Below are 230,686 nucleotides of genomic sequence, written 5' to 3'. Positions count from 1 at the left end.
TTGACAATGAGTACGCGGTAGGGCGGTTGGCCCCATCCCGCAGGTCCTTGATCAAGCTTCCATTTCCAGAAACGACGAATATTAGAAAGAAAATTACATAACAAACACATTTTGGATAATTAACGTCTGAAAATAATTGAATACAGATCCGTTTCGAAAGCTAATTTTCGAGGCGCTGAAATACAATTTCTTGTCATTTCCGACACCCAAGCCACTGGCTCTGACAATAAGAACAAGTAACAACGGAGGCAATATTGAGCATTTTCAGAACAAAAGACCTGGACGCAATGATTACTGCTGCCCGAGCTCCTTCCGGGTTGAAAAAAGTGCTGGGGCCGATGGACCTGGTCCTGATTGGTATCGGTGCAATCGTGGGGACGGGCATCTTTGTATTGACCGGAACCGGCGCATTGACTGCGGGACCGGCCCTCATGGTTTCATTCCTGTTAGCGGCGTTGGCCTGTGCATTTGCAGCGCTCTGTTATGCCGAGTTCGCCTCATCCGTACCGGTAGCAGGCTCGATTTACACCTACAGCTACGCGACGCTGGGAGAGTTGGTGGCCTGGATGATCGGCTGGGATCTGATGCTCGAATACGGACTGGCCAGTTCGGCTGTGTCTGTTGGGTGGTCGGGTTACTTCCAGTCCCTGCTGAGCGGATTCGGGCTGAATCTTCCGGTTGTGCTTACGGCGGCTCCAGGCTCTTTGCCCGGTGTGGAAACCTGGTTCAACCTGCCCGCGCTGGTGATTATGCTGGCGATTACCTGGATGCTTTCCATGGGCATCAAGGAGTCCGCGCGCGTAAACAACGTGATGGTGATCATCAAGATCGCCGTGGTGCTGCTCTTCATCGCCGTTGGTGCGCGACATGTTCAGCCGGCTAACTGGCAACCTTTCGCGCCCTTCGGTGGCCAAGGCATTTTGAGTGCTTCGGCCCTGGTTTTTTTTGCTTTTATTGGTTTCGATGCGGTTTCCTCTGCCGCCGAAGAAGTGAAAAAACCGGCGCGTGACCTCCCCATCGGCATTATCGGTTCCCTGGCCGTTTGTGCGGTGTTGTACGTTGCCGTTTCAATGGTCATGACCGGCATCGTGCCCTATGCCCAATTCCTTGGCGTTGATCATCCGGTCTCATTGGCGTTGCAACATGCCGGTGAAAGCTGGGTTGCCGGGTTCGTTGATTTAGGCGCAATCATTGGCATGACGACCGTCATTCTGGTGATGGCTTACGGTCAAACCCGGATCATCTACGCGATGTCGCGCGACGGGCTGCTTCCCCAGCGCCTTTCCAGGATTCATCCACGATTCGGCACCCCGTTTTTCGCCACCTGGATGGTCGGAATAGTCTTCGGGCTGATCTCGGCACTGATTCCGCTGAACGTCCTCGCCGAGCTGATCAACATCGGTACGTTGGCTGCATTCAGTCTGATCTCGGTGGCAGTGATCGTATTGCGCAAGACCCGACCTGATCTCCCTCGCGCATTCAGATGCCCGGGCGTGCCCATTGTTCCCTTACTCGCCATCGCGTTCTGCGTAACCTTGATGACCTTCCTCAAGCAGACGACCTGGCTAGTATTCGGGGCGTGGTTGGCAATTGGCCTGGTGATCTACTTCGCCTATGCGAGGCGCCGCTCGTTGTTGCATTAATCCGGCATTTCGTCAGGTCTCTTTGGAGCGTCAACCGACCGGTTGAATCCACAGCCGTTTGCTGCCCCTCCCAACAGGCAGCAAGCGGCCTCATGCGCTCATTTCGGAGCGTCCCTCCAGGAGGCCCCCTTCGACACTTTCCATGGCAAGGGCTTCAAGCATTACCTGCTCCAGGATGACAAAAAAACATTTGATGTGAGCCTGTTTCAATGCCTGCGGCCGGGTCACCAGATAGACCTCCATATCTGGAAGCTGCAGATCCGGGAACAGCCCGATCAGATCCTTCGCCAGAATACGGGGCAGCACCGCCACGCCCATACCTCGCCTCACCGATTCGAGCTGAACCGCGAACGAACTCACGCTGATCTGCGTACGGTCCAGACCCGCGGCCTTTGCCACACGCATTTGCGGCAACATGTCCAGCGGAGGCAGCAAGCCTATATTGACCGCTGTGGCCGGAGTCAGCCCTGGAAACCGCTTCAGATAGCCTGCATCGGCGAAGACACCGTAAGCGAGCCTGCCTATGGAGCGATAAATCAGCGACGGTTCGCCCAGATGAGTCGTGCGTACAGCAATGTCTGCGACGCCGCGGACGATCTTGTGAAAGTCGGCTGTTATCAGCAACTCCACCGAGCATCGCGGATGCAGGGTGGTGAAGCGACTCGCGGCCTCCAGCACGCAAGACGAGAACCCCTCTCCTGCACTGACCACCACATTGCCAGATAACTCTGTGTGTGGCTCGGACATACCCGTAACGGTTTGACGCCTCAAGCCCGCTTCTGCAGCCAGGGCAACGTCCACAAGGGATTGGCCTCGCGGGGTCAACCTGCATCCTTCAACTCCCCGCTCGACGAGTGGCTCGCCAAGTGCGCCTTCAAGTTGGGTCAGCCGTCGCGCCACAGTAGACGCCGCGACCCCCAGCAATTGGCCGGCCTGAAGAAAGCTGCCACGTCGCGAGACTGCCAACAGCAGACGAAGATCGTCCCAGTTTGCTTGCAAAGCCATGCTTCATATCTTCCCTGATCCGCAAATTTGCAAATCCATTATGCAGCAGTCGCTGTTTTTCGGCAGAGGCGTCAACGGTATATCTACACCCCCTCGAAAAGAATGGAATGGACTGCATGACTACTGGCCCCAACGACTATGCGGCACGCGCCGCCAGCGCCTTTAATCGCCGAGACCTGGAGGCGATGCTTGCGCTGGTTTCCGAAGACTTCATCTACTTCGATGGCATGGGGATACAAACCGGTCGCGAGGCCATGCGCAGACGAGAGCTCGCAATACTCGAAGCGTTCCCCGATGCCAAGGTGATCATGAGCCCATTTATCGTCACTCACGATCGTTTGGCACTGACCGCCTTCCTGACCGGCACTTTCGCTGCACCATTAGTGCTGTCGGACCGGGTGATTCCACCCCATGGACGCCACATTACCGTGTACTACGCCGCACACTTCACCTTCAGAGACGGCTTGGCCATACGTGAAGAGGCCTTCTTCGACAGTGCAGTATTGATGCCGTTGGCCGATCAGAGTCAGGGGGTGACACATGCATAACACATTCGTCACTGGCGCGACCGGCTTGTTGGGCAACAACCTGGTGCGTGAACTGGTCGCTCGTGGCCACGCGGTCAAAGCCCTGGTTCGTTCAAGAGCCAAAGGTGAACAACAGTTCAAGCATTTGCCGGGTGTGGAACTGGTGGTGGGTGACATGGTCGATGTCGACGCGTTCGCAGCGTCGCTGCAAGGCTGCGATACGGTGTTCCACACCGCCGCGTTCTTTCGCGACAACTACAAGGGCGGCAGTCACTGGGAGGAGCTCGAAAAGATTAATGTGTCCGGTACCCGGAGCCTGCTTGGCCAGGCCTACCGCGCTGGCATACGACGGTTCATCCATACGTCTTCCATTGCCGTGCTCGACGGCGCTCCCGGCACGTCAATCGATGAAACCTGCCTGCGGGTCGACGCCGACGCGGATGACTACTACCGCAGCAAGATCCTCGCCGACCGTGTCGTCCTGTCGTTCCTGGAAGTCCATCCCGAGATGCATGCCTGCATGGTCCTGCCTGGCTGGATGTGGGGTCCTGCCGACATTGGCCCGACCTCCTCGGGACAGTTGGTCAACGATGTCGTACGCGGCAAATTGCCCGGACTGATCCCCGGTAGCTTCTCCGTTGTCGATGCCCGCGATGTGGCATTGGCGCAGATTGCCGCCGCCAGACACGGACGGCGAGGCGAGCGCTATCTCGCGGCGGGCCGGCATATGACAATGCGTGAGCTGGTGCCCGTTCTTGGGCGTATCGCAGGCGTCAAGACACCCGTTCGACAACTGCCGCTGCCCTTTCTGTACACCTTGGCGGCTGTGCAGGAGATCTATGCGCGTATTACCGGCAAGCCCATTCTGCTGAGCATGGCCACGTTGCGCCTGTTGGTACGAGAAAAGGACCGCACCCGTTTCAACCACGGCAAGAGTGAACGAGAGCTCGACCTGAGTTTCCGGGCGCTGGAGCAAACAATCACCGACACCGTAGCGTGGTACCGTGATCACGGTTGGTTTGAAACACACCAGGACAAGGACGTGAACAGACAGTGAGCAGAAAAATAATCCTGATGCGTCACGGCCAGCCAAAGCTGGTCGCAACCGACAAAATGTCAGCGCTCGATATGAAAAACTGGATCGAACAGTACGACCGGTCCGAAATTACCACTCAACCCGTCCCGGATGCCAGCCTGCAGCTCGCCGCAACCGCCACGGTGATTGTCTCGAGTAACGCGCCTCGTGCGCTGACTTCCGTCCAGGCTCTTGGCCTGAAGTCCACCCTCGTCGACGCGCTTTTCCGTGAAGCGCCACTGCCTTATGGTCACTGGAAACAGCCACGGCTATCGCCGTTTACCTGGGCATTTATCCTACGAATCCTATGGTTGTGCGGTTACTCACGCCGAGTCGAATCCGTCGGCACTACGAAGATGCGCGCCAGCACGGCAGCTCAACGACTTCAGTCCCTTGCCGACGAAGGACCGGTTCTGCTGCTCGGTCATGGCATTATGAATCGAATGATCGCCAGACAACTGGAGGCAGATGGATGGACTCGCCAAAAACGTAACGGCAGCCAATATTGGAGTGCGACGGTGTATCAAAATAGCGATATTTAAGAGGTGAGAGCTTCTGCTTTGTAGCGATAAAACTGACCAGACCGAAATCGGTAGGGTTGCAATGGCAAGCCACACTCAATGAAGTGACAAGGCAGCTGAACAGCCGTCCTCGGAAAACACTAAACTACGAAACGCCCGCTGAACGATTTAGCCAATCTGTTGCATTGACCGGTTGAATCCAAAGCCATTTCCGGTCGCTCGTGACTGATCACAGTCGACCCGTTGCAGGCAGGCGGTCAGCTTGGAATGAATCTGTTCCCTTCCTCGCGGATGGGGATCCATGCCGAGTCGAAGCAGATCCGGTTCATCATCCACCGTGAGAACCAAATCTTTACTTGGGAGTAAAGTCGAGCTACCGAGCAGCAAGCCGCCTGTACAGTGACAGCACAGAACAAGGCAATTACAATTTGATTAACATCCTGCGACTTAAGCGATTGAATACCCCTATGGAAAGCAAGACTGCGCGCCTCACTGTGCTCATTGACCCCATCAAGAAAAAAGCTTTCGAGGAACTCTGTGCTGCTCAAGACCTGACGCCTTCACAGGTGGTCCGTCAACTGATTCGCGACTACCTGGACACTCACGGGGCCAGCTATTCGACCAAGAGTAAGCTTGCCACCAACACCAAGTCATAATCCAACACGGACAGTTAGCCTCTAGAGAGTCGACGTCCCCTCCAGGTGACTGACCGCGTTGGCCAGGGCGATGTTGAAATCGGCGTGGTAATGCTCCGGGCCGATTTCTTGCAGAATCCCCACCCTATCCAGTTTGCCGAGCACCTTTGTGTTCGCTTCGCAGAGTTTCACCACGATATTCCGCTTGTGCAGCTGCTGAATAACCTCCTCCAGCACTTGCAAGCCCGTGATATCCATGAACGGTACGCGCTTCAGACGGATAATCAGCAGGCGTGGGTCAGTATGGGTCTGTGCTAACACACGCTCGAAGGTCTCAGCCGCGCCAAAGAACAATGGCCCTTCAATCGTATAAATCAGTGTCCCTGGCGGCAGGCGAGCATGCCCGTTGACCCTCAGTTCTTCTTCAAGTTCGTGCTCGACTATCTGCTGCACCTCCACAGATGAGGCCATGCGGCGCATGAAGTGCAGCATCGCGAGAATGACGCCAATATTCACGGCGATCACCAAGTCGCTGAACACTGTGAGGCTGAAGGTGATGAGCAGGATGGATACGTCTGCGCGTGGGGCTCGCTGGACCATGCGCTTGAAGTGTTTCAACTCGCTCATGTTGTACGCGACCACGAAAAGAATGGCGGCCAGGGCGCACAGTGGGATGTTTGAGGCTAGAGGTGCCAGGAACAGAATAATAAGCACCAAGGTGACCGCGTGCGTAATGCCGGCCAGCGGGCTCGTGCCGCCGTTACGGATATTGGTTGCAGTGCGGGCAATGGCTCCTGTGGCTGCGAAGCCGCCAAACAATGGCGTGACCAGGTTAGCCACCCCCTGACCGATCAGTTCCTGATTGGAATCATGCTTAGTGCCCGCCATGCCATCGGCCACCATTGCGGACAGCAGCGATTCGATTGCTCCAAGCATCGCGATAGTGAAAGCCGGAGCAATCAAATCGATGACGCGGGACAGCGTGATTTCAGGCAGGCTAAACGCTGGAAGACCTTGAGGTATGCCACCAAATGCGCTGCCAATCGTGGCTACCCCCTCGAAATGAAAGGTTGTCTGTATCGCTGTAGCGACCGCCATTGCGACTAGCGGGCCAGGCACCCGTTTGAGACCGGGAACTTTGGACGCGGTGATTACCAGGAAAAGACTGAGTGCAGCCAACAGGGTGGTGGCCATATGAAGATCCGGGAGTGCCTGTAGCAAATGCCAGAGCTTTTCATGGAAGTGCTCACCACTGATATTCGGTAGACCGAAAAAGTCTTTCCACTGTCCGACCCAGATGATCACGCCGATGCCCGCGGTGAATCCGACAATCACCGGGTCGGGGATAAACTTGATGATTGCACCGAGCCGTGCCATCCCCAGCAATAACAACATGGCTCCCGCCATCATCGTGGCGATTTGCAGGCCGTCAACGCCATGCTTGGCCGTGACTCCCGCCAGAATCACGATGAACGCACCTGTCGGCCCGGCAATCTGCAAGCGGCTTCCCCCAAAGAACGAAACCAGCAGGCCACCGATAATCGCGGTGTAGATGCCTTGCTCAGGCTTGACGCCAGACGCAATGGCAAACGCCATTGCCAGGGGGAGCGCCACGACCCCTACGATCACGCCAGACACCAAATTGCGAAGCCAGTGTCCTCGCCTCAACAACCCCGCCTTCCATGCCTCAGCTATCGCAATCATGACTAGCTCCTCAATGGCTGCATGTGCATAATATTATCATGCAGTGATAATACAACTGCCCTTGATCCACTGCTTCGTGCGGCTGAATATGCTTATAGTGAAAGCTCAGATGGAGCTGGACGGGAATGCACTGCAAATAGAGAAATTTGAGAGCGCGCTTAGCGTGGTGACTGACATGAATCGTACAGCTGTGAAAAGCAAGCATGCCGAAGGCGTGACCTTTGACACCCATCTGATCGCAAACCCGACCAACCCCAAGGAGTGGATTGTGTTCTTCAAGAAGGACGCCGGGAGAAGTTATTTCTTGGTTGATGACAACGAGGAGGTCGAGTCTTTCGGACATCTGGATGACTTGATCGCCGAACTTCGAGACTTGGGACTCAAGACCGCTGAAATCCATTTTTAACCCTTTGCCCACTCGTCAATGCAATCAACCTGATGGGGGATACAGTCGAACTGGCGATGATTGTCATCCCCAGCCTGTAGGTAAATATCCTGCTTGGTATCTGCCCAATCGATGCCGACATAGACTGTGAAGTGCTGACTCAAGGACGCTGTCACGTGAACCTCCGCAAGCGATAAAATATCTGCTAGGGACATGCATGCTTGCGTTCAGCGAAGGCAATATAGTGTCGGTGAAGGTGGGACGGACTATCTATAATGGGTCGTTTGCGCCCCTTTGCAGCCGAATCAGACCGCACTCTCGGGTTACTTGAAAACAGGCACGCTGGCTGACCCGTTTGGCTTTTTCAGGTATTCACGCAGCCGGGCACCGATCTCGGCGATTTTCGCCTCCCCGGCACGCAAGGCTTGCGGGTTGGTATGCACCGAGTAGTTTCCCAGCGCGAGATCATAAGGATGAGGCTCGGCGGAGCCGATCACGAAGACCGTATCGCTGTGCTTGGCCTTGAGCGTAAGGCTGCCGCTACCAGGTTCGAAGACGACCATTTCTCCCGCCATGACCACCTCCGGTGCGCAGAGGGATCCGCGACTGACACTCAACCACAACGACTCATGACCCTCGGGTGGAACATAGCTCCAGGATTCTCCGGCAGGCAGCGTGACCAGCAGGTAGTTCATGCCAGCAGGAGCGCGGACCGGGCTTTGCACACCCTGGTACGTCCCCAGAATCACACGCGCCGGCCCCGTTTGCGGTATCGCGCCTGACTCCAGGTATTGGCTATCGACACTGGCGTTTTCCAGCGCAGGCGGTAGTGCGACCCACAGTTGAAAACCTTGAATGCGCTTCGATGTACCGACCGACATTTCCTTGCCATGCCAGACCCCGCCACCCGCGCACATCCATTCAACACCGCCATGGTCAATCATCCCCGTACCCGAATCAGCATCCTCAAAACGCAAATTGCCTTCGGTAATGACGGTGACCGTAGCGATGCCCGAATGCGGATGCAGCGGCATGCCGTTGATGAATGAGCTCTCGCCTTCAAACAGGTCAAGGAACACAAAAGGCTTGATCAGGTGGCCAAGATCCGAAGGGCTCATCAACCGCACAATCGCGCCATGCCGATGGCCGGTGGTGCGGTAGCGGATGGCCCGCCGGGTAACGGTGTCTTGTGTATCGATCTGAAGTTGTTGCGTGAAAGGCATCGTGAATACTCGAAGTTGAAGGTCTTTCGGCCCGATGCTCCAGACAATAGGCCAGGCTTGATTGCTTGATAAGGCGGTACAATTGGACTGCACTCGTCCACCAGCATCAGGAATGCCCCGCCATGCTCGACCTCAATGACATCGCCATGTTTGTGCAGGTAGTACACTGCGGCAGCTTTGCAGAAGCCGCGCGACGGCTGGGCATGCCGCCCAATACCGTGAGTCGGCGCATCCAGCAGCTTGAAACGCGGCTCGGCACTCGGCTGCTGCAACGCTCGACTCGCAAGCTCACGCTCACCAGTGCAGGCCAGGGCTTTCATGAGCGTTGCGTGGGTGCCGTCGATGACCTGCTTGAAGCGGGACAGGATTTGATCACGGGCAGTAGTGAGCCCAGTGGCCGGGTGCGCGTGGCGGCTCCGGCCGACTTTTTCGACTTCTTCGAGATGGCGTGGGTGAGCGAGTTTCTGACCGCGTATCCACGCGTGCGACTCGACTTCGTGCTCAGCGATGCAAAGGCCGACCTGATCGCCGAGCAGATCGATGTTGCCTTTCGCGGCGGCCCCTTGCGCGATTCAGGCTATGTCGGTCGTCAGATCCTTGACCCGCGCAGCGTCGGGATGGTCGCCAGCCCCGACTACCTCGCGGCGCGTGGCTCACCCCGCACGCTGCAGGACCTGGCGAGCCACGACTGCGTGATTTCCGCGCATCCCGGCGGCCACGCTACATGGCGTTTGATCGGTCCGAAGGGTGAGGAAGAGATACAAGTGACCGGGCGCTTCAGCGGCAATACCGCTCAGTCGCTGCGCAAGGCCGCCGTGGCAGGCCTCGGCATCGCGCTGCTGCCGCCGATGATGGCCAAGCTTGAAGTAGATGCCGGCGTACTGGTCCCGGTATTGCCTCAATACCAGCCCAACGGCTACGGCCTGAACGTGCTGTATCCGAGCCGCCGGCAGCTTCCGCCCGCTGTGTCGGCGTTCATCGGTTTGGTGATTCGGAAAATGAATGCGGCAGATGTACCGCAGGTGTGCCAGTAACACCAGATCCAGTGCTACAGAAAAAGGGAAGAAAACATTGCGCTGCGAGGGGCCGGCCTTCGCAGCGCAGGGGTATCAGCGACGGCGAGCATCGAGGCTGAAGCGACCGGCACCGAAGGCCACGACTTGCAGCAGGCCACCGGCCATCGCGATGTTCTTGAAGAAGTGGATGAACTGGTTCTGATCGCCCAGCGCGTTATGGAAAGCCAGTGCGGTAAACACGCTGAACACGGCCAGTACAGCGGCAACGGTGCGGGTGCGGTAACCGGCGATCAATGCCAGGCCGCCACCGACCTCAACAACGATCGCCAGCGCCAGCGCCAGTTGCGGAAGCGGAAGCCCCACCGAGCTGATGTAGCCAACCATCATCGCGGGAGCGGCCAGTTTCGAAAAACCGGAGAGAATGAAGATTGCGCTGAGCAGTACACGGCCGATCAACGACGCCGAGGCCTGGGTCACGTCGGAACGGTTCTGTTCAGTGTTGGTGGAAGGAGCGATGTTTGCGGAAGTTGTCATGAGGTATTTCCTTCAAAGTTTGCGCGACTCGCCATGAATCGCTGCTGTGAAGAAATCTTGCGCCTTGACATCTAATCTGAATAGCCGACTAATTTAGATCATCAGGTTCGAATAAATAGGCAAGCAACTCACATCATCGAAAGAGAACTCAATCGTGAAAAACGCTGAACGGACCTGTGCAACAGGCCAGAACGCACACATTCGCGGTCAGCGCCTGGCCGCATCCGAGTCTGCGGGTACTGACCATTACGTTTGAGGAAACAGGCATGATTTCTGATCCCGGAACACCAACACTCGACCAACTGCGGGTGTTCCTGACCGTTGTTGAAGTCGGCAGTTTTGCAGCGGCTGCCAGAAAGCTGCATCGGGCCACTTCGGTCATCAGTTACTCGATCGCCAACCTGGAAATGCAGCTCGGCGTGTCGCTGTTCGACCGTCAGACCACACGCAAACCGCAGCTCACCGACGCCGGCCGCACCGTGCTGGCCGAAGCCAGGACCATCGCCAACGGCGTTCATGGTTTACGCGCCAAAGTGAGGGGGCTGCTTCAGGGGCTCGAAGCCGAAGTTCACGTGGTGCTCGATGTGATGCTGCCCCCGGAGCGCGTGGTGGACGCACTGAAATCCTTTCGGGAGGAATTTCCTACGGTTGCCCTGCACTTGCATATGGAAGCCCTCGGCGCCGTCACCGAACTGGTGATCAACCGAGGCGCAATCATCGGCGTCAGTGGTCCGATGAATGAAGGTATCGACGGTATCGAAAGAATTGGCGTTGGCAGCGTCGAATTGATTCCGGTGGCAGCCCCGAATCATCCGCTGGCTTCAAGCGACTCGAATGTTCCAGGCGCCGGGCGAGAGTTCACGCAACTGGTGCTGTCCGATCGCTCGCAGCTGACCAAGGACAAGGATTTCGCCGTGCTCAGTAATCGCACCTGGCGCCTGGCGGACCTGGGCGCCAAGCACATGCTGCTGCGTGAAGGCATCGGTTGGGGGAACATGCCGGCGCCGATGGTCCAGGAGGATCTGGAGAGCGGCCGGCTCGTGCAGTTGAACATTCCGGAATACAACAGCGGACAGTATTCCTTCGACGTCATCTACCGCACGGATCTGCCTCCGGGTCCGGCGGCAAGGTGGTTGATCGACCGGTTCGTACAACAAGGCGCGGTGCTGGACGAGACAATCAAGCTGCCGACCGTTTAAGTTGCTGCCGGAGCATCAAGGATTGAGCCAGGAAAGTCGGCGCCCCTGATCTCACACTTTGTTACCGCATACCCCAGCCGGGTGTAAAAACCTGCGTAGGTAACAGCCTCGCAGGCTGCCTCTCTCCTGCACCCACCTGCCTGCCAGGCCTATCCCAGAGCGCTGTACGCGTTTTCTCTAACGCCCAATCGAAGAATTGGCCGGGTGATTGCATATGCTTGTCTGTACAAGTATCTGCGTGTGCATAAGACATTTTTTGCCACGCAGTACACGCGCTCTTGCGGCACAAGCGCTTCCGATGGTCCTTGGGAAAAAAATAATGAAAAAAGCATTTCTCACCCTTTCTGCATTGTCTTTGTGTGTGGCTGCCGGTTCTGCGCTGGCCAAGGAGTACAAGGAGCTGCGCTTTGGCGTCGACCCCTCTTATGCGCCGTTCGAATCCAAGGCCGCCGATGGCAGCCTGGTGGGCTTCGATATCGACCTGGGCAACGCGATCTGCACTGAGCTGAAGGTCAAGTGCAAGTGGGTTGAAAGCGACTTCGACGGCATGATTCCCGGCCTCAAGGCCAACAAGTTCGATGGCGTGATCTCTTCCATGACCGTCACGCCGGCGCGTGAGAAAGTCATCGACTTCTCGAGCGAGCTGTTCTCTGGCCCGACCGCGCTGGTATTCAAGAAAGGCGCGGCCATCGGCACCGATCCGGCCTCCCTCAAGGGCAAGAAAGTCGGTTACGAGCAAGGCACCATCCAGGAAGCCTACGCCAAGGCCGTGCTGGACAAGGCCGGGGTAGAAACCCAGGCCTACGCCAACCAGGACCAGGTGTACGCCGACCTGATCTCCGGACGCCTCGATGCCTCGATCCAGGACATGCTGCAAGCCGAACTGGGCTTCCTGAAGTCGCCACCAGGCGCCGACTTCCAAATCAGTGAGCCGGTCGAAAGCCCCCTGCTGCCAGCCAAAACCGCCGTGGGTCTCGTCAAAGGCAACGCCGAGCTCCAGGCCTTGCTCAACAAAGGTCTCAAGGCACTGCACGACAATGGCACCTATGCGGCCGTCCAGCAGAAGCACTTTGGCGATCTGAATCTCTACAGCGGCAAATAATGACCTTGCGCCCATTTCCGGATGGGCACTTTTTTGATTGAGGTAGGGCTGCTCAATGCTAGAAAACCTATTGCAGATTCTTGGACTGTCAGGCTTCAGCCTCAAGGGCTTTGGCCCGCTGTTGCTGCAAGGCTCCTGGATGACGGTCAAATTATCCTTTCTGTGCTTGCTGGTGAGCGTTGGCCTGGGCCTGATCGGCGCCAGCGCCAAGCTGTCGAAAGTCAAATTGCTGCGCGTCCCTGCGCAGGCCTACACCACGCTGATCCGCGGGGTGCCGGACCTGGTGCTGATGCTGCTGATCTTCTACAGCCTGCAAACCTGGCTGACCAACCTGACCGAAGCACTGGGCTGGGACTATATCGAAATCAACCCCTTCAGCGCCGGGGTCATTACCCTGGGCTTCATCTACGGGGCTTATTTCACCGAAACCTTCCGTGGCGCCATCCTTGCCGTACCGCGAGGGCAGATGGAAGCGGCTACCGCCTACGGCCTGACCCGCGCCCAGCGCTTTCGCCTGGTGGTGTTCCCACAAATGATGCGTTTTGCCCTGCCAGGCATCGGCAACAACTGGATGGTGATCCTCAAGGCCACCGCGCTGGTGTCGATCATCGGCCTGGCCGATCTGGTCAAGGTCGCCCAGGACGCTGGCAAGAGCTCCTATCAGCTGTTCTTCTTCCTGATGCTGGCCGCCTTGATCTATCTGGTGATCACCACCGTTTCGAACTACGTCTTGCGCCGGATGGAAATCTTCTACGCCGCAGGCACCCGGGAGGCCGTGCGATGATCGAGTTACTGCAGGAATACTGGAAACCTTTCCTGTACCAGGACGGCAATCACATCACCGGCCTGGCCATGACCCTCTGGCTGCTCAGTGCCTCGATTTTCTTCGGTTTCGTGATGTCGATCCCGCTGTCGATTGCCCGGGTCTCGAGCAAAGTCTGGGTGCGCTGGCCAGTGCAGTTCTACACCTATCTGTTTCGGGGTACGCCGCTGTATATCCAGTTGCTGATTTGCTACACGGGGATCTACAGCCTGGCCGCCGTACGCGCGCAACCGCTGCTCGACAGCTTCTTCCGCGATGCGATGAACTGCACCATCCTGGCCTTCGCCCTGAACACCTGCGCCTACACCACGGAGATCTTCGCCGGGGCGATTCGCAGCATGGCCCATGGTGAAGTCGAAGCGGCCAAGGCCTATGGCCTGACTGGCTGGAAGCTGTATGCCTACGTGATCATGCCGTCGGCCCTGCGTCGCTCGCTGCCTTACTACAGCAACGAAGTGATTCTGATGCTGCACTCGACCACCGTGGCCTTCACCGCAACCATCCCGGACATTCTGAAAGTCGCGCGGGACGCCAACTCGGCGACCTTCCTGACCTTCCAGTCGTTCGGCATTGCCGCGCTGATTTACCTGGCAGTCACTTTCTCCCTGGTCGGCCTGTTCCGCCTGGCTGAACGCCGTTGGCTGTCTTTCCTCGGCCCGGCTCACTAATTCAGGATGCTTGTTCATGTACAAACTGACCGTTGAAAACCTGCACAAAAGTTACGGCAACCATGAAGTGCTCAAGGGCGTTTCGCTAAACGCCAGGACCGGCGATGTGATCAGCCTGATTGGCGCCAGTGGTTCGGGCAAGAGCACCTTTCTGCGTTGCATCAACTTCCTGGAAACGCCCAACGACGGCGCCATGAGCCTGGACAACCAGCCGATTAAAATGGTCCATGACCACCACGGCATGCGCGTGGCCGACGCCAAAGAACTGCAACGCATCCGCACTCGCCTGGCGATGGTGTTCCAGCACTTCAACCTGTGGAGCCACATGACCGTGCTCGACAACATCACCATGGCCCCGCGCCGGGTGCTGGGCGTCAGCAAGAAGGACGCGGAGGATCGCGCCCGGCGTTACCTGGACAAGGTCGGTTTGCCGGCACGGGTTGCAGATCAATACCCGGCGTTTCTCTCGGGTGGTCAGCAGCAACGGGTCGCCATTGCCCGCGCCCTGAGCATGGAACCGGAGATCATGCTGTTCGACGAACCGACTTCGGCCCTGGACCCGGAACTGGTGGGCGAAGTGCTCAAGGTGATCCAGGGTCTGGCCGAAGAAGGCCGGACCATGATCATGGTGACCCACGAAATGAGCTTTGCGCGCAAAGTGTCGAACCAGGTGCTGTTCCTGCACCAGGGGCGGGTCGAAGAGCAAGGTGCGCCCGAGGACGTATTGGGCAACCCCAAAAGCGAGCGCCTGCAGCAATTCCTCAGCGGCAACCTGAAGTAACCGCAGCGTCTTCGAGCGACCGCAGGGTCGCTCGAAGACGCTGGCTCACCCCTCAAAACGCCCGCCGAACGATTTAGCCAATCTGTTGCGTCCACCGGTTGAATCCACAGTTGCATGCGGTCCTTCGCGGCAGGCTTCAGTCAGCCAGAAGCGTACGTTGATGATTTGGCCTCACGCGTCAGGCTGGACGCCTCTGCCCAAGTGCTTCAATAGCAAAATCCAGGAAGCTGCGCAGTTTTGGTGTCATGCGACGGTCGGGTGCGTAGAGCATATTCATCGCAGAGGCTGGAACAGGATGCTGCGGCAGCAGGCGCACCAGGGTTCCATCCCGCAGCGCACCGCCCACCAGCTCCATCGGCTGCAACACCACCCCCAGACCTGCCACGGCCGCCGAAAGTAATGGATCGCCCTGATTAATCGTCAGTTTGCTTTTAATGGGCACATCCACACGCCCCTCCGGGCCATCGAAGCTCCAGTGGGAACGACCGTCGGAGAATGAAAAGCCCAGGCACTCGTGCTGTTGCAGATCCCATGGACTGGTGATCGGCGGGCGGCGGACCAGGTACGACGGCGCGGCACACAGGACCAGTTGGTAGGGCGCCAGCGGCAGCGCCTTCAAGCCGCTGCTCGCCAGCTCGCCAATGCGGAACACCACGTCGTACCCGTCATCGACGATGTCTACCAGTTCGTTCGACAGGGTCAGATCCACCGAAACCTGCGGATACCTGACCATGTACTCCAGCAGACGCGGCGAGAGAGTACGAATACCAAAGGTGACCGGCGCATTGATTCGCAGGCGCCCGCTTGGGGTGCCGCGCGTCTCTGCAGCGAGGCTCTCGGCCGCCTGCATGTCGGCCAGGATCATCTTCGCGCGTTGATAGAACGCACGGCCGAAGTCGGTCAGGCTCTGTCGTCGCGTGGTCCGGTTCAGCAGGGAAACACCCAGATGCTGTTCAAGCATCTTTACCTGTTTGCCTACCAATTGAGGAGACAGGTTGAGATCGTCCCCGGCGGCGCTGAACGAGCCCAACTCTACCGCTTTGACGAAAGTGGCCATCTGGGTCAAGCGATCCATTACAAACTCTTTGTTTCTAGTGTTGGATCATCGTATGCCTTTATCCACTTGCAACCAACGGCTAAATTTGTGCCCACACCCCGAATGCGCAACGGCTTGCCCGAATGCGCTCTGGAGCTGTTCTTCACCCGATTTCTGGCTGGTCTCTCCGCACCCGCCCCCAAGAAGAGGTATAAATGATGGCACGCATTGTCAGAATCCACGAATACGGTGACGCCAGTGTCCTGAAGCTTGAAGACCTGGATGTGCCGGCACCGGCCGCCGACGAGGTACAGATTGGCGTCAAGGCCATTGGCTTGAACCGGGCCGAAGTGATGTTCCGCAACCACGCCTATTTGCAGGAAGCCGAATTCCCCAGCCGTCTGGGTTACGAGGCCGCCGGTGTTGTGGTGGCGATGGGTAGCGCGGTCACCGGGATCAGGATTGGCGATGCTGTCGGTCTGATTCCGCCGCTGGATATCGCACGCTGGGGGACCTACGGTGAACTTGCCAATGTGCCGGCCCATCTAGTGGTCAAGAGCCCGGATAACCTGTCTTTCGTGGAGGCTGCTGCAGCCTGGATGCAGTACGTCACGGCTTGGGGGGCTCTCATCGAACAGGCGAAATTGCAGCAAGGCGACTTCGTTCTAGTAACAGCCGCTTCAAGCAGTGTCGGCCTGGCCGCCTTCCAGATGGCACGCATGGTCGGCGCCACCGCTATAGCGATCACTCGAACCCGCGCGAAGAAACAGGCACTTCTCGATGCCGGAGCTGCACATGTGATCGTCAGCGATGAGGAAGATGTCGTCGAGCGCGTCATGGCGCTGACTGATGGCCAAGGCGCCCGAGTGGTGTTCGACCCCGTGGGCGGGCCATCCTTTGAGCCTCTCACGCAGAGCATGGCCCGAGGCGGCATTCTGCTGGAGTACGGTGCACTCAGCCCCGAGCCGACCCCGTTCCCATTGTTTACCGTGCTGGCCAAGAGCCTGACCCTCAAAGGCTACCTGTATGCAGAAATAGTTTCTGACCCGCAAGCCCTGTCGCGGGCCAAGGCATTCATTCTGGAGGGGCTGGAGTCTGGAGCGCTTCGCCCGATCATCGCCAGGACCTTCGCCCTGAACGACATCCAGGAAGCCCACCGCTACCTCGAAGCCAATCAGCAGATCGGGAAAGTGGTGATCACCGTCTGATCTGCGCAAGGATGGGCTGGACGACGGGAATACTTCCAGCCCTGTTCCTGTCCCGAGCCGGGTGTCCGCATTGGGTTGCGGCTTCGCTTCCCGATCAAGACCATCGCGTACAGCACGCGTCCCCGCTACTCCTCAATACGTCCCGTGGAATCTCGATCGCGCTCGTAGTGTCGTGTGAGCGCAAACGGCGGCAACCAGGCCTCGCGACGCACGACCCAGCTCTCGTAGGTTGGCGTCATCTGGTCCGGAGCATCCAGGGACCCGAGGTTCACTTCGATTTCGTCTGCGCTGCGTGCAAACACGGACGAACCGCAGTGCGGACAGAAATGCCGCCCGGCGTAGTCACGGGTTTCGCCTTCGACCGTCACCGCATCCTGATGAAAAATCGCGGACGCGTGAAACAGTGCCCCATGATGCTTGCGGCAGTCGAGGCAGTGACAGACACCAACCCGGAACGGGCGTCCCGTCGCGACCAGGCGCACCTTGCCGCACAAACAACCGCCGGTGAATCGGTCCATGCCGTGTCTCCTCTAAAACCACACCGTCAGGTTGATCGGTACCGACCATTCGCGCGATTGCCAATTGTAGGTCGATTTGGCGTACACCCCCAAGGTCGTCAGGCTACGGATGGTGGATGCACCAATGACGACACAACACCTCCAGGTTCAGGCCGGCACAACCACTCACCGACCCTGTGTCTAACAGTTTTTGAGAGTTATTGATTCGGATTATCCCGCTGCTGCAGGCAGCATTCGGCCCGCATTGACCGGCGTGCAAGCACCTGCTTTGCGTAACCGACTGGCGAATACCCGTGCCCGAATGCAAGGCACCCAGAGCAATGCCTGGCGCCAGGTCGGAACCCGAATGACAATTTTCATCACTTGAGAACCAAACACATGGGCATGTCGAATAAATGGATTGCGGGTATTGCTTTGAGCTGTGTATTTCAGGTCGGCTGCGTCTCGAAAGTGGCGCAGCAAGAGCAATACTCGGGCTTCCTGGGCAATTACCAGGGCCTGGAGGAGCAAACTACACCGAGTGAGCAGAAAGTATTGCGCTGGGTATCGCCGGGGTTCGATCCTCGCGCGTACTCCACAGTGGTGTTCCGGCAGATGGAGCTGTATCCCGCACCGAAGCCGACCGCTCGCGTCAGCCTGAAGACACTGCAAGACTTGCAATTGATGGCCAGCAACAGCGTCAAGACCGCCTTTGCCAGCCGCTATGCAATTGTCCCTTACCCGCAACTGGCGCCAACCAATTCGCGTTCGCTGATCCTGCAAGCGGCGATCACTCACGTCAGCGCCAACAACGAAGGCATGCACTGGTATGAGGCCGTTCCAATCGGGGCCATTGTCGGCGCAACACAAGCAGCCACCGGGCATCGGGACCAGACTGCCGAGATGTACATCGAAGCCAACCTGATCGACTCCAAGACCGGTTTGCCGGTCGCGAAGATCGTTCGCAAGGTGTTCGGCGAGACACTCGATAATGCCGAGCAGCCGATTGTCGCCAAGGACTTCAAGGTTGCACTCAAAGGCATGGCAGACGATATGCAGGCCCTCCTCCTCAAGCATTGACACCCAGGCAAACCCCATCGCAAACGTCGCAGTGCCTGCCGTCCACCGGCATTGGAAGGCATGGCAAGCAGACCGGCATGGGGTTTCGAAGTGGCGCCACGCCGCGTTTTCCCTCTGACAAACCGTTAGCCGCGCCGACGCCTGACGTGAGGTTCAATGATGAAAATACCGGTCCAAACCTTAGCGGCCCTTATGGTGTTACTGAGCACCAGCGCCCTGGCGGCGACGGTGATCCCTCTCAAAGGTCAGACCTCCCAGACCATCCAGCAGGACACCAGTGCCTGCCAATCCCAGGCCAACGCGCAATATCCGGTACAAAGCACCGTGCCTTCCGGTGGCCGGGTCAAGGGCGCAGCTACCGCCGCGGTAGCCGGGGCCACCGCGGCAGAAGTCCGGGGCCGCCAGCATGAAAACGTCTATGACCAGATCGACGACGATATCAAGCAAGACTATCGCCAGAACCGGGCACGCAGTGCCGCGGCTGCGGGCGCCGTCGTGGGGGCTTCCAGGCAGCGACAGGAGCGCCGGCAGAACCTGAATGCGAGCCAGCAAAACACCACCGCCAGCAACTCTGTCTATAGCAGTTGCCTGCAACAACGCGGCTACGATGTTTTGCCTTGATCGGCGGCGAAATGCCCCCGAAACGTTTACCGACCTTCCTGTCCATGACTCAACGAACCAAACCGAATTGAACTTGAGGGCTCCACCAATGCGCCTTGTATGTGTTCCTGTCGTGATGTTCGCTTCCTGGCTCCTGGCCGGTTGTGCCACCGCCCCGAACAATCCGACTTCAACGTTGCAAACGGACAAATCGCCCGAGCAGTATGTCGACTGCCTGGTACCGAAGCTGAAGGACAAAGAGATGAGCCCTTTGGTGTCAGGCAACGAGCGCAGCTACCGGGTTGTCGTTTCGAGCAAAGTTGCCGTGGACACCGTGCTGGAAACCCATAGGGCACAGAATGGAGGCAAGGTGTATCTCTATGAGCGCCAATTGCTGGCCTCGGCCTTCAAGTCATCGAGTTTCGAGCGTACCGCACAGGAATGCCTGTAGCGCCAGCCGGCGACTTGCCGGTTCAGGTGTTTGAGCGGCCCCAAAAAAACCCCGCGCCCTTCATGAAAGGACGCGGGGCAAAGGCCGTTGAACGAGAGGTGAGGACCGTTTACGTCGCGACAGGCAATCCCTGAACGTGATGTGTATCAACGCTCCTCGAGATCCATTTAAAGCTGTAAACAGCCTGGTTCAAAGCTAATTGGAATCAAAGATGCTTTGTAATCAGCCAGGCGCACAAAAAAACAATCATTGACTTGTATTGGGAAAACTCTCCACCCGTTCAAGTAGCAACTCATGCCTTGTCTGGACAACGATGGCGGTCCACTCAGACCTTGGCTGCGTGCAAATCCACCTGCCCGAGCTTGCAGTTTTCGGATAGCGCAAATAGTCCATTCCAAGCATTATTCGTGATGTCAAAATCAAAACCATGGGTCATCCAGCAATGCTTTTCCTTCGTTTGATTCAATCGATGCCACTGACAGCCAAGATTGTTGGCCACACTGCACACCTCTGAAACGAGCCGTTCCAGCATTGTAGATGCAACACACAGTGCACCTTCCGCCTGGCCCTCATCCTCGTTCACCGCCAAGACCAGAATGTACCGAGCCGAATCCGGCCCCTATACTCAGGCCAGTACCGCCTGAACGGAAGTTTTCTATGAGCCACACCTTCAAGTTGAAAAATGGCGCTGTGGCAGTATTTGACCCAGACAGCGCCGTGCTTTCCATTACAACCCCCCATGGAGATGTACAAAATTCCACGCTAGGCAGAGCCGAGTCACGCCTGTTGGACCTGCTACTCATGGAGCCAGGTGTCACTAAAAGTCGCGACGAAATCATCGACTACACCTGGAATGACCGCGTGGTTGCCTCCGGCAGTTTGAATCAAACCGTTTTCTCACTGCGCAACATTCTTAATGACAGTCGGGATCACGAGATTTTGATGACTGTTCCTCGACGAGGATATTGCTTCAACCGCAACTGCATCGTCGATGCAACAGCAGAAGTACCTACTCCCTCGCAGGAAACTGCCCAGCCACCTGTTCCCGAGGCTGGACAACTGCCGTCACCTGCTAGTGATGAGCCGCCAACACCTTCAGGTAAAACCAGTAAAGCCATCGGCATTACAAAGGCCCAACTGATCGCTTACTTCGTTACGCTGGCAGTCGTTGCCTTTACCGTTTTTCAATTCGATTTCGACGCGCCAACAATTGAAGTGTCCAGTGTCGACAGGAATGGACTGGTCATCCACGCCGTAGGCAATGATCTGGCCGAAGCGCGAGCGCTGATGGAACTTTCGGCCAAACAATCCGAACAGCTGCCGCCAAGCCTGAAAGGTCAAGTCTGGATCAACCTGTATAAAGCCAACTATTCCGTTTCGTGCATTCGCCCGGATCTAAGCACCGCAAACCTGCAATTGAACAGCAGCGAAAGAGACCTCGCCCTGATGATTCGCCAATGCCTGGAAGTCACCTTATGAAGTTTGAAATCCCGCAAATCATTCATTGGCCGATTATTGCCCTGATCAATGCGCTCTGCATTTTCTCCTTCTTTTATTCTCCTTCGCACTACATGGAGAACACCAGCTATCAGACCAAAACCCGGCAATGGCTGGAAGATCTCAACCAACTCAACACCGAAGAGTACCTTACCATCGGGCATGGTCGGTTGACTGGAACCACGCTGGAAAGCCTGAATGGACAAATCCGCAATGCGACCATCTCGGCGAATATCATCGGAGAAAACAAAACACACGTGCAGATTCAAGTCAGGAACGTCAAACTCAGTCAGGACAATGAACTCTTTGCCATTGAAAAGACCCCCGACCTGTTCTTCAGACGCCAATACGTATTGCAAGAAGGCGCCATACTAAACTACGAGTTGATTCCGACGCAGAGCAAGAACGCCGTGTGTTTTTACCTGCACGAGCTTGGCCGTTTGCGCTGCATGAACCATTAGTCGCCCTCCCGCACCGACTCGACGCCGGCCTGGCACAGATTCATGTCAAAGACATCTTCCAGGCAAAAATAACCGTTATTGATTTGAATCAGATGGCGCCCCAGCAAAAAATCCCCCGCCGATAATCTCTGGAATCGAGCCTGCTTGATTCCCGTCCGGGACAATACCCTATACAGGGGAATCAAGTGAAAGCATTGCACTTCCTGCGAACCAGTAAATCGCCGACTTTCGGATTCCTGGCGGCTCTGTTTTTGTCTGTCATGCCACTTTATTCGCTGGCGCACGACGAGCACGCCGTCGAAAGCACGACAATTGAATATTTTGAAATTGAAACAAGCCCCAATGACAGCCAGAAACTGTCGCATCTGAAAATTCAAACCGAGAATGAGTATCACACAGACGAGCAGGAAAGCGATTTCCCTTTCTCTGGCTCACCACAAGGTGATACCGGCACGAGTTACGCCAACTCGCGCATAGTGCTATGAGGCTGAGGCAGGCGGTGACTGGCCCCTTCTGACGACCAGAAAAATATGAGTTTTTGATTTTGGCAGGTGCAATCCGGGTGAGATTATTTGCAGACCGATCCGTGGCAGAGCAGCAGCTGATACTACGTTCTGCCTGAATAAACTGCTAATAAGGAAATCGCCTCGATGCTGCTGAAAAACTTCGTCACCGTGTCGTTTGGTTTATTGCTTTCTCTCAAGGCCATGGCCGACGACAAGGGCATCTACAGTGAAAAATTGACCTGTGCAGAAACCAACAAGAAGGCCCCAAGTGCTGTGAAAACTGACTATCAGGTAAACACGGGTTATCGCATTGACGACTTTCATTCATTTTCGGCTGCAGCCATCGACCCAATGAAACCCCAATCGAAAATCTTCAGTGCGAAGGTTGACCCGCGCAACGTCCAACACATGGACGACTCTCCATTGGACAGCAAGTACGCATTTTCGGCGGAACTGGAACTGATCCGGGGGCTCTGACAACGCTGCGCGGACAGTCATTGCCTGACCCTAATCATTTAACAGATGAGTTTTCAATTTCATGAGTATCGCACCGCCCGATGAAATCTTTCATTTGTCTTCTGCCTTGCCAAGCCAACTGAACAGAACGATAGGCAAATGGGAAATGAGCCTTATCCCGACTGAGCATGAGGCGCACATTCGCCAGCATAAGCTCTTTCACAGCCTCGAACTCCAGTGCAGTCGTCTTGAGTTCGACTCATCCGTCACTCTGGTCAGCGCTGTCCCTGCCGGATGCGTAACATTCGCCATCTCGCAGGCGCCGATTGGTCGCCCTGTCGTAAACAATCACAAACTACGGCCCAACGAAATCATCGTACTGCACAGCGATGAATCGGTGCATTACACCTGCGAACCGAATGAAACACTTTTCACCCTGACCACAACACTGGAGCATTATGACCGATGCCGCCAACGTCACTCGGTCATCGATATACTTGCAAACAGAACACAACACAGTTTCCAGGCTGAAAACTTTCAATTTATACGATCTGCCATTCAAGCCATCAGCGCTTCCTGTGTCGACATCAATGATGATGCGGTACTTGCTTCTCTATTGCAGGCGTTGACGCCCGCTGGCGGCTTCAACCGTAAAGTCCCGACAAGAAGGAAGGTGGCAATAGAGGCCATTGAATACATTCATGAAAATACAAAAAAGACGCTCACCATAAAGTCACTCGTACGGCAACTTGAAACGACAACCCGCACCCTGCATCTTGGCTTTATTGAAACGTTCGGGATGTCGCCAATCGCCTACATCAGGAACTTGAGACTCGCCAGTGCCCGTCGCGACCTGATTAATAAAACCTGGCCGACCGTGACAGAAACCGCAATGTTCTGGAACTTTCATCATCTGGGTCGGTTTTCCATGGCATATCAGCTTGCTTACGGAGAGACACCATCGGAAACGGCCAGGCGCAGCTCAGCCAAGCCCAGCAACACGACCTCCTCCGCTTACAACCAGGTTGATGCCGGGCTTTTATCAAAACCCTGCAAATAACGATTAATCATTACGCTTTACCAGGCACAGGTACCCACAATTGCTTATTTGCCCACTCAAGGAAATAAGCATGCATCATCGAATAAACACACTGCCGCTCAAGCAGAAGATCATCCTGTGCATTACCGCCTACGCCTGCGGCATCTTGTTGGCCTGGGCAATTGACTGGTACTGAAGACGTTTAATACGTGGCTACAAGGTGCACAGTGAGATAATGATACCTCGGGGTTTTTCGATGGTTGCCATATATAAAGCGTTACCTGGAAGGCACGCAGTCACTGTATGCCTGATTGTCGCAGCGGGATGGGCCGCATGGTTCTGTGCCGGATTACTGGCCGAGCCACTCATTGCACGGAAGTTGAATAAGGTTTATGCCGATCTGCGTGCTGCTCAAGTCGAGCCTAATGCACAGATCGACAAGGTACTGGGAACCCTTGGCAGTCTTGATCGTTCGGGGCGGGAATGCTCCGGCGAGCAATATTCACAACTGGCCGACCTGGTTAAAAACCGGCGTTTTGTTGATCAGGCGGCAATCCAGCTGTCCAATGGCAAGATCTGTTCCTCTTACGGGCAAGAACTCCCGTCGATACTGACCGATAACGCGAAGCGCAAGTTCTCCGTTGGAAAGCGAACCTATTGGGTCGATAGCAGCCACGCCGTTTCTGCGGACACCGACTTTATCATTGTGTCGGAACAGTCAACCTACGTCTGGGCAAACAAGAAGATCCTGCTCGACAATCTGAAGCTTCCCGAGGACCTGCAACTGGACCTCATCGGCCCCGGCGGCGCAGTGCCCATTGCCTCTACCGGCCCCCACGCCCTGACGGCGCAGAAGCCGCTCCACCTGGAAGAACTCGTTACCACGGCAGACAAGGTCCTCATCGCCTTTACCGGCAACCGAAATGAACTGATCGCCGTCATTTCGCTTCCGTTGAGCTACCTTACAGGTCTCAAATTCAAATTATTCATTGTCCTTGTGTGCCTGTTCGCAGCGCTGCTCTTGCTCGCAAGGTGTACACGACGGCATTACACCTCTACTGCCGTACGGCTTCGCAATGCCATAAAAGCCAACACGCTGGGTGTTCGCTATCAGCCTATCGTCAATTTGACCACGGGCTATCTGGTTGGCGCCGAATCGCTCTCGCGCTGGAACATCAATGGCAACCCTGTGCCCGCAGACGTTTTCATTCCCGTGGCGGAGAAGTCCGACTTGATCCGCCAACTTACGCGTTCGGTGATTCGACAAGTGGCGGAGGATTACAGCACTTACCTTTGGGCGTGCAAGGACTTCTACATAACGGTCAATCTTTCCGCACAGGACATTCAGGACCCAACCTTTCCAGACTTTGTGGCCAGCCAGCTGGCAACCTATGGCATGCCTGCATCCGCCATGGCCTTTGAAATCACCGAAAGGACCTTGCTCGACCAGAAGCCTGCCGCGATGCAATTGCGACAGCTTCGTGCGTGCGGTCATCGTATTGCCGTGGACGACTTCGGCATTGGCTATTCAAACCTCTCGCTCCTGGATTCAGTGCCTTTCGATATCCTGAAAATAGATCGCTCACTCATCGCCGATGACAGGATCGCGGCCAGGGATGCCATGTGGCGCCACATTGCCCAGTTGGCCAGGTCGCTAAGACTCAAGATGGTCGCCGAGGGTGTCGAGACTCAGGAGCAACTGCCGCACCTGGTTTCTGAGGGCGTGCTATTGGCACAGGGCTGGTTGTTCTCCAAAGAGCTGCCGATTCAAGCGTTGGCAAGACGCTACTTTCAATGCCCGGCAAACATCCCGCCCTACGACTCGAAAATATCAATCAATGATTTCTATTAGCCCCTCGAGGCCCCTCAAATGCTCGCCGAACCCTAACACCTGACAAACCTGTACAAGGACTCCACTACACATGCTACTTCGAAACCTTGGCTTCGCTTCACTGCTATCGCTGCTGTCTTTTCAGGCGCTCGCAGATGACAAAGGTTTATATCTTGGAGCTGGCGTAAGCAGCATCCAGAGCGACGAATCCAGACTGGACGACGACGACACCAGCTACAAGGTTTATGCAGGGTATCGCGTCAATAGCTACCTGGCCTTCGAGGGTGCCTACGTCGATCTCGGTCAATTCAAGGACGGGAATGTCGATTTCGAAGGCAAGTCGGCTCAGGCTGCCGCCCATGTCGGTTTTCCAATAGGTGATCGGATGCGGGTGTTCGGCAGTGTCGGTGCGCACGCCTGGGACGCCGACGGCAATGCCACCGACGACGATACCGGGGTTGATCTGACCTACGGTGTCGGCCTTGAGGTCGATGTCTTTCGCAACATCGGTCTGCGCGCTGAATACGAAGTTCTGGAGGTCGGAGAGATCGATCTGAATCAGACCACCGCATCCGCCTATATTCTTTTTTAACACCACTGCAACTGAGCGGCCGTGCCGGTCGCTCAACGCACTCGCCGCCAAGGTGCGAACTCCCTTCCAGGCGTAATCATGATTCCTTGCGCTCTTGTGCGGGCGCCGGGAACCACTTGTCCTTGGGCACCCATTTCTCTTGTTGCGGATCGCCCAGGTAGTGCGGCGACATGATCTGCACGCCGTACTCGTTGAACACATCCTGGATGTTGGCGTGCAGCATGCTCAGCAGCACCGCTCGCGGCCGAGGCTGACTGGGAATGGCCTGGGCCACCAGTCGGTATTCCGGGTAGAAGTCCGACAATGCCGTCTGAAACACCTGGGCCGGCGGCACTTCGAGAATCCCCGGCGTGCGTTTTGCGGCCTCCAGCAACATCGCCTCCACCTGCCGCCACGGCGTGTCGTAGCCGATTGTCACAACAGTGTCGACCACGTAACCAGGGCCTTGTACGACCCGCGAGTAGTTCTTGGTGACGGTGCCGGTGATCATCGAGTTGGGCAGGGTCAGCACCTCGCCCAGACCGGTGCGAATGCTGGTGGTAAACATGCCCAGTTCGGTCACCGTGCCTTCGTAGTCGCCAATGCGCACGAATTCGCCGGGGCGCAGGGTTCGGGTGTAGGTCAGAATCAACCCCGCTGCCGCCTGGCCCACCACGCTGGTGGCGCCCAGGGAGATCATCAGACCGATCAACACCGACAAACCTTTGAAAGCATCGGTGCCGGCACCCGGCAGGTATGGATAGGCCATGGCCAGGGCAAACAGCCAGATCGCCAGAGACGTCAGGCGTTGAGTCGGTTGCAGGGTTTCATGGTTGAGCCAGCTGAGGGTTCCCGGTGCCGCCATGCGCCGCAGTATCCGCCGCATGAACGCGGTTGCGCCGCGGGCGATAAAGAAGATCGCCAGCGCCACGCCCAGCCCGGGAATGGCACCGACGATCCCTTGCAGCAGATAGCCACCGAGCTCCAACAGATAGTTGTTGAGGCTTTCGCCCCAGGGACGGGTATAGGGAAAACGTGACAGGACAAAGCCCAGCCATTCGTAGGTGAGCAGCAACACGACGGCCCAGCGCACCAGCTCCAGCAGGCGGCTGACCAACGGATACAGATAATTGGCGTCGAGCAGCGGAACTCTTCCGACTTTCAGGGCCTGGGTGTGCCGATGCATCAGTTCGGGCAGTTTTTTCAGCATTCTACGCCGCACAAGCGACATGCCGAACAGCAGACCAATGTAAACGCCGGTGGCCAGCAACGCGGCGCCTGTGGAACGCAGGATCAATCGCAGGCTGCGGGCTTCCCGGGTTTCGGCCACGACCTGGCGCAGCTTGCCGGCGGCGACTTCGGCGGCCTGCTGGACCGAGTCGTATTCGGTCTCGTCGAAGTCCTTGGGCGAAACGATAAAGGCGCGCCGGTTACCCAGCAGCACCATATAGCTTTTTGAGATCGGGTCGAGGGTGACATTGAGGTCGTCCTCTTCATCCAGCGCCTCACCGATGACCGCTTTCGCCCGTTTGACCCGCGAGGCCGGTGCTTCGCCAAGGATGCTCGCGCGAAACACCATGATGCTGCGGTTGGCCACTTTCAATTCAACGGGAGCATCAACCGCTTTCGGAGCGTCTTCGGCCCACAATTGCCCCGCCCCAAACATCCCGAAAACAGTAAACATTACAGCGAGCAGCCTGCTCCGCATGTGTCGGATCCTTACTTCACAAGGTTCGAATCGAGGGTACGTATCGCAGCGTAGTTCACCGATGAACGGTTGTCAGACTTGCCGGGCATGCGACCACGCCCTGCTGGTTTGGCGACTGCCCGTGGCAGTCGCTCAAAACACAGAAGCCCCCTGTAGGAGCGAGCTTGCTCGCGAAGGCTTTGTGTCTGGCGACGTTTTTTGTGTACATATCCGTTTCCGCGGTCACGGCCACTAACGGTTCCGCCTTTACGGCGGGTTACTTGGAAAAGCCCCAAGTAACCAAAGGCTCTTGCCCCTTTCGTTCGGTGCCTCGCCAAGGCTCGGCATTCCCTCGCTCCGGTCCTGCTCCGTGGGCCCGCCGCGATCGGCCTCTCGAGGGGGCAAGCAGATCAAAAGCCAAAGCGAGGCGGCCTACCGGCCGGCCTGATCGCAATTGAACGCGTTTCCCTGTAGGAGCGAGCCTGCTCGCGAAAAACGCCGGGACACCGCGGGGAATCAGGCCGCACGCGTCATCGTTGACGTCCATCGTCGGAACGCCGCCCGGAGCAAGCCCGCTCCCACAGAAGAGCAAAAGCAAAGCAAAGGCAGGTCGGTGTACACCCACGCTCCTCACCACTCAACAGGCCGAGCGTTAGCTCGCCTGCCGCTCTTGATCTTGATCCACCCGCCCCCTCGGCAGGCTGAGCGGAGGTGTTCATCCGGGGATGGGCGCGCAGCGCCGTTCGACGCAGTCGAACCCATTGCATGTAGGTCGCGCGCAGCCGACCCGAGGGCAATGCCCCCGGATGAATGCCGGAGCGAAGGAACCCCGAGCCTTGGCGAGGGGCCGGACGTTCGGGGCGAGCGTTTTTTTGCTTACTTTTTTTAGGCGCTTGTAAAAAAAGTGAGTCGCCGTCAGGGCGAAACCCTAAGTCGCCGTTACCCAAAAAATGGATATGTACTCAGTCAGACCGCCTTCCTCGGAACGCCGCCCGGACCAGGCTCACTCACACAGTGTTATCTGCACCCGATTCAAGGATTGACCTGATAACCCTTGCCCTGCAAACAACTGGTGTAGGCCGCCGCGGTGTTGGCCTGGGTGGTTTTCGATTGCTCCCGGCGTTCCTGGCGCTGACGTGAAGCGCCGACCACGGCGCCAGCCGCCGCCGTCTCCTTGGCGCGGTTCTGGCGGTATTCCTGTTGCACATCACTATCGACGCGATCATAAACCTCGTCATGCCGATTGCCGCGCACCTGGGCTGCGGTCGCGCCGGCAGCGGCCCCGACAGCAGCGCCCTTGACCCTCCCGCCGGAAGGCGTAGAAGCCGTCGAAGCACTCTGACTGGCGGCGATGCTGTTGCATTCGTTGATATCGGCCTGGGTTTGTTGCGAACTTTGCCCTTTCATCGGCACCACCGTTTGCGCCCATCCCGGGGCACTCAAAACCGACAATGCGATGCACAGGCTGAGCGGTAAAAACCTTTTCATGAAGTCCTCCGACAGGCTTGCCACGACGGGCAAGCCTTTGGGTCGACTGGCGGACGGCAGGTGATGCCTGCCGATCAGGTGGAGCAACAGTGAAGTGTAGTTCAACGTCGCCCGCTGTCGGCCCCATCGGTCACGCCTCAACAGCTGCCTTCGGATACAGCTGCTCATCGAACTGCGACAGTTTCGGAAAAACCAGCGGTTGATCGTCGCTCAGGTGTTGCAGGCGGCGGCTGTAATCGTCCAGGAAGCCCTTACGCGCTTCGTCGCTGATGTACGGCACATGCCAGGCCACGAACGGCTCCAGCACATCGAACCCGACGTAAGCCAGCGTACCGCGCAGGATCGGACGCAGCATGTCCTCCAGCGGGCCATGAATCGCGCCTTCGCCGAACATGTGCTCACGACCGCCCAGGGTCACCGTCACCAGTGCCTTCTTCCCCGCCAAACCGCCCTGATCATAGAAACGTTTGCCTCCGTAGCAGATGCCCGACACCAGCACCCGGTCGATCCAGCCCTTGAGCATGGCCGGGGCGGAGAACCAGAAGATCGGGAAGTTGAGGATCAGCAGGTCGGCCCACAGCAGTTTGTCCAGTTCACTCTGGATGTCCGGCGCCAGCGACTGGCTCTTCACGCCCAGGCGTTGCTCCAGGGCATAGACCAGGTACTCGGGGTTTTCCCGGTTCGAGAAATCCGCGTCGCTGGCTACCGGGTTCCAGTTCATTTTGTACAGGTCGCTGACCTGCACTTCGTGGCCCTGGGCCTGAAGGGTGACGACAGCCTGGTCCCGCAGGGCGGCGGTAAAGGATTGCGGCTCTGGGTGAGCGTGGACGATCAGTACTTTCATGGGGGTTCCTTAGACTCTTTCCAGCGTATCGGTTGAAGGTGTGGAAGCGCGCGTGGCCAGCAACCGGTCGAGCCAGTCGGGGTCCATTTGCGGTTCGGAAGAAAACAGCAGCCCGGTGTAGTCCTGGTGCGGCGGGGTGAAAATCTGGCTGCGGGAGCCGTGATCAACCACCCTGCCCCGTTGCATGACCAATACCTCATCGGCAATCGCCCGTACAGTAGCGACATCGTGGGTGATGAACAGGTAGGCGACACCCAGTTGTTGCTGGATGCGGTTGAGCAATTTCAGTACGCCTTCAGCCACCAATTGGTCGAGGGCCGAGGTCACTTCGTCGCAGATGATCAGTTGCGGTTCGGCCGCCAGGGCCCTTGCGATGCAGATGCGTTGTTTCTGGCCGCCGGACAGTTCCCGGGGTTGACGATCCATGAAGGTCGCCGGGTCGAGTTCGATCATCTCCAGCAGTTCGGCAACCCGGGCGCGCATGGCCTCGCCCTTGAGGCCCAGATAAAAGGTCAACGGCCGGCCGATGATGTCGACGATGCGTTGCCGCGGATTCAGCGCCGTGTCGGGGATCTGGTAGATCATCTGGATGCGCCGCAGTTGTTCCTTGCTGCGTTGGCGAAAGTCCGCCGGCAAGGGTTCACTGTCGTACAGCACCTGGCCGTAAGTCGGTGGCAGCAAACCGGTGATCAGCCGCGCGGTGGAGCTTTTGCCACTGCCGGACTCGCCAATCACTGCCAGGGTCTGGCCGCGATACAGTTTCAGGGAGACGTCGTGCAGCACCGGTTGCTGGCCGTAACTGGCGCAGCTGTTGCGCAGTTCCAGCAAGGGTTGTTCCTGTTGCGGGCACGCCTTGGGCTCGGTGCGGAAACTGCGTACAGCCCACAGCGATTTGGTGTAGTCCTCCTGCGGATCGCCGAGCATCTGGCGGGTCTCGGCCTCTTCCACCAGTTTGCCGTGGCGCAGCACCATGATGCGGTCGGCCATCTGCGCCACCACCGCCAGGTCGTGGCTGATGTAGATCGCCGCACTGCCATAGGTCGCGACCGCATCGCGGATGGCCGCCAGCACTTCGATCTGGGTGGTGACGTCCAGCGCCGTGGTCGGTTCGTCGAAGATGATCAGGTCCGGGTGGCAGGCCATCGCCATGGCGGTCATCACCCGCTGCAACTGGCCGCCGGACACCTGATGCGGATAACGCTGGCCGATGGTTTCGGGATTGGGCAGACGCAATACCCGATACAATTCCACTGCGTCGCGCATGGCCTGTTCGCAGCTCATGCCGCCGTTTTTCACGGCGGTTTCGACGTGCTGGTCGATCAGTCGGTGGGCCGGGTTGAACGAGGCTGCCGCGCTCTGCGCCACATAGGCAATCCGTAGGCCCCGCAGTTTGCGCAGGGCTTCAGGTTTGGCGTTGAGCAAGTCGATGCCATCGAAGTGCACCGAGCCGCCGGTGATCCGGCAACCGTCGCGGGTATAGCCCATGGCCGACAGGCCGAGGGTCGACTTGCCCGCGCCAGACTCGCCGATCAAGCCCAGCACCTCGCCCCGTTGCAGCGTCAGGTCGATGCCCTTGATCAGCGGATGCCAGGCGTCTTCGTAATGGCCTTCGATGTGCAGGTCGCGAATTTCCAGCAAAGGTTTTGTAGTCGTCATGTTCAGCATTCCTTGAGGCCGCTGGATTTGTGCAGCATCCAGTCGACGACGAAGTTGACGCTGACCGTGATCAAGGCCACGGCCAGGGCGGGCAACAGCGGGCTGATGTCGCCGAAGGTGATCAGCACCGCGTTGTCGCGCACCATGCTGCCCCAGTCGGCGGTCGGCGGCTGGATGCCCAGACCGAGGAACGACAGCGCGCTGATGAACAGGAACACGAAACAGAAACGCAGGCCGAACTCGGCAATCAGCGGCGCCGCCGCGTTGGGCAGCACTTCGCGGGTCACCAGCCACCACAGGCCTTCACCACGCAGGCGTGCGGCTTCGACGAAGTCCTGCACCACCACGTTCATCGCCACGGCACGAGACAGACGAAACACCCTGGTCGCATCCAGCAGCGCAATCACCAACACCAGCGATGTCGCCGTGGTGCCGACCACGCTGAGGATCAGCAAGGCGAAGATCAGTTGCGGAATGGCCATCAGGATGTCCACCACCCGCGACAAGCCCTGATCGACCCAACCACCCTTGATCGCCGCGATCAGGCCGCTCAGGCCACCGAGCAGGAACGCCAGGACGGTGGTGAGGAAGGCAATGCCCAGGGTGTTGCGCGCGCCATAGACCAGGCGGCTGAACATGTCGCGCCCCAGGTTATCGGTGCCCAACAGGAACTGCCCGCCCCAGGGTGCGAAGCCCTCGCCCACCACCTGGGTTTCGCCGAACGGTGCCAATACCGGCGCGAAGATGGCCACCAGCACGTAAAGCAGGATCATCGACAACCCGAACTTGGCGCTCAGCGGCGCCCGCCACACTTGCTTCAACAGGCTCATGGTCTACCCCTTCGGATGCATCAGGCGTGGGTTGCTGGCAATCGACAGCACATCGGCGCTGGTGTTGAGCAGGATGTAGGTCGCGGCGAAGATCAGGCTGCAAGCCTGCACCACCGGGATATCGCGCTTGGCCACCGAGTCCACCAGCAACTGGCCGAGCCCCGGATAGACAAACACCACCTCGACCACCACTACGCCGACCACCAGGTACGCCAGGTTCAGCGCCACCACGTTGACGATGGGGGCCAGGGCGTTGGGCAAGGCGTGGCGGAAGATGATCCGCGACTGGCTGATGCCCTTGAGCCGGGCCATTTCGATGTAGGGGCTGGCCAGCAGGTTGATCAACGAGGCGCGGGTCATGCGCATCATCTGCGCGATCACCACCAGGCTCAGGGTCGCCACCGGCAACACCGAGCGATCCAGTACCGTGCCCAACGAGGCGTCCGGCGCCAGGTTGGAAATGCTCGGGAACCAGTTGAGCTTCACCGCAAACACCAGGATCAGGATGTAGGCAACGAAAAACTCGGGGAACGACACCGCGCTCAGGGCCGAGGTGTTGAGCAACCGGTCGAACCAGCTGTTGCGGTACAACGCCGCGAGCATCCCCAGCAGCAAGGCCAGCGGCACCGACACCAGTGCCGCCAGCAAGGCGAGGCTGAAGGTGTTGCCCAAACGCGCACCCACCAGTTCAGCGATCGGGCGCTGGTTGGCCAGCGACACGCCGAGATCACCTTGCAGAAGGTGCCAGATCCAGTGGCCGAAACGGGTCAACGGCGGCAGGTCCAGACCCAGTTGCGCCCGATACGCCGCCACCGTTTCCGGGGTGGCCGACTGACCGAGCATGGCCTGGGCGATATCGCCCGGGAGCATGCCGACGGCGAGGAAAATGATCACTGATACCGCGAACAGGGACAGCAGGCCCAGTACGAGGCGCTGTCCCAGCAGCTTGAAAATACTTCTCATCGTGCGGTTCCTTGGATTGGGCACGCCTACTCCTGTGGGAGCGTCATTGTTTGATAGACGCCGGCATTACGCCTGCCACCACCGCTCGATCACCCGCAGGCCATCCAGCTCGCCATAGGGCGCCGTCTGCCCGCCGTGAACCACACGGTTGGAACGCGCCGCCACGGAACTGGCGAACAGCGGCACGATCGCCCCGCCCTCGTCCCGGCACAGCGCCTGCATTTCGTTGTACATCTCGCGGCGCAACGGGTCGTTCATCTCGCCGCGAGCGGCGTTGAGCAACTGGTTGAAACGCGGGTTGTCCCAGTGGGTTTCGTTCCACGCCGCGCCCTTGGCGTAGCCGATACTGAACATGCGGTCGGCGGTCAGACTGCTGTACCAGAACGAGGTGGTGAACGGTTGCTTCATCCACACGTTGGAGAAGAAACCATCCGCCGGCTCGCGCACCACGTCGATGTCGATCCCGGCGGCGCGGGCCTGTTCCTTGAACAGCACCGAGGCATCCACGGCACCGGTGTAGGCCGCATCGGAGGCTTGCAGGCGGACCTTGAGCGAATCCAGACCGGCCTTTTTCAGGTAGAAGCGCGACTTGTCCGGATCATAGGTGCGTTGTTCCAGCGCGGTGTTGATGAAGCGGCTGCCGGGCTGGATCGGGTGGTCGTTGCCCACCAGGCCATAGCCGTGCAGCACCGAGGCCAGCAGGGTTTCGCGGTTGATCGCGTGCTTCATCGCCAGGCGCACGTCGTTGTTCAGGAACACCTGGCTGTCGGTGAGCATCGGGAAGGTGTAGTGCTGGGCACCTTTGGTTTCTTCGATGACCAGGTTCGGGTTGCGCTTGAGCAGCGCAACGGTTTTCAGGTCGACTTTGTTGATCACGTCCACTTGCCCGGTGACCAGCGCATTGACCCGTGCCGCACCGTCGGAAATGGCAATCAACTCGGCACTGGCGAAGTGTGCCCGACCCGGTTTCCAGTAATCGGGGCTGCGTTCCAGGGTCATGCGCACGCCCGGTTCGAAGTCCTTGAGGCGATAGCCACCGGTGCCGGCACCGGCCTGCCAGTCAGCCACGCCATCCTTGCTCGGCATGATCGCCAGGTGGTAATCGGCGACCACGTAGGAGAAGTCGGCGTTACCCGAGTGCAGTTCAAACACCACGCTGTCGCTGCCATTGGCGCTGACCGTGGCCACATCGCCCAGCACAGTCTTGGCCGCCGAGGTGGATTTCTCGCCGAGGTGATGCCGGATCGAAGCGACCACGTCGTCGGCGGTCAGGGTCTTGCCGTTGTGGAAGGTCACACCCTGGCGAATCTTGAACGTCCAGACACGCGCGTCGGGGGTCGAGGTCCAGCTTTCGGCCAGTTCGGGAATGGCCGTGCCGTCGACGGCAATTTCGGTCAGGGTGTTATAGACCGCCGAGAAGCCGACGAAGGTGAAGGTGTCGGCCCAGGAGCCCGGGTCCCTGGAGTCGGTGGTGCTGCCACCGGCCAGGCCCAGACGCAATACACCGCCGGGTTTCGGCGTAGCCTCCCCGGCAATGGCGCCAAACGGCAGCCCCAGGGAGAACGCCCCGGCCACCGCCGCAGCCGCAGCGCTGTACTTGAGGAAGTCTCTACGCGGGAAGCTGAATTCATGGTTCGCTTGAGTAATCTTGTTTTTGTTATCGCTCATTGCACTGCCCCTGATCAAACGCTAATGGAATACCAATTCAAAGCCACGCAAAGCACCGGGCCAGGGCCCGGTGCATACAACGTTTGAATCGCCAGGCGTCACACCTGGACCGCCTTCACTTCGACAAACTCATTGAGTCCCTCTTCCCCCCACTCCCGACCATTGCCCGATTGTTTGTAGCCACCGAACGGCGCCTGATAATTGAACGCCGCGCCATTGAGGAAGCACTGGCCGGCCCGCATCTGCCGTCCCAGTTGCAAGGCACGCTCGGCAGTGCCGGCCCAGACGCCGCTGGACAGGCCGAACGGCGAGTCATTGGCGATCTGGATCGCTTGCGCCTCATCGGTGTAGGGAATCAGGCACAGCACCGGGCCGAAGATTTCTTCCTGGGCGATGCGCATGCGGTTGTCGACATCGGCGAACAGTGTCGGGCTGACATAGAATCCGCGCTCGAATGCCGTCGGCGTGTCACCGCCGCACAGCAACCGTGCGCCCTCCTGTTGACCGACCTTGATGTAGTCGAGCACGGTGCGCCGCTGCCCGGCCGAACACATCGGACCGAGGAAGCTTTGCGGGTCGAGAGGATCGCCCATGCGCAGGCTCAAGGTTTCCGCCAGCGCCAGTTCGACGGCCTCGGCGTAGCGGCTGGCCGGCAGCAGCATGCGGGTCAGCGCGGTGCAGGTCTGGCCGGAGTTGATCATCACGTCCTGCACGCCGTAACGCACGGCGGCGGCCAGGTCGGCATCCTCGGCGATCAGCAGCGGCGACTTGCCACCCAGCTCCAGGCACACCCGTTTCACCGAAGGCGCGGCCGCTTGCGCGACCCGCACCCCGGCGCCGGTGGAGCCGGTGAACGACACCATGTCCACGTCCGGGTGTTTGGCCAGCGCTTCGCCGACTTTCGAACCCGGCCCGCTGACCAGGTTGAATACCCCGGCCGGCAAACCGATGTCCTCGATCATCTGCGCCAGCAGGAAGGCGTGCAGCGGCGTGTCCTGGCTCGGCTTGACCACCACCGTGCAACCGGCGGCCAGTGCCGGGGCCAGTTTGCCGATCAACTGGTGCAGCGGATAATTCCACGGATTGATGAACGCGCAGACGCCCACCGCTTCGCGAATGACCAGCGAGTTGCCGACTTCGCGCACTTCGTCCATCAGCCCGGCCAGCTCGACGTACTGCTCAAGGCCGATGATCGGCCCGTCGACCTGCACCGAGCGACACCATTGCACCGGCATGCCCAGTTCAGTGGTGATGACCGAGGCCATCTCATCGGCGCGGGTACGCAATTGCTCGGCCAGGGCGCGAATGTAACCGGCGCGCACACTGGAGGGCGTACGCGACCATGAATCGAATGCCCGGCGGGCCGCCGACACGGCATTGTCGACATCGCGTTCATCGCCCAGCGGCACGCTGCCAGCCACTTGTTCGGTCGCCGGGTTGATCACCTCGGCGATGCCCTGCCCCGACGGTTTCTGCCAGCGGCCATCAATAAACAGTGTCTTGTGATCAAGCATGAACCTGGGCCTCCATCAGTTCTCGGGCACAACGGGCAATGCGCTGGCAGGCGTCGCGCAGCGGTTCGGTATCGACCACCAGACCGAGTCGAATGTGCCCCGCCGCGCTAGGACCAAAGGCCTCGCCAGCCAATACCGACACGCCGTGGCGATCCAGCAGACGGTCGGCAAACGCCTGGGCGCTGAGCCCGGTTTCACGGATGTCGAGCATCACGAACATGCCCCCGTCGGGTTTCAACGGCCGCACCCCGGGGCAATCGACCAGGCTGTCGCACACCAGGTCGCGACGCTGGCGATAGGCTTCGCGCATGGCTTCGAGTTCCGGCAGGTTGCTTTCCAGGGCAATGACCGCAGCGTCCTGAATGAAATCCGGCGAGCCGTAGAGCATGCACAGCGCGAGGTTTTCCAGGTGCGCGGCCAAAGATGGCGGCGCCACCACCCAGCCGACGCGCCAACCGGTCATGGCGTGGGATTTCGACAGACTGTTGAGGGTCGCGGTGCGCTCGGCCATGCCCGGCAGGCTCGCCGGGCTGACGTGTTCACCTTCGAACAGCAATTCGCTGTAGACCTCGTCGGAAATCAGCCACAGGTCGTGGGCGATGCACAACTCAGCCAAAGCCGCCCACGTGCTGCGCGGCAGACTGGCGCCAGACGGGTTGTGCGGACTGTTCAGTGCCAGTGCCCGGGTGCGTGGCGTGATGCGCGCGGCGACATCTTCGGGCAGCACGCGGAAACCGTTTTCCGAGCGCACCGGCACCGGCACCACCACGGCACCGCAAGCACCGAACACCGCTTCGTAGGTGACATACATCGGTTCGGCAACGATCACTTCGTCACCGGGATTGAGTACACATTGGGCTACGCTGAACAGCGCACATTGTGCCCCGGCCAGCACGGTGACCTGATCCGCCGAAACGGCTTGGCCGCTGCGTTGCTGGTGGCGCCTGGCGATGGCTTCACGCAGGGCACGCTTGCCGCGCACCTCGGCATAGTGAGTGTTGCCGCTGCGCAGGCTGTCGATGGCGCCCTGCACGATGGGCTGAGGCGTGTCGAAATCCGGGTCGCCCACGGACAGCAGCAAAATGTCTTCGCCCTGCTCGCGCAGCGCCAGGGCACGATAGTGAATATCCCACGCGGCGGCGCCGTCACCGGCGATACGTTGAGTCAGATCGGAAAAGCGCATGGCTTCATCCCCTTAAAATACCTATCAGTGCGCGCAGGCGTGCTTGAGTTCGATCAGAGTCACGCCGTTACGCTTGAAGCCGTGGCGCAAGTCGGTCTGCAACTCGGCAAGGCTTTGCGGCTGGGTCACGGTGCAGCCGAACGCACGCGCGAGGGCGGCGAAATCCGGGTTGCGCGGCAATACGCCGATGGGCTCGATGTTCAGGCCAAGCATGTCGTCGCGGATCTGCCCCAGCGCGTCGTTGTTCCACAGCAGCACCACCAGCGGGCTGTCAAGTTCCTCGACGGCGGTCGCCAGCTCCTGCGCGGTGTAGAGGAACCCACCGTCGCCCACCAGCACCAGCCCCGGTCGCTGCGGCGCGCCGAACTTGGCGCCGATCCCGGCCGGCAGGCCGTAACCCAGGGTGCCGTAGCCGGTCGGGTGCAACCAGCTGCGGGTGGCGGCGCTGTCAAAGGCGTAGTTACCCGTATACGCAAGCTGGGTCATGTCGGTGCTGATGAACGCGTTGTCTGGCAGCTCCGCAGCAATACGGTCGAGAATCGATTGATGGATGGACTGCAACGGGCCATGGCTGGCCTTGACCGCTTCACGCAGTGTGGCAACCGAGGCAATGGCTGCGCGAGCGTCGCGCACGTCGGACGGCAGGCGCTCGAGCAAACCGCTGAGGGTTTGTTGCGCGTCGCCATGCAACGCCACTGCGCATGGGTAGAAGTCGTTGAACTTGCGCGGGTCGATGTCCACCCGCAGCAGCTCGGCATTGAGTGGCAGGCGTTCGCGCCAGAAATCGGTGTCGGCCATTTCGGTGCCCACCGCCAGCACCACGTCGGCCTCGGCGATGAGCTTCCAACCCGGCTCCACACACAGGGAGGAACCGGCGTTGAGTGGCGCATCCGGCGGCAGCAAGCCCTTGCCGGCGACGCTGGTGAACAGCGGCGCAGCGAGTCGGGTGCTGATGGCTTGCAGCTGCGAAGTGGCATTGAGCGCACCACCACCGGCGATGATCATCGGGCGTTTCGCCCCGTTGAGTTTGGCCACGGCCTGATCGATTGCAGTGGCGGATGCCGGACCACGACCCGGACGACGCACCACTTCGTTGCTCCAGTCACGAGCGATCGGCGCCGACAGCACATCCAGCGGCACCGAGATGTGCACCGGGCGCGGCCGCTCGCTGTCGAACACCGCGTAGGCTCGGGCGATCAGCTCCGGCAAGTCTTCGGCGGTCAGTGCCACTGCGGAGAACGCGGTGATCGGCGCAGTCATTGCGCGCTGGTCCTGACATTCGTGCAGGCTGCCCCAGCCCTTGCCGAGGCTGGCGCTGTGGTTGACGCTGGAAATCACCAGCATCGGAATCGAGTCGGCGTAGGCTTGGCCGATGCCGGTGGCGGCGTTGGTCACGCCCGGGCCGGTGATGATGAAGCACACGCCGGGTTTGCCACTGACCCGGGCGTAGCCGTCGGCCATGAAACTGGCACCCTGTTCATGGCGAGTCAGGACATGGCGAATGCCGCTGCCGGGCAAGCCGCGATACAGCTCCAGGGTGTGGACGCCGGGGATGCCGAACACGGTATCGACGCCGTAGTTGGCCAACAGGCGCACCAGTGCCTGGCCACCGGTCAAGTTTTTGCTTTGCATGTTCATGTCCTCACTCATGGCCGAGGCGAATCAACGCATCGACCGCGGTCGTGCCATGGGCACCGACCAACAATGGGTTCACATCGAGCTCCAGCAATTGCGCGGCGTTTTCGCAGGCGTAGTCGGCCACTGCGCGAATCGCTGCCACCAGGGCGTCCAGGTCAGCCGACTCGCGGCCACGGAAACCTTGCAGCAACGGTGCACTGCGCAGGCTGAGCAAGGCATGGCGGATCGCGCCGTCGGTGGTCGGCAGCAACAGGCTGCGACTGTCCTTGAGCAGCTCGACCAGAATGCCGCCGGCACCGATCACCAGCGCGAGGCCGAAATCGTTTTCGCGCTTGATGCCGACGATCAGCTCAGCCAGTGGCGGCCTGGCCATCGGTTCCAGCAACAGTTGGTCGAACGCTACGCCCGGGGCGTACGCTTTGATGCTGGCGCGCATATTGTCCAGCGCGACACTCAAGGCAGCGTCGTCCTTGAGGTTCAGTGCCACTGCACCGGCCTCGGTCTTGTGCGGCAGCTGTGCGCTGACGGCTTTCAATACCAGCGGATAGCCCAGTGACTCGGCGTCCTTCAGGGCATTCTGCGGGGTGCTCAATACGCCGTTTGGCGTCGGCAGGCCAAAGGCTCGCAAGGCCTGTTTGGAATCCCATTCGTTGAGCAAACGCCCCTCACCGTCCAGCGCTTGCGGACACAGCGGGACCAGCGCCGATTCGCCCAGCGCCAGCAAGGCCTGGCGGTTGCGCTGATAACCGGCGATGCGGCCCCACGCAGCCAGCCCGTCTTCAACACCCTGCAACGCTGCGACACCTTGCGCGTGCAGACGCTCACGGGCATGGGCCGGCAGCAATTCGGGGAAGGCCGATGTCACGAAACCGGTTTTGCCGTGACGCACCAGTGCCGCGCAATACAGTTCCAGCAGCAGGTCGCACTCCTTGCGCTCGCCGGTGAACTCCGACGGATAGTCGAGCACCAGCATCGCCGCGCCGGCTTCGGTGCGCAGTGCGCTGTCGAGCATGCGGTTCAAGGCTTCGCCATCGCCCCAGATGGCCGTGGTGAAATCCAGCGGGTTGACCAGGTTGGCGTAGCTCGGCAGCACCTGGGCCAATTCATCCACCTGACCGTCGTCGAGCTTGGGCAAGCCCAGGTCATTGCGTTCGGCGTAGTCGGCAATCAGCCCGGCGTCACCACCGGAACAGGCCAGCGCAATCAGGCTGTTGCTCGCTGGCAGGTTGCCGCAGGCAGCGGCCTTGAGGGTTTCGACAAAACTCACCGGGCCGCTGACGCGGATCACCCCGAGGCGATCGAACAGCGCGTCGTACAGTGCATCGGAGCCGGACAGCGAACTGGTGTGACTCAAGGCCAGTTCGGCGCCGATCTGCGACACACCGGTTTTCAGGGCAATGATCGGGATGCCTTTCTCCAGCGCCTTGTGCGCGGCGCGGGCGAAACCCGGCACATTTTTCAGGCCTTCGAGGTGCAGGCCGATGGCGGTGACCCGAGGTTCGTCGAGCAACACGTCCATCAGTTCAGCGACACCCAGTTGCGCCTGATTGCCGACCGAGGCCATGTAGGCCACCGGCAGCGAGCGGTCGCTCATGGACAGGTTGTAGGCGAAGTTGCCGCTCTGGGTCAGCACCGCCACGCCCTTCTCCACCGCTTTGCCGCCATGGGCCACCGGCCACAGCGCGCAGCTGTGCAGGTAGTCCAGCAGGCCGTAGCAGTTGGGGCCGAGCAAGGCCATGTCGCCAGCGGCCTTGAGCAATTGCTGTTGCAAGGCCTGGCCTTCGGCGCCAGTTTCGGCGAAACCGGAGGCGTAGCAGATCGCACCGCCCGCGCCGATGGCGGCCAGTTCGGCCACGCAGGTCAGGGTCAGTTCGCGGTTGGTCGCAATAAATACCGCGTCCGGCCCGCATGGCAGGTCGGCAATATTGCGCACACAGGGTACGCCTTCGAGGCTGTCGTGTTGCGGGTTGACCAGCCACATTTGCCCTTGGTAGCCACCCTCGGCACAGCGCTTGAGGGCGCGTGCCATGCTGCGGCCGCCGACAAACGCCACGTGTTGCGGCGCGAGCATGCGTTTGAGGTTGTCACGAATGGTTTGGGTCATGGGAATTCTCCGGACCGATCAGCGCAGCAGCGGCCGCAGCAGCTCGCGGGAAATGATGTGGCGCTGGATTTCCGAGGTGCCTTCCCAGATCCGTTCGATCCGCGCGTTACGCCAGATGCGCTCCACCGGACCTTCGTCCATCAGGCCCATGCCGCCGAAGATCTGCACCGCTTCATCGGCGGTACGGCCGAGCACTTCGCTGGCGAACAGTTTGGCCATCCCGGCCTCGCCATCGGTCATGGTGCCCTGGTCCATTTTCCAGGCGGTGTGCAGGGTCAGCAGTTCGGCGGCGCGGATTTGCGTGGCCATGTCGGCCAATTTGAACGACACGCCCTGGTAGGTGCCAATCGGCTGGCCGAACTGTTTACGGTCTGCCGCCCATTGCAAGGACACGTCCAGCGCGCGCTGGGCCTGACCGACGCAGTTGGCCGCGACCATCACGCGCCCGGCAGTCAGCCAGGCGTTGGCCACGTCCCAGCCCTTGCCGACTTCGCCCAGCACTTTGCTGGCCGGCACGCGGCAGTCGTCGAAGAACATTTCGAAGGTGTGATAACCGCGGTTGCTCACGCACTTCGGCCCACGGCGGATGGTCATGCCCGGGGTGTTGCGGTCGACCAGGAACGAGGTCACGGCATTGCGCTTCTTGCCATTGTGCTCGTAGGTGTCGGTCACGGCGAAGACGATGGCGAAGTCGGCATGGCCGGCGTGGCTGATGAAATGCTTGCTGCCGTTGAGAATGAAGTCGTCGCCCTCACGCACGGCGCGGGTCTTGATCGCATTGGCATCGGAGCCGGCACCCGGCTCGGTCAACGCGAAGCAGTCGATCTTCTCGCCCTGAATGCACGGCAACAGGTAGTCGTTGATCTGCTCGCCGGTGCAGGCCATGAGGATTTTCGAGGGACGCGCGACGAACACGTGCAGCGCCCAGGACACTTTGGACAGTTCACGTTCGATCAACGCCTGGGACAGGTAATCCAGGCCGCCACCGCCCACTTCTTCCGGCATGTTGAAGGCGTAGAACCCGGCGGCAATCGCCTTGCCGCGAATCTGCGCCGCCAGTTCCGGGGACACCTCGTCGGCGCGGTCGACTTGCTCTTCATAGGGCAGCAGTTCCTTCTCGACGAAGCTGCGTACCGAGTCGACCAACATTTCTTGTTCTTGGGTCAGTTGGAAATTCATGGTGCTACCTGTTGTTCGTGTGCTGATAGAGGTGTGCAAAACGTTCGCAATTAGCGGCCGATGAAGCGTGCCGGGCGTTTTTCCATGGCGGCGCGCAGGGCTTCGTTGCCGTCCTCGCTGCGACCGCAGAGCAGGCCCGCGGCGAGCTCGGCTTGCAGTTGTTCCGCCAGGCTGCGTTCTGCGCCTTCACGCATGAGTTTTTTGGTCTGGGCGAAGGCAAAGGTCGGGCCGGCGGCCAAGCGTGCGGCCAGTTCGCTGGCTACGGTCAGCAACTGCTCGTCGGTGCAAACTTCGCCGACCAGACCGGCGGCCAGGGCACGCTCGGCGCCCCACAATTCATCGAGAAACAGCAAGCGCTTGGCCTGTTCGCTGCCGATCAGGCGCGGCAGGTGCCAACTGGCGCCCGCATCCGGCGAATACGCCATGCTGGTGTAGCCGGCCTTGAAGCGTGCCGATTGCCCGGCGATGCGTAGGTCGCAGCACAGGGTCAGGTCCATCCCGGCGCCGACGGCAGTACCGTTGATGGCAGCGATGGTGGGTTTTTCCAGGCTGTGCAGCCGGGTCATCAAGGCGTGGGCGGTTTCGGTCCAGCCATAGGTTTCCAGTGCGCCCCGGGCTTCGGCATCGGCCCACTCGTCGAGGTCGGCGCCGGCACAGAAGCTGCGGCCGCTACCGGTCAAGACCACCACGCGCACCGCTGGATCGGCGTTGAAAGCGTTGAGCAGGGCGTGCAGGTTTTTCAGCGTCGGAATGTCCAGCGCATTGCGCTGGGCAGTGCGATTGAGGGTGATCCAGGCAACGCCTGCTTCGACCTGGCTGAGCAGCGACGATTGAGTGGTCATGGGAATCCTCGAATTATTCTGTTTGGTCTGAGGTGATGCGACTTGAGGCCATACTAAACGAGTGTTCAGTAAGGCGGCAATTGGGAAGGAAATGGGCTGTAACAAGCTCTAAAACTCTATAACACATTGTTTTTATTGAATTATTTATAGATACGCGAGCGTGAGCCGTTGGCGCTGTTACAACTTCGAACAACTGCCCACAGAGCACCGCAAAAACAACTGTGGGAGCGAGCCTGCTCACGAAGACGGCTTCACGTTCAACATCTCTGTTGACGGATGAACCGCTTTCGCGAGCAGGCTCGCTCCCACAGGTTTAAGCTGGGCAGGTAATTACACAGTCGGCAAGCTCGATGCCAGCACCGCATCACGCTTGCGATGAATCAGGAAGTACGCGCCATAGCACAGCGCAATGAAGCCAAAGCCCCAATACAGCGACGGACGCTGGGTTTCATCCAGGGCCAGGAACACGAACAGCGAGCAGCACAGCGTGATGCACATCAGCGGCAGTACCGGGAACCAGGGTGCGCGGTACTTCAGGTCGCTGAGTTTGCCGCCGTCACGCAAGTACGCCTTGCGGAACTTGTACTGCGCCAGCGCAATGACAATCCAGGTCACGGTGCCGGACATGCCGCTCACGGCCATCAACACCATGAACAAGGTATCGGCGGCGACGAAGCTGGTCATCAGCGACACCAGTGCGAAGCACAAGGTGATGCTCAAGGCACGCAGCGGCACACCACGCTTGCTCAATGGCGACAGGCTTTTCGGCGCCATGCCGGTTTTCGACATTGCCCACAGGATGCGCGTCGAGGCATACAGGCCGGAGTTGCCCACCGACAGGATCGCGGTGAGGATCACGAAGTTCATCAGGTCGGCAGCGTAGGGAATGCCCACCATGTCGAACACCTGCACGAACGGGCTTTCCATCAGACCCGCCTGCTGCCATGGCACGATGGCCGACAGCACGACAATCGCCAGCACGTAGAAGATCAGCACGCGGAACACCACGTTGCGCACGGCGCGGGGAATGCTCTTTTCCGGCTGGTCGGTTTCACCGGCGGCCACGCCCATGATCTCGCAACCCTGGAACGCGTAGACCACGGTCATCATCACCGCGAACACGGCTGACAGGCCGTTGGGGAACAGCGAGTCGCCGATCAGGTTGGTCGCCATCGGTGCCGGTGCACCGCTGCTCAGGGGCATCACGCCGAAGATCACCAGCACACCGACCACGATGAAACCGAGAATGGCCGCGACCTTGATCCCCGAGAACCAGTATTCGGCTTCACCGAACGCGCGGGTCGCCAGGGCGTTGATGCCGAACAGCACCACCACGAACAGCGCCGACCAGTACCAGATCGGCACATGCGGGAACCAGCGCGTCATCAGCATGCCGGCGGCGGTGAACTCCAGTCCGACAGTGGTGGCCCAGCTCATCCAGTACACCCAACCGATCATGAACCCCGTGGCCGGGCCGATGTATTTAGTGGCGTGGGCCTGGAACGAACCGGACACCGGCATCTGTACCGACAGCTCGCCCAGGCAGACCATCACCAGGTACATCAGGAAACCCGCGACCAGGTAAGCCAGGATCGCCCCCATCGGGCCGCCCTGGTTGATGGTCACGCCGGAACCCATGAACAGTCCGGTGCCAATGACGCCGCCCAGGGACAGCATGAAAATGTGCCGACTTTTCAGGGCACGGGTCAGCTGGATGCCTTTATGACCCGTGCTGCGATCAGTGTTTTCGTTCATGTCGGCACCTCAGCAGTCAGTGAGGTGTACAGCGCGCGACAGGACGTCACGGCGCAGGGTGGGATCAGCTTTACGGCAATTCATTATTATTATCTCCAATAAGCTTCGAAGACCGCGCTGTGGCGGTTGCGTCGATTATTGGAAAGCCATGTAAGTTCGCGTTGACCGTAAAGATCGAAGTTGTAGAAAGTCGTAACAAACTTGTACGTCAGCTCTGCAACAGGCCTTTCAGGGTGGTCAGTGCGTGCTGCAATTGTTCATCCAGCGCGGGGGTCATGCGATGGATCGCCGATTCATCGTTGACCAGGGCCAACGTCTCCAGCGCTCTCAGCGTCGTGGCCAGTGAGCGAAAGCCCAGCGAATCACAGCTACCGGCCAGACGGTGAGCCAGTTGCGCGACCTCTGTGCAGTCGTCAGCGACAATGGCTTCATGCAGCGCATCGCGGTGCTGAAGAATCGAGTCACGCAGTACTGCCAGCAGGCCCTGGACCTTTTGCTCGCCGAGCAAGTTGCGATGGGTCTGCAACAGCGACCAGTCCATCGTCTCGTCATGCAGGAGCGACTCGGCGACGGGTGTGTGCCCTTCCAGCACCTGGCGCAGGTTATCCAGCTTCAAGGGCTTGGCCAGGATGCCGTCCATGCCGGCCTCCAGATAACCGCGCACCAGCGCCGGTTGCACGCTGGCGGTCAGGGCGAAAATGCGGGTATGGCGGTTCGGCCCGTCGCTGTGGCGGATCTGTCGGCATAACTCGACTCCGCTGATGCCCGGCAGATGCACGTCCAGCAACAGCAGATCGAAAACCTGCGCGGCACAATGTTCCAGCGCCTGTTGCGCCTCTTCGGCCAGCCACACTCGGTGGCCGTCCCGTTGCAGCAGGCCCATGGCCACTTCGCGATTGAGCGCCACGTCCTCGACCACCAGGATATTCAGGGCCGGCCCCACCGTGGGAGCCGGCGCTACTGCCACCACAGCACTGGCCGGCTGCAGGCAAAGCTCGAACCAGAAGCAACTGCCGCGCCCCACCTCACTGTCCACGCCGATGCAGCCACCCATCTGCTCCACCAGATGTTTGCAGATCGCCAGTCCCAACCCGGTCCCGCCAAAACGTTGCGCGACTTCTTCGCTGGCCTGGGTGAAGCGCTCGAAAATCTTCGCCTGCATCGCCGGGGCAATGCCGATGCCGTCGTCAGTGACACTGACCCGCAGGCGCTGCCCGGTCTGTTCGCCCGCTTCGGCGAGCAGCATCACTTCGACGCTGACTTCGCCGCCTTCGGTGAACTTGATCGCGTTGGCCAGCAGGTTGCTCAGCACCTGACGCAGGAACTGCTCGGCACCGTGGTGATGCTCGGCAATGCGTTGATCGACCCGACAACTGAGGATCGTGTCGTTGTTCAGCGCTCGCGGCTCCAACAGTGTCAGCACCTCGTCGAGCAACTGGCGCAGCGAAAAATCCACCGGTTCGGGATGGCTGACGCCCTCCTCCAGTCTGGCGAAATACAGCACTTCGTTGAGGATCGTCAGCAAGCCTTCGCCAGCCTTGTGCAAGGCATCCAGACGTTTACCGTCCTGTGCATCCAGACGTGCTCCGCGCAACAGTTCGGCCATGCCGAGGATGCCATTGAGGGGCGTTCGCAGTTCGTGGCTCATGGTCGCCAGAAACCGCGATTTGGCGAGGTTGGCCGCTTCCGCTTCATCCTTGGCCCGCATCAGGCTGGCGGTACGGCGCTCGACCATCTTCAGCAGTTCGTCACGGTTGTCCTGCAAGGCCAGGCGATCGCTTTCCCGGCGCTCGATGTCTCGCAGGATCGACCGGCGCATGTCATCCAGTGCGTGGGCCACAGTATCGATTTCGTCACTGCCGCGTCGCTTGTCCAGGTGCAAGGGTTCCTGCCATTCACCGGCGGCGATGCGCCGGGCAAACTCGGCCATGACTTTCAGGTGCCGGGTCACCAGTCGATAAAACAATCCCGACAGCGCCACGGCCAGGCCGCAGAGAAACACTGCCATCCACAACAGGCTGGTCAACCCGGTGGCGTAGAGACGCTGGTACACCGCCCCCAGATCCGTGCTCACTTCCAGTTCGCCAAGGTTGCGCAACGGGCCGGACGGCGGCTGATAGTCCAGGGCGAACCGCTCGATGCGCAGCGGTCCCGCAGGGTCTGGATTGCCCTGTATCAGGTCGAAATCGGCGCTGATCAAATGCACCCGCGCGACGTCGGAGAAGTCCACCAGTCCGCGCAACTGCACGTTCAACTGTTCCTGGTTCAAGTCCCAAAGGCTGCGTTCCAGGCTCGCCAGGTAGCCGGCGCGGATCAGCTCCATGCGTGAATCGATGTCGCGCATTTCCCGTCGATACTCGATGTACAGTTGCACGCTGCTGGCCAGCACGGTGAAGCACAGGCTGAACAACAGAATGAACAGCAGCAGCCGTCGCAGCAATCCACCGGGACGGGCGCGAATCATTGCGCATCCGCCGGCAGGTTGATCATGTCGCGGTAGGTCACCTCGCTTTCGTTGAGCCAGCGCTCGATGTCACCGGCATCGACCATGTGCTGCAACTGTGCATTGATCTCGGGCATGCGCAGGGCCAATGGCGAGCGCCGTGACACGGCGACCCGCAGGTAGTCCACGTTCAACGCCTTGGGCAAGGCGACGATGTCCTGGCCACCGGGCAGGTTTTCCACGTACAACTGGCCGGTGCGCCGTTCCTGGGTGATGAAATCGATGCGCCCGCGAATCAGCTTGCCGAAGTTCTGATGGCTGTCGGAAACCCATTCGATGTTGTTGTTGCGCGCGACCATGCGATCGAACGCCACGCCGTAGCTCTCGCCGAACAACAGGCCGCCACGGTAATGGGCGAGGTCGTCCAGTTGTTCGAATTTCACCGGGTGCTGACGGTTGATGAACAGCGCCACTTCTTCGCGCAATACCGGCACCGTCGAGAACAGCATGCTTTGTTCCCGCTGTGCGGTGCTGTAGGCCAGCACCACATCGACCCGGCCTTCGGCGGCGTCCAACAGGCAACGTTTCCAGTTGCCCAGCACGACAATCTCGACCTCATACCCCAATTGGCCGAACAAGTGCTTCACCACGCTGGGCGCCAGGCCGCGCACCTGCTTGCCGTCGCTCCAGGAGATCGGCGGGTACACCGGGTAATCGCAATAGCGAACCTTGTCCGCCGCGACGGCATGGCCGGCTACAAACACCGCCAGCAGGCAAAGCCAACGCGTCATCAGGTTCAGGCCGCCACACCGGCGGTGAACAGGTAACCGGCGCCGTGAATGGTGATGATCAACTGCGGTTCGGCCGGATCGTCGTGCAACTTGCGACGCAGACGCCCGACCAGCACGTCGATGGAGCGGTCGTTGGGCACCCATTCGCGGTTGCGGATCTGGTCCATCAACTGGTCGCGGCTGAGGGTGTGGCCGCTGTTGCGCAGGAACACGCTGAGCAACTGGTATTCGCCGTGGGTCAACAGTGTTTCACTGCCGGACGCATCGATCAGCCGACGGCGGTCGGTGTCCAGCGACCAGTCGGCGAATTGCTTGACCGGTTTGGCCGCCGCGACGGCCGGTTGTGGCGTTTGCGCATGACGTACCCGGCGAATCAGGTTTTTCGCCCGGGACACCAGTTCCCTTGGATTGAGGGGTTTGATCACGTAGTCATCGGCGCCGCATTCGAGGCCGACGATGCGGTCGATTTCGTCGTTGCGCCCGGTGATCAGGATGATCCCGACTTCCGAGCGCACCCGCAGCTCGCGGGTCAGGGTCAGGCCGTCCTTGCCCGGCAGGCGGATGTCGAGCATCACCAGGTCCACGGTCTGGCTGGCCAGGAAAGTTTCCGCCAGTTCCGCCGTGGCGGCGCAATGGACGTCGTAGCCTTCCTGAGACAGGTAGGCGTGCAGCAGATCGCGAATCAGCGGATCGTCATCGACGATCAATACCCGAGGAGTCATCGCTTGGTGTCCGGCTCAGGCCCGAAGGCCAGTTTCTTATTAGAGTGTTTTCCCGCATCGGCGCCAGAGAGTATCCATTGCTGAACGACTGATCAACAGTCGCTCGTCTGCAGGCAAAAACGCTGGCGACCACCGGCCTGCAAACCATCGACCCAGGCCTCGCAAATCTGGATGCCCTGCTCCGGGGTGAAGGTGCCGGGGTTCAGCCCGGACTCCAGCCACAAGCCGTCGAGCAATGCGCTGAGGCTGATGGCGGCAAGGTCGGCGTCGAAGCTTTCCCAGCCCTCCTCCTGGGCCAGTTCCGCCAGCACCTTGCGCAGGATGCCGCGATACTCGCCATAGGAATGATCGTGGGCCTGGTTGATGGCCTCGGCGGTTTTCACCGCGCCCCAGAATGCCAGCCATGCATCGATCAGTTGTGGATCGAGCAATTCGGCGGAAAACGAACCGCGGAAAAATGCCGACAAGCGCTCTCGGGCATTCGGCGCGGCTTGCTCCATGGCGTCGCGCAACAAGGTCATGACCCGCCCGGTGATCGCCATGTAGGCCTCGGCCACCAGTTCATCCTTGCCGGAATAGTGATGGCTGATCAGCCCCACCGAGACCCCGGCCTCGGCGGAAATCTTGCGGATCGACGCGCCCTGGAAGCCATGACGTTTGAGGCACACCAGCGTCGCCTCGATCAGGTTGGCTTTGCGCAACTCCGGTTCCATGCGGGAAAAACGGGCTTCCTGATTCATGGGCGACACGCTCCTTGGTTCAATCGTTCAAGCCCACACGAATAAGCGGCGAGCTGAACGACTGTACAGCAAGAGCGGGCAGTTTCTCTAGTCACCTGCCTGATAGACCGTACTGCACCCTTCGCGAGCAGGCTCGCTCCCACAGTGGATTTCGGTTATTCGCAGATTTTGAGTACCCCCGTTAAACCTGTGGGAGCGAGCCTGCTCGCGAAGGCGTCAGCCGATTCAACACAGGATCCCAATCAATCGCGATAACCCGGCGCCACCCGCTCCAGCATTCGCAGCAACGCCGCCCAAGCCAGTTGCATGGCATCCGGGTCAGCAAGCTCACCCTCCTCCAGCGGCCGCCCCGGGTCGTTGAACTGGCGCTCGGTGTGCGCGCAAACCTCTGCCGGTGGCAGCACGATCCTCCCGCCGCCATGGCTGCCAACTGGATTTCACAGGCCTTTTCCAGGTAGTACATGCGCAGGAACGCCTGGCTCACCGTCTCGCCGACGGTCAGCAACCCATGATTGCGCAGCATCAGTACCGATTTGTCGCCCAGGTCCGCCACCAGCCGCTGTTGCTCGCTCAGGTCCAGCGCCACACCTTCGTAGTCGTGGTACGCGACGCGGCCATGGAACTCCATGGAAATCTGATTGACCGGCAACAACCCGCACTTCAACGCCGCCACCGCGCACCCGGATTTGGTGTGGGTGTGCAGCACGCATTGCGCATCTTCACGGGCGCCGTGGATGGCGCTGTGAATCACGAACCCGGCCGGGTTGACCGGGTACGGCGATGGCTCCACGGCGCGGCCATCGAGGTCGATTTTGACCAGGTTGGACGCGGTGATCTCGTCGAACATCAGCCCGTAAGGGTTGATCAGAAAGTGATGCTCCGGCCCTGGAATGCGCACCGAGATGTGGGTGAAGATCAGGTCGGTCATGCGAAAGTGCGCAATCAGGCGGTAACAGGCCGCCAATTCCTCACGCAGGCGCTGCTCGATTGCACTGCGCTCAGGGGCCAGGTGGCTGGCAATTTTGTTCATTGTTCTGGTTCTCCAGGCTGATCGGCTGGGCAGACAGTAAGGCTGGACGCTTCGACACGTCCAGCCATCCGCGTTTATTTGCTGGCCCAGGCATTGAAGCGCTCTTCGAGCTCTTCACCATGATCGACCCAGAAACCGACATTCATCGACAGCGCACCCTTGAGGTTCTGCGGCGCAGTGGGCACCCATTGCGCCAGTTTGTCGTCCAGTCGTGCGGCGGCCTGGATATTGGTCGGACCGTAAGGGATCTGCTGCACATAGTTGACCTGGGCGTCCGGCTGATTGGCGAACGCAATGAAACGCTTGGCCTGATCCACGTGCCTGGAGCCTTTGATGATTGCCCAGTAATCCATGCCGTACAGGCTGCCGGGCCAGACCAGGCCGAGGTGACTGCCTTTCTGCGCGGCGTCGGCGATGCGTCCGCTGTAGGTCGAGGTCATCACCACATCGCCGGCGGTCAGCCACTGTGGCGGTTGCGCCCCGGCTTCCCACCACTGGATGTATGGCTTGAGCTCAGTGAGTTTGGCAAATGCCCGATCCACGCCTTGCGGGGTGCCGAGCACCTTGTAGACATCTTCGGTTTTCACGCCGTCCGCCAGCAGGGCGAACTCCAGGTTGTACACCGCGCGTTTGCGCAGCCCGCGTTTACCGGGGGTTTTCTTCACGTCCCAAAAGTCTGCCCACGAGGTCGGGGCCTGGGCCAGTTTGTCGGTGTCGTAGGCAATCGCCACGCTCCACACCAGCGCGGCGGAACCGCATTCCTGTGCCGCTTCGGGGATCAACTGGTCGGCGTGCCCCAGGCGCGCCCAGTCCAGGCGCTCGTACATGCCCTCTTCGCAGCCGCGCATCAAGTCCGGGCCTTCGATCTGCACCACGTCCCAATCGACATTGCCGGTGTCGACCATCACTTTGATCCTGGCCATCTCACCGTTGTATTCGCTCTGGATCACCTTGCTTTGATCCACGGCGGCGAACGGTTGAAAGAACGCCACGTCCTGGGCTTTTTGTCCGGCTCCGCCGTAACCGACTACCACCATGTCCGATGCTGCCTGGGCACTGCCCAAGCCCATGGCCACGGACAACACCAAGGGATAAAAACCGTGCTTGAGCGTATTCGATATCATCAGTGGTTCCTCTGGCAGGTGCCCTGCGGACAAATTCCGCTCAGGCCCTTTTTTATTGTTGTGAGGTAAGCCCCAGGAGCAGGCTCGAAGCGAAATTACTGCAAGGGGAAGTAAAAAAACAAGTTGATTTTTTACTGAAGGTAAATTTCTATAGGCCAATAATAACAACGCCGAAAACCTGCTGCTTCTGTAGGAGCGAGCTTGCTTGCGATGGACCTGAGGGCGACGCGTTCATCCAGACAACACGCGTTATCGTTAACGTCCGTCGCGAGCTCGCTCCTACAGTTCAGCCTGCCTGGAGTACCTGCACCATGCCGTCCTCGACACCCGCCTTCGCGCACCTGTTCGAACCCCTGGAGATCCGTGGCAAGCGTCTGAAAAACCGCATCATGTCCAGTGGTCACGACACGTCGATGCCCACCGACAACCTGGTCAATGACCAATTGATCGCCTATCACCGGGCACGGGCCGAAGGCGGTGCCGGGCTGATCGTGCTGCAAGTGGCCGGCGTGCATGACAGTGCGCGCTACACCTCCCACGTGCTGATGGCCACCGACGATGCGTGCATCGAGGGCTACCGTAAACTGGCGCAAACCTGCCATGCCCACGGCACCATGGTGCTGTCCCAGGTGTTCCATCCGGGACGGGAGATCATGGAGTCCAGCGATGGCTTGCTCGCAGTGGCCTACTCTGCCTCGTCGGTGCCCAACGAACGTTTCCGGGTGATGCCCCGCGCGCTGGATCAGGCAATGATCGACGAGATCGTCGCCGGTTATGCCGCTGCCGCCCGGCGCCTGCATCAGGCCGGGATCGATGGCGTCGAAGTGGTCGCCAGCCACGGTTACCTGCCGGCGCAATTCATCAATCCGCGAGTCAACCGGCGTACCGATGGCTACAACGGTGAACTGGACCAGCGTTTACGTTTCCTGCGCGAAGTCATCGCCGCCGTGCGCGGGGCAACCGATGAGCAGTTCATCGTGGGTTTGCGCATTTCTGCCGACGAGCGCGACCCGGAAGGCCTGACCGAGGATGAGTCCCTGGCCGCCGTGCAGTCGCTGCAATCACAACTCGATTACGTGCACATCGTCGCCGGCACTTCGGCGTCCCTGGGTGGCGCGGTGCATATCGTGCCGCCCATGGCGATCGAAGCGGCGTACCTGGCCAGGGAAGCCGGGACGTTCAAGGCCAGCCTGAACATTCCGTTGTTCGTCACCGGGCGCATCAACCAGCCCCAGGAAGCCGAACTGATTCTGGCCCGAGGCCAGGCCGATGTCTGCGGCATGACCCGCGCACTGATCTGCGACCCGCAGATGCCTAACAAGACCGACACCGGCCGCGTCGATGACGTGCGCGCCTGTATCGCCTGCAACCAAGCGTGCATCGGACACTTCCACAAAGGCTTGCCGATTTCCTGCATCCAGCACCCGGAAACCGGTCGCGAACTGATTTTTGGCGAACGTAAACCAACGATCAACCGCAAGCGGATCATGATCGCCGGCGGTGGACCGGCCGGCATGAAAGCCGCCGCCGTCGCTGCCCAGCGCGGACATGACGTGACCCTGTACGAAGCCGGTTCACAACTGGGCGGTCAGGTGTTGCTCGCACAACTGCTGCCACGGCGCAGCGAATTCGGTGGTGCCAGCACCAACCTGCAGCGGGAAATGGAGCTGGCCGGGGTGCGTGTGGTGCGCAACACACGGGTCAACCGGGCACTGGTGGAACAGGAAAAACCCGACATGGTCATCGTCGCTACCGGTGCCGAGCCGTACTGGCCTGCCTTTGAGCGCGGTGGTGAGCTACAGGTGGTAGACGCCTGGCAAGTGCTGCGCGATGAAGTACAGCTCGGTCGTTCGGTGGTGGTGGTCGACTGGCGCTGCGACTGGATCGGCCCCGGCATCGCCGAGCGCCTGGTCCGCGCCGGGCATCAGGTGCAACTGGCGGTCAACGGCACCCATTGCGGGGAAAACCTGCCGCTGTACGTGCGCGATCAACTGGCCGGCGAGCTGCATAAGCTGGGGGTGCCGATCACGCCGTACGCGCGGCTGTATGGCTGCGATGACAACACGGTCTACCTGCAACACACCGCCAGTGGCGAACCGATGCTGATGGAGAACATCGACACCCTGGTGCTGTGCCAGGGTCACCAGCCGGTGGATACCCTGGGTGCCGAGCTGCAAGGACTGGTGGAGTTTCGCCGCATCGGCGACTGCCTGGCGCCGCGCACCGCCGAAGAAGCGATTTATGAAGGCCTGAAAGTCGCGTGGGAGCTTTAAGGCTGTTTATACTCCGGGGCTTCAACGGCTAACACCAACCCCGTAGGAGTGAGCTCTGCTCGCGATGGACTCGAAAACGCCGCTGGGTGTCAGGCTTCCAGCGTTATCGTTGGCGACCATCGCGAGCAGGCTCGCTCCTACAGGGATTTGCGCCACTCCTCCGGTTCGGATTTGACCATGAGCAACAGCAGCACCACACAGCCCGCACCCGGCAACGCCGAACCGCACTTTCTCGGCACGCGGATTCGCGGCCTGCGCAAACGCCGGGGCATGACCTTGGCGGAACTGGCACAACAGAGCGAACTCACTGCCGGCTACATCAGCCAGCTGGAGCGCAACCTCGCCTACCCATCGATCCCGGCGCTGTTCAACATTGCCCGCAGCCTCGGTGTCACCATCCAGTGGTTCTTCGCCAGTGAAGCGGTCACCGCCCCCGAAGACGATGGCGTCGTGGTGCGCAAGAACAGCCGCCTGAACGTGCATTACGAAGACGGCATCGTCGACCAGTTACTGACGCCGCAAGCCAACCGCCAACTGGAAATGCTCCACTCGCGTTTCCCGCCCGGCACCTACAGCCAACAAAGCTACAGCCACGAAGGTGAAGAAGCCGGCTACGTGCTGTCCGGCAGTTTTGAGCTGTGGGTTGGCGAGCGTCATTTCCAGCTCAGTGAAGGCGACAGCTTCAGCTTTTCCAGCCAGGAACCTCACCGCTACGGTAATCCCGGCGAGGTGGACGCGGTGGTGATCTGGGTGATTACGCCGCCGACTTTCTAACGCCGGCCGCGCCCGACTGGCTGCGCGACACTCCCACGCTTGAGAGTGTCGCTCGGCAATTCCTTGAACAGCGCCCGATAGCTGCTGGAAAACCGCCCCAGGTGCCAGAACGACCAATGCATGGCCACTTCGGCCACGGTGGTCTGCGTGGGCGTGCGGCTCAGCAGTTCGCGACGGGCGCTGTTGAGTCGGCGCAAGCGCAGCCATTGGGTCGGCGCCATGCCGGTGTAGGTCTTGAACGCATGCTGCAACTGGCGCAGTGAAACCCCGGCAACCTGGGAAAGCTCCAGCAGGTTGAGGTGTTCTTCCGGGGTGTCCGCCGCCCATTCCCCTACCCGCTTCATGATCGCCCGCTCTCCCGCTCGGCGCTGCAATGCGCCCTGGTCGAGGCCGACACACGCGTTGTCGAGAATGAACAGACAGTCTTCCAGCAGCTGTTGGGTCAGCGCTTCACGGCTAGGCGGGTCGAAGGTCTGCGACAGCCGCGTCAAGGTCCCGCTGAGCCAACGGCAGAACAGCGCATTCTGCTGAGAGTTGAGCGGTGCCATGAACAGCCCTTCGAGCCGGGCGATGTCGAGGCTATGGCGCTTTACAAACTCCGGACCGAACACCACGGCGATTTCCTGGTAGTTCTCCGGGGTAATCCAGATGTTGCGGCTTTCGCCATTCAACACATACAGCGCGTTGTCGCCGCGATCGAAGCAGAACGACAGCGACCCCTGGGGCGCGCTGAAATTCTGCTCGACCCGGGTGTTCATGTGTTCTTCGTAAATCTCCACACCCTGTAGATCCAGGTAGCGCACCAGACCTGCGAAATGCCCCGGCGACATCTGTTGGTAATGCTGGACCCAGCCCGGTGTGGCGCGGATTTGCTCGGCGATATCGGCGGTATTGAACGCTTGAACCTGGAGTGAATTGCACGTCGTCATAAGAGACCCTACGCACTCTTTTGGTGCGTTTTGTGCTGCTTAAAGTGGATAGATGGAACTGCAAGGCTCGCCCAAGATAGACGTCAACGCGCTACAGGGGAAGTGTCCGGCGGATGAAACCGGCCTCTCCTGGCGTTAATGAAACCAACAACGAGGTCTTTATGAATGTCCCTTTCGATCAGCTGTTCACTTGGCTGAAAGATCACAAGATTACCGAAGTCGAGTGCGTCGTCAGCGACCTGACCGGCATTGCACGCGGCAAGATCGCACCCACCAACAAGTTCCTGCATGAGCGAGGCATGCGCCTGCCGGAAAGTGTGCTGTTGCAAACGGTAACCGGGGACTTTGTCGACGACGACATCTATTACGACCTGCTCGACCCGGCCGATATCGACATGGTCTGCAAGCCGGACGCCGACGCCGTCTATGTGGTGCCATGGGCCATCGAGCCGACCGCCATCGTGATCCACGACACCTTCGACAAGTTCGGCAACCCGATCGCACTGTCGCCGCGCAACGTGCTGAAGAAAGTCCTGCAGTTGTACACCGACAAAGGCTGGCGCCCGATTGTCGCGCCGGAAATGGAGTTCTACCTGACCCAGCGCTGCGAAGACCCGGACTTGCCGCTCAAGGCACCCATGGGCCGTTCGGGCCGCGCAGAAAGCGGTCGTCAGTCGTTCTCCATTGACGCGGCCAACGAATTCGATCCGCTGTTCGAAGACGTCTACGACTGGTGCGAACTGCAAGGTCTGGACCTCGACACGCTGATCCACGAAGACGGCCCGGCACAGATGGAAATCAACTTCCGTCATGGCAACGCTCTGGACCTGGCCGACCAGATCACCGTGTTCAAGCGCACCATGCGTGAAGCGGCGCTCAAGCACAACGTGGCGGCGACCTTCATGGCCAAACCGGTCGGCGATGAGCCTGGCAGCGCCATGCACATTCACCAGAGCGTGGTGGACATTGCCACCGGCCAGCCGATCTTTGCCGATGCCGATGCCGATGGCAACATGAGCGAGCTGTTCCTGCATCACATCGGTGGCTTGCAGAAGTACATCCCGAAAGTGCTGCCGATGTTCGCGCCAAACGTCAACTCGTTCCGCCGCTTCCTGCCGGATACCTCGGCGCCGGTGAACGTCGAATGGGGCGAAGAAAACCGCACCGTCGGCCTGCGCGTGCCAACCTCCAGCCCGGACGCCATGCGTGTCGAGAACCGTCTGCCGGGTGCCGATGCCAACCCGTACCTGGCCATTGCCGCCAGCCTGCTGTGCGGTTACCTGGGCATGGTCGAGCGCATCGAGCCGAGCGCAGCGGTACAGGGCCGCGCCTATGAGCGGCGCAATCTGCGCCTGCCAATCACCATCGAGGATGCCCTGACCCAGATGGAAGAGTGCGACACCATCAGCCGTTACCTGGGCAGCAAGTTCGTACGGGGCTATGTCGCAGTCAAGCGCGCCGAGCACGAAAACTTCAAACGGGTGATCAGCTCCTGGGAGCGTGAGTTCCTGATGCTTAGCGTCTAAGAACTGCGCAGCCCGTAAGGGCCTCTTCGCGAGCAGGCTCGCTCCCACAGGGGAATGAATTTCAAATGTGGGAGCGAGCCTGCTTGCGAAGGCGCTCGCCTGAACACCAAAGAATCACCTGAAAAATCCAATAATTCGAAGAGGTGTCGACATGCGTCTATTGAAATCCATGGTTCCGCTCGCGCTGGCAGCGCTGTTCAGTGCCGGTGTCCAGGCTCAGGCACAGGTCAGTGTCTACAACTGGACCGACTACATCGGCGAAACCACCCTCGCCGACTTCCAGGCCAAAACCGGGATCAAGGTGATCTACGACGTATTCGATTCCAACGAAACCCTGGAAGGCAAACTGCTTGCCGGTCGTACCGGGTATGACGTGGTGGTGCCGTCAAATCACTTCCTCGCCCGCCAGGTAAAAGCCGGTGCGTTCCTCCAACTGGACCGCGAGCAACTGCCGAATTTCAAGAACCTCGACCCGAAACTGCTGACGCTGCTGGAGAAAAACGATCCGGCCAACGCGCACTCGGTGCCGTACCTGTGGGGAACCAACGGCATCGGCTATAACGTCGACAAGGTCAAGCAGGTGCTGGGCATCGATCACATCGATTCCTGGGCCGTGCTGTTCGAACCGGAAAACATCAAGAAGCTGAGCGCCTGCGGCGTGTCGATGATGGATTCGGCGGACGAAGTGTTCCCGGCGATCCTCAACTACATGGGCATGAACCCGCGCAGCGAAAACCCCGAGGACTTCAAAAAGGCCGAAGCCAAGCTGCTGCAAATCCGCCCGTACATCACCTACTTCCACTCTTCCAAGTACGTCTCGGACCTGGCCAACGGCGACATCTGCGTGGCGTTCGGTTACTCGGGCGACGTGTTCCAGGCCGCCAACCGCGCCAAGGAAGCCAGGAACGGCGTGAACATCGCCTACGCCATTCCCAAAGAAGGCGCCAACCTGTGGTTTGACCTGCTGGCCATCCCCGCCGACGCCAGCAATCCGAAAGAAGCCCACGCCTTCATCAACAACCTGCTGGACCCGCAAGTGATTGCCAAGGTCAGCGCGTCGGTCGGCTATGCCAATCCGAACCCGGCCGCCAAGCAGTACATGGACCCTGAGCTGGTCAGCAATCCCGAGGTTTATCCGTCCCAGGCAGTCCTCGACAAACTCTACATCTCCACCACGCCGCCGCAGTCGATCATGCGCCTGATGACCCGTTCGTGGAGCAAAGTGAAGTCCAACAAATGAACCAGTACACCAAGGAACACGCCCTCTCCTATTACGCGGCGTCAGCCAAGGGCATGAAGCAGCGTCCTGCGCTGGCCTCGGACCTTGAGGCCGACGTCTGCGTGGTTGGCGCGGGTTTCACCGGCATCAACACCGCCATTGAACTGGCCCAACGCGGGCTCTCGGTGGTCCTGCTGGAGGCCCGACGGATTGGCTGGGGCGCCAGCGGGCGCAACGGCGGCCAGTTGATTCGCGGCATCGGTCATGACGTCAGCGGCTTTGCCCGGCATGTGGGCGCCGAAGGGGTGCAGTACCTGGAACATGCCGGGGTCGAATCGGTGCAAGTCGTGGCCAATCGCATCCGCGAACACGGTATCGATTGCGACCTGCGCTGGGGCTTCTGCGAACTGGCCAACACCCCGGCACACTTTGCCGGGTTGAAGGCCGAGCACGCCGAACTGCTTGAGTCCGGTTACGCCCATGAAACCCGCCTGATCGAGCCTGGGCAGATCCGGGAGCACGTAGTGAACTCCGGTGTTTATGCCGGCGGCCTGGTAGACATGGGCTCGGGCCACCTGCATCCGCTGAACCTGGCACTCGGCGAAGCGCAAGTCGCCGAGTCCCTTGGCGTGCAGATATTCGAACAAAGCCCGGTACTGGAGCTGATCCACGGCAGCACCGTACAAGTGCGCTGCGGCGGTGGCACAGTGCGTGCCGGCACGTTGGTGCTGGCTTGCAATGCCCATCTGGAAGAGCTGGAGCCGAAGCTCAGTGGCAAAGTGCTCCCGGCGGGCAGCTACATCATCGCCACCGAACCCCTGTCAGAAGATGCCGCCAGGCAACTGATCCCTCACAATGTCGCGCTGTGCGACCAGAAAGTCGGCCTGGATTACTACCGGCTTTCGGCTGACCGGCGCTTGCTGTTCGGCGGTGCCTGTCATTACTCCGGGCGCGACCCGGCGGACATCGCTGCCTACATGCGTCCGCAGATGCTCAAGGTCTTTCCGCAACTGGCCAGTGCGCGCATTGATTTTCAGTGGGGCGGCAGGATTGGCATCTCGGCCAACCGCTTCCCGCAGGTCGGGCGCTTGAGCCAGCACCCGAACGTGTTCTACGCCCAGGGTTACTCCGGCCATGGCCTGAACGTGACTCACTGGTGCGCCAGGCTGTTGGGCGAAGCGATCCATGCCGGCCACAGCAAAGGCTTCGACGTGTTCAGCGCCGTGCCGCACATGACCTTCCCCGGCGGGCGTGCCCTGCGCTCGCCACTGCTGGCCCTGGGCATGCTCTGGTATCGGATGCGGGAAATGCTGGGCTGAAACAATTCCCGCGAAAGGCAGCTTAATCCTGTGGGAGCGAGCCTGCTCGCGAAGGCGGTCTGACAGCCAGAGAATGGGCTGCCTGATACACCGCTTTGGCGAGCAGGCTCGCTCCCACAACGCTTTAGGCAACATCCCTTTGTTTCGACTTTCGATTTGCTCAATTGCAAGGCACTTCTATATTGAGGGGGTGCTCTGAATTTCCTGCCTTCTGTTGAGCTCGGCCCATGGCAACTACTGATCAGCTGATCATCTGCGAGCACTGCGACAGCGTGTACCAGAAAGTAACGCTCGCCAAACATCAGAAAACCCTGTGTACGCGCTGCGGCGGCGTACTTCAACGCTATAACGGCCTCACGGTCGAACAGCGTCTTGCGTTGACCTTCACCGCATTAATGCTATGGCTGTTTGCCAACTTCTATCCGGTGATGAGCATCAGCTTCAAAGGCATGAAAAACAGTGCGACTTTGTGGGACTCGGTGCTGGCCCTGAGCCTGGGGCCGATCACGTTCATCGCCATGGTGGCGGCGATCGCCATGATCATCGCGCCGATCTTCCAGTTGTTGCTGCTGATCTGGGTGTTGGGCTTCGCCCTCGCCCGGCAACGCTCGCCCGGATTCAGGTTCTGCATGCGCTGGCTGGAAGCCTTGCGCCCCTGGAGCATGCTCGAAGTCTGCCTGCTGGGGGCCATGGTTGCCGTTATCAAACTCGCCGGACTGCTTGATGTGCTGCCCGGCATAGGGCTGTTTGCCCTGGCTGTGCTGAGTCTGATGATGATCCGCATCGCCGGGCGCGATATCCGCGACTTATGGGACATTTTATGAGCAGGCCTCCTTACGCCGACGAGCTCAACCTGTGCCTGTGTCACAGCTGCGGGCTGGCCTGCGACATGACTGGCGAACCTCACGAATGCGAGCGCTGCGGCGCGCCTTTGCATCGACGCAAAACCAATGCCCTGACCCGGACCTGGGCCTACATGATCGCGGCCCTGGTGTTTTACATTCCCGCCAATTTGCTACCGGTGATGAACACCGAAATGGTCGGCAACGGTTCCGACAGCACGATCATGAGCGGCGTGCTGGAGTTCTGGGAAGCCGGGGCTTGGGACATTGCCCTGATCATTTTCATTGCCAGTATCGCGGTGCCGGGGGTCAAGTTCGTCGCCATCACCTTGCTGCTGGTCACCGTGCACCGCGACAGCGAGTGGGCGCGCATGGAGCGGTCGAAGTTGTACCGGTTCGTCGAGGTCATCGGCTACTGGTCGATGCTCGATGTGATCGTGGTCGCTTTGGTGGCCTCGTTGGTGAAATTCCAGGCACTGGCCGACATCGAACCGCGTCCGGGCATCCTGTTTTTTGGTCTGGTTGTGGTGTTCACCATGCTGTCGGCGATGAGTTTCGATCCACGCATGATCTGGGATAAAGAACGGGAAAACCCACAAAATGAGGAGGTCACGGATGAAGTCACAAGCCACTGACGGGCCGCAAGCCCCAGGGCCGGCGCCGATCAAGACCCGCCGCTTCAGCGTTTCGCTGGTCTGGATCGTCCCGATCGTGGCGGTGCTGGTGGGTATTTCGCTGGTGATTCATAGCATGCTGCAGGAAGGCCCGACCATCGTTGTCACGTTCAAGACCGGGGACGGCCTGACCGCGAATAAAACCGAGGTCAAATACCGTAATGTGGTGATCGGTCATGTCTCCGATGTGGAATTGAGCAATGACCAGAAAAGTGTCAACGCCACCATCAAACTGGCCAAGCAGGCCGAAAGCTTTACCCGCGAAGACTCGCAGTTCTGGGTCGTGCGGCCGCGAATTGGTGCTGGCGGTGTGTCCGGTATCGATACGCTGCTGTCGGGCGATTACATCGGTGCCGATATCGGCCAGGCCAACGGTCGGGCTAAAAACTTCAAGGGGCTGGAAAACCCGCCACCCATCACCTACGGCGAGCCGGGCAAACGTTTCACCCTGTTCACCCATGACTTGGGGTCACTGGATATCGGCTCTCCGGTCTACTACCGCAAGATCCCGGTGGGTCAGGTAGTGGCCTACGCGCTGGACCCGGACGGCAAGGGGGTGAACATTGAAGTGTTCATCCATGCCCCCAACGACAAGTACGTCACTGAAAACACCCGGTTCTGGAACGCCAGCGGGATTGACGTGAACGTCGGTGCCAACGGTTTTGCGGTCAAGACCGAATCGTTGTCGTCCTTGCTGGTGGGCGGCATTGCTTTCCGCGCCCCCGACTACAGCCCTGGCGATAAACCCGCTGCGGCCGAGTATGCCTACGAGCTGTTCGACGACCCTCAAACCGCCCTCGCCCCACCAAGCGGCAAGCCACAGTACCTGTCCATGCGATTCGACCAGGCACTGCGCGGGCTCAAGGTTGATGCGCCGGTGGAGTTCCTCGGTGTGGAAATCGGCAAGGTGGTGGCGGTCAATCTGGATTACGACGAGAAAAAACGCTCCTTTCCGGTCAACGTCGGCATCGTGATCTACCCGCAACGCCTGGGCCAGGCCCACCTCAAAATGATCAAGGCGCTCAATCATGATCCCAATGACGAAGCCGGGGGTGTGCGCCTGATCGGCACCTTTATCGACAACGGCCTGCGAGCCCAGGCCCGCACCGGTAACTTCCTGACCGGCCAGTTGTACATTTCCCTGGATTTCTACCCCAAGGCAGAAAAAGTCGCTTTCGATGCAAACGCACGCCCGGTTGTCATTCCGACCATTCCGGGCAGCCTCGAGCAACTGCAGGAAAAACTCGAAGCCATGGTCGACAAGCTCAACAAACTGCCGATCGAGCGTATCGCCGGCAACCTGGATGGCAATCTCGTCGAACTGCGCAAAGGCATGATGCAATTCAACGGCAAAGTCTTGCCTGGCGTGCAAACGACCTTGTCGGACGTCAGCAAGACCCTGCAAACGGCCAATGCGACCCTGCAATCCGCCAGTTCGACCTTGGCCGAGGACTCACCGCAGCGGGAAAAACTGGGGCAGACCCTGGATGAACTGGGACGCACGTCGAGATCCTTGCGTGATCTTTCGGATTACCTGGGACGGCATCCGGAATCGCTGCTTCGCGGCCGTCCGAACAATGCCGCCCCCGTGGATCTGCAAGGGCCACCGCGCAATTGAACACAGGAGCATCACCCATGGCTTTTCCGCTGAAGTTAACCCTGGTCACCGCGATGTTGCTGCTTGCCGCTTGCCGCAGTGACCCGATTCAATTCCACACCCTGACCCCGGCCCAGGTAGGCGATCATTCAAGGGCCACCGTCGGGGTGATTCAGATCGAGACGCTTAGCGTGCCGCCCCAGGTCGATCGTGCGCAGATCGTCATTCGCGAGGGCAACAGTGGCCTGGCGATCCTGGAAACCCAGTGGTGGGGCGCGACCCTCGTGGACGAATTGCGCAGTGCGCTGGCCGATCAACTGAGCAACAGCCCGGTACAAGGCAAATATTCAGTGCGGGTCGATGTGCAGCGTTTTGACTCGGTCCCCGGCCAGTACGCGTTGATGGACGTGAAATGGCGCCTGCGCAGCGCAGGCGCAGACGACACGGCACGGGTGATTTGCCGCAGCACCTTGCAAACGCCGTCAGGCGCGACCATCGACGACCTGGTGCTTGCCCAGCAAAACAACGTCAAACGCCTGGCCGCGCTGATCAGCCAGGCTGCCACCAGACCACAGGCGAACTGCCCTTCGCCCTGAACACACTTTTCACGCTTCCCGGACTAACGGCGACAAGTTTGCCGTTAGTCCTATCCCATATTTCCCCTCTGTTTCCCACTCTCATTCCACGCTGGAACAATAGATAACAATTCCCAGTAACAAACTAATTAGCCGCAGGAGTCCCTTCTGCAAATTTTTCACATTCCTTTCACTGTTCCGACAGCTGTACAGATTTAACTTTGGCTGCATTCAATTCGCTGGACCTGGTTTCGGCGGACATTTTTCGTGCTGTTCCAGGTTTGTACAACAGCACTTCCCTGGCGCTCCAACTGGTGGACAAACTTGGTCAACTCCGTTTCGCGTAAACCTTCTTCGCGCCTGTCCAGATCGGTCGTGGCCATTGGTGCACTAACCATCGCCGTGCTGGTCACCGGTTTTCTCCTGTGGCCGAAATCACCGACCAACCTGGCCCAGGAGGACGCACAAGCCCGGGCCCAATTGCTGCAACAGTGGGGTGCCGGCGAGATCGCGGTGCTGGTGCGTCATACCGAGCGCTGCGACCGTTCCAGCAATCCTTGCCTGGGTCCGGCCGATGGCATTACCCGTGTCGGCAGTGAGGCGGCCGCCGGTGTCGGGCAAGGCTTGGCACGCCTGGGTTTGACACACACCGACATCCTGACCAGCCCCGTTACGCGCACCGTGCAGACCGCGCATTACATGTTCAACAGCGACCCACGGACCCAGGAATGGCTGGCCACCTGCGGCACGACCCTGCGTAACGACGTCGTGGCGCACAAGGTGGCCCAACGCAACCTGGTGCTGGTGACCCACAGTGGTTGCATCGCTGATTTTGAAAAGCAGACCGGCTTCAAGCATTCGGCGAAGGACGCCGAGTACGGCAGCGCGTTATTTGTCCACATCGATGGCAATGGGCAACTGCAAGTGCTCGGCATTGTGAATGCCGAAGACTGGAACACTCTGTTACAAGAAAAAAACTGAAATCATTACAGATCAAAAATTTTGGCACTAAGTTATTTCAAGCCGGACTGAATGAAACCTGAACAGAACAGCGAGAAGTGCGATTGAACTTCTCGCCGTTCAATATCATTCCGGTTTTCTCTCTTGCAAGTTGCACATCACACTTCAACCAGCCATCCAAGCGCCAAGGTCGAGACATGACGTCAAATCAGCCACTGCCAGATTTTGCTGACCATTCTTTACGCCTGCACACTCCAACGGTGCCTGCCAATGAACGCCGGATGCTCTTCGCGTTGTTCCTGGCGTTCATTGCGTTCTACCTGCTACCACTGATGAGCCATGGCCTGTGGATTCCCGATGAAACCCGTTATGCCCAGGTCAGCCAGGAAATGCTGCAGGGCGGGAACTGGGTCTCGCCGCACTTCATGGGCCTTCGTTATTTCGAGAAGCCGATTGCCGGGTACTGGATGATCGCCATCGGTCAGGCGGTGTTTGGCGACAATCTGTTCGGGGTACGCATCGCCTCAGCGCTGAGTACCGGGCTGAGCGTGTGGCTGACCTGGCTGATTGCCCGCCGGTTCTGGGGCGATCCGCGCAAAAGCTTTGCCTGCGCTCTGTTGTACATGAGCTTCGGGCTGATTGCCGGCCAGGCCGGGTACGCCAACCTCGACCCGCAGTTCACCCTCTGGGTCAACCTGAGTCTGGTTTCCCTGTGGTTTGCCATCGACAGCCGAACCACTCGCGCCCGCCTGGGGTCCTGGGCAGTCCTGGGTATCGCCTGCGGCATGGGCTTCATGACCAAGGGCTTTCTGGCCTGGCTGCTGCCGGCGGTGATCGCCCTGCCCTACATGCTCTGGCAGCGTCGCATCGGCGAGCTGTTGCGTTACGGGCCACTGGCTGTGGTGGTCGCCGCGGCAGTCTGCTTGCCCTGGGCATTGGCCATTCATCATCAGGAACCGGATTTCTGGAATTTCTTCTTCTGGAACGAGCACGTACGCCGCTTCGCCGCCGACGATGCACAGCACGCCCGCCCGTGGTGGTTCTACCTGCCGATGCTGGTCGTTTCCGCCCTGCCCTGGTCTGTGTTGTTGCCGACAACATTCATCCAGGCCTGGAACGACAAGCGTCAGCCCGTCTGCGCTTTTCTCTTGCTGTGGCTGCTGCTGCCATTGGCCATTTTCAGCATGAGCAGCGGCAAGTTGCCGACTTACATCATGCCGTGCCTGTTGCCGCTGGCGCTGCTAATGGGCAATGCGCTGACCAGCCTGCTGCAACAGGCGCGGGGACGGACGATTCGCGTCAACGGATGGCTCAACGTCGTGATTGCCACCACGGCCCTGATTGCCTTGCTGTACCTGCAACTGAGCAAAGAGATTTATCAAAATACCGAGATGTTCAGCCTGTCCCTGGCGTTCATCGTGCTGTTGGGCTGGATCATCGCCAATGCCCTGCAAATCCTGCGGCCATTGACGTTATGGGCGATGCCCGCCCTCGGCATCGGATTGCTGGTGGCGCTGCTTCCCGCCGCCATGCCGGGCCAGATTGTCGACAGCAAGATGCCTGACCGGTTTATCTCCGAACACCTGGACAGCCTGAACCAGACCACCTCGCTGCTGAGCAACGACCTGGGTGCAGCCTCGGCCTTGTCGTGGCTGACCGGGCGACCGGAGGTGACGCTCTATAATGTCATCGGCGAGCTGAAGTACGGCCTTTCGGATCCGGCCGCGGCCTCGCGCAAAGTGACTCAGCAAGACATCGGGCAATGGATGACCGAAGCACGTAAAAAAGGCTCGGTCGGGGTGGTGATGAGGGTCAACAGCGTCGATGAGATTCAGGAGGTCGAGGCGCTGCCCACCGACGGCAAGCGTTATCAGCGCGGCAATCTGCAGGTCCTGATCTTCCCGCAAATCCAGCCCTGACAGCCGAGACGAAAAATACCGAGAGGCCAAACCGGTCTCTCGGTATTTTTCGTTTCTGCCAGGTGTCATCGAGCCGATCTTCATGGGTGGGCTGTTCGGCTCAGCGGCAAGGCTGGAGCGGGTCAATCTGCAAGAATTGAAAATCGTGATCAGCGCCATCCATGACCTGAATCAGGCGCTACGCTTTGCCGATCAGCTATTGGTCATCGCCGAAGGCCCGACAAAATGCAGCCGGGGACAGCGTCATATTCTGATCAACGATCACCGTTTGATTGACGAGTCGAGCCACAGTGGGCCCAGTGCTGCTAATCTGAATGAAAATTACATGTATTAACGGTATTTTTGACGTTATTTTCTCATTTGGATCTCTACATTCCCTGCAATTCAAAATATGCAAATGATTCGCATTGGGTTACAAGCGTTTCAATGCGCATGACTTTCAAAAAAATGCACCAGGAGCAGCCCGCAGAATGTTTCCCAACATCCCTTCGTTCTTGAAAAAAGCCCTGCTGGCCACCGCTTTGCTGAGCGCTGGCCAGGCCTATGCAGCTGACTCCGTCGGCATCGTAGTGTACAACGCGCAACACGAAGGCCTGACCAAGGTCTGGGTCGAGGGTTTTACCCAGGAAACCGGTATTCCCGTCACCTTGCGTAATGGCGACGACACCGAGATGGGCAACCAGATCGTGCAGGAAGGCACAGCTTCTCCGGCGGACGTGTTCCTGACCGAAAACTCCCCGGCCATGGTCCTGGTCGACAACGCCGGGCTGTTTGCGCCTGTCGATAAGGCCACGCTGGAGCAGATTGACTCCGCCTACCGTCCAGCCCACGGCAAATGGGTCGGGATTGCCGCGCGCTCTACGGTGTTTGTGTACAACCCGAGCAAACTGCCGCCTGCCAATCTGCCGAAATCGATCATGGACCTGGCCGATCCCAGCTGGAAAGGTCGCTGGGCTGCGTCGCCAGGCGGTGCCGACTTCCAGGCCATCGTCGCTGCCATCCTGGAGCAAAAGGGTGAAGCCGCCACGCTGGATTGGTTGAAAGCGATGAAAACCAACTACGCCAACTACCGTGGCAACAGCTCCGTACTCAAAGCGGTGAATGCCGGGCAGATCGACAGCGGCGTGATCTACCACTATTACAGCCTGGTGGATCAGTCCAAGACTGGCGAAAACAGCAAGAACACTGCCCTGCACTATTTCAAGCACAAAGACCCGGGCGCTTTTGTTAGCATCTCCGGCGGCGGCGTCCTCGCCTCCAGCAAACACAAAGAACAAGCTCAGGCGTTCCTCAAATACATTACCGGCAAGGACGGCCAGGCTGTGCTGAAGAACGGCAAGTCGTTTGAATACGCCGTGGGCAAAGGCGCTGAATCCAACCCTAAACTGGTGCCTCTGAATCAACTCGATGCGCCGACTGTCGATGCTTCGAAACTCGACAGCAAAAAAGCCGTGGAGCTGATGACACAGGCCGGACTGCTCTAAATTGATGCCTGAAACCCTGCCTGCGGAGGTCGCTGAGGCGACACCCGCAACATTACGTCGACGATCCCGCGGAGTCTTTGCGGGACGTGGCGGTGTATGGGTGATCGGTTTGTCGGTGCTGGTTTCATTACTGGCACTGCTACCGATCGCTTACGTTATTGGCGTGTCCCTGCAGACAGGCTGGTCAACCGTCGTGACCCTGGTGTTCCGCCCTCGGGTCGGTGAACTGTTGGTCAACACTGTGTTGCTGGTGCTGCTGACGATTCCCTTGTGCGTGGCGCTGGGGGTGACGCTGGCGTGGCTCACAGAACGCACGAATCTGCCGGGACGACGCTGGTGGTCGTTGCTGGCCACTGCACCGCTGGCAGTGCCTGCATTCGTTCACAGCTACGCCTGGGTCAGCCTGGTACCGCCGATCCACGGCTTGTTTGCCGGTGTCCTGGTCTCGGTCATCGCCTACTTCCCGTTCTTGTATTTGCCGGTGGCGGCCACCTTGCGCCGACTTGACCCGGCCATCGAGGACGTCGCCGAATCCATGGGGCTCAAACCCTGGAAAGTGTTTTTCCGCGTGGTGTTGCCGCAATTGCGTCTGGCGATCTGCGGCGGCGCCTTGCTGGTCGGTCTGCACCTGCTGGCCGAGTACGGCCTGTATGCCATGATCCGCTTCGACACCTTTACCACCGCGATTTTCGATCAGTTCAAGTCGACCTTCAACGGCGCAGCGGCGCACATGCTGGCCAGCGTGCTGGCGCTGTGTTGCCTGGCAATGTTGACGGCCGAATCCGCCGCCCGGGGTTCGGCACGTTACGCTCGCGTCGGTTCGGGAAGCGCGCGGGAGCAACGGGTGGTCGTCCTGAAAACCACTTCAACGCTGCTGGCGTTGGCCCTGCAAACCGTGACTTGCGCCCTGGCCCTGGGTGTTCCACTGATCACCCTGGGCAAATGGCTCATCGCCGGCGGTATGGAAGTCTGGAACATGGCCGAGCTGTTGCCCGCTCTGGAGCAAACCCTGCTGCTCGGCGTCGCCGGTGCGGCGCTGACCACCGGCGCGGCGATCCCGATTGCCTGGCTGTCGATCCGCTACCCCGGCCGAATGCAACGGGTGCTGGAAAGCTGCAACTACATCACCAGTTCCTTGCCCGGCATTATCGTGGCGCTGGCGCTGGTGACCGTCACGATCCATTTTGCCCGGCCGATTTACCAGACCACCTTCACCGTGCTGCTGGCGTATCTGCTGATGTTCTTGCCCCGCGCCCTGGTGAGCCTGCGCGCAGGCATTGCCCAGGCCCCGGTGGAGCTGGAAAACATCGCGCGCAGCCTTGGCCGCTCGCCAGCCCGGGCCCTGTGGCTGATCACCTTGCGCTTGGCCGCACCGGGGGCAGCCGCCGGCGCGGCGCTGGTGTTCCTGGCCATCACCAACGAACTGACCGCCACCCTGCTGCTGGCCCCTAACGGCACGCGCACGCTGGCAACCGGATTCTGGGCCATGACCAGCGAAATCGATTATGCCGCTGCTGCGCCCTACGCCTTATTGATGGTTGTGCTGTCGCTTCCGTTGACCGGACTTCTTTATCACCAATCGAAAAAAACGGCTGGCCGATGAACACTCTTGAATTGAATGCCCTCTACAAGTCCTATGGCGCCCATTGCGCTCTGGACAACGTCAGCCTGTCGGTGCCAAGCGGCAGTCGCACGGTCATCGTCGGCCCTTCAGGCTCAGGCAAGACCACGTTGCTGCGGATGATTGCCGGCTTCGAATTCCCCGATTCCGGGCGTCTTTCGCTCAATGGCCAGACCCTGGTCGATGGCACCCACGAAGTGCCGGCGCATCAGCGCCTGATCGGCTACGTGCCGCAGGACGGCGCCCTGTTTCCGCACATGACCGTGGCGGCGAACATCGGCTTCGGCTTGGCCACCAAAGGCACTGAAAAACAGCAGCGAGTCGCTGAACTGATGGACAGCGTGGCACTGGATGCGAAGATGGCCGAGCGTTGGCCTCACGAACTGTCCGGCGGCCAGCAACAGCGAGTGGCCCTGGCCCGGGCATTGGCGCAACAGCCACGGCTGATGCTGCTGGACGAGCCGTTCTCGGCGCTCGACACCGGATTGCGCGCCGCAATGCGCAAGATGGTTGCGCGGCTGCTGGAAGACGCAGGCGTCACTACCATTCTGGTCACCCATGACCAGAGTGAAGCGCTGTCGTTCGCCGACCAGTTGGCGGTGATGCGCCATGGCCGGCTGGTGCAGTCAGGCCATCCACTGGACCTGTACCGCTACCCCGAAGACGAACAGACCGCCCTGTTCCTGGGGGATGCCGTGGTCATGCCCGCGCGCATCGAGGCCGGTTGGGCCCACTGCGACCTGGGGCGGATCCCGGTCAACAACCACCGCAACAACAGCTCGGCGCAGATCATGCTGCGCCCCGAACAGCTGCAACTGGCCAGCATCCTGCCCAACGACCCGGAAGCCAGCGGTTGCCGGGCTGTAGTCACCGATCGGGACTTCAGCGGCAACACCTGCACGCTGACGGTGGAACTGCAGCCATTGACCCGCCGCGAGCAACCGGGTCGATCACTGCTGGTGCGCAGTTCAGGCATGTATGCGCCACCCGCCGGCAGCTCGGTTCAGGTCTCGACCATTGGCCACGCCCATGTGCTGAGCGAGATCTGATCGTTCACAGATCGAATCGATCCACTGCCCGACGGCGCTCGTTGTCGTCGCGCACATCGTAGTTGGCCGTGGTCTGGATATTGCTGTGGTGGGCCAGCTTCTGCGCAATCGACAGGTCATGCTCTTCGATCACCCGGGTTATGAACGAACGCCGGAAGTCGTGGGGCATGATTTTCACCCCGACCTGCGCGCCCCGTTGCCGGGCAATGTAGTAGATCGCATGTTTGGTGATGCGCTCACGGGTGATATGGCTGCCACGGCGGATGCGGTTGAACAGGAACGGGTCATCCGACTCTCCGTCCTTGAGCAACGAACGGCGCAGCTCAAGCCAGGCTTCCAGCTTGGCGAAGGCCCAGGCCGGGGCGTACTTGATCAACTGCTTGTTGCCCTTGGCAGTCACCCGCAGGCTGCGCTCGGCGAAATCGACCTGACTCAGCTCCAGGTTCACCGATTCGGACTTGCGCATCCCCGAGCCGTACAGAATCCCGATGATCGCGGCATCCCGCAGGCCTTGCGGCCTCGGATCCGCCGCGCAGACCGCCATCAGTTCCTGAATCAGCGTCCGCCTGAGATTGCGCCCCTGGGACAGCCGTGTACCGGCCATGCTCTTCACCGTACGCATCTTCAACAGATGTTCCTGAGAGATCAGGCTCATGCGCCACGCTTCGTTCATCACCCCGCGCACCGCGTTGACATACAGCGAGGACGTGTTGGGCGCATAACCATCGGAACGCAAAGTGGCCACGAGTGCGATCACGTCTTCGGGCTGCAAGTTGTGCCAGGGTATCTCCTCGATATCGTAATCTTCGAAGCCCAGGCGGTCGGCGGCATCCTGCAGCACGTAACGCATGGTCAGTTGGCTGGACGGCGCCAGTCGCGCCAGATACAGGGTCAGCGGATTGGTGAGGGATATGCGTGAATCAGTTACAGGTAAGTCAATCAAACGAAACGGCCTTGAATGTAAACAGTTCAATGAAACAACTAAACTAAGAGGTTAAATAACAATCATGTAAAAAACATTATTGCTGTGGGAATTCTCCTAAAAAACGCAATGAATGGAAGAAGTCTGAACAGCGCCTTAATAGCCTTCAGATAAAACGATTCCCCAACCGTTTTTTCATGTTCCTTTCACAAAATCGGGCATAACCTTCTGTAAAGTCGGCGCACCCCAATGGATGCCCAACCTGCCGGCCATGACGAGAGAAGTCAACTGACACGGTTTTTTCGCCTCCATCCAGTAACTAGTTGATTTGATGCAGATTCTGATTTAGCGTCTATGCTTATTTTTGGATCCTTCTTTAGCCTCAAAGGCTATTTACGTTTTCAGCCCCTGAGGTGCCTATGAGTCAGGCGTTTCTCCCTTTCTCCCGTCCCAGCATCGGCGACGAAGAAATCGCTGCCGTAGAGCAAGTATTGCGCTCCGGGTGGATCACTACCGGGCCGAAGAACCAGGCACTGGAAGAACACTTCGCCAACTACGTCGGTTGCCGGCATGCCGTGGCACTGTCCTCGGCCACCGGCGGGATGCATATCACCCTTCTGGCACTGGGCATTGGTCCCGGCGATCAAGTCATTACACCGTCGCAGACCTGGGTGTCCACCGCCAACATAATCACCCTGCTGGGTGCCACACCGGTGTTCGTCGACGTCGACCGCGATACGCTGATGACCGACGTGGCCAGTATCGAAGCAGCAATCACCCCGCGCACCAAAGCCATCATCCCGGTGCATTACGCCGGTGCGGCATTCGATCTTGATCCGCTCTACGCGCTGGCCGACAAACACGGTATTGCCGTGATCGAAGACGCCGCCCACGCCGCAGGTACTCTCTACAAAGGTCGTCACGTCGGCTCCAAAGGCACGGCGATCTTTTCGTTCCACGCGATCAAGAACATGACCTGCGCCGAAGGCGCGATGTTCGTCAGCGACGATGAAGCCCTGGCCTCGCGGGTACGCATGCTCAAGTTTCACGGGCTGGGGGTCGATGCCTACGACCGCCTGACCCACGGCCGCAAGCCCCAGGCCCAGGTGGTCGAGCCCGGCTTCAAGTACAACCTGGCCGACATCAACGCGGCCATCGCACTGGTACAACTGGAACGTCTGGACGAGATCAACGCCAGGCGCACTCAGCTGGCCCAGGCCTACCTGCAGCGCCTGGAAGGTTTGCCGGTACAACCGCTGACCGTCCCCGCCTATTCGCAAAAACATGCCTGGCACCTGTTCATCCTGCGCATCGACGCCGAGCAGTGCGGGCTGGATCGCGAAGCGTTCATGAAAGCCCTCCAGGAACAGAATATCGGCACCGGTATTCACTTCATTGCAACTCACCTGCACACTTACTACCGCCAGCGTTACCCCAACCTGTACCTGCCCAACACCGAATGGAATTCGGCGCGGCTGTGTTCGATCCCGTTGTTCCCCGACATGACCACCGATGATGTCGAGCGCGTTGTCGGTGCCATCGAAAACTGTATGGACAGAAGCCTTTGAGACCTTACCCAATCAATTTCGTTTCGATCGTCATTCCGGTCTACAACGAACAGGACAGCCTGCCTGAACTGCTCCGGCGCACCGAAGCCGCTTGCCAGCAGTTGCACCAGGCCTACGAAATCGTGCTGGTCGACGACGGCAGCCGCGACGACTCCGCGCAGATACTGGAGGACGCCGCCTCCCGCGAAGGCAGCCCGGTGGTGGCGGTGATCCTCAACCGCAACTACGGTCAGCACGCGGCGATCATGGCCGGTTTCGAACAGTGCAAGGGCGATGTCGTCATCACCCTCGATGCCGACCTGCAAAACCCGCCCGAAGAAATCCCGCGACTGATCGCACAGGCCGAACTTGGCTATGACGTCGTCGCGACGGTGCGCAACAACCGCCAGGACTCGGCCTTGCGCCGCTGGCCATCGAAACTGATCAACCTGGCCGTGCAACGTTCCACCGGCGTGGCCATGAGCGACTACGGCTGCATGCTTCGCGCTTACCGGCGCACTATCGTCGACGCCATGCTCGCCTGCCGTGAGCGCAGCACCTTCATTCCGATCCTGGCCAACAGCTTTGCCCGCCACACCACGGAAATCCTCGTGACCCACGCCGAGCGTGAACACGGCGATTCCAAGTACAGCCCCATGCGCCTGATCAACCTGATGTTCGACCTGGTCACCTGCATGACCACCACGCCTCTGCGACTGCTGAGCATCGTCGGCGTCGGCATGGCGGCCCTGGGCGTGCTGTTCGCCATGGCCTTGATCATGCTGCGCCTGGTGTTCGGCGCCGGCTGGGCCGGTGGCGGTACCTTCGTACTGTTCGCCGTGCTGTTCGTCTTCACCGGTGGCCAATTCATCGGCATGGGCCTGCTGGGTGAATACCTGGGCCGCATGTACAGCGACGTGCGCGCACGTCCGCGCTTCTTCATTGAAAAGGTGCTGCGTAGCCAGCCCGATTCCCCCGCTTCCGTTGTTACCGTCGACGGCCTTACTTCCACTTCTTCAGATCAGGTTCCTTCATGAGTGCAAAAGCTGTTGTCTTCGCCTATCACGATATTGGCTGCGCCGGCATCGAATCCCTGCTCGCCTCCGGTTTCCAGATTGCTGCGGTGTTCACCCACGCCGACGATCCGAAGGAGAACGCGTTCTACGGTTCCGTCGCACAGCTGTGCGCCCGCCACGGCATTGCCGTGCATGCACCGGAAGATGCCAACCATCCGTTGTGGATCGAGCGTATCGCCAAGCTCGACCCCGACTACATTTTCTCCTTCTACTACCGCAACCTGCTGAGCGAAACGCTGCTGGCCACGGCCCGTAAAGGCGCGTTCAACCTGCACGGTTCCCTGCTGCCACGCTACCGTGGTCGCGCACCGGCCAACTGGGTGCTGGTCAACGGCGAAACGGAAACCGGCGTGACCCTGCACCGCATGGTCAAGCGCGCCGATGCGGGCGCCATCGTCTCCCAGCAAAAGGTTGCGATCGAGCGCAGCGACACCGCCCTGAGCCTGCACGGCAAACTGCGCGTGGCGGCCGCTGACCTGCTTCGCGACACCTTGCCGGCGCTGCTGCAAGGCAAAGCCAGCGAAACACCGCAAGACGAATCCAAAGCCACGGTGTTCGGCCGTCGCACCCCGGCTGACGGCAAGCTGGTCTGGGCCAAACCGGCCGAAGAACTGTTCAACCTGGTCCGCGCCGTGACCCAGCCATACCCGGGCGCCTTCTGCGCGGTGGGCGAGCACAAGCTGATTGTCTGGAGCGCCGAAGTCGCCAAGGGCAACGAAGGTCTGGCGCCGGGCCGCGTCATCAGCGTCGATCCGCTGCGCATCGCCTGCGGTGAAGACTCGCTGATCATCAATGCCGGCCAGCGCAACGACAACGGCCTGTACCTGAGCGGCCCGCAACTGGCCAACGAACTGGGCCTGGTGGACGGTTCCGTGCTGCGCGGTGCCGAATCCGGTCGTGCCCCGCGTCGCACCCGCGTGCTGATCCTCGGTGTCAACGGCTTCATCGGCAACCACTTGTCCGAGCGCCTGCTGCGCGACGACCGCTACGAAGTCTACGGCCTGGATATCGGTTCGGACGCCATCGAGCGCCTGCGCAGCCACCCGAACTTCCACTTCGTCGAAGGCGACATCAGCATCCACTCCGAGTGGATCGAGTACCACATCAAGAAGTGCGACGTGGTGCTGCCGCTGGTGGCCATCGCGACGCCAATCGAATACACCCGTAACCCGCTGCGTGTATTCGAACTGGACTTCGAAGAGAACCTGAAACTGGTTCGCTACTGCGTCAAGTACAACAAGCGCGTGATCTTCCCGTCGACGTCGGAAGTCTATGGCATGTGCCAGGACCCTAACTTCGACGAAGACAGCTCCAACCTGGTGGTCGGTCCGATCAACAAACAGCGCTGGATCTACTCGGTCTCCAAGCAACTGCTGGACCGCGTGATCTGGGCTTATGGCCAGAAGGGTCTGAACTTCACCCTGTTCCGTCCGTTCAACTGGATGGGTCCACGCCTCGATCGCCTGGATTCTGCCCGTATCGGCAGCTCCCGCGCGATTACCCAGTTGATCCTGAACCTGGTGGAAGGGACGCCGATTCGCCTGTTCGACGGTGGCGAGCAAAAACGCTGCTTCACCGACATCGCCGACGGTGTGGAAGCGCTGGCACGGATCATCGACAACGACAACGATGTCTGCAACGGCCAGATCATCAACATCGGCAACCCGGAGAACGAGGCCAGCATCCGTCAGTTGGGCGAAGAGCTGCTGCGTCAGTTCGAAGCTCACCCGCTGCGCGCCAACTTCCCTCCGTTCGCCGGTTTCCGCGACATCGAAAGCAAGGCGTTCTACGGCACCGGTTACCAGGACGTGTCGCACCGCAAGCCAAGCATCGCCAACGCCAAGCGCCTGCTGGACTGGACGCCGACCGTGGAAATGAGCGAAACCATCGGCAACACCCTGGACTTCTTCCTGCGTGAAGCCATGCTCGAAATCGCGGACAAGCGCTGATGCAGGCTGGACTGCGGATCGATGTCGACACGTACCGGGGCACCCGTGAAGGGGTGCCCCGGCTGCTGGAAATCCTTGATGAAGCTCAGGTCAAGGCGACGTTCTTCTTCAGTGTCGGGCCGGACAACATGGGGCGCCACTTGTGGCGCCTCATCCGTCCACAGTTTCTCTGGAAAATGCTCCGTTCCAACGCAGCCGGCCTGTATGGCTGGGACATCCTGCTTGCCGGCACCGCATGGCCTGGAAAACCGATCGGCCGCGACCTGGGGCACTTGATGCGCCAGGCCCGGGATGCCGGGCATGAGGTTGGCCTGCACGCCTGGGATCACCATGGCTGGCAAGCCAACGCCGGCCGCTGGAGCGACGCACAACTGGTCGAACAGATACGCCGTGGCGTGGACACCCTCAGCGACATTCTCGGGGAAAAGATCACCTGCTCGGCGTCCGCCGGCTGGCGTGCCGACGAGCGCGTGATCGAAGCCAAGCAGGGTTTCGGCTTTCGCTACAACAGCGATTGTCGCGGCCTGAGCCTGTTCCAGCCACGATTGGCCGATGGTCGTCCGGGCGCGCCACAAATACCGGTGGACCTGCCGACCTTCGACGAAGTGGTCGGGCCGACCGTCGCCGCCAAGGATTTCAACTCGTTCATCCTGGACCGGTTCACCCCGGAAAAACTCAATGTCTACACGATCCATGCCGAGGTAGAAGGGATTCTGATGGCCAACGATTTCCGTCAACTGCTGAGTGATGCACATCAGCGGGACATCCGTTTTCAACCCTTGGGCGACTTGTTGCCCGAGGCCCCTGACAGTTTGCCGATCGGCCGCGTGGTACGCGGTGCGCTCGAAGGTCGCGAAGGCTGGCTGGGAGTGCAAGGCGCATGAGCAAACGCTGGGCTTTGCCGATATTGCTGGTCATGGTCGCGCTGGCCTACCTGCTGCCACTGGGCAGTCATGGCTTATGGATTCCTGACGAAACCCGCTACGCCCAGATCAGCCAGGGCATGCTCCTGAGCGGCAACTGGGTGTCGCCGCATTTCATGGACGTGCGCTATTTCGAAAAACCCGCGGCTGGCTACTGGATGATTGCCATCGGTCAGGCGCTGTTCGGCCAGAACCTCTTCGGGGTGCGTTTCGCCTCGGCACTGAGCACCGGCTTGAGTGTGTTGCTGTGCTACCTGGTCGCCCGCCGGATGTGGAACGAACCGCGCAAGAGTTTCGCCAGCGCACTGCTGTACATGAGTTTCTCGGTCATTGCCGCTTCGGCGGGGTATGCCAACCTCGATCCGCAATTCACGCTCTGGGTCAACCTGAGCCTGGTGGCCTTGTGGTTTGCACTGGACAGCGTCGGCCGCCGTCAACGCCTGATCGCCTGGGCGGTGCTGGGCCTGGCCTGCGGCATGGGGTTCATGACCAAGGGCTTCCTGGCCTGGTTGCTGCCAGTGTTGATCGCCCTGCCCTGGATGATCTGGCAAAAACGCTGGCGTGAACTGCTGGTCTACGGCCCGGTGGCGGTCGTGGTCGCCATTGCCGTCAGCTTGCCATGGGCCCTGGCCGTACACGCCCAGGAGCCTGACTACTGGCGGTTTTTCTTCTGGCATGAACATATCCGCCGTTTTGCCGGGGAGGATGCCCAGCACGATGCGCCATGGTGGTATTACCTGCCTCTGCTGGTGGCTTTCAGCATGCCGTGGGTTGCATTGCTGCCGCCGGCGTTCAAGCAAGCCTGGCAGACCCGACGCCAGTCCAATATCGCTTTCCTGTTGCTGTGGCTGTGGATGCCGTTGTTTTTCTTCAGCCTGAGCAAGGGCAAACTGCCTGCCTACATCCTGCCGTGCCTTTTACCTCTGGCGCTGTTGCTCGGCCATGCACTGGCCGATCGATTGAAGCTGGAGCAAGGTCGCGCCCTGGGCATCAACGGCCTGCTGAACCTGGTGGTAGGCGTGGTCACTCTGCTGGCCCTGGTTTATCTGCAACTGAAAAAGCCGATTTACAATCATGAACTGCACAACCTGGTGTTGGTGTTCATCGGCTTGATCGGCTGGATCATGGCCAACCTGCTGCAGGCCTTCCGCCCGCTGCAGTGCTGGGCAGCCCCGGCTTTTGGCAGCCTGTTGCTCATCGGTTTGGTGCCTGCCGGACTGCCCAATTCCGTAGTCGCCAACAAAACCCCTGACCAATTCATCCTCGATCACGCCCAGGAACTCGGCCAGAGCGCCAGGTTGTTGAGCAACGACCTCGGTGCCGCATCGGCGTTGTCGTGGCGGGTGAAACGGCCGGAAGTGGCTTTTTTCAACACGATAGGCGAATTGAAATATGGCCTTGCCTATCCTGATTCGCTCAAGCAGCGCGTCGGCCCCGACCAGGTGCAACAGTGGATGCACGATGCCCGCCAGCTTGGCTCGGTAGGCGTGGTCATGCGGGTCAAGGGCGAGGAAGAGCTGCGCGAACTTGATCAATTGCCCAAAGAGGGCAAGCGCTACGAACAAGGCAACCTGGTGATATTGATCATCCCTCAGGCGACGCTATGAGCCTGCTATTGCTACTGGTCGCCTGCCTGCTCACCTGCCTGGGCCAGATCGCCCAGAAATATGCGGTGGAAAGCTGGCGTGGCAAACCTTCCGGCTGGATGGAAAAACTGCGCTCGCCCTGGCTTTGGCTGGCCCTGGCCTCTTTGGGACTGGGCCTGCTGGTGTGGCTGCTGGTGCTGCAACGCCTGGAAGTCGGGATTGCCTACCCGATGCTCAGCCTGAACTTCGTGTTGATCACCCTGATTGCGCGTTTCGTGTTCCACGAAACCATCGACCGCCGCCACTGGCTGGGTGTAGCGCTGGTGATCGGTGGCGTGGCATTGCTGGGGCAACACGCATGAACCTGAGACGCGGTATTACCTTCGCACTGGGCAGCGTGTTGCTGGTCAGCGCCGCCCAATTGGGCATGCGCTGGAGCATGAGTCACCTGCCACAACCCGAACAATGGCTCACCGCTCACATCGACTTCACGGCCGTTGCCGTGGTGCTCGTGGCCATCTGCGCCTACGCCCTGTCGATGCTCTGCTGGCTCGCCGCCCTGCGGGACCTGCCCCTGGGTCGTGCCTACTCGTTGCTGAGCATCAGCTACGCGCTGGTGTACCTGCTGGCCGCCAGCCTGCCGCTGTTCAACGAAACGTTCAGCCTTACAAAAAGCCTTGGCGTGACATTGGTCATCCTCGGCGTCATTACCATCAATTCTCGACCTGCTCGTGCGCCTGAATTAAGGAGTGCCCCATGAAAATAAGTGTATTTGGTAGCGGTTATGTTGGCCTGGTGCAGGCTGCGGTACTGGCGGAAGTTGGCCACGACGTGGTCTGCATGGACGTTGACGAGCAAAAAGTCGAGCTGCTCAAACAGGGCCACGTGAGTATTTTCGAACCCGGGCTGGCCAGCCTGGTGCGCGAAGGCCTCGACGCCAAACGGTTGCAGTTCACCAGCGACGAAAAGTTCGCGGTACAACACGGACAGGTACTGTTCATCGCGGTCGGTACTCCGTCCCGGGACGACGGTTCAGCGGATTTGCGCTATGTGATGTCGGTGGGCGAAGCCGTGGCACGGCATCGCGAGCAACCGGCGATCCTGGTGGAAAAATCCACCGTTCCCGTCGGCACCGGCGACGCCTTGCGTGCACACATCGACAAATGCCTGCTCAATGCCGGGCGTGTCTTGCAGTTCGATATCGTCTCCAACCCGGAATTCTTGAAAGAAGGTTCGGCCGTTTCCGACTGCCGACGCCCGGACCGTATCGTCGTCGGCTGTGAACGCGATGAAGTACGTGAAGTGATGCGTGACCTGTACTCGCCTTTCAACCGCAATCATGAACGCATCATGTTCATGGACCTGCGCAGTGCCGAACTGACCAAATATGCCGCCAACTGCATGCTGGCGACCAAGATCAGCTTCATCAACCAGATCGCCGAGCTGGCCGAACACCTGGGGGCCGACATCGAATCGGTACGCCTGGGCATTGGGGCCGACTCGCGTATCGGCTACCACTTCATCTACCCCGGTTGCGGCTACGGTGGCTCATGCTTCCCCAAGGACATGCGCGCCCTGATCCACAGCGCCGAAGAGGCCCATTGCTCCAGCGACCTGCTGCAAGCGGTGGAAGCCATCAACGAGCGGCAGAAACACAAACTGTTCGACCGCATCAACGCGTTCTACAAGGGCGACTTGCGTGGCAGGACCTTTGCCTTGTGGGGCCTGGCGTTCAAGCCAAACACCGACGACATGCGCGATGCACCGAGCCGGGTGTTGCTGGAATCGTTGTGGGCTGCCGGGGCGAATGTCCGTGCGTTCGATCCGGAAGCCATGCAGGAAACCCAGAAGCTGTATCCCGATGAATCGAAACTGATGCTCATGGGTACGCCTGAGTCGGTCCTGTCCGGTGCCGATGCGCTGATCATCTGCACCGAATGGCAACAGTTCAAGGCGCCAGACTTCGAGCTGATCCAGCAGCGGCTCAATGCACCGGTGATCTTCGACGGTCGCAACCTGTACGACGCGGACCGCCTGGCACGCATCGGTTTCACCTACTTCCCGATCGGCCGGGGCGAATCGCGCAAATTGCCGATGCCTTACCAGCAATGGTCAGCCGAACCAGTAGTCGCCTGAACCTCATGATCCCTCACATCCGCCAACAGTCCCTCGCGCTGGGTCTGTTGGCGCTGTTGTTGTTCTGCGCCGGGATGTATCAGCAGGCGGCCATCGGTTTCGATTCGCGCTTCGTGCTGTTCGCCCAGGAGATGCTGCGCAATGGGCCGTCGTTTTTTCCGACGACCTATGGCCAGCCCTACGCAGACTATTCGGGACTTTCAACAATATTCATCTGGCTGCTTTCACTGCCGTTCGGCCGGGTCACCAGCCTGACCGCGTGGCTGCCGAGCGCCATCGCCGCAGCGGTCATCGTCACATTGATGTACCGCCTGCTGGCGCCCTACTCCACGCGTTGGGCATTACTGAGCATCGCCTTGATGCTGTTGACCAACACCTTCATCACGGAAACCCGCGCCGTTTCCCTCGACCTTATGCTGACGGCCGTCGCATTCAGCGTGTTCTACCTTGGCTATGCCGCCGATCACTTCGCAGCGCCGCGCCGCCAGGTTCTGATCTTTGCCTTGCTGATGCTGGGCTTCTGGATTCGTGGGCCAATCGGCCTGGTCATTCCTGCAGGGATACTCTGCAGCTATTTCCTGGTCGATCGCCAATGGCGACGACTGATTGTCTTCGGCTTGCTGGCATCGGCACTGCTGGCGATGTGCGTCGGGCTGTTGCTGTGGCTGGCGGACATCAGTGGCGGCCCGGCATTTTTGCAAGACGTGATTCGCATGCAGTTCATGGGGCGCATGGACGGCACCGAAGGTTCCAACGATTTGCTGTATTACTTCACCAGTTCGGTAGGTAATTACGCATTAGCGTGGCCCTTGGCGGTGCTGGCGCTGTTGGCGGTCGGAATCTCCGGCCGCCGGGAAACCGGCCCGGCATTGCGCCTGTTGCAATACTGCTTCGCCGCAGGGCTGATCGTGATGATTGGTCTCTCGATCCCCCAAGCGAAAAAAGCCCGCTACCTGCTGCCGATGCTGCCCATGGCGGCAATCATGGCGGCCTATCCGTTCTACGCCACACAGGGTCGATTGTTTGCCTGGCTGCGCAGGTTGATGCAGGGACTGTGGCTGCTGATCCCAGGGCTGCTGATCGTGACCTTGCTGGTTGTGCGACGAAAATTTCCCGATGAAGTGGCTCACCTCGCTTCGTTGTTCATTATTCTCGGTGTGCTGCAAGTGGTTGCTGTGACAGCTCTCAAGCAGCCCCGCTGGCGAACAGAGGCACTGGCCCTTTGCGCGGTCCTGGCACTCTGGTCGTTCTACATCCTGCAGTTCGAGCCAGTTCAACGACAGCTCTACGATACCCGGACCTTCAGCCGCGAGGCGTTTGAACAGGTGCAAGAAGACCCGGCACCGCTGGTGATGCACGGCATGGGCAAAGATGCGAAGGCCATCAAGTTCATGGTCAACATCCCACAGGAACTGCACCCGGTGTTCACCGACTCCCCTGGGGAACTTGAAACCCTGAAGGGCCCGGCGTGGGTGATGATGGGCCTGAATGCGTACGAGACATTGCAAGGCACGGCTATTGGTGCATTGCCGCCCGTACTTAGCGGGCGCTTCGACAACAATGATTTCGTGCTGCTGCACCTCAAGTAAACCCCGTGGCAACAATCGAATCGTCCGACTGTTAGAGTAGCGCCCATGATCGGGCTGATGCCGGCCCGATCGAATAAGGACATTCACGCCGTGACCACCTACTCCCCCCTCATCCGCCGCCTGCTGATCTGCTCGCTGACCATTGTCGTCAGCCGCGCCATCACCAGCCCGCTGCTCACGCTGTTCGTCAGTGACAAGCTTGGCCTCAACCAACAGGACGTTGGCTTGCTGCTCGGCATTGCAGTGTTCGTCGCCACCCTGCTCTCACTCTACGGCGGCTACATCATCGATCGCTTCGAAAAACGCCGATTGCTTGTTCTCTCGATGGCGTCCAGTGCTATCGGCCTGGTGTTGCTGACCTTTGCTGAAAACCTCTACCTGACAACGATCACCCTGATCGTCACCGAAACCGCCTCATCACTGTTCCTGATCGGTTCGAAAGCGATCCTCAGCGACAACCTTGAGGTGGGCCAGCGCGCCAAGGCGTTTTCCCTCAGCTATACGCTGACCAACATTGGCTACGCGGTCGGGCCGATGCTCGGTGTGCTGATCGCCGGCGCCTTTGCCAGTGCGCCGTTCCTGATCGCTGCGGCCATCGCTTTTTTCAGTATGTTCCTGATGACTGGCATTCCCGGAAACCCGGCCAGTGTTTCCCTGGCCGGTCAAGCGCAGAGTTTTCTCAAAACCCTGATCACCCTGAAAAACGACCGCACCCTGATCACGTTCACCGCCGGTTGCCTGCTCAGCACGGTGGTGCACGGGCGATTCACGTTTTACCTGTCGCAGTACCTGCTGGTGATCAGCAATTCCCGTCACACCATGGAAATCATGGCCGCCCTGCTCGCCTGCAACGCCATCAGCGTGATCTTGTTGCAATACCAGATCGGGCGCTTTCTCAAGCGCGAGCAACTGCGCCAATGGATTATTGCCGGCACCGGCCTGTTCATCCTCGGGCTGATCGGCTTCAGCCTGGCAGACAGCCTGGTGAGCTGGTGCGTGGCGATGTTTATCTTCACTCTCGGTGAAATCATCATTTACCCGGCCGAGTTTCTCTTCGTCGACACCCTGGCTCCGGAAGAACTGCGCGGCAGCTATTACGGCGCACAAAACCTCGCTGCGCTTGGCGGCGCGTTGAGCCCGATGATTTGCGGCTTCATGTTGATGCACACCCCTGCACCGACGATGTTTTATGCCTTGAGTGCACTGGCTGCCGTGGGTGGTTTGCTGTGCTACGTAAGCGGCCGATGGAGTCATTCAAAGCAAAATTAATGCACTGAAAGCTCATTAATATGAATTTGTCAGTAGCATGATTGAACGGCACACTGTGCGCATTCCTCCCCCAACAGTTGGAACACCTTCAAGGGCTTTCTGGTTATCCCAGCCAAGCCCTTTTTTTTGCCTCGCTTTTTTCTGCCGGAGTGTTTCTCGAAATGCTTGCTCGCTGGTTGCCTGCTGCCATCAACACCCGCCCCACCGAATGGAGCCGCGCCGCCATTGGCATGGCCTTGGGAACGCTGTTCAGCGTGTGGCTCTGTGCCCAGGTGTTCGGCATTGAGGTGGCCCAGCACCTGATCGGCCCGCTGGGGGCGTCGGCGGTGTTGCTGTTTGCCGTGTCTTCGGGCGCGCTCGCCCAACCCTGGTCGATTCTGGGCGGCTACCTGAGTGCCGGGGTGATTGCGTTACTGGTGGCCCACGTGCTGGGCCGAACCCTCGGTAGCGCTTGCCTGGCCGCGGGCATGGCGCTGATCCTGATGTGCTGGCTGCGGTGCCTGCATCCACCAGCCGGAGCATTGGCTCTGACCCTGGTACTGGCCGATCCGGCCACCATTGCCATGGGCTGGAAAGCCATTGAACCGGTAATGCTAAGCGCAGCGACAATGCTGATCTGCGCCCTGGCCTACAACAACCTGACCCGCATTCGTTACCCAAAAAGTGCCAGCGAACCGGTGATCATGATCCCCGCCGATCACCCGCCGGTCGACCGTCAGGCCATCACCGCCGAAGACCTGAAACTGGCGTTGGCCGATATGGAAGCGTTCTATGACGTCACACCCGAGGACCTCGAACAGCTGATCCAGGCCAGCCAACTGCACGCCAAACGCCGCAGCGTTGGCGAGGTGCTCGCGCCACGACTGTAAGCCACTGTTTTTGAGGTTCTTTTGCCGTGGCCGGGCGGTTCTGGCATCCTGCGCCTCCATTTTCTGACCCGGCCCGCCTTCTGGCACGCAAACCACCATGACCGCCTCCGAAAAAGCCCCTGTCCCACGCCACAACGATCTGATTTACGGCCTCGATGACCGCCCGCACCTGACTGCCACCGTCTTCGCCGCCCTGCAACATGTGCTGGCGAGTTTCGTCGGCATCATCACCCCGACGCTGATCATGGGTAGCGCCCTGGGGCTGCAAAGCGAAATCCCTTATCTGATCAGCATGGCGCTGTTCGTCTCCGGCCTGGGTACCTTCGTACAGGCGCGGCGATTTGGCCCGGTGGGCTCCGGCCTGTTGTGCCTGCAAGGCACTAGCTTCTCGTTCATCAGTGTGATTCTCAGTGCCGGCTTCATGGTCAAGGCACGGGGCGGCGGCACCGACGAGATTCTCTCGACCATCTTCGGTGTGTGTTTTTTTGCCGCGTTCATTGAAGTGGTGTTGAGCCAGTTCATCGGCAAACTGCGCATGCTGATCACCCCGGTGGTGACCGGAACGATCATCACGCTGATGGGGTTGTCACTGATCAAGGTGGCCATGACTGACATCGCGGGAGGCTTCGGCGCCCCGGACCTGGGGGCTGCCAGTCACCTGGCCCTGGCGGCGCTGGTGCTGGGAACCATCGTGGTATTGAACCGGGTAGACGTGCCGTTTCTACGCCTCGGAGCAATCGTCATCGGCCTGACCCTGGGCTACGTGGTGGCATGGCTCATGGGGCAAGTGGACTTCAACAGCCTGCCCGACGTCCCGCTGGTGAGTGTACCGGTACCATTCAAGTACGGGTTCGCCTTCGATTGGGTGGCGTTCATTCCGGTGGCGGTGATTTTCCTCGTTTCACCGCTGGAGGCCGCCGGTGACCTCACGGCCAACTCGATGATCTCCCGGCAACCGGTGAAAGGCCCGGTGTACATTCGCCGGATCAAGTCCGGCCTGCTCGCCGACGGCCTCAACTCGGCCATGGCGGCGGTGTTCAACAGCATGCCGATGGTGACCTTCGCCCAGAACAACGGGGTGATCCAGCTCACGGGCGTGGCCAGTCGCTACGTGGCGTTTTTCATTGCCGGCCTGCTGGTGGTGCTCGGTCTGTTCCCGATGATCGGAGCCGTGCTGCAGTTGATGCCGAAGCCGGTGCTGGGTGGCGCTGAGCTGGTGATGTTCGGCACCGTCGCCGTGGCCGGGATCAAGATCCTCGCCGAGGCCGGCTTGCATCGACGCAACATGCTGATCGTGGCGATTTCACTCGGCATGGGCCTGGGTGTGGCCGCCGTGCCGGAAGTCTTGCGTGAACTGCCCAAGGCCCTGCACAACATTTTCGAATCGCCCATCACCGTCGGTGCGCTGTGCGCTATCGTTCTTAATATCTTCCTGCCCGAGGAGTTCATCGACCTGGAGGAAGACGAATTCGATCCGGAGGCCTCCGTGCTTCAGGTGATGCAGAACCCCGATGTGACCGCCAGGGATGAACCCGCAAAGGCTGCGGTGGTCGCACAGTCAAACCGCTAGACGGGCTCGAAGGCTGAGCCGCTGGCGGCTCAGCCCTTTTCAGATGAGAGCACGTCCATGCGCAGCGTCCACGCGGTCCTGATTTCCCTCCTGCTCTGCCTGAGCGCCTGTTCCTCGCTGCCCTATAGAGACCCGGTAAAAGTCAACGTCGTGGGTATCGAGCCCCTGCAAGGCGAGGGCATGGAAGTGCGTTTTGCCGTGAAAATCCGCGTGCAGAACCCCAATGACATCAACCTCACTTATAGCGGCGTCGCCCTGGACCTGGACATCAACGGCCAGCCATTCGCCTCTGGGGTCACCGATGAAAGGGGCGAGATCGGGCGTTTTTCCGACACCGTCGTGAGCGTGCCGGTCAGCGTTTCGGCGCTTTCGGTGGTCCGCCAGACCTATGGCATCAGCCAGATGAAAACACTCGACAACCTGCCTTATATCCTGCACGGCAAACTCTCGGGCGGGGTGTTCAACACGACGCGCTTCGTGGACAGTGGCACGCTCAATCTGCCAAGGCCGATCACTGGCAGCCGTTGAAAGGCTGCCAGTGATCCGCACCGATGCCATTCAATTTGCCAGCGGGACTTCCCCCGAAGTAAATCCGCGAAATCATCCGTGAAGAATGGTCACTGCGCCGCTGAGCTCACTCGACGTCATTGAGAATCAGGCTGCGGTAATGCCCCGGATTTGACCCCGACCACTTGCGAAACGCCTTGTAGAACGAGCTGACGTCGGCGAACCCGAGCCGCGTGGCAATTTCACTGAAGCTGATCGCAGGCTCGGCCAGCCAGACAATCGCCAGTTCCTTGCGCACACCATCCTTGAGGCCTTGATAGGTCTGTCCTTCTTCGGCCAGTCGGCGGCGCAAAGTTGAAGCCGAGATGCACAGACGTTGCGCCAGGGCTTCGGTTTCGGGCCAGTGTTCAGCTGGCAGGTGGCGTAGATCGTGTTTGATACGGCTGGCCAGGCTCTGCGGATCGCGGTACTTCACCAGAATGTTCGCTGGCGCATGGACCAGGAATCGCTTGAGTTCCTCGGGGCTGCGCTTGATCGGCAAATCCAGGCAATCGGCGGAGAAAATCATCCGCGTGCGCGGACGGTCGAAACGCAGGTTCTCGGAAAACATTACCTGATAGTCATCGCAGAAATCCGGTTTCAAACAGCGTAGTTCGATGGCCAGAATCGGAATCCGCCGCCCTGCCAGCCAGCAGGCAACGCCGTGCACGATCATCCAATAGGTGAAATAGGTGAAGGCCCGGCGCGGGTCTTTGTCGTCCTCCAGCAGGACAATTTCCGCCAGGCTTTGCTGACGCACCAACTGCGCCGGCAGGTGTTCGAGGACCAACGACAGAAACGCCAAGCCGCTGGTCAGCCCCGCCGCCACGCTGGGCTGGAGCATGGCGCTGCGGCACAGAAACGCAAAACTGCCGGATTTCAGTTTGCGTGGGTCCATGCCAAAAAACTCATCATCCCCGCGCCGTGCCAGCAACCGCCACAGTCGTGCATAAGCCGCGGCCGGAACACGGGCGTCGGGGTTACCCAATAGCTGCGGGTCGATGCCAACCTTGATCAGCACCTCGTCCGTGGCGATGCCTGGTGCGCAGCTTTGCAACAGTGCTTCACGCACCAGTTGGATGGAGATGGTGTCTTTTTCCGACATGGATCGCGGCAAGCCCTGTTCTTGTTCGAGTGGAGGCATATTAGCCGAAACCACCCACTCACCGCAGATCCTGTGAGCCACGATACCTCGTGGGAGCGAGCTTGCTCGCGATTGCTTTTCTGAGACCCACCGGGTTTACAGAATGCGGTAAAGCAAGCGCTCGATCCGCACGCGACTCACGCGCTTGAGGAACTTGGCGACGCCCATCGGGTATTCGGCAAGGGTTTCCAGGCTCTGGAAATGCTCGATACGACGGGTGTGCTGGAAGATCTCTGTCAGCTCGTTGCGACGCGGCTCCAGCCACTCGCTGTGCGGATCATCGATCAACAAGGCGTTTTCCAGGTCGAGTCGAAACGCCCGCGGGTTGAGGTTGTTGCCGGTCAGCAAGGTATAACGCTGATCGATCCACATGCCCTTGAGGTGATAGGAGTTGTCGCCATCACGCCACAGGTGCAGGTTCAACTGACCGCTGTCGATGTTGCGCTGATGGCGCTTGGCAAACCGGCGCAAGCTGATTTCATACAGGTACGGCAGCGCCGAAATGACCCGGAACGGTTCGCTCGGCGGAATGTAGAAGTCGTTGGCCGTCTTGTCGCCGACCACAATGTCGATCTTCACCCCACGGGCCAGCGCACGGTTGATCTCACGGATGATCGCCAGCGGCAGGTTGAAGTACGGTGTGCAAATGGTCAGTTGCTGCCGGGCGCTGGCGATCAGTTCGCAGATCACCCGGTTCAGCGGATTGTTCTTGCCGACGCCGAGCAACGGACTGACTGACAAGCCAGCCCTGTCGGTGGTGCCCCGCGTAGTGTCATACGCCGCGTGCTTGAGGCGGCTGCGCAGGTCGCCGATGTCATGGCGCAGGCTGCGGGTGGTCGGCAGGTTCGGCAGGTCTAGGCGGTGCACGGCTTTTGAGGCCACCAGGCCGTGCTGCACCAGGTGCTGCATCGAATCAGCCAGTTCGCGATTGTGCAGCAGGTGATAGCGGTCATAGCGGTACTTGTCGAACTTGTGCAGATAGACGTTGTTCAGGCTCGCGCCGCTGTAGATCACACAGTCATCGATCACGAAGCCTTTGAGGTGCAACACACCGAACAGTTCGCGGGTTTGTACCGGGACGCCGTAGACCGGCACCACACTTTCGTGGGTGCGGGTCATTTCCTGATACCAGGCGGAGTTGCCCGGTTGTTTGCCGGCACCGATCAGGCCGCGCTGGGCGCGCAGCCAGTCGACCACCACCACCACGTCCAGTTCCGGACGCGCCAGTTTGGCCGCGTGCAAGGCATCGAGGATTTCCTGGCCGGCTTCATCCTGTTGCAGGTACAGCGCAACGATGTAAATGCGCCGGGTCGCGCCGGCGATTTTCTCCAGCAGGCAACGACGGAATTCGGCAGCGCCGCTGAGGATGCCGACGGCATCGGCTGTCAGCGGAAAACTGCGCAGTTTGGGCAGCAGGGAACGTTTGAAAAGCGACGGCATAGGGCTCGCAATGGGTCGAATCCGAAGAACCCGAGAGCTTACACCATGCAAAGGTTTGGGTCTTGTTACTGTCTGTAATATCCCCTTCGCGAGCAGGCTCGCTCCCACAGGGGGAATGCATTTCAATGTGGGAGCGAGCCTGCTCGCGAAGACCATTTATCAGGCGCCACAAAAATATTAATTGACCATGGAGAATGATCGTTCTACTGTTTGCCACATGAATGAAATCACTAGCAATGACACACGCGACATCATTCTGGATGTCACCGAAAAGTTGATCTACAAAAGTGGCATAGCCGCCACTGGCATGGATCTTCTGGTGAAAACCGCCGGCGTCTCCAGAAAAAGCATTTATCGCTACTTCGCCAACAAGGACGAACTGGTGGTGGCTGCCCTGCAACGCCGCGACCAGCGCTGGATGCATTGGTACCGCGAGGAAGTCGGCCAGGCCCAAACGCCGGCCGAGCGACTGCTCAACCTGTTTACCGTACTCAAATCGTGGTTCGCCAGCGAAGGCTTTCGCGGCTGCGCCTTCATCAACACCAGTGGCGAAACCGGCGACCCGCAAGACCCGGTGCGCCTGGTCGCCAAAGAACATAAACAGAAGCTGCTCGACTACGTGTGCGAGCTGTGTACCGAACAGGGTGCCGAGGATCCGCAGATGCTGGCCAGACAACTGCTGATCCTGATCGATGGTGCCATTACCGTGGCGCTTGTAATGGGTGATCACAGTGCCGCCGATAATGCGCAATGCATGGCGCGAAAGTTATTGGGCCTGTAGCAACTTAATCAAGCTCGACAGTTGTTTTAACTTTAACTTGATATGGAGACTTGAAATGTCTAATGCCGAAGTTCGTCCGCCATTACCCCCTTTCACCCGTGAATCGGCCATTGAAAAAGTTCGCCTGGCTGAAGACGGCTGGAACTCCCGCGACCCCGAGCGCGTGTCCCTGGCCTACACCCTGGACACCCAATGGCGCAATCGCGCCGAGTTCGCTTACAACCGCGAAGAAGCCAAGGGCTTCCTGACCCGTAAATGGGCCAAGGAGCTGGATTATCGACTGATCAAGGAACTCTGGGCCTTTACCGACAACCGCATCGCCGTGCGTTATGCCTATGAATGGCACGATGACTCGGGCAACTGGTTCCGTTCCTATGGCAACGAAAACTGGGAGTTCAACGAGGACGGCCTGATGGCCCGCCGCTTCGCCTGCATCAACGACATGCCGATCAAGGAAAGCGAGCGCAAGTTCCACTGGCCGCTGGGGCGTCGTCCTGACGATCACCCGAGTTTGTCGGATCTTGGCTTGTAAACACTTAGCAAAATGTGGGAGCGACGGTGCGGCGATCCGACCTGCTCGCGAAGGGGGTCATCAGATCCAGCATCAATGCTGGCTGACACACCGCTTTCGCGAGCAGGCTCGCTCCCACAATGGTTTTGTGGCGTTCAGGCCGGTAACATACCGCCCCTTCCCTGCAGCCTCTTTCTGCACCCGCCGAATAAGCCGACCCCATGCCTTTCGAACTCAGTGTTGACCTCTCCACCCTGGCCATCCTGGCCCTTGTCGCTTTTGTTGCCGGTTTCATCGATGCCATCGCCGGTGGCGGTGGTCTGTTGACCACCCCGGCCCTGTTGACCGCCGGCCTGCCGCCGCATCTGGTGCTAGGCACCAACAAGCTCAGTTCGACCTTCGGTTCGGCGATTGCCAGTTTCACCTTCTACCGCCGCAAGCTGTTCCACCCTGCACAATGGGTGCACGCCATCGTCGGAACCCTGGTCGGTGCGCTGACCGGTGCCGTGGTCGCGCATTACCTGCCAGCGGAATGGCTGAACAAGATGCTGCCAGTGATCGTCTTCGCTTGCGGGGTCTATCTATTGTTTGGCGGCACGCCGAAAGCGCCATCGGACAGCGACGCACCGATCAAGAAAACGTGGCAGTCGACCCAAGGCTTCAGCCTCGGCTTCTATGACGGCGTGGCCGGTCCCGGCACGGGCGCCTTCTGGACCGTGAGCAGCCTGCTGCTGTACCCCATCGACCTGGTGAAGGCCAGCGGAGTGGCGCGCAGCATGAACTTCGTCAGCAACGCGGCGGCGCTGTCGATCTTCATCTTTTCCGGTCAGGTGGACTGGATCATCGGCCTGTGCATGGGCTCGTCGTTGATGGTCGGCGCCTTCTTCGGCGCCCGCACCGCCATCAGCGGCGGCGCGAAATTCATTCGCCCGGTGTTCATCACCGTGGTGCTGGGCCTGACCGTGCGCCTAGCCTGGCAGCACTGGTTCAGCGTGGCCTAGACGCCGCGCCACATAGACGTCGATCAGGTAGCGGGCAATCGAGCGTGACGCCGGCAACGGCGGCAGCTCGTGCACGTTGAACCACCGGGCATCTTCGATCTCGTCTTCCTGACAGACGATCTCGCCACCGGCGTATTCGGCATGAAAGCCGAGCATCATCGAGTGCGGGAACGGCCAGCATTGGCTGCCCATGTACTGGATGTTCTTCACCTCGATGCTCACCTCTTCGCGAACCTCGCGAATCAGGCAGTCCTCGGCCGATTCGCCCGGCTCGGCAAACCCGGCCAGGGTGCTGTAGACACCCGGCACAAAACGCGGCGAACGGCCCAGCAGAATCTCGTCGCCACGGGTCACCAGCACGATCATGCTCGGCGAAATGCGCGGGTAATAGCGCAAGTCACACGGCTCGCAGTACATCGCCCGTTCACGCACCACCTGATGGGTCGCCTGCCCGCAATTGCCGCAAAAGCGGTGCTCGCGGGCCCAGGTGCCGATCTGTGCGGCGTAACCGAGCACCTTGTAGAGCGTGTGATCGCCTTCCAGCATGAACGCCCGCAGGCCTTTCCAGTTGCAGCCCGGCACCTCGCTGTGACTGCGCAACTCCAGCAGATAGACCGGCTCGCCGTCGAGATGACCAATGCCATGCTCAGCGAGAATCGACAGGTCCTGGCGCTTTAACCATTCACGCGCAAACAAGGCGCCATTGTCATCGAACAGAAAACCCTCGGGGCTGCGCGCGACGGCCCAGCCACCAGGTTGATCGGTGTCCAGTACTGCAGTGGTCCAGCGAGGAATCATGGTTAATCAATCCAGAAATTCGGGTTTCTGTTTGCTCATATGGGCGGCCATGGCCACGCGCAGATCGGTGGATTGCAGCATGGCGGCGTTCCAGGTGGCGATGTATTCGAGTCCATCATCGATGCGATGGTCACGCATGTAGCTGATCATCTCTTTGGTGCCGGTGACGGCGATCGGCGACTTGCCGGCGATGTCGCGGGCAATGCCCATGACACCGTCGAGCAGGCTGGCGTTGTCGCTGTAGACGCGATTGACCAGGCCCATGCCCCGCGCTTCGTCGGCGCCAAAGGTGCGACCAGTGTAAGCCAGTTCACGCAGCATGCCGTCACCGATGATTCGCGGCAAGCGTTGCAATGTGCCGACGTCGGCAGCCATGCCGATGTCGATTTCCTTGATTGAAAACTGTGCGTCTGCAGCGGCATAACGCATGTCACACGCTGCAATCAGGTCGATGGCGCCACCCAGGCAGTAACCCTGTATGGCCGCAAGCACCGGTTTGCGGCAGTTATCGACCGCATTGAACGACGCTTGCAAGGTGAGAATCTTGCGTCGCAACAGGCGCGCATTGCGGCCGACGTCCTTGCCAAGCTCATTGGCCACGCCGGCCAGCATCATCAGGTCGATACCCGAGGAGAAATGCTTGCCTGCCCCGCTGAGCACCACCACGCGCACTTCATCAGTGTCGTCGACCCACTGGAAGATCTCGACGATCTCGCTCCAGAACGCAGCGTTCATCGAGTTGATCTTTTCCGGGCGGTTGATCTGCACATGGGCGATTTTATCGACCAGTTCGACGTTGAACGCGGTGTAACGAGACATGCCAGTGATCCTTTTGCGGGCAGAAATGAGGCCCGAACTATAACAAGGCATCAAGGCAGGCAGTAAGGCAGTGGTTCAGCCAAATGCGGGACTCATCGCGCGCACCAAAACGGTGCACTGCCGCTCGATCGCGTCGCACATTTATGTGACTGCCCGGTGACTTTTTGAGGCCAAAACGCAAAAAAACATGCACTTCGTCGGGGCGCCCGCACCTCGATCAGGCACGTCCGTACCGCTACAAACCAATTGTCGAACAATTTTGCCATCTGCCCTTTACCGCTCTAAGTTCTGGCCTAGACTCATTTTCTCGAGACGAAACCGGTCGGTCACAAAGTGGAAAAAAAGTCGAAACTTTTTCCAATCCCGATCGGTCCTCTGACAAGAAGGTGCGTTGCGACTGGTGCAATCCTTGCAACGGCTCATTCACCCCTTTTGCTTCGACGCATTGGGCAGCGTTTGCTCACTGATGCGTAGCGCGATTGCGCCTGGCCAGCGGAATTGGCCATGAAACACCGTTTGCCAGACCTAAGAATTAGATCAACAACACGGGAGATTCATATGATCGGTACGGCTTTGGAAATACAGGGAGAGCGTGCTCATCAGGTCGGCGAATCGAGCGCCGTAACTGCCGCAAATACCCACCCCATCAGCATTCCTGGCACCAGGACGCTGACCCCGGCAGCCAACCAGAATCCGAACCGTAAAAAAGTGTTGTTCGTCACCTCGGAAATTGCCGACCTGGTGAAAACCGGTGGCCTGGGCGACGTTTCCGCAGCGCTGCCACGGGCCATGGCTCACCTGCATGATGTGCGGGTGTTGATCCCGGGTTACCCGCAGGTGCTGCACAGCGAGAACCCCATTCATATCATCGGTGAGCTTGGCGGGCATGCTGCATTGCCACCGTGCAAGATCGGGCGCATGGACATGCCCGATGGTCTGGTCATTTACGTGTTGATCTGCCCCGAACTCTACGAGCGCGAAGGTTCGCCCTACGGCGCCAACAACGGCCGCGACTGGCCGGACAACCATATCCGTTTCGCCCGCCTGGGCCTGGCGGCGGCGGATATTGCCGCCAACCTCGCACAAATCCACTGGTGCCCGGACCTGGTGCACGCCCACGACTGGCCCGCCGGCCTGGCCCCGGCCTACATGCACTGGCGTGGACAACGCACGCCGACGCTGTTCACCATTCACAACCTGGCGTATCAAGGCGTGACCAGCCTGGGCTCATGCCCCGAACTGGGCATTCCCCATCACGCGCTGCAACAGGAAGGCATGGAGTTCTACGGCAAGATGTCGTTCCTCAAGGCCGGCATGGCCTATTCGAGCCACATCACCACCGTCAGCGCGACCTACGCCCAGGAAATCACCACCCCGGATTTCGGCTGCGGTCTCGACGGTTTTCTCGCCGCCAAGACCCAGCAAGGCCTGCTCAGCGGGATACCCAACGGCATCGATGAAAGCTGGGATGCGGCGACTGATCCGCACCTGTTCTGCCCGTTCAACATCGGCGACTGGGATGGCAAGGCGGTGAACGCCGCCCATGTCCGCGAGCTGTTCGGCCTGCAAGACTCCGAAGGGCCGCTGTTCGCCGTGGTTTCGCGCCTGGTCTACCAGAAAGGCCTGGACCTGACCGAAGCGGTCTCCGAATACATCGTCAAATCCGGCGGCCAGATCGCGATCATCGGCCGTGGCGAGCCGGAAGAAGAACAGTCGATGCGCGAACTGGCCCTGCGCTTCCCCGGGCAGATCGGCGTGCGTATTGGCTTTAACGAAACCGATGCCCGGCGCATGTTCGCCGGCAGCGACTTCCTGCTGATGCCTTCGCGTTACGAGCCCTGCGGCTTGAGCCAGATGTACGCCCAGCGCTTCGGCTCATTGCCGGTGGCACGCAATACCGGTGGCCTGGCCGACACCATCGAAAACGGCGTGACCGGGTTCCTGTTCGATGAATCCACGGTGCAAAGTTACAAGGAAGCCCTGAGCCGCGCGTTCAAGGTATTTGCCTTCCCCGACTTGCTGCACGCCATGCGGTGCCGGGCCATGGCTGCACCGTTCAACTGGTGCAAGGCGGTCGTACCCTACGCCGAGCTTTACGAACAGCTTGTGGCGAAAGCGTTGGGGAAATCGAACAAACAGTAGAGGCTTTCAAGATGCCGTTACGGACCCTTGAGACCTGGCCTCACGGCGCAATCATGCTGGACGCAGAGCACACGCGATTCGCGTTGTGGGCGCCAGATGCGTTTTACGTCAGTGTCGAACTGGAAAATGGACAGTCCTTGCCGTTGCTGCCCCAGGCCGACGGCTGGTTCGTGAGCAACACCCGATGCCCGGCGGGTACGCGTTACCGCTACAGCATCGACGGCGAACTGGAAGTACCCGACCCGGCCTCCCGCGCCCAGGCCGGCGATATCGACCGACACAGCGTGGTGGTCGATCCGCTGGCCTATGCGTGGCAACACAGTACCTGGTTGGGACGACCATGGAACGAAGCAGTGATCTATGAATTGCATGTCGGTGCGCTCGGCGGCTTCAGTGCCGTCGAGCAGCATCTGGCACGCCTGGTCGAACTGGGCGTCACCGCGATCGAACTGATGCCCATCGCGCAGTTTCCCGGTGAGCGCAATTGGGGTTATGACGGCGTCCTGCCCTACGCACCCCAGGCTTCATACGGCTCCCCCGAGCAACTCAAGCACTTGATCGACACCGCCCACGGCCACGGCCTGGCGGTGATCCTCGACGTGGTCTACAACCACTTCGGCCCGGACGGCAATTACCTGCATCGTTATGCCAAGGGCTTTTTTCGCCAGGACAAACACACGCCGTGGGGCGCAGCCATCGACTTGCGCCGTCGCGAAGTACGGGACTTCTTCATCGAAAACGCCTTGATGTGGTTGCTGGAATACCGTTTCGACGGGTTGCGCCTGGACGCGGTGCACGCCATCGAAGACCCGGATTTCCTCCAGGAACTGGCGCAACGGGTGCGCCAGCAGACGGGGCCGGCGCGGCATGTCTGGCTGATGGTGGAGAACGAACACAACCAGGCCAGCTTGCTGGAACAGGGTTACGACGCGCAGTGGAACGATGACGGCCATAACGCCCTGCATGTGTTGCTGACCGGAGAATCCGATGCCTATTACGCCGATTACGCGCAAAACCCCACCGAACAACTGGCGTGCTGCCTGAGCCAGGGTTTCGTGTTCCAGGGCGATCTCAACCGCCATGGTGTGGCGCGCGGTGAACCCAGTGGGCATTTGCCGCCCGGCGCATTCATCCTGTTTTTGCAAAACCATGACCAGATCGGCAATCGGGCCTTCGGCGAGCGCCTGCATCAACTTGCCCATCCGCAAGCGCTGCGGGCCGCCACCGTATTGCTGCTGTTGTCGCCGATGATTCCGCTGCTGTTCATGGGTGACGAGTTCGCCGTCGAACAACCCTTCCTGTTTTTCACCAGCCATCATGGCGAATTAGCAAAGCGGGTCCGCGACGGCCGACGTAACGAGTTCGCCGCATTCAGCGCGTTTGCGGACCCGCGTCAACGCAAACACATTCCGGACCCGAATGATCCGCAAACGTTCGAAGCGTCGCGCCCGGTCCTGCCATCGACCGGTCATTCAGAAATGCACGACCTTTATTGCCGACTATTGCAGATCCGCCATCGGCTCATCATGCCGCGCCTGCCGGGCACCCAGGCACTGGGCACAGACGTGCTGGGCGAAGGCGCGGTGAGTGCATCCTGGCGCTTGGGCGATGGCAGCCAACTGCGTATTGACCTGAACCTCGGCGACAGGCCCGTATTCCACACCGCACAGACCGGTGCCGCACGGTTGTTCGAATACCCACCAGAAAGCGCCGACCTGCTGGACCAGGGCACCCTTGCTCCGTATTGCGCACTAGTCAGCCTCGTCGCAGCAGCCCCCTTTGCTACCCCGTATGGAGAGCGTCCATGAGTGATGCGCAACTGGAAATTCTGGCCAGCCGTGCCGGCCTCGCGGTCGACTGGATCGACGCCAACGGCCGCCCGCAAAGAGTCGCGCCGTCGGTGTTGCGCAACGTGCTGACCGGCCTGGGCCACCCGGCTGGCAGTGCCCAGGAAATCGACGCCAGCCTGCTGGAGTTACAGGCAGCGCAACAGACACACCGCTTGCCGCCATTGATGACCGCCGATGTGGGGGTTGGCCTGGACCTGGCGCGCTACTTCGAGCCTGATACCCCTTGCGAAATCCACCTCGAGGACGGCTCGCGGCTCAACCTGAAGCTGGACGCCAAAGCGGTGCTGCCGGGGCTGGTACCGGTCGGCTATCAACAGGTCGACATCGACGGGCAAACCTTCACCCTCGCCGTGGCCCCGGCCCGTTGCTACAGCGTGGCCGATGCCGTGGATAACCCGATCCCGCGTGCCTGGGGCCTGAGCGTGCAGTTGTATGGTTTGCGCCGCCCCGGCGATGGCGGGTTTGGTGACACCCAGGCGCTTGAGGAACTCGCCCGGGTCGCCGGTGAACGTGGCGCCGAGGCACTGGCGATCAGCCCGTTGCATGCAATGTTTTCCAGTGACACACAGCGCTATAGCCCGTATTCGCCGTCCAGCCGTTTGTTTCTCAACAGCCTTTACTGCGCCCCCGGCACCATTCTCGGCGAACGCGCCCTGCGTACCGCCATTGATGCAACCGGGCTGGCCATTGAACTCAAGGCGCTGGAAGAACGCCCGCTGATTGACTGGCCGGCCGCCGCCGAAGCCAAGCATCGATTGTTGCAGGCACTGTATGAAGGCTTCGTCCAGGGTGAACACCCGTTGCATGAAGACTTCAGCAGTTTTCGTCACGCTGGGGGCGAAGCGCTGGAAAACCATTGCCGCTTCGAAGCCATCCAGGAAGCTCGCGCTGCCCGCGGTGAACACCTCGACTGGCGGCTGTGGCCCGAACCCTGGCGCAACCCGCGCAGCGCCGAAGTAACGGCATTTACCGAAGAGAATGCCGGACGCATCGGCTTCTTCGCTTTCTGTCAGTGGCTGATCGCTCGCTGCCTGGAGCGTGCGCAAGCCGCCGCCCGCGCCAGTGGCATGAGTATCGGCCTGATCGCCGATCTGGCCGTCGGTGCCGATGGCAGCGGCAGCCAGGCCTGGAGCCGTCAGGACGAACTGCTCGCCGCCCTGACCGTCGGTGCGCCACCGGACATTCTCAACCGCAGTGGCCAGGGCTGGGGAATTTCCGCATTCGCCCCTGAAGGCCTGGTACGCAATGGTTTTCGTGCCTTCATCGAAATGCTGCGGGCCAATTTCGCCCATTGCGGTGGCTTGCGTATCGATCACGTCATGGGGCTGCAGCGCTTGTGGGTGATCCCCAACGGCTCGCCACCGACCGACGGAGCTTACCTGTACTACCCGGTGGACGACCTGCTGCGTTTGTTGACCCTCGAATCCCATCGTCACCAGGCCATCGTCCTCGGCGAAGACCTCGGCACCGTGCCGGACGGCCTGCGGGAAAAACTCATCGCCCGCTCGATGCTCGGCATGCGGGTATTGCTGTTCGAGCAGGACAACACTCACTTCAAGCCAATCCTCGACTGGCCGGACAACGCCCTGGCGACCACCAGCACCCATGACCTGCCCACCCTCAACGGCTGGTGGCATGGCCGGGACATCGACTGGAACGCCCGGCTCGGCATGATCGATGCCAGCGGCGAAATCGAATGGCGCCAGCACCGCGAGCGCGAGCGTGAAGGCCTGCGCCGGGCGTTGAGCCAGGACCCGCAGAACTTTCGCGAGGAGTCCCACGAAACAGACCAGGTGCTCGATGCCAGCGTGCGCTTTCTCGGCCATACCCGAGCACCCTTGGTGCTGCTGCCGCTGGAAGATGCCCTTGGCGTTGAACAACAGGCCAACCTGCCGGGTACCATCGACACCCACCCGAACTGGTCGCGGCGCTTGCCCGGATACAGCGAAGCCCTGCTCGATGGAGCGGATGCCGCGCGGCGCCTGGAACTGCTCGCCTGTGCGCGACTTCAGGCGGTCGAGCGTGATCGATGACTCAAGTGCCGACACGACCGCTGCGCGCCACATTGCGCCTGCAATTTCATAAAGGCTTCACCCTGGAAGATGCAGTGCCACTGGTGCCTTTTTTCGCTCGCCTCGGCATCAGCCATGTCTATGCCTCCCCGCTGCTTCGTGCTCGCGCCGGGTCCGTGCATGGCTATGACGTGGTCGACCCGACCAGGGTCAACCCGGAGCTGGGCGGAGAAGTGGCGCTGCGCTGCCTGGTCAGTGCCTTGCACGAGCAGAACATGGGTTTGATCCTCGACATCGTCTCCAATCACATGGCGGTCGGTGGCAGTGATAATCCCTGGTGGCTGGATTTGCTGGAATGGGGGCGCCTGAGCCCCTACGGCGAGTTTTTCGATATCCAGTGGCACTCTTCCGATCCGTTGATGGAGGGTCAGTTGCTCCTGCCGTTTCTGGGCAGCGATTACGGCGTCGCGTTGCAGGACGGCACCCTGCCCTTGCGATTCGATGCCTGGCACGGCAGCTTCCATGTCGAGCACTACGAACACCGCTTTCCCGTTTGCCCCTGCGATTACGGCGAACTGCTCAAGACCGATGCACTGCTTGATACGCAACAGGCCGAACAACTCAAATCCCTGGCCGATCGCTTCAGCACACTGAGCTACCAGAGCGACGCCCACAGCCTGGCCATCCCACTGAAAGCAGAACTGCGCGATCTGGTCTGCGATCCGGCCATTGCCCAGGCCATTGACCAGCACCTGAAAAACTACGACTCAGTGACCGGCGAAGGCTTCCAGCGCCTGCACAGCCTGCTGGAACGCCAGAGCTATCGCCTCGCCAGCTGGCGCACTGCCGCCGATGACATCAACTGGCGACGCTTCTTTGATATCAATGAACTCGGCGGACTGCGCGTCGAGCGGCCCGCTGTGTTCGAAGCCACCCACGCAAAGATCTTCCAATTGGTGGCTGAGGGGTTGATCGACGGATTGCGCATCGACCACATCGACGGCCTTGCCGACCCGCGGGGCTACTGCCGAAAGCTGCGTCGCCGGGTCGACAGTCTGTCTGCGGGCCGTCACCTGCCAATCCATGTTGAAAAGATCCTCGGCGAAGGCGAAACCCTGCATCGCGACTGGTCGGTGGATGGCACCACCGGTTACGAATTCATGAACCAGTTGTCACTCCTGCAACATGATCCACGGGGCGCGCAGACGCTGGCCCAACTCTGGCATCGTCACAGCGAGCGGCCCGCCGACTTCTCCCGGGAAGCACAGCTGGCCCGCCAGCAAATCCTCAGCAGTTCCCTGGCCGGGGATTTCGAAAGCGTCGCCCAGGCCCTGCTGCAAGTGGCCCGGGACAATCTCATGACCCGCGACCTGACCCTCGGCGCCATTCGCCGGGCCTTGCAGGCGCTGATCGTGCATTTCCCGGTGTACCGCACCTACATCGGCGCCCTCGGCCGGTCGGCCCGGGACGAGGTATTTTTCCAGCAGGCCATGGACGGCGCCCGCCAATCACTGGGCGAGGCAGACTGGCCGGTGCTCGACTGCCTGGCCGGCTGGCTCGGCGGTGAGCCCTGGCGGCTACGCCCGGCCGGTCGTCAGCGCAAGCGCCTCAAGCACGCCTGCGTTCGTTTCCAGCAACTGACTTCGCCGGCCGCGGCGAAAGCAGTGGAAGACACTGCGCTCTATCGTTCGGCAGTCCTGCTCTCGCGCAATGACGTGGGGTTCAACACCGAGCAGTTCAGTGCGCCGGTTGCCGACTTCCATCAGGCCTGCATCGAGCGTCTCGACACCTTCCCGGACAATCTGCTGGCCAGCGCCACCCACGATCACAAGCGTGGCGAAGATTCACGCGCGCGGCTGGCGGTGTTGAGCGAACGCAGCAATTGGTTCGCCGCGCAGATCGGCCTGTGGCGCACCCTCGCCCGGCCATTGCGCAATGACGATCAATCGCCGTCGGCGGGCGATGAATTGATCCTGTATCAAACGATCCTCGGCAGTTGGCCGCTGGACCTCGATATCGATCATCGGCCGGCGCTCGAGGCCTATGCAAAGCGCCTTTGGCAATGGCAACGCAAGGCCTTGCGCGAAGCCAAACTGCAAAGCAGTTGGAGCACACCCAATGACACTTACGAGCAAGCGACGGAGGACTTTATCCAGCGCTTGCTGCTCAGCCCCGAAGGTGAGCTGTTGCGTGCGGCCCTCGCCAAGGCTGCCCGCTCGATTGCCATCCCCGGGGCGCTCAACGGTTTGGCGCAAACCTTGCTGCGCATGACCGTGCCCGGCGTGCCGGACCTTTATCAGGGCAACGATTTCTGGGACTTCAGCCTGGTCGATCCGGACAACCGTCGACCGGTGGATTACACCCGTCGCCAGCGGGCGATGCTGTCATCGGTTGAGCCACCTGATCTGCTGGCGAACTGGCGTGACGGGCGCATCAAGCAGGCCTTGATTGCGCGCACCCTGGGTCTGCGGGCCGAGCATGCCGAGCTGTTTCGGCGTGGCGCCTACCAGGCCCTGGAAGTGGTGGGCAGCGAGGCCCATCGAGTACTGGGCTTTGTCCGTGAACGGGAGGGAAAACGCGCCATCGTGATTGTGCCGATACGCTGTGCCGAACTGCTGGGAAACAGTGCCGAACCACAGGTCCACGCGCCGCTGTGGGGCGATACACGGGTCAAATTGCCGTTCACCGTCCCTGACGAACATCTGAAGGGACTTTTTTCCGGCATCACAGTCACAAAACACAGGGAGCTGCTGATCAGCGCCGCGCTGGGGGATTTCCCGGTCAATCTCATTATTCAAATTACCCACACTTGAGTTCAGTTCAGGAGCATTGCGATGAGTACCGACGAAAAACGCATCCGCGAATTCGCCTATCAGATTTGGGAGTCCGAAGGAAAACCCGAAGGTCAGGAAGCCCGCCACTGGGAGATGGCGCGCAAGCTGGCAGAAGCCGAAGCCCTGGCTCCGAAAAAGTCTCCGAAGGTCGCCGCCAGCAAAGCAGCGCCGAAGAAAACCGGCGACGCAAAACCTGGTCCTGACAAGACACTCAACGGCAAGACCGCCGCACCGAAAACCAAAGCCAAACCGGCGGCGGCTTCAAAGGTGATCCCGCCAGGAGAAAAGGCCATCGAGAAAAAGCCCCGGGCACCGCGAAAACCACCAGCGGTTTGAGACTGTCCTGACAGGGCTTGTGAAGGGTCACCATGAATGTTGAGTCTTATGGCCTCTTCGCGAGCAGGCTCGCTCCCACATGGGATCTGTGTCGTTCAAAAAATAGAGGCCCGTTCCCGATAAATGTGGGAGCGAGCCTGCTCGCGATGGCGGCGTGCCAGTCGCCATTGGTTTTGAGTTTGCAGGAGCACTTATGACCAGTCCGAAGAAAACCGCCGCGCCGCCCCCACGTGCCGAAGCCACACGAATCCGTGAAGGGCTGCCCTTCCCGCTGGGTGCCACCTGGGACGGACTGGGAGTCAACTTCGCCCTGTTTTCCGCCCACGCCACCAAGGTTGAACTGTGCCTGTTCGACGACACCGGCGAGGTGGAACTCGAACGCATCGAACTGCCCGAATACACCGACGAGATCTATCACGGCTATTTGCCCGATGCTCATCCCGGGCTGATTTATGGCTACCGCGTGTATGGTCCGTACGACCCGGCCAACGGCCACCGCTTCAACCCCAACAAACTGCTGATCGACCCCTACGCCAAGCAACTGGTCGGCAAGCTGAAATGGTCCGAAGCGCTATTCGGCTACACCATTGGCCACCCCGACGCCGACCTCAGTTTCGATGAACGGGACAGCGCGCCCTTCGTGCCCAAATGCAAGGTCATCGACCCCGCGCACACCTGGGGCCACGACCACCGCGTCAGCGTGCCGTGGGACAAGACGATCATTTATGAAACCCATGTGCGCGGCTTCACCATGCGTCATCCCTCGGTTCCCGAAAACGTACGTGGGACGTTTGCCGGGTTGATGGTCGATGACGTGATGGAGCACATCCGCAAGCTCGGCGTGTCGTCAGTGGAGCTGCTGCCGATCCACGCGTTCGTCAATGATCAGCATTTGTTGCACAAGGGCATGACCAATTATTGGGGCTACAACAGCATTGCGTTCTTCGCCCCCGACCCGCGTTACCTGGCCAGTGGCAAGATTGCCGAATTCAAGGAAATGGTCGCGCACCTGCACGAAGCCAATCTGGAGGTGATCCTCGACGTGGTCTACAACCACACCGCCGAGGGCAACGAGCAAGGCCCGACCCTGTCCATGCGCGGCATCGACAATGCGTCCTACTACCGCCTGAAACCGGATGACAAGCGCTTCTATATCAACGATTCCGGCACCGGCAACACCCTGGACCTGAGCCATCCGTGCGTGCTGCAAATGGTCACCGACTCCCTGCGCTACTGGGCTTCGGAAATGCATGTGGACGGCTTTCGTTTCGACCTGGCGACCATCCTCGGGCGCTATCACGATGGCTTCGACGAACGCCACAGTTTCCTCGTCGCCTGCCGCCAGGACCCTGTGCTGCGCCAGGTCAAACTGATCGCCGAACCATGGGACTGCGGCCCCGGCGGTTATCAGGTTGGCAATTTTCCGCCGGGCTGGGTCGAGTGGAACGACAAATTCCGCGACACCGTGCGCGCTTTCTGGAAAGGCGCCGACGGGCAACTGGCGGACTTTGCCAGCCGCCTGACCGCCTCCGGCGAGATGTTCAATCAACGTGGCCGCCGCCCCTACTCATCGGTGAACTTCGTCACCGCCCATGACGGCTTCACCCTCAATGACCTGGTGTCGTACAACGACAAGCACAACGAAGCCAACGACGAGAACAATCAGGACGGCAGCAACAACAACCTGTCCTGGAACCACGGCGTCGAAGGCCCCACCGACGATCCCGAGATCAACGCGCTGCGCCATCGGCAGATGCGCAATTTCTTCGCCACCCTGCTGCTGGCACAGGGCACGCCGATGCTGGTGGCTGGCGACGAGTTTGCCCGCACCCAGGACGGCAACAACAATGCGTACTGCCAGGACAGCGAGATCGGCTGGATCAACTGGGACCTCAGCGAAGACGGCAAAACCCTGCTCAAGTTCGTCAAACGCCTGATCAAGTTGCGCCTGACGTACCCGGTCCTGCGCCGCGGGCGTTTTCTGGTGGGTAATTACAACGAGGACATTGGCGTCAAGGACGTGACCTGGCTGGCGCCGGACGGTACACAAATGACCACCGAGCATTGGCACGACGTGCACAATCGATGCCTGGGCATGCTGCTCGATGGCCGCGCCCAGGAAACCGGCATTCGCCGCAAAGGCGCCGACGCAACGTTGATGCTGGTGGTCAACGCGCATCACGACATCGTCAATTTCCGGCTACCGGAAGTGCCCGACGGTGGTTTCTGGACGTGCATGATCGACACCAACCAACCGTCGATCCGCGGCCAGGAGCGCTTCGAGTTTGGCCACGAGTACTCGGTCACCGGCCGCTCATTGCTGCTGTTCGAGTTGCAGCATGAGGATGAGGAGTAGCGACGAGGCTCAGGAATTCACGGCGCCACTGCCGTAGAGCGGAAAAATAATATTGGTCAGGTTCGCGATGCGACGAATAGCGTTACATGAGCAATACTCGATGCGCGGCAATCCAGGGTTTGGCTTGGCGCACATTGTCATCAACGAGCCCTCACGGGTCTGCCGGGCCTGAATCGCGTACGACTGAAGGCGAAGCAGAACAAGGACGTAGTACCCATGAAATCCGTTTCCGTCAGTGAAACCAGCCTGCCATCACAGATCTGGAACAGTGCCCCGCAACTGGACAGCATTCCGGTCATCAGCCCCCAATCCCTGGTACCCACTGGCGCACGCGCGGTGCTCGTTGCTCCGCACCCCGGCGATGAAGTCGTGACCTGCGGCGGCCTGTTGCAATTACTCAGCAACCTGGGCCACCCACTGCAATTGATCTCGATCACCGACGGCAGCGCCAGCCATCCGGGCTCTGTGCAATGGTCGGAAAAACGCCTCAGCGTATTCCGTCCCCAGGAAAGCGTCGAAGCCATACGCCGACTCGGGTTGCCGATGCACAGCCTGAAGTGGATACGGGGCGGGTTTACCGACAACGCCCTGGTGGAACACGAAGAACAGATCGCCCGCTTCATCACGCGTTACCTGCGCCCCGGTGATGTGGTCTTCAGCACCTGGCGCGAGGACGGCAATGTCGACCACGACACCGTTGGTCGCGCCAGCGCCAAGGCGGCGGCCAGTGCAGGGGCAACCTATAACGACGTACCGCTCTGGGCCTGGCACTGGCCGGTACGGGACCGGGAGCTGATCCCCTGGCATCGTGCACGCAAGGTGCGCCTCGATACCTGGACCGTCGCCCGCAAGAGCCACGCCACCCACGCCTACGCCAGCCAACTCGACGGCGAACCGGCCATCGGCCTTGCACCGTTGCTGCCCCGGACGCTGCTGGAGCGTATCCGTTTGCCTTATGAAATCGTGCTGGTTTGAAAGCGCATCCCATCAGACTGAACTGCCTGCTGTTGCATCAGTCGCATACATAAGCAGCCCTGATCAGAGGAGTGCATGTGGCCAGTCATTCAAAACCGCAGGTAGCCGAATCAATGCCATTGAACACCCCCCCGGCGATTCATCGGCTTCGCGTGCTGACGGTCAACACCCACAAGGGTTTTACCGCACTCAACCGGCGCTTCATCCTCCCCGAGTTACGTGAAGCGGTACGTAGCACGTCGGCAGACCTGGTGTTCCTGCAAGAGGTCGTCGGCGAGCACGACCGCCACACCTCCCGCTACAACGATTGGCCGCAAACCTCGCAATATGAATTCCTTGCCGACAGCATGTGGAACGACTTCGCCTATGGGCGCAACGCCGTCTATCCCGATGGTCATCATGGCAACGCCTTGCTGTCGAAATACCCGATCCGCGAATATCGGAATCTGGATGTTTCCATCACCGGCCCGGAACGTCGCGGCTTGCTGCACTGCGTGCTGGACGTGCCGGGGCATAGCGCAGTCCACGCCATCTGCGTGCACCTCAGCCTGCTGGAAAGCCATCGTCAGTTGCAATTGCAGTTACTCTGCCAGCTCCTAGAGTCCCTGCCTGAGCAGGCGCCGGTGATCATTGCCGGCGACTTCAACGACTGGCAGATGCAAGGCAACGCCGCCCTGGTCCGTCGCGATGACTTGCACGAAGCTTTCGAACGCCACCTTGGTCGTCCGGCCAAAACCTACCCCGCGCGGTTTCCCTTGTTGCGCCTCGATCGCGTCTACCTGCGCAATGCCAGCAGCCATGAGCCGAAAATACTCGGGCACAAGCCGTGGACGCATCTTTCCGACCATTTGCCTTTGGCGGTGGAAGTGCATCTTTGAATCGCTGCCGAAACCCGACAACGGGGAACATTCGGTAACGCGGGAGTCCGGGTGAAGTGGCAAGGGCCTCAAGGCACTCTGTCCCGAGATTTTTTGGACGATCCGTCGAACAAACAAGAGCTTGGAGACACGCCATAAATCAGGCACTTAAACCTTTTCCACTTATCGGCCGTCTTCTTGACGCGACCGTTTCGCTCTTCTTGACTTCACGTTACTACCCCCGGATTTGCCATCAGGACCCGCCTCAGATTCCCGTAAAAACGGGCAGTCGGTGGCGAGTCCTATCCCATTCGGTCGCCCCTCATTCGGGGTAGGAGAGACGCCAGAGCAAGATGCCGCATGCGCCTGCAAGGTAGACCTCCATGAAAACTTCACTCACCTCAGAAGAGATCAAAGTCGCTTTTCGCACCGTGTCGAGTTCAATCCTGTTGTGCTCCTCCCTGGAAATACAAGCCGCCCCTGCCGAACAAGAAACAACGCCGTGGTATCGCCAGGACATCCCGACGCTCAATCTGTCTACCCTTGCAGTAACGTACCCCGGTCAGTTCAGCGCTCATCCCGATCTGCGAAGTTCGAACCTGACCACCGAAGATGCCGCGCCCACGGCCTGGGACCAACTCTACGGCCAACCTTCTCGCCAGGCACAAACCGATTTCCTTTCCCTGGAGCTGGCCGTTCCCGGCACCCACGAATTCAAAGGCCCGGCGATCCTCACCCTACAGAGCGCCAGTGGCCATACGCATAGGATCGGGTTGGTCGGCGGTACGAGTCAGTTCCATCTCAACAACAACGGCGCGCAGATCAACCCGGTAATGTCCGACGCCAATAGCGACACGCTCAACCTCCAGGGGCAAAGCCTCGGCGCCTACTGGAGCCTGACCGGACCACAAGGCTGGCACGTCGACCTGACCGCCAGCGGTGGTCGGCTAAGCGGCTTCAGCCGCAACGAGCAAGGGACCCGAAGAGCCACCGAGGGCAGCGCGGTAACGCTGTCGGTGGAAGGTGGCATTCCCATCGGCCTTGGCGAAAACTGGGTGATTGAGCCCCAGGCACAGTTGATCAATCAGCGCATCACCCTGGACGCCCCGTTTGCCAATTCGGGCAATGCGTCTTCCACTGATCTGACTTCGTGGAGTGGCCGGGTCGGTGCGCACTTGAAAGGTAGTTACGACATCAACGGCCTGCCGGTCGAACCTTACGTGCGGACCAACTTGTGGCATACGGTGTACACCGGCAACAGCGTGACCCTCGATCAGGTCGACAAGATCAGCAGCAGCCGCAACTCCTCGACCGTCGAACTGGGCCTGGGCCTGGTCGCCAGAGTCACGCCGACCGTGAGTTTTTACGTCAGCGCGGACTACAGCAGCGATGTGGATGACAACGACCTGAACGGGTTGATTGGCAGCCTGGGTATACGGATGCGCTGGTGAAGGAGTGTTGGTCAGGTTGGCCCCTTCGCGAGCAGGTGCGGCAATCCGACCTGCTTGCAAAAGGCAGCACCGCCGACTTCGGATCAGCCCTGCGGCCTCAACATCAACACCGCCAACGGCGGCAGATTCAGCACCAACGACAACGCCTGCCCATGGCTCGGCGTTTCTTTGGCCACTGCCCCGCCGCTATTGCCGTAATTGGAACCGGCATAGATCGACGAGTCGCTGTTGAGCACCTCGTTCCACTGCCCGGCAAACGGCACCCCGACGCGATAAGCCTCGCGTGGCACCGGGGTAAAGTTGGCCACCACCAGCAGTGGCTTGCCATCCTTGCTCCAGCGCAACCATGCATAAACGCTGTTGATCGCGTCATCGCCGATCAGCCATTGGAAACCCTGCGGCACATCGTCCTGCTCATGCAGCGCCGGCTCTTCGCGGTATAAGCGATTGAGGTCGGCCACCAGTTTCTGCACGCCCTTGTGCTCGGAGTATTGCAACAGGTACCAGTCCAGTTGCTGGTCATGGTTCCACTCGCGCCACTGGCCGAACTCGCAGCCCATGAACAGCAGCTTCTTGCCCGGATGCGCCCACATGAAACTCAGGTAGGCCCGCAGGTTGGCGAATTTCTGCCAGCGGTCGCCGGGCATCTTGTCGATCAGCGAGTGTTTGCCGTGCACCACTTCGTCGTGGGAGATCGGCAGGATGAAGCGCTCGGACCAGGCGTACACCAGGCCGAAACTCAGCTCGTTGTGGTGATGGGCGCGGTACACCGGGTCCTGCTGGATGTAATGCAGTGAATCGTGCATCCAGCCCATGTTCCATTTGTAGGCAAAGCCCAGGCCGCCCTGCTGCGTGCCCTGGCTGACGCCCGGCCATGCGGTGGATTCTTCGGCGATCACCAGTGCACCGGGCGCTTCCAGGGCCACTACGTCGTTGAGATGGCGCAGGAAGTCGATGGCTTCCAGGTTCTCCCGGCCGCCGTGGCGGTTCGGCACCCATTCGCCAGCCTTGCGCGAATAGTCGCGGTATAGCATCGAGGCCACCGCATCGACCCGCAGACCGTCGACATGGAAATGCTTGAGCCAGTGCAGCGCCGACGCCAGCATGTAGCCGTGCACTTCGGTACGTCCCAGGTTGTAGATCAGCGTGTCCCAATCCTGGTGGAAGCCCTCCTGCGGGTTGCCATACTCGTACAGCGCCGTGCCGTCGAACTGGGCCAGGCCGTGGGTATCGGTAGGGAAATGCGCCGGCACCCAGTCGAGAATCACCCCGAGCCCGGCCACATGGCAGGCGTTGACGAACGCGGCGAACTCGTCCGGCGTGCCATATCGTGCACTCGGCGCGAATTGCGACAGCAACTGATAACCCCACGAACCGCCGAACGGGTGCTCCATGATCGGCATCAGTTCGATGTGGGTGAAGCCCAGGTCTTTTACATAGGGAATCAGGCGCTCGGTCAGTTCGGGCCAGGTATACTGGCGGGCCACTTCGCCGAGGTCGTCCAGCTCGCATTGCCACGAGCCGGCGTGCAACTCGTAGATCGACAATGGCGCCGTCACCCGCTGGCGATCGCCCCGGCCCATCATCCAGTCCTGATCCTGCCAGTCGACTTTCAATGGGGAAGCGACTTTCGAGGCGGTGTCCGGTGGCAGGCTGGTGGCCAGCGCCATGGGATCTGCCTTCAACGGCAGAATGCCGTGGGCGCCGAGAATCTCGTATTTGTAGGCGTCGCCCGCTTGCAGGCGCGGGATGAACAACTCCCAGACACCGGTGGGATGACGCAGGCGCATCGGATGCCGGCGCCCGTCCCAGACGTTGAAATCTCCGACCACCGAAACCCGTCGGGCATTCGGCGCCCACACGGCGAAACGCACGCCATCGACGCCGTCCACGGTCTTGAGTTGTGCGCCCAGGCACCCGCTGAGGTCACGGTGATTGCCTTCGGCAAACAGGTACAAGTCCATTTCGCCCAGCAAGGGGCCAAAGCTGTAAGGGTCCTCGGCCGTTTGCTCGCCGCCAGCCCAACGGGTGCGCAGCAGGTACCCTTGCACAGGGCCGAAATGCCCGACAAACAACCCCGGCGTCTCAGTGGCTTCAAGCTTTCCAAGCGCTTCGCCCGAATCCCTGGCCAGTACTTCCACACCCAGGGCGCCCGGCAGATAAGCGCGAATGAACTGCCCGCCGACGCCATCACCATGAGAGCCGAGAATGGCGAAGGGATCGATATGCTCGGCGCGCACCAATGCATCGATATCCCGTGCGCTGGGCAGTAGCGCTTCTTTGTGATAACCCTGTTCCTTGTTCGAGACACTCATGACTACTCTCCATCAAGATCGGAAAAGGGTTTAAGCCCACTCAATAATCCATATAAACCGTGCAACGGCACGGGCAACCAGGTAGGGCGATTTTCCGCCTCATAGGCCACTTCATACGCCGCCTTCTCCAGACCGAACAACGCCTGCGCGGCGTCCTCGCCTTCGGGATCTTGCCATGCATGGGCAAGACTAGCTGCCGCCAGCCGATAAGCGTCGACAAATGCTTGCCGCGCTTCGCTCAGGTAGCGCTCGGTGACCCGCAAACGCGCGGCAGCGGCCGCGGCCGTGTTGTCGACGCCCTGCACGTTGATCGCCATCGCCGCCGCATAGTCGAAGGAACGCAGCACGCCGCTGACATCCTTGTACGGGCTGTGCTTGCCCCGTCTTTCCTGCAACGGCCGTGCCGGTTCACCTTCGAAGTCGATCAGATAGGCATCGCCCTTGATCACCAGCACCTGCCCCAAATGCAGGTCGCCATGCACGCGAATGCGCAAGCCGCCCGCAGTCTTTTTGCCCAACGCTTGCACATGACCAAGAATGGCTTTTTTGTTGTCCAGCAAATGGTTGACCAGTATCTGGTCCGCCGTATTCAGTTGATTTTCATGTTGCTTGAGCAAGTTCAGCGCATGCTCGACTTGCGCCGCGACATCCTTGGCCGAGGCCAGCGCTTCCTTCTGCGTGGTGACCTGCGGCAAGAAATCCGGGTGGGTACCCGGCGCTGCCAGTACCAGATGCATTTCCCCCAGGCGCTGACCGAGCATAGCGGCGAAATCTTTCAGTTCGCCGAGCGCGTTGTAATGTTGCTCCTGCCCGGACACGGCGTCGGCCAGCTCATCGCGAAGCGCCCGCTCGAGATTGTTCTGGGTCCATTCCCAGGCGTCACCCTGATTACTCAGATAGCCTTGGGCAATCATCAGCAAGTTGTCCTCACCCGCTGCATCCCGACGCACCACGGCACCCAGCAATGGCGAAATATTGCTGAACCCGGCTTGCGTCAGGTACGCGCTCATTTCCAGTTCAGGATGTACCCCGGAGGCGACCTTGCGGATCAACTTCAGCACCAGGCTGTTGCCGATCACCACCGAACTGTTGGACTGTTCGGCGGACAGGTAGCGCACCGACGACTCGGCATTGAGGCCGAGTTTTTCAAGCTCCGCGGTGGACTCGAAGTGGATGTCGCCATCGCTGGAAGCCAACACTGTGCCGGCCTGAATGCCCTGCAATACGGCATGCACAAAAGTTTCCAGGCTGAAGGCATCGGTGATCAAGCCGACCTGGCGTCCGCGCCGTACCCGCGACAACGCCAATTGCTGCGGCAACGGCGTACCGACCTGGTCCTCCGGGATAAAACCGAACGGCAATTGGTAGCGGCTGCTCTGGCCACCGCACGTGACATTGATCTCACTGAACAGCACCGGATACTGCGGATCGCCGAACCGCACGCCATAGGCCAGATCGACCTGTTCGATGGCGGCGTCCTTGCCCGCAAACCAGCGGCGGTTCTGCAGCCAGTTCGGCAGGATGCTTTGTTCCAGCGTGGTCCTCGACGGCGCTTCGAGCAGTTCTTCCATGCGTTTTTTCAGCACCAGCGTGGTGAAGTCGGGCAGGCTTTGTGCGGGCTCCACGTGCCAGCTCGGCATCTGGTTTTCCGCGGCGAGGCCGAACCAGTAAAAGCCGTAAGGCGCCAGCGTCAGGAGGAAATTCAGCTGGCCGATAGGCGGGAACGCATTACCCCCGAGCATTTCCACCGGCACCATGCCGACGTAGGCCGACAAGTCCAGCTCGGCGGCCTGGGCACTGCGCGACACGTTGGCCACACACAGAATGATTTCGTGCTTGCCGTCCACCCCGGTGTACTCACGGGTGTAGGCCAGAATCCGCCGGTTGCTGGGTGAAAGCATCTTCAACGTACCGCGCCCGAAAGCCTTGGATTGCTTGCGCACGGCCAGCAGGCGCCGGGTCCAGTTCAACAGCGAATGCGGGTCGCCGGCCTGGGTTTCGACGTTGACCGACAGATAACCGTATTGCGGGTCCATGATCGGTGGCAGCACCAGGCTGGCCGGGTCGGCGCGGGAGAAACCGCCGTTGCGGTCGATGGACCATTGCATCGGCGTGCGCACACCATCGCGGTCGCCAAGGTAGATGTTGTCGCCCATGCCGATTTCGTCGCCGTAGTACAGGGTCGGCGTGCCGGGCATGGACAGCAGCAGGCTGTTGAGCAGCTCGACCCGACGGCGGTCGCGCTCCACCAATGGTGCCAGACGGCGACGAATCCCCAGATTGATCCGCGCGCGACGGTCGGCGGCATAGTAATTCCACAGATAGTCGCGTTCCTTGTCGGTGACCATTTCCAGGGTCAGCTCATCGTGATTGCGCAGGAAGATTGCCCATTGGCAGTTGGTGGGAATATCCGGGGTCTGGCGCAGAATATCGGTGATCGGGAAGCGATCTTCCTGGGCCAGTGCCATGTACATGCGCGGCATCAACGGGAAGTGAAAAGCCATGTGGCATTCGTCGCCGTTCAGGCCTTTCCTATCGGTTTCGCCGAAGTACAACCGGGTGTCTTCCGGCCACTGATTGGCCTCGGCCAGCAGCATGCGGTCGGGGTAGTTGGCGTCGATTTCCGCGCGGATCCTTTTGAGGACGTCATGGGTTTCCGGCAGGTTCTCGTTGTTGGTGCCGTCGCGTTCGATCAGGTAGGGAATCGCGTCCAGACGCAAGCCATCGATGCCCATGTCGAGCCAGTAGCGCATCACCGACAGCACCGCTTTCATGACTTGCGGGTTATCGAAATTCAGGTCCGGCTGGTGGGAGTAGAAACGGTGCCAGAAGTATTGGCCGGCAACCGGGTCCCAGGTCCAGTTGGACTTTTCGGTGTCGAGGAAAATGATCCGGGTGCCGTCGTACTTCTGATCGTCATCGGACCACACGTAGAAGTCCCGCGCTGCCGAACCGGGCCTGGCCTTGCGTGCGCGCTGGAACCACGGGTGCTGGTCCGACGTGTGGTTGATGACCAGCTCGGTGATCACCCGCAGGCCACGTTTATGCGCCTCGGCAATGAACCGCCTGGCATCGGCCATGGTGCCGTAGTCACTGTGCACGCCGCGGTACTCGGCGATGTCATAACCATCGTCGCGCCGTGGCGAGGGATAGAACGGCAACAGCCAGATGGTGTTGACGCCCAGGTCGGCGATGTAGTCGAGCTTGGCGATCAGGCCGGGAAAGTCGCCGATTCCGTCGTTGTTGGAGTCGAAATACGATTTGACGTGAACTTGATAGATCACCGCGTCCTTGTACCAGAGCGGGTCCTTGATGAACGTGGCTGCCTTGGGTTTCTTCGCCATTTGAAACTCCTGGTCAATTCGACCTGGCCACAGGATGAGACTCTCTGTGGCCAGGGACCTTTCAGGTCTATGCGGTGATTCTCCAGATCCCGAACGGCTGGTACGCCGGGTCGATCCGCATGAACTGGTACTTGCCGTGCCAGGTCCAGCGATGGCCATTCATCAAGTCTTCGCCCTGGGTACTGGCGTCGTCAGGCAAGCCCATTTCCCACAACGGCAACTCGAAGTTCGCCTCCTGCACGTTGTGCGGGTCGAGACTGACCGCCACCAGAATAAAGTTGCTGCCGTCGGTGTTGCGTTTACCGAAATACAGGATGTTGTCGTTCCAGGCGTTGTAGACCTTCAGGCCCAGATGCGTGTGCAACGCCGGGTTCTGTCGGCGAATGCGGTTGAGCTGGGCAATCTCGGCAATGATGTTGCCCGGCGCATTGAAGTCCCTGGGGCGGATTTCGTACTTCTCGGAGTCGAGGTACTCCTCCTTGCCCGGCACCGGCGCCGACTCGCACAGCTCGAAACCCGAATACATGCCCCACAGGCCCGAACCCATGGTCGCCAGCACGGCGCGAATGAGGAACCCGGGACGCCCGGATTCATGCAGGAACGCAGGGTTGATGTCCGGTGTATTGACGAAAAAATTCGGCCGGTAGCACTCGCGCCACGGCGACTCGTTGAGTTCACTGAAGTAGCTCGCCAGTTCGGCCTTGGTGTTGCGCCAGGTGAAATAGGTGTAGCTCTGGGAGTAACCGACCTTGCCCAGACGCGCCATCATTGCCGGGGTGGTAAAGGCTTCGGCGAGGAAGATCACCTCGGGGTACAACGCCCGTACATCGGCGATCAGCCATTGCCAGAACGGCAACGGCTTGGTGTGCGGGTTATCGACGCGGAAAATCTTCACGCCCTCCTCGACCCAGCCCACCACGATATCGCGCAACTCCACCCACAGGCTCGGAATCGCCTCGGGGGTATAGAAGTCGACGTTGACGATGTCCTGGTACTTCTTCGGCGGGTTCTCCGCGTACTTGATCGTGCCGTCGGGTCGCCAGTTGAACCAGCCAGGATGTTGCTTGAGCCACGGATGGTCCTGGGAACACTGGATGGCGAAATCGAGGGCGATTTCCAGGCCATGGGCCGCAGCGGCCGCCACCAGTCGCCGGAAGTCGTCGCGGGTACCCAACTGCGAGTGAATCGCCTCGTGCCCGCCCTCCTCACTGCCGATCGCATAAGGGCTGCCCGGATCATCGGGGCCCGCCGTCAGGGCGTTGTTCGGGCCTTTGCGGTAGCTGCGCCCGATCGGATGGATCGGCGGGAAATACAGCACATCGAAACCCATGTCCTGGATCATCGCCAGCCGTGAATGCACGTCATTGAAAGTGCCATGGCGCGCCGGACTGTCGGTGATCGAACGCGGGAACAACTCATACCAACTGGCGAACTGTGCCAGTTCGCGTTCCACATCCACCGGGTATTCCGGGCTCAGGCTCAAGTATGCACGGTGTTCGACGCGAGCCATGAGGTCGGCACTACGCTGGTGCAAAAACAGTGCGACCTGCTCGGCTTCAAGCAATCCTGACAGTTCATGGTGCAAAGCTGCCAATTGCTCGCTGAGTTGCCCTTCGCTGCGTTCGGCGGCTTGTTGCACATGAATCCGCCCTTCCTGCAATTCCAGGCTGACGGGCACCGCTGCCGCATGTTTCTTTTCCAGCTCATGGCGAAAACTGGCGAACTGATCGATCCAGGCTTCGATACAGAACAGATAGCGACCCTGGCTGTCGACACGGAACTGCCCTTGCCAACCGTTGTTACCCAGATCGTTCATGACAGCGCCTTGCCAGACGTCCTCGTCTTCGGCCCGCCAGCGCACGCGAACTGCCAGCTTGTCATGCCCGTCGGCGAAAACCTTGGCCGTCACCACCACATCCTGCCCCACCACGGCCTTGACCGCGAACTGCCCGCCTTCAAGGGTCGGCATGATGTTTTCCATGACAATACGCGGCAGCAACAGCGCCTGCGACAGCGGCATGTGCGGGTTGTAGCTCAACTCAGTCGGTTTTTCAGCCGTCATCGAGCCTCTCTCCTTACGCCCCATGGACGCGCTTGTGTCAGTTCGCCACCCCGGCAGGCCATTCACCTCGGGATTCACTCACTTAGGTTCCGAGCGACAGCCACCGTGAAAGTTCATCAGCAATTTGCGCAATAAAACCCATCGCGCAGCAGTCAACCAACCCGTCCACCTACTTAAGCACGACTCACGCCATGTGCCACCGGAGACCTGAACGATGAACAATCCATTCCCGGCTGCCCCAACGCTAACAACGTACTGAACACCGCCGTCGCCTCCCTGCCCAGCCCGGCCGTGACGCCAGTACTTGAAAGCCACCGACAGTGATTCGCTGATTTGACTGACGTTGATCAACACCCACGCATAGGCGTTTGCACCTTTGTGCAGCGGGTGCTTCAAGTTGTCGCAGGCCATGCGATCATCGCCATCTGATCCGCTTTTTAATGCAATACCTGAGTCTGTTATGCAAACAGATCGCCGCTCATAGTGCTCATGCCTGATGGAGGCTGATGAGCGAAAGACCATGAGCGAGAGAATCCCCGTCCGAACCGTAGAAACATTCGAGCCTTCGCATCCAAAGATGAAGGCCAGAACCAGCGACAACCTGATCCACACCCGCAGCTTCACCGGGCTGTTTCGCAACCTGCGCATCAGCGGCGCGGGGTTTCTGTTTTTGCTGTTCTTCGGCACCGTGTGGCTGAACTGGGGCGATCGCCAGGCGGTACTCTGGGATCTTTCCGAAAGCAAGTTCCATATCTTCGGTGCGACCTTCTGGCCACAGGACTTCATCCTGCTTTCGGCGCTGCTGATCATCGCCGCGTTCGGTCTGTTTGCGATCACCGTGCTCGCAGGGCGTGTCTGGTGCGGCTACACCTGCCCGCAAAGTTCGTGGACGTGGATCTTCATGTGGTGCGAGAAAATCACCGAAGGCGAACGCAACCAGCGGATCAAGTTGCAAGCCGCGCCCTGGGGCCTGAACAAACTGATGCGGCGCGCGGCCAAACACACCTTGTGGCTGACCATCAGCCTGTTGACCGGCCTGACCTTCGTCGGCTACTTCACGCCGATCCGGCCCTTGGCCGAGGAGCTGCTGACCTTTCAACTGAGCGGCGTCAGCCTGTTCTGGGTGCTGTTTTTTACCGGCGCCACGTACATCAATGCCGGGTGGCTGCGTGAAGCGGTGTGCATGCACATGTGCCCCTACGCGCGGTTCCAGAGCGTGATGTTCGACAAGGACACCCTGACCATTTCCTACGACGTGGCCCGAGGCGAAAACCGTGGCCCGCGCAAACGCGAGGTCAAACCCGCCGAAGTCGGCCTGGGCGACTGCATCGATTGCCAGCTCTGCGTTCAGGTCTGCCCGACCGGCATCGACATTCGCGATGGCTTGCAGATGGAGTGCATCGGTTGCGCCGCCTGCATCGACGCCTGTGATTCGATCATGGACAAGATGGGCTACGCCCGAGGATTGATCAGCTATACCTCCGAGCACCAGTTGCAGGGTGGCAAGACGCACCTGCTGCGCCCGCGCCTGATCGGCTACACCACCGTACTGCTGGTGATGATCGCCGCACTGGTGGTGGCGCTGATGGAACGGCCGATGGTCTCGCTCGATGTCAGCAAGGACCGCGGTCTGTTCCGCGAGAACAGCCAGGGGCAGATCGAAAACATCTACAGTCTGAAAGTGATCAACAAGACCCAACAGCGTCAGGACTATCAATTGCAACTGGTCGATGCCGACGGTTTCGAGTTACAGGGCAAGACCTTGTTGAGCCTGGCACCAGGCGAGATCGTCGATGTGCCGGTGTCGGTGGTGATGCTCACGGAGCGTCCGGCCAGCAGTTCGCAGAGCCTCGGCTTCAAGGTGGTCGACAGTGATGAGCCTGGCGTCTACAGCGTGGCGAAGAGCCGGTTTGTTGCGCCGACGAATCGCTAAGCCATTACACTGCCATTCGCGAGCAAGCCCGCTCCCACAAAAAACAGCGCAATAACTGTGGGAGCGGCGGTGCGACGGTTCGACTTGCCCGCGATGAAGTCACCTCGATTTCCTGTATGACCTCAATCGGGCTATTGATGAAACGCTACGAAAAATTCGCCGACGATATCGCAGAACTGATCCGCACCGGCGTCCTCGGTCCGGGCCAGCGTGTGCCGTCAGTACGCTACGCCAGCCAGACCTACGGCGTCAGCCCGTCGACGGTGTTCCAGGCCTACTACCTGCTGGAACGTCGTGGACTGATCCGCGCCCGTCCGCGCTCCGGCTACTTCGTCAACGCCCATGCACCACGGCCGTTTTCAGAGCCGGTGATCAGCAATCAGGTCAACGAGTCCACCGAAGTCGACGTCAGCGAACTGGTGTTCTCGGTACTCGACTCGATCAAGGACCCGAACACCGTGCCCTTCGGCTCGGCGTTCCCCAGCCCGACGCTGTTTCCCCTGCAACGCCTGTCCCGCTCCCTGGCCAGTGCCAGCCGCGAAATGGACCCGCGCATGGTTGTCACCGATATGTCGCCGGGCAACCCGCAACTGCGCCGGCAAATAGCCCTGCGCTACATGGTCGGCGGGCTGATGCTGCCGATGGAGGAATTGCTGATCACCAATGGTGCGCTGGAAGCCCTCAACCTGTGCCTGCAAGCGGTGACCCAGCCCGGGGACCTGGTGGCCATCGAAGCCCCGGCGTTCTACGCCTGCCTGCAAGTGCTTGAACGGCTGAAACTCAAAGCCGTGGAAATCCCGGTGCACCCGCGCGATGGCATCGACTTGGGCGTGCTTGAGCAAACCCTGGAGCGGTATCCGATCAAGGCCTGCTGGTGCATGACCAGCTTCCAGAACCCCATGGGCGCGACTATGCCCGAGGCGAAGAAACAGGAGCTTGTTGAGCTGTTGCGCAATCATCAAGTCCCGCTGATCGAGGACGATGTCTACGCAGAGTTGTATTACGGCCAGCAAGCGCCAAAACCTGCCAAGGCTTTCGACACCGAAGGGTTGGTGATGCATTGCGGCTCGTTCGCCAAGAGCCTGGCCCCCGGTTACCGCATCGGCTGGGTCGCCGCCGGGCGTTATGCGCAGAAAATCGAACGACTGAAACTCATGACCTCGCTGTGCGCCTCGATGCCTGCCCAAGCGGCTATTGCCGACTACCTGCAACACGGGGGCTACGACCGGCATCTGCGCAAACTGCGCCACGCGCTGGAAGACCAGCAAAGCGCCATGCTCGCCGCCATCGCCCGGTATTTCCCGGCACAGACACGGGTCAGCCAACCAGCGGGCGGGTACTTCTTATGGCTGGAATTGCCGGAGCAGATGGATTCGCTGAAGTTATTCCAGATGGCACTGGCGCAAGGCATCAGCATTGCACCGGGGCCGATCTTTTCCCCGGCGCAGCGGTTCAGGAATTGTATTCGGTTGAATTATGGCAGCCCTTGGGATGAGACTGCGGAGAAGGCGATGGAGACGCTGGGGCGGATTGTGCGGTCGTTTTGAGGGTTAGATATTGCCTTTGCGGGCAAGTCGGATCGCCGCACCGCCGCTCCCACAGGGTTCCTTCGTGAACACGAGATCTGTGAACACCGCTGATCCACTGTGGGAGCGGCGGTGCGGCGATCCGGTTTGACCGCGAAGGGGCCAGAACCGACAACGCAAACCTTAGATCAACGCCCGCCCCCCAGATCCACAAACGTCCCCGTCGCATAAGACGCCTTGTCCGACAGCAACCAGACGATCGCCTCCGCCACTTCATCAGGCCGCCCGCCCCGTGCCATCGGAATCGCCGATTCCAGTTTGCTGACCCGATCCGGGTCACCGCTCAAGGCATGGAAATCGGTATGGATGTAGCCGGGACGCACGGCGTTGACGCGAATACCCTCGCCTGCCACTTCCTTGGACAGGCCGATGGTGAAGGTGTCCAGCGCGCCTTTGGAGGCGGCGTAGTCGACATACTCGTTGGGTGAGCCCAAACGCGCGGCCACCGAGGACACGTTGACGATGCTGCCGCCCTGCCCGCCGTGTTTGGGCGACATGCGCAGGATCGCGTGCTTGGCGCAGAGGATCGGTGCCAGGACGTTGGTTTTCATGATTTTGAGAATGCGGAACTCGGACATTTCGTCGACCCGGGACTTTTGCCCGACGGTGCCGGCGTTGTTCACCAGCGCGGTGACCCGGCCCAGTTCACTGTCTACCCGATTGAACAGCGCAATGACTTCGTCTTCGATGCTGACGTCGGCCCGTACTGCAATGGCTTGCGCACCGAGGGCGCGGACTTGTTCCAGCACGCCGAGAGCCGCCTGTTCATCAGCCTGGTAGTTGATGCAGATCCGATAGCCCTGCGCGGCGGCCAACAGGGCGGTGGCGGCACCAATGCCGCGGCTGCCGCCAGTGATGACGATGACTTTGTCCATGCGAGCTTTCCCCCAATTCAAAGCTTAAGCGGTCGGGGCAAGAATAACCGCCATTGACGGTTTTTGCATGGCTACACATCAGCTGTCATGTCATCGACATCTCGCGCTCGGCACTGGCTTTCAACTGCTCGACCAATTGCTCCCCGCGATGGATTTCCACCATGAAACCCGCGGCCGGCAGCGGATGCCCCAGCAGGTAACCCTGCAACGAATCGCAACCGAGTTGCGTCAGGAAGTCCTGCTGCACCCCCGTCTCTACCCCTTCGGCGACGATGCGCAACCCCAGCGCCTGCCCCAGGGCCACGATGGCCGAAACGATGGCGGCGTCATCGCTGTCGCGCTCCAGGTCGCGGACAAAACCGCGGTCGATCTTCAGTTCGTTGGCCGGCAGGCGCTTGAGGTACATCAAACTCGAATAGCCAGTGCCAAAATCGTCGATGGACAGGTCGACGCCCATTTCCGACAGTTCCTGAAGCACCGTCATGCTCGCGTCGGCATCGCTCATGGCGGTGGTTTCAGTGATTTCCAGGGTCAGGCTGTTGGCCGGCAGATGGTGAGTCGCCAGGGCCTTGGCGACGCTCTGGACCAGCCCGGAATGGCAAAACTGAATGGCCGAAAGGTTCACCGCGATGCGCCAATCGGTGTAGCCCAGCACATACCACTCGCGCATCTGACGGCACGCTTCGTTGAGCACCCACTCGCCGATCGGAATGATCAGCCCGGTTTTTTCCGCCAACTCGATGAATTTGTCCGGCAACAGCATCCCGTGCGTCGGGTGCTCCCAGCGCAACAAGGCTTCGGCGCCCACCGGCCGGCCATTGGCAGCGTCGAACTTGGGCTGGTAATGCAGGCTGAACTCCTGTTGTTCCACGGCATTGCGCAAGTCCTGCAGCAATTGCAGCTGTTTGCGGGCATTGCTGTTCATCGAGGCATCGAAAAAGCTGTAGCCGTTTTTACCCGCGCCCTTGGCGTGATACATCGCCGCATCGGCGTTCATCAGCAATTCCTCGGCGGACTGCCCATTACCCGGGTAGAGCGCAATGCCGACGCTGGCTGAAATGTGCAAATCATGTTCGGCAACCCGAAACGCGCGCCCGATCAACCCGACCTGACGTGCCGCGAGGTTCAAGGCGTCAATCTGTTCACTCAATTGCACCAGCAACACGAACTCATCGCCGCCGATCCGCGCCAGGGTGTCCTGGCTGCGCAAGTCTTCGCGCAGGCGCTTGGCCACTTCGCGCAACAGCAGATCACCCATGTGGTGGCCAAAAGCATCGTTGACCGGTTTGAAGCCGTCCAGATCAATGAACATCAGGGCAAAGCAGCCACCCTCTTCACAGACCCGCGACATCGCCTGATCGATACGATCGGCGAGCAGCATCCGGTTCGGCAACCCGGTCAGGGTGTCGTGCAGGGCCAGTTGGGTCAGTTCACGGTTGGCCTCGGTCAGCGACTGGGCCAGGCTCGCGGTGCGGGCTTCCAGGCGTGCATCGAGGATCGAGGTCAGCAAGGCAATGCTCAGCACGGCCAGCGTGGTGACCAGCACCAGGTTGTCCAGGCCCTTGCCAGTCAGGCCATTGACCGCCGCCCCGCAAAAACTGCCATCGGCAAAGCGTGCGGCGGCCATCCCGGTGTAGTGCATGCCGACGATGGCGATGCCCATGATCACGGCGGCCCCGCCACGGATCAGACGGACATAAGGCGTGTGCTGGCGCAAATGGAATGCGATCCACAATGCCGCGCCCGATGCCCCGACAGCGATCAGAAGCGAGGCGCCGAACAGCGTCGGATCGTAGTCGATGCCCGGTTGCATGCGCATGGCAGCCATGCCGGTGTAGTGCATCGCGCTGATGCCGGCGCCCATGACCAACGCGCCAAAGGCCAGTTGCCAGGCCGGCAATTGCGGTTGGCTGACCAGCCACAGCGCAAAACCACTGGAAAGTACTCCGATCAGCAGCGACAACAGGGTGATCGTGCCGTCGTACCCCAGATCGATCGGCAACTTGAACGCGAGCATGCCGATAAAGTGCATCGACCAGATGCCGATACCCATGGCAATGGCCCCGCCTGCGGTCCACAAATGCACGGCGCGGCCTTTGGCCGTGGCAATGCGTCCGGTCAGGTCGAGTGCGGTATATGAGGCGAGAATCGCTACGCAGAGCGAAATGATGACCAGGGTGGGGGAATAGCTACCGATGAGCATGGGGACTTCTCGCGAATGCCCCCTTTAATGGTATTGATTCTCGCTGGGGCAAATGCGGCGATTGTACTGATTCCGATTGAGAACGCACTCACAAAATAAGCAAAAGGCCATCAGTCCGATGAAACGCTTGTTTTAAGGATTTACATTAACTCCCTTCAAGCTGCTGACGCCTGCCTAAACCTGTGGGAGCGAGCTTGCTCGCTCCCACAGGGATTGCGCTATTGGCTATCGCTCACCTGAAGTTGCCCATCCCAGCCACCCCCCAACGCGGCGATCAATTGCACGCTGGCAATCAGGCGGCTTTGCAACAGGTCCAGGTTACTGCGCTCGTTGCTCAGCGCCGCCGCCTGGGTCACCACCACATCGATGTACGCAATCAAACCGGCCTTGTACTGGTTCTGGGTCAGGCGCAACGATTCACGGGCAGCGTCCAGTGCCTGTTGGCGCACGATGGCCTCGTCTTGAAGCACCTTGAGCTGCACCATGAAGTTTTCCACTTCACGGAATCCATCCAGCACAGTCTGGCGGTACTTGGCCACTGTTTCGTCATAGGCCGCCTCACTGCGGTCGACTTCTGCCGAGCGCTGTCCGCCGTCGAACAAGGTCATGGCCAATTGCGGTCCGACCGACCAGAAGCGGTTCGGCAGGCTGATCCAGTTGGCATAGGTGCTGCTGCTGTATCCGCCGTTCATGTTCAATGTCAGGTCAGGATAGTAGGCCGCCTTGGCCACGCCGATATTGGCGTTGGCGGCGATCACCGAGCGCTCGGCGGAAGCGATGTCCGGGCGACGCTCCAGCAACTGCGAAGGCAGCGCCGACGGTACTTGCGGCAACTGCGGAATGTCCTGGCTTTCCGCCAGGCTGAACTCTGCTGGCGGCAAGCCAATCAGCACTGCGATGGCGTTTTCGAACTGGGCGCGTTGCCAGATCAGGTCGACCATATCCGCTTCGGTGCTTTTGAGCTGCGTCTGGGCCTGGGCCACGGCGTCTTTGCCGGATACGCCTGCGCGGTACTGGTTCTCAGTCATCTTCAGCGATCGCTGATAAGCCTCGACCGTGTCCTGGAGCAAGCGCTTCTGACCATCGATCACGCGCAGTTGCAGGTAATTCTGCACCAGTTCCGACTGCTGGCTCAGGCGCATCGCCGCCAAGTCGGCAAAGCTGGCCTGAGCATTAGCGGTATCGGCTTCGAGGCCGCGGCGCAGCTTGCCCCATACATCGGCCTCCCAACTGACGCCCGCCTGGGCGGAGTAAGTGTTGCGAATACCGCTGGACGAACTGCTCAGGCTGGAGCTGCTGCTGCCGGTGCCCTGGCTTGAACGGTTCTTGCTGACGTTCAGGTCGACCGTCGGGAAAAACGTCCCGCGCGCACTGCGTACCAAGGCCTGAGCCTGACGATACTGGGCTTCGGACTGGGCGACGGTCTGGTTGGAGCTGTTGAGTTTTTCGATCAGGCCGTTGAGCTGCCTGTCGCCATACAACTCCCACCACGCGCCACGCGCCAGGGCATCGCTCGGGTTGGCCTGACGCCAGCCCTCTGCTGCCTTGTACTGCGCCGGCTCAGCGGTTTGCGGGCGCTGGTAATCCGGGCCGACGGCGCAGGCACTGAGCATCGCCACGCACAGTGACAGGCTCAACAGACGCGAGCCTCGAGCCATGATCAGCGGTGCAGCCAGGTTGAAAAGCGAACGTTCAGTCATAGCGGAGTTTCCAGAGCAGCATCGGTACGCACCCCACGCCATTTATTGAAGCGATGGCGCAGTTTGTCGAGGTAGAGGTAAACCACCGGGGTGGTGTAAAGCGTCAGCACCTGGCTGAAGATCAGCCCGCCGATGATGGTCAGGCCCAGCGGCTGGCGCATTTCTGCCCCTTCGGCGCGACTCAGCAACAACGGCAAGGCACCGAGGATCGCTGCCAGGGTGGTCATCAGGATAGGTCGCAAACGTTGCAGACAGGCGTTGCGAATCGACGCCAGCGGTGCCATGCCCTGCTGACGCTCCAGTTGCAACGCCAGGTCGATCATCAGAATGGCGTTTTTCTTCACCACGCCGATCAACAGAAACAGCCCCAGCAAGGAAATCAGGCTGAACTCGCCGCCCAGCGCATAGATCGACAGCAACGCGCCGACCCCGGCCGACGGCAGGGTGGACAGGATGGTCAGCGGATGAATGTAGCTTTCGTACAGCACCCCCAACACCAGATACACCGCCACCAGCGCGCCGAGAATCATGAACGGCTGGCTTTTCTGCGTGGCGGCAAAGGCATCGGCGGTGCCGGCCATTTTCACGATCACGTCTTCCGGCAGGCCGACCTTGGCAATCGCCCGCTCGATGGCGGCGGTGCCCTGCTCCACCGTCACGCCTTCGGCCATGTCGAAGGCAATGCTTTCCGACGCGAACTGGCCTTCGTGGCTGACCCGGTCGTCTTCCAGGCTGTTTTCGTAATGCGCGATGGTCGACAGCGGGATCCGCGCGCCATCAGCGGTGATCACCTGGACCTGCTTGAGGGTGATCGGGTCCTGGGCGTACTTCGGGTTGACCTCCATCACCACCTGATACTGGTTGAGGCTGTCGTAGATGGTTGAAATCTGCCGCTGGCTGTAGGCGTTGTTCAGCACCGCCGTGACCATGTCCATGTCGACACCCAGGCGCTTGGCCTGATCACGGTCGACGATCAGGGTCACCTGCCGGGCGCCCCGGCCTTCCCGTGCATCGATCGCCGTCAGCTCCGGCAAGGCCCTGAGCGCGGTGACGACTTTCGGATACCACTCGCGCAACGCCCCGAGGTCCCCGCTTTGCAGGATGTACGAGTATTGCGAGGTGGTCTGCTCACGGCCGCCACCGAATTGCAGGTCCTGGTCCGCCATGAGCATCAGCTGTGCGCCAGGCACCTTGGGCATTTCCTTGCGCAGGCGCTCGATGACTTTCTGCGCGGAAATGTTGCGTTCCTTGATCGGCTTCAGGCGCACCAGCATGAAGGCGTTGTTGGTGCCGTTGGTGCCGCCGATGAACCCGGCGACGCTTTCTACCGCCTCATCCTTCAACACGGCCCGGCGGAAAATCTCCATCTTCGGCTGCATCACACTGAACGACAGGCCGTCGTCGCCGCGCACGAAACCGATCAACTGGCCGGTATCTTGTTGCGGTAAAAACGTTTTAGGAACAATCACATACAGCGCAATATTAACGCTGATTGTCACAAAAAGACTGAGCAAGGTCAGACGTTTGTGGCGCAACACCCAGTCGAGGCTGGTGGCGTATTTGCCGACCATCCAGTCGTTGGTCCGCTGGCTCCAGCGTTGCAGGCGGTTCTCCTGCCCGGGCGTATGCGGCTTGAGCCAGCGTGCGCAGAGCATCGGGGTCAGGGTCAGGGAGACCAGCAGCGAGACCACGATGGCCGCCGCCAGGGTGATGGAGAATTCACGGAACAGGTTTTCAATGATCCCGCCCATGAACAGGATCGACAGGAACACCGCCACCAGCGATACGTTCATCGACAACAAGGTAAAACCGACTTCCTGGGCACCGAGGTACGCGGCCCTCATCGGCCGTACGCCTTTGTCGATATGCCGGGAGATGTTCTCCAGCACCACGATGGCATCGTCCACCACCAGCCCGGTGGCCAGAATCAGCGCCATCAGCGACAGGTTGTTCAACGAAAAGCCGTAGAGGTACATCACGGCAAAGGTGCCGACCAGCGACACCGGCACAGCCAGGGTCGGGATCAACGAGGCACGGAAGTTACCGAGGAACAGGAACACCACCAGAATCACCAGCGCCACGGCGATCAGCAGGGTCATTTCCGCCTCGTGCAGTGTCGCCTTGATGACGGGCGAGCGGTCCATGGCCAGGTTCAGCTTGACGCTGGCCGGCAACACCGCCTGCAACGCCGGCAGCTGCGCCTTTATCTCGTTGACCGTCTCGATGATGTTGGCGCCGGCCTGCCGGTTGATCACCAGCAGCACCGCCGCGTCGTCGTTGAAGAAACCGCTGTTGTAGCGGTCCTCGACGCCATCGCTGACCTTCGCCACATCCTTCAGGCGCAGAGCCGCGCCGCCGTTGTAGTGGATGATCAGCGACTCATAGTCCTTGGCTTTTTCCAACTGGTCGTTGGCCTGGACCTGCCACAGCCGTTGATCGTCTTCCACCGAGCCCTTGGGCCGGCGCACGTTGGCATTGGCGATGGTGTTGCGCACATCGTCCAGCGCCACGCCGTACTGGTTCAGCGACTGAGGTTCAAGTTCGATACGTACCGCCGGCAGAGAACTGCCGCCGATCTGCACCTCGCCGACGCCCTGCACCTGGGACAGGCTCTGGGACAGAATCGTCGAGGCCAGGTCATAGAGCTGGCCTTTTTCCAGCACGTCCGACGTCAGCGACAGCACCATGATTGGCGCCTGGGACGGGTTGACCTTCTTGTAGGTCGGCATGCTGCGCATCCCGCTCGGCAGCAGGTTGCGCGAAGCGTTGATGGCCGCCTGCACTTCCCGCGCCGCACCGTTGATGTCACGGTCCAGGTCGAATTGCAGGATCACCCGGGTCGATCCCTGGCTGGACCGGCTGCTCATGGTGTTGACCCCGGCAATGGCGCCGAAAGAGCGTTCCAGCGGCGTGGCCACCGTCGACGCCATCACCTCGGGGCTGGCCCCGGGCAGACTGGCCTGGACCACGATCACCGGAAAGTCCATTTGCGGCAGCGGCGATACGGGCAGCAAACCGAAACTCACGCCGCCCAGCAACATGATTGCCAGGCTCAGCAGCATGGTCGCGACCGGGCGTTTAATGAAAGGTCCCGAAAGGTTCATGGCTGCTCTACCGCTTCCACGGACTCAGGCTTGCGGCCCCAGCGTCGACCGAGACGGTCGAAATACAGGTAGATCACAGGCGTGGTGAACAGCGTCAGAATCTGGCTCAGCAACAGGCCGCCGACCATCACCAGACCCAGCGGCTGGCGCAGTTCCGCGCCGGATCCGGTGGCCAGCATCAATGGCACGGCACCGAACAAGGCCGCCAGGGTGGTCATCAGGATCGGCCGAAAACGCAGCAAAGCCGCCTGATAGATCGCCGTTTGCGGGTCCATGCCCTGATTGCGCTCGGCGTCAAGGGCGAAGTCGATCATCATGATCGCGTTCTTCTTCACGATGCCGATCAGCAGAATGATGCCGATGATCGCGATCATCCCCAGGTCATTGCCACTCAGGATCAACGCCAGCAAGGCGCCCACCGCTGCCGAAGGCAAGGTCGAAAGAATGGTGATCGGGTGGATGTAGCTCTCGTAGAGCACCCCCAGCACGATGTACATGGTCACCACCGCCGCCAGAATCAGCAACAGCGTGCTCGACAACGAAGCCTGGAACGCCTGCGCCGCGCCCTGAAACTGGGTCTGCACGCCAATCGGCATGCCGATCTCCTTCTGCACCTGCTCGATGATCTGCACCGCATGCCCCAGCGCCACGCCGGGTGCCAGGTTGAACGACATCATCACCGCCGGGAACTGGCCGATGTGGGTGATCGCCAGTTGCGCCTGGCGCTCTTCGATATGCGCCAGGCTGGACAACCGCACCTGGCCGCCATCGGTGGTCTTGACGTGAATCTGATCCAGCGCCTGCGGGCCGATCTTCTCGCCGGACTGCGATTGCAGCACCACGCGATATTGGCTTGCCTGGGTGTAGATGGTGGATATCTGCCGCTGGCCGAAGGCGTCGTACAGCGCATCGGTGATGTTCGACACCGACACCCCGACCCGCGACGCCGCATCGCGGTCGATCACCAGATAGACCTGCAAGCCCTTGTCCTGCAAATCGCTGGCTACGTCGGTCAGTTCGGGGCGGTCAGCCAAAGCTTCGACCAGACGCCCGCTCCACAGGCTCAGCAACTCCGAATCCGGCGACGACATGCTGAACTGGTACTGCGTGCGGCTGACCCGGTCTTCAATGGTCAGGTCCTGCACCGGCTGCATGAAGAGGCGGATGCCCACCAGTTTGTCCAGCTCCGGTTGCAGGCGGGCAATCACTTGCGTTGCGCTCAGGTCACGGTCGTGGTGCGACTTGAGGTTGATCAGCAACCGACCGCTGTTGAGGGTCGAGTTGTCACCATCCACGCCAATGTAGGAGGACAGGCTCTCGACGGCCGGGTCGGCCAGAATGACCTTGGCCAGTTCCTGCTGGCGCTCGCTCATGGCCGCGAAGGAAATCGACTGCGGGGCCTCGGAAATGCCCTGGATAACGCCGGTGTCCTGCACCGGGAAGAAGCCCTTGGGCACCACCATGTACAGGAATACCGTCAGCGCCAAAGTGCCAACGGCCACCATCAAGGTCAACGGCTGGTGCTTGAGCACCCACTGCAACTTGCGCCCGTAGGCGGCGATCATCCAGTCGATGAACGCTCCGCTGGCGCGGTAGAAACGGCCCTGCTCGGCTTCCTTGGGTTCACGCTTGAGCAACCGTGCGCACATCATCGGCGTCAGGGTCAGGGAAACGACCAGGGAAATCAGGATCGCCACCGCCAGGGTGATGGCGAACTCGCGGAACAACCGCCCGACCACATCCGCCATGAACAGCAGCGGGATCAGCACGGCGATCAGCGACAACGTCAGGGAGATCAGGGTGAACCCGATCTGTTTGGCGCCTTTGAGCGCTGCGTTCAGCGGGCTGTCGCCCTCCTCGATAAAACGCGCAATGTTCTCCAGCATGACGATCGCATCGTCCACCACGAAACCGGTGGCGATGGTCAGGGCCATCAGGGTCAGGTTATTGACCGAGAACCCTGCCAGGTACATCACGCCGAAGGTACCGATCAGCGACAACGGCACAGCCACCGACGGAATGATCGTGGCGCTGGCGCGACGCAGAAACAGGAAGGTGACCATGACCACCAGGGCAATGGCGATCAGCAATTCGTGCTGTACGTCCTTGACCGAGGCGCGGATCGTCTGGGTACGGTCGGTCAGCACCACCACGTCGAGGCCGGCCGGCAGGTTATCGGTGATGCTCGGCAACAGGGCCTTGATCCGGTCCACCACCTCGATCACGTTGGCGCCGGGCTGGCGCTGGATGTTCAGCAGTACCGCCTGGTTCTCGTTGGCCCACGCAGCGAGTCGCTCGTTCTCGGCGCCGTCGACGATTTCCGCCACGTCCTTGAGCCGCAAAGGCGCGCCGTTGGCGTAGGCCAGAATCAGGTTGGCGTAGTCCTTGGGCGACGTCAGTTGATCGTTGGCATCGAGCATCGAGACCCGGGTCGGGCCGTCGAAGTTACCCTTGGGCTGGTTGACGTTGGAAGCGCCGATCAGCGTGCGCACATCCGACAGGTTCAAGCCGTTGGCCGCCAGGGCCTCGGGGTTGACCTTGATCCGCACGGCCTGGCGCTGGCCGCCGGCAATGCTGACCATGCCGACACCGCTGATCTGGGCGATTTTCTGCGCCATGCGCGTATCGACCAGATCGTTGAGTTTGGGCAGCAACATGGTTTTGGAGGTGATGGCCAGCGTCAGCACCGGTGTATCTGCCGGGTTGACCTTGTTGTACACAGGCGGTGCCGGCAAGTCCTTGGGCAACAGGTTGGTCGCAGCGTTGATCGCGGCCTGCACCTGTTGCTCGGCGACGTCCATGTTGATGTCGAGGCTGAAACGCAGGGTCAGCACCGAGGCACCGCCCGAACTGGTCGAGGCCATTTGCGTCAGCCCGGGCATCTGCCCGAACTGCCGTTCAAGTGGTGCGGTTACCGCGCTGGTCATGACATCTGGACTGGCGCCGGGATACAGGGTCATGACGCGAATGGTCGGGTAATCTACCTGAGGCAGCGCCGAAACCGGCAGCAACCGATAAGCGATGACACCGGCCAGAATAATGGCCAGCATGCTCAGCGTGGTGGCTACCGGGCGAAGGATGAACAGCCGCGAGAGATTCATGCGCCGCCCTTTTTCGCCTTGTCAGTGGTCGCCGGCTTTGCCGCGTCGGCTGCCGACTTGCCTTGCAGGTGTTGGGTTGGCGTGGCCGGCACATCCTGGCTGTCGTTGACCACCTCCACGTCACTGCCGTCCTTCAGTCGGTCGGTACCTTCCAGAACAACCCGGTCACCCGCCGACAGGCCTTCGGTGACCACGGTGTTCAGGCCATCGCTGGCTCCGACTTTCAACTGACGGATCTTGACCTTCTTGTCACCGTCCAGGGCATAGACGAACGTGCCGTTGGTGCCGAACTGGATCGCGGCGGAAGGCGCGAGCACTACGCCTTTGAGGGTGTCGGCCAACAGGCGCACATTGACGAACTGGTTGGGGAACAGCGACTGATCGCGGTTCTCGTAGCGGGCCTTGAATTTCAGGGTGCCAGTGGTGACGTCGATCTGGTTGTCCAGGCTCTGCAACACGCCAGTGGCCTGCAATTTGGTATCACCGCGATCCCATGCTTCAGCCGGCAATCTGGCCCCGCTGCGATAACGGGCGAGCACGGTATCGAGGCTGTTTTCCGGGAGGGTGAAAGCCACGCTGATCGGCTGGGTTTGGGTGATGATCGCCAATGCCGTGGTGTCGTTGGCGGCGACCAGGTTGCCGACGTCCAGTTGACGCAGGCCGACGCGACCGGTGATCGGTGCGCGGATTTTGGTGAATTCGAGGTTGAGCCTGGCATCGTTGACCGCGGCCTGATTGGTCTTGACCGTACCCTGGAACTGACCGACCAGCGCTTCGGCGGTATCCAGGGTCTGTTTGGCGATGCTGTCTTCACGGTACAGGCCGCGATAGCGCTCGACGTCGACCTGGGCGTTTTTCAGCTGCGCCTGATTCTGCAGCAAGGTGCCTTCAGCCTGAAGCAAGGCGTTCTGGTAAGGGCGCGGGTCGATTTCGGCCAGCAGGTCGCCCGTCTTGACCATCTGCCCTTCTTCGAAATAGATCTTGACCAGCTCACCGCCGACGCGGCTGCGGACATTGATGGTGTTGAGCGCCGTAACCGTGCCCAGCGCCTTGAAATACAGCGGGAAGTCACCGGTGACTGCCGGAGCCACTCGCACCGGGACCGGCCCTGACGCCCCGCCGAAACCCGGACGCATCCCCCCCGATCGGCCCGTATGCCCGGCGACGGCTTTCTGCCCCGCTGCCTCCTTGGGTGCAGCGCTGCCGGGCCAGAACTTCCAGCACAATGCGGCGATGACCAACAGGACAAGCAGGCCGAACAGCCAGCGACGGGGACTACGGGAAGCGGAGGATTGCATTGAGTGACCAACCATTGGGCGCGTGGGCTTTTTTACATGAGACTGAACGATAAGCACTGGCGGGTTTTAAGCAAAGCGCCTTTACCGGCAATTTACCTTTGGCTTACGTAACAGGTGTTTTATCCAAGACACTGAATCACAAATGAAAACGGCCTGGACAGAGGGCAATGCTGCTGTAGGAGCGAGCTTGCTCCGGGCGGCGTTCCGACGATGGTCGTTAACGATGCCGCGTGTTTACTGACTACACGCGGCGCTCTTCAATCCATCGCGAGCAAGCTCGCTCCTACAAGTCTTTAACTGAACAGCATTTTTAACAGCGGGGGTGTTAACAATTGTAAAGGTGCTTGCTTACTTCAGAACGGCAAGTGCCGCTTCATAGTTCGGCTCGTCAGCGATTTCGCCAACCAGTTCGCTGTGCAGCACGTTGTCGTTTTCGTCCAGCACCACCACAGCACGGGCGGTCAGGCCTTTGAGAGGACCGTCAGCGATGGCCACGCCGTAGTTCTGGATGAACTCGGCACCGCGCAGGGTCGACAGGTTCTGTACGTTTTCCAGGCCTTCGGCGCCGCAGAAACGCGCCTGGGCGAACGGCAGGTCAGCGGAGATGCACAACACCACAGTGTTGGCGACGCTGCCGGCCTTGGCGTTGAACTGGCGCACGGAGGTGGCGCAGGTCGGGGTGTCGATGCTTGGGAAGATGTTCAGCACTTTGCGTTTGCCGGCAAAGTCCTTCAGGGTGACGTCGGACAGATTGCCGGCAACCAGGGAAAAGGCTGGCGCCTTGGAACCGGCTTGTGGCAGTTGGCCGTTGACTTGAACCGGATTGCCTTTGAGAGTGACTTGAGCCATGAACGGAGTCCTTCTGAACGTTGTTGTAGAGAGTTTTGACGAGGCCGAAGTTAACCACGAAATTGTCCGACGACCTATGGTCAAACATAAATTGTCATGTATCGGCACACAAAATTGGATACACGTGCCCTCCCATACATCACAGGGACAGCGGTGTTATTTGAGCAACCGCAACATATTGCGATGGCGCGCCTCGAAAATCCGTCGCATGTAGCCATTGACCAGCAACCACTCCATTGGCGCGCCACCAATCGCCGAATATGTCACCCGGTCGGTGTATAGCGTACCGCCCTCTCCCGCCGCGACCCTATGTTCATGACGAAAGGCGCGCATCGGCCCGTTGAGCATTTCGTCGATGAAATGCCACTCACCGACCTCACGGATCACCACCGTCCAGTTCGACGGAACGACATTGAACATCCAGTGCCTGAAACGAAACTGTCGACCAGCTTCTATGTGCAGGTTATTCAGGTCGACATCGCCCAGCGGTGTGATGCGTTCGGGGAAGATTTTCGGGAAATTCGCGCCTTCGAGGCAGAAATCGAGGACTTGCCCTGGTGAGCGGTTGGGGATGAGAGTCGTGAGTTCCAGGACAGGCATGAGCAGTGGCAATCCATTGACCGAGGGCCCCGCAGGCTACCATCACACCAAAGCCCCATGCATCCCCTTGGGGTATCCAAAATTTATTGCGGTTTTTTGTTAGAGGGTTGTCGATTCAGACACTGTTCATTCGACTACCAAGTAACTCACTTACCCCCAATGGAGAAAAGCCATGCGATTCATGATCATCATCAAAGCCAGCCAGGACTCCGAAGCCGGCGTAATGCCCAGCCAGGAACTGCTGACCGCCATGGGCAACTACAACGAGGAACTGGCCAAGGCCGGCGTTCTCCTCGCCGGCGAAGGCCTTCACCCCAGCAGCAAAGGTGCCCGTGTGCGCTTCAGCGGCGACAAACGCACTGTCATCGACGGCCCCTTCGCGGAAACCAAGGAACTGATCGCCGGTTACTGGCTCTGGCAGGTGAAGTCCAGGGAAGAAGCCATCGAATGGGTCAAGCGTTGCCCCAACCCGATGCCGGGTACCGAAGCCGAGATCGAGATTCGCCAGGTATTTGAAATGGACGATTTTGGCGCCGAGCTCACCCCGGAACTACGTGAACAGGAAGAGCGTGCGTTCGGCCTGGGGAAGAAATGCTGATCAGCGATTCCACGCCGAATATCTGAACCCTGCAAAACCCGCCGTTCATGCTTGCGCAGATGGCGGGTTTCTTCATTACAGCAGCAATCCCCTCCCGACTTTTGAAGGGAATGCCCCCTTCGACTGGCTAAACGCTGGTTAGCTGCTAGCGTCATCAGACATGCCCTACAGGCTTGATAAGAAAGAGATTACGCCGCAACGGTCGCCAAGTGCCGAGTCGTCCAGAATGAGCCACCAGGGAACCGGGGGAATCATGTTGAACAGAACAGGATGCACACCTATTTTCGGGCGACTTCGGTTGCGCCTGATGTTTCGGCCGGTACAGGTAATAACTCGTTCGACTCCCGTCACCCTCCAGCCATTGCGAAAAGCCATCGCAAAGACATCCCGTTCGGATCGGGTGGTGACAACGCTTGGCAATCTGCGCGCCGTTACCGATGGCAACGGCGCCCATTTCAAATCCATCGAACCAGAACTGCAAGTCACCAACGGCCAATGGAACATGCCGCCGTCGACGCCTGTTGCTTCAAGACAATAAACGGAGCCCGTCATGATCAGGCCTTATGTAGTGCGCCCCTTGTTGGCGCTGTGCATGGCCGGTGCCACACCCTTCGCACTGGCCGCCGAAGGTGGCGTCGGCCGGCCGATTACCGGTCTGCAGGTGTTCTCCAATGCCGGGGTGGTGCCGCCGGCGCCCGGCTGGGTCATGTCATTGACCAGCTTCTGGTACGACGGCGACCTCAAGGGCAACGTACAGGTACCGATCGCGGGCGCCTTGAGCACAGGCGTGGACATGAAGGTTTCCTACACCATCGCCAACTTCACACATGTCTGGGATACAGGCCCGGGTGCCTGGAACTACGCGTCAGCCATCGGAGTGCCGGTGCAGTACACCGACGTGACCGCGAGCATCACCGGTTCCCGTGGCAGGACGCTGGGCACCGAAGACAGCGGCACCCAATTCGCCGACATGTTGGTGACGCCGATTGCCGTCGGTTATCACTTCGACGAGGTCAATCACATCTCGTTTTCACTGCCGATCTACGTGCCGACCGGTGCCTATAACGTCGATCGCCTGGCCAACCCCGGGCAGAACAACTACACCTTCATGCCCACCGTGGCGTTTACCCATCTCGACGGCGAAGGTGGCGAGTTCACGCTGATGAGCAGCCTGGAGTTCTATACCGAGAACGACGAAACGGATTATCGCAACGGCAACATTTTCACCCTCGACGCGCTCTGGACCCACGGTTTCGGCAACGGCTGGAGCGCCGGCATGGCAGCCGGTTACATCCAGCAGGTCACCGATGATTCGGGAAGTGGCGCCAACAGCGGCTTTCGCGGACGCTCCGTCGGTGCCGGTCCGGCGGTGGGCTGGAGCGGCAAGTTTGCCGACGCCCAGGCCAACCTGAGCGCCCGCTGGATACCGGAGTTCGACACCAAGAACCGCCCAGAAGGCAACGGTTTCAGCGTCAATCTGACATTAGCGTTTTTCTGAGAGGTAGCCACGGATGGCGATTGTCCCTGCCGATTTCCGTTTGTCATTCAATCCGGTCATTGCGACCTCCATGTTTTGAGCGAGGGGTATCTCATGACCGCACTCAGTGACCTCAATGCCCTGCAAGCCAGCATCGCCGAAGCGGTGCTTGGCCAGGACCAGGTGATCCGGCAGATTCTCCTCGGCCTGCTGGCCAACGGGCACCTGCTGCTGGAGAGCCTGCCGGGGCTGGCCAAGACCCGTACGGTCAAAGCGCTGTCCAGGCATCTGGACGCGAAAATGAGCCGTATCCAGTTCACCCCCGACCTCCTGCCGTCGGACATTACGGGGGCCGAGGTGCTGCACCAGGTCGAGGGTAAAAATGAAATCCGCTTCCAGCCAGGGCCGCTGTTCGGCAACCTGATTCTGGCCGACGAAATCAACCGCGCCCCGGCCAAGGTCCAGGCTGCGCTGCTCGAAGCCATGGAGGAACGGCAGATCACCGTGGCCGGCAACAGCCACGCGCTGCCGCAGCTGTTTATCGTGGTCGCGACCCAGAACCCTATCGAGCAGGAAGGTACTTACCCGCTGCCGGAAGCGCAGATGGACCGTTTCCTGATGAAGGTACTGCTGGACTACCCAAGCGCAGATAACGAAAGCCAGGTGCTGCGCCTGTTGCGCGAAGAGGAGCAGGCGCTCGGTGCCAACACCGCTAATGTTCAAGGCTTTGCGCTGGCCCAGGACGTGATCTTCGCCGCCCGCCGTGAAGTCAGTGCCGTGCATGTCTCTGCGGCCATCGACCGCTACCTGATCGACCTGATCAACGCCACGCGCCATCCGGCCGACTATGACGCCGATCTCGGTCGCTGGATCGCCCTGGGTGCCAGCCCACGGGGTGGCATCGGCCTGGACAGGTGTGCCCGGGCCGATGCCTGGTTGCAGGGCCAGGATTTCGTGTCGCCAGACAACGTGCGCGCCGTTGTCCATCCAGTGCTGCGCCATCGCCTGCAATTGAGCTATGACGCGGTGGCCGACGGCGTGACAGCCGATCAGGTGCTCGATCGCCTGCTCGACAAAGTGGCTATACCGGCATGAACGCGGAGGGTCTGGTCTACGTCTCCCTGGCGCAGTTGATGGCCCTGGAGTTCAAGGCCCGCGACCTGAGCTTTCTCGCGCGTCAGCCCCAGGGCAGCATCCTCGCCGGCAACCATGCATCGCGCCTGCGCGGTCGTGGCTTGAACTTCGACGAACTGCGGCGCTACCAGCCAGGGGACGATTTGCGCCACCTCGATTGGCGCGCCTCGCTGCGCACCGGCAAACCGGTCGTGCGCACCTTCACCGAAGAGCGCGACCGCCCGGCGCTGATTCTCGTGGACCAGCGCATGGCGATGTTCTTCGGCTCGCAACGCAGCTTCAAATCAGCGGTCGCCGCCGAACTCGGGGCGCTCGCGGCGTGGATGGTGTTCAACGCCGGTGACCGGGTGGGCGGGCTGGTGTTCAACGACCAGCGTATCGACAGCATTGCCCCGTTGCGCAGCCGCAAACGGATCGAGGCGCTGTGCAGTCGCATCGTCCAGCAGAACCGGGAACTGAACGCGGCCAACCCGGACGCCGAAGGCGAACACCAGCTCGACAACGTCTTGCAGCGATGCCTGGCGCTGGCGGGGCATGATCACTTGATCTGCATCGTCAGCGACTTCGCCGGTGCCGGAGAACGCACCTTGCAGTTGATGCGACAGTTGGCGGCACACAACGACGTGATTGCCATGCAGGTCTACGACCCCTTGGCGCTGCACCTGCCGAAAAATGGTCGGCTATTGGTCACCGAGGGCCAGTTGCAGGTGGAGCTGGCGGTGGAGCGTCGTCACGTACACCAGCCATTGGGCGATTTTCTCAGCGGTCGGCTCAAGGACGTTGCCACGTTACTCAGACGCAGTCAGGTGCCGTTGATGATGTTCAGCACCGCCACGCAAGCCCATGAACAACTGCGGATCGAATTGGGCAAGCGGGCGGGTGCGCAGCGATGAACCCGAACGTCCCGAGCATCGAACAACTCAAGGAGCTGGCGCTACCGGTGCCCGTCAGTTACGCACCGCAGACCTGGGGCTGGTGGCTGTTGCTCGGATTGCTGGTGATGACGTCGTTGATCATTGCCGCCCGACGCTATTGGCAGTGGCGGCGTGATCGCTATCGACGCGAAGCGCTGGCAAGGATGGCTCAGTTGCAGCAGCGCAGCGATGACCTGAATGCGCTGCGCGAACTGCCGGAGATCCTGAAGCGAGTCGCCCTCTCCATGCCAGCCACCTCCCCACAGGGTCCCGCTGCGTTAGGTAAAGCTGATTGGCAGGCCTTTTTGCAGCGGCACAGTACGCATCCCCTGCCCTCCAACTTCAGCGCACAACTGGCACTGTTGGCGTATGCGCCGGATGCAACGTTGCGCGCTCTGCCCCACGAACACCGCCAACACCTGTTCGAGACCTGCAGACACTGGGTGAAGCATCACCATGTGGCAGCTTGATTACCCCTGGCTGTTACTGCTGCTGCCGTTGCCATGGCTCGGTTATCGCTACCTGCCTGGCTATCGTGAGGCCCGCAGCGCGGTGCGCGTGCCGTTTTTCGGGGCCATGAGCCGGGCAGTCGGTCAGGCACCGAGCCGGGCCGGCGCCGGCAGCAACCATTGGCAATTGTTGTTGAACCTGTTGGTTTGGGCGCTGTTGCTGGTGGCGGCTGCGCGACCGGTGTACGTGGAAAAACCCATTGAACACCAGCAACCGGTGCGTGACCTGCTGCTGGCCATTGACCTGTCCCAGTCCATGGAAACCACTGATTTCACCGACGCCGGTGGCCAGAAGATCAATCGTCTGGCGGCCGTCAAGGACGTGGTACACGGCTTTATCGACAAGCGCAAAGAGGATCGCCTGGGGCTGATCGTGTTCGGCAGCGGTGCGTACCCGCAGGCGCCGTTGACCCTCGATCATGCCAGTCTGTCGCTGTTGCTGGACGACACCGGCATCGGCATGGCCGGGCCCAACACGGCGATTGGCGATGCCATCGGCTTGAGCCTGAAGCTGCTCGACCAGGCCCACGAACAAGAGAAAGTGGTGATCCTGCTCACCGACGGCAACGACACCAGCAGCGCTATCACACCGGATCACGCGGCAGCCATGGCGGCGGCCAAAGGTGTGGTGATTCACACCATCGGCATCGGCGACCCGGATGCCTCCGGCGAAGCCAGGGTCAATCTGCACAGCTTGCAACAGATAGCCGACGTCACCGGTGGCAAATTCTTCCGCGCAGAAGACCGCAACGCACTGGATCAGGTCTACAGCACCCTCGACAAGCTCACCCCACATCAAGTGAACACCCTCAGCCATCAGCCCGAACGGGACCTGTTCTGGTGGCCGCTGGGCACGGCGATAGCCGTACTTGCGCTCTACCACCTGTGCGCCCTGCTGCGCCCACGCCTGTCTCTCGCACGTCAGCGTCAGGAAGTTTGAGATGGAGATCAACCTCAGCGACTTCCATTTCCTGCGTCCGCTCTGGCTGTTGCTGCTGCCCTTCGCCGCCCTGCTCCCACTGACCTGGCGCCGCAGCCGCGACCTGCAACGGCGGTTGCGCAGCAATATCGCCGGGCACTTGTTGCCGCATCTGCTGGTCACCCCGCAAGACCCGCATTGGCTGCGCCCGGTGCATCTGGTCTGTGCGTTGTTGCTGCTTGGCGCACTGGCCGCCGCCGGTCCGACCTGGGAACAGGAGCGACCGGACTTTCTGGAAAACCGCGCACCGATGATCATTGCCATTGATTTATCGCCGTCCATGGACGCCACCGATGTCCAACCCAGTCGCCTGGAAGCAGCCAAACTCAAACTGCACGACCTGATCCAGCGGCGCAGCGGTGCGCGCAATGGGCTGATTGCCTACGCCGGCAGCGCCCATCTGGTGTTGCCGCCAACCGACGACCCGGGGTTGCTCGACACGTTCATCCAGGCCCTGGGCACCGACTTGATCGACAAACCGGGGAAAGCTGTCGGGGCGGTCATCGATCAGGCCAAACGCATGCTCGCCGCTGAAAAGTCCCCCGGCAGCCTCTTGCTGATCACTGACGGCGCCGATACCTCGACACTCGCCAGCCTGGACCAGCGACTGGCCGACAGCAACCTGCAAGTGCTGATCCTGGCGGTCGGCAGCGAGGACGGCGGCATCATCCGCGATGCCAGCGGCCAGCCGCGCACCGACAGCAACGGCCGTCCGGCATTGGGCAGTTTTGATCAGGCCGCGCTCAAACAATTGGCCTCGGCGGTGGATGCGCCTCTGGGCAGCCTGACGCTCAATGACGACGACCTCGACTGGGTCGAACTGCACGCTCAACAGCATTTCCAGACGGCCAGTGACGAACAGCGCGAATTGCACTGGAAGGACGCCGGCTACTGGCTGTGCTGGCCGCTGTTGTTGCTCGCGTTCTTCAGCGTGCGCAAGGGTTGGAGCCTGAACTGGATGGGCGGTTTGCTGCTTGCCGCCGGCCTTGGATTGCAACCGGCACCGGCTCGTGCCAATGCGCTGACCGATGCCTTCTTCACCCCGGACCAGCAAGGTCGCTGGGCCTTTGAGCATGAGCATTTCCCCCAGGCCGCTGCGCATTTCGTCGACCCTTACTGGAAAGGCATCGCCGCCTACAACGCCGCCGATTTCGACCTGGCGCTGGCCAGCTTCGCGAGGCTGCAAACACCAGAGGCGTATTTCTATCTGGGCAACATTTACGTGCGCCGCTTCAAGTTCGACCAAGCCATAGCAGCCTACACCCAGGCGCTGAAGTTAAAGCCGCAGTTCCCTGAGGCCACAGCCAACCTGGCCCTGGCCGTCGCCTTGCAGAAAGACACCGAAAGCGCCGAACAGAACGCCCCCGAAACCAAACCCGACGAAATCAAAATGGACAAGGCACCGGGCAAGGGCCAGAGCAAAGCGTTGCAGACCGAACAGGCAGCGTCGGATGAACAGTGGTTGCAGAACCTGAGCACATCGCCGGCGAAATTCCTCAAACGGAAATTCAGCTTGCAGGATCAGGCGGGAGGTCAACCATGATCAGCCCGGTAGACCGCGAAGACGTCAGATCAATCACCACAAAGCCCGGCACTCTGCTCCTTATTTTAATCTCCACCTGCACCCTCGCCGCCGAACCCGAGCTGCGAGTCCAGACCACACTGCAACCGGCCGGTCCGGTCATGGTCGGCAGCCTTGTCGAGCTGCAACTCGATGTCCTCACCGACACCTGGTTCACCAGCGCTCCCACCCTGCCCGACCTCAAACTGTCGGGCGCTCTGGTAATGCCGTCGGACGGCCATGCCGAACACCTGAACCAGACCCGCGACGGCAAATCCTACAGCGGCATACGCTACAGCTACCTGATCACCCCGAATGCAGCGCAGAGTTTCGACATCCCGCCCCTGACCGTTCGCGTCACGCCCGGCCAAGCCAGCACCGAGCTCAGCGCGCAAAGCCTGCCGCTGCATTTTGTCGCGACGCAACCGCCGGGGTTCCAACCCGGTGAACCGGTACTCGTCGCGCAGGGACTGAGTTTCACTCAGAACATCGTAAAACCGGACACGCCGCTGAAAGTCGGCGACAGCCTCACCCGCCAATTGACCCTGCAGGCCGACGGCGCCCTGGCCATGTCATTGCCAACGCCAGCGCTGGGCGAGGTCAACGGCCTGAGCCGTTACCTGAAAAACCCCCAGGTCAGTACGCTTGACGATGGTCGCGGCCACTTCATCGGCGGCCAGCGCATCGACACGGTCACCTACCGCATCGACGCACAGGGCCATCACACCTTGCCGGCTATCGAGCTGAAATGGTGGGACGCCGGCAGCCAGCAGGCGCGTACCGCTCAAGTGCCCGCCGTGGATTTCGACGCCGCGGCCAACAGCGCTTATCACCCGGTGTTTTCCATCAGCGAAGATCTGAAAAAACTCGGCCAGCAAAGCCGCCTGCATCTGTCGCGGTACGGGATCGGCCTGGTAGCCCTGTTGCTGGGCGCGGCGCTGCTGGTGTGGTTTGCCCGCCCGTTCGTCCATCGCGCCGGCCTCGGCTGGCAGGCCCGGCGCCGTGCCCGTCAGGCCGCCTGGCTGCAATCGGCCGACTATGCCTGGCGGCAGATCCCGCCACAGCTCGACGGCAACCCACCGCAGTTGAGCGCCCTGTACCTGTGGACCCGGCGCAATCGCAAAGGCCTGAAACTGACCGGCCTCGGCCCGCGTCTGCAAGCCCTGTTACGCGCGTGTTACGGCCGTGAGCCAAGCAAAGATCAGGCATTGCTACAACTCAGGCAATCCTTGACTACGCTGCATAGTCAAACCGAACACAACAGAGAATCAGTCGCTCCCGCACTGCGACCTTTGAACCCCGCTCACGAGAAGGATTTCCCATGACGAGCCCAATTCCCATTCGCCAGCACGCGGGGTTGAAGCTTTTGCTGACACTGGTCCTGAGCCTGCCGCTGTTGGTCCAGGCCGCCTCACCACTGCCATCGTGGAACGAGGGCCCGTCGAAAAAGAGCATCATTGAATTCGTCCAGGCCGTGACCGATCAAGGTAGCAAGGACTTCGTCAAACCCGAGGAACGCATCGCCGTATTCGATAACGACGGCACCCTGTGGAGCGAGCAGCCGATGTACTTCGAACTGCTGTTCTCCCTCGATGAGGTCAAGCGTAACCAGGCGCAGCACCCGGAATGGAAAACCACGCAACCGTTCCAGGCGGTGCTGGAAAACGATCACAAGGCACTGGCCGCCGCCGGCATGGACGGCATCATGAAGATTTTTGCCGCCACCCATACCGGCATGACCACCGAAGCTTTCGACGACTACGCCAGGACCTGGCTGGCCCAGGCCCGCCATCCGAAAACCGGTAAGCCATACACCGAAATGATCTACCAGCCGATGCTGGAAATGCTCGATTACCTGCGCAGCCAGGACTTCAAGACCTACATCGTTTCCGGCGGTGAAACCGGGTTCATGCGGGCGTTCGCTGAAAAGGTCTACGGCGTCCCGCCCGAGCAAGTGATCGGCACCACGTTCGTCACCGCGTTTGAGTACAAGGATCGCAAGGCGACGATCGTCCGCACGCCAAAACTGGCGCACAACGATGACGGGCCGGGCAAGCCGGTTAGCATTGAAACCGTGATCGGGCGTCGGCCGATTCTGGCCTTTGGCAACTCTGACGGCGACCTGCAGATGCTGCAGTGGACGGCCGCAGGGTCGGGTAAGCGATTCATGGGGCTGGTGCATCACACCGATACCAAACGCGAATGGGCCTATGACCGGCAGTCGCAGATCGGCCGCCTGGACAAGGCCCTGGATGAAGCAGACAAACATGGCTGGACCGTCGTGGACATGGCTGCCGAATGGCGCCGGATCTATCCCTTCGATGCCACCACCACCGAGCAAGTGCAATAGAGAACAGCGTAAAGCAGGACTGCAACGAACCGTAGTCGCACTACGCGACGCATGCAATTGAGCAAAAGCAGCGAAAGGAGCAAGTCATATGACTGGCATACGCAAATGGTTACCGAAGGCGGCCCTGCTGGCGGCTTCGGTGATGGCGTTCTCGGCAACTGCCGGGGCCGCCGATAAACCCAATATCCTCGTAATCTTCGGCGACGACATTGGCCAGACCAACATCAGTGCCTACTCCATGGGCGTGGTCGGCTACAAGACGCCGAACATCGACCGCATCGCCAAGGAAGGCATGATGTTCACCGACTACTATGCGGAGAACAGCTGCACCGCCGGGCGCTCGACCTTCATCACCGGGCAGTCCGCACTGCGTACCGGCCTGTCCAAAGTCGGCATGCCGGGCGTGCCGGTCGGCTTGCAGGCCCGGGACGTGACCATCGCCCAGGCGCTCAAGGCCAAGGGTTACGCCACCGGTCAGTTCGGTAAGAACCACCTGGGCGACAAAGACGAATACCTGCCCACCAACCATGGATTCGATGAGTTCTTCGGCAACCTCTACCACCTCAATGCCGAGGAAGAGCCGGAACGCCCGTACTGGCCGAAGGACGATACCGCGTTCGTCAAAGCGGCTTCTCCACGCGGCGTGATCCACAGTTTCGCCGACGGCAAAATCGAAGACACCGGTGCGTTGACCAAAAAACGCATGGAAACCATCGACGACGAGACCACTGCGGCCGCCCAGGCGTTCATCGAGAAACAGGCCAAGGCGGACAAACCGTTCTTCGTCTGGATGAACACCACTCGCATGCATGCCTTCACGCATGTGCGTGAATCCATGCAGGGTCAGAGTGGCATGCCCGGCAACGACTACGCCGACGGCATGCTCGAGCATGACGGCGACGTCGGCAAGTTGCTCAAGACGCTGGATGACCTGAAGATCACCGACAACACCATTGTGGTCTATACCACCGACAACGGTCCTAACCAATGGTCCTGGCCGGATGCGGCGACCACGCCGTTCCGTAACGAGAAAAACTCGAACTGGGAAGGGGCTTACCGGGTTCCGGCGATGATTCGCTGGCCTGGCCACGTCAAACCCGGTGAAGTGTCGACCCAGATGTTCTCCGGAATGGACTGGTTCCCGACCTTGCTGGCGGCTGTCGGCGATACCGATATCAAGGAGCGCCTGCTCAAGGGCGCTGACGTTGGCGGCAAGACCTTCAAGGTGCACCTGGACGGTTTCAACCAGTTGGATTATCTGACCGGCAAGACCGACAAGAGCGCGCGTACCGAGTTCTACTACTTCAACGATGACGGTGTGCTGGTGAGCATGCGTTACAACGACTGGAAAGTCGTTTTCTGTGAGCAGCGTGCACCCGGTGGCCTGAAGGTATGGAGCGAACCCTTTACCTGCCTGCGTGTGCCTAAGCTCTTCAACCTGCGCATGGACCCCTACGAACGTGCCGATGTCGTGTCTGATCAGTACTATGACTGGCTGACCAAAAACGACTATCTGCTGTTTGACGCCATCCGTAGATCGGCAGCGTTCCTGCAGACCTTCGTCGATTACCCGCCTAGTCAGAAGCCGGCCAGCTTCAGCATCGACCAGATCCGTGAGGCTGTAGACCAGAAAATCGAAGAGAAAATGAAGGCCAACAGCAAGTAACACCGCTTGACCGCCGCTCGCCTGCATGGGCGAGCGGCCCTTTTTTGACTTGAGATTGCGTCGACCTCAATCGCGGGCAATCTCAAATGTCTTTTGAACCGGAACAAGGCAACCCGCAATGACCTCACGTGTCGCCAGCAAGTCGTCGGCCATACCTGTCCACCACGTCGCCTCTCCGGCGCTATTGATCCCCGCCCTGCTGCTGTTCATTTCCGGTGCCGCGGCGCTGGTGTATCAGGTGCTGTGGATCAAGCAGCTCTCGCTGGTAGTGGGTGTCGAGGTGTACGCCATCACTACCGGCATCAGCGCGTTTTTTGCCGGGCTGGCCCTGGGTGGATTGCTCTTCGGTCGTTGGGCGGATCGCTTGCAGCACCCGGTGCTGCTGTATGCCGGGCTGGAAGTGCTGGTAGCGGTGCTGGGGGTTGGCGCGACTTTCGCCATGAGCCTGGCGGCCGGCCCGTTTGCCTGGCTGGAACAACAGATCGGGCTGCTGGCCTGGGTGTTGCCATTCACCCTGGTCGGCCTCCCGGCACTGCTGATGGGCGGCACCCTGCCAGTGCTGGTTCGCTCCCTGGCCACTGACCCGCAACACCTTGGCAAGGCCGGAGGACACCTGTACGCCGCGAACACCGCCGGGGCCATCGCCGGTACTCTGCTGGCCGGTTTCGTGCTGATCGCCACCCTCGGTGTGCGCGGCAGTGCCCTGGCCGCAGCCATGCTCAACTTGCTGGCCGCCGCTGGCGCCTTGTGGCTCCAGCGTCACCACTCGCCAGCGACCAATGCACCGGTCAGACACCACGCCGACAAGGCACCGGATCGCCTGGCGCTGTGGCTGTATTCGATTGCCGGTGGCGTGGCCCTCGGTTACGAAGTGGTCTGGTCGCAATCGATCGTGCAGTTCATGAGCACCCGCACCTATGCCTTCGCCGTGGTGCTGGCGACGTATCTCACCGGGCTGTTCCTCGGCAGTGCCCTGCTCGCCCGACGGGTCGATCGCCTGCGCGATCCCTGGGGCGTTTTCGGTCTGCTGATTGCCGGTGCCGGTTTGATCGCCCTGCTTGAAATCGCCTTGCTCGGGCGCTGGCTGGTGTCCGCCCAAAGCGTGGTCGAAGCATGGGTGCTGTCGCTGGGTGCCAGTGAGTTGCCCGGCATGACTGCACGCTTCGCGGTGGCGGCATTGAGCATCGTGTTTGTGCCGACCGTGCTGCTTGGCGCGGCGTTTCCCGTGGCCCTGCGCTTGAGCGTCGGTCGTGACCATGTGGGGCGCAATGTGGGTGAAGTCGTCGCGTTCAATACCCTGGGCGGGATCATTGGCGTGATGCTCTGCGGCTTCGTGCTCATCCCGCTGCTGGGGCTGGTGCGGACATTGGGGCTGCTGGCGATCATCGCTGCCGGGATTGGCTGCCTGGCGGTGCGCAAAGGCCATGGGGTCAAAAAAGGACGCCGTCAGGGCGTCATCGCGGTCGGCCTGCTGTCGGTGGCCGTGGCACTGCTGACGCCGGTGAACAAACTCGCCAGCCTGCTGCCCGGCGCCCGCAATGGCACCTTGGCCTTCTACGAGGAAGGACGCGGCGGCACCGTCGCCGTGGTCACCCAAGGCAAGGGGCAGAAGGCGTTCCAGCGCTTGTACATTCAGGGCGTATCGAATACCGGCGACGCCATGCCTTCCCTGCGCTACATGCGGATTCAAGCGCTCCTGCCGCTGTTGATACACAACGGTGAACCGCGCTCGGCGCTGGTGATCGGTTTTGGCACCGGCATCACTGCCGGCGCCCTGACCCGCTACCCGGGCCTGGAACATCGTGTCGTCGCCGAACTGCTGCCCTCGGTGGTCAAGGCCGCGCCGCTGTTCAAGGGCAACTTCAATGCCGCCGCCGATCCCGGCATAGACGTACGTCTGCGCGATGGTCGCCAGGAACTGCTGCGCAACCCGCAACACTACGACCTGATCACCCTCGAACCGCCGCCGCCCTCCGCTGCCGGCGTGGTCAATCTGTATTCCCGGGACTTCTACCAATTGGCTGCCAGCCGTTTGCAGAAACAGGGCCTGGTCGCCCAGTGGCTGCCGCTGCCCACGCAGAACATCGACGATTCACGCTCACTGGTGCGCAGTTTTCTCGACGCCTTCCCCTACGCCAGCGTGTGGACCAGTGAGTTCCACGAGATGCTGCTGGTGGGCTCGCTTGAGCCGATCGAACTGGATGCGGCAAAAATCAGCCAACGCTTCCAGCAGGACACGGTTCGCAGCACCTTGCAGGATGTCGGCATTGGCTCGGCCGCTGCGTTGCTCGCGACCTGGGTAACCGATCGCAACGGCCTGGAACGCTTCGCCGCAGACGCTCAACCGGTGACTGACGATCAACCGCGGATCGAATACGCACCCTGGGTGCGGGCCAGGGAGATCACCCGGGTGCTGCCGGCCCTGCTCGACTTGCACCAGCCGCCAGCACTGCTGAACGCCGACGCCGGGTTCATCGAGCGCATGAACACCCAGCAACAACGCCTGATGCAGTTCTATCGGGCGAGCCTGCATGCCTATGACGGTGACCGGGATGCCTGGGCCAGGGACATGCGCGAGGTGATGCGCGGGGATGGCGGGAATCCGTACTTCCGGTGGTTTGGCGGGGAGTGATGTGGCGCCGTGGCGCCGCCTTCGCGAGCAGGCTCGCTCCCACAGGGGTGAATGTTTTCCTGTGGGAGCGAGCCTGCTCGCGAAGGGGCCATCAGCCTCAAAGCAATGTCATTTGACACACACCAGCCATCCGGCAAAGCTACATCGAGCTGGAACGCACGCCTGACGGCAAACGCACCTGGACTACGGACGTCGCAATGCCGAAACATAAAAATAAAGCGTTGAACCCGACCCCTGATTCGCAACCGACCCTGATCAACCGTTACCTGTTCCCCGTCACCATCGGCATCCTGCTACTGGCCGTCGTGGGCATCGGCTGGTTCCTGTTCAGCAGCAAACCGGTCCCCGTGTCCTATGCGCAGGCGAAAACACCGGTCGCTCAACCCGTCAGGTCACAACTTCAACCGGTTGCCGTGACTCCGGCGAAAATGGTCAACGAGCAACAGTGTCAGGGTTGCCACAGCGCGCAGGTCAAGGACTGGCAAGGCTCCCATCACCAGTTGGCGATGCAGGAAGCCAACGCCGACACCCTGCTTGGCGACTTCAACAATGTCACCTTCAAGGCCGAAAAAGAGACCACGGTATTTTCGCGCAAAGGCGACGAATTCTGGGTCAATACCCCCGGCGCCGACGGCAAGAACGCCGACTTCAAGGTGGCCTATGCCTTTGGCATCGCCCCCTTGCAGCAATACCTGATCGAGGTTGGTGACGGTCGATTGCAAGCCCTGGGCGTGGCCTGGGATACCGAGAAGCAGCGCTGGTTTCACCTCTATCCGGGTCAGGGCGTGACCTTCAAGGACCCGCTGCACTGGAGCAGACCGAGCCAGAACGCCAACTTCATGTGCGTCGAGTGCCACACCACCGGCTACAAGCGCAATTTCGATACGGCGAATAACACCTTCGACAGTCAGTGGAACAGCCTCGGTGTCGGGTGCCAGGCCTGCCACGGTCCGGCCTCCAATCATCTGCAATGGACAGCGAAGAAAGGCGATCTGATCCATGCCGGTTTTGCCGTCGACCTCAAGGACAGGAACGCCACCGTCGAAATCGAAACCTGCGCCCGCTGCCACTCGCGCCGCGCGCCGCTGGGGGATGGCTTCACGGTCGGCAAGCGCCTGATGGATGATTACCTGCCAAGCACCCTGACCCGTGAGCTGTACGCCCTGGACGGCAAGATCAAGGACGAAGTGTTCGAACACGGGTCCTTCGCCCAGAGCAAAATGTTCGACAAGGGCGTGCGTTGCAGCAACTGCCACAACCCGCACAGCACTCAGCCAAAGGCGCCGGGCAATGGTCTGTGCCTGCAATGCCATAACACCGCCGGCAAAACCACCGTGGAAGGCGTCGACGGCAAGGGGCTACTAGCGAAGAACTACGACTCCATCGAACACACCCGCCACACCATGGGCCAACCGGGTTCGCAGTGCGTGGATTGCCACATGCCCGGCAAGTTCTACATGGGCAACGACTGGCGGCATGACCACAGCTTCAGCATTCCCAACCCCGAGCGGGCGAAAAAGCTGGGGACACCTGATGCCTGCCTGACCTGCCACCAGGGCAAGGCCGGAGACAAGGTCACCGAGCAGTTCAAGCTGTGGAACACCGCCAACGCCAGCGCGGTGCAAGCCCCTCGCTATGACGAGAGCCTGTGGCTGATTCGCAGTGGTCAACCGGGTGCAGCGCAGGCGTTGTTCGAGCAACTGCAACGCAGCAATCTGCCGGTGATCCAGCGCGCGACACTGCTCGGCGAATTGTCGCTGTATCCGAGCGAACAAGCGTTGAAACTGGCCACCAGGGACCTGAACAACCCGGCGCCTCAAGTGCGTGAGAGCGCCATACGCGCGCTCAGCGCATTCCTGCCGCCACCCGAGCGTGCGCCGCTGCTGACGCCGTTGTTGAATGACCCGGTGAGAGCCGTGCGCATCGCCGCCGCCCGGGACCTGCTCAGTGTGGCGCGCAACGGCCTGGGCACGGCTCAGGACAGCTGGAATGCTGCCATCGGCGAATACGAGACCGTACAGAAAAATCTGCTCGAACGCGCCGAAGCGAACCTGAATCTGGCGATGCTGTATCAGGCCAGCGGCCGCAACGCCGAAGTCGAAGGATTCCTGCGCACAGCCCTGCAACGCGATCCGGATTTCTTCCCGGCGCTGGTCACCCTGGTGCAATGGCTGGAGGCCAACGGTCGCAGCCAGGAGGGCCATGCCCTGTTGGCGCAAAGCCTCAAGGACCACCCCGATTCAGGTCTGCTGCAACACACCCAGGGCCTGGCGCTGATTCGTGCGGGCCAAACCGCTCAAGCCATGCCATACCTGCACAAAGCCGCGCAACTGGAACCACAGAGCGGACAGTTCGGCTATGTACTGGCGGTGGCCCTGCATGACAGCGGCAAGATTGACGAGGCGTGCGCAGAACTTGAACGGCTGTTGAAAGAGCAACCGGCCAACCGCAATGCACGGCTGTCGCTGATCCAGTATTACCTGAACAACGGCCAGGAGCCCAAGGCGCAAGTGCTGTTGCAGGGCTGGAAAAAAATGAACATGGGGGACCCGGCGTTGAAATGATCGGGGATGAACGGCATGTCCCTTCGCGGGCATGTCCCTTCCCCGTTTGCCCTGAATCGGTCAGCAAACAAAGCGAACCCCTTAAATTCTTAGCGATATCACTACGCCACTAGCGATAAGGTTCGCGGCGCTTGAAAAACCTCTCCACCATTACATTTCGAGGCGACATGAAGCACGCCTCGGCCAATGACGGCAAAGACCCGGCGAACGTATCGAGCACGCCTAGCGGCACCAATTTCACCATTAACAACAAAGCCGGTGTCGTCGTGCATAATGGCTCCACGCCCAATACCGTGACACAGCCTTCCGGTCGTGGCTACTTCAAGGGTGAGGCCTACACCATCACCTTCAAGAAAGAGGGTTATGCCGACGCCAGTACCACTCTGGATACCAGCATGAGCGGCTGGTACTGGGGAAACATCCTGATTGGCGGGTTGATCGGCATGCTGGTAGTCGATCCAATGACCGGCGCAATGTACAAACTTCCCGAAAATGCCGCGGGTAACCTCGGCAGTCCGTTGGCCGGCGAAGCTCCAAAAAACCTGACACTGCTGGAAATCGATCAGCTGTCGCCTACCCAACGCGCGACGCTGGTTCGCATCAACTGACAGCGCCCGGCGCATTCCGCCGTTCGGGATGCGCCCTTTTCCGGATGATCTAGCCCCGCCGACGAAACAACGGCCGCGGCTCAATCACCGAACGCCCGTACAACACGCTCATCCCCGCCAATCCCTTCAATGCATCTTCTGCGGATTTGTCTTCACGCACGGCAAAGCTGTCGAAACCACATTGGCGCATGTGGCTGAGCTGATCGCGCAAGACATCGCCGATGGCGCGTAACTCCCCGGTCCAGCCCAGTCGTGTGCGCAGCAGATACGCCTGGCTATAACCGCGCCCATCGCGAAAGCTCGGAAAATCCAAAGCAATCAGTGGCAATTGATCAAACCAGGGCTTGAGGGTTTCCACCTCATCATCCGGCCCCAGCCACACCGCATTTCGCTGTGGACTTTCCAGCCAGCGGGCCAGCGGCAGGATTGCCTTGCCCACTGGCGATGGCGGTGTCAGGTCCCGAACCAGCATCCACGGATCATCCGCATCGATGCGTGCCTCGCCCTTTTCCAGTCGTATCAGATTGTTCAAGCCGAAACCTCCACCGCTTGCGGATAAACCGCCTCCTTGAACGGCTCCAGACCGATACGCTGCAACGTGTCGACCAATACTTCCTCGCTCTCGCGATAGCGTACGAAGGTGTCGACAATGCGCTCGATCACCTCGGGCACTTGCGCGGCGCTGAAGGACGGGCCAATGACCTTGCCTAGTGCACTATTCTTGCCCTGAGCGCCACCGAGGGTGATCTGGTACCACTCGCTGCCGTTTTTATCGACGCCCAGGATGCCGATGTTGCCGATGTGGTGATGACCGCAGGCATTCATGCAGCCGGAAATGTTGAGGCTGATGTCACCCAGGTCATGCAGGTAGTCGAGGTCTTCGAAGCGGGCTTGAATGGCCTGGGCGATGGGGATCGACTTGGCATTGGCCAGCGCACAGAAATCGCCTCCGGGGCAGGCGATGATGTCGGTCAGCAAACCGATGTTGGCGCTGCCCAGATTGTGTTCGCAGGCCAGGCGCCATAACGCGAAAAGCTCGGCCTTGGGCACGTCCGGCAGGACGATGTTCTGTTCATGGGCAATGCGGATTTCGCCGAAACCAAAGCGCTCGGACCATTCGGCAACCGCCTCCATCTGCGTGTCCGTCACATCGCCCGGTGGCGCAGCGATGCCGGGCTTGGTCGACAGCACGACGCTGGCATAACCGGGTACTTTGTGCGGCTGCACGTTACGCTGCACCCAGCGGGCGAATGCCGGGTTCTCGGCCAGATGCGTGCCGAAATCCAGATGGATGCTCGCCAGCTCGCGGTACTGCGGAACGACGAATGCACTGGCCACCCGCTCGTATTCGGCGTCGGTCAGTTGCGCCGGGCCATCCTTGAGATGCTGCCACTCCTCCTCCACTTCCCGGGCGAACGCTTCGATGCCCAGGGCCTTGACCAGAATCTTGATCCGCGCCTTGTACTTGTTGTCACGTCGACCATGGCGGTTGTACACGCGCAGCACCGCCTCGACGTAGGACAACAAATGTTGCCATGGCAAGCCTTCGCGGATCTGCAGGCCGAGGATCGGCGTGCGCCCCAGACCGCCGCCGACGATCACCCGCAGGAGCATTTGCCCATTGTCGCCGGGATAAAGATACAGGCCGATGTCATGCATCATGATCGCCGCACGGTCCTGTTCGGCCGAGCAGATGGCGATCTTGAACTTGCGGGGCAGGAACAGGAATTCCGGGTTGATGGTCGACCACTGCCGCAGGATCTCCGCCAAGGGGCGCGGGTCGATCATCTCGTCGGCGGCGACCCCGGCAAAGGCTTCGGTGGTGATGTTGCGTACGCAGTTGCCAGAGGTCTGGATCGCGTGCATTTCCACCTGGGCCAGGCGCTCAAGGATGTCTGGCACCTGGGCCAGTTCGATCCAGTTGAACTGCATGTTCTGCCGGGTGGTGAAATGGCCATAGCCGCGGTCGTAATCCCGAGCGATGCTCGCCAGCGTGCGCATCTGTCGGGCGCTCAGCGTGCCGTAGGGAATGGCCACCCGCAGCATATAGGCGTGTTTCTGCATGTACAGACCGTTTTGCAAGCGCAACGGCAGGAATTCTTCCTCACTCAGCTCACCGGCCATGAAACGTTCGACCTGATCGCGAAACTGCGCAACCCGCTCGGACACCAACGCCCGGTCATAGTCGTCGTACTGATACATCTGGCTACCTCATCAGGATGGGTGCGGCTCGTTTTCGAGGTAGCGACTATGGACCTGCGCCGGCCCGCATTACAGATTCACCCGTCTTGAAAAAAACCGTATCAGAGGATGGCCAGTCGGGCTCTGGCCCCACTCTGGTCTGATCCGCATAAATGGACTTTCCCTGAGTCTGTTTTGATTGCATCGGGCTTTTTACAGCTTATGGATCAGGAGGACTATCAAGTCTCTATGCATGCCAAGTAGTCCTTCGACTCAGGACGCTTGCATGAATCACGTGATCCTCACTGGATATATCTGTGTGCCATCTTCGGAAAACACCCCCCATCAATGCGGGAGCGAGCCCGCTCCCACGGGGTTTGGGCTATCCGCGCTCCCGAGGAATCAGGCTTTGCAACTGCTGCGCCAAAAAATCCCCATCGAAGACGAATATGTCCGGGTCCTTCAAGCCGTTGGTCTTGCGCCATTGCCAGGCATTGGAAGGTGGCCGGCACACCAGCGAAACACTGCCGTAGCGCGCAGCCGTAAAGCCCATCACGGCCACCGAAATCTGCCCGCCGGCACCCATCACTTCCGGCACGAACTCCACCGGTTTGCCAACAATCACGATGGACAGCTTCTCGGTCTTGAATGTCGATGTCTCGACAGGAATGCTCGGGCCCGAGGCGACATAGGCTTCGCGACTCACCTCCAGCAGGTTCGGTGCCTGCACTGGCTCCAGCCACTGCTGGATCTGATCGAACAGGTCACCGATGCGCGTCGCCCATTCGGCCGACTGCGACTCAAACACTTGCTTCTTGTGCGCTTCGCTTTCTGCATAGTGGCGAAGCATTTCGCCCAGTTGCTGTACGTCATCCATTGCGGTGTTCCTTTGATTGCAGCGGTGCTACGAACATTGAGCATGGCAGATGCGTGATGCCGATGCGCGACTAACAGCCGGGAGGTACATCGGCGGCGTTCGCCCTGGACGAGTGACTCAACCGGCCTTGGGCGGACGACGCAGGCGCGCCATGCTCAAGGTGTCCACCAGCACGCCGTCGCGCACGGCGTAATCACGGAACAGACCCTCGGTTTCGAAGCCGAACTTGCGATACAACGCAATGGCCACTTCGTTGTCGGCATACACCGAAAGCTCAATGCGTTGCAGATTCATCCAGTTGTCGGCGATATCCAGCGCCGTCGCGAGCAGCTTCGAGCCCACGCCCTTGCCCTGCCACGCAACCGCAACCCCCATGCCGAAACTGCCGGCATGGGTGCGACGAATGCGTGAAAACTGCTCCAGGCTGATGTTGCCGATGACCGTGCCTTGATGCAGGGCCACCACTTTCACCAAGCGTTCGTTATCCAGCGCCAGGCGACTGCGCCAGAGCTCGGTGGACTGAAACGGCATTTGCAGGGTCTGCCGGGCGATCTCCGGGGCGTTGTACAGCGCCGTGATGCCTTCGATGTGGGATTCGTTGAAGCGCTCGAGCGTGATGACGGGTTCAGTGGCTGGCATGGGTGAATCATCCTTGAAGCAGACATGGCCGCTCACTCTATAACGCTACCTTTGGGTGTGGCGAGAACCAATGTGAGATCGCGCTCAGCTTTCGAACCACTCCCGGCGCTCGCTGAAGGTGTTTTCAATCAACTCGACGAGCATCCGTGCCTGCGCGTCGTGCTCGGAATGAACGTTGACCGCCATCCACACTTGACGCTGCATCGGCTGGCCAAACAGACCTGGCAAGGCAATCAGGCTGCGGTCGAAGTGGCTCATGTAGTGCGGCAGCAGGCCGATGCAGGCACTGCAACGGATCATCTCCAGCATCAACTCGTAGGATTGCAGCTGCACCGCTCCGGCCAGGCGCTGCTCGACCAATGCATTCCACGGCCGGAAGCTTTCAACCTGGCAGTCCTGCCGCCATTGCACCAGGAGAAAATCGGCCAGGTCATCCAGGCATTCCGGCCTGGAAGCGACCCGCGAGTAGCGCTTGGCAATGTGCGGCAGGTAATCCAGTCGCGCCAGAAGCCGTGGTTCCGTGGTGGCAAAGCTCGGTCCCGGTGACGGCGACCCGGTCTCGCCCAGCCACACCACCACGTCGGCGCTGACCGCTTGCAATGACAATTCGCTGTCGAGCGTGATGATGTCCAGCCGCACGCTGGCGTTGCGCCGCAGCAGTGCCACCAGGTCACGTCCGAGAATGTCATGCAGGATCGAATCCGCCACGGCCAGCCGAATCAACGGCTGTTCGATCACTGGTAAATCGCGCTCATGGGCCAGGGCGATCAATTGTGCGTGCAGGCGTAAGCCATCGCGGCTGAGGCTGAAACCATTGTCTGAATGATTGAACAGTGAGCACTGGAGTTGCGTCTCCAGCAATACCAGTTGCCTGCGCAGGCGGGTGGCCTTGATGTTGAGACTGCGGGCGGCCTGCATGAAGCAGCCGCAACGGGCGCTGACGATGAAACACTGCGCCAGTTCAGGGTCGATAGCCGCTGCCAACTGACGCCAGGACGGGGGTTTATCGATGGCTACGCGATACTCGACAGCCCCCTGGTGGGCGCTGATTTCCATGAATGACATCGAGGACTCCCTGTCGATCTGACACTGACCGCTCTATCCTGCGGATTGTTCATGAACCTGCTGTGACAAGGACTCAGGCGCTGGGCGTTTGGCGAAAGCTCACCGCCAGGCGATTCCAGCTGTTGATGGTGGTGACGGCGATGGTCAAGTCGACCATTTCGCTTTCACTGAACTGCTCCCGGGCCTGGTGGTAGACATCGTCCGGCACATGGCTTTCGGAGAGCAAGGTGACCGCCTCGGTCCAGGCCAATGCGGCTCTTTCCCGCGGATTGAAAAAATTGCTGTCGCGCCAGACCACAATGGAATAAAGACGCCGGTCGCTTTCGCCCAGACGCCTTGCATCCACCGAGTGCATGTCAGTGCAGAACGCGCAACCGTTAAGCTGCGAAGCACGAATCTTGATCAGGTGCAGCAGCGCCGGTTCGATGCTCAAACTGCTGGTCAGGGCCTCCATGGCGATCATGGCTTTCATCGCTTTGGGGGAAGCGCTGTAGTAATCCAGACGGAGTGTCATGGAGCGGCCTCATGGAGCGGACAGGTTTGTCCAAGGTAGGGGTTGTCACAGCAACGTTACAGATCCAATTCGGCGAAAAATCCGTGGACCAGCGATAAGCACGCCAATCGGCGGTTTTTGTGCCACGCAACTTCTGCGTGACGGCTCATGCGGGTAATCTGGCGCACAGTCTTTGCCTCGTTCAACCAGGGAGCCTTGCCGGTATGGAACTACATGTTGTCATCAACGGCCGCAAGGATCTGGCGGGCCAGTTGTACAACCAACTGCGCAGCGCCATTGAATCCGGTCGTCTGGCAGCAGGGACGCAACTTCCACCGAGCCGCTTGCTGGCCGAACAGCTGGGCATTTCGCGCAAGACCATTTCCGATACCTACGCCCAACTCACCTACGAAAACTTCCTCACCGGGGTGATAGGCAAAGGCACCTACGTCAACGCGCGGGTGCCGAAAGTCGAGCGCAAGCAGAACCCTTCGGAGCTGGCCGGTTACGAGGTGATCGAATCCTGGCGCAACCTGCCGGTGTTTCTGCGTCACCCGACACTGGAAGGCTCGCTGCGCTACGACTTTATCGGTGGCGCCACCAGCAAGGGCCAGTTTCCCCAGGACGACTGGCGGCGCTGCACCTCCCACGCCTTGCGCCAGATCGCCGCGTCCAAGGGTTTCTACAGCCTGCCGGAGGGTTTGCCGGCCCTGCGCAACGCCATCGCCCGGCATATCGCGTTCTCTCGCGGGGTCAACTGCCAGGATGAAGACGTGGTGGTGTGCAACGGCGCACAGCAGGCCCTGGATCTGATTTCCCGGGTGCTGACCCGCCCGGGCAGCATCGTCGCCATGGAAGATCCCGGTTATCCGCCGGCACGCCTGTTGTTCGGCACCCACGGTGCCACGGTGATTGGAGTGCCGGTGGACGCCGAGGGCATCCAGGTGGACAGGATTCCCCTTGGGACACGGCTGATTTACGTCACCCCTTCCCACCAATTCCCGCTGGGCATGCCGATGAGCCAGGAGCGCCGCGTTGCGCTGCTGGCCAGGGCCCATGAACTGGGCGCGATCATCATAGAGGACGACTACGACAGCGAATTCCGCTACGAAGGGCGTCCGACGGACTCGCTGCAAAGCATGGATGAGCGCGGGATTGTCGCCTACGTCGGGACCTTCTCGAAAACCCTGCTGCCGGAACTGCGGCTGGGCTACGCGATCCTGCCGCCGGCCATTCTCGATGCGGTGGTGCGCGCCAAGCAGCTGACTGACCTGCACACCTCCACCCTGCCCCAATGGGCACTGGCCAAGTTCATCGCCGAAGGCTGCCTGCTCAAGCACATCCGGCGCTGCCACACGATTTACGCCGGTCGGCGCGAACGAATCCTGGCACGCTTGGCCGGTGATCTGGCGCCGTGGCTTGAAGCGGTACCGACCATGGCCGGTTTTCACATGGTGGTGTTGTGCAAAGTGCCGATGGATATTCCATTGGTGATCGAACTGGCGAAAAAAGTCGAAGTCGGGCTCTATGCCATCGACAGCTTTTTCTATCAGCAAGCCCCGAAGGCCGGTTTTTTTCTGGGTTTCGGCGCCATCGAAACCCTGGACATCGACATCGCCCTGGATCGTTTGCGGGATATTTTGCAACAAGTTGCCTGACAGATTGGACTGCGGCTTTATCCGGCGATTGGCTATTGGTGGTCCCGGGGTGCAGGCCTATCCTGCATAGGCGTTATCCCTTAATGAGCAGGATACGTCCGGCCTGATTCAGGAGTGTGAGCAATGTTCAACAAAGCGATCAATACCGTAAAGGTGCAGGCCGTTGCCGGCCGCTCCGACGAACTGGGCAGGCAACTGCAAAAGATCGTCGAAACCCTGCGCGAACTGCCGGGGTGCGAGTCCTATATGGTCGACCGCTGCCCCGAGGACAGCAATCGCTGGACGGTCAGCGCCCACTGGCAGTCGGAAGAGGCCATGCGATCGCATTTCAACAGTCCCCAGGTTCAAGGCTTCATCGATTTGATCGATTGCCAATTGGCCAACGCCGTCGACTTCAACAGCTTTCCGATCCGCTGAACTCCCTCCTGCATTGGTCCCCTGGCCTTCCCGAATATTGGCTGTTTGTTTGTCACCCGCAGCGGACTAGATTTGTCCCTGACAACTCATCCAACGCAGGTAATGAACATGAACGTTTTGCGCTTCTGTGCCGCTTCCCTTGTTGCCCTGACCCTGACCGCTTCCACTTCGGCATTTGCCCACGCCCCCTCGGAAAAGGTCACGGTGCTGCAGGACCAGATGTTGAAAAACGTCCCGGGCAAAAAAGCCTTGATGATCGAAGTCGACTACAAGCCCGGCCAGTCGTCCATCGCTCACAAGCACGAAGGCACGGCCATGGCCTACGTTCTTTCAGGAGCAATCACTTCCCAGGTAAAAGGTGAAAAAGCGGTCACCTACAAGGCCGGTCAGTATTGGTACGAGCCTGCTGGCTCGGAGCATCTGGTCTCGAAAAATGCCAGTGCAACCAAACCTGCCAGGTTGTTGGTGTTCATGGTGCTGTCGCCGGACGAGAAAGTGCTGATCCCATTGGAAAACTGATGGCTGAAGGTATATCCATAAATAAAAAGGCCCGAATCATTGAATCGGGCCTTTTTATTTCCCGACGCAATTAACCGAAAACTTTTAAACCAAACAAAACTATTATCTCCGGACAAGTACGGACATTGACTATTTAAATAAACCATCCAGGGTTTAGTCTTTAGTTACCGCCGGTACAGCACCGGCAACTTCAACTTCCGACTGAATTTGTTTCACTGGAGAAACACCATGAAACTTGCGCTCGCCAGTACGTTGACCATGGCTGTTGTATTAACCGGCTGCTCGATCCCCACCGCACCCACGGCGGTCTCTTCACTGAACGGTATCTTCACCGAACCGGTAGGCCGCAGCGGTGCCACCCGTATTACCAACGGCAGTCATGTCTCGCTGGGCATTGTCTACAGCCAGAATACTCAGGCCAACCGCGCCTATCTACAGGACTACCAGGCCAACGCCGGCACCGGTTTCGGCCAGAGCCTGTTGGTGCAGCCGATTCATGACGCCTACGTCGCCACCTCCAACCCGGACCTTGCCGTGGATTGGATCAAGGCCTCGCTGCAACGCCAGTTCGGCTCGGTCACGGTGTATCCGGACATGCAACGCCTCAAGGCAGCCAGGCCGGATGTGGTCGCCATCGTCGACACCCGCAGTCAATTGATCACATCGCGCAGTTCAGACATCAAGGCCGATGTCAGTGCGGACTTTTATGACAGCCACTTCAATTACATCGGTACCGCACAAGGGCATGACGCCCGAGCGCTCAGCCCGGTGTGGGCGGACTTTAAACGCAGCGAAGAGATAGTTGCAGACATTAACGAACAGCAGAATGTGCAAGTCAGGGCGCTGCAAAAGTTTGACCAGTCACTCAGTAATTTATTGACCAGCCCGACAAGTAACGTGTCGATGAACACTGAAAGAACTTCAGTCTTCAAGTAATTGGTTGGGACATATGTCCCCTTCGTCCGATCACTCGCCACAAAAACCTCCGACATAAAAAAACCCGCATCTCTCGATGCGGGTTTTTTCATTCAACGCCTGATCAAGCCGGTTCCAGCTCGGCGGCGGCAGCGGCAGACACCACCGCTTGACCGCTCAACGCCAGGTCCAGCAGTTCGCGGTTGGCCACCGCGTACATGGCGTAGTCGGTGCCGCTCGCGGCACGGATTTCCACCAGCATGGCGCGCCAGCGTTCGATCATGCCTTCGTACTGCTCCATCCACAGCTCCAGGCGTGTTTCGACGTCCTGGGTGCCGTTGCCCTGTTGCAGGACCGAGATGGTGATCGCACGTTGCTGCCAGTCGACGTCATCACGGAACGCTTCACGGGCCAGGGCCTGCCAGTTGTTTTCAACCGGCAGAGCGCTGATCTGTTGCAGGTACCAGGTGATGTCCAGCGCACTGCCCACGGCGAAGTACGCCTTGGCCACATCGGCAGGATCCTGGCCGGTCACGTCGGAAGCCTCGATGATCGGCAGCAGCGTATACAGGTGCGTGGTGCCAGCCACCATGCGCGCCAACAACTCCGGCACACCGGCTTCGACATAGGCCTGATAACGGGTCTGCCAGGTTTCGCGGATCTCGCCACTGAGCAGCTCGTCGAGCTTGAGGCCCAGCGCCGCCAGATGCGGACCGAAGTGCGCGACGTCACGGGCAGCGTTCTGCTCGTTGCGACGGGCACGCAGGAACCAGCGCGTAGCGCGACGGCCCAGGCGCATCAGCTCGTCCATCAGCTCCAGTTGCACGTCGGCGGAAACCTTGTAGTCCAGGTTTTCAATCTGACGGAACCAGTGCGGGAGGTGGAAAATGTCACGCACGATCACGTAGGCGCCGGCCACGTTCGCCGGGCTCATGCCGGTCGACTCTTTGAGTCGTTGAACGAAGGTGATGCCCATATGGTTGACCAGATCGTTGGCGATCTGGGTGCTGACGATTTCGCGCTTCAGACGGTGACGACGCATCGCTGCGGAGAACTTGCTCACCAGGGTCGGCGGGAAAGCGGTTTCCATGTCGCGGGTCAGGTAGTCGTCGTCCGGCACCAGGGAGCCCAGCAACTGCTCCTTGAGGTCGATCTTGCTGTACGAAATCAGCACCGACAGCTCCGGACGGGTCAGGCCATGGCCTTCAGCGATACGCTCGGTGATTGCGTCTTCAGCCGGCAGGAACTCAATGGCACGATCCAGCTTGCCACGACCTTCCAGGTCGTTCATCAGGCGCTTGTATTCGGCAATCCGCGGCAAGGCACGACGGGCGGCCAGGGACAGGGCCTGAGTCTGCTTGTAGTTGTTGCCCAACACCAGGCCACCGACTTCGTCGGTCATGCTCGCCAGCAACTCATTGCGTTGCTTGGCGGTCATGTCGCCGGCCTGAACCACTTCGTTGAGCAGGATCTTGATGTTCACTTCATGGTCGGAGCAGTCCACGCCACCGGCGTTGTCGATGAAGTCGGTGTTGGAACCGCCGCCATTGAGGCCGAATTCCACACGACCCAGTTGGGTCATGCCGAGGTTACCGCCCTCGCCCACCACTTTGCAGCGCAGTTCGTTGCCGTTCACGCGCAGTGCATCGTTGGCCTTGTCGCCGACATCGGCGTGGCTTTCGCTGCTGGCTTTGACGTAAGTACCGATACCGCCGTTCCACAGCAGATCAACCGGCGCCTTGAGCAAGGCATTCAGCAGTTCGGTCGGGGTCAGCTTGTCGGCTTCGATGTCGAAGCGCTCTTGCATCTGCGGGGAGATCGCGATGCTCTTCGCGCTACGCGAGAAGATGCCGCCGCCTTCGGACATGATGCTGGTGTCGTAATCCGACCAGGCCGAACGCGGCAGGTCGAACAGGCGCTGACGCTCGGCGAAGCTCGATGCCGGATCCGGATTCGGGTCGATGAAAATGTGCAGATGGTTGAACGCTGCGACCAGTTGCAGCTTGTCGGACATCAGCAAGCCGTTACCGAACACGTCACCGGCCATGTCGCCGATACCGACCACGGTGATGCTGTCTTCCTGGACATTGATGCCGCGCTCGCGGAAGTGGCGCTGTACGCCGACCCACGCGCCCTTGGCGGTGATGCCCATTTTCTTGTGGTCGTAACCGGCCGAACCGCCGGACGCAAACGCATCACCCAGCCAGAAGCCGTAGTCGATGGCGATGCCGTTGGCGATGTCGGAGAAGGTCGCGGTGCCTTTGTCAGCGGCCACTACCAGGTACGGGTCATCGTCGTCATGACGCACGACGTTGGCCGGCGGCACCAGGGCGCCGTCTTTCAGGTTGTCGGTGATGTCCAGCAGGCCCGAAATGAAGATGCGGTAGCAGGCAATGCCCTCGGCCGCGATCTCGTCACGGCTGCCGCCCAGTGGCAGGCGACGCGGCAGGAAGCCGCCCTTCGCACCCACCGGCACGATGACCGAGTTCTTCACTTGCTGGGCTTTTACCAGGCCCAGGACTTCGGTACGGAAGTCTTCTTCACGGTCGGACCAGCGCAGGCCGCCCCGAGCGACGTTGCCAAAGCGCAGGTGCACGCCTTCGACGCGCGGCGAGTACACGAAGATCTCGAACTTCGGTACCGGCTTCGGCAGCTCGGGAATCAGGTGCGGGTTGAACTTGAAGCTGAAGTACGACTTGTTATGGCCGTTGGCATCGGTCTGGTAGAAGTTGGTGCGCAGGGTGGCCTTGATCAGGTCCAGGTAGCGACGCAGGATGCGGTCTTCGTTCAGTACCTGAACGTCGTCCAGGGCGCTGTGAATCGCGTGTTCCAGGCGTTGCTGCTTGTCTTCCAGGTCTTCGCCGGACAGCTTGCGCGCCAGGTAGAAGCGGGTCTTGAACAACCGCGTCAGCTCGCGGGCGATGTCGGTGTGGTTGTTCAGGGTGCTGGCGATGTAGCCCAGGTCGAAGCCCAGACGAATCTGCTTCATGTAACGGGCGTAGGCACGCAGCAGCGCAACGTCGCGCCATGGCAGGCCTGCGGTCAGTACCAGACGGTTGAACCCGTCGTTCTCGGCATCGCCACGCACGATGTGGACAAAGGCGTCCTGCAGCGTGTCGTTGAGCTGTTGGATGTCGAGTTCCAGGCCCTCGGCGGCAGTGAACGCAAAGTCGTGAATCCAGAACTCGCGACCACTATTGTGACGCAGGCGATACGGGAACTCGCCCAGCACGCGCAGGCCAAGGTTTTCCAGGATCGGCAGGACGTCGGACAACGCCAACGGGGTATCGGCGTGATACAGCTTGCAGTGCAGCATGCGCTGGCCGGAAACCTGGCCCAGCGGCTGGTAGAAGCTCATCACCAGCGGATTTTTTTCGTTCAGGCTCAACAGGTGCTGCATGTCGACCACAGCCGAGTGGGCTGCGAAACGTTCGCGGTAACCGGCCGGGAAGCCTTTCGGGAAATCAGCCAGCACGTTGGTACCGTGGGCTTCGCCGAAGCTTTCGATGGTCAGGGCGGCGTAATCGTCCTGCCAGCTGCGGCAGGCCTGCACCACTTCTTTTTCCAGCAGCAGCGGGTCGATGTCGAGGCGGTTTTTCGGGTCGACTCGCAGGATCAACTGCACGCGGGCCAGCACGGACTCGGAGAAGAAGGTCCAGAACTCGCAATCGGTAGCCTTCAGGCGATCCATCAGTACTTGCTGGATCTTCTGGCGCACTTCGGTGGAATAGATGTCACGCGGCACGTAGGCCAGGCAGTAGCAGAAACGGCCGTACGGGTCCTTGCGCAGGAACACGCGAATCTTGTTGCGTTCCTGGATCTGCACGATCGACATCACGGTGCTGAACAGCTCGTCCACCGGGGTCTGGAACAGATCGTCGCGCGGCAACACTTCGAGCACCTGCGCCAGTTCCTTGCCCAGGTGAGCCTTGGCCTGGAAGCCGGAGCGGCGTTCGATTTCCTCGACCTTGCGGCGGATGTACGGGATCACCCGCACGCTCTCGCCATACACCGACGAGGTGTACAGCCCCATGAAACGGCATTCCTTGATGACCTTGCCGTTGGCATCGATTTCGCGGATCGACACGTAATCCGGGTAAGCCGGACGGTGTACACGGCTTGGGTGCGCGGCCTTGGCGAACGACAACAGGGTCGGTTCGCGCAGGTAGTTCACGGCGTAATCTTCGATGCGCAGGTCGTCGTAGGTCAGGCCGGCACGCAGCAGCTTGGTCAGGCCAAGGAAGGAATCCTTGTCATAAACGATGTGGCCGCCATCGGCTTCGTCGCTGACCACGAACTCTTCGTAGCCGAGGAAGGTGAAGTGATTACCTACCAGCCATTCCAGGAAACTCTTGATTTCGCTCTTCTCGTCGGCGTCGATGGCGAACTGGCTGTTGTCCAGCTTGGTCAGGATGTCCTGGACCTTGGCCTTCATCGGCTCGAAATCGCCGACGGCAACGCGAACTTCACCGAGCACCTGCTCCAGCTCTTTGCTCAGGACAGTAAGCTCGGCGGTGTTGGCGCAGCGGTCGATTTCCAGGTACATCAACGACTCTTGCAGAATGTCGTCGCCCTGGGTGCCCTTCGGCAGGATTTCCAACAGCTCGCCCTTGGCGCCACGACGCACGCTCAGCACGGTGGTTTGCAGGGTATGGATGCTGTAGCCGCGACGATTGAGCTCGGTACGCACCGAGTCCACCAGGAATGGCAGGTCGTGGTGCAGAACTTCGACCGCCGTGTGGGTCGACTGCCAGCCGTGGCGTTCGTAATCGGGGTTGAAAACGCGCACTTGCGGTTGCGCGTGATCGAAGCGCTCAAGCAGACGCCATGCAGAAAGGGTACAGCCAGCGAGATCGGACAACCGACGCTGGGTCAGCTCGTCCAGGGAAATGATGCCGAAGAATTGTTCAGCGAACAGCGCCACTTGTGGCAGTGCCTGTTCACTGATGTGCTGCGCCAGTGCCGCTTGCAGTTGGTGCTGGAAGTCGGCTTTGCTGGCTGCGGTGAAGAACGCCATCTGTGGTACTCCGCTTGGGATTGTTATTGATGGAAGCGTCGCGTGCAAAACCCCTTTTCGGGGCTACCCGTCACCCGGTTCCTGATTCTCGGGCAGAGGAAACAGGGCGACAGGTGGGTGAAGCTGGACGAGACACTCGGGTCACATTCACCTTCCATGAATGGGCATCTGCAAAAACGACTGGGCTGCCTTCAGCGCAATGCCTTTACAGGTGCTCATCCGTTGCGCAGCTTAACGAGTGCGGCAAGGCCCATGCTTGCAATGCTGCGACATATTCGGTCATCGGCACGCAGCTCAAGGCATGCGCATCGAACAACACTAGCACCCGCACAGAAAAATGACGGTTTTCCATCCGGTTTTACGGGGCATGCGTACCAGAAATGACCAGTAACACTCTGCCCGTTCACGACCCGGTCATCGACACTCGGACGAGCAGAAATGCTCGCGGGCTGGCAGAATCGCTTTTTGTTGCTTTTACCACGCCCGTCGGGCCAGGAATTTCCCATGAAAATGAAAACCGCCCTCTTGATCGTCAACCCTTGTGACGACGAAGAAGACAACATGGCCATGCTCTGCTGCCACAGCGACAAGGGCGAAATGTTCCTGATGAGCCGTTACCCGGATGAAGATGAACTGGAAATCACCCTAGACGGAGAACCCTCGACCCTTGACGGCGTGAAGGTCACGCTCGGCCCTGCACTGCTGAAGATCGAGATAGCGGCGGCTGATGCTGATGCGCTGAATGGGGATGATGTGCTGGAGATCACCTTTGATGCCGACATGACCGATCTGGCTGAAGTAGAAGAGACCTTGCAGAACATTCTTAAAGGCACTGGCACTTATATCCGCCTGCTCTAGACTTCAACAGCTGTGCCGGCCTGCTCGTGAAGAGGCCCGGAGAAACACCGCCAGCCAACGAGCAGTGCAAACCTCCAGCAACTTTGCCCATCATTTCCTGCACTTTGCACAAAATGCCGTTAGTCGCCGCCCCCCGCGATGGATTAAAGTAACGCCCCCGGCCCTGGCGCATTTCGAACGTCCTCGGCCACCCTTTTGCAGGAACAGTCATCGATGGAACATCGTGAAGCGCTGCTCGCGCTGCGAACCTTTCTTTCAACGCAGATTCTCGGCCAGGAAAAACTCATCGAGCGCTTGCTCATCGCGCTGCTGGCCGACGGCCACATGCTGGTCGAGGGTGCCCCTGGCCTGGCCAAGACCAAGGCCATCAAAGAACTCGCCGAGGGCATCGAAGCCCAGTTCCACCGCATCCAGTTCACTCCTGACCTGTTGCCGGCCGACATTACCGGTACAGAAATCTACCGCCCGGAAACCGGCAGTTTCGTGTTCCAGCAAGGCCCTATCTTCCATAACCTGGTGCTGGCGGACGAAATCAACCGCGCTCCTGCCAAGGTTCAGTCGGCCTTGCTCGAAGCCATGGGGGAGCGGCAAGTCAGTGTCGGACGCAGCACCTATGAGCTGTCGCCGCTGTTCCTGGTGATGGCCACGCAAAACCCCATCGAGCAGGAAGGTACCTATCCGCTGCCCGAAGCCCAGCTTGACCGGTTCCTGATGCACGTGAAAATCGGCTTTCCCGATGCCACTGTTGAACGTCGGATTCTGCAGCAAGCCCGTGGAGAAGCCCTGAACGGCGAAGCAAAGCCTGAGCGTCGGGTTACCCAACAGACGATTTTTGCAGCGCGCAAGGAAATCCTCGGTTTGTACATGGCCGACGCCGTGGAGGAATACCTGGTGCAACTGGTCATGGCCACCCGCACCCCGGCCAAGTTCGATCCGGAGATGGCCGAGTGGATCGCCTACGGCGCCAGCCCGCGTGGTTCGATTGCCCTGGACCGCTGCGCCCGTGCCCACGCCTGGCTGGCCGGGCGTGATTTCGTCAGCCCGGAAGATATCCAGGCCGTGCTGTTCGACGTGCTGCGCCATCGCATCATTCTTTCCTTTGAAGCCGAAGCCGCCGGCATCGATCAGGACCGGGTGGTCCAGCGGATTCTCGACGTCGTAGCCGTCGCTTGACCCCGATGAACGTCAGCCTGCCGCCCGAGCCGGGCATCCGTGTCAGCCTCGCCGACCTGATCGAGATGCGCCATCGTGTGCGCGAAGTGCAGCTGTTTTCCACGCCGAGCCAGCGCAGCCCGCTGATTGGCCTGCACCACTCCAAATTGCGCGGCCGTGGCGTCGACTTCGACCAGGTGCGGGTCTATCAGGCCGGCGACGATGTGCGCACCATTGACTGGCGCGTGACTGCACGCACCCAGGAGCCCCACACCAAGCTGTTCCACGAAGAACGCGAGCGGCCGATTTTCATCATGGTCGAACAAAGCCGCCGGTTGTTTTTCGGCTCGGGCCAGATGTTCAAGTCAGTGCTCGCCGCACAGGCCGCGAGCCTGATCGGTTGGGCAGCCCTGGGCCACAACGATCGGGTCGGCGGGCTGGTGTATGGCAACAATGAGCACTACGAAATCAAGCCTCGGCGCAGCAAGCAAAGCCTGCTGCAGTTGCTCAATCGGCTGGTGCGGGTCAATCAGTCGCTCAATAGCGATATCGAGCCGGACCGTGACGCCTTCGGCATCGCCCTGCGCCGCGCCCGGGAAGTGTCACGCCCGGGCAGCCTGGTGGTGGTGATCTGCGACGAACGCTCCCTTTCGGAAAGCGCCGAGCAACAGCTGAGCCTGTTATCCCGCCATTGCGACCTGTTGCTGCTGCCGTTGTCCGATCCGCTGGATCATGCCCTGCCCGCCGCCGGCCTTTTACGTTTCGCCGAACGTGGTGCGCAACTGGAGCTCGACACCCTGAATTTCGACCTGCGCCAGACTTACCGGGCCCTGGCCGAAGCACGCATTGCTCGCTGGGAGCTGCTCGCACAGAAACTGGGCGTCTTGCTGATGCCCTTGAGCACCCAGAGCGAGATGGTCGAACAACTGCGCGAATACCTGAACCCACAGAAGCCGGGGAAAGGTCGATGAACGGACTGGAACAACTGCAACCGCTGATTTCTCCGCCACCGATCGACTTTTGGCCGCCCGCGCCGGGTTGGTGGATATTGCTGCTGTTGCTGCCGCTACTTGGTTACGGGCTGTGGAACCTGCGGCGCTTCATTCCTCGCAAGCGCCCCGTGGTGCGTGCCGAACAGCCGCTGGACCCGGTTCGCCTGGCCGCACTGGCCGAATTGGCGCTGATGCCCAAGCCCTACGACGGCGCGCCGGCCGGTGCCTGGCTGCAGCAACTCAACGGCTTGCTCAAGCGCCTGTGCCGCAACCACTATCCCTACAGTCAGAGCCATACCCTCAACGGGCGCCAGTGGCTGGCGTTTCTCGACAACCGCTGCCCGGCAGCCGGCCTGACCCGCTGGATGGTGCTCGTGGAAGGTGTCTACAAACCCGAATGCAAACTCGATGACAAGGCCATCGCCGGCCTGACCCAGGCCGTCGACACATGGATTCGAAAGCATGTTTGAGTTCGCCTGGCCGTGGATCTTCGCCCTGTTGCCCTTGCCGTGGTTGATGCGCCTCGTCTTGCCGGTCGCCGACAGTGGCGAACCGGCGCTCAAGGTCAGTTTTCTAAGCGATCTGGAAGGCCTCGCCGGCCGCCGCGCCCGCGCCAATCTGCCGGCCTGGCGCCAACAGTCGCCATTCATTCTGCTGTGGCTGCTGCTGCTGATGGCCGCCGCTCGCCCGCAGTGGCTGGGTGAACCATTACCGATCGCCGCCAGTGGCCGCGACTTGCTGGTCGCAGTGGACGTTTCGGGCTCCATGGATTTTCCCGACATGCAGTGGCAGGACGAAGACGTCAGTCGCCTTTCGCTGGTCCAGCATCTGCTCGGAGACTTTCTCGAAAGTCGCGAGGGTGACCGGGTCGGCCTGATCCTGTTCGGTAGCCAGGCCTACGTGCAAGCGCCACTGACCTTCGACCGCCACACCGTGCGCGTCTGGCTCGATGAAGCACGCATCGGCATTGCCGGCAAAAACACCGCCATCGGCGATGCCATCGGCCTTGCCCTCAAACGCCTGCGCCAACGTCCGGCGCAGAGCCGCGTACTGATTCTGGTCACCGACGGGGCCAATAATGCCGGTGAGATCGATCCGCTCACCGCCGCCCGACTGGCGGCCAGGGAGGATGTGAAAATATACCCGATCGGCATCGGTGCCGATCCGGAGCAAAGTGGCACGGTCGGCTTTCTTGGCGTCAATCCGAGCCTGGACCTGGACGAGCCGTCCCTGAAAGCCATTGCCGAAGCCACTGGTGGCCAATATTTCCGCGCCCACGATGGCAAGGAACTGCAATCGATCAAGGTAACCCTCGATCAACTGGAACCCGTGGCCCAGCAACCGACCCAGGCCCGTCCGGCCCAGGCGCTGTATCAATGGCCCCTGGCGCTGGCACTGCTGTTGAGCATGCTGCTGGTGGCCCCTGTACTCTGGCCGGACAACCCGTTGCAACGCCTGTTTACCAAGGATCTGTTTTTGCAAACCCAAGTGTTGCCTGACTGGCGCCAGCGTCTCAAACGCCTGCGCCTGCGGAGGCGTCGATGAGTGCCCTGTGGCCCTACTGGTTCCGCCCCTGGTGGCTACTGTTGCTGCCGGCGCTTGGCTGGTTGCTCTGGCAACTGTGGCACCGCAAGAAGCGCGCCGGACGCTGGCAGATGATTCTACCTCCAGCCTTTCACGCGGCACTGCTCAGCGGTGGCAGTGGTCGCGACAGTAAATTGCCCTGGGTCGCGCTCGGCGTAGCGTGGCTGTTGACCGTGCTCGCGCTGCTGGGCCCGAGCTGGGAACGCGTCGAGCAAACCAGCCAGAAGCCCGCCGACCCGTTGGTGGTGATTCTTGAACTGACCCCGGAAATGCTCGCCACCGACGTCGCGCCCAATCGCCTGGAACAGGCCCGGCGCAAGCTGTTCGATCTGCTGCAAATTCGCAGCGATGCCCAGACGGCGATCGTCGTCTACGCCGGCAGCGCGCATACGCTGGTGCCGCTCTCCGATGACCTGTCCACCAGCCGCAACCTGCTCGATGCCCTCAAGCCGTCACTGATGCCAGAGGCCGGCCACCGCGCCGACCTGGCGGTAGTCAAGGCCCTGGCCCTGCTGGATCAGGCCGCGCTCGGTGACGGGCGGATCCTGCTGATCGGCTCGTCCCTGACGGAAGACGAACACCTGGGGATTCGCCGCGCCATGGCGGGCAAATCGACGCAATGGCTGATGCTCGGCATCGGCACCGCCGAAGGCTCGCCGATCACCCAGGAAGACGGCAGCTTCCTCAAGGACGAACAAGGCGCAATCCTCGTACCGCGCCTGGACGAGCCCAGCCTGAAAGGCTTTGCCCGCGACCTCGACGGACGCTATCGCCACGCACGCCTGGACGACAGCGACCTGCGCGCCCTTGGCCTGCTCGACGGTCCGCGTCACTTGCGCAATGACGGCCAGACGCTGCGCCTCGACACCTGGGCCGATCAGGGTTACTGGCTGCTGCTGCCACTGTTGCTGCTCGCGGCCTGCGCGGGACGTCGCGGTTGGCTGCTCTGCCTGCCACTGCTATTGGTGCTGCCGCAACCCGGCTACGCCTTCGACCTCGCAGATCTTTGGCTGCGACCTGATCAGCAAGGCGTGCAGTTACTCAAGCTCAAGCGTCCGGCCGAGGCCGCGCGGCGCTTCGAAGACCATCAGTGGCAAGGCTTGGCGCTCTATGAAGCCGGAGACTACGCGGGTGCCGCCGAGCGGTTTGCCGAGGGCAACGATGCCCATGCCCACTACAATCGGGGCAACGCCCTGGCCAAAAGTGGTGAGCTGGAGGCCGCCCTGGACGCCTACGAACAGGCACTGGAACGCCAACCGGACTTGCGCCCGGCACTGACTAACAAGGCGCTGGTGGAAGAGTTGCTCAAGCAGAAAAACAACCCACCCGCCCCGGAGCCTGCCAGAAGCGAGGAACCCCTGGCCACTGAGCAGCAAACACCGCCCGGTGCCACGACGCAGCCTTCGGACGGCGGCGAGCCGCAGGCGCAAGAACCGCAGGCTGGCGCCGACACCAGGCATCCGCCCACGTCGCCACTCAAGCCCGGAACCAACGAAGTTCCGGGCAGTGAATTGGGTGACGAGCAACACACGACGCCGCCCTTGCGCCCGGCCACCGACAGCATCGAAGGTGAACAGCGTCAGGTACTGGAGCAGTGGTTGCGGCAGATCCCGGATGACCCTGGTGAGCTGCTGCGGCGCAAATTCTGGTACGAACAGCAACAACATCAGGATCAGGAAAAAACTCGATGACCCGCTTCACCGTTGTATTGCTCGCGCTGCTGCATGGCCTGTTGTTCTGCACCGTTCAGGCGCAGGCAGCAGAGCTGGTCGCCAGTGTGGACCGCAGTCGCCTGAGCTCAGGCGAGACGGTCGAGCTGACCCTGGAATCCACCGACGTGACACAGTTCGGCAAACCCGACATGACACCGCTGGAGCCGTTGTTCGAAGTACGCGGCACACGCCAGGTCAACCAGCTGAACACCCTCAGCGGCGAAAACCGGGCCACCACCCGCTGGATCGTCACCCTCCTGCCCCGGCAAAACGGCAGCGTGGTGATTCCGTCACTGCAACTGGGTGAACTGCAGAGCCAGCCGATCACCCTGCAAGTGGTCGAGAGCGAGACACCGGACAACCCGAACAAACGGGCAGCGGTGTTCATTGATGCCAGCCTCGATCAAACCAGCGTGTACGTTCAGGCCCAGGCGATATTGACCCTGCGCATCTACCATTCGGTGTCGCTGTACGACGACAGCAGCCTGCCCCCCTTGCAGATACCTGATGCACGCATCGAACAATTGGGCGACTCACGCACCTACGAAAAAGACATCGACGGCCTGCGTCATGGCGTGATCGAGATGCGCTACGCGATCTACCCGCAACACAGTGGCGAACTGATCATTCCGGCGCAGGTCTTCAACGCCGCGCTGGTCGATGCACAACCAGTACAGGACACTGCCCAGGGGCCGAAATCCGGCAAGCTGATGCGCGTCACCTCGGCCGAACTGCTGTTGACGGTCAAGGCCAAACCCATCACCTATCCGGCCGATGCCCCCTGGCTGCCTGCGCGCAGCCTGACCCTGAGCGAAAGCTGGAACCCGGAGCCGGATCATGCCCAGGTTGGTGACTCACTGACCCGCAGCCTGACGGTGACGGCCGAAGGCTTGTCCAGCACCCAGCTGCCACCACTACCCGGCACCGATGTCGGCGGTCTGCGCCGCTACCCCGACCAACCAGTGCTCGGTAACCAGAACAGCGAACGCGGCCTGGTCGGCAGTCGTGAAGATCGCGAGGCCCTGGTACCGACACGGACCGGTGCCATCGAATTGCCCACCGTCGACGTAGTCTGGTGGAACACCTTCGAAGACCATCTGGAGCACAGCAGCCTGCCCGCGCGCACGCTGCACGCAGCGGCCAATCCGAGCCTGGTGGCCGACACCCCGGCCGGCGCCTCACCGGTCGATGCCAGCGCCGACAGCCAAGCGCTCTGGCACTGGAAGCTCAGCACCCTGATTCTGGCCTGCACCACCCTGCTCGGCTTCGGCCTCTGGTGGCGTGGCCGCTGGCAACCGGCGGTGATGCGTGCCGCTCAAACCGGCCCGAGCCCGCGTACCGTGCTCGACGACCTCAAGCGTGCCTGCCAGGCCAACGACTCCCACGCCACCCGCCAGGCCCTCGACGCCTGGGCCCGCCAACAACCGGAAACCCTGGCCGACATGGCCGCCCGCTTCGTACCGCTGTCCGACGCCCTCGACGGCCTGAACGGCGCGCTGTACAGCGAAACCGGCCAGTATTGGCAAGGTGATGAATTGTGGCGGGCGATCAAGGCGATCCCGATTGCCGAACGGGTTCAGGACCCGGTTGGCGACAGTGGCCTGCCGCCGCTTTATCCGAAATAAACACCGATCCTTGTGGCGAGGGTGCTTGCTCCCTCTCCACAAAACATTCCATCGCGCGACCGGGCATTTTTGCCAGTAAACTCTCCTCCCTCTTTCGCCGCCTTCATTTTTCACGCGGCCATTTCCTAATTTGTAGCGGAGTCCGCCTTGCGCTTGTTTCACACCTCCGACTGGCACCTCGGGCAGAACCTGCACGGCCAGGATCGCGATTTCGAACACGGCTGTTTTCTCGACTGGCTGCTGCGTCAATTGAAGCTCGATCAGCCGGATGTGCTGTTGATCGCCGGCGATATCTTCGACACGGTCAATCCGCCAGTCAAAGCCCAGGAACGCCTCTACGACTTCATTGTCAGCGCCCACGAGCAGCAGCCATTGCTGACCATCGTGATGATTGCCGGCAACCACGACTCCGGCTCACGGATCGAATTGCCCGCGCCGTTGATGCGCCGCCTGCGCACGCATGCGCTCGGTCGTGTGCTGTGGCTGGATGACGGGCAACTGGATGCCGAGCGCTTGCTGTTGCCACTGCCGGACGCCAAGGGCAAAACCGTCGCCTGGTGCCTGGCATTGCCCTTCCTGCGCCCCGCCGAAGTTACCGGCGCGCATCTGGGCGACAACTACCTGCGTGGCATTGGCCAGGTCCATGAATGGCTGATCGAGGCGGCGAACGCAAAGCGCAAGAAAGGCCAGGCGCTGATCGCCATCAGCCACGCGCACATGGCGGGCGGTTCGGTGTCGGAAGACTCCGAGCGCAGCCTGATCATCGGCAATGCCGAAGCCCTGCCCGCCAGCCTGTTCGGGCCGAGCATCAGCTACGTTGCCCTCGGTCACTTGCACAAACCGCAGAAGGTCAACGGCGAAGAACGCATCCGCTACAGTGGCTCGCCGATTCCGCTGTCGTTTTCCGAGATCAGCTATCAGCACCAGATTCTCGACATCAGGCTCGATGGCGAAACCCTGGTCAGCGTCGAGCCGAAACTGATCCCTCGCGCGGTCAACCTGCAACGCATCGGCCCGGCGCCATTGAGCGAGGTTCTGCTGCAACTGGCGGATCTGCCGAACATCGATCTGTTGGCCGACATCCAGCGCCAGCCGTGGCTGGAGGTTCGGGTGCGCCTTGATGAACCGCAGCCCGACCTGCGCAATCAAGTGGAAACCGCCCTGCAGGGCAAGGCCGTGCGCCTGGTGCGCATCGCCGCGGAATACGCCGGCAACGGCAGCCGGGACGGCGTCGAGGATGGCAACACACTGATCGAGCTGGACCAGCTCACGCCTCAGGAACTGTTCAGCCGCGCCTGGCAGGACAACTACGGCAGCGAGGTCGACGAGCAGACCCTCAAGGACTTTGCCGAGCTGTTGCAGGACGTGCAGATGGAGAGCGAACAGCCATGAAAATCCTCGCGATCCGTCTGAAGAACCTCGCCTCACTGGCCGGGCCGTTTGAAATCGACTTTACCGCCGACCCTCTGGCCAGTGCCGGACTGTTCGCCATCACCGGCCCCACCGGTGCTGGAAAAAGCACCCTGCTCGATGCACTGTGTCTGGCGCTGTTTGGCAGCGTACCACGCCTGAACAACACCGGCCGCGACGCCAAGGTGCCGGACGCCGACGGCGAAATCGGCACGGGTGACCCGCGGACCCTGCTGCGTCGCGGCACGGGTGAAGGTTATGCGGAAGTGGATTTCGTCGGTGTCGACGGCCGTCGTTACCGCGCCCGCTGGGAAGCCAATCGCGCACGGGACAGGGCCGCCGGCAAGCTGCAGGCCAGCCGCCAGAGCTTGCGTGACATCGATCAGGATCAATTGCTCGCCAGCCAGAAAGGCGAATACAAGACTCAGCTCGAAGCCGCCCTGGGGCTGAACTTCGAGCAGTTCACCCGCGCCGTGCTGCTGGCGCAAAGCGAGTTCAGCGCATTCCTCAAGGCCGACGACAACGACCGCAGCGAGCTGCTGGAGAAACTCACTGACACCGCGCTCTACACGCGTCTCGGTCGTCGGGCCTTCGACAAGACCAAGGAGGCGCGCGAAGCCCATAAGCTGTTGCAGGACCAGGCCACCGGGGTCACGCCCCTGTCGGCGGAAGCCCGAGCCGAGCTCGATGAGCGTTTCAATGAAGCTCAGCAACAACTTAAAACCCGCCAGGCGCAGCTCAAACAGTTGGAGTTGCAACACACCTGGCTCAAGGACTTGCAGCAGTTGCAGGACGCGCAACAGAGCGCCACCGAACAACTGCAATCCGCCCAACAACACTGGGACAGCCTGACCGGCGAGCGCTTGAAGCTGACTCGTCTGGAGCAACTGGCCCCGCAACGGCACCAGTTTGCGCGCAAGACCGAACTGACCGCCCAGCTCACACCGCTGGCGGCAGACATTCAACAGCATATCCAACAGCAAACCGAACTTAACGCGCGTCAGGCTCAGCTCGAACACAGCCTGAGCGCGGCAAAAATGGCACTGGCCGCGGCACAGAGCCAACACAGCCACAGCGCACCACTGTTGCGTCAGGCCTTCGAAGAACAAAGCACCCTCGCCCATCTGGTCAAGGATGCCAGCCTCAGCGCCGACCTCAAGCAGCAGGCAGAACTGGCCTGCACTCAGGGGCAAAGCACAATCCAGGGTTTGCTCGACCAGCAGAAGCAGGTCGCCGAACGCTTGCAACGGATTGCCAGTGAACTTGAACAGAGCACTCATCTGGCACCGCTGAGCGATGCCTGGAACGCCTACCGTGATCGTCTGCAACAACTGATGCTGATCGGTAATCGCTTGAACAAGGGCCAGGTTGAGCTGGCCACCCTGGAGCAAAACGCCGCTCGCACCACCGAGGAACTGACCACACAGCGTCATGACCTTGAGGTGCTGTACAAAGAGGCCGGCGCCGAGCCCGAAGCGGTGGCCGAGCAGATCGGTATTCTGGGCAGCCTGCTACAGGACAACCGCAAGCAACTGCGGGCCATTGAAGAGCTGGCGCGGCTTTGGGCCAGCCAGCAAGATCTGGACAAGCTCGACACCGAGTTACAGCAGCGCCAGCTCGCGGCGCAGCAAGAGCGTGATCGTCTGACCCAGGACGGTGTGAAGACCAAGGCCGAACTGACCGTCGCCGAACAGACCCTGACCGTCACCTGCCAATTGCTGGAACGTCAGCGTCTGGCGCGCAGTGCCAGCGTCGAAGAACTGCGTGCGCAGTTGCAGGACGATCAGCCGTGCCCGGTTTGTGGCAGCCCGGACCACCCTTATCACCAGCCCGAAGCCTTGCTGCAAAGCCTCGGCCGGCACGATGAAAGCGAACAGGCCAATGCCCAGAAAGCCGTGGACCTGCTCAAGGAAAAACTCACCGATCTGCGCACTGAAGTCGGCGGCTTGATTGCCCAGCAAAAAGAATTGCTGCGACAGCAAGAACAGCTCGCGACTCAACAACAAAGCCTGGCGCCGAGCCTTGAAGCGCACCCGCTGTCCGCTCAACTGTTGGTCCAGGATGCGGACAAGCGCGATACCTGGCTGGCACAACAAAGCAGCCAGTTGAACCAGAGCATTGCACAGGACGAACAACGGCAAACCGCCCTGCTCACCCTGCAACAGGATGCTGCGCGCCTGACGCAGCAACTGCGCAGCGCCGAAACAGCGAACCAACAAGCGACACAACACCTGCTCGACCAACAACGGGAGTTGAGCAGCGATCGCCAACGCCTGGACGAAGAGCTGAGCGCGTTCAGCACCCTGTTACCAGCCGAGACGCTGGAAGCGCTGCGCAACGAACCCGCCGCGACCTTCATGCAGCTCGACCGGCAGATCGCCCAGCGCCTGCAGCAACTCGAGCAGCAGCGCGATGAACTCGGTGAACAGCAACAACGCCAGCAGGCGCTGGACAAAGAACAGTACCAACAGCAAACCCGCGCCCAACAACTGGACGCTGCGCAGCAGCAATTCACCGCGCTGGCAGGGCAGCAACAGGCTTGCCAGGAAAAGCTGACGCAACTGCTGGGCGAACACGCCAGCGCCGAACAATGGCAACAGCAACTGGATCAAGCTGTCGAGCAGGCACGCAATGCCGAAGCAACCGCCAATCAGGAACTGCAAAGCGTGCGCACGGAGCTGGTGCAACTGGCCGCCGAACTCAAGGCGCAACAGGGACGCGCGCAAGCCCTGGAAAGCGAAGACCGCGAGCTGAGCGCCAGGATTGCTGCCTGGCGCGCGCAGCATCCAGAACTGGACGACGGCGGACTGCAAGACCTGTTGAGCGTCAGCGACCAACAGCTCAGCGAACTGCGTCAACAATTGCAGCAGAGCGAAAAAGCCATTGAGCAGACCAGGGTGCTTTTGCAGGAACGGGATCAGCGCTTGCTCGATCATCAAGCGCAACACAACGGCAACCTTGACGCCGGACAACTGGCCACCGCACTGCTCGACCAGCAAAACCTGGCGGCCAGCAGCGAGCAACACTGCGCCGAACTGCGCGCCGAACAGGCCGAGGACCAGCGCCGGCAGCACGCCAATCAGGCCCTGACGCAGCAAATCGCCGACGCCTACAACGAATATCAACGCTGGGCACGCTTGAATGCGTTGATCGGTTCCGCCACCGGCGACACCTTCCGCAAGATCGCCCAGGCCTACAACCTCGACCTGCTGGTGCACCACGCCAACGTGCAATTGCGGCAACTGGTGCGCCGCTATCGCCTCAAGCGCGGCGGCAGCATGCTCGGGTTGCTGGTGATGGATACCGAAATGGGCGACGAACTGCGTTCGGTGCATTCGCTGTCCGGTGGCGAGACTTTCCTGGTATCGCTGGCGCTGGCCCTCGGTCTGGCGTCGATGGCGTCGAGCACGCTGAAAATCGAATCGCTGTTCATCGACGAAGGCTTCGGCAGCCTCGATCCGGAATCCCTGCAACTGGCCATGGACGCCCTCGACGGCTTGCAAGCCCAGGGCCGCAAGGTCGCGGTGATTTCCCACGTACAGGAAATGCATGAACGGATTCCGGTGCAGATTCAGGTCCGCCGCCAGGGCAACGGCCTGAGCACCCTGGAGGTGAAATGAACACGCTGTATTCCTTCCGCCGCTGCCCGTACGCCATGCGCGCACGCATGGCCCTGCGTTATTCGGGAGTGGCCGTGGACATCGTCGAGGTCAGCCTGAAGGCCAAGCCCACCGAGATGCTCGCGCTGTCGGGCAAAGGCACGGTACCGGTACTGAGCGCCGATGGCAGGGTGATCGACGAAAGCCTCGACATCATGCGCTGGGCGCTGGCGCAGAACGATCCGCAGGACTGGTTGCTCAAGGATGATCCTGACGCGGCGGCACACATCGCCCCTCTGATCGAACAGAACGATCAGGTGTTCAAGGGGCACCTGAATCGCTACAAGTACGCCGAGCGTTATCCCGAGCAGCCGATGGAGGTTTATCGCAGCGAGGGTGAGGTGTTCTTGCGCAGGCTGGATCAGTTGCTGGAAGAACGTGACTATTTGCTGGCGGACCATCCAAGTCTGGCGGATGTGGCGTTGATGCCATTCGTACGGCAGTTTGCGCATGTGGATCGCGAGTGGTTCGCGCAGACGCCTTACCTGCGCTTGCAGGCATGGCTACAGCGGCTTTTGGCGTCGGACCTGTTCACATCAATCATGAAGAAATAACCCCCCTGTAGGAGCCAGCTTACTGGCGATGGTGCGTCAGTTGACGCTGTGGTGCCTGATACGCTATCGCCAGCAAGCTGGCGCCTACAAAAGGTTAGCGGTGTGTCGAAGATTCAGGCCAGCACCCCACACATGCCGATGGCCGAGCAATCGACCTGGAACGGGCCGAAAACCACACCTTCACTCCTGATCGGCGGATTGCCGGCCAGCATGCCTTGGGCATTGGCGTTTTCGATGTTGCGAGCAATGTTGTGGTTGGCTTCGATAGCCCGAGCCACCGAGCCCGCCGAGCCCTGCCCGATCCCCAACAGGGAGGATCCGTTGGTCATGAACGCCAGGAAGGCGATGACCCAAAGTCTGTGCCCTTTCATGCGCCGACGACTCCTGCGAGTTCAACCTGATCAGCGCTCGCATTTTGCGCACGGTGTTCAAACTGGATGCCGGGATGAGCGACCTGGATCGGTGCTTCGAAATTGGATTGCGACTGGGCTGAAAGGCTGACCACCAGCACCATGGCAAGGTAAAGACCGATCGCCACATAGGCGCCGTGTTTGGCAGAAGTGAGAATTGCGCTGGCCATGATGTTCTCCGCAGGTATGTTTCAATGCCCACAGAATCGATCAAAAAAGCCTGGGTAACCACTCAGGGTTATCCATAGTGACCATCAGCCTCATTGATCATTAAGCCAGACTATTTCAGTCTTCAATAAAACTCATCAAGCGTTCGCGGCCAGCATCCGGCTCACCCGAAACGGGGTCGGCTGCCGACAAAATGGGGGTGGAATAGAGAAACAGAAGCACCAATGCCAGACGCGTCACCATGCTGCCGATCCTTGCCGTGAGGGGGAGTCAAAAAATCAGCGTCAATTTAAACTCATGGCGATGTGATATCAAGCGCGACATTAATAGCAATTTGATGCTGTCGCAAATGCGTTATGCAGGAGCGACATCACCCTGATCGTTTTCGACACTCGGGTTTTCCACACAAGGGTCTTCGATCATCAGTGACTTCGCTCCTGCATAAAGGCAGGGGTGAACGTTCAGGCTTGGGTTTTGTGGTCCAGCGCGGCGTAGAAGTTGGCACTCTGTTGCAGGTACTTCTGGGTGTAGCTCTGGGTGTGGGCTTTTTTGTCGCTGATTTCAACGTTGGCACTGGCTGGCAGCGCAACGGTGGCAGAAATGGCGGATGCGGCGATGACAGAGAAGATGTTGAAGTTCATGGCGGTATTCCTCGGATTCAGTTGGCTTGCTTGCCCGGTGGGGCCGTGAAGCAAACTTAACCCTCGAGGGTTCATGCCTTGAAATGCTTTGTAGCATTACCAGATATCAGCGTCATTGATAAAAGCAGGCAGGCCCCATTAACCGGGGCCTGCGGCTTATTGACGCAGCAAAAATCCGAGGTCGCTCGGCGCGTCCATCGGCAGTTTTTGCAGGGTCTTGCCCAGCAAACCGGTTTTGGCGTCGCGTTCGACGACGACAATCTGGTTGCTCTTCTGGTTGGCGATCAACAGGAATCTGCCGCTAGGATCGAGGCTGAATTCCCGCGGATGATCGCCCTCCACCGCCCGGCGTTGCAGCTCGTTGAGGTGGCCGGTGGCCGGATCGATGGCAAACACCAGCAGCTGATTGGCCGTGCCACGGTTGCTGACGTAGAGGTATTTGCCGTCGGCCGAGGCATGCAATGCCGCCGCAGCCTTGTCTGAGACCGGTTGCCCGGCGGCCAGATCGACCATCTGCGTCTGCTCGAGTCGGCCGTCGTGGTAGTCGAACACTGCCACCTGGGCGCTCATTTCCATGGTCAGCCAGGCGTGTTTGCCATCGGCGCTGAACAGCAGATGACGGGGTCCGCTACCAGGCGGCAGCTGCACGAATGCCGGGGTTGCCGGGGTCAATGGCAGTTCCGGGTTGGCCTTGGGGTCGAAGCGGTAGGCAAACACCCTGTCGGCGCCCAGGTCGTTGGAGAACACGTATCTGCCGTCCGGCGACGGGATCGTCGAATGCACATGCGCCGAAGCCTGGCGCTCGGGATTGACCCGGCTTGCCGGGTGGCTGCTCATCTGCACCACCGGTTTGAGCTTGCCATCGGCCGCCACCGGCAATACCGCGAGGGTGCCGCCCGGGTCTTCGGCCACCGAGTAATTGCTGACAAACAGATGGCTGCCATCGGCGCTGAGACTGGAATGGGTCGGCTCGTTGCCAAGGCTTTGTACCTGACTGATCAGGCTCAGCGCATGGGTCTTGGGATCAATCGAGTAACTGCTGACGCGCCCTACCGGATCGGCCTGGCCCGGGCCGTTTTCATTGACCACGAACAGGCGTCGCTGGTCCTTCGACAGGGTCAGCCACGACGGGTTCTCGCTTTTGATCACTTGCAGGGGCCTGGCATCGATCTGCCCGGTGCGGCTGTCGAAAGCCAGGCGGTAGATGCCCTGGCTCTGACCGGCGGTGTAGGAGCCCACGAGCAGCTGATAGTCGTCGGCGGACGCAGCCCGCCCCCCCATCGCACCGATACTGCCGGCCATCAACAGCGGCCAGAGTTTATTCATCCTCAGGTTCATCGTCATCGTTGTCACCGCTGACGACGTCGCCCAGGCAGACCAGCCGGTGTTCGCCAGAATCATTGGTGATCAACCAGCTTTGCAGTGAGGTGTCGTATGTCGCAGCCTGAACCTGCGCCGGGGTGAACTCCCAGTGCTTGGCCGCGCGGCCGTCCATGCATTCGATATGCAGGTTGTCATCGACATCGAGGGCGAATTCGAAGGCATGCAGCCCATCGATTTCCACCATTCCACAGTGTTCGAGGGCATTGAGCAGGGTGTCGGTTGCGGCAGTCATGGCAGTCAATCTTTGGATGGGAAAACCGCAATGATAGCTCATGCACCACGTCCTCTGTGGGAGCGAGCTTGCTCGCGATGGCGGACTGCCAGTCAACATCTGCATTGACTGGACTGCCGCTATCGCGAGCAAGCCCGCTCCCACAGGGATTTGTGTGTAGCCGTTAGAGCACGTCACGCGATGGCTGGCCATCCACCAGCCGCTGGATACGCAGCGGATTGCCGTTCTTCAGCGCATCCGGCAGCAGATTGTCGGGGTAGTTCTGGAAGCATACCGGCCGCAGGAAACGATCGATGGCCAGTGTGCCCACCGACGTACCACGCGCATCGGACGTTGCCGGGTAAGGCCCGCCGTGGACCATCGAATCACAGACCTCCACGCCAGTCGGATAGCCATTGAGCAGGATTCGCCCGACCTTCTGTTCCAGCATCGCCGTCAGCCCGGTGAACTCTTCGAAGTCCGTCGGCTCGCCAATGAGGGTCGCGGTCAATTGGCCGTGCAAGCCGTTCAAGGCCGCCATCAGTTGCGCATGATCGGCCACTTCAACCACCACCGTGGTCGGACCGAACACTTCCTCCTGCAGCACTTCATCGCCGTCGATCAGCAGACTGACATCGGCCTTGAACAACTGCGGCTGCGCCTGGTTGCCCTGCTGCGGATGACCGGCCAGGTGCTTGATGCCGGGATGCGCGAGCAGTTTTTGCACGCCTTGGCCATAGCTGCTCAAGGTTCCGGCGTTGAGCATGGTTTGCGCCGGCTGATCCCCCATCAACCCGGCCACTTGCTGCACAAATGCGCTGAACGACGCAGAGCGAATGCCAATCACCAAACCGGGATTGGTGCAGAACTGCCCGCAGCCCTGGACCACCGACGCCGTGAGGTCCCGAGCGATCGTGTCCGCCCGCGCCTGCAACGCCTCGGGCAACACGATCACCGGGTTGATGCTCGACATCTCGGCGAACACCGGAATCGGTTGCGCACGTGCCGCGGCCATGTCGCACAAGGCTCGACCGCCCTTGAGCGAACCGGTGAAACCCACGGCCTGAATCGCCGGGTGCTTGACCAGTGCTTCGCCGACACCCGCGCCGTAGATCATGTTGAACACGCCCGCCGGCATGCCGGTTTTCCCGGCAGCGCGAATGATTGCGTCGGCCACCTGCTCGGCCGTGGCCATGTGACCGCTGTGGGCCTTGAACACCACCGGGCACCCGGCTGCCAGCGCCGATGCGGTATCGCCGCCGGCGGTGGAGAACGCCAATGGAAAGTTGCTGGCACCGAACACAGCCACCGGCCCGAGGCCGATACGGTATTGACGCAGGTCTGGACGCGGCAACGGTTGACGCGCAGGTAATGCCCGGTCGATCCGTGCGCCATAGAAATCACCGCGACGCAAGACTTTGGCAAACAGGCGCATCTGGCCGCTGGTACGTCCTCGTTCGCCTTGAATCCGGCCTGTGGGCAACGCCGTTTCGCGGCAGACCACAGCGACAAAATCATCACTGAGGGCATCCAGCTCATCGGCAATGGCATCGAGAAACTGCGCCCGCCGTTCGGCGCTCAGGCTGCGATAGGCAGGATACGCGAGCGCCGCCGCAGTGGCCGCGGCATCGACTTCCTGCGGTGTCGCCTGATAAAAATCATCGGGCAAAGCCTCGCCCGTTGTCGCATCGACACTCTGCAACTTGACGCCGCCGGCAGCGCTGCGCTGGCCGCCGATGTAGTTGTGACCAAGAATCCGGGTCATGGGTAAATCCTCACAATGTGCCGACGGTGCCGGGTTCGAAAGCCGCTGAGACCGGTGCGATGCCGTTGATCAATGGCGCGCCGAATTCAGCCTGGGTGATTTCGAACACGTCACCCGGTTGCGTGCGGATGCCCTCGGCAAAGGACAAGGTCGCGGTGCCGAAGAAGTGAATGTGCACATCCCCCGGGCGCAGGAACTGGCTGTACTTGAAATGATGGAATTCCAGGTTGGCGAGGCTGTGACACATGTTCGCCTCGCCACTGAGAAACTCGTTCTGCCACAGCACTTCGCCGTCGCGCAGGATGCGGCTGGTGCCCGCCAGATGCTGCGGCAGTTCGCCGACTCGCAATTCCGGGCCATAGCTGCAACTGCGCAGTTTCGAATGAGCCAGATACAGGTAACTCTTGCGTTCCATGACGTGATCGGAAAATTCGTTACCCACGGCAAAGCCCAGGCGATACGGTTTGCCGTCATGTCCGATCACGTACAGGCCACTGATCTCGGGCTCTTCACCGGCGTCTTCGGCGAACGGCGGCAGCGCAAAGGGTTGGCCCGGCCTGACGACAATGCTCCCGTCGCCCTTGTAGAACCATTCCGGTTGCACACCGGCTTCACCCGCTGCCGGTTTGCCGCCCTCCACGCCCCATTTGAAGATGCGCATGGTGTCGGTCATCGCCGCTTCGTCGCCACTTTGCTGATGCATCTTGTCCCGGGCCGACGCGCTGCCCAGATGGGTCAGGCCTGTGCCGCTGATCAGCATGTGCGCCGGGTCCGGATGATCCAGCGGCGGTAGGATGCGCCGTTTCGTCAGCAGCTCGGCATAGTCATGGCTGATGCCCAGCCCCAGACCTTGCACCTGTTGCTCAAGGCTGGCGCCCGCCTCGATCGCCGCCAATGCCAGATCGCGAACCGTGCGTGCGTCCTGCACTTCACGGACCAGGCCCGCCTCGACAACGCCGACACGGCGCTCGCCGTTACTCAATTCGAACTGAACCAAACGCATGAATTTTCTCCTACTCCTTCAAAAACACCGCAGATCCTTGTAGGAGTGAGCCTGCTCGCTCCTACATTGGATTAGCGTGCACTTGCTGCAAATTGATCGGCTGGCAGGACGTGTTTGCGTTCCAGCAGGCGATAGACGACGCCGGTCAACACCAGCCCGAACACCATCACGCCAGACAGGAAGTACAGGCCCGAAGCCAGGTTGCCGGTGTACTCCTTGAGTGCGCCGATCACGAATGGGCCAAGGTAGCCACCGAGGTTGCCCACCGAGTTGATCAAGGCGATCCCCGCCGCCGCACTGGCGCCGGCAAAGAAGCGGCCCGGCAAGGTCCAGAACACCGCCGTGCAGGAGAACAGTGCGAATGCCACCAGGCACAACGCTGCCAGTTGCAGCACGGGCACCGACAGCCAGGCGCTGAGGAACAGGCCAATCGCACCCAGCACGTAAAGCACGGCGAGATGGCCGTAGCGGTCGTTCAAGCGGTCGGAACTGCGTGGAATGATCAGCAGGCCGATGATCCCGAAGATGTACGGCACCGCGGAAACGAAACCGGTCACCAGATCGCTGCCACCGAACTGTTTGATCAAGGTCGGCAGCCACAAACCCAGGCCATAGATGCTCAGGGTCACCGGCAGGTAGAACAGCGCCAACAGCAGGACGCGTTTGTCCTTGAGGGCGTGCAACGGATTGCCATGGCGGGTCTGGCCGTACGCGTCCAGATCCTTTTTCAGCTCGCCACTCAGCCAGTCCTTTTCCGCCTGGTCCATCCACTTCACTTGTTGCGGGCTGTCCGGCAGGTAACGCAGCACCGGCCAGGTCAACAGGATCGCCGGGGTGCCAATGACGATGAATAGCCACTGCCAGCCGTGCAGCCCCAATACACCGTCCATGCCCAGCAAGCCACCGGATACCGGGCCGGTGATCATCATCGCAATGGGTTGCGACAGGATGAACAGGCCGAGGATCTTGCCGCGATGGCGCACCGGGAACCATTGGGTGATGTAGTAGAGAACGCCAGGGAAGAACCCGGCCTCGGCGGCGCCGAGCAAAAAGCGCATCACATAGAAGCTGCTCGGCCCCTGAACAAACGCCATGCCAATGGTGATGGCGCCCCAGGTGACCATGATTCGCGCAAACCAGCGCCGGGCACCGAAGCGATCGAGCATCAGGTTGCTGGGGATTTCCAGCAGGAAGTATCCAATGAAGAACAACCCTGCACCCAGGCCGTAAGCCGCGTCACCCAGGCCGATGTCGGCGCCCATGCGCAGCTTGGCGAACCCCACGGCGGAGCGGTCCACATAGGCGATCAGGTACAGCAGGATCAGGAAGGGAATCAGTTTCAGCGTGATGCGGCGGATAAGCCGCAGTTCCTGGCTCATGAGATCGGTCTCCGATTGTTGTTGTTATGGAACCTCGGGGGACGCCTCTCTCGAATAGTTCGCCAGGGCCATCCCTCCGTTTGATCTGACTATATAGTATTACTATTTACCAGACAACACTTCCAAACAACGCAATTTGAGCTTATGTTAAGCAGCATCTCGAATAATATAGTCATACAATAAGAGAATCGATCATGTCTGATAACAAACCCACCCTGCGCTCCGCCCAATGGTTTGGCACGGCCGACAAGAACGGCTTCATGTACCGCAGCTGGATGAAGAATCAGGGCATCGCCGACCACCAGTTCCATGGCAAGCCGATCATCGGCATCTGCAACACCTGGTCGGAGCTGACCCCGTGCAACGCACACTTCCGCCAGATTGCCGAACACGTCAAACGCGGAGTGATCGAGGCCGGCGGTTTTCCGGTGGAGTTTCCGGTGTTCTCCAACGGCGAATCGAACCTGCGCCCGACCGCCATGCTCACCCGCAACCTGGCGAGCATGGACGTGGAAGAAGCCATTCGCGGCAACCCGATTGACGGCGTCGTGCTGCTGACCGGTTGCGACAAGACCACCCCGGCACTACTGATGGGCGCCGCCAGTTGCGACGTACCGGCCATCGTGGTCACCGGCGGGCCGATGCTCAACGGCAAGCACAAGGGCAAGGACATCGGCTCCGGCACGGTGGTCTGGCAGCTCAGCGAACAGGTCAAGGCCGGCACCATCAGCATCGATGACTTCCTCGCGGCAGAGGGTGGCATGTCCCGCTCGGCCGGCACCTGCAACACCATGGGCACCGCCTCGACAATGGCCTGCATGGCCGAAGCGCTGGGCACTTCCCTGCCCCACAACGCGGCGATCCCGGCGGTGGATGCGCGCCGTTATGTGTTGGCGCACATGTCCGGTATGCGTGCCGTGGAGATGGTGCGTGAAGACTTGAAGCTGTCGAAGATCCTCACCAGGGAAGCCTTCGAAAATGCCATTCGGGTTAACGCTGCGATTGGCGGCTCGACCAACGCAGTGATCCACCTGAAAGCCATCGCCGGGCGCATCGGGGTTGAACTGGACCTGGACGACTGGACCCGTATTGGCCGCGGCATGCCGACCATCGTCGACCTGCAACCTTCCGGGCGCTTCCTGATGGAAGAGTTCTACTACGCCGGTGGCTTGCCGGCGGTGCTGCGCCGTCTCGGCGAGGCCAATCTGATCCCGAACCCGAACGCGCTGACGGTCAATGGCAAGTCCATTGGCGAGAACACCAGGGACGCGCCGATCTATGGCGAGGACGAAGTGATCCGCACCCTCGACAACCCGATCCGTGCCGATGGCGGCATCTGTGTACTGCGCGGCAACCTTGCACCGTTGGGCGCCGTGCTGAAGCCGTCCGCCGCCACGCCCGAATTGATGCAGCATCGCGGCCGCGCGGTGGTGTTCGAGAACTTCGACATGTACAAGGCACGAATCAATGACCTGGAACTGGACGTCGACGCCCACTCGATTCTGGTGATGAAAAATTGCGGGCCGAAGGGTTATCCAGGCATGGCCGAAGTGGGCAATATGGGCTTGCCGGCCAAGCTGCTGGCCCAGGGCGTGACCGACATGGTGCGAATTTCCGATGCACGCATGAGCGGCACGGCATACGGCACCGTTGTCCTGCACGTCGCCCCCGAAGCCGCGGCCGGCGGACCGCTGGCCGCGGTGAAGGAAGGTGACTGGATTGAACTCGATTGCGCCAGCGGCCGCTTGCACCTGGATATTCCGGACGCCGAACTGGCCGCGCGCATGGCCGATCTGCAACCGCCACAGCAGTTGCTGGTGGGCGGCTATCGCCAGCTATACATCGACCACGTGCTGCAAGCGGACCAGGGTTGCGACTTCGACTTCCTGGTCGGCTGCCGCGGGGCTGAAGTGCCGCGTCACTCCCACTAACCCCGCCGCCCCCCCTGCAGGAGCGAGCTTGCTCGTGATGGACCCGAGACCGCCGCGGGGTTTCAGGTTCCCCAAGTTATCGTTGACGTCCATCGCGAACGAGCTCGCTCCTACAGTCGACTCGTCGCGCCTGCTATCATGCGCGACACCTATTCGCACAGGACCGCGCCGTTCCCCATGGATTACCGCAAACCCTCCGACCGCAAAAGCATGCACTCGCGCATCGTCCAGGAACTGGGGATGCAGATCGTCTCGGGACGTTTCCTGCCGGACGACAAACTGCCTGCCGAAGCGCTGTTGTGCGAAGAATACGCGGTCAGCCGACCGGTGTTGCGTGAAGCCACCCGGGTACTGGTTGCCAAGGGCCTGGTGTATTCCCGCCCGCGAGTCGGCACCGTGGTCAAGCCGCGCAAGGACTGGCATATGCTCGACCCGGACGTGCTGCACTGGTTGATGCAGAGCAGTCCGCAGAATCAGTTTTTCGACCTGCTGACCAGTGTACGCAGCATCATCGAACCGGCCGCTGCCGCCCTCGCCGCGCAATTCGCCACGGAAGCGGACATTGCCTCCATCGGTGAAGCCTACCAGCGCATGGAAGCCGCACCGACGCCGGAGGCGCTGTTGCAGCCTGACCTGGACTTCCACAGCCGTATCGCCGATGCAACGCACAACGACTTGCTGGCCAACCTGTGCAACATGCTCTCGGTGGCCATCGCCGAAGCCTTGAAGCACTCGAACCAACGGCCGAACCTGCATGAACTGGCGCTGCCCCGGCACAAGGCGATCCTGACCGCCATCGAAAACCGTGACGCCCTCGGCGCGCGGCATGCGACGCTGGTGCAACTCGATGATGCGCGCAACGCGTTGAATGTGGTGCTCGGCACCGATCCTGCCTGACCAACACAAAACCTTGTGGGCGCGGGCAAGCCCGCTCCCACAGGTTTTGGAGTAAGCCCTTCGGACATAAAAAAGCCGCAACCTGAGTTGCGGCTTTTTTGTTTCAGCGATCAATCAATGGGCAAACAGCGAATTGCCCTTCTGTCCTGCCAGCTTCTCCGGCTTGATCAGGAAGCGCGCCAGTGCCGGCAACAGCCACAGCGCACCGAACATGTTCCACAACAACATGAAGGTCAGCATCAGCCCCATGTCGGCCTGGAACTTGATGGCCGAGAAGATCCAGGTGCACACGCCGATGGCCAGGCACAGACCGGTGAACAGCACGGCCTTACCGGTGGACTTCAGCGTCTGGTAGTACGCCTCTTGCAGCGGCAGGCCGGCACGCAGGAAGCTTTCCAGGCGGCTGTAGATGTAGATGCCGTAGTCCACGCCGATACCCACACCGAGCGCCACGACCGGCAGGGTCGCCACTTTCACGCCGATACCCATGAAGGCCATCAGGGCGTTGCCGAGTACCGAGGTCAGCACCAGCGGCAGCACGATGCACAGGGTTGCCGCCCAGGAACGGAAGGTGATCATGCACATGACCGCAACACAGATGTACACCAGAATCAGGATGGTCAGCTCGGACTTCTTGATCACCTCGTTGGTGGCCGCCTCGATACCGGCGTTACCGGCCGCGAGGATGAATTCAAGGCCTTCCTTGTTGTTTTCCCTGGCGAACTCCTGCACCGCATGCACCGCACGGTCCAGGGTTTCGGCCTTGTGGTCGTTGAGGAACACCAGCACCGGCGCCAGGGAACAGCTGTTGTTGTACAGACCGTCAGCGCGGGCAATGGAGTTGTTCAGCACATCAGGGTTACGCGACAGGGTTTCCCATTTCAGGTTGCCCTCGTTCATACCCTTGATCATCTGCTTGGACACGGTCACCAACGAGATCGCCGACTGCACGCCCTCGGTGTTCTGCATCTTCCACATCAACTCGTCGATCGGCGCCATGGCTTCGTAGCGCGAGCAACCTTCGGCCTTGGTCTTGACCATCACCACCAACACATCGGAACTGGTGGAGTAGTTGTTGATGATGAAGTTGTTGTCCTTGTTGTAGCGCGAGTCCGGACGCAGCTCCGGAGCACCCTGGTCGAGGTCGCCGATTTTCAGGTTCTGGCTGTACCAGAGGCCGCCACCAAAGGCGATCAGCGCCAGCAGGATGGAAACCGGTGCGACTTTGGCACTGGCGAAATTCGCCAGCAGGCGCCAGAACGGATGTTCGCGGGTTGCGTCTTTCTTGCTGCGGGCCACGGCACGCTTGCTGATGCCGACATAGGAAATCGCCACCGGCAGCAGGATCAGATTGGTGAACACGATCACCGCCACACCGATGGACGCGCCAATCGCCAGTTCACGGATCACGCCAATATCGATGATCAGCAGCGTGATGAAACCCACCGCATCGGCGAGGATCGCGATCATCCCCGGCAGGAACAATTGACGGAACGTCCGGCGCGCCGCCGTCAGGGCGTTGTCGGCTTCACTCGATTGCAGGGCGATGCCGTTGATCTTCTGTACGCCGTGGGAAATACCGATGGCGAAGATCAGGAACGGCACCAGCATCGAATAGGGGTCGAGCCCGAAACCGAAGAAGTGCATCAACCCGAGTTGCCAGACCACCGCCACCAGCGTCGTACTCAACACGGCGACGGTACTGCGCAGGCAGTTGGTGAACCACAGCAGGAGGATCAGGGTGATGACGAAGGCGACACCGAAGAACATCACCACCATCACCAGGCCATCGATCAGGTCGCCAACTTTCTTGGCGAAACCGACGATGTGGATCTTCACGTTCGGGTTCTGCGCTTCGAACTTGGTGCGGATCTTGTCTTCAAGCTCGTGGGAGAACTTGCGATAGTCCAGCGCCAGCAGCTTGCCCTGGTCTTGTGGGTCCGGGTAGGACTCCAGCAACGGGATATCGACGATGCTCGACTTGAAGTCGTTGGCCACCAGACGCCCGATCTGCCCGGACTTGAGCACGTTGTTGCGCAGCAGGTCGAGGCTGGTCTGGGAACCGTTGTAGCTCTGCGGAATCACTTCACCGCCGGCGAAGCCCTCTTCCGTCACTTCGGTCCAGCGAACGCTCGGGCTCCACAGCGACTTGAGGCCGGAACGATCGACACCGGAAATGTAGAACACTTCGTCGTTGACCTGACGCAGGGTCTCCATGTACTCCTTGGAGAAAATGTCGCCGTCGGTGGCTTCCACCGAAATCCGCACGGTATTGCCCAGGTTCGTCAGGTCATTGCGGTGCTCCATCATCTTCTGGATGAAGGGATGCTCCAGCGGGATCATTTTTTCGAAACTGGTGGACGGACGAATCAGCGTGGCCTGCCAGAACAGGAAGATGCTGACCAGCAGGCAGATGGTGATCACTGCCGGGCGGTTGTTGAAGATCAGGCGCTCGAGGAACGTCGCCTTGTCCTGATGATGAGTACTCAAGGAAGTCATAGCTTCGCCTTCTTGTTATTAACCCGGCTCATTTGCCCGACTCGGTACCGTTTGGCGAAGTGACGCGAACGCCGCCCTGCCCGGCCAGAACCAGATTGCCATTGCCTGCCGCAGTCACTGCCGAGACGGAAATACGGTCCGGACGGTTGACCACCGTGAAGGTTTCGCCATCGTCGCTGCTGCGAATCACCGAGCCGCCGTTGCCAACGATAACGATGGAACCATCGTCGAGCAGCGTGCCACCGGACAGCCCGAACTCCAGGTCGCCACGTTCGGCCTTGAGCTCGACTTGCTCCCAGGTGTTGCCGAAATCCGTGGAACGGTAAAGGTTGCCGCGCAGTCCGTAGGCCAGCAACGTATTGGGCTGCGCCGTGCCGATCACGCCAAACAGAGAGCCTTCGTACGGACCTTCGAGTTTCTCCCAGGTCTGGCCCCAGTCCGCGGAGCGGAACATGCTGCCCTGCTCGCCAACGATGAACAGCCCGGCATCCTTGACCGCGGCAATCGCATTCAGGTGGTACTGGTCTTCGTTGTCCAGGCGGTCGCTGGCGTCTTCCCAGTTTTTTCCACCATCGGTGGTGGCCATCAACGAACCATAAGCGCCCACGGCAAAGCCGCTGTTGACGTCCTGGAACCAGACGTCGAGCAGCGGCGACTCACGTTTGAGGTCTTCGAATTGCCTGGTCCAGGTCGCACCGCCGTCCTCGCTGGCGAGGATCTGCGCGTCATGACCGACGGCCCAGCCGTGCTTGTCATCGACAAAGAATACCGACGTCAGCAGGGCCCGGCTCGGGACCTTGGCCTGGGTCCAGCTGGCGCCCTGGTCATCGGAAAACAGGATGTGCCCACGATCCCCGACTGCCACCAGGCGCTTGCCGGCGTGGACGACATCGAGCATCAGGCTTTTGACGGCCCTGGCAGATTCAATGGAATAAACAACGTCGGATGCTGGCGCCGCCGCGGCCAGCGCAGGTGCCGACAGCATGGCAGAGCCCAACAGCGAGAGCGCTGTGGCCAGCAACGCGAATTTGCGTAGTGCCGGCGGGCGGCAGATACCCACACCCATGACAGGCTCACTCATAGACCTTCCCCCATTATTATTGTTAGGTCGTTCAACCTTTCTGGGCGCCGCAAGGGTGCGTGTCTGGACCGGCTGTTTCAGAGCATAGTCCTGAAACCCGCAATCCAGAGCCCCTTCGGAAGCTGGCTTATCCTATCGGTGTTTTTTAATGTCTGACAATCGACGCCACGTTATGTTTTGTTAACCGGGTGGGATGTGCGGTTGTTCTGAATGGTTGGGTATCAGGTGAGGTGATTGCGTTTTTTTTGGGGGGAGGGTTGTGTTCGGTGTTCGGTGTTCGGTGTTCGGTGTGCATATCCGTTGCTGCGGTCACGGCGACTTATGGTTCCGCCTTTACGGCGGGTTACTTGGAAAAGCCCCAAGTAACCAAGGGCTCTTGCCCCTGACGTTCGGTGCCTCGCCAAGGCTCGGCATTCCCTCGCTCCGGTCCTGCTCCGTGGGCCCGCCGCGATCGGCCATCCATGGCCGTACGCGGCTAACCCGGCATCCATGCCGGGTTGCCCACTGCGCAGAACCTCCACTCGGCCTCTCGAGGGGGCAAGCAGATCAAAAGCCAAAGCGAGGCGGCCTACCGGCCGGCCTGATCGCAACTGAACGCGCTCCTACAATGGGTCTGCGTACACCCACGCTCTTCACCACTCAACAGGCCGAGCGTTAGCTCGCCTGCCGCTCTTGATCTTGATCCACCCGCCCCCTCGGCAGGCTGAGTGGAGGTGTTCATCCGGGGATGGGCGCGCAGCGCCGTTCGACGCAGTCGAACTCATTGCAGGGAGGTGCAGCGAAGCAAACCGTAGAGCAATGCCCCCGGATGAATACCGGAGCGAAGGAACCCCGAGCCTAGGCGAGGGGCCGTACGTAAGGGGCGAGACTTTTTGGTTCCTTTTGTGTCGTTTGACAAAAGGGACCCGCCGTAAGGGCGGAACCATAAGCCGCCGTTACCGCAAAAACGGATATGTACTCAATCAACCAAGAACCTGGTCGGCCCAGAGGCCGCCAAGTTCAAAAGCCAGGATCAAGCCAAACTCTTGCTGACCACCTCAAACACATCACTGGACAACTGCCCCGAAGCACGAATCCGCTCCAGCTCCCCCTTCATCAACGCCTGACGAGCACTGTCATACTTGCGCCAGCGAGTCAAAGGCGCCAACTGGCGAGAAGCAATCTGAGGATTGAAGCCATTCAACTCGATCACCAGATCCGCGAGGAAGCGATACCCGGAACCATCGGCGGCGTGGAAGTTGACCAGGTTCTGTCCGGCAAACGCACCGATCAGTGCCCGCACCTTGTTCGGATTCTTGATGTTGAACGCAGGATGCTGCATCAACTGACGAACTCGCTCCAGACCACCCGGCAACACACTGCCGGCCTGGACGCTGAACCACTGATCCATGACCAGCGGGTTGTCCATGAAGTGCTCGGCGAAACTCGCCAGCGCCTTGGCCTTCTCAGCCTCAAACGGCGAATTGACCAACACGGCGAGTGCAGTCAGGCGCTCGGTCATGTTGTCGCACGCATCGAACTGCTCCAGGGTTGCGGCCAAAACTTCCGGTTTGCCGCTGAGCATCAGGTACGACAACGCGATGTTCTGCAGGGCACGACGAGCGAAATGCCCGGCTTCGGCCACATACGGCGTCTGCTTCGACGATTCGCGATTGGCTTGATAACGCAGCCACAGACCTTCGAACAAGGCGTCGGCCAGTTGCTTGCGGGCAAACTCGCGGGCGATGTGGATGGCGTCGACATCCGCCACTTCGCTGATCTCGGTCAGGTACGCCTCGCTCGGCAGCGACAGCATTTCCGCCACCATCGCCTGATCCAGCGACTCATCCGCGAGCACAGTGCGCAACGCGGACACCAGACGCTGATCGAGTACCAGCGCTTCGCCCTTCTGCTGTTGGGCGATCAACTCTTGCAGCACCTGCACCGACAGTTGCTGGCCGGCATCCCAGCGATTGAAGCCGTCGCTGTCGTGCTGCATCAGGAACATCAACTGGTCGCGGTTGTACGGGAAGCTCAGTTTTACCGGCGCAGAGAAACCACGCAGCAACGAAGGCAGCGGCTGTTCGGCGATGTCGACGAAGGTAAAGGTCTGCTCGGCCTCGGTCACGGAAATGACCCGCGAGGTGCCTTGCGCGCGGGCTTCACCGGACAGGCGCAGGGCAATCGCTGCCCCTTTGGCATCCAGCAGCCCCAGTTCGACCGGGATCACGAACGGCAGCTTTTCAACCTTGTCCGGGGTTTGCGGACAGCTCTGGCGGAAGGTCAGGCTGTAGGTTTTCGCCGCCGCGTCATAAGACTCGCTCACTGCCAGGCGTGGTGTACCGGCCTGGCTGTACCAACGCTTGAACTGGGTCAGGTCGACGCCATTGGCATCTTCCATGGCCTTGATGAAGTCATCACAGGTCACCGCCTGGCCGTCGTGGCGTTCGAAATACAGGTCGCTGCCTTTGCGGAAGCCTTCGGCACCGAGCAACGTGTGAATCATGCCGACCACTTCCGAACCCTTTTCATATACGGTCAGGGTGTAGAAGTTGGAAATCTCGATGAAACTGTCCGGGCGCACGGCGTGGGCCATGGGGCCAGCGTCTTCGGCGAACTGGTGGGTACGCAGGTACGCCACGTCCTGGATGCGCTTGACCGTGGCCGAGTTCATGTCCGAGGAGAAACCGGCATCGCGGAACACGGTGAAGCCTTCCTTGAGCGACAGCTGGAACCAGTCGCGGCAGGTCACGCGGTTGCCCGACCAGTTGTGGAAGTATTCGTGGGCGACGATCGCCTCGACCCGCTGGTGCGCGGCATCGGTGGCGGTCTCGGCTTTGGCCAGCACGGCGCTGGAGTTGAAGATGTTGAGACCCTTGTTCTCCATGGCGCCCATGTTGAAATCGTTCACAGCAACGATCATGAAAATGTCCAGGTCGTACTCGCGACCATAGACCTCTTCGTCCCAACGCATGGACTTCTTCAGGCTGTTCATGGCGTGCTGGCATTTGTCGATGTTTTCCGGCTCGACATAAATGCGCAGCGCCACAGTGCGCTCGCTCATGGTGGTGAAGCTGTCTTCGACACACCACAGGTCGCCGGCCACCAGCGCAAACAGGTACGCCGGTTTCTTGAACGGATCTTCCCAGGTCGCCCAGTGCCGGCCGTCTTCGCCTGGACCGGAAGCAATCGGATTGCCGTTGGACAGCAGCACCGGATAGCTGTGTTGTTCGGCGACGACCGTGGTGGTGAACGTGCTCATCACGTCCGGACGGTCGAGGTAATAGGTGATCTTGCGAAAGCCTTCGGCCTCGCACTGGGTGCAGAACATCGTGCCGGACTTGTACAGGCCTTCCAGCGCAGTGTTGGTTTCCGGGTGGATCCTGACACTGGTATCGACCGTGAAGGTGGTGCTGGTCGGGTGCAGGGTCAGGTGATTTTCAGTCAACTGGTAGTCGGCGGCGCCCAGCTCACGGTCGGCCAGGGTGACCGACAACAGCTCCAGCTGCTGGCCGTCCAGCACCAGCGGCGGCAGCCCCGGGCCACGCTCGGGATTGCGGCGCATCACCAGTTGCGCATGGACCAGGCTGTGGTCCTCGAACAACTCGAAGGTCAGGTGCGTTTCGTCGATCAGGTACTCGGGCGCCTGATAGTCCTTCAGGTAAATCATCTTCGGTTGTTCGGTGCGCATGCTGGAGTCCTTACTGATGCACGGCGAGCTGGTAAGCCGTGTATTTACGAATATTGATCACGCCGGTGTCGAAGATCAGGTACTGGCCCTTGACCCCCATCAGCGTGCCTTCGGCAATCGGGTTCTTGTCCAGGTTGAAGCTGACAATCTTCGCCGGGTATTGCTCGACCGGGTAGCGGATTTCCAGCGGTTCGACGTCGGTAACCGTCTGGATAGCCTGCAAGCCAAATCGTTGCTGCAGCCCCAGCAGACCTTCGGCGCAGCTGTCGAACAGTCGGTCGCGAACCTCGACCAGGTTCACGGCCGCCGCATCGCCCTTGAGTAAAGCACGCCAATTGGTCTTGTCGGCCACCTGGCTACGGAACAGATCCTCGACGAAACCGGACTGTTGCCGGGTCGATACACGCATGATCGGCAAGGCCTGGCTCGCGCCCTGGTCGAGCCAGCGGGTCGGCAGCTGGGTGGCCCGGGTAATCCCGACTTTTACCCCCGACGAGTTGGCCAGGTACACCACGTGATCGGTCATGCAGAACTTCTCGCCCCATTCGGGCTCGCGGCAGGTGCCGGCGTCGAAGTGGCAACGCTCCGGGCTCATGACGCACACGTCGCACTGGGCCAGTTTGGTCATGCACGGGTAGCAGTAACCCTGGCTGAAACTGGTTTTGGTCTTGCGTCCGCAATGGATGCAGTGAATCGCACCCAGGTATTCCAGGCGCACCCTGCTGCCGATCAACGGATTGACCGGGACCTCGGCCTCACCCAGACGGAAAGCATATTGCACGTTCGCCCCGTCCAGGCGCGCCGACATTTTGCTGATTGCACCGCGGCCAATCTCGATCAATGGATGGCATCCGACTTGAACAGGATATTCGGCACTTCGATCGACTTCGAGGCGCATTCCTGCGGCCCCATGTAGCCGGTACGCTGGTCCTCGGGCAGGTTCTGGATTTCCCAGGCGATCATCGCCTGCAACGACAGCTCGCGTTGTTCGGCGGTGAGTTTGCCACCGTCGGACCACTTGCCGATTTCCACAGCCAGCTTCAGGCTCTCGTAGATATCGGGGGTGATGTTTTTGATCATTTCGTTAAAAGAGGACATCAGGTCTCCGTGCTCTTTATTGCATGTCTGAATTAGGCGGCCAGTTTACGGCGGTTATACAAACCGCCCAACAAACCGGTGAAGCATCCGATGAGTAACCCGCTGACATGCGCCGCGTTGGCGATTTCGCCGAAGCCGATCATCGAGACCAGCCCGGACAGGCACAGCAGCAACCACACCAGCATCATCACCAGCACACCGCGCGGCAGGCGATAAGCCGGGTTCGGCGCCAGCAGCTGGAAGATCCAGCAATGCCCGAGCAGACCGTACAGTACGCCGGACAAGCCGCCGAACAAGGTCGGGCCGCTGAAGTAATACTGGGCGAAGTTGGACACCAGGCTGAACAACAAGGTCAGGCCGATCAGGTTGATACTGCCCTGGCGCGACTCGATGCGCCGCCCCAGTTCCCAGTACCACATGCCGTTCATCGCCAGGTGCAGGATGCCGAAGTGGATCAGCATCGGTGTGAACAGGCGCCACCACTGCCCTGCCGCCAGGCTGTCGGCCAGTGGCGTGAAGTGGATGTATTCGCCGACCACGCGGAACTCGAGGAAGGTCAGCCAGCGCATCGTTTCAAGGTTGTCGCCGAGCAAGGTCACCGCGCCGACGATCATGCTCAGCAACAGCACCAGCGCGGTGGCCCTGGCGTATTTCAATTGTTCGACGAACCCCGGACGCTTGATGGTCTGCGCCACCGGAATGTCCAGTTGCTGGTCGGGATCGCCCGCCGGAAAGCGTTCGTACAGCGCGCGCACGTCTTCGCTGATGCTGTCTGGCACCCACAGCACCTGCTCGCCCGCTTCCTCGCTGACCCGATGGGGCACTTGCATGCGTTTGAGCAGCGTGACGAACCCGCTCAAGTCCACCGCCAGAGGCAGACGCAATACCGCTACAGCACTCATTGCAGCACCTCCGGCCGCTCGACATCGACCCAGACGAATTTATGCGGATCCAGGCGGGTTTCCTGATCCAGCCGATAGGCAACCAGTTTGCCGTACAGCACCGCGCTGTAATCCAGGCAGGCCAGGTTCGGCCGGATAGGTGCCGGCTTGCCGCTGCGCCAGTAATGACCAACGAAAAGCAGCGGCTCATCGATGCCATAACGCAGCAAACTGTTCTTTTCGGTGGACGACAGCGGCGTCCGGGCCACGGGTTCCGGAAGTGCATCCGGCTGGAACACGATGTCGCCGTAGGTTTTCGGATCGTCTTCCCAGAACTTGGTGCGGAAGAACGAACGCGTCAGGCCGTCGCCGCTGGTCATGGTCAGGCCATGGGGCAAGCGCATGTCCGTGCCGCGTAGCAGCCGGTCGAACACGGTGCAGGCAAACGAACCCGACTGCGCCGACGCCTGAAGAAAAGGCTCGTCGACGCAACCGTTGGGGAACAATGCCCGCAGCGGCTCGATCAGCCCGGCATCCCAGCAGGCGTGGACCACGCGAAAACGCCCGGCATCGACGAACAATGGCAGCTCATAGAACCATTGCAGGAAGTCGTGCCAGTCACCCGGATGGTGTTCGAACTGGGTCAGGGTCTCATGCAGCAGGCGGGCATGACGCGGCGTGTGCTCGCGCACGAACTGCTTGCCGCTGCCGGGCAGCGCCGGCGTGGCCCAGCCCAGCGCGTTGAACTCATGGTTACCCATGATGCACAGCGCATGACCGGCCTCGACCATGTCGTGGACGATGTGCAGCGCCTCGCGAATCCGCGGGCCGCGATCAATGATGTCGCCGACGAATACCGCCATGCGCGAATCGTGTCGCCAGACGCCGCCCTGTTTGTGATAACCGAGTCGGTCGAGCAAGTGCTCCAGGGTCAGAGCGCAACCATGCACGTCACCGATCAGGTCGTAGCTACGCGCGGGATCGAGCATCAGTCGCCTCCACCCCCCAACTTGCTGCCCCAGCCGAGCTTGGTCCGGCAGACTTCATAGTAGTTGTGGTCGAGCGGATGAATCAGCCGCAACTTCTGGGCTTTCTTGCTCACGGTAATGGTGTCGCCGGGCGCGCAGGTGAAGTGATTCTGCCCGTCACACGAGACTTGCGGGTAAATCTGCATATCCTTGGACACGACGATTTTCAGCTCACTGTTGCCATCGACCACAATCGGTCTACCCGACAAGGTATGGGGGTACATCGGCACGATCACAATAGCGTCGAGCTTGGGATGCATGATCGGTCCACCCGCCGACAGCGCGTAAGCGGTCGAACCGGTCGGTGTAGCGACGATCAGGCCGTCAGCCTTCTGGCTGCAGACGAACTGGCCATCGATGTACAGCTCGAATTCGATCATTCGCGTAGATTTGCCGGGGTGCAGCACTACATCGTTCAACGCATCGCCCTGACCGATGGCCTCGCCGTGGCGGCGGACTTCGGCCTGCAGCAGGAAGCGGTTTTCCACCAGATAGTGGCCATCCAGTACTTCGGCGACCTTGGTTTCCAGCTCATCGGGGCGAATGTCGGTCAGGAAGCCCAGGCTGCCCCGGTTGATGCCGAGCACCGGAATATTGTGCCTGGCCAACGCCCGGGCGGCACCGAGCAGGCTGCCGTCACCACCGACCACAATGACCATGTCGCAGACTTCGCCGAGCATCTTGCGCGACGAGGTTTGCAGGCCGTGCCCTGGCAGCACTTCGGCGATGGTGTCTTCGAGGATCACGTGCAGATGACGATCGAGCAGAAACCGTTTCAGTCGGCGGACGGTATCCAGCACCTGGGAACTGCCCAGGCGACCGATGATGCCGATATTGCGAAATTGCTCCATGGGGCTCCTGCGGGGATCTGTGTGGCGGCGAAGACCACGATTATGGGCGAAAGCCGGCCGTAGACAAAATCCTTTCAGCTTCAAGGGTGTGCCCGGGTTTCGCGCTATGCTCGCAAGATGATGCTATTTCCGGATTTGCTCCACCTGCCCCATCAGTTACGCCATCCCGAAGTGCGTGACCTGGCGTGGGTCATCCTCGCGCCACCCATGCTGGGCGATACCCCGTGGCCGCAACGCCACCCGTTGGCCGGCAGCGACTGGGTGCTGGCACCGCAACGACTGGAGCATTGGCTGCTGCAGTTGGACCGCGACAGTTATGGCTTGCTGCACTGGTTGGCCCAGGCCCGGACCCGGCGCCTGGGTCTGTACTACGAACGCCTATGGCAATTCGCCGTGCAGCATGCGCCGGGCATTGAATTGATTGCCGCCAACATGCCGATTCGGCGCGAGGGGCACACCCTGGGTGAACTGGACATGCTGCTGCGCGACCGCGACGGTGTGCATCACCTCGAACTGGCGATCAAGCTCTACCTCGGCCCACAATCCGGCGACGGACACGACACCGCCCAGTGGCTGGGTCCGGGGTGCCATGATCGGCTCGACCGTAAACTGGCGCACCTGAGCCAGCATCAACTGCCGATTTCCGCACGTCCCGAGAGCCGTGAAGTGCTCGCAGGTCTGGATATCCAAGCGTTCAGTGCCCACTTGTGGCTGGGAGGTTATCTGCTGTACCCATGGCCCGGACAGGCCGCCCCGCCGTTGGGTGCGCATCCGCAGCATTTGCGGGGACGCTGGCTGCATCAAAAGGATTGGCAAGCGTTGTTGGCCCAGAGCCCGCCGGGGCGTTGGCAACCTCTGCCCCGCCATGCCTGGCTGGCGCCGGCGCACTATTCGGTGGAGCACACCTGGAACCCTGGCCAGATGCAGGCGTGGCTCGATGACCTGGACCCGCTGGCGCCGGCACAATTGCTGGTGCGTCTGACGGAAAATGCCAACGGTGACTGGGAAGAAGCCGAACGTCTGTTTCTGGTGGCGGATCTTTGGCCGAACGTACCGGGTAATGCCTGAGTTTTTGCCGTGCCTGGCCATGAACATCAAACTTTCTTGTGCTGCTCGACCCATTGCCCATAGGCATTGATGAAACTTTGCAGGAACGGTTTGACCGACTCGGACAACCTGCCCGCCTCGTCGAACGCCGATCCGGCGTTCCCCAGATAGGCCTCCGGTTGCTGCATCAGCGGCACATTGAGAAACACCATGGATTGACGCAGGTTGTGGTTGGCCCCAAACCCGCCGACGGCCCCCGGCGAAACGCTGATGACGGCGCCCGGTTTACCGTTCCAGGCACTTTTGCCATACGGACGCGAACCCACGTCAATCGCGTTTTTCAGCGGCGCCGGCACCGACCGGTTGTATTCCGGGGTCACGAACAGCACCGCGTCGGATGAACGCACCTGTTGCCGGAAAGTGCTGTAGGCTGCCGGCGGTGAAGCGCCATCGATGTCTTCGTTATAGAGCGGCAAATCGCCAATCTCGACGATGTTGAGCTTGAGATTGACCGGTGCCAGCTCCATCAGGGCCCGTGCGACCTTGCGGTTGATCGATTCCTTTCTCAAGCTGCCGACCAGGACGGCGACCGTATAGACGTTGCTCATGGGAATTTCTCGACTGTCCGATATGAAGAGCTTGTAGTTATAGATGACGATTCCAGCAACGGGCGACTGAAAAAGCCGCCCCTGACTATTTTTTTTCTACAGGAAAACTTACCGCACCCAGTCACGGTCTACAGAGCCGCAAATTGAGTGATTTATCTCCAGAGGTTCTAAGCAGATGGCAGCAGTACTCGTCGGTCAGTTCCATGCAAGAGACGCGCAAGGCCGTATTTATTCGGTGCACGAGTTCCAGGAATCCACCCCGGCGGTAGACGGTTCAGGGCCTGTCACCACCTACAAGCTGGCCATTGGCGATCGTGTCAACAAGCTCGACGACAATGAATTTCTGCTGGTGCAAACCGGCGTTACCCTTACCCGCGAACCGCAAACCGCCAGCGCTTCATAACTCGTCGTTATGAGCAGAAGTCATATGCGCGGACTTGGGGTAGGATTCAGCCACTGACTCCGCCACCTGCCGAACATGGACTTCATGCATGCGTTTACGCCATATCGAAGTGATCCAGGCACTCTTGCAGACCGGTCACCTGGGCACCGCCGCCGAATGGCTGCAGTTGCCGGTGACCGAAGTCGAGCATTTGCTACGCGACGCCGAGGATCAGTTGGGTTTCATGCTGTTCGCCAGCGTGCGCGGACGCTTGCAGGCCACCCGCGAAGCGCGGGAATTGCAGATGGAAATTGCCCGGGTCTACGACGCGCTCGAGCCCGTACAGCGCCTGGCCAACAGCCTCAGGCAATACCTGGCGCCGCCGCTGCGCGTAATCTGCACTCCGCCTCTGGCCAACCAATTGTTGCCACACAGCATCGCGGCCCTGCGCCGACGCCTGCCCGACGCACCTTGCACACTGCTGAGCCAGCCGACCCGCGACATCGTCAGAAGCCTGCTGCTGCGTGAAAGCGATCTGGGACTGAGCCTGCACAACCCCGATCACGCCGACCTCGAATGCCTGGTGATTGCCCAAGGTAAACTTCAGTTGCTCGCACCCCATGGCTGGCTGCAACCGAAACAGAAATACATTTCACTGCAGGATCTGGCCGGTCAATCAATGATCGGCCTGGAGGGGCACGACCCGCTGAGCCCGGCACTGGAAAACAAACTGCACGGCTTGCGCCCTGCTCCGGTGATTCAGACCCGGGTCCAGACGCATCAGATGATGCGCAGCATGGTCGAGGCCGGCGAAGGCCTGGCCATCGTCGACCCCTTCACCGCCCTTGGTGCCAAAGCCTCGGGACTGGACACCTGTCCGCTGGCGCCCGCCGTCCCGATCAGCCTCTACGCCCTGTCCCTGAAAAACGCCGAACCGTCTGCGGCGGCTCAGACCCTGTTGGCCATCGTCACGGAACAAGCCGCGGCGATGCTGACGAACTGAGTGGGCTTTCCAATGGATTTTCGAACAGTCGATACCAGAACAGCGCCACTTCGGCGGTGTTCGGATCGATGCCGCGATAACGCAGGTGGTCGATCCCGCCAATCACGTAACCACAGCGTTCATAGAGCCGGCAGGCCCCAAGGTTGTTGTTCTGGGTTTCGAGCATGATGCCCGGGAGTTTTTTCTTGCGGCTCCAGAATTGCGCCACATCCAGCAGCGCCTTGGCCACACCATGCCGTCGGGCCGGTGCATGCACCGCCAGTTCGTCGATATGGGCAAAACCGTTCCAGTTGGTGCTGACCACCAGATGCCCCACGGGCAGGTCATCCAGATAGGCCATGAAAATCGCGCAGTCGGCGGCATCGCGAAAGCTGCTGAACTCCTCGGGGTCGATGCCGTAGCACTTGCGATAAGGCGTGATCGGGGTGACCGGCCACTGTGCCACCGGCGTACCTATTTCGGCCGCACCATAGGCCGCGACTTCAAAACTGAAATCACTGCCCCAGACATAGGCGGCAAAACCGTCATCGGCAACCCGAACCGACAAGCCTGGATAAATCGGATTCATGACCGGCTGCATACTGGGAAAGGTCCTCACTCCTTGATGCAATCGACGGTGTAGCACCGCCCACTGCCCTGGTCTTCATGTTGCAATCCGTGCACATCAGCAACAAACCCCGGGAAACTGCTATCGAACGTGCGGGCAAACGCCAGGTAATCGATGATCGAGCGAGTCGACTCGGTAAAGCGCTCGCCAGGCATGATCAGCGGAATGCCGGGTGGATACGGCACCAGCATCACCGCGGCGATCCGCCCGTCCAGCGCATCGATCGACACCGCCTCAACCTCACCTCGCACCAATTGATCATAGGCGTCCGCCGGTTTCATCGCGACTTCCGGCAACACGGTGTACATGCGCTTGAGGTGCCTGGCGGTGGCGTTGCTGCGATAACAGGCATGCAATTGATCGCATAGATCACGCAGGCCCATGCCTTGATACCGCGCCACATTCTCTTGCGCCACGCAAGGCAGGCAACTGGCCAGGCTGACATTGGCGTCATAGCCGCGCTTGAACTCCAGCAACTCGGTGAGCAGCGTGCTCCACTTGCCTTTGGTGATGCCCATGGAGAACAGCACCAGGAACGAATACAGCCCGGTTTTCTCGACCACCAGGCCACGCTCCCAAAGGAACTTGCTGACCACCGCCGCCGGAATCCCGCGCTCGCTGAGGGCACCACCGGCCGTCAGCCCCGGCATCACCAGCGTGACCTTGATCGGGTCGAGCAACACATAATCCTCGGTCACGCCGCCAAAGCCATGCCAGTCGGCATCGGGCTGCAGCAACCAGTCCTCGGTGACGACCCGCTCGACGCCTTCCGCCGACGGCGGTTGCCAGATCGAAAACCACCAGTCATCCGCGGCAATGTGCTGTCGCAAGTTGGCCAGCGCCCGGCGAAAACTCAGAGCTTCGTCGAACATTTCCTGCAACAGCGAACGCCCGGCCGGCCCCTCCATCATTGCCGAGGCCACATCCAGCGAGGCGATGATGCCGTACTGCGGCGAGGTCGAGATATGCATCATGAACGCTTCGTTGAAGCGATCCCGGTCCAGTTGCCGCGTACCGCCATCGCGCACATGAATCATTGACGCCTGACTGAATGCCGCCAGAAGCTTGTGAGTGGAATGGGTGGTAAACACCAACGGGCTGTCTTCATCACGGGACGTGCCCATGCCATAGCGCCCGGCAAAAAACTCATGAAATGCCGCATAGGCGTACCAGGCCTCGTCGAAGTGCAGCACCTCAACGCTATTGCCCAGTTGCTGCCTGATCAGTTCGGCGTTGTAACAGAGGCCGTCATAGGTCGAATTGGTCACCACGGCGAGCTTGACCTTCGGTGAACGACCCTTGGTCAGCGGACTGGCATCGATCTTGGCCTGAATGGATTCGCGGCTGAACTCACTCAGGGGAATCGGGCCGATGATCCCCAGTTCATTACGCTCCGGACACAAGTACAGCGGGATCGCGCCGGTCATGATGATCGAGTGCAACACCGACTTGTGGCAATTGCGATCCACCAGCACCAGGTCATCGCGAGCGACCACCGAGTGCCAGACAATCTTGTTGGCCGTGGAGGTGCCATTGATCACGAAAAAGGTGTGATCGGCGCCGAAATTGCGTGCTGCACGGGCCTCGGCTTCAGCCAGGGGGCCGGTGTGATCGAGTAAAGAGCCGAGTTCCGGCACCGACACCGAAAGATCCGAGCGCAGGGTGTTTTCCCCGAAAAACTGGTGAAAAGCCTGCCCGACCGGGCTTTTGTGATACGCCACGCCACCGCCATGACCAGGGGTGTGCCAGGAATAATTGGAGTCCGCCGTGTGTTGCACCAGGGCCTTGAAAAACGGCGGTAACAGACCATCAAGGTATTTGCGCGCGGCGCGGGCCACCTGCCGGGCGAGAAAGGGCACCGTGTCTTCAAACAGGTAAAGAATGCCGCGCAACTGATTGAGCTCGGCCATGGCGTCGGCGGGTGCATTTTCCAGGGTCACTTTTTCGCCCAGGGCGAAAATCGGCAGATCCGGTGCACGCACTCGCGCCAGACCGATCAGTTCGGCCATGTTTTGCAACAAATGCGAATGGGTGCTGGCGTCCTCAGACGCAATCAACATGCAGGACAGACCATGGTAAGTCGACGCCACCAGTCGTCCTTCGGTGTAGTCCACCGCCGAAACGACGCTGAATCCTTCCTGCTCCAGCTCCCTGGCAATCCCCCGCACACGGTCACCGGCGACGCTGTCGGCCTTGATGTCACGATGGACGATCAGGACCGGGAATTTCAGATCTTTATACATGAGGCTCAGTGTCCTGAGGCGGCAGACCAGAGCCTGCCAATCACCTCAGGTTAGAGTGTTGCAGCGGATGTAGCGAGTGCGATGCCCTGAAATGGGTCACAAGGTGCCCCTTTTTTTGAAAGGGCTAAGCCTGTGCTTCAGCTTCGGCCAACTGCACCCACAACGCCGGAGCACCCGCGGATTTACTGATGATTTCCAGGCGTGCGGCGTGGAGGGCCAGGTCGTCTTCGCTGGCGCGGATGATACGCGTCGGCTGGCGGTCCGCCGGCAAACGGCGGATCTCGGTGGCTGAATTGTCTGCCCCTTCACCGGACCCATTGCCATCGGAAGCGTTACCCGCCAGGGAGAGACTGGTCTGCCCCCCGGTCATGGTCAGGTAGACGTCGGCGAGAATCTCGGAGTCGAGCAAGGCGCCGTGCAGTTCACGGCCGGAGTTGTCGACACCATAGCGCTTGCACAGGGCGTCGAGGCTGTTGCGCTGCCCAGGGTGACGTTCCCGGGCCATGATCAGGGTGTCGAGGATCGTGCAGTGCTGCGTGATATCCGCGCGGTCCTGCTGCCCCATCAGGGCGAATTCGTTGTTGATGAAGCCTACGTCGAACGCCGCGTTATGGATGATCAGCTGCGCGCCCTTGATGAACTCGAAGAACTCTTCGGCCACTTCGGCAAAACGCGGCTTGCCCACGAGAAACTCGTTGGTGATGCCGTGGACGCCGATAGCGCCCTCGTCACTTTCGCGATCGGGTTGCAGGTACACGTGAAAGTGCCGGCCCGTCAGGCGTCGGCCGATCAACTCGACACAACCGATTTCGATAATCCGGTGGCCGTCGGTCACCGGCATGCCGGTGGTTTCGGTGTCGAGTACAACGGATCTGGTGGCCATCAGTGCTCAGCTCTCAATCGGTCAATCGTGCAAAAGGGTGATGTTAACACGCTCGCCGGGGTCTTTCAGTCAGGCCGTGCAACGGCCTTCGCGAGCAAGCTGAACCGGTCAGTTAATCCTGGACACCAGTTAAGGTTCACGCCGCCAGTCTCTCTCGCGACTGGCTGACATGGCTGCGCTGTGCAGAAACCGACATTGCCATTAAATTTCCTCCGGGATATGGTTTTGAGCACTTGAAGCCCCCCAGAGACGCAGGCTTGTTCCTGTCGTCGGTCTAGCCAGATGCATTCTTTATCGGCGCTTGGGTGAAAGGTGGCGGGGCGAAATCTCCCACGATCTGTACTGCTTCAACAGTCAGGATCAGGCTTTGTCCCTCCTCCTTTCAAGTCCTGCCATACAAGCGGGCTTGCTCCGGGCGGCGTTCCGACGAAGAGGCCGGCACAGGCAATAAACCATCAGGATCAACCCCCATGAACACCACCGAAAACCTCAAGGACTACCAGCGCGTTCGTTTGCTGGCAATCCGCTCGTTGTTCGAGATCATCGAGCAATCGAGCGAGGGCACGGTGATTGTCGACCGCGATGCCAACATCGTCTGGATGAATGAGCGCTATGCCCGGCGCTTTGGCCTGCAATCGGCGGAAGTTGCGATTGGCAAGCCCTGCGAAAGCGTGATCCCAGGGAGCCTGTTGCGTGAGGTGGTGCGCACCGGCCGGCCGATTTTGCTGGATATGCAAGACACCCCCAAAGAGCCGCTGGTGGTCATGCGCCTGCCGATTCACGACGATGCCGGCGTGGTGATCGGCGCCATCGGTTTCGCCCTGTTCGACGAATTGCGCAGCCTGTCGCCAATGCTCAAGCGCTACATGAGCATGCAGGAAGAACTGGCCTCCACCCGCTCGCTGCTGCGGGCGCGACAGACCAAATACAACTTCGCCCACTTCATCGGCACCAGTGCCGCGAGCCTGGAAGTCAAACGCCGCGCCCGGCGCAGTGCGAGTACCGAATCACCGGTGCTGCTGCTCGGCGAAACCGGTACCGGCAAGGAGTTGCTGGCCCAGGCCATCCACAATGCCTCGCCCCGTGCGCACAAGGCGTTCGTGAGCATCAACAGCGCGGCGATTCCTGAATCGTTGCTGGAAGCCGAATTCTTCGGCACCGCCCCCGGCGCGTTCACCGGTGCCGACCGCAAGGGCCGCGCCGGCAAACTGCAGATCGCCCAGGGCGGCACGCTGTTTCTCGACGAAATCGGCGACATGCCGCTGCCCCTGCAAAGCAAACTGCTGCGGGTGTTGCAGGAAAAGGAATTCGAGCCGGTGGGTTCCAACGAAGTGATCCAGAGCGACGTGCGGGTGATCGCCGCGACCTCCACGGACCTCGAAGCGGCCATCAAGCGCGGCGAATTCCGCGCTGATCTGTATTACCGGCTCAACGTGTTGCCGATCCAGGTTCCGCCCCTGCGCGATCGCCTCGATGACGTGCCGGCGCTCAGCGAGGCGATTCTTGAGGAACTGCGCAGCCAGCATGAACTTCACCACGAGGCTCTGGAACTGTTGGGGCAACACGCCTGGCCGGGGAACATCCGGGAACTGCGCAATGTGCTGGAACGGGCCGCATTGCTCAGTGATGACTTGCGCCTGACGGTGACGGACATCCGCGCAGCGATCGGTACGCTCATCCCGGTGGAGCGCGTGGCGCCCTTGGCCATCGATCCGATTGTCCATGAGACGTTCAGTGCGGCGCGGGAGCGATTTGACCGGCAACTGATCGAAACGACCCTCGCGCAATGCGCGGGCAAGGTGACGGATGCAGCGGCACGGTTAGGGCTTGGGCGGTCGACGTTGTACAAGAAAATGGTGGCGCTGGGAATTGCCGAATCTCAATAAGGAGACACGAGTCTCCATTGCTAGACAAACTATAGCGAGCAAGCTCGCTCCTACAGGATACGGTGTTCCACTGACCAACTCGGTCAACTATGGGAGCGGGCTTGCCCGCGAAGAGGCCGGCACTACCGAAAAGGTCTCAATACAGAGACAATATTTCTTTACAGCATCATTCAAATCAAAATATATCCTTATATTTCAACAAGTTAAGCATCTGGCACAAAACTCGCTATACGCCTCTCCTGTCAAGTTTGACCCTACAAAAATAACAAACCAGGAGACACACCATGAGTGTGATCATTGCCTTGGCAGCCCTCGCGCTGCTGATGCTGGCTGCCTACCGTGGCTACAGCGTTATCCTTTTTGCCCCGATTGCCGCCCTCGGCGCTGTCCTGCTGACTGACCCGTCTGCCGTCGCCCCCGCTTTCACCGGGGTGTTCATGGAAAAAATGGTCGGTTTCATCAAGCTGTATTTCCCGGTGTTCCTGCTCGGCGCGGTGTTCGGCAAGTTGATCGAACTGTCCGGCTTCTCGCGCTCCATCGTCGCGGCCGCGATTCGCCTGCTCGGCACCCGCCAGGCGATGCTGGTGATCGTGCTGGTCTGCGCCTTGCTGACCTACGGCGGCGTATCGTTGTTTGTGGTGGTATTCGCGGTCTATCCGTTTGCCGCGGAAATGTTCCGCCAGAGCAACATCCCCAAGCGGTTGATCCCGGCGACGATTGCCCTCGGCGCCTTCTCGTTCACCATGGACGCCCTGCCCGGCACTCCACAGATCCAGAACATCATCCCCAGCACCTTCTTCAACACCACTGCCTGGGCAGCGCCGTGGCTGGGCGTGATCGGCACGATCTTCGTGTTCTGCGCCGGCATGCTGTTTCTCCAGCGCCAGCGCAACAAGGCCCAGCGTACCGGTGAGGGCTACGGTTCGGACCTGCGCAACGAGCCGGAAACCGCCGCCGACATCAAACTGCCCAATCCCTGGATCGCCCTGTCTCCGCTGCTGGCGGTGGGCATCATGAACCTGCTGTTCACCCAGTGGATTCCCCAGTGGTACGGCAAGACCCACAGCCTGGCGCTGCCGGGCATGGCCGCGCCGGTAACCACGGAAATCGCCAAGCTCACGGCGATCTGGGCGGTCCAGGCCGCGCTGTTGGTGGGCATTCTCATGGTGCTGGCGTTCGGCTACAAGGCGATCAGCCGCAAACTCGCCGAAGGCAGTAAAAGCGCGGTCAGCGGTGCGCTGCTGGCAGCCATGAACACCGCCTCGGAATATGGATTCGGTGCCGTGATCGCGTCCCTGCCCGGCTTTCTGGTGCTGGCCGACTGGCTGAAGAGCATTCCCAACCCGCTGGTCAACGAAGCGATTACCGTGACCCTGCTGGCCGGCATCACCGGTTCCGCCTCGGGTGGCATGAGCATCGCGCTGGCGGCGATGTCCGAGCAGTTCATCAGCGCCGCCCATGCTGCGAACATTCCGCTGGAAGTGCTGCACCGGGTCGCCGCGATGGCCAGCGGCGGCATGGACACCCTGCCGCACAACGGCGCAGTGATTACCCTGTTGGCGGTCACCGGGCTGACCCACCGCGAGGCTTATAAAGACATTTTCTGTATTACGCTGATCAAGACCCTGGCGGTTTTCGTGGTGATCGGCACCTTCTACGCCACTGGCATTGTGTGAGGTATTCATGACGACTCTTTCGGGCAAGACCGCACTGGTCACCGGCTCCACCAGCGGCATCGGCCTGGGGATCGCCCTCAGCCTGGCCAAGGCCGGGGCCAACCTGATCCTCAACGGCTTCGGCGATGCCTCCAGCGTGATCGCCGAGGTGCAACAGTTCGGCGGCAAGGTCGGCCATCACCCGGCCGATGTCAGCGATCCGGCACAGATTGCCGACATGATCGCCTACGCCGAACGCGAGTTCGGCGGCGTCGACATTCTGGTCAATAATGCAGGTATTCAACACGTCGCAGCGGTGGATGAGTTTCCGGTGGAGCGCTGGGATTCGATCATCGCCATCAACCTGTCGTCGGTGTTCCACAGCACCCGTTTGAGTCTGCCGGGCATGCGCGCCAAGGGCTGGGGCAGGGTAATCAACATTGCCTCGGTGCATGGCCTGGTCGGCTCGGTGGGCAAGTCAGCCTATGTCGCGGCCAAGCATGGGGTGATCGGCCTGACCAAAGTGGTCGCGCTGGAAACCGCGACCACCCAGGTCACCTGCAATGCGATCTGCCCAGGCTGGGTACTGACGCCGCTGGTGCAAAAGCAGATCGATGACCGTGCCGCCAGTGGCGTTGATCCGCAGCAGGCGCAGCATGATTTGCTCGCCGAGAAGCAGCCATCGCTGGAGTTCGTGACGCCGCCGCAACTGGGTGAACTGGTGCTGTTCCTGTGCAGCGATGCCGGCAGCCAGGTGCGTGGCGCCGCGTGGAATGTGGATGGTGGGTGGCTGGCGCAGTAACTGTCCACTAAACCGCGTTATCGTTCTTCGCGAGCAGGTCGGATCGCCGCACCATCGCTCCCACCGTTTCTGTGGCGTCTGTGGGAGCGAGCCTGCTCGCGAATGGCTTTGAATATAGAAGAAGAGGCAAACCATGTCCGACATCCTCTGGCAACCCGACGCCAAACGCATTGGCAAGACCCGCATGGAGGCCTTCCGGCGCTTCGTCAATCAGCGGTATCACCTCAAGATTGACGACTACCCTGCCCTGCACCAATGGTCCATCGAGCAACGTCCCGACTTCTGGCAGGCGATCGTCGAATTCTTCGACATTCGTTTTCATGAACAACCCGACACCGTGCTGCTCGAAGGCCCTGAGATGCCCAGCGCCCAGTGGTTCCCCGGCGCGACCCTGAACTTCGCCGAACACTTGCTGCTGCGTCGCGACGACGCGGTGGCCGTGGTGGCCATCGGCGAAAACGGTCAACGCGAACACCTGACCTGGGGCGAACTGGCAGAACAGGTCGCCGGTTTTCAGAACGGCTTGATAGCCGCCGGCGTCGGTGTGGGTGACCGGGTCGCCGCCTGCATGCCCAACACCTGGCAAACCCTGGTAGCCATGCTCGCCACCACCAGCCTTGGCGCCATCTGGTCCTGCTCTTCACCGGACTTCGGCACTCACGGAGTCGTTGACCGTTTCGGCCAGATCGAACCGAAAGTGCTGGTGACCTGCGCCGGTTATCGCTATGCCGGCAAGGAGATCGACCAGACCGCCAAAGTCAACGAAATCCTCGAACACCTGCCGTCGTTGCAGCAGTTGATCATCCTGCCGTATGGGCGGCCGCATACGCGGATCGAACATTTCCGCACCCCGGCCAACGTGACACTGTGGGACGATTTCTACGACCCCGGCGGCGAACCGGATTTCGTCCCGGTGCCCTTTGCCCATCCGCTGTACATCCTCTACTCCAGCGGTACCACCGGCGTGCCCAAATGCATCATCCACAGCACCGGCGGCGTGCTTTTGCAACACGTCAAGGAACACGGCTTGCATTGTGATCTCGGCCCCGGCGAACGCCTGTTCTACTACACTACCTGCGGCTGGATGATGTGGAACTGGCTGGTGTCGGCGTTGGCGACAGGCAGCTCCGTGGTGCTATATGACGGCTCGCCGTTCCAACCCGACCCGCAACGCTTGATCGACCTGATCGACGACGAGTCCGTCAGTGTCTTTGGCACCAGCCCGAAATTTCTCGCGACCCTGGAAAACAGCGGCATCAAGCCACGTGAAAGTCATGACCTGGGCAGCCTCAAGACCTTGCTTTGCACCGGCTCGGCGCTGTCGCCGCAGAGTTACGACTTCGTCTATCGCGACTTCAAGCCTGACGTGTGCCTGGCCTCGATGTCCGGCGGCACCGACATCGTCTCGTGCTTCGTCAGCGGCAACCCTGTATCGCCGGTGCGACGTGGCGAAATCATGGGCAAGAGCCTGGGCATGGCCGTCGAAGTGTGGAACGACGCCGGCCAGCCGGTGATCGGCGAAAAAGGCGAACTGGTGTGCACCCGCCACTTTCCGGCGATACCCATCGGCCTGTGGAACGATGCCGATGGCGAAAAGCTGCGCAAATCCTATTTCAGCCTGTTCCCCGGCGTCTGGGCCCAGGGTGACTACGCCGAACAACTGCCCCATGGCGGGATGATGATCCACGGCCGCTCGGATGCCGTGCTCAACCCAGGCGGCGTGCGCATCGGCACGGCGGAAATCTATCGCCAGGTGGAGAAAATCCCGCAGGTGCTCGACAGCGTCGCCATCGGTCAGCAATGGCAGGATGACGTGCGGGTGGTGCTGTTCGTACGGCTGCGCGAAGGGCTCGAACTGGACGAGGCATTGCAACAGCAGATCCGCCAGACGATTCGCGCCAACACCACGCCGCGTCATGTGCCGGCGAAAATTGTCGCGGTCACCGACATTCCCCGGACCATCAGCGGCAAGGTCGTTGAGCTGGCGGTACGCAATGTGGTGCATGGACAGAAGGTGAAGAACACCGATGCGCTGGCCAATCCCGAAGCGCTGGAGCAGTACCGGAACAGGCCCGAACTCCAGTATTGAAGCACCGAGAAATCTGTGGGAGAGAGCCTGCTCGCGAAGGCGGCGAGTCAGGCCGTATGGATATTGAATGTGCCGACCTCTTCGCGAGCAGGCTCGCTCCCACAAGGTTACTGCCAAGTCGCAGAATATGGGGAAACCCACACTAACCTGTTAAAACCTTCAAACCACTTACCCCACCGGATCCTCCAGCATCGACCACCTGTGCAAGAATAGGTGCCAGATAAAGCGACTCAGGCGCAGGACTCCTTGATGAACGCAATACCGACCGGCAGTGATGCGCAGGCCCTGATAGCCCGGCTCGACTGGGCAAACAGTCCGCTGGGCGCTGCCAGCAGCTGGCCACAGAGCCTGCGAACCGCCGTGGACATCGTCATTCACTCACCGATGCCGATGTTGCTGCTATGGGGCCCGCAACTGACGCAGATCTACAACGACGGCTTCGCCCTGCTCGCCGGAAGCAAACATCCACATGCTTTCGGGCAACCGGCGCATCTGATCTGGCCTGAGTTGAAAGACTTTACCGACCCGATATACCGCGCCGTCCTGCAAGGTCAGGTACGAACCTACAGCGAGCAGCGCTTTACCCTGCAGCGTGAGGGTCGGGAGTCCGACTTCTGGCTCGACCTGACCTATAGCCCGATCCGCGACGAAAGTGCCGAGGTGGCCGGGATTCTGGTCACCGCCATCGAAACCAACGAACGCCGGCGCATCGCCCTCGAACTCGAACAGCGCTCGGCGGCCAGCCTCAAGGCCCAGCGTGAAACCGAGGAGCGCTTGCAACTGGCCCTTGCCGCCACCGATGCGGTCGGCACCTGGGACTGGGACATCAGCGAGGACCGTTTCATCGCCGATGCACATTTTGCCCAGTTGCACGGTATCGACCCGGCCATGGCCAACCAGTTGCCGATCAGTGAGTACCTGCACGGCGTACACCCGCAAGACCGTGCCCTGATCGCCCGCAGCATCAAGCATTGCATCACCCACGGCAGCGAATACGCCGAGGAATATCGCCTGCTGCAAACCGACGGCCAGATGCGCTGGGTGTTTGCCCGCGGTCGCTGTTACAAGGATCACCACGGCCGACCGACCCGTTTCCTCGGCGCCGCCCTGGACCTGACCGAACGCAAACACACCGAACAGGCCCTGCGGCAAAGCCAGACCGAACTGCAACTGATCATCAATGCCATGCCGGTCCTGATCAGCTACGTCGACCGCGAAGAACGCTTTCGCCTGAACAATTCGGCGTACCTCGACTGGTACGGGCTGACGCCGCAAGAACTGTACGGGCGGACCATTCTTGAAGTGCTCGGCGAAGAGGCCTATGCGCTGCGCGCCCCGTATATCACCGAGGCGCTGTCCGGCCGGCCCTGCAGTTTCAGCATCAGCACGCCACACCGCGACGGCAGCATCCGCCAGGCCTTGATGAACTACCTGCCGCGCCACGGTGCGGACGGTGCAGTGAATGGCTTCTATATCTTCGTGATCGACGAAACCGAACGCAAAAAGACTGAAGAAGCCCTGCGCATTCTGAACGAAACCCTTGAGGAACGGGTTGCCGCCCGCACCCGGCAACTGGCCGAGGCCAACGAGCGTTTGCAAAACGAGATGTTCGAGCGTGAGCGGGCCGAAGACGCCTTGCGCCACGCCCAGAAAATGGAAGCGGTCGGGCAGCTTACCGGTGGCATCGCCCATGACTTCAACAACATGCTCACCGGCATCATTGGCAGCCTCGACCTGATGCAACGCTACATTGCCGACGGGCGTGTCAGCGAGATCGGCCGATTCACCGAGGCGGCCGTGTCTTCGGCCAACCGTGCCGCCGCCCTCACCCATCGCTTGCTGGCATTCTCCCGGCGTCAGTCGCTCAACCGCAAGCCGCTGAACCCCAACGAGTTGATTCATTCGCTCGAAGACCTGCTCAGTCGCACCAAGGGCGACCACATCGAACTCAAGCTGCAACTGGCCGCGAACGTCTGGTGGGTCAGCACCGATGTCAGCCAGCTGGAAAACGCCTTGCTCAACCTGGTGATCAACGCCCGGGACGCCATGCACGAGGGCGGTGAGTTGCAGATCGAAACTGCCAACGTGTACCTCGACGGCAGTGACCTTACGACCCTGGAACCGGTCAAGGCCGGCGACTACGTGATGATTGCCGTCAACGACAACGGCACTGGCATGACGCCCTCGGTGCTGGCCAAGGCATTCGACCCCTTCTTCACCACCAAACCCATCGGCCAGGGCACCGGTTTGGGCTTGTCGATGATTTACGGCTTCGCCCAGCAATCGGGAGGTCACGTCAGTCTGTTCAGCCTGCCCGGCCGGGGCACCAGCGTACGCTTGTACCTGCCGCGGCTACATTCGACCGAGCCGGAAAAGGTCCTGTCACCCATCGTCGGCGAGGCACCGGCGGCGATTGCCGGCGAAACCGTGATGCTGGTCGAGGACGATGCGGCGGTGCGCATGCTGGTACTGGACCTGCTCAAGGAGCTCGGTTATCGCGCCCATGAAGCCGAAGATGCCAGGGGCGCCCTGCCGGTACTCGAGTCAGACCTGCGGGTGGACCTGCTGGTGACCGACGTGGGGTTACCGGGCATGAATGGCCGACAACTGGCAGAAATCGCCCGCCAGCATCGCCCCGGACTGAAAGTGCTGTTCATGACCGGTTACGCGGAGATCGCCGCCGAACGCCAGGGCTTCCTCGAAGAAGGCATGGACATGGTGAGCAAACCGTTTTCCATCGACCTGCTGGCCAACAAGATTCGTACGATGATCGGCCAACCGGACTGAGTTGAGGCATAATCGCGCCCCCCCCACTGCCACCCACATAGCCACCACCGTTGCAAGGTAACCGCCCCATGAAAGCTCAAGCCCGCCATATCCTGGTGAAAACCTCGGAAGAAGCCGAGCAGCTCAAACAACGCATCGCCAAGGGTGAAGCGTTTGATGTGCTGGCCAGGAAGTATTCGACCTGCCCATCGGGCAAGCGCGGCGGTGACCTCGGCGAAGTACGGCCGGGGCAGATGGTCGGCGTGATCGACGCGGTGATCTTCAAGAAGCCGCTGCGGGTGGTCCATGGGCCGATCAAGAGCAAGTTCGGATATCACCTGGTGCAGGTGTTCTACCGGGATTGATGCTGTTGGCTTTCGGCCCCCATCGCGAGCAAGCTCGCGATCCGATGGCGCAGCCAGCGGCCATTCACCGCTCACCTTGGGATCAGCGCCCCCGGCACCTGGATCACCCGGCTCGCCAACCGATGCCCGGCCTCGGCGGCTTCCTCGGGGCTACCGCCCTTGAGCCGCGAAGCCAGATACGCCGCACTGAACGAATCCCCCGCCGCCGTGGTGTCCACCACCCGCTCGACCTTCTGTGCCGGCACTTCGAACGACTCCCCCGTACAACGAATCAGGCACGCTTCAGCGCCGCGCTTGAGCACCACCTCCGGCGTACCGATCTGTTCATACGCGGCAAACACTGCGTCACAATCGACATAACCGAACAACGCCTGTTCGTCATCCACTGTCAGCAACGCCAGGTCGACATACGGCAGCACACGGCGATACGCCGCCCGGGCGTCCTCGACCGAGGCCCACAGCCGTGGCCGGTAATTGTTGTCGAACACGATTCGCGCATCGCGCTGACGGGCTTCGATCAGGGTTTCCAGCAATTTTTCACGGCCTTCCACGCCGAGTACCGCCAGGGTGATGCCGCTGAAGTACAGCACGTCGTAATCCGGCAGCGCCGCCAGGATCGGCTCGGCGGTCGGCGTAGTGAAGCAATCGCGAACCGCCGCTTCATTGCGCCAGTACAGAAAGCGACGCTCGCCCGCCGCGTCAGTCTGGATGCAATACAAACCCGGCAGACGTTCGGGCAGGCGCTGAACCATGTCGAGCCCGATATTTTCCGCCGCCCAGCTGCGGCACATCGCATCGCTGAAACTGTCATCGCCCAGGGCGGTGACGTAGTCCACGGTGCCGCTCGCCCCCAGTTCCCGGGACAGGTACACCGCCGTGTTCAAGGTGTCGCCGCCGAAGCTCTGTTGCAGGCTGCCATCGGCGCGATGCTGCAACTCGATCATGCACTCACCGATCAGGGCGATGCGTGGGGTATCGGGGCCGAGGGTGTTGATGGTGTTCATTGTTGTGGGGTCTCTGGTATTGCTCTTTTGTCTGGTCGGGCCTCTTCGCGGGCAAGCCCGCTCCCACAGGGGAATGCATTCCAATGTGGGAGCGAGCCTGCTCGCGAAGGCCGCGCCTCGGTCCTGAACCTTAGAAACAGGTTTCCATGGTCTCGATGACGTTCAGTTGCTCGTCTACCAGGCAGCCGATGCGCCACTTGTCGAACGTCAGGCACGGGTGCGAAGTGCCGAACGAAATGATGTCGCCCACCCGCAGATCAACCCCCGGCGCCACGGTCATGAACGCATGCTGGTCCATCACAGCGGTGACTTTGCAGGCACTCACATCATCGCCGCTGGCCGGCACCACGCCAGCCTTGTAACGCAGCAACGGCACCGGCAAACCGGCGTCGTAGGCCACGTCGCGTTTACCCAGGGCAATCACCGCAAACCCTGGCTCCGGCAACGACTGCACATGCGCCCACACTTCCAGCGCCGGGCGCAGGCCTTCGTGCAGGTCGCTGCGACGGTCGAGCACGCAGCACTGCGCTTCCTTGTAGATGCCATGGTCGTGAGCCACATAGCTGCCCGGACGCAGCACGCTGAGGAAGCGTCCAGCGGCGTTCTGCGCTTCGAAGGACTCGGCAATCAAGTCATACCAGGCCGAACCCGATGCGGTGATGATTGGTTTGGCAATGGCGAACGCGCCACTGTCCTGCAACTGCACCGCCAGACGCACCAGGGACGCGGCGAAAGCGCGAATACCGGTCACGGCGTGATCGCCATGGATCACCCCTTCGTAGCCTTCGATCCCGGTCAGAGCCAGGGCCGGTTGCGCGGCGATGGCCTTGGCCAGATCGAGCACCTCCTGTTCACTGCGGCAACCGCATCGACCACCGACCACGCCGTATTCGATCATGACGTTGAGGCGCACACCGCGGGAGGCGAAATAGGCGCCAAGATCGGCAACGTTATCCGGGTGGTCGACCATGCAATAGAAGTCGAACGCCGGATCAGCCAACAGGTCGGCGATCAGCGCCATGTTCGGCGTTCCGACCAACTGGTTGGCCATCAGCACGCGGCGCACACCATGGGCGTAGGCCGCACGGGTTTGTGTAGCACTGGCCAGGGTGATGCCCCAGGCACCGGCATCCAGTTGGCGACGGAACAATGCCGGGGTCATGCTGGTCTTGCCATGGGGCGCCAGCTCTGCACCGCTGTGACTGACGAACGCCTGCATCCAGCGGATGTTGTGCTCCAGCGCCTCGCGGTGCAGGACCAGCGCGGGCAGGCTGACGTCGCGCACCAGGCTGGCACCGATCAGGGCTGCGCCTTTATCCACGTTGGCTGTATTGGGGGCAGTAGGCATGGTCGAACTCCTCGTTCACGCGGCCGCAGGCAGCCGCTGTTATTCGTTGATGCGACGGGCCAGGCTGTTGGCGCTTTCGATCAGCACCCGGCGATAGTCGTTGTAGTTGTTCTTGGCATCGGCCCGGGGGGCGACGATGCACAGGGTCGCGATGGCCACGCCACCGGGGTCTTTGACCGGCGCGGCGAAGCAATGGGTAAAGGTGTCGGCGACGCTATCGAAAGAAAAGAAACCATCGATACCGGCCTGACGGATTTCCTTGAGGAACTGCTCAAGCGGCAGACGCTCGCCGTCGGGCAGGATGAAGTCATCGTGGTCTATCAGGTCGACGATTTCCTGGTCGCTCAAGTGCGCCAGCAACAGGCGCCCGGATGCGGTCCAGGGGATGGGCGCGTTTTCGCCGATGTCCGAGGAAATGCGGAAATGCCGTTCCCCCTCCTTCATCAGCGCAACGGTGTATTTGCGCCCGTTAAGCAGGCACATCTGCGCCGTTTCACGGGTCTGGCTGACGATTTCCTGCAAGGCGTGATCGGCCTCGCGGGTGAGGTCGAAATGGCGCAAATGCGCCTGGCCGAGAAAGTACAACTGACGACCGAGGTAGACATGACCGTCTTTGCCCACCGGCTCCAGGATCCGCCGTTCCAGCAGCGAGGCCACCAGTTCGTAGACCGTGGATTTGGGGCTGCCGATGCCGTTGGCGATGTCGTTCGGGCGCAGGGGCTGGCCGATCTCCTTGAGGAAATCGAGGATATCGAACGCCCGGTCCAGACCGCGTGCCCGGCGCTTGATGGTGTCTTCGGTCATTTCAGTGGTTCCCATTCAAAGTGCCGGGAGTTTACCGCAGAGTTTGGTGGCGACCGTAAGGCCGCCTTCGCGAGCAGGCTCGCTCCCACATTGGAATGCGTCCCCCTGTGGGAGTGAGCCTGCTCGCGAAGAATTCACCGCAATTCTCAAGCCTTTTTCTTGTAGGCAATACAGTCGATCTCGACCTTGCAGTCGACCATCATGCTCGCCTGCACACAAGCCCGGGCCGGTGCATGCTCAGGTTTGAAGTACTCGGAGAAGACCTTGTTGAAACTCGTGAAATCCCGCGGATCCTCCAGCCACACCCCGGCACGCACCACATCTTCCAGGCTAAAACCTGCCTCTTCGAGAATCGCGATCAGGTTCTTCATGGTCTGGTGGGTCTGTTCGACGATGCCGCCAGTAATGATCTCGCCATCCACCGCCGGCACCTGCCCGGAAACGTGCAGCCAGCCATCGGCTTCAACGGCGCGGGCGAAAGGGCGAGGCGCACCGCCAGCGGCGGTGCTGCCGGTGCCATAACGAGTAATGCTCATGGATGTTTCTCCTGATTGAAATCAAAGGATCAAAAACGTGTGCTTTTGAGGAATTCCGCCAGTCGTGGCGATTGCGGGCGTTCGAACAGGTCCTTGGGTGGCCCCTGCTCCTCGATACGCCCCTGATTCATGAAAACGATCTTGTCCGACACCTCGAAGGCGAAGCGCATTTCGTGGGTCACCAGCAGCATGGTCATGCCGTCCTCGGCCAGCCCCTTGATCACGCTCAGCACTTCGCCGACCAGTTCCGGGTCGAGGGCCGAGGTCACTTCGTCGAACAGCATCAGGCTCGGGTTCATCGCAATCGCCCGGGCTATCGCCACGCGCTGTTGCTGACCGCCAGACAACTGGCCGGGAAAGTGATCGCGCCGTTCCAGCAGGCCGACACGCTCCAGCCATTTCTCGGCCAGGGCCACGGCTTCGTCCTTGTGCAGTTTCTTGACCTTGAGCAAGCCCAGGGTGACGTTCTGCAATGCCGTCAGGTGCGGGAACAGGTTGAACTGCTGGAACGCCATGCCGGTCATGGCGCGATGACGGGCAATGACCTTTTCCGGGTGGCGAATGCGCTTGCCGTTGACCTCGTCATAACCGATGGATTCGCCGTCAAGCAGGATCTGCCCGCCCTGGAACTCTTCAAGCATGTTCACGCAGCGCAGCAGCGTGGTCTTGCCCGAGCCGCTGGAACCGATCAGCGTCACCACGTTGCCGCGCTGCAAGGTCAGGTCGACGCCCTTGAGCACTTCGAGGTGGTCGTAGCGCTTGTGCAGGCCACGAATGTCCAGCAGCGGCTGGCCGTTTTGTGCATTGGATTGAGTCTGAGTCATGGCAAAGCCACCCGCTTTTCAATGTGCCGGCCGAGTAACTCGATGCCGTAGTTGATGACGAAGAACAGGAAACCGGCGAACAGGTAAAACTCCAGGGTCATGAAGGTCCGGGCAATGATCTGCTGGGTACTGAGCAGCAATTCCGCTACACCGATCACCGACAACAGGGTCGAGGCCTTGACGATCTCGGTAGACGAGTTGACCCAGGTCGGCAGAATCTGCCGCAACGCCTGGGGCAATAGTACGTACCCGAGAGCCTGGTAGAACGTCAGGCCAATGGCCTTGCTCGCTTCCATTTGCCCGCGCGGCAAGGCCTGCAACGCACCGCGCACGATCTCGGCGACGTGGGAGCCGCAGAACAGCGTCAACCCCAGCGCACCGGCCTGGAACGCGCCGATCTGCCAGCCCAGTGCCGGCGCCATGTAGAAGCACGCCAACACCAGCACGAACACTGGCGTGCCGCGAATCACATCAACATAAAAACGAAACGGTGCGCGCATCCAGAATTTGCCGTAGGTCAGTACCAGACCGGCGACGACGCCAACCAGCGTGCCGAGCAAAATCGCCAGCACCGATACCTGGACACTGGTCACAAAGCCTTGCCACAGCACTTCGCGCACCACCCACAACTCATGCAACCAACTGGGGGATTCGTACATGGGGCCTCCTATCGACGAATCGCCAGACGCTGTTCGAGGTAACGCAGCATCATGGCAATGAGGTAACAGGCCGCCACATAGAGCGCCGTGGTCACCAGCCAGGTTTCAATCACCCGGTAGCTCTCGACATTGATCTTGCGCGCGTAATAGGTCAGCTCCGGTACGGCAATCGCGGCCGCCAGCGAGGTGTCCTTGAACAGCGAAATGAAGTTGTTCGACAGCGCCGGTAACACATTGCGCAGCATTACCGGCACGGTGACGTAGGCCTTGACCTGCCACTCGCCGAGGCCAATGGCCAGGCCGGCTTCACGCTGGCCCTTGGGAATGCTCAGCAGACCGCCGCGGAACACCTCGGTCAGGTAGGCCCCGGCATACAGCGACAGGGTGATGATGAACGACGGAATCTTGTCCAGACGAATGCCCAGGCTCGGTAACGCAAAGTAGATCAACAGGATCAATACCAGGATCGGCGTGTTACGGATCACCGTGACATACACCGACGCCAGCACCCGCAGTGCACGATGCTTCGACAGCAAAGCAAACGCCATCATCAGGCCGATCACGCAACCGATGGCGATCGACACCAGGGCCAGTTCAAGGCCCAGGCCGAGCCCCGCCAGCAAGGTGTCGAAATCGCGCCAGACGGCGGCAAAGTTCAACTGATAGTTCATGGTCAGCAGTACCTTGAGCGGGGCGATTCATAACCGCCCCGCTCTTCATTCAGCAATTGGAAACGTCGCGAGCGACGAAAAGACAAGGCGAAAACAGGCGAGAAACGGCCGGGGTCGCGCCCGACTTGACATTAGTCAATGAGCATTTCGAGCCTGTTTTCAACGCAGTAATTTGCGCAACGCCCGCAGCAGTGTTCATTGGAATTCGACGGGGAAACCGATCTTCGGCGAAGGCAGATCGACACCGAACCACTGCTTGAACGATGCCGCGTAAGTCGGGAACTCAACGCCGGTCATGGCCTCATGCAGGGTGGTGTTGACGAAGTTCAACCAGTCCTGGTCGCCGCGCTTGACCGCGCACGCGTAGGTCTGCGGGCTCCAGGCGTAAACCGGGCTGCGATAACGGCCAGGGTTCTGCACCATCAGGTATTTCACCGAAGACTGGTCGGTGGCCGCCGCGTCGGCGCGGCCGGAGTTCACGGCCTGGTACATCAGGTCCACGCTGTCGTACTGATCGACCTTGGCCTTGGGCAACGCCTGATGCACCAGTTCTTCGGCATAGACGTTTTGCAGCACCGCCACGGTCAGGCCATCGCCAGCGGCTTGCATGTCGTCGATTTCCTTGTACTTGCTGTTGGCCGGCAACAGCAGGCCGACGCCTTCGCGGTAGTACGGCAGGGTGAACGCCACTTGCTGGGCACGGCTGGCCGTCACAGTGATGAACTGGCAGCTCATGTCGACTTTGTCGGTCAGCAGGTTGGGGATACGCGCATCGGACGACTGCACCACGAACTCGACTTTGCCCGGATCGTTGAACAACCCCTTGGCCACGATGCGCCCGATATCGATATCAAAGCCTTGCAACTTGCCATCCGCGCCCTGGAAGTGCCAAGGCGCATTGGTACTGCCGGTGCCGACAATCAGTTTGCCACGGGCCAGAACGCTATCGAGCTTACTGTCCGCCGCCTGAGCCACGCCCATGGCAGCGGCGGATGCCGCGAAAAGAAAAACACATGCTTTGAACAACGAAGGTCGGCGATGCATGGCAAGCACTCCAGGGTGATGTTTATTCCGCTATACCGGAACTTGGTATGTAACAACGGAATAGACAGCAGAAAGTGTGCCACAGGATGTGGGGGGAATGTGAGGGGGATTGAAATTTGTTTTGAATCAGAGAGATGCGTGTAAACAGAAAAAAACGTTACCAAACCCACGGCCCCCTGATCGCTACCGTTGGCTACAAAGGGCGGGTATCTGCTTCACAACCGGGCGTTTGGAGGGCCAGTACGCTGACGAGCAATCCGACCTGACCTAGTGCTTGAATGACGCCATCACCCGTTCCGCATTTTCATTGCAGTTCATGCCTTCGGGCCGGGCCTGAATGGTGTCGATCCAGCCCAGCAACTGCGCCTTGCTATGGGCCAGGTGCCGTTGCATCTCTTCGATCTGCTCGATCTTGCGATGCAGGCCGGCCATCAACTCATCGTGCTTGAACGCGCCCGTCAGATTATCCGGCAGTAACTGCTTGAGTTCTTCCAGGCTGAAACCGGCTTGTTGCGCACACTGAATGATTTGCAGGGTTTGCAACGCCTGTTGTGAGTAACGCCGATAGCCGTTGGCAGAACGCTCGACCTGCCGGATCAATCCCTGAGACTCGTAAAAACGGATGCGCGAGGCGGTCAACCCACTCAACTGTGCCAACTCACCAATCTTCATAGGGCGCTCATTTGCCTGCTTGACATTAAAGTTAACTTTAAGCTTAGCCTCTGCTCATCACTACGAGGAGTCAAGCATGTCGCCCTTTCAAACCTTGAATTTGCCCAACGGCCAGACCATCGGTAATCGCATTGCCAAAGCCGCGATGGAAGAGAACCTCGCCAACACCGATCAGGTGCCCGACCAGGCGCTGTTTCGCCTGTACCAGACCTGGGCCGAGGGCGAGGCCGGCTTGCTGCTGACCGGCAATGTGATGATCGACCGCCGAGCCATGACCGGCCCCGGTGGTGTAGCGCTGGAGGACGAGCGTCACCTGGAACGTTTTCGCCAGTGGGCCAGTGTCGGCCGGGCTGGCGGTGCGCACTTCTGGATGCAGCTCAACCACCCTGGTCGCCAGACCATGGCCAACCTTGGTCAGCAAGCTCTGGCGCCGTCGGCGGTAGCACTGGACCTCGGCCAGTTCTCGAAGATGTTCGCCGAACCCAGGCCCATGAGCGAGGACGACATCCAGGAGGTGATCCGACGTTTCGCCACCAGCGCCGCGCTGGCAGAGAAAGCCGGTTTTACCGGTGTACAGATCCATGCCGCCCACGGCTACCTGATCAGTCAGTTCCTTTCGCCGATCACCAATCGGCGCACCGATCGTTGGGGCGGTTCGCTGGAAAATCGTGCGCGCTTACTGCTGTCCGTCGTCGGAGCGGTTCGCCAGGCGGTGTCGCCGCAATTTTGTGTGTCGGTAAAGCTCAACTCAGCGGATTTCCAGCGCGGTGGCTTCGATGCCGATGATGCACGGCAAGTGATCCAGTGGCTCAACGAACAACCTATCGACCTGCTGGAGCTCTCCGGTGGCAGTTACGAAGCACCGGCCATGCAAGGCGAAGCGCGCGACGGCCGGACCCTGGCACGGGAGGCGTACTTTCTGGAAATGGCCGGTGAACTGGCCAGCGTGGCGCGGATGCCGGTGATGGTGACCGGCGGGATCCGACGTCTGGCAATCGTCGAACAGGTCCTCGACAGCGGCCTCGCCATGGCCGGTATCGGCACCGCACTGGCCGTGGAACCGCAATTGGTCAAACACTGGCGCGAAGGCCAGAACAGCCATCCGCAACTGCCGCCGATCCGCTGGAAGCGCAAACCCCTGGCGGCGCTGGCGAGCATGGCGGTGGTCAAGTTCCAGCTTCATCGCTTGAGCCGTGGGCGCAAAACCCGCCCCAAGGTTTCGGCGCTATGGGCGCTGATTCTCGACCAGCTGTACATTGGCAAGCGTACCCGGCAGTACCGGCAGGCGATGGGCAAGTAATTCAAGTTCGAGGTTGGCGGGTACACCGCTTTCGCGAGCAGGCTCGCTCCCACAGGGGTTTATCGGGCGATCACAAAATTCGTGTTCAGCCCGGATCAATTGTGGGAGCGAGCCTGCTCGCGAAGAGGCCGGACCTGCCAAACAGATCTCAGCCCGGAAGCAGCTCGTCGATATGCCGATATTCCGATTGCAACTGCGCAGCCAACAACCTGCTGCGCCCAAGCCGGATCGGCCCGCGTTCGATGTCTATCAATAACCCCGGACACTCCAGCGTCGGCAGCAGCGGCCAGTCCTTCAGACGGCCATCGGTCACCAACAACAGCCGCTGCTGCTCTGCCGGAAAGCGCTTTTGCCGTGCGACAAGCCATCGCCCCGCCTCACCCAGCGCTGCCAGCAACGGCGTGCCACCACCCGCACCAAGGCCATCGAGCCAATGGCGCAGCCCCGTGGAAGGCTTCAATCCCTGCACCTGCCACTTGGGGGCAGAACCGCTGGCCGTGAGCAGGGCCAGGCGTGCACGCTGGCGATAGGCATCGTCGAACAGCTGCGCCAGCAAGCCCTTGGCATCGCTCAATGCCTGATGACGGCGGGTCGATGCGGAGGCATCAACGATCACCAGCCACAGTTCATGGGGCGAGCGAGTACGCAGGTGAAACAACAGATCGTCGCGCTGACGCGGTCGGCCATTGAGCAATGTACCAGGCCAGTTGACCAAGCCACTGCGGGCTGCGTGGCGCTTGCCCAGTTTGCCGTGGTCCAGCCGTCCGGCTCGGGGTCTGGCATTCGCCCCCGTGACGGAGCGAGGGCGAATGCCTATGGCTTTTTTGGCCAGCTCGGCACTTCACGACGTGCGCCGACCGGCAGCACCTGGGCGGGCATGTCGCCCCATTGGCCCTGGCCTTCGCTCGGGTTGGAATGTTGGGTGGATGGCTGCTGCGGTGCTTGGGAAGGTTGCGATACAGGTGGCGAATGTTCGCGACGACGATGGCGCAAGGCGAACTCGGCGACTGCTTCAATATCTTCCTCGGCGATAGCATTTGCCCCGCGCCAAGCGGCGTGAGCCCGTGCGGCACGCAGCCAGACCAGATCGGCGCGCAAACCATCGACGCCGGCGGCAAAGCAGCGTTCGGTGATGCATGCCAGTGCCTGGTCGTCGAGGGGGATGGTTGCCAGGACGTTGCGTGCGTTCTGGCAACGTTCACGCAGAGACGCCTGCGCCGATTCCCATTCGACGCAGAAACCTTGCGGATCGCTGTCGAAATCCAGGCGACGGCGAATGATCTGGCCTCGTTCGGCGGGCGCTGTTTGGCCACCAAGGGCGACGTTCAGGCCGAAGCGGTCGAGCAGTTGCGGACGCAGTTCCCCCTCTTCCGGGTTCATGGTGCCAATCAGCACGAACTTCGCCGAGTGCCGATGGGAAATGCCGTCACGCTCCACCAGATTGGTGCCGCTGGCGGCCACATCGAGCAGCAGATCAACAAGGTGATCGGGCAACAGATTGACCTCGTCGACATAGAGCACGCCACCGTCAGCCCTGGCCAGTACGCCAGGGGAAAACTGTGCGCGGCCTTCGCCCAGCGCCGCGTCGAGATCGAGGGTGCCGACCAGGCGCTCCTCGGTGGCGCCCAGCGGCAAGGTGACGAACTGACCGCTGGCCAGCAGGTCCGCCAGACCGCGGGCCAGGGTCGACTTGGCCATGCCCCGTGGACCTTCGATCAGGACACCGCCGATTTTCGGGTCGATGGCGGTCAGGTACAGGGCCAGCTTCAAATCGTCGGCGCCGACCACGGCGCAGAGCGGAAAATGCGGGGTGTCGGTCATTGTTTTATCTCGGTCATGGTCGGTGATCTCACAAGCGCCCCGCTCCCACAGGGTTTGCGGTGATTAGCCGTCTTCTTCTATATCCAGCAACAAATTCTCCAGCGCCTCGCGGTACTCGCCCGGTTCCTTCCACATCCCGCGTTGTTGAGCCTCGAGCATGCGCTCAGTCATGTCGCGCAAGGCATGGGGATTGTGTTCGCGAACGAAGTCCCGGGTGTCCGGGTCGAGCAAATAGGCATCGGCCAGCAACGCGTACTGGTGATCATCAATCAACTGCGTGGTCGCATCGAAGGCAAACAGGTTATCGACTGTCGCGGCCATTTCGAACGCACCTTTGTAGCCGTGACGTTTAACGCCTTCGAGCCATTTCGGATTGGCGGCCCGGGAGCGGATTACCCGGTTCAGTTCTTCCTTCAGGGTGCGAATCTTCGGCAGGTCCGGCTGGCTGTGATCGCCATGATAACTGGCCGCCGCCTCGCCTTTGAGGATTTCCACCGCCGCCAGCATGCCGCCCTGGAACTGGTAGTAATCGTTGGAGTCGAGCAGATCGTGCTCGCGGTTATCCTGGTTTTGCAGCACCGCCTGTACCTGGCTCAGACGCTGGGTGAACTGTTCACGAGCGGCGGTGCCTTCGTCAGCACCACCGTAAGCGTAGCCACCCCAGTTGAGGTAAACCTCGGCCAGGTCTTCGCGGGTTTGCCACAGCCGACCGTCGATGGCGCCCTGCACGCCTGCGCCGTAGGCACCGGGCTTGGCCCCGAAAATCCGCCAGCCGGCCTGACGTCGCGCAGCCTCTTCATCGAGCCCTGTCTGCAACAAGGCTGCACGCTCGGCGCGCACCTTGGCCGCCAACGGGTTGAGATCGTCCGGCTCATCAAGGTCAGCGACCGCTTGCACCGCCGCGTCGAACAAGCGGATCAGATTGGCAAAGGCATCGCGGAAGAATCCGGACACACGCAAGGTCACATCCACCCGCGGACGGTCAAGCAAACTCAACGGCAGAATCTCGAAATCATCGACCCGCTGACTGCCGGTCGCCCAGACCGGACGCACCCCCATCAACGCCATCGCCTGGGCGATGTCATCGCCGCCGGTGCGCATGGTCGCGGTCCCCCACACCGACAGGCCGAGCTGACGCAAATGATCGCCGTGGTCTTGCAGGTGCCGTTCAAGAATCAGGTTGGCCGACTGGAAGCCGATGCGCCACGCCGTAGTGGTCGGCAGGTTGCGCACATCCACCGAGTAAAAGTTGCGCCCGGTGGGCAGCACGTCCAGACGACCGCGACTCGGCGCACCGCTGGGGCCGGCCGGGACGAAGCGACCACTCAGGGCATCGAGCAAACCGTTCATTTCCGCCGGGCCGCAGGCGTCCAGACGCGGGGCAACCACCTCGCGCAGGCTGTCGAGGATGGCTTGCACCTCAGACCAACCCTCCTCCCGCAGGAGCAAGTTTGCTTGCGATGAAGTGTCAGCCATATCGGTGTCGACTGACACACCATCGCGAGCAAGCTCGCTCCTGCAGGGGTCAGCTAATACCTGCGAGATCAGTTGTGTGGCGAACAGCTCGAGGCGTTCGCGGGTATCGCCGGTGGTGCGCCAGAGTTCATGGCTGATCGACAACAAGGCATTCGGTCGAGGCCCGGTCCACGGCTCGGCCAATGCACAATCGAGCGGATCGAACCCCAGCTCGAAAGCCTTGGCCAACGCCCGCAGCAGACTCGATTGCGCCCCACGGCCATCGCCCCTTGGTAAGCGCAACAACGCCAGCAAGGTGTCGAGACGCAAACGGCCGGTGGGCGACTCGCCGAAGACATGCAGGCCGTCACGGATCTGCGACTCTTTCAAGTCGCACAGGTAAGTGTCCAGGCGCGGCAACCAGATCGCTGCGTCGGCATCGCTGTCGAGTTGCTCGTCCAGTTGCAGTTCACGGTCAATGTGCGTGTCGCGCACCAGTTGCAGGATGTCGCGTTGCAATTCTCGGGCGCGGCGCGGATCGAGCAGCTGCGCTTCGTAATACTCGTCCGCCAACAGTTCGAGGTTGCGCAGCGGGCCGTAGGTTTCGGCACGGGTCAGCGGTGGCATCAAGTGATCGATGATCACGGCCTGAGTGCGACGTTTGGCCTGCGCGCCCTCGCCCGGGTCGTTGACGATGAACGGATAAATGTTCGGCAGCGGCCCGAGCAGTGCGTCCGGCCAGCAGTTTTCCGACAGCCCGACGCCCTTGCCCGGCAGCCATTCGAGGTTGCCGTGTTTGCCGACGTGGATCACGCCATGGGCGCCATAGGTGTTGCGCAGCCAGAAGTAGAACGCCAGGTAGCCGTGGGGCGGTACCAGGTCCGGGTCGTGGTACACCGCGCTCGGGTCTACCTGATAACCCCGTGCCGGTTGAATGCCGACGAAGGTCAGGCCGAAACGCAGCCCGGCGATCATCATTCGCCCGCCACGGAACATCGGATCGTTTTCGGGCGTGCCCCAACGCTCCAGCACGGCTTCGCGGTTGGCTTCGGGTAGCGCATTGAACATCAGCAGGTAGTCATCCATCGCCAAGCTTTGCTGGCATGGACGCTGGTCCAGCGTGTCCAGATCGTTGCTGACGCCGCCGAGCAATTGCTGGATCAGTGCGGTGCCGCTGTCCGGCAGCTCGCCAGGCAGCGGATAACCTTCTTTATGCAGCGCACGCAGGATGTTCAGCGCCGCGGCGGGTGTGTCGAGGCCGACACCATTGCCGATGCGACCATCACGGGTCGGGTAGTTGGCGAGGATCAGGGCGATGCGTTTTTCCGCACTCGGCACCCGCGCCAGATCGATCCAGCGCCGCGCCAGTTCGGCGACGAAGTCCATGCGCTCCGGTTGCGAGCGGTAGCAGACCACGTCGGACTGACTGCGCTCGCTGCGCCAGGCCAGGTCCTTGAAGCTGATGGGCCGGCTGATGATCCGTCCGTCCAGTTCCGGCAACGCGATGTGCATCGCCAGATCGCGCGGGCCGAGGCCCTGTTCACTGGCACGCCAACCGGGTTCATTGTCCTGGGCGCAAATCGCCTGGATCACCGGGATGTTGCGGCGAAACGGTCGCAGGTGCGGCGCTTCGGGGCTGGATTGGGCGAAACCGGTGGTGTTCAAAATCACCCCTGCCTCGACTTCATCCAGCCAGTGTTCGACCACCGTCAGGCAGCCGGGCTCTTTCAGACTGGCCACGGCAATCGGCAAAGGGTTCAACCCTGCCGCTTGCAGACGTTGGCAAAAAATATCGATAAAAGCGGTATTCGCCGCCTGCAAATGCGAGCGGTAAAACAGCACCGCTGCCACCGGTTGATCGGGTTGCCAGTCAGCTTGCCAATCGCACAGGTCTGCGGGGCTTTTTTGTGGGTGGTAAATCGCGGTGCGCGGCAGGGTTTGCGGTTCGGCCCAAGCGTAGTCGCGATCCAGCCAGCGATTGGCCAGACAGCGGAAGAAATCCAGGGCATTGCCCATGCCACCCTGACGCAGAAACTGCCAGAGCCGGTCGCGATCCTCGGCGCCGACGGTGCTCAAGTCGCTGAGTTCCGGGTCCGGGCGATCATCGCCCGGTACCAGAATGACCTGCACGCCGCGTTGCGACAGCTCGACCAGGCGCTCGATGCCGTAACGCCAATAGGCGATGCCGCCGTGCAGTGAAATCAGGATCACCTTGGCGTGACGCAGCACTTCGTCGACGTACAAATCGACCGAGGCATGGTTCTGCACCTGCATCGGGTTGGCCAGACGCACGCTCGGGTAATCGTCGGGTAACTGCTGCGCCGCTTCGGCGAGCAGCGCCAGGCTGGAATCGCCGCTGCACAGGACCATCAGCTCGGCGGGGGTTTGTCCAAGGTCGGCGATGTTGTCGTCCGACACGAAACCGCCGGGCTGGGTCCTGAGCAGGTGCATGGCTTACACGCTGAGCGCGGCGCGCAGTTGCGCTTCGAGCACTACGGCGTCCAGCTCCTGGCCGATCAGCACCAGACGGGTGATGCGCGCTTCTTCGGCGCCCCACTGACGGTCGAAATGCTTGTCGAAACGCGTGCCCACGCCCTGGATCAGCAGGCGCATCGGTTTGTTCGGGATCGCCGCAAAACCTTTGACGCGCAAGATGCCGTGCTGGACCACCAGTTGGGTCAGTGCGTCCATCAGCAGACTTTCATCGGCTTGCGGCAGTTCGATGGAGATCGAATCGAAAGCGTCGTGATCGTGGTCGTCATGATCGTCGTCGCCATCGTGATGATGGTCGTGGTGGCTATGACGGCTGTCGATGTGTTCTTCGGAGCCGGCACCCAGGCCGATCAGCACGTCCAGTGGCAAGCGACCGTTGCTGGCTTCGACGATTTTTACCGCTGGCGGCAACTCTTCGGCGACTTCCAGGCGCACGCGGGCCAGGTCTGCCGGGTTGATCAGGTCGGTTTTGTTGAGGATCACCAGGTCGGCGCTGGCCAATTGGTCGGCGAACAGTTCGTGCAGCGGCGATTCGTGATCCAGGTTCGGGTCGAGTTTGCGCTGGACGTCGACCTGGTCCGGGAACGCGGCGAAGGTGCCGGCGGCCACGGCCGGGCTGTCGACCACGGTGATCACCGCGTCAACGGTGCAGGCACTGCGGATTTCCGGCCACTGGAAGGCTTGCACCAGCGGCTTTGGCAGCGCCAGGCCGGAGGTTTCGATGAGGATGTGGTCGAGATCGCCGCGACGGGCCACCAGTTCGCGCATCACCGGGAAGAACTCTTCCTGGACGGTGCAGCACAGGCAGCCATTGGCCAGCTCATAGACACGGCCGCTGGCTTCTTCTTCGGTGCACCCGATCGAGCACTGCTTGAGGATTTCGCCATCAATGCCCAATTCACCGAATTCGTTGACGATCACCGCGATGCGGCGACCCTGGGCGTTGTCGAGCATATGGCGCAGCAGGGTGGTTTTACCCGAGCCGAGAAAACCGGTAACGATGGTGACGGGGAGTTTGGCCAGTGATTTCATCGGATGCCCTTTGGCTAAGGTGGCGGGCATACGGGACGACGACTGGCAACGCGGGCGCGTGTGCCTGAAGAGTTCGCCACCGGATCACCCCGCCCGGTTGAAAGTGAGAATCTGTGTCGAGGCAGGTCTCCTGGCTGACGGCGTGCCGGCCTTGAGCCTGGCATTCACTGCGCCTTC

General features: G+C 60.5%; 188 protein-coding genes, 2 pseudogenes and 1 riboswitch (1 of these 191 only partly in view). Of the genes and pseudogenes, 105 read left to right on the top strand and 85 right to left on the bottom strand.

Features of this window, described 5'->3' with window-relative positions; translation table 11 throughout:
* Nucleotides 1-254 precede the first annotated feature (254 nt).
* Nucleotides 255-1,643 (top strand): amino acid permease, encoded by a 1,389-nt coding sequence (locus CAF65_RS03420; RefSeq protein WP_085715023.1) that lies wholly within the window; start codon nt 255-257, stop codon nt 1,641-1,643.
* 90 nt (nt 1,644-1,733) lie between these two features.
* Here the strand turns inward: CAF65_RS03420 and CAF65_RS03415 are convergent, their stop codons facing one another.
* On the bottom strand, nt 1,734-2,648 hold the full coding sequence (locus CAF65_RS03415; RefSeq protein WP_085715022.1) for a LysR family transcriptional regulator: 915 nt from the start codon (nt 2,646-2,648) through the stop codon (nt 1,734-1,736).
* 116 nt (nt 2,649-2,764) lie between these two features.
* Here CAF65_RS03415 and CAF65_RS03410 point away from each other — a divergent pair, with 116 nt between their 5' ends.
* The 4 genes from CAF65_RS03410 (at nt 2,765) to CAF65_RS03395 (ending at nt 5,427) form a co-directional block, all read left to right on the top strand.
* The gene (locus tag CAF65_RS03410; RefSeq protein ID WP_085715021.1) at nt 2,765-3,196 is read left to right on the top strand and encodes an ester cyclase; all 432 of its coding nucleotides are present in this window, start codon (nt 2,765-2,767) and stop codon (nt 3,194-3,196) included.
* Nucleotides 3,189-4,232: an SDR family oxidoreductase gene (locus tag CAF65_RS03405; RefSeq protein WP_085715020.1), complete on the top strand. Its 1,044-nt coding sequence runs from the start codon at nt 3,189-3,191 to the stop codon at nt 4,230-4,232. The genes CAF65_RS03410 and CAF65_RS03405 overlap by 8 nt, the downstream gene beginning before the upstream one ends.
* Before the next feature lie 17 nt (nt 4,233-4,249).
* Complete coding sequence (locus CAF65_RS03400; RefSeq protein WP_085715238.1) at nt 4,250-4,792, top strand: histidine phosphatase family protein; 543 nt, start codon at nt 4,250-4,252, stop codon at nt 4,790-4,792.
* 446 nt (nt 4,793-5,238) lie between these two features.
* Nucleotides 5,239-5,427, top strand: coding sequence for a ribbon-helix-helix protein, CopG family (locus CAF65_RS03395; protein ID WP_085715019.1), 189 nt, complete (start codon nt 5,239-5,241; stop codon nt 5,425-5,427).
* A gap of 21 nt (nt 5,428-5,448) precedes the next feature.
* Here the strand turns inward: CAF65_RS03395 and CAF65_RS03390 are convergent, their stop codons facing one another.
* Nucleotides 5,449-7,110 carry a SulP family inorganic anion transporter gene (locus CAF65_RS03390; RefSeq protein ID WP_085715018.1) on the bottom strand — a complete coding sequence of 554 codons (1,662 nt, stop codon included), beginning with the start codon at nt 7,108-7,110 and terminating at the stop codon, nt 5,449-5,451.
* A gap of 175 nt (nt 7,111-7,285) precedes the next feature.
* On the opposite strand from CAF65_RS03390, the gene CAF65_RS03385 reads away from it, so the two are divergent.
* The gene (locus CAF65_RS03385; RefSeq protein WP_085715237.1) at nt 7,286-7,516 is read left to right on the top strand and encodes a hypothetical protein; all 231 of its coding nucleotides are present in this window, start codon (nt 7,286-7,288) and stop codon (nt 7,514-7,516) included.
* A gap of 302 nt (nt 7,517-7,818) precedes the next feature.
* On the opposite strand, the gene CAF65_RS03375 is transcribed toward CAF65_RS03385, so the two are convergent.
* Nucleotides 7,819-8,718 (bottom strand): pirin family protein, encoded by a 900-nt coding sequence (locus CAF65_RS03375; protein WP_085715016.1) that lies wholly within the window; start codon nt 8,716-8,718, stop codon nt 7,819-7,821.
* Nucleotides 8,719-8,840: 122 nt separating this feature from the next.
* Here CAF65_RS03375 and CAF65_RS03370 point away from each other — a divergent pair, with 122 nt between their 5' ends.
* Nucleotides 8,841-9,752 (top strand): LysR family transcriptional regulator, encoded by a 912-nt coding sequence (locus tag CAF65_RS03370; RefSeq protein WP_085715015.1) that lies wholly within the window; start codon nt 8,841-8,843, stop codon nt 9,750-9,752.
* Between the two features lie 75 nt (nt 9,753-9,827).
* On the opposite strand, the gene CAF65_RS03365 is transcribed toward CAF65_RS03370, so the two are convergent.
* A complete protein-coding gene (locus CAF65_RS03365) occupies nt 9,828-10,268 on the bottom strand; it encodes a DoxX family protein (protein WP_085715014.1) in 441 nt (146 codons plus the stop codon).
* Nucleotides 10,269-10,534: 266 nt separating this feature from the next.
* Between CAF65_RS03365 and CAF65_RS03360 the strand changes: the two genes are divergently transcribed.
* From CAF65_RS03360 to CAF65_RS03340, 5 genes are all read left to right on the top strand, one after another.
* Nucleotides 10,535-11,467, top strand: coding sequence for a LysR family transcriptional regulator (locus tag CAF65_RS03360; RefSeq protein ID WP_085715013.1), 933 nt, complete (start codon nt 10,535-10,537; stop codon nt 11,465-11,467).
* A 319-nt stretch (nt 11,468-11,786) separates the two neighbouring features.
* Nucleotides 11,787-12,569 carry a transporter substrate-binding domain-containing protein gene (locus CAF65_RS03355; RefSeq protein WP_085715012.1) on the top strand — a complete coding sequence of 261 codons (783 nt, stop codon included), beginning with the start codon at nt 11,787-11,789 and terminating at the stop codon, nt 12,567-12,569.
* Nucleotides 12,570-12,624: 55 nt separating this feature from the next.
* Entirely contained in the window at nt 12,625-13,353 is a 729-nt protein-coding gene (locus CAF65_RS03350; RefSeq protein WP_085715011.1) for an ABC transporter permease, read from the top strand.
* Nucleotides 13,350-14,060 (top strand): ABC transporter permease, encoded by a 711-nt coding sequence (locus CAF65_RS03345; protein ID WP_085715010.1) that lies wholly within the window; start codon nt 13,350-13,352, stop codon nt 14,058-14,060. Before CAF65_RS03350 ends, CAF65_RS03345 begins: the two co-directional genes overlap by 4 nt.
* 16 nt (nt 14,061-14,076) lie before the next feature.
* Complete coding sequence (locus tag CAF65_RS03340) at nt 14,077-14,841, top strand: ABC transporter ATP-binding protein (protein ID WP_085715009.1); 765 nt, start codon at nt 14,077-14,079, stop codon at nt 14,839-14,841.
* 178 nt (nt 14,842-15,019) lie between these two features.
* Here CAF65_RS03340 and CAF65_RS03335 read toward each other — a convergent pair whose 3' ends face one another.
* On the bottom strand, nt 15,020-15,916 hold the full coding sequence (locus CAF65_RS03335; protein ID WP_085715008.1) for a LysR family transcriptional regulator: 897 nt from the start codon (nt 15,914-15,916) through the stop codon (nt 15,020-15,022).
* A gap of 179 nt (nt 15,917-16,095) precedes the next feature.
* Between CAF65_RS03335 and CAF65_RS03330 the strand changes: the two genes are divergently transcribed.
* Entirely contained in the window at nt 16,096-17,085 is a 990-nt protein-coding gene (locus CAF65_RS03330) for a zinc-dependent alcohol dehydrogenase family protein (RefSeq protein ID WP_085715236.1), read from the top strand.
* A gap of 125 nt (nt 17,086-17,210) precedes the next feature.
* On the opposite strand, the gene CAF65_RS03325 is transcribed toward CAF65_RS03330, so the two are convergent.
* Nucleotides 17,211-17,603 carry a GFA family protein gene (locus CAF65_RS03325; RefSeq protein ID WP_085715007.1) on the bottom strand — a complete coding sequence of 131 codons (393 nt, stop codon included), beginning with the start codon at nt 17,601-17,603 and terminating at the stop codon, nt 17,211-17,213.
* Nucleotides 17,604-17,981: 378 nt separating this feature from the next.
* Between CAF65_RS03325 and CAF65_RS03320 the strand changes: the two genes are divergently transcribed.
* From CAF65_RS03320 to CAF65_RS03310, 3 genes are all read left to right on the top strand, one after another.
* A complete protein-coding gene (locus CAF65_RS03320; RefSeq protein ID WP_085715006.1) occupies nt 17,982-18,662 on the top strand; it encodes a DUF3313 domain-containing protein in 681 nt (226 codons plus the stop codon).
* 159 nt (nt 18,663-18,821) lie between these two features.
* Nucleotides 18,822-19,283, top strand: a complete 462-nt coding sequence (locus CAF65_RS03315) for a hypothetical protein (protein ID WP_085715005.1) — start codon at nt 18,822-18,824, stop codon at nt 19,281-19,283.
* Nucleotides 19,284-19,371: 88 nt separating this feature from the next.
* Nucleotides 19,372-19,713, top strand: coding sequence for a hypothetical protein (locus CAF65_RS03310; RefSeq protein WP_085715004.1), 342 nt, complete (start codon nt 19,372-19,374; stop codon nt 19,711-19,713).
* 325 nt (nt 19,714-20,038) lie between these two features.
* On the opposite strand, the gene CAF65_RS27750 is transcribed toward CAF65_RS03310, so the two are convergent.
* Nucleotides 20,039-20,296, bottom strand: coding sequence for a hypothetical protein (locus CAF65_RS27750; RefSeq protein WP_143492068.1), 258 nt, complete (start codon nt 20,294-20,296; stop codon nt 20,039-20,041).
* A gap of 74 nt (nt 20,297-20,370) precedes the next feature.
* Between CAF65_RS27750 and CAF65_RS03305 the strand changes: the two genes are divergently transcribed.
* The 7 genes from CAF65_RS03305 to CAF65_RS03270 all read left to right on the top strand — a co-directional run bounded on the left by CAF65_RS03305 (nt 20,371) and on the right by CAF65_RS03270 (nt 26,095).
* Entirely contained in the window at nt 20,371-21,192 is an 822-nt protein-coding gene (locus CAF65_RS03305; RefSeq protein ID WP_085715003.1) for a transcriptional regulator, read from the top strand.
* The gene (locus CAF65_RS03300) at nt 21,189-21,671 is read left to right on the top strand and encodes a hypothetical protein (protein ID WP_085715002.1); all 483 of its coding nucleotides are present in this window, start codon (nt 21,189-21,191) and stop codon (nt 21,669-21,671) included. The genes CAF65_RS03305 and CAF65_RS03300 overlap by 4 nt, the downstream gene beginning before the upstream one ends.
* Nucleotides 21,672-21,856: 185 nt before the next feature.
* Complete coding sequence (locus tag CAF65_RS03290) at nt 21,857-22,156, top strand: hypothetical protein (RefSeq protein WP_256578591.1); 300 nt, start codon at nt 21,857-21,859, stop codon at nt 22,154-22,156.
* A gap of 165 nt (nt 22,157-22,321) precedes the next feature.
* Entirely contained in the window at nt 22,322-22,654 is a 333-nt protein-coding gene (locus CAF65_RS03285; protein WP_085715000.1) for a hypothetical protein, read from the top strand.
* 61 nt (nt 22,655-22,715) lie between these two features.
* Nucleotides 22,716-23,693 carry a helix-turn-helix domain-containing protein gene (locus CAF65_RS03280; RefSeq protein ID WP_085714999.1) on the top strand — a complete coding sequence of 326 codons (978 nt, stop codon included), beginning with the start codon at nt 22,716-22,718 and terminating at the stop codon, nt 23,691-23,693.
* Between the two features lie 358 nt (nt 23,694-24,051).
* Nucleotides 24,052-25,524 (top strand): EAL domain-containing protein, encoded by a 1,473-nt coding sequence (locus CAF65_RS03275; RefSeq protein WP_256578590.1) that lies wholly within the window; start codon nt 24,052-24,054, stop codon nt 25,522-25,524.
* Between the two features lie 70 nt (nt 25,525-25,594).
* Nucleotides 25,595-26,095 carry an outer membrane beta-barrel protein gene (locus CAF65_RS03270; RefSeq protein WP_085714997.1) on the top strand — a complete coding sequence of 167 codons (501 nt, stop codon included), beginning with the start codon at nt 25,595-25,597 and terminating at the stop codon, nt 26,093-26,095.
* A gap of 76 nt (nt 26,096-26,171) precedes the next feature.
* Here the strand turns inward: CAF65_RS03270 and CAF65_RS03265 are convergent, their stop codons facing one another.
* The 20 genes and pseudogenes from CAF65_RS03265 to CAF65_RS03170 form a co-directional block, all read right to left on the bottom strand.
* Nucleotides 26,172-27,782 carry a mechanosensitive ion channel family protein gene (locus CAF65_RS03265; RefSeq protein WP_085714996.1) on the bottom strand — a complete coding sequence of 537 codons (1,611 nt, stop codon included), beginning with the start codon at nt 27,780-27,782 and terminating at the stop codon, nt 26,172-26,174.
* A gap of 1,011 nt (nt 27,783-28,793) precedes the next feature.
* Nucleotides 28,794-29,249: a YMGG-like glycine zipper-containing protein gene (locus tag CAF65_RS03260; RefSeq protein WP_085715234.1), complete on the bottom strand. Its 456-nt coding sequence runs from the start codon at nt 29,247-29,249 to the stop codon at nt 28,794-28,796.
* Between the two features lie 130 nt (nt 29,250-29,379).
* Nucleotides 29,380-30,093: an NAD(P)H-dependent oxidoreductase gene (locus CAF65_RS03255; protein WP_085714995.1), complete on the bottom strand. Its 714-nt coding sequence runs from the start codon at nt 30,091-30,093 to the stop codon at nt 29,380-29,382.
* 9 nt (nt 30,094-30,102) lie between these two features.
* Nucleotides 30,103-31,749: an ABC transporter ATP-binding protein gene (locus CAF65_RS03250; RefSeq protein ID WP_143492066.1), complete on the bottom strand. Its 1,647-nt coding sequence runs from the start codon at nt 31,747-31,749 to the stop codon at nt 30,103-30,105.
* A gap of 2 nt (nt 31,750-31,751) precedes the next feature.
* Entirely contained in the window at nt 31,752-32,579 is an 828-nt protein-coding gene (locus tag CAF65_RS03245) for an ABC transporter permease (RefSeq protein ID WP_085714993.1), read from the bottom strand.
* A 3-nt stretch (nt 32,580-32,582) separates the two neighbouring features.
* Entirely contained in the window at nt 32,583-33,542 is a 960-nt protein-coding gene (locus tag CAF65_RS03240) for an ABC transporter permease (RefSeq protein ID WP_085714992.1), read from the bottom strand.
* A 66-nt stretch (nt 33,543-33,608) separates the two neighbouring features.
* A complete protein-coding gene (locus CAF65_RS03235) occupies nt 33,609-35,210 on the bottom strand; it encodes an ABC transporter substrate-binding protein (protein ID WP_085714991.1) in 1,602 nt (533 codons plus the stop codon).
* 98 nt (nt 35,211-35,308) lie between these two features.
* Nucleotides 35,309-36,724 carry an aldehyde dehydrogenase family protein gene (locus tag CAF65_RS03230; protein ID WP_085714990.1) on the bottom strand — a complete coding sequence of 472 codons (1,416 nt, stop codon included), beginning with the start codon at nt 36,722-36,724 and terminating at the stop codon, nt 35,309-35,311.
* Complete coding sequence (locus CAF65_RS03225) at nt 36,717-37,907, bottom strand: pyridoxal phosphate-dependent aminotransferase (RefSeq protein ID WP_085714989.1); 1,191 nt, start codon at nt 37,905-37,907, stop codon at nt 36,717-36,719. Before CAF65_RS03225 ends, CAF65_RS03230 begins: the two co-directional genes overlap by 8 nt.
* Nucleotides 37,908-37,931: 24 nt before the next feature.
* Nucleotides 37,932-39,539, bottom strand: coding sequence for a 5-guanidino-2-oxopentanoate decarboxylase (locus tag CAF65_RS03220; RefSeq protein ID WP_085715233.1), 1,608 nt, complete (start codon nt 39,537-39,539; stop codon nt 37,932-37,934).
* 10 nt (nt 39,540-39,549) lie between these two features.
* Nucleotides 39,550-41,649: an acetate--CoA ligase family protein gene (locus tag CAF65_RS03215; protein WP_085714988.1), complete on the bottom strand. Its 2,100-nt coding sequence runs from the start codon at nt 41,647-41,649 to the stop codon at nt 39,550-39,552.
* A gap of 18 nt (nt 41,650-41,667) precedes the next feature.
* Nucleotides 41,668-42,828 carry an acyl-CoA dehydrogenase family protein gene (locus CAF65_RS03210; RefSeq protein ID WP_007974349.1) on the bottom strand — a complete coding sequence of 387 codons (1,161 nt, stop codon included), beginning with the start codon at nt 42,826-42,828 and terminating at the stop codon, nt 41,668-41,670.
* Between the two features lie 50 nt (nt 42,829-42,878).
* Nucleotides 42,879-43,670 (bottom strand): enoyl-CoA hydratase/isomerase family protein, encoded by a 792-nt coding sequence (locus CAF65_RS03205; RefSeq protein ID WP_085714987.1) that lies wholly within the window; start codon nt 43,668-43,670, stop codon nt 42,879-42,881.
* Between the two features lie 330 nt (nt 43,671-44,000).
* On the bottom strand, nt 44,001-45,425 hold the full coding sequence (locus tag CAF65_RS03200; RefSeq protein ID WP_085714986.1) for an amino acid permease: 1,425 nt from the start codon (nt 45,423-45,425) through the stop codon (nt 44,001-44,003).
* 208 nt (nt 45,426-45,633) lie between these two features.
* Nucleotides 45,634-47,889, bottom strand: coding sequence for an ATP-binding protein (locus CAF65_RS03195; RefSeq protein WP_085714985.1), 2,256 nt, complete (start codon nt 47,887-47,889; stop codon nt 45,634-45,636).
* The gene (locus tag CAF65_RS03190) at nt 47,886-48,659 is read right to left on the bottom strand and encodes an ABC transporter substrate-binding protein (protein ID WP_085714984.1); all 774 of its coding nucleotides are present in this window, start codon (nt 48,657-48,659) and stop codon (nt 47,886-47,888) included. Before CAF65_RS03190 ends, CAF65_RS03195 begins: the two co-directional genes overlap by 4 nt.
* A gap of 5 nt (nt 48,660-48,664) precedes the next feature.
* A complete protein-coding gene (locus CAF65_RS03185) occupies nt 48,665-49,381 on the bottom strand; it encodes a response regulator (protein WP_085714983.1) in 717 nt (238 codons plus the stop codon).
* Between the two features lie 92 nt (nt 49,382-49,473).
* Entirely contained in the window at nt 49,474-50,121 is a 648-nt protein-coding gene (locus tag CAF65_RS03180; RefSeq protein ID WP_008021572.1) for a TetR family transcriptional regulator C-terminal domain-containing protein, read from the bottom strand.
* Between the two features lie 242 nt (nt 50,122-50,363).
* A pseudogene (locus CAF65_RS03175) lies at nt 50,364-51,151 on the bottom strand (class II aldolase/adducin family protein).
* Nucleotides 51,152-51,225: 74 nt separating this feature from the next.
* Entirely contained in the window at nt 51,226-52,275 is a 1,050-nt protein-coding gene (locus CAF65_RS03170) for an ABC transporter substrate-binding protein (protein WP_085714982.1), read from the bottom strand.
* 311 nt (nt 52,276-52,586) lie between these two features.
* Between CAF65_RS03170 and CAF65_RS03165 the strand changes: the two genes are divergently transcribed.
* Both CAF65_RS03165 and CAF65_RS03160 read left to right on the top strand, forming a co-directional pair.
* Complete coding sequence (locus CAF65_RS03165) at nt 52,587-54,548, top strand: FAD-dependent oxidoreductase (protein ID WP_085714981.1); 1,962 nt, start codon at nt 52,587-52,589, stop codon at nt 54,546-54,548.
* 177 nt (nt 54,549-54,725) lie between these two features.
* On the top strand, nt 54,726-55,322 hold the full coding sequence (locus CAF65_RS03160) for a cupin domain-containing protein (protein ID WP_085714980.1): 597 nt from the start codon (nt 54,726-54,728) through the stop codon (nt 55,320-55,322).
* On the opposite strand, the gene CAF65_RS03155 is transcribed toward CAF65_RS03160, so the two are convergent.
* The gene (locus tag CAF65_RS03155; RefSeq protein WP_085714979.1) at nt 55,319-56,251 is read right to left on the bottom strand and encodes a helix-turn-helix domain-containing protein; all 933 of its coding nucleotides are present in this window, start codon (nt 56,249-56,251) and stop codon (nt 55,319-55,321) included. The two genes, CAF65_RS03160 and CAF65_RS03155, sit on opposite strands and share 4 nt — an antisense overlap.
* A 161-nt stretch (nt 56,252-56,412) precedes the next feature.
* Here CAF65_RS03155 and CAF65_RS03150 point away from each other — a divergent pair, with 161 nt between their 5' ends.
* The 13 genes and pseudogenes from CAF65_RS03150 (at nt 56,413) to CAF65_RS03090 (ending at nt 71,036) form a co-directional block, all read left to right on the top strand.
* Nucleotides 56,413-57,777, top strand: a complete 1,365-nt coding sequence (locus CAF65_RS03150) for a glutamine synthetase family protein (RefSeq protein ID WP_085714978.1) — start codon at nt 56,413-56,415, stop codon at nt 57,775-57,777.
* Between the two features lie 151 nt (nt 57,778-57,928).
* Nucleotides 57,929-59,017, top strand: a complete 1,089-nt coding sequence (locus CAF65_RS03145) for a polyamine ABC transporter substrate-binding protein (RefSeq protein ID WP_085714977.1) — start codon at nt 57,929-57,931, stop codon at nt 59,015-59,017.
* Nucleotides 59,014-60,315, top strand: a complete 1,302-nt coding sequence (locus CAF65_RS03140; RefSeq protein ID WP_085714976.1) for an FAD-binding oxidoreductase — start codon at nt 59,014-59,016, stop codon at nt 60,313-60,315. Before CAF65_RS03145 ends, CAF65_RS03140 begins: the two co-directional genes overlap by 4 nt.
* Nucleotides 60,316-60,542: 227 nt before the next feature.
* The gene (locus tag CAF65_RS03135; RefSeq protein ID WP_085714975.1) at nt 60,543-61,139 is read left to right on the top strand and encodes a paraquat-inducible protein A; all 597 of its coding nucleotides are present in this window, start codon (nt 60,543-60,545) and stop codon (nt 61,137-61,139) included.
* Entirely contained in the window at nt 61,136-61,792 is a 657-nt protein-coding gene (locus tag CAF65_RS03130) for a paraquat-inducible protein A (RefSeq protein WP_085714974.1), read from the top strand. The genes CAF65_RS03135 and CAF65_RS03130 overlap by 4 nt, the downstream gene beginning before the upstream one ends.
* A complete protein-coding gene (locus CAF65_RS03125; protein WP_085714973.1) occupies nt 61,773-63,449 on the top strand; it encodes an intermembrane transport protein PqiB in 1,677 nt (558 codons plus the stop codon). Before CAF65_RS03130 ends, CAF65_RS03125 begins: the two co-directional genes overlap by 20 nt.
* Nucleotides 63,450-63,466: 17 nt before the next feature.
* Nucleotides 63,467-64,024 (top strand): membrane integrity-associated transporter subunit PqiC, encoded by a 558-nt coding sequence (locus CAF65_RS03120; protein ID WP_085714972.1) that lies wholly within the window; start codon nt 63,467-63,469, stop codon nt 64,022-64,024.
* 303 nt (nt 64,025-64,327) lie between these two features.
* Complete coding sequence (locus CAF65_RS03115; RefSeq protein WP_085714971.1) at nt 64,328-64,984, top strand: histidine phosphatase family protein; 657 nt, start codon at nt 64,328-64,330, stop codon at nt 64,982-64,984.
* Nucleotides 64,985-65,160: 176 nt separating this feature from the next.
* Nucleotides 65,161-66,882, top strand: coding sequence for a lipid IV(A) 4-amino-4-deoxy-L-arabinosyltransferase (gene arnT, locus CAF65_RS03110; protein ID WP_085714970.1), 1,722 nt, complete (start codon nt 65,161-65,163; stop codon nt 66,880-66,882).
* Nucleotides 66,883-67,024: 142 nt separating this feature from the next.
* Nucleotides 67,025-67,216 (top strand): annotated as a pseudogene (locus tag CAF65_RS28560) (hypothetical protein); the annotation flags it as partial.
* A 136-nt stretch (nt 67,217-67,352) separates the two neighbouring features.
* Complete coding sequence (locus CAF65_RS03100) at nt 67,353-68,366, top strand: iron ABC transporter substrate-binding protein (RefSeq protein WP_085714968.1); 1,014 nt, start codon at nt 67,353-67,355, stop codon at nt 68,364-68,366.
* Nucleotides 68,367-68,370: 4 nt separating this feature from the next.
* Nucleotides 68,371-69,969 carry an iron ABC transporter permease gene (locus CAF65_RS03095; protein ID WP_085714967.1) on the top strand — a complete coding sequence of 533 codons (1,599 nt, stop codon included), beginning with the start codon at nt 68,371-68,373 and terminating at the stop codon, nt 69,967-69,969.
* Nucleotides 69,966-71,036: an ABC transporter ATP-binding protein gene (locus tag CAF65_RS03090; RefSeq protein ID WP_085714966.1), complete on the top strand. Its 1,071-nt coding sequence runs from the start codon at nt 69,966-69,968 to the stop codon at nt 71,034-71,036. The genes CAF65_RS03095 and CAF65_RS03090 overlap by 4 nt, the downstream gene beginning before the upstream one ends.
* Before the next feature lie 4 nt (nt 71,037-71,040).
* Here CAF65_RS03090 and xerC read toward each other — a convergent pair whose 3' ends face one another.
* A complete protein-coding gene (gene xerC, locus CAF65_RS03085) occupies nt 71,041-71,979 on the bottom strand; it encodes a tyrosine recombinase XerC (RefSeq protein ID WP_085714965.1) in 939 nt (312 codons plus the stop codon).
* Between the two features lie 398 nt (nt 71,980-72,377).
* Between xerC and arnB the strand changes: the two genes are divergently transcribed.
* From arnB to CAF65_RS03020, 13 genes are all read left to right on the top strand, one after another.
* Complete coding sequence (gene arnB, locus CAF65_RS03080; RefSeq protein ID WP_085714964.1) at nt 72,378-73,526, top strand: UDP-4-amino-4-deoxy-L-arabinose aminotransferase; 1,149 nt, start codon at nt 72,378-72,380, stop codon at nt 73,524-73,526.
* On the top strand, nt 73,523-74,542 hold the full coding sequence (arnC, locus tag CAF65_RS03075; protein WP_085714963.1) for an undecaprenyl-phosphate 4-deoxy-4-formamido-L-arabinose transferase: 1,020 nt from the start codon (nt 73,523-73,525) through the stop codon (nt 74,540-74,542). Before arnB ends, arnC begins: the two co-directional genes overlap by 4 nt.
* Entirely contained in the window at nt 74,539-76,530 is a 1,992-nt protein-coding gene (gene arnA / locus CAF65_RS03070) for a bifunctional UDP-4-amino-4-deoxy-L-arabinose formyltransferase/UDP-glucuronic acid oxidase ArnA (RefSeq protein WP_085714962.1), read from the top strand. The genes arnC and arnA overlap by 4 nt, the downstream gene beginning before the upstream one ends.
* Nucleotides 76,530-77,414, top strand: coding sequence for a 4-deoxy-4-formamido-L-arabinose-phosphoundecaprenol deformylase (arnD, locus tag CAF65_RS03065; protein WP_085714961.1), 885 nt, complete (start codon nt 76,530-76,532; stop codon nt 77,412-77,414). Before arnA ends, arnD begins: the two co-directional genes overlap by 1 nt.
* Nucleotides 77,411-79,060, top strand: a complete 1,650-nt coding sequence (gene arnT, locus CAF65_RS03060) for a lipid IV(A) 4-amino-4-deoxy-L-arabinosyltransferase (protein WP_085714960.1) — start codon at nt 77,411-77,413, stop codon at nt 79,058-79,060. The genes arnD and arnT (CAF65_RS03060) overlap by 4 nt, the downstream gene beginning before the upstream one ends.
* Nucleotides 79,057-79,401 carry a 4-amino-4-deoxy-L-arabinose-phosphoundecaprenol flippase subunit ArnE gene (gene arnE, locus CAF65_RS03055; RefSeq protein ID WP_085714959.1) on the top strand — a complete coding sequence of 115 codons (345 nt, stop codon included), beginning with the start codon at nt 79,057-79,059 and terminating at the stop codon, nt 79,399-79,401. Before arnT (CAF65_RS03060) ends, arnE begins: the two co-directional genes overlap by 4 nt.
* On the top strand, nt 79,398-79,799 hold the full coding sequence (gene arnF, locus CAF65_RS03050; protein WP_085714958.1) for a 4-amino-4-deoxy-L-arabinose-phosphoundecaprenol flippase subunit ArnF: 402 nt from the start codon (nt 79,398-79,400) through the stop codon (nt 79,797-79,799). The genes arnE and arnF overlap by 4 nt, the downstream gene beginning before the upstream one ends.
* A complete protein-coding gene (locus tag CAF65_RS03045) occupies nt 79,796-81,175 on the top strand; it encodes a UDP-glucose/GDP-mannose dehydrogenase family protein (RefSeq protein ID WP_085714957.1) in 1,380 nt (459 codons plus the stop codon). Before arnF ends, CAF65_RS03045 begins: the two co-directional genes overlap by 4 nt.
* Nucleotides 81,148-82,764 (top strand): glycosyltransferase family 39 protein, encoded by a 1,617-nt coding sequence (locus CAF65_RS03040; RefSeq protein ID WP_085714956.1) that lies wholly within the window; start codon nt 81,148-81,150, stop codon nt 82,762-82,764. Before CAF65_RS03045 ends, CAF65_RS03040 begins: the two co-directional genes overlap by 28 nt.
* A 90-nt stretch (nt 82,765-82,854) precedes the next feature.
* Nucleotides 82,855-84,033, top strand: coding sequence for an MFS transporter (locus CAF65_RS03035; RefSeq protein WP_085715232.1), 1,179 nt, complete (start codon nt 82,855-82,857; stop codon nt 84,031-84,033).
* Nucleotides 84,034-84,194: 161 nt separating this feature from the next.
* Nucleotides 84,195-84,902, top strand: coding sequence for an HPP family protein (locus CAF65_RS03030; RefSeq protein WP_085714955.1), 708 nt, complete (start codon nt 84,195-84,197; stop codon nt 84,900-84,902).
* A gap of 97 nt (nt 84,903-84,999) precedes the next feature.
* Nucleotides 85,000-86,472 (top strand): nucleobase:cation symporter-2 family protein, encoded by a 1,473-nt coding sequence (locus tag CAF65_RS03025; protein ID WP_085714954.1) that lies wholly within the window; start codon nt 85,000-85,002, stop codon nt 86,470-86,472.
* A gap of 57 nt (nt 86,473-86,529) precedes the next feature.
* Nucleotides 86,530-87,000, top strand: coding sequence for an LEA type 2 family protein (locus CAF65_RS03020; protein ID WP_085714953.1), 471 nt, complete (start codon nt 86,530-86,532; stop codon nt 86,998-87,000).
* Nucleotides 87,001-87,106: 106 nt separating this feature from the next.
* Here the strand turns inward: CAF65_RS03020 and CAF65_RS03015 are convergent, their stop codons facing one another.
* Complete coding sequence (locus CAF65_RS03015) at nt 87,107-88,123, bottom strand: AraC family transcriptional regulator (RefSeq protein WP_085715231.1); 1,017 nt, start codon at nt 88,121-88,123, stop codon at nt 87,107-87,109.
* 135 nt (nt 88,124-88,258) lie between these two features.
* A complete protein-coding gene (gene pssA, locus CAF65_RS03010) occupies nt 88,259-89,602 on the bottom strand; it encodes a CDP-diacylglycerol--serine O-phosphatidyltransferase (RefSeq protein WP_085714952.1) in 1,344 nt (447 codons plus the stop codon).
* 217 nt (nt 89,603-89,819) lie between these two features.
* Between pssA and CAF65_RS03005 the strand changes: the two genes are divergently transcribed.
* The 3 genes from CAF65_RS03005 to CAF65_RS02995 all read left to right on the top strand — a co-directional run bounded on the left by CAF65_RS03005 (nt 89,820) and on the right by CAF65_RS02995 (nt 91,895).
* The gene (locus CAF65_RS03005; RefSeq protein ID WP_085714951.1) at nt 89,820-90,383 is read left to right on the top strand and encodes a TetR/AcrR family transcriptional regulator; all 564 of its coding nucleotides are present in this window, start codon (nt 89,820-89,822) and stop codon (nt 90,381-90,383) included.
* 55 nt (nt 90,384-90,438) lie between these two features.
* Nucleotides 90,439-90,915, top strand: coding sequence for a nuclear transport factor 2 family protein (locus CAF65_RS03000; RefSeq protein WP_085714950.1), 477 nt, complete (start codon nt 90,439-90,441; stop codon nt 90,913-90,915).
* 200 nt (nt 90,916-91,115) lie between these two features.
* Nucleotides 91,116-91,895: a TSUP family transporter gene (locus tag CAF65_RS02995; protein ID WP_085714949.1), complete on the top strand. Its 780-nt coding sequence runs from the start codon at nt 91,116-91,118 to the stop codon at nt 91,893-91,895.
* Here CAF65_RS02995 and nudC read toward each other — a convergent pair.
* Nucleotides 91,863-92,693 (bottom strand): NAD(+) diphosphatase, encoded by an 831-nt coding sequence (gene nudC, locus CAF65_RS02990; protein ID WP_085714948.1) that lies wholly within the window; start codon nt 92,691-92,693, stop codon nt 91,863-91,865. The two genes, CAF65_RS02995 and nudC, sit on opposite strands and share 33 nt — an antisense overlap.
* A gap of 6 nt (nt 92,694-92,699) precedes the next feature.
* Nucleotides 92,700-93,512, bottom strand: a complete 813-nt coding sequence (locus tag CAF65_RS02985) for a crotonase/enoyl-CoA hydratase family protein (RefSeq protein WP_085714947.1) — start codon at nt 93,510-93,512, stop codon at nt 92,700-92,702.
* A 558-nt stretch (nt 93,513-94,070) separates the two neighbouring features.
* Between CAF65_RS02985 and glgA the strand changes: the two genes are divergently transcribed.
* The 9 genes from glgA (at nt 94,071) to CAF65_RS02940 (ending at nt 108,325) form a co-directional block, all read left to right on the top strand.
* Nucleotides 94,071-95,654, top strand: a complete 1,584-nt coding sequence (gene glgA / locus CAF65_RS02980) for a glycogen synthase GlgA (protein ID WP_085714946.1) — start codon at nt 94,071-94,073, stop codon at nt 95,652-95,654.
* Nucleotides 95,655-95,665: 11 nt separating this feature from the next.
* Nucleotides 95,666-97,462, top strand: a complete 1,797-nt coding sequence (gene treZ / locus CAF65_RS02975) for a malto-oligosyltrehalose trehalohydrolase (RefSeq protein ID WP_085714945.1) — start codon at nt 95,666-95,668, stop codon at nt 97,460-97,462.
* The gene (gene malQ, locus CAF65_RS02970) at nt 97,459-99,537 is read left to right on the top strand and encodes a 4-alpha-glucanotransferase (protein ID WP_085714944.1); all 2,079 of its coding nucleotides are present in this window, start codon (nt 97,459-97,461) and stop codon (nt 99,535-99,537) included. The genes treZ and malQ overlap by 4 nt, the downstream gene beginning before the upstream one ends.
* Nucleotides 99,534-102,329, top strand: a complete 2,796-nt coding sequence (locus CAF65_RS02965) for a malto-oligosyltrehalose synthase (protein ID WP_085714943.1) — start codon at nt 99,534-99,536, stop codon at nt 102,327-102,329. The genes malQ and CAF65_RS02965 overlap by 4 nt, the downstream gene beginning before the upstream one ends.
* Nucleotides 102,330-102,350: 21 nt before the next feature.
* Nucleotides 102,351-102,686: a DUF2934 domain-containing protein gene (locus CAF65_RS02960; protein ID WP_085714942.1), complete on the top strand. Its 336-nt coding sequence runs from the start codon at nt 102,351-102,353 to the stop codon at nt 102,684-102,686.
* Between the two features lie 193 nt (nt 102,687-102,879).
* Nucleotides 102,880-105,042 carry a glycogen debranching protein GlgX gene (gene glgX / locus CAF65_RS02955; protein WP_085714941.1) on the top strand — a complete coding sequence of 721 codons (2,163 nt, stop codon included), beginning with the start codon at nt 102,880-102,882 and terminating at the stop codon, nt 105,040-105,042.
* A 216-nt stretch (nt 105,043-105,258) separates the two neighbouring features.
* On the top strand, nt 105,259-106,017 hold the full coding sequence (locus tag CAF65_RS02950) for a PIG-L deacetylase family protein (protein ID WP_085714940.1): 759 nt from the start codon (nt 105,259-105,261) through the stop codon (nt 106,015-106,017).
* Nucleotides 106,018-106,130: 113 nt separating this feature from the next.
* On the top strand, nt 106,131-106,895 hold the full coding sequence (locus tag CAF65_RS02945) for an endonuclease/exonuclease/phosphatase family protein (RefSeq protein ID WP_085714939.1): 765 nt from the start codon (nt 106,131-106,133) through the stop codon (nt 106,893-106,895).
* A 362-nt stretch (nt 106,896-107,257) separates the two neighbouring features.
* Nucleotides 107,258-108,325 (top strand): autotransporter outer membrane beta-barrel domain-containing protein, encoded by a 1,068-nt coding sequence (locus tag CAF65_RS02940; RefSeq protein WP_085714938.1) that lies wholly within the window; start codon nt 107,258-107,260, stop codon nt 108,323-108,325.
* A gap of 83 nt (nt 108,326-108,408) precedes the next feature.
* Here the strand turns inward: CAF65_RS02940 and glgB are convergent, their stop codons facing one another.
* The 3 genes from glgB to CAF65_RS02925 form a co-directional block, all read right to left on the bottom strand.
* Entirely contained in the window at nt 108,409-110,640 is a 2,232-nt protein-coding gene (glgB, locus tag CAF65_RS02935; RefSeq protein WP_085714937.1) for a 1,4-alpha-glucan branching protein GlgB, read from the bottom strand.
* 2 nt (nt 110,641-110,642) lie between these two features.
* Nucleotides 110,643-113,984 carry a maltose alpha-D-glucosyltransferase gene (gene treS, locus CAF65_RS02930; RefSeq protein ID WP_085714936.1) on the bottom strand — a complete coding sequence of 1,114 codons (3,342 nt, stop codon included), beginning with the start codon at nt 113,982-113,984 and terminating at the stop codon, nt 110,643-110,645.
* A gap of 67 nt (nt 113,985-114,051) precedes the next feature.
* The gene (locus CAF65_RS02925) at nt 114,052-116,046 is read right to left on the bottom strand and encodes an alpha-1,4-glucan--maltose-1-phosphate maltosyltransferase (RefSeq protein ID WP_085714935.1); all 1,995 of its coding nucleotides are present in this window, start codon (nt 116,044-116,046) and stop codon (nt 114,052-114,054) included.
* 520 nt (nt 116,047-116,566) lie between these two features.
* Between CAF65_RS02925 and ccoG the strand changes: the two genes are divergently transcribed.
* Both ccoG and mapR read left to right on the top strand, forming a co-directional pair.
* Nucleotides 116,567-117,979, top strand: a complete 1,413-nt coding sequence (gene ccoG, locus CAF65_RS02915; protein WP_085714933.1) for a cytochrome c oxidase accessory protein CcoG — start codon at nt 116,567-116,569, stop codon at nt 117,977-117,979.
* Nucleotides 117,980-118,116: 137 nt separating this feature from the next.
* Nucleotides 118,117-119,526, top strand: a complete 1,410-nt coding sequence (gene mapR / locus CAF65_RS02910; protein ID WP_085715230.1) for a GntR family transcriptional regulator MpaR — start codon at nt 118,117-118,119, stop codon at nt 119,524-119,526.
* A 167-nt stretch (nt 119,527-119,693) separates the two neighbouring features.
* Here the strand turns inward: mapR and CAF65_RS02905 are convergent, their stop codons facing one another.
* The 8 genes from CAF65_RS02905 to CAF65_RS02870 all read right to left on the bottom strand — a co-directional run bounded on the left by CAF65_RS02905 (nt 119,694) and on the right by CAF65_RS02870 (nt 133,295).
* Nucleotides 119,694-120,440 carry an SDR family oxidoreductase gene (locus CAF65_RS02905; protein WP_057397634.1) on the bottom strand — a complete coding sequence of 249 codons (747 nt, stop codon included), beginning with the start codon at nt 120,438-120,440 and terminating at the stop codon, nt 119,694-119,696.
* Between the two features lie 85 nt (nt 120,441-120,525).
* Entirely contained in the window at nt 120,526-122,643 is a 2,118-nt protein-coding gene (locus CAF65_RS02900) for a bifunctional diguanylate cyclase/phosphodiesterase (protein WP_085714932.1), read from the bottom strand.
* A 218-nt stretch (nt 122,644-122,861) separates the two neighbouring features.
* Entirely contained in the window at nt 122,862-124,343 is a 1,482-nt protein-coding gene (locus tag CAF65_RS02895; protein WP_085714931.1) for an efflux transporter outer membrane subunit, read from the bottom strand.
* Nucleotides 124,340-127,447: an efflux RND transporter permease subunit gene (locus CAF65_RS02890; protein WP_085714930.1), complete on the bottom strand. Its 3,108-nt coding sequence runs from the start codon at nt 127,445-127,447 to the stop codon at nt 124,340-124,342. Before CAF65_RS02890 ends, CAF65_RS02895 begins: the two co-directional genes overlap by 4 nt.
* Nucleotides 127,444-130,548: an MdtB/MuxB family multidrug efflux RND transporter permease subunit gene (locus CAF65_RS02885; protein WP_085714929.1), complete on the bottom strand. Its 3,105-nt coding sequence runs from the start codon at nt 130,546-130,548 to the stop codon at nt 127,444-127,446. The genes CAF65_RS02890 and CAF65_RS02885 overlap by 4 nt, the downstream gene beginning before the upstream one ends.
* Nucleotides 130,545-131,861 carry an MdtA/MuxA family multidrug efflux RND transporter periplasmic adaptor subunit gene (locus tag CAF65_RS02880; protein WP_085714928.1) on the bottom strand — a complete coding sequence of 439 codons (1,317 nt, stop codon included), beginning with the start codon at nt 131,859-131,861 and terminating at the stop codon, nt 130,545-130,547. The genes CAF65_RS02885 and CAF65_RS02880 overlap by 4 nt, the downstream gene beginning before the upstream one ends.
* Nucleotides 131,862-132,194: 333 nt before the next feature.
* Nucleotides 132,195-132,695 carry a thiol peroxidase gene (tpx, locus tag CAF65_RS02875; RefSeq protein ID WP_085714927.1) on the bottom strand — a complete coding sequence of 167 codons (501 nt, stop codon included), beginning with the start codon at nt 132,693-132,695 and terminating at the stop codon, nt 132,195-132,197.
* A gap of 156 nt (nt 132,696-132,851) precedes the next feature.
* The gene (locus CAF65_RS02870) at nt 132,852-133,295 is read right to left on the bottom strand and encodes a polyketide cyclase (protein ID WP_085714926.1); all 444 of its coding nucleotides are present in this window, start codon (nt 133,293-133,295) and stop codon (nt 132,852-132,854) included.
* Between the two features lie 172 nt (nt 133,296-133,467).
* On the opposite strand from CAF65_RS02870, the gene CAF65_RS02865 reads away from it, so the two are divergent.
* From CAF65_RS02865 to CAF65_RS02805, 14 genes are all read left to right on the top strand, one after another.
* The gene (locus CAF65_RS02865) at nt 133,468-133,893 is read left to right on the top strand and encodes a YciI family protein (RefSeq protein ID WP_085714925.1); all 426 of its coding nucleotides are present in this window, start codon (nt 133,468-133,470) and stop codon (nt 133,891-133,893) included.
* Between the two features lie 253 nt (nt 133,894-134,146).
* The gene (locus CAF65_RS27720) at nt 134,147-134,431 is read left to right on the top strand and encodes a hypothetical protein (protein ID WP_143492063.1); all 285 of its coding nucleotides are present in this window, start codon (nt 134,147-134,149) and stop codon (nt 134,429-134,431) included.
* A gap of 12 nt (nt 134,432-134,443) precedes the next feature.
* Nucleotides 134,444-135,391, top strand: a complete 948-nt coding sequence (locus tag CAF65_RS02860; protein WP_085714924.1) for a transporter — start codon at nt 134,444-134,446, stop codon at nt 135,389-135,391.
* A 93-nt stretch (nt 135,392-135,484) separates the two neighbouring features.
* Complete coding sequence (locus CAF65_RS02855) at nt 135,485-136,465, top strand: MoxR family ATPase (protein ID WP_085714923.1); 981 nt, start codon at nt 135,485-135,487, stop codon at nt 136,463-136,465.
* Nucleotides 136,462-137,397, top strand: coding sequence for a DUF58 domain-containing protein (locus CAF65_RS02850; RefSeq protein WP_085714922.1), 936 nt, complete (start codon nt 136,462-136,464; stop codon nt 137,395-137,397). The genes CAF65_RS02855 and CAF65_RS02850 overlap by 4 nt, the downstream gene beginning before the upstream one ends.
* Nucleotides 137,394-137,888 carry a DUF4381 domain-containing protein gene (locus CAF65_RS02845; protein ID WP_085714921.1) on the top strand — a complete coding sequence of 165 codons (495 nt, stop codon included), beginning with the start codon at nt 137,394-137,396 and terminating at the stop codon, nt 137,886-137,888. The genes CAF65_RS02850 and CAF65_RS02845 overlap by 4 nt, the downstream gene beginning before the upstream one ends.
* A complete protein-coding gene (locus CAF65_RS02840) occupies nt 137,875-138,867 on the top strand; it encodes a VWA domain-containing protein (RefSeq protein ID WP_085714920.1) in 993 nt (330 codons plus the stop codon). Before CAF65_RS02845 ends, CAF65_RS02840 begins: the two co-directional genes overlap by 14 nt.
* A gap of 1 nt (nt 138,868) precedes the next feature.
* The gene (locus CAF65_RS02835; protein ID WP_085714919.1) at nt 138,869-140,449 is read left to right on the top strand and encodes a VWA domain-containing protein; all 1,581 of its coding nucleotides are present in this window, start codon (nt 138,869-138,871) and stop codon (nt 140,447-140,449) included.
* Nucleotides 140,446-141,792: a BatD family protein gene (locus CAF65_RS02830; RefSeq protein ID WP_085714918.1), complete on the top strand. Its 1,347-nt coding sequence runs from the start codon at nt 140,446-140,448 to the stop codon at nt 141,790-141,792. Before CAF65_RS02835 ends, CAF65_RS02830 begins: the two co-directional genes overlap by 4 nt.
* The gene (locus CAF65_RS02825) at nt 141,789-142,817 is read left to right on the top strand and encodes an HAD family phosphatase (RefSeq protein ID WP_085714917.1); all 1,029 of its coding nucleotides are present in this window, start codon (nt 141,789-141,791) and stop codon (nt 142,815-142,817) included. The genes CAF65_RS02830 and CAF65_RS02825 overlap by 4 nt, the downstream gene beginning before the upstream one ends.
* Nucleotides 142,818-142,905: 88 nt before the next feature.
* A complete protein-coding gene (locus tag CAF65_RS02820) occupies nt 142,906-144,483 on the top strand; it encodes an arylsulfatase (RefSeq protein WP_085714916.1) in 1,578 nt (525 codons plus the stop codon).
* Between the two features lie 118 nt (nt 144,484-144,601).
* On the top strand, nt 144,602-147,115 hold the full coding sequence (locus CAF65_RS02815; RefSeq protein ID WP_085714915.1) for a fused MFS/spermidine synthase: 2,514 nt from the start codon (nt 144,602-144,604) through the stop codon (nt 147,113-147,115).
* A 197-nt stretch (nt 147,116-147,312) separates the two neighbouring features.
* On the top strand, nt 147,313-149,679 hold the full coding sequence (locus CAF65_RS02810; RefSeq protein ID WP_085714914.1) for a tetratricopeptide repeat protein: 2,367 nt from the start codon (nt 147,313-147,315) through the stop codon (nt 149,677-149,679).
* 167 nt (nt 149,680-149,846) lie between these two features.
* Nucleotides 149,847-150,287: a hypothetical protein gene (locus CAF65_RS02805; RefSeq protein ID WP_085714913.1), complete on the top strand. Its 441-nt coding sequence runs from the start codon at nt 149,847-149,849 to the stop codon at nt 150,285-150,287.
* Nucleotides 150,288-150,336: 49 nt separating this feature from the next.
* On the opposite strand, the gene CAF65_RS02800 is transcribed toward CAF65_RS02805, so the two are convergent.
* The 6 genes from CAF65_RS02800 to CAF65_RS02775 form a co-directional block, all read right to left on the bottom strand.
* Nucleotides 150,337-150,819 carry a DUF934 domain-containing protein gene (locus CAF65_RS02800; RefSeq protein ID WP_085714912.1) on the bottom strand — a complete coding sequence of 161 codons (483 nt, stop codon included), beginning with the start codon at nt 150,817-150,819 and terminating at the stop codon, nt 150,337-150,339.
* The gene (locus CAF65_RS02795) at nt 150,816-152,489 is read right to left on the bottom strand and encodes a nitrite/sulfite reductase (protein ID WP_085714911.1); all 1,674 of its coding nucleotides are present in this window, start codon (nt 152,487-152,489) and stop codon (nt 150,816-150,818) included. Before CAF65_RS02795 ends, CAF65_RS02800 begins: the two co-directional genes overlap by 4 nt.
* Nucleotides 152,490-152,850: 361 nt before the next feature.
* On the bottom strand, nt 152,851-153,345 hold the full coding sequence (locus tag CAF65_RS02790) for a hypothetical protein (protein WP_085714910.1): 495 nt from the start codon (nt 153,343-153,345) through the stop codon (nt 152,851-152,853).
* A gap of 117 nt (nt 153,346-153,462) precedes the next feature.
* Nucleotides 153,463-153,984: a GNAT family N-acetyltransferase gene (locus CAF65_RS02785; RefSeq protein ID WP_085714909.1), complete on the bottom strand. Its 522-nt coding sequence runs from the start codon at nt 153,982-153,984 to the stop codon at nt 153,463-153,465.
* 84 nt (nt 153,985-154,068) lie between these two features.
* Nucleotides 154,069-155,049, bottom strand: a complete 981-nt coding sequence (locus tag CAF65_RS02780; protein WP_085714908.1) for a LysR family transcriptional regulator — start codon at nt 155,047-155,049, stop codon at nt 154,069-154,071.
* A 73-nt stretch (nt 155,050-155,122) separates the two neighbouring features.
* Complete coding sequence (locus tag CAF65_RS02775; RefSeq protein WP_085714907.1) at nt 155,123-155,563, bottom strand: carboxymuconolactone decarboxylase family protein; 441 nt, start codon at nt 155,561-155,563, stop codon at nt 155,123-155,125.
* Nucleotides 155,564-155,766: 203 nt separating this feature from the next.
* On the opposite strand from CAF65_RS02775, the gene CAF65_RS02770 reads away from it, so the two are divergent.
* The 4 genes from CAF65_RS02770 to CAF65_RS02755 all read left to right on the top strand — a co-directional run bounded on the left by CAF65_RS02770 (nt 155,767) and on the right by CAF65_RS02755 (nt 159,072).
* The gene (locus CAF65_RS02770) at nt 155,767-157,200 is read left to right on the top strand and encodes a PLP-dependent aminotransferase family protein (RefSeq protein ID WP_085714906.1); all 1,434 of its coding nucleotides are present in this window, start codon (nt 155,767-155,769) and stop codon (nt 157,198-157,200) included.
* A gap of 123 nt (nt 157,201-157,323) precedes the next feature.
* Nucleotides 157,324-157,617, top strand: a complete 294-nt coding sequence (locus CAF65_RS02765) for an antibiotic biosynthesis monooxygenase family protein (RefSeq protein WP_085714905.1) — start codon at nt 157,324-157,326, stop codon at nt 157,615-157,617.
* 108 nt (nt 157,618-157,725) lie between these two features.
* Nucleotides 157,726-158,136, top strand: a complete 411-nt coding sequence (locus tag CAF65_RS02760; RefSeq protein ID WP_085714904.1) for a cupin domain-containing protein — start codon at nt 157,726-157,728, stop codon at nt 158,134-158,136.
* A 228-nt stretch (nt 158,137-158,364) separates the two neighbouring features.
* A complete protein-coding gene (locus CAF65_RS02755; protein WP_085714903.1) occupies nt 158,365-159,072 on the top strand; it encodes an ATPase in 708 nt (235 codons plus the stop codon).
* Between the two features lie 103 nt (nt 159,073-159,175).
* Here CAF65_RS02755 and CAF65_RS02750 read toward each other — a convergent pair whose 3' ends face one another.
* Nucleotides 159,176-164,068 (bottom strand): NAD-glutamate dehydrogenase, encoded by a 4,893-nt coding sequence (locus tag CAF65_RS02750; protein WP_085714902.1) that lies wholly within the window; start codon nt 164,066-164,068, stop codon nt 159,176-159,178.
* A gap of 504 nt (nt 164,069-164,572) precedes the next feature.
* Between CAF65_RS02750 and CAF65_RS02745 the strand changes: the two genes are divergently transcribed.
* The 10 genes from CAF65_RS02745 (at nt 164,573) to CAF65_RS02700 (ending at nt 177,614) form a co-directional block, all read left to right on the top strand.
* A complete protein-coding gene (locus tag CAF65_RS02745; protein ID WP_085714901.1) occupies nt 164,573-164,926 on the top strand; it encodes a hypothetical protein in 354 nt (117 codons plus the stop codon).
* Between the two features lie 213 nt (nt 164,927-165,139).
* Nucleotides 165,140-166,099 carry a MoxR family ATPase gene (locus tag CAF65_RS02740; RefSeq protein WP_007994509.1) on the top strand — a complete coding sequence of 320 codons (960 nt, stop codon included), beginning with the start codon at nt 165,140-165,142 and terminating at the stop codon, nt 166,097-166,099.
* 5 nt (nt 166,100-166,104) lie between these two features.
* A complete protein-coding gene (locus CAF65_RS02735) occupies nt 166,105-167,049 on the top strand; it encodes a DUF58 domain-containing protein (RefSeq protein WP_085714900.1) in 945 nt (314 codons plus the stop codon).
* Nucleotides 167,046-167,540 carry a DUF4381 domain-containing protein gene (locus tag CAF65_RS02730; protein ID WP_085714899.1) on the top strand — a complete coding sequence of 165 codons (495 nt, stop codon included), beginning with the start codon at nt 167,046-167,048 and terminating at the stop codon, nt 167,538-167,540. The genes CAF65_RS02735 and CAF65_RS02730 overlap by 4 nt, the downstream gene beginning before the upstream one ends.
* Nucleotides 167,533-168,615, top strand: a complete 1,083-nt coding sequence (locus CAF65_RS02725) for a VWA domain-containing protein (RefSeq protein WP_085714898.1) — start codon at nt 167,533-167,535, stop codon at nt 168,613-168,615. Before CAF65_RS02730 ends, CAF65_RS02725 begins: the two co-directional genes overlap by 8 nt.
* Nucleotides 168,612-170,345, top strand: coding sequence for a tetratricopeptide repeat protein (locus tag CAF65_RS02720; RefSeq protein ID WP_085714897.1), 1,734 nt, complete (start codon nt 168,612-168,614; stop codon nt 170,343-170,345). Before CAF65_RS02725 ends, CAF65_RS02720 begins: the two co-directional genes overlap by 4 nt.
* Nucleotides 170,342-171,991, top strand: a complete 1,650-nt coding sequence (locus CAF65_RS02715) for a BatD family protein (protein WP_085714896.1) — start codon at nt 170,342-170,344, stop codon at nt 171,989-171,991. Before CAF65_RS02720 ends, CAF65_RS02715 begins: the two co-directional genes overlap by 4 nt.
* Before the next feature lie 147 nt (nt 171,992-172,138).
* Nucleotides 172,139-173,383, top strand: coding sequence for an exonuclease SbcCD subunit D C-terminal domain-containing protein (locus CAF65_RS02710; protein WP_085714895.1), 1,245 nt, complete (start codon nt 172,139-172,141; stop codon nt 173,381-173,383).
* The gene (locus CAF65_RS02705; protein ID WP_085714894.1) at nt 173,380-177,021 is read left to right on the top strand and encodes an AAA family ATPase; all 3,642 of its coding nucleotides are present in this window, start codon (nt 173,380-173,382) and stop codon (nt 177,019-177,021) included. Before CAF65_RS02710 ends, CAF65_RS02705 begins: the two co-directional genes overlap by 4 nt.
* Nucleotides 177,018-177,614, top strand: a complete 597-nt coding sequence (locus CAF65_RS02700) for a glutathione S-transferase (protein ID WP_085714893.1) — start codon at nt 177,018-177,020, stop codon at nt 177,612-177,614. The genes CAF65_RS02705 and CAF65_RS02700 overlap by 4 nt, the downstream gene beginning before the upstream one ends.
* A 113-nt stretch (nt 177,615-177,727) precedes the next feature.
* On the opposite strand, the gene CAF65_RS02695 is transcribed toward CAF65_RS02700, so the two are convergent.
* From CAF65_RS02695 to CAF65_RS02660, 9 genes are all read right to left on the bottom strand, one after another.
* The gene (locus tag CAF65_RS02695) at nt 177,728-177,985 is read right to left on the bottom strand and encodes a hypothetical protein (RefSeq protein ID WP_085714892.1); all 258 of its coding nucleotides are present in this window, start codon (nt 177,983-177,985) and stop codon (nt 177,728-177,730) included.
* Nucleotides 177,982-178,194: a hypothetical protein gene (locus tag CAF65_RS02690; RefSeq protein ID WP_085714891.1), complete on the bottom strand. Its 213-nt coding sequence runs from the start codon at nt 178,192-178,194 to the stop codon at nt 177,982-177,984. Before CAF65_RS02690 ends, CAF65_RS02695 begins: the two co-directional genes overlap by 4 nt.
* Before the next feature lie 115 nt (nt 178,195-178,309).
* Entirely contained in the window at nt 178,310-178,435 is a 126-nt protein-coding gene (locus CAF65_RS28635) for a hypothetical protein (RefSeq protein ID WP_256578588.1), read from the bottom strand.
* A 218-nt stretch (nt 178,436-178,653) separates the two neighbouring features.
* The gene (locus CAF65_RS02685) at nt 178,654-178,833 is read right to left on the bottom strand and encodes a hypothetical protein (RefSeq protein WP_007979950.1); all 180 of its coding nucleotides are present in this window, start codon (nt 178,831-178,833) and stop codon (nt 178,654-178,656) included.
* Between the two features lie 156 nt (nt 178,834-178,989).
* Entirely contained in the window at nt 178,990-180,159 is a 1,170-nt protein-coding gene (locus CAF65_RS02680; RefSeq protein WP_085714890.1) for a lactonase family protein, read from the bottom strand.
* On the bottom strand, nt 180,152-180,490 hold the full coding sequence (locus CAF65_RS02675) for a DUF5629 family protein (protein ID WP_085714889.1): 339 nt from the start codon (nt 180,488-180,490) through the stop codon (nt 180,152-180,154). The genes CAF65_RS02680 and CAF65_RS02675 overlap by 8 nt, the downstream gene beginning before the upstream one ends.
* A 121-nt stretch (nt 180,491-180,611) precedes the next feature.
* Nucleotides 180,612-182,192 carry an aldehyde dehydrogenase (NADP(+)) gene (locus tag CAF65_RS02670; protein WP_085714888.1) on the bottom strand — a complete coding sequence of 527 codons (1,581 nt, stop codon included), beginning with the start codon at nt 182,190-182,192 and terminating at the stop codon, nt 180,612-180,614.
* Nucleotides 182,193-182,202: 10 nt separating this feature from the next.
* Complete coding sequence (gene araD1 / locus CAF65_RS02665; RefSeq protein ID WP_085714887.1) at nt 182,203-183,195, bottom strand: AraD1 family protein; 993 nt, start codon at nt 183,193-183,195, stop codon at nt 182,203-182,205.
* 71 nt (nt 183,196-183,266) lie between these two features.
* Complete coding sequence (locus CAF65_RS02660) at nt 183,267-184,574, bottom strand: MFS transporter (protein ID WP_085714886.1); 1,308 nt, start codon at nt 184,572-184,574, stop codon at nt 183,267-183,269.
* Between the two features lie 194 nt (nt 184,575-184,768).
* Here CAF65_RS02660 and CAF65_RS02655 point away from each other — a divergent pair, with 194 nt between their 5' ends.
* Together CAF65_RS02655 and CAF65_RS02650 are read left to right on the top strand one after the other, a co-directional pair.
* Entirely contained in the window at nt 184,769-186,505 is a 1,737-nt protein-coding gene (locus tag CAF65_RS02655; RefSeq protein ID WP_085714885.1) for an IlvD/Edd family dehydratase, read from the top strand.
* A 177-nt stretch (nt 186,506-186,682) separates the two neighbouring features.
* The gene (locus CAF65_RS02650; RefSeq protein ID WP_158090058.1) at nt 186,683-187,402 is read left to right on the top strand and encodes a FadR/GntR family transcriptional regulator; all 720 of its coding nucleotides are present in this window, start codon (nt 186,683-186,685) and stop codon (nt 187,400-187,402) included.
* Between the two features lie 114 nt (nt 187,403-187,516).
* Here the strand turns inward: CAF65_RS02650 and CAF65_RS02645 are convergent, their stop codons facing one another.
* The 8 genes from CAF65_RS02645 to CAF65_RS02610 all read right to left on the bottom strand — a co-directional run bounded on the left by CAF65_RS02645 (nt 187,517) and on the right by CAF65_RS02610 (nt 198,510).
* A complete protein-coding gene (locus CAF65_RS02645) occupies nt 187,517-189,901 on the bottom strand; it encodes an RND family transporter (RefSeq protein ID WP_085714883.1) in 2,385 nt (794 codons plus the stop codon).
* A gap of 28 nt (nt 189,902-189,929) precedes the next feature.
* Nucleotides 189,930-190,982: a YCF48-related protein gene (locus CAF65_RS02640; RefSeq protein WP_085714882.1), complete on the bottom strand. Its 1,053-nt coding sequence runs from the start codon at nt 190,980-190,982 to the stop codon at nt 189,930-189,932.
* A gap of 1,012 nt (nt 190,983-191,994) precedes the next feature.
* On the bottom strand, nt 191,995-194,652 hold the full coding sequence (gene pepN, locus CAF65_RS02635; RefSeq protein WP_085714881.1) for an aminopeptidase N: 2,658 nt from the start codon (nt 194,650-194,652) through the stop codon (nt 191,995-191,997).
* Nucleotides 194,653-194,662: 10 nt separating this feature from the next.
* Nucleotides 194,663-195,493: a DUF2797 domain-containing protein gene (locus tag CAF65_RS02630; protein WP_085714880.1), complete on the bottom strand. Its 831-nt coding sequence runs from the start codon at nt 195,491-195,493 to the stop codon at nt 194,663-194,665.
* Complete coding sequence (locus CAF65_RS02625) at nt 195,490-195,750, bottom strand: YeaC family protein (RefSeq protein ID WP_060540507.1); 261 nt, start codon at nt 195,748-195,750, stop codon at nt 195,490-195,492. Before CAF65_RS02625 ends, CAF65_RS02630 begins: the two co-directional genes overlap by 4 nt.
* Nucleotides 195,751-195,782: 32 nt before the next feature.
* Nucleotides 195,783-196,652 (bottom strand): rhomboid family intramembrane serine protease, encoded by an 870-nt coding sequence (locus tag CAF65_RS02620; RefSeq protein ID WP_085714879.1) that lies wholly within the window; start codon nt 196,650-196,652, stop codon nt 195,783-195,785.
* Nucleotides 196,649-197,623 carry a metallophosphoesterase gene (locus CAF65_RS02615; protein ID WP_371918995.1) on the bottom strand — a complete coding sequence of 325 codons (975 nt, stop codon included), beginning with the start codon at nt 197,621-197,623 and terminating at the stop codon, nt 196,649-196,651. The genes CAF65_RS02620 and CAF65_RS02615 overlap by 4 nt, the downstream gene beginning before the upstream one ends.
* Entirely contained in the window at nt 197,620-198,510 is an 891-nt protein-coding gene (locus tag CAF65_RS02610) for an NAD(+) kinase (protein WP_057398469.1), read from the bottom strand. Before CAF65_RS02610 ends, CAF65_RS02615 begins: the two co-directional genes overlap by 4 nt.
* Nucleotides 198,511-198,627: 117 nt before the next feature.
* Between CAF65_RS02610 and CAF65_RS02605 the strand changes: the two genes are divergently transcribed.
* The gene (locus CAF65_RS02605; protein ID WP_085714877.1) at nt 198,628-199,578 is read left to right on the top strand and encodes a DUF1853 family protein; all 951 of its coding nucleotides are present in this window, start codon (nt 198,628-198,630) and stop codon (nt 199,576-199,578) included.
* Between the two features lie 26 nt (nt 199,579-199,604).
* On the opposite strand, the gene CAF65_RS02600 is transcribed toward CAF65_RS02605, so the two are convergent.
* Nucleotides 199,605-200,165: an NADPH-dependent FMN reductase gene (locus CAF65_RS02600; RefSeq protein ID WP_085714876.1), complete on the bottom strand. Its 561-nt coding sequence runs from the start codon at nt 200,163-200,165 to the stop codon at nt 199,605-199,607.
* Nucleotides 200,166-200,340: 175 nt separating this feature from the next.
* Between CAF65_RS02600 and CAF65_RS02595 the strand changes: the two genes are divergently transcribed.
* Both CAF65_RS02595 and CAF65_RS02590 read left to right on the top strand, forming a co-directional pair.
* The gene (locus CAF65_RS02595; RefSeq protein ID WP_085714875.1) at nt 200,341-200,568 is read left to right on the top strand and encodes a hypothetical protein; all 228 of its coding nucleotides are present in this window, start codon (nt 200,341-200,343) and stop codon (nt 200,566-200,568) included.
* 88 nt (nt 200,569-200,656) lie between these two features.
* Nucleotides 200,657-201,550, top strand: a complete 894-nt coding sequence (locus CAF65_RS02590; protein WP_085714874.1) for a LysR substrate-binding domain-containing protein — start codon at nt 200,657-200,659, stop codon at nt 201,548-201,550.
* Here the strand turns inward: CAF65_RS02590 and CAF65_RS02585 are convergent.
* The 3 genes from CAF65_RS02585 to dnaQ all read right to left on the bottom strand — a co-directional run bounded on the left by CAF65_RS02585 (nt 201,516) and on the right by dnaQ (nt 205,283).
* Nucleotides 201,516-202,130 carry a GNAT family N-acetyltransferase gene (locus CAF65_RS02585; protein WP_085714873.1) on the bottom strand — a complete coding sequence of 205 codons (615 nt, stop codon included), beginning with the start codon at nt 202,128-202,130 and terminating at the stop codon, nt 201,516-201,518. The genes CAF65_RS02590 and CAF65_RS02585 overlap by 35 nt on opposite strands.
* A gap of 14 nt (nt 202,131-202,144) precedes the next feature.
* A complete protein-coding gene (locus CAF65_RS02580; protein ID WP_085714872.1) occupies nt 202,145-204,400 on the bottom strand; it encodes an arginine/lysine/ornithine decarboxylase in 2,256 nt (751 codons plus the stop codon).
* Nucleotides 204,401-204,524: 124 nt separating this feature from the next.
* A complete protein-coding gene (gene dnaQ, locus CAF65_RS02575; RefSeq protein ID WP_085714871.1) occupies nt 204,525-205,283 on the bottom strand; it encodes a DNA polymerase III subunit epsilon in 759 nt (252 codons plus the stop codon).
* A gap of 470 nt (nt 205,284-205,753) precedes the next feature.
* On the opposite strand from dnaQ, the gene CAF65_RS02570 reads away from it, so the two are divergent.
* The 6 genes from CAF65_RS02570 to CAF65_RS02545 all read left to right on the top strand — a co-directional run bounded on the left by CAF65_RS02570 (nt 205,754) and on the right by CAF65_RS02545 (nt 214,846).
* Nucleotides 205,754-207,169 carry a sigma-54-dependent Fis family transcriptional regulator gene (locus CAF65_RS02570; protein ID WP_085714870.1) on the top strand — a complete coding sequence of 472 codons (1,416 nt, stop codon included), beginning with the start codon at nt 205,754-205,756 and terminating at the stop codon, nt 207,167-207,169.
* Nucleotides 207,170-207,453: 284 nt separating this feature from the next.
* Entirely contained in the window at nt 207,454-208,845 is a 1,392-nt protein-coding gene (locus CAF65_RS02565) for a GntP family permease (RefSeq protein ID WP_085714869.1), read from the top strand.
* A 7-nt stretch (nt 208,846-208,852) separates the two neighbouring features.
* Nucleotides 208,853-209,626: a 3-hydroxybutyrate dehydrogenase gene (locus CAF65_RS02560; RefSeq protein ID WP_085714868.1), complete on the top strand. Its 774-nt coding sequence runs from the start codon at nt 208,853-208,855 to the stop codon at nt 209,624-209,626.
* A gap of 133 nt (nt 209,627-209,759) precedes the next feature.
* Nucleotides 209,760-211,715, top strand: coding sequence for an acetoacetate--CoA ligase (locus CAF65_RS02555; RefSeq protein WP_085714867.1), 1,956 nt, complete (start codon nt 209,760-209,762; stop codon nt 211,713-211,715).
* Between the two features lie 249 nt (nt 211,716-211,964).
* Nucleotides 211,965-214,502, top strand: a complete 2,538-nt coding sequence (locus CAF65_RS02550) for a PAS domain-containing sensor histidine kinase (RefSeq protein WP_085714866.1) — start codon at nt 211,965-211,967, stop codon at nt 214,500-214,502.
* Between the two features lie 68 nt (nt 214,503-214,570).
* Nucleotides 214,571-214,846: a peptidylprolyl isomerase gene (locus tag CAF65_RS02545; RefSeq protein WP_085714865.1), complete on the top strand. Its 276-nt coding sequence runs from the start codon at nt 214,571-214,573 to the stop codon at nt 214,844-214,846.
* A gap of 71 nt (nt 214,847-214,917) precedes the next feature.
* Here the strand turns inward: CAF65_RS02545 and CAF65_RS02540 are convergent, their stop codons facing one another.
* The 9 genes from CAF65_RS02540 to CAF65_RS02500 form a co-directional block, all read right to left on the bottom strand.
* The gene (locus CAF65_RS02540; RefSeq protein ID WP_085714864.1) at nt 214,918-215,850 is read right to left on the bottom strand and encodes a sugar kinase; all 933 of its coding nucleotides are present in this window, start codon (nt 215,848-215,850) and stop codon (nt 214,918-214,920) included.
* A gap of 130 nt (nt 215,851-215,980) precedes the next feature.
* Nucleotides 215,981-217,198 (bottom strand): amino acid deaminase, encoded by a 1,218-nt coding sequence (locus CAF65_RS02535; RefSeq protein ID WP_085714863.1) that lies wholly within the window; start codon nt 217,196-217,198, stop codon nt 215,981-215,983.
* A gap of 39 nt (nt 217,199-217,237) precedes the next feature.
* Nucleotides 217,238-218,002, bottom strand: coding sequence for an IclR family transcriptional regulator (locus tag CAF65_RS02530; RefSeq protein ID WP_008015904.1), 765 nt, complete (start codon nt 218,000-218,002; stop codon nt 217,238-217,240).
* A gap of 146 nt (nt 218,003-218,148) precedes the next feature.
* Nucleotides 218,149-218,538 (bottom strand): RidA family protein, encoded by a 390-nt coding sequence (locus tag CAF65_RS02525; protein ID WP_085714862.1) that lies wholly within the window; start codon nt 218,536-218,538, stop codon nt 218,149-218,151.
* A gap of 29 nt (nt 218,539-218,567) precedes the next feature.
* A complete protein-coding gene (locus CAF65_RS02520) occupies nt 218,568-219,362 on the bottom strand; it encodes an amino acid ABC transporter ATP-binding protein (protein WP_085714861.1) in 795 nt (264 codons plus the stop codon).
* Complete coding sequence (locus CAF65_RS02515) at nt 219,359-220,021, bottom strand: amino acid ABC transporter permease (RefSeq protein WP_085714860.1); 663 nt, start codon at nt 220,019-220,021, stop codon at nt 219,359-219,361. Before CAF65_RS02515 ends, CAF65_RS02520 begins: the two co-directional genes overlap by 4 nt.
* A gap of 8 nt (nt 220,022-220,029) precedes the next feature.
* Nucleotides 220,030-220,692: an amino acid ABC transporter permease gene (locus CAF65_RS02510; protein ID WP_008015908.1), complete on the bottom strand. Its 663-nt coding sequence runs from the start codon at nt 220,690-220,692 to the stop codon at nt 220,030-220,032.
* Between the two features lie 195 nt (nt 220,693-220,887).
* Nucleotides 220,888-221,736, bottom strand: a complete 849-nt coding sequence (locus tag CAF65_RS02505; RefSeq protein WP_085714859.1) for a transporter substrate-binding domain-containing protein — start codon at nt 221,734-221,736, stop codon at nt 220,888-220,890.
* 267 nt (nt 221,737-222,003) lie between these two features.
* The gene (locus CAF65_RS02500; protein ID WP_085714858.1) at nt 222,004-222,408 is read right to left on the bottom strand and encodes a MerR family transcriptional regulator; all 405 of its coding nucleotides are present in this window, start codon (nt 222,406-222,408) and stop codon (nt 222,004-222,006) included.
* A 76-nt stretch (nt 222,409-222,484) separates the two neighbouring features.
* Here CAF65_RS02500 and CAF65_RS02495 point away from each other — a divergent pair, with 76 nt between their 5' ends.
* Entirely contained in the window at nt 222,485-223,708 is a 1,224-nt protein-coding gene (locus CAF65_RS02495) for an NADH:flavin oxidoreductase/NADH oxidase family protein (protein ID WP_085714857.1), read from the top strand.
* A gap of 148 nt (nt 223,709-223,856) precedes the next feature.
* Here CAF65_RS02495 and CAF65_RS02490 read toward each other — a convergent pair whose 3' ends face one another.
* From CAF65_RS02490 to cobW, 4 genes are all read right to left on the bottom strand, one after another.
* Complete coding sequence (locus CAF65_RS02490; RefSeq protein ID WP_178076656.1) at nt 223,857-224,402, bottom strand: VWA domain-containing protein; 546 nt, start codon at nt 224,400-224,402, stop codon at nt 223,857-223,859.
* A gap of 119 nt (nt 224,403-224,521) precedes the next feature.
* The gene (locus CAF65_RS02485; RefSeq protein WP_085714855.1) at nt 224,522-225,529 is read right to left on the bottom strand and encodes an ATP-binding protein; all 1,008 of its coding nucleotides are present in this window, start codon (nt 225,527-225,529) and stop codon (nt 224,522-224,524) included.
* A gap of 63 nt (nt 225,530-225,592) precedes the next feature.
* Complete coding sequence (cobN, locus tag CAF65_RS02480; RefSeq protein ID WP_085714854.1) at nt 225,593-229,435, bottom strand: cobaltochelatase subunit CobN; 3,843 nt, start codon at nt 229,433-229,435, stop codon at nt 225,593-225,595.
* Between the two features lie 3 nt (nt 229,436-229,438).
* A complete protein-coding gene (gene cobW / locus CAF65_RS02475) occupies nt 229,439-230,509 on the bottom strand; it encodes a cobalamin biosynthesis protein CobW (protein ID WP_085714853.1) in 1,071 nt (356 codons plus the stop codon).
* Nucleotides 230,510-230,611: 102 nt separating this feature from the next.
* Nucleotides 230,612-230,686, bottom strand: a riboswitch (cobalamin riboswitch); it runs 139 nt beyond the window's last position.

Origin of the sequence: Pseudomonas sp. B28(2017) (assembly GCF_002113025.1) — a bacterium.
Taxonomy (GTDB): Bacteria; Pseudomonadota; Gammaproteobacteria; order Pseudomonadales; family Pseudomonadaceae; genus Aquipseudomonas.
Note: the sequence above shows the minus strand (reverse complement) of the source record. Positions and strands in the feature narration are given on the sequence as shown.

Excerpts from the sequence above, each read along its gene's own strand:
- CAF65_RS03220 (WP_085715233.1), bottom strand. The coding sequence starts at position 39,539 with ATGCAAAGCAAAAACTTGACCGGTGGCCAGGCACTGGTGCGCCTGTTG.
- arnE (WP_085714959.1), top strand. The coding sequence starts at position 79,057 with ATGAGCCTGCTATTGCTACTGGTCGCCTGCCTGCTCACCTGCCTGGGC.
- CAF65_RS03020 (WP_085714953.1), top strand. The coding sequence starts at position 86,530 with ATGCGCAGCGTCCACGCGGTCCTGATTTCCCTCCTGCTCTGCCTGAGC.
- dnaQ (WP_085714871.1), bottom strand. The coding sequence starts at position 205,283 with ATGGCCACCAGATCCGTTGTACTCGACACCGAAACCACCGGCATGCCG.
- CAF65_RS02795 (WP_085714911.1), bottom strand. The coding sequence starts at position 152,489 with ATGTATCAGTACGACGACTATGACCGGGCGTTGGTGTCCGAGCGGGTT.
- CAF65_RS03260 (WP_085715234.1), bottom strand. The coding sequence starts at position 29,249 with ATGAAAAGGTTTTTACCGCTCAGCCTGTGCATCGCATTGTCGGTTTTG.
- CAF65_RS02825 (WP_085714917.1), top strand. The coding sequence starts at position 141,789 with ATGACGAGCCCAATTCCCATTCGCCAGCACGCGGGGTTGAAGCTTTTG.
- CAF65_RS03385 (WP_085715237.1), top strand. The coding sequence starts at position 7,286 with ATGAATCGTACAGCTGTGAAAAGCAAGCATGCCGAAGGCGTGACCTTT.
- CAF65_RS02570 (WP_085714870.1), top strand. The coding sequence starts at position 205,754 with ATGAACACCACCGAAAACCTCAAGGACTACCAGCGCGTTCGTTTGCTG.
- CAF65_RS03250 (WP_143492066.1), bottom strand. The coding sequence starts at position 31,749 with ATGACGACTACAAAACCTTTGCTGGAAATTCGCGACCTGCACATCGAA.
- CAF65_RS02940 (WP_085714938.1), top strand. The coding sequence starts at position 107,258 with ATGAAAACTTCACTCACCTCAGAAGAGATCAAAGTCGCTTTTCGCACC.
- ccoG (WP_085714933.1), top strand. The coding sequence starts at position 116,567 with ATGAGCGAGAGAATCCCCGTCCGAACCGTAGAAACATTCGAGCCTTCG.
- CAF65_RS02505 (WP_085714859.1), bottom strand. The coding sequence starts at position 221,736 with ATGCATCGCCGACCTTCGTTGTTCAAAGCATGTGTTTTTCTTTTCGCG.
- CAF65_RS03370 (WP_085715015.1), top strand. The coding sequence starts at position 8,841 with ATGCTCGACCTCAATGACATCGCCATGTTTGTGCAGGTAGTACACTGC.
- CAF65_RS02745 (WP_085714901.1), top strand. The coding sequence starts at position 164,573 with ATGAAAATGAAAACCGCCCTCTTGATCGTCAACCCTTGTGACGACGAA.
- CAF65_RS03340 (WP_085715009.1), top strand. The coding sequence starts at position 14,077 with ATGTACAAACTGACCGTTGAAAACCTGCACAAAAGTTACGGCAACCAT.
- CAF65_RS02605 (WP_085714877.1), top strand. The coding sequence starts at position 198,628 with ATGATGCTATTTCCGGATTTGCTCCACCTGCCCCATCAGTTACGCCAT.
- CAF65_RS02965 (WP_085714943.1), top strand. The coding sequence starts at position 99,534 with ATGACTCAAGTGCCGACACGACCGCTGCGCGCCACATTGCGCCTGCAA.
- CAF65_RS02805 (WP_085714913.1), top strand. The coding sequence starts at position 149,847 with ATGAAGCACGCCTCGGCCAATGACGGCAAAGACCCGGCGAACGTATCG.
- CAF65_RS03195 (WP_085714985.1), bottom strand. The coding sequence starts at position 47,889 with ATGATTCGCGCCCGTCCCGGTGGATTGCTGCGACGGCTGCTGCTGTTC.
- CAF65_RS02840 (WP_085714920.1), top strand. The coding sequence starts at position 137,875 with ATGTGGCAGCTTGATTACCCCTGGCTGTTACTGCTGCTGCCGTTGCCA.
- CAF65_RS02580 (WP_085714872.1), bottom strand. The coding sequence starts at position 204,400 with ATGTATAAAGATCTGAAATTCCCGGTCCTGATCGTCCATCGTGACATC.
- CAF65_RS03210 (WP_007974349.1), bottom strand. The coding sequence starts at position 42,828 with ATGAATTTCCAACTGACCCAAGAACAAGAAATGTTGGTCGACTCGGTA.
- arnD (WP_085714961.1), top strand. The coding sequence starts at position 76,530 with ATGCAGGCTGGACTGCGGATCGATGTCGACACGTACCGGGGCACCCGT.
- CAF65_RS02655 (WP_085714885.1), top strand. The coding sequence starts at position 184,769 with ATGTCTGATAACAAACCCACCCTGCGCTCCGCCCAATGGTTTGGCACG.
- CAF65_RS02685 (WP_007979950.1), bottom strand. The coding sequence starts at position 178,833 with ATGAACTTCAACATCTTCTCTGTCATCGCCGCATCCGCCATTTCTGCC.
- CAF65_RS03305 (WP_085715003.1), top strand. The coding sequence starts at position 20,371 with ATGAGCCACACCTTCAAGTTGAAAAATGGCGCTGTGGCAGTATTTGAC.
- CAF65_RS03300 (WP_085715002.1), top strand. The coding sequence starts at position 21,189 with ATGAAGTTTGAAATCCCGCAAATCATTCATTGGCCGATTATTGCCCTG.
- mapR (WP_085715230.1), top strand. The coding sequence starts at position 118,117 with ATGAAACGCTACGAAAAATTCGCCGACGATATCGCAGAACTGATCCGC.
- CAF65_RS02670 (WP_085714888.1), bottom strand. The coding sequence starts at position 182,192 with ATGACCCGGATTCTTGGTCACAACTACATCGGCGGCCAGCGCAGCGCT.
- CAF65_RS03330 (WP_085715236.1), top strand. The coding sequence starts at position 16,096 with ATGGCACGCATTGTCAGAATCCACGAATACGGTGACGCCAGTGTCCTG.
- CAF65_RS27720 (WP_143492063.1), top strand. The coding sequence starts at position 134,147 with ATGTTGAACAGAACAGGATGCACACCTATTTTCGGGCGACTTCGGTTG.
- CAF65_RS03360 (WP_085715013.1), top strand. The coding sequence starts at position 10,535 with ATGATTTCTGATCCCGGAACACCAACACTCGACCAACTGCGGGTGTTC.
- CAF65_RS03160 (WP_085714980.1), top strand. The coding sequence starts at position 54,726 with ATGAGCAACAGCAGCACCACACAGCCCGCACCCGGCAACGCCGAACCG.
- CAF65_RS02530 (WP_008015904.1), bottom strand. The coding sequence starts at position 218,002 with ATGACCGAAGACACCATCAAGCGCCGGGCACGCGGTCTGGACCGGGCG.
- CAF65_RS02625 (WP_060540507.1), bottom strand. The coding sequence starts at position 195,750 with ATGTCCTCTTTTAACGAAATGATCAAAAACATCACCCCCGATATCTAC.
- treS (WP_085714936.1), bottom strand. The coding sequence starts at position 113,984 with ATGGCGAAGAAACCCAAGGCAGCCACGTTCATCAAGGACCCGCTCTGG.
- CAF65_RS03230 (WP_085714990.1), bottom strand. The coding sequence starts at position 36,724 with ATGCTTGATCACAAGACACTGTTTATTGATGGCCGCTGGCAGAAACCG.
- CAF65_RS03205 (WP_085714987.1), bottom strand. The coding sequence starts at position 43,670 with ATGACCACTCAATCGTCGCTGCTCAGCCAGGTCGAAGCAGGCGTTGCC.
- CAF65_RS02950 (WP_085714940.1), top strand. The coding sequence starts at position 105,259 with ATGAAATCCGTTTCCGTCAGTGAAACCAGCCTGCCATCACAGATCTGG.
- CAF65_RS02600 (WP_085714876.1), bottom strand. The coding sequence starts at position 200,165 with ATGAGCAACGTCTATACGGTCGCCGTCCTGGTCGGCAGCTTGAGAAAG.
- CAF65_RS03240 (WP_085714992.1), bottom strand. The coding sequence starts at position 33,542 with ATGAGAAGTATTTTCAAGCTGCTGGGACAGCGCCTCGTACTGGGCCTG.
- CAF65_RS02485 (WP_085714855.1), bottom strand. The coding sequence starts at position 225,529 with ATGACCGACACCCCGCATTTTCCGCTCTGCGCCGTGGTCGGCGCCGAC.
- CAF65_RS02715 (WP_085714896.1), top strand. The coding sequence starts at position 170,342 with ATGACCCGCTTCACCGTTGTATTGCTCGCGCTGCTGCATGGCCTGTTG.
- CAF65_RS02495 (WP_085714857.1), top strand. The coding sequence starts at position 222,485 with ATGTCGCCCTTTCAAACCTTGAATTTGCCCAACGGCCAGACCATCGGT.
- CAF65_RS02590 (WP_085714874.1), top strand. The coding sequence starts at position 200,657 with ATGCGTTTACGCCATATCGAAGTGATCCAGGCACTCTTGCAGACCGGT.
- CAF65_RS02725 (WP_085714898.1), top strand. The coding sequence starts at position 167,533 with ATGTTTGAGTTCGCCTGGCCGTGGATCTTCGCCCTGTTGCCCTTGCCG.
- CAF65_RS02735 (WP_085714900.1), top strand. The coding sequence starts at position 166,105 with ATGAACGTCAGCCTGCCGCCCGAGCCGGGCATCCGTGTCAGCCTCGCC.
- CAF65_RS02870 (WP_085714926.1), bottom strand. The coding sequence starts at position 133,295 with ATGCCTGTCCTGGAACTCACGACTCTCATCCCCAACCGCTCACCAGGG.
- CAF65_RS03265 (WP_085714996.1), bottom strand. The coding sequence starts at position 27,782 with ATGCGGAGCAGGCTGCTCGCTGTAATGTTTACTGTTTTCGGGATGTTT.
- CAF65_RS03005 (WP_085714951.1), top strand. The coding sequence starts at position 89,820 with ATGAATGAAATCACTAGCAATGACACACGCGACATCATTCTGGATGTC.
- CAF65_RS02640 (WP_085714882.1), bottom strand. The coding sequence starts at position 190,982 with ATGAGTGAGCCTGTCATGGGTGTGGGTATCTGCCGCCCGCCGGCACTA.
- CAF65_RS02860 (WP_085714924.1), top strand. The coding sequence starts at position 134,444 with ATGATCAGGCCTTATGTAGTGCGCCCCTTGTTGGCGCTGTGCATGGCC.
- CAF65_RS03270 (WP_085714997.1), top strand. The coding sequence starts at position 25,595 with ATGCTACTTCGAAACCTTGGCTTCGCTTCACTGCTATCGCTGCTGTCT.
- CAF65_RS03365 (WP_085715014.1), bottom strand. The coding sequence starts at position 10,268 with ATGACAACTTCCGCAAACATCGCTCCTTCCACCAACACTGAACAGAAC.
- CAF65_RS02815 (WP_085714915.1), top strand. The coding sequence starts at position 144,602 with ATGACCTCACGTGTCGCCAGCAAGTCGTCGGCCATACCTGTCCACCAC.
- CAF65_RS03285 (WP_085715000.1), top strand. The coding sequence starts at position 22,322 with ATGCTGCTGAAAAACTTCGTCACCGTGTCGTTTGGTTTATTGCTTTCT.
- CAF65_RS02595 (WP_085714875.1), top strand. The coding sequence starts at position 200,341 with ATGGCAGCAGTACTCGTCGGTCAGTTCCATGCAAGAGACGCGCAAGGC.
- CAF65_RS03390 (WP_085715018.1), bottom strand. The coding sequence starts at position 7,110 with ATGATTGCGATAGCTGAGGCATGGAAGGCGGGGTTGTTGAGGCGAGGA.
- araD1 (WP_085714887.1), bottom strand. The coding sequence starts at position 183,195 with ATGCGTTTGGTTCAGTTCGAATTGAGTAACGGCGAGCGCCGTGTCGGC.
- CAF65_RS03215 (WP_085714988.1), bottom strand. The coding sequence starts at position 41,649 with ATGACCCAAACCATTCGTGACAACCTCAAACGCATGCTCGCGCCGCAA.
- CAF65_RS02620 (WP_085714879.1), bottom strand. The coding sequence starts at position 196,652 with ATGAGTGCTGTAGCGGTATTGCGTCTGCCTCTGGCGGTGGACTTGAGC.
- glgB (WP_085714937.1), bottom strand. The coding sequence starts at position 110,640 with ATGAGTGTCTCGAACAAGGAACAGGGTTATCACAAAGAAGCGCTACTG.
- CAF65_RS02545 (WP_085714865.1), top strand. The coding sequence starts at position 214,571 with ATGAAAGCTCAAGCCCGCCATATCCTGGTGAAAACCTCGGAAGAAGCC.
- CAF65_RS03280 (WP_085714999.1), top strand. The coding sequence starts at position 22,716 with ATGAGTATCGCACCGCCCGATGAAATCTTTCATTTGTCTTCTGCCTTG.
- CAF65_RS03415 (WP_085715022.1), bottom strand. The coding sequence starts at position 2,648 with ATGGCTTTGCAAGCAAACTGGGACGATCTTCGTCTGCTGTTGGCAGTC.
- CAF65_RS03350 (WP_085715011.1), top strand. The coding sequence starts at position 12,625 with ATGCTAGAAAACCTATTGCAGATTCTTGGACTGTCAGGCTTCAGCCTC.
- CAF65_RS02760 (WP_085714904.1), top strand. The coding sequence starts at position 157,726 with ATGAACGTTTTGCGCTTCTGTGCCGCTTCCCTTGTTGCCCTGACCCTG.
- CAF65_RS02905 (WP_057397634.1), bottom strand. The coding sequence starts at position 120,440 with ATGGACAAAGTCATCGTCATCACTGGCGGCAGCCGCGGCATTGGTGCC.
- CAF65_RS02925 (WP_085714935.1), bottom strand. The coding sequence starts at position 116,046 with ATGACGGCTGAAAAACCGACTGAGTTGAGCTACAACCCGCACATGCCG.
- CAF65_RS03040 (WP_085714956.1), top strand. The coding sequence starts at position 81,148 with ATGGTCAGCCGAACCAGTAGTCGCCTGAACCTCATGATCCCTCACATC.
- CAF65_RS03100 (WP_085714968.1), top strand. The coding sequence starts at position 67,353 with ATGTTTCCCAACATCCCTTCGTTCTTGAAAAAAGCCCTGCTGGCCACC.
- CAF65_RS02560 (WP_085714868.1), top strand. The coding sequence starts at position 208,853 with ATGACGACTCTTTCGGGCAAGACCGCACTGGTCACCGGCTCCACCAGC.
- CAF65_RS03165 (WP_085714981.1), top strand. The coding sequence starts at position 52,587 with ATGCCGTCCTCGACACCCGCCTTCGCGCACCTGTTCGAACCCCTGGAG.
- CAF65_RS03140 (WP_085714976.1), top strand. The coding sequence starts at position 59,014 with ATGAACCAGTACACCAAGGAACACGCCCTCTCCTATTACGCGGCGTCA.
- CAF65_RS02645 (WP_085714883.1), bottom strand. The coding sequence starts at position 189,901 with ATGACTTCCTTGAGTACTCATCATCAGGACAAGGCGACGTTCCTCGAG.
- CAF65_RS02555 (WP_085714867.1), top strand. The coding sequence starts at position 209,760 with ATGTCCGACATCCTCTGGCAACCCGACGCCAAACGCATTGGCAAGACC.
- CAF65_RS02520 (WP_085714861.1), bottom strand. The coding sequence starts at position 219,362 with ATGACTCAGACTCAATCCAATGCACAAAACGGCCAGCCGCTGCTGGAC.
- CAF65_RS03335 (WP_085715008.1), bottom strand. The coding sequence starts at position 15,916 with ATGGATCGCTTGACCCAGATGGCCACTTTCGTCAAAGCGGTAGAGTTG.
- CAF65_RS02730 (WP_085714899.1), top strand. The coding sequence starts at position 167,046 with ATGAACGGACTGGAACAACTGCAACCGCTGATTTCTCCGCCACCGATC.
- CAF65_RS03225 (WP_085714989.1), bottom strand. The coding sequence starts at position 37,907 with ATGCGCTTTTCCGATCTGACTCAACGTATCGCCGGTGACGGCGCCGCC.
- CAF65_RS02755 (WP_085714903.1), top strand. The coding sequence starts at position 158,365 with ATGAAACTTGCGCTCGCCAGTACGTTGACCATGGCTGTTGTATTAACC.
- CAF65_RS02675 (WP_085714889.1), bottom strand. The coding sequence starts at position 180,490 with ATGAGCTATCATTGCGGTTTTCCCATCCAAAGATTGACTGCCATGACT.
- CAF65_RS02945 (WP_085714939.1), top strand. The coding sequence starts at position 106,131 with ATGCCATTGAACACCCCCCCGGCGATTCATCGGCTTCGCGTGCTGACG.
- CAF65_RS03245 (WP_085714993.1), bottom strand. The coding sequence starts at position 32,579 with ATGAGCCTGTTGAAGCAAGTGTGGCGGGCGCCGCTGAGCGCCAAGTTC.
- CAF65_RS03320 (WP_085715006.1), top strand. The coding sequence starts at position 17,982 with ATGGGCATGTCGAATAAATGGATTGCGGGTATTGCTTTGAGCTGTGTA.
- cobN (WP_085714854.1), bottom strand. The coding sequence starts at position 229,435 with ATGCACCTGCTCAGGACCCAGCCCGGCGGTTTCGTGTCGGACGACAAC.
- CAF65_RS03090 (WP_085714966.1), top strand. The coding sequence starts at position 69,966 with ATGAACACTCTTGAATTGAATGCCCTCTACAAGTCCTATGGCGCCCAT.
- CAF65_RS02565 (WP_085714869.1), top strand. The coding sequence starts at position 207,454 with ATGAGTGTGATCATTGCCTTGGCAGCCCTCGCGCTGCTGATGCTGGCT.
- CAF65_RS02820 (WP_085714916.1), top strand. The coding sequence starts at position 142,906 with ATGACTGGCATACGCAAATGGTTACCGAAGGCGGCCCTGCTGGCGGCT.
- CAF65_RS03045 (WP_085714957.1), top strand. The coding sequence starts at position 79,796 with ATGAAAATAAGTGTATTTGGTAGCGGTTATGTTGGCCTGGTGCAGGCT.
- CAF65_RS02830 (WP_085714918.1), top strand. The coding sequence starts at position 140,446 with ATGATCAGCCCGGTAGACCGCGAAGACGTCAGATCAATCACCACAAAG.
- CAF65_RS03000 (WP_085714950.1), top strand. The coding sequence starts at position 90,439 with ATGTCTAATGCCGAAGTTCGTCCGCCATTACCCCCTTTCACCCGTGAA.
- CAF65_RS02650 (WP_158090058.1), top strand. The coding sequence starts at position 186,683 with ATGGATTACCGCAAACCCTCCGACCGCAAAAGCATGCACTCGCGCATC.
- CAF65_RS03410 (WP_085715021.1), top strand. The coding sequence starts at position 2,765 with ATGACTACTGGCCCCAACGACTATGCGGCACGCGCCGCCAGCGCCTTT.
- arnF (WP_085714958.1), top strand. The coding sequence starts at position 79,398 with ATGAACCTGAGACGCGGTATTACCTTCGCACTGGGCAGCGTGTTGCTG.
- CAF65_RS03120 (WP_085714972.1), top strand. The coding sequence starts at position 63,467 with ATGGCTTTTCCGCTGAAGTTAACCCTGGTCACCGCGATGTTGCTGCTT.
- CAF65_RS02660 (WP_085714886.1), bottom strand. The coding sequence starts at position 184,574 with ATGAGCCAGGAACTGCGGCTTATCCGCCGCATCACGCTGAAACTGATT.
- CAF65_RS03235 (WP_085714991.1), bottom strand. The coding sequence starts at position 35,210 with ATGAGCGATAACAAAAACAAGATTACTCAAGCGAACCATGAATTCAGC.
- CAF65_RS03155 (WP_085714979.1), bottom strand. The coding sequence starts at position 56,251 with ATGACGACGTGCAATTCACTCCAGGTTCAAGCGTTCAATACCGCCGAT.
- CAF65_RS02780 (WP_085714908.1), bottom strand. The coding sequence starts at position 155,049 with ATGTCATTCATGGAAATCAGCGCCCACCAGGGGGCTGTCGAGTATCGC.
- CAF65_RS03345 (WP_085715010.1), top strand. The coding sequence starts at position 13,350 with ATGATCGAGTTACTGCAGGAATACTGGAAACCTTTCCTGTACCAGGAC.
- CAF65_RS02790 (WP_085714910.1), bottom strand. The coding sequence starts at position 153,345 with ATGGATGACGTACAGCAACTGGGCGAAATGCTTCGCCACTATGCAGAA.
- CAF65_RS02985 (WP_085714947.1), bottom strand. The coding sequence starts at position 93,512 with ATGTCTCGTTACACCGCGTTCAACGTCGAACTGGTCGATAAAATCGCC.
- CAF65_RS02850 (WP_085714922.1), top strand. The coding sequence starts at position 136,462 with ATGAACGCGGAGGGTCTGGTCTACGTCTCCCTGGCGCAGTTGATGGCC.
- CAF65_RS02775 (WP_085714907.1), bottom strand. The coding sequence starts at position 155,563 with ATGACACTCCGTCTGGATTACTACAGCGCTTCCCCCAAAGCGATGAAA.
- malQ (WP_085714944.1), top strand. The coding sequence starts at position 97,459 with ATGAGTGATGCGCAACTGGAAATTCTGGCCAGCCGTGCCGGCCTCGCG.
- CAF65_RS28635 (WP_256578588.1), bottom strand. The coding sequence starts at position 178,435 with ATGGTGACGCGTCTGGCATTGGTGCTTCTGTTTCTCTATTCCACCCCC.
- arnB (WP_085714964.1), top strand. The coding sequence starts at position 72,378 with ATGAGTCAGGCGTTTCTCCCTTTCTCCCGTCCCAGCATCGGCGACGAA.
- CAF65_RS03255 (WP_085714995.1), bottom strand. The coding sequence starts at position 30,093 with ATGAAAGTACTGATCGTCCACGCTCACCCAGAGCCGCAATCCTTTACC.
- CAF65_RS02700 (WP_085714893.1), top strand. The coding sequence starts at position 177,018 with ATGAACACGCTGTATTCCTTCCGCCGCTGCCCGTACGCCATGCGCGCA.
- CAF65_RS03135 (WP_085714975.1), top strand. The coding sequence starts at position 60,543 with ATGGCAACTACTGATCAGCTGATCATCTGCGAGCACTGCGACAGCGTG.
- CAF65_RS02695 (WP_085714892.1), bottom strand. The coding sequence starts at position 177,985 with ATGAAAGGGCACAGACTTTGGGTCATCGCCTTCCTGGCGTTCATGACC.
- CAF65_RS02770 (WP_085714906.1), top strand. The coding sequence starts at position 155,767 with ATGGAACTACATGTTGTCATCAACGGCCGCAAGGATCTGGCGGGCCAG.
- treZ (WP_085714945.1), top strand. The coding sequence starts at position 95,666 with ATGCCGTTACGGACCCTTGAGACCTGGCCTCACGGCGCAATCATGCTG.
- arnT (WP_085714960.1), top strand. The coding sequence starts at position 77,411 with ATGAGCAAACGCTGGGCTTTGCCGATATTGCTGGTCATGGTCGCGCTG.
- CAF65_RS02750 (WP_085714902.1), bottom strand. The coding sequence starts at position 164,068 with ATGGCGTTCTTCACCGCAGCCAGCAAAGCCGACTTCCAGCACCAACTG.
- CAF65_RS02835 (WP_085714919.1), top strand. The coding sequence starts at position 138,869 with ATGGAGATCAACCTCAGCGACTTCCATTTCCTGCGTCCGCTCTGGCTG.
- CAF65_RS03395 (WP_085715019.1), top strand. The coding sequence starts at position 5,239 with ATGGAAAGCAAGACTGCGCGCCTCACTGTGCTCATTGACCCCATCAAG.
- CAF65_RS02865 (WP_085714925.1), top strand. The coding sequence starts at position 133,468 with ATGCGATTCATGATCATCATCAAAGCCAGCCAGGACTCCGAAGCCGGC.
- CAF65_RS02740 (WP_007994509.1), top strand. The coding sequence starts at position 165,140 with ATGGAACATCGTGAAGCGCTGCTCGCGCTGCGAACCTTTCTTTCAACG.
- pepN (WP_085714881.1), bottom strand. The coding sequence starts at position 194,652 with ATGCGCACCGAACAACCGAAGATGATTTACCTGAAGGACTATCAGGCG.
- CAF65_RS02810 (WP_085714914.1), top strand. The coding sequence starts at position 147,313 with ATGCCGAAACATAAAAATAAAGCGTTGAACCCGACCCCTGATTCGCAA.
- CAF65_RS03325 (WP_085715007.1), bottom strand. The coding sequence starts at position 17,603 with ATGGACCGATTCACCGGCGGTTGTTTGTGCGGCAAGGTGCGCCTGGTC.
- CAF65_RS03375 (WP_085715016.1), bottom strand. The coding sequence starts at position 8,718 with ATGCCTTTCACGCAACAACTTCAGATCGATACACAAGACACCGTTACC.
- CAF65_RS03030 (WP_085714955.1), top strand. The coding sequence starts at position 84,195 with ATGCTTGCTCGCTGGTTGCCTGCTGCCATCAACACCCGCCCCACCGAA.
- CAF65_RS03095 (WP_085714967.1), top strand. The coding sequence starts at position 68,371 with ATGCCTGAAACCCTGCCTGCGGAGGTCGCTGAGGCGACACCCGCAACA.
- CAF65_RS02690 (WP_085714891.1), bottom strand. The coding sequence starts at position 178,194 with ATGGCCAGCGCAATTCTCACTTCTGCCAAACACGGCGCCTATGTGGCG.
- CAF65_RS02890 (WP_085714930.1), bottom strand. The coding sequence starts at position 127,447 with ATGAACCTTTCGGGACCTTTCATTAAACGCCCGGTCGCGACCATGCTG.
- CAF65_RS02500 (WP_085714858.1), bottom strand. The coding sequence starts at position 222,408 with ATGAAGATTGGTGAGTTGGCACAGTTGAGTGGGTTGACCGCCTCGCGC.
- CAF65_RS02995 (WP_085714949.1), top strand. The coding sequence starts at position 91,116 with ATGCCTTTCGAACTCAGTGTTGACCTCTCCACCCTGGCCATCCTGGCC.
- CAF65_RS03355 (WP_085715012.1), top strand. The coding sequence starts at position 11,787 with ATGAAAAAAGCATTTCTCACCCTTTCTGCATTGTCTTTGTGTGTGGCT.
- CAF65_RS02845 (WP_085714921.1), top strand. The coding sequence starts at position 137,394 with ATGAACCCGAACGTCCCGAGCATCGAACAACTCAAGGAGCTGGCGCTA.
- pssA (WP_085714952.1), bottom strand. The coding sequence starts at position 89,602 with ATGCCGTCGCTTTTCAAACGTTCCCTGCTGCCCAAACTGCGCAGTTTT.
- arnA (WP_085714962.1), top strand. The coding sequence starts at position 74,539 with ATGAGTGCAAAAGCTGTTGTCTTCGCCTATCACGATATTGGCTGCGCC.
- CAF65_RS02765 (WP_085714905.1), top strand. The coding sequence starts at position 157,324 with ATGTTCAACAAAGCGATCAATACCGTAAAGGTGCAGGCCGTTGCCGGC.
- CAF65_RS02515 (WP_085714860.1), bottom strand. The coding sequence starts at position 220,021 with ATGTACGAATCCCCCAGTTGGTTGCATGAGTTGTGGGTGGTGCGCGAA.
- CAF65_RS03125 (WP_085714973.1), top strand. The coding sequence starts at position 61,773 with ATGAAGTCACAAGCCACTGACGGGCCGCAAGCCCCAGGGCCGGCGCCG.
- glgA (WP_085714946.1), top strand. The coding sequence starts at position 94,071 with ATGATCGGTACGGCTTTGGAAATACAGGGAGAGCGTGCTCATCAGGTC.
- CAF65_RS02535 (WP_085714863.1), bottom strand. The coding sequence starts at position 217,198 with ATGCCTACTGCCCCCAATACAGCCAACGTGGATAAAGGCGCAGCCCTG.
- nudC (WP_085714948.1), bottom strand. The coding sequence starts at position 92,693 with ATGATTCCTCGCTGGACCACTGCAGTACTGGACACCGATCAACCTGGT.
- CAF65_RS03130 (WP_085714974.1), top strand. The coding sequence starts at position 61,136 with ATGAGCAGGCCTCCTTACGCCGACGAGCTCAACCTGTGCCTGTGTCAC.
- CAF65_RS03025 (WP_085714954.1), top strand. The coding sequence starts at position 85,000 with ATGACCGCCTCCGAAAAAGCCCCTGTCCCACGCCACAACGATCTGATT.
- tpx (WP_085714927.1), bottom strand. The coding sequence starts at position 132,695 with ATGGCTCAAGTCACTCTCAAAGGCAATCCGGTTCAAGTCAACGGCCAA.
- CAF65_RS02900 (WP_085714932.1), bottom strand. The coding sequence starts at position 122,643 with ATGCTCATCGGTAGCTATTCCCCCACCCTGGTCATCATTTCGCTCTGC.
- CAF65_RS03200 (WP_085714986.1), bottom strand. The coding sequence starts at position 45,425 with ATGAACGAAAACACTGATCGCAGCACGGGTCATAAAGGCATCCAGCTG.
- CAF65_RS02855 (WP_085714923.1), top strand. The coding sequence starts at position 135,485 with ATGACCGCACTCAGTGACCTCAATGCCCTGCAAGCCAGCATCGCCGAA.
- CAF65_RS02585 (WP_085714873.1), bottom strand. The coding sequence starts at position 202,130 with ATGCAGCCGGTCATGAATCCGATTTATCCAGGCTTGTCGGTTCGGGTT.
- CAF65_RS03185 (WP_085714983.1), bottom strand. The coding sequence starts at position 49,381 with ATGACTCCTCGGGTATTGATCGTCGATGACGATCCGCTGATTCGCGAT.
- CAF65_RS02510 (WP_008015908.1), bottom strand. The coding sequence starts at position 220,692 with ATGAACTATCAGTTGAACTTTGCCGCCGTCTGGCGCGATTTCGACACC.
- CAF65_RS02880 (WP_085714928.1), bottom strand. The coding sequence starts at position 131,861 with ATGGTTGGTCACTCAATGCAATCCTCCGCTTCCCGTAGTCCCCGTCGC.
- CAF65_RS03170 (WP_085714982.1), bottom strand. The coding sequence starts at position 52,275 with ATGATATCGAATACGCTCAAGCACGGTTTTTATCCCTTGGTGTTGTCC.
- CAF65_RS02540 (WP_085714864.1), bottom strand. The coding sequence starts at position 215,850 with ATGAACACCATCAACACCCTCGGCCCCGATACCCCACGCATCGCCCTG.
- arnT (WP_085714970.1), top strand. The coding sequence starts at position 65,161 with ATGACGTCAAATCAGCCACTGCCAGATTTTGCTGACCATTCTTTACGC.
- cobW (WP_085714853.1), bottom strand. The coding sequence starts at position 230,509 with ATGAAATCACTGGCCAAACTCCCCGTCACCATCGTTACCGGTTTTCTC.
- CAF65_RS02525 (WP_085714862.1), bottom strand. The coding sequence starts at position 218,538 with ATGAGCATTACTCGTTATGGCACCGGCAGCACCGCCGCTGGCGGTGCG.
- CAF65_RS03180 (WP_008021572.1), bottom strand. The coding sequence starts at position 50,121 with ATGAATCAGGAAGCCCGTTTTTCCCGCATGGAACCGGAGTTGCGCAAA.
- CAF65_RS03190 (WP_085714984.1), bottom strand. The coding sequence starts at position 48,659 with ATGACGCGTTGGCTTTGCCTGCTGGCGGTGTTTGTAGCCGGCCATGCC.
- CAF65_RS02680 (WP_085714890.1), bottom strand. The coding sequence starts at position 180,159 with ATGAATAAACTCTGGCCGCTGTTGATGGCCGGCAGTATCGGTGCGATG.
- CAF65_RS02705 (WP_085714894.1), top strand. The coding sequence starts at position 173,380 with ATGAAAATCCTCGCGATCCGTCTGAAGAACCTCGCCTCACTGGCCGGG.
- CAF65_RS03315 (WP_085715005.1), top strand. The coding sequence starts at position 18,822 with ATGAAAATACCGGTCCAAACCTTAGCGGCCCTTATGGTGTTACTGAGC.
- CAF65_RS02960 (WP_085714942.1), top strand. The coding sequence starts at position 102,351 with ATGAGTACCGACGAAAAACGCATCCGCGAATTCGCCTATCAGATTTGG.
- CAF65_RS02720 (WP_085714897.1), top strand. The coding sequence starts at position 168,612 with ATGAGTGCCCTGTGGCCCTACTGGTTCCGCCCCTGGTGGCTACTGTTG.
- CAF65_RS03400 (WP_085715238.1), top strand. The coding sequence starts at position 4,250 with ATGCGTCACGGCCAGCCAAAGCTGGTCGCAACCGACAAAATGTCAGCG.
- CAF65_RS03310 (WP_085715004.1), top strand. The coding sequence starts at position 19,372 with ATGCGCCTTGTATGTGTTCCTGTCGTGATGTTCGCTTCCTGGCTCCTG.
- CAF65_RS02885 (WP_085714929.1), bottom strand. The coding sequence starts at position 130,548 with ATGAATCTCTCGCGGCTGTTCATCCTTCGCCCGGTAGCCACCACGCTG.
- CAF65_RS03405 (WP_085715020.1), top strand. The coding sequence starts at position 3,189 with ATGCATAACACATTCGTCACTGGCGCGACCGGCTTGTTGGGCAACAAC.
- glgX (WP_085714941.1), top strand. The coding sequence starts at position 102,880 with ATGACCAGTCCGAAGAAAACCGCCGCGCCGCCCCCACGTGCCGAAGCC.
- CAF65_RS03015 (WP_085715231.1), bottom strand. The coding sequence starts at position 88,123 with ATGTCGGAAAAAGACACCATCTCCATCCAACTGGTGCGTGAAGCACTG.
- CAF65_RS03145 (WP_085714977.1), top strand. The coding sequence starts at position 57,929 with ATGCGTCTATTGAAATCCATGGTTCCGCTCGCGCTGGCAGCGCTGTTC.
- CAF65_RS02550 (WP_085714866.1), top strand. The coding sequence starts at position 211,965 with ATGAACGCAATACCGACCGGCAGTGATGCGCAGGCCCTGATAGCCCGG.
- CAF65_RS02895 (WP_085714931.1), bottom strand. The coding sequence starts at position 124,343 with ATGACTGAACGTTCGCTTTTCAACCTGGCTGCACCGCTGATCATGGCT.
- CAF65_RS02785 (WP_085714909.1), bottom strand. The coding sequence starts at position 153,984 with ATGCCAGCCACTGAACCCGTCATCACGCTCGAGCGCTTCAACGAATCC.
- CAF65_RS02610 (WP_057398469.1), bottom strand. The coding sequence starts at position 198,510 with ATGGAGCAATTTCGCAATATCGGCATCATCGGTCGCCTGGGCAGTTCC.
- CAF65_RS03150 (WP_085714978.1), top strand. The coding sequence starts at position 56,413 with ATGAATGTCCCTTTCGATCAGCTGTTCACTTGGCTGAAAGATCACAAG.